At 66.5% G+C, this 226,053-nt stretch carries 220 protein-coding genes, 1 other RNA gene and 2 pseudogenes (1 of these 223 only partly in view); 88 read left to right on the top strand and 135 right to left on the bottom strand.

Features of this window, described 5'->3' with window-relative positions; translation table 11 throughout:
• Together NX784_RS13675 and NX784_RS13670 are read right to left on the bottom strand one after the other, a co-directional pair.
• Positions 1-854, bottom strand: the 5' portion of a protein-coding gene (locus tag NX784_RS13675; protein WP_258817219.1) for an outer membrane protein assembly factor BamB family protein. Its footprint begins 781 nt before the window's first position; only the first 854 of its 1,635 coding nucleotides appear in the window; it begins with the start codon at positions 852-854; its stop codon lies beyond the left edge, outside the window.
• A gap of 216 nt (positions 855-1,070) precedes the next feature.
• Positions 1,071-1,484 (bottom strand): hypothetical protein, encoded by a 414-nt coding sequence (locus NX784_RS13670; RefSeq protein ID WP_258817218.1) that lies wholly within the window; start codon positions 1,482-1,484, stop codon positions 1,071-1,073.
• Between the two features lie 270 nt (positions 1,485-1,754).
• On the opposite strand from NX784_RS13670, the gene NX784_RS13665 reads away from it, so the two are divergent.
• Complete coding sequence (locus tag NX784_RS13665) at positions 1,755-2,411, top strand: YcxB family protein (protein WP_258817217.1); 657 nt, start codon at positions 1,755-1,757, stop codon at positions 2,409-2,411.
• Here the strand turns inward: NX784_RS13665 and NX784_RS13660 are convergent, their stop codons facing one another.
• The 3 genes from NX784_RS13660 to rnpB form a co-directional block, all read right to left on the bottom strand.
• Positions 2,412-2,915: a hypothetical protein gene (locus NX784_RS13660; RefSeq protein WP_258817216.1), complete on the bottom strand. Its 504-nt coding sequence runs from the start codon at positions 2,913-2,915 to the stop codon at positions 2,412-2,414. It lies immediately after the preceding gene.
• An 86-nt stretch (positions 2,916-3,001) separates the two neighbouring features.
• The gene (glpK, locus tag NX784_RS13655) at positions 3,002-4,495 is read right to left on the bottom strand and encodes a glycerol kinase GlpK (protein ID WP_258817215.1); all 1,494 of its coding nucleotides are present in this window, start codon (positions 4,493-4,495) and stop codon (positions 3,002-3,004) included.
• A gap of 30 nt (positions 4,496-4,525) precedes the next feature.
• An RNA gene (gene rnpB / locus NX784_RS13650) (RNase P RNA component class A) lies at positions 4,526-4,865 on the bottom strand.
• Between the two features lie 124 nt (positions 4,866-4,989).
• Between rnpB and NX784_RS13645 the strand changes: the two genes are divergently transcribed.
• Entirely contained in the window at positions 4,990-6,690 is a 1,701-nt protein-coding gene (locus NX784_RS13645) for a thiamine pyrophosphate-binding protein (RefSeq protein ID WP_258817214.1), read from the top strand.
• Here the strand turns inward: NX784_RS13645 and NX784_RS13640 are convergent, their stop codons facing one another.
• A complete protein-coding gene (locus tag NX784_RS13640) occupies positions 6,691-7,392 on the bottom strand; it encodes a YjjG family noncanonical pyrimidine nucleotidase (RefSeq protein WP_258817213.1) in 702 nt (233 codons plus the stop codon).
• A gap of 193 nt (positions 7,393-7,585) precedes the next feature.
• On the opposite strand from NX784_RS13640, the gene ftsY reads away from it, so the two are divergent.
• From ftsY to rpoH, 5 genes are all read left to right on the top strand, one after another.
• Positions 7,586-8,785 (top strand): signal recognition particle-docking protein FtsY, encoded by a 1,200-nt coding sequence (ftsY, locus tag NX784_RS13635; protein WP_258817211.1) that lies wholly within the window; start codon positions 7,586-7,588, stop codon positions 8,783-8,785.
• 7 nt (positions 8,786-8,792) lie between these two features.
• On the top strand, positions 8,793-9,458 hold the full coding sequence (locus NX784_RS13630) for a cell division ATP-binding protein FtsE (RefSeq protein ID WP_258817210.1): 666 nt from the start codon (positions 8,793-8,795) through the stop codon (positions 9,456-9,458).
• Positions 9,455-10,375 carry a permease-like cell division protein FtsX gene (ftsX, locus tag NX784_RS13625; protein WP_258817209.1) on the top strand — a complete coding sequence of 307 codons (921 nt, stop codon included), beginning with the start codon at positions 9,455-9,457 and terminating at the stop codon, positions 10,373-10,375. The genes NX784_RS13630 and ftsX overlap by 4 nt, the downstream gene beginning before the upstream one ends.
• Before the next feature lie 17 nt (positions 10,376-10,392).
• Entirely contained in the window at positions 10,393-11,223 is an 831-nt protein-coding gene (locus tag NX784_RS13620; RefSeq protein ID WP_258817208.1) for an acyl-CoA thioester hydrolase/BAAT C-terminal domain-containing protein, read from the top strand.
• A 428-nt stretch (positions 11,224-11,651) separates the two neighbouring features.
• Positions 11,652-12,542: an RNA polymerase sigma factor RpoH gene (rpoH, locus tag NX784_RS13615; RefSeq protein ID WP_258817207.1), complete on the top strand. Its 891-nt coding sequence runs from the start codon at positions 11,652-11,654 to the stop codon at positions 12,540-12,542.
• Between the two features lie 52 nt (positions 12,543-12,594).
• Here rpoH and NX784_RS13610 read toward each other — a convergent pair whose 3' ends face one another.
• From NX784_RS13610 to NX784_RS13600, 3 genes are read right to left on the bottom strand one after another with little or no spacing between them, the layout of a single operon-like run.
• On the bottom strand, positions 12,595-13,155 hold the full coding sequence (locus tag NX784_RS13610) for a nucleotidyltransferase family protein (RefSeq protein WP_258817206.1): 561 nt from the start codon (positions 13,153-13,155) through the stop codon (positions 12,595-12,597).
• Positions 13,155-14,039 carry a dienelactone hydrolase family protein gene (locus NX784_RS13605; protein WP_258817205.1) on the bottom strand — a complete coding sequence of 295 codons (885 nt, stop codon included), beginning with the start codon at positions 14,037-14,039 and terminating at the stop codon, positions 13,155-13,157. The genes NX784_RS13610 and NX784_RS13605 overlap by 1 nt, the downstream gene beginning before the upstream one ends.
• A 48-nt stretch (positions 14,040-14,087) precedes the next feature.
• Entirely contained in the window at positions 14,088-15,284 is a 1,197-nt protein-coding gene (locus NX784_RS13600; protein ID WP_258817204.1) for an acyltransferase family protein, read from the bottom strand.
• 128 nt (positions 15,285-15,412) lie between these two features.
• Here NX784_RS13600 and NX784_RS13595 point away from each other — a divergent pair, with 128 nt between their 5' ends.
• The 3 genes from NX784_RS13595 to ggt all read left to right on the top strand — a co-directional run bounded on the left by NX784_RS13595 (position 15,413) and on the right by ggt (position 18,293).
• The gene (locus NX784_RS13595; RefSeq protein WP_258817203.1) at positions 15,413-16,009 is read left to right on the top strand and encodes a glutathione S-transferase; all 597 of its coding nucleotides are present in this window, start codon (positions 15,413-15,415) and stop codon (positions 16,007-16,009) included.
• 78 nt (positions 16,010-16,087) lie between these two features.
• Positions 16,088-16,504 carry a hypothetical protein gene (locus NX784_RS13590; protein ID WP_258817202.1) on the top strand — a complete coding sequence of 139 codons (417 nt, stop codon included), beginning with the start codon at positions 16,088-16,090 and terminating at the stop codon, positions 16,502-16,504.
• 34 nt (positions 16,505-16,538) lie between these two features.
• Positions 16,539-18,293 (top strand): gamma-glutamyltransferase, encoded by a 1,755-nt coding sequence (gene ggt / locus NX784_RS13585; protein ID WP_258817201.1) that lies wholly within the window; start codon positions 16,539-16,541, stop codon positions 18,291-18,293.
• 13 nt (positions 18,294-18,306) lie between these two features.
• On the opposite strand, the gene NX784_RS13580 is transcribed toward ggt, so the two are convergent.
• The 8 genes from NX784_RS13580 to NX784_RS13545 form a co-directional block, all read right to left on the bottom strand.
• Positions 18,307-19,734, bottom strand: coding sequence for a hypothetical protein (locus tag NX784_RS13580; RefSeq protein ID WP_258817200.1), 1,428 nt, complete (start codon positions 19,732-19,734; stop codon positions 18,307-18,309).
• The gene (locus NX784_RS13575; protein ID WP_258817199.1) at positions 19,731-20,603 is read right to left on the bottom strand and encodes an ABC transporter ATP-binding protein; all 873 of its coding nucleotides are present in this window, start codon (positions 20,601-20,603) and stop codon (positions 19,731-19,733) included. Before NX784_RS13575 ends, NX784_RS13580 begins: the two co-directional genes overlap by 4 nt.
• The gene (locus NX784_RS13570) at positions 20,600-20,995 is read right to left on the bottom strand and encodes a GntR family transcriptional regulator (protein ID WP_258817198.1); all 396 of its coding nucleotides are present in this window, start codon (positions 20,993-20,995) and stop codon (positions 20,600-20,602) included. The genes NX784_RS13575 and NX784_RS13570 overlap by 4 nt, the downstream gene beginning before the upstream one ends.
• A 51-nt stretch (positions 20,996-21,046) precedes the next feature.
• Positions 21,047-21,340, bottom strand: coding sequence for a PAAR domain-containing protein (locus NX784_RS13565; protein WP_258817197.1), 294 nt, complete (start codon positions 21,338-21,340; stop codon positions 21,047-21,049).
• 183 nt (positions 21,341-21,523) lie between these two features.
• Positions 21,524-22,105, bottom strand: a complete 582-nt coding sequence (locus NX784_RS13560; RefSeq protein ID WP_258817196.1) for a TerD family protein — start codon at positions 22,103-22,105, stop codon at positions 21,524-21,526.
• A 21-nt stretch (positions 22,106-22,126) separates the two neighbouring features.
• The gene (locus NX784_RS13555) at positions 22,127-22,822 is read right to left on the bottom strand and encodes a TIGR00266 family protein (protein WP_258817195.1); all 696 of its coding nucleotides are present in this window, start codon (positions 22,820-22,822) and stop codon (positions 22,127-22,129) included.
• 30 nt (positions 22,823-22,852) lie between these two features.
• Positions 22,853-23,428, bottom strand: coding sequence for a TerD family protein (locus tag NX784_RS13550; RefSeq protein ID WP_258817194.1), 576 nt, complete (start codon positions 23,426-23,428; stop codon positions 22,853-22,855).
• A gap of 52 nt (positions 23,429-23,480) precedes the next feature.
• Positions 23,481-24,551 (bottom strand): DUF475 domain-containing protein, encoded by a 1,071-nt coding sequence (locus NX784_RS13545; RefSeq protein WP_258817193.1) that lies wholly within the window; start codon positions 24,549-24,551, stop codon positions 23,481-23,483.
• A 121-nt stretch (positions 24,552-24,672) separates the two neighbouring features.
• Between NX784_RS13545 and NX784_RS13540 the strand changes: the two genes are divergently transcribed.
• The gene (locus NX784_RS13540) at positions 24,673-25,584 is read left to right on the top strand and encodes a LysR family transcriptional regulator (protein ID WP_258817192.1); all 912 of its coding nucleotides are present in this window, start codon (positions 24,673-24,675) and stop codon (positions 25,582-25,584) included.
• Between the two features lie 46 nt (positions 25,585-25,630).
• On the top strand, positions 25,631-26,977 hold the full coding sequence (locus NX784_RS13535; protein WP_258817191.1) for a hemolysin family protein: 1,347 nt from the start codon (positions 25,631-25,633) through the stop codon (positions 26,975-26,977).
• 10 nt (positions 26,978-26,987) lie between these two features.
• Here NX784_RS13535 and NX784_RS13530 read toward each other — a convergent pair whose 3' ends face one another.
• Entirely contained in the window at positions 26,988-28,727 is a 1,740-nt protein-coding gene (locus tag NX784_RS13530) for a right-handed parallel beta-helix repeat-containing protein (RefSeq protein ID WP_258817190.1), read from the bottom strand.
• A 224-nt stretch (positions 28,728-28,951) separates the two neighbouring features.
• Positions 28,952-29,776: a helix-turn-helix domain-containing protein gene (locus NX784_RS13525; protein WP_258817189.1), complete on the bottom strand. Its 825-nt coding sequence runs from the start codon at positions 29,774-29,776 to the stop codon at positions 28,952-28,954.
• Between the two features lie 120 nt (positions 29,777-29,896).
• Here NX784_RS13525 and NX784_RS13520 point away from each other — a divergent pair, with 120 nt between their 5' ends.
• Positions 29,897-30,514, top strand: a complete 618-nt coding sequence (locus NX784_RS13520; protein ID WP_258817188.1) for a glutathione S-transferase family protein — start codon at positions 29,897-29,899, stop codon at positions 30,512-30,514.
• Here the strand turns inward: NX784_RS13520 and NX784_RS13515 are convergent.
• Genes NX784_RS13515 through NX784_RS13505 form a run of 3 tightly spaced genes read right to left on the bottom strand, consistent with a single transcriptional unit; the run spans position 30,447 to position 34,086 of the window.
• Positions 30,447-31,385: a DMT family transporter gene (locus NX784_RS13515; RefSeq protein WP_258817186.1), complete on the bottom strand. Its 939-nt coding sequence runs from the start codon at positions 31,383-31,385 to the stop codon at positions 30,447-30,449. The two genes, NX784_RS13520 and NX784_RS13515, sit on opposite strands and share 68 nt — an antisense overlap.
• Positions 31,382-33,058, bottom strand: coding sequence for a protein-disulfide reductase DsbD (gene dsbD / locus NX784_RS13510; RefSeq protein WP_258817185.1), 1,677 nt, complete (start codon positions 33,056-33,058; stop codon positions 31,382-31,384). Before dsbD ends, NX784_RS13515 begins: the two co-directional genes overlap by 4 nt.
• Positions 33,059-33,063: 5 nt before the next feature.
• Positions 33,064-34,086: a TlpA family protein disulfide reductase gene (locus NX784_RS13505; RefSeq protein WP_258817184.1), complete on the bottom strand. Its 1,023-nt coding sequence runs from the start codon at positions 34,084-34,086 to the stop codon at positions 33,064-33,066.
• A 99-nt stretch (positions 34,087-34,185) separates the two neighbouring features.
• Between NX784_RS13505 and pdxR the strand changes: the two genes are divergently transcribed.
• The 7 genes from pdxR to NX784_RS13470 all read left to right on the top strand — a co-directional run bounded on the left by pdxR (position 34,186) and on the right by NX784_RS13470 (position 41,637).
• Positions 34,186-35,595 carry a MocR-like pyridoxine biosynthesis transcription factor PdxR gene (gene pdxR, locus NX784_RS13500; RefSeq protein ID WP_258817183.1) on the top strand — a complete coding sequence of 470 codons (1,410 nt, stop codon included), beginning with the start codon at positions 34,186-34,188 and terminating at the stop codon, positions 35,593-35,595.
• 101 nt (positions 35,596-35,696) lie between these two features.
• A complete protein-coding gene (locus NX784_RS13495) occupies positions 35,697-36,179 on the top strand; it encodes a Cif family virulence factor (RefSeq protein WP_258817182.1) in 483 nt (160 codons plus the stop codon).
• Between the two features lie 40 nt (positions 36,180-36,219).
• On the top strand, positions 36,220-37,245 hold the full coding sequence (locus NX784_RS13490) for a sensor histidine kinase (RefSeq protein ID WP_258817181.1): 1,026 nt from the start codon (positions 36,220-36,222) through the stop codon (positions 37,243-37,245).
• On the top strand, positions 37,242-38,018 hold the full coding sequence (locus NX784_RS13485; protein WP_258817180.1) for a LytR/AlgR family response regulator transcription factor: 777 nt from the start codon (positions 37,242-37,244) through the stop codon (positions 38,016-38,018). The genes NX784_RS13490 and NX784_RS13485 overlap by 4 nt, the downstream gene beginning before the upstream one ends.
• Positions 38,015-39,163: an acyltransferase family protein gene (locus NX784_RS13480; protein ID WP_258817179.1), complete on the top strand. Its 1,149-nt coding sequence runs from the start codon at positions 38,015-38,017 to the stop codon at positions 39,161-39,163. The genes NX784_RS13485 and NX784_RS13480 overlap by 4 nt, the downstream gene beginning before the upstream one ends.
• A 48-nt stretch (positions 39,164-39,211) precedes the next feature.
• Positions 39,212-40,078 carry an ABC transporter ATP-binding protein gene (locus tag NX784_RS13475; protein ID WP_258817178.1) on the top strand — a complete coding sequence of 289 codons (867 nt, stop codon included), beginning with the start codon at positions 39,212-39,214 and terminating at the stop codon, positions 40,076-40,078.
• On the top strand, positions 40,075-41,637 hold the full coding sequence (locus NX784_RS13470) for a hypothetical protein (RefSeq protein WP_258817177.1): 1,563 nt from the start codon (positions 40,075-40,077) through the stop codon (positions 41,635-41,637). The genes NX784_RS13475 and NX784_RS13470 overlap by 4 nt, the downstream gene beginning before the upstream one ends.
• Here the strand turns inward: NX784_RS13470 and NX784_RS13465 are convergent.
• The 6 genes from NX784_RS13465 to NX784_RS13440 are packed head-to-tail and all read right to left on the bottom strand — an operon-like array spanning position 41,634 to position 46,703.
• Entirely contained in the window at positions 41,634-42,704 is a 1,071-nt protein-coding gene (locus NX784_RS13465) for an AI-2E family transporter (protein ID WP_258817176.1), read from the bottom strand. The two genes, NX784_RS13470 and NX784_RS13465, sit on opposite strands and share 4 nt — an antisense overlap.
• Positions 42,704-43,303, bottom strand: coding sequence for an SCO family protein (locus NX784_RS13460; RefSeq protein ID WP_258817245.1), 600 nt, complete (start codon positions 43,301-43,303; stop codon positions 42,704-42,706). The genes NX784_RS13465 and NX784_RS13460 overlap by 1 nt, the downstream gene beginning before the upstream one ends.
• 2 nt (positions 43,304-43,305) lie before the next feature.
• Positions 43,306-44,211, bottom strand: a complete 906-nt coding sequence (cyoE, locus tag NX784_RS13455) for a heme o synthase (protein ID WP_258817175.1) — start codon at positions 44,209-44,211, stop codon at positions 43,306-43,308.
• Positions 44,208-45,368, bottom strand: a complete 1,161-nt coding sequence (locus tag NX784_RS13450; protein WP_258817174.1) for a COX15/CtaA family protein — start codon at positions 45,366-45,368, stop codon at positions 44,208-44,210. Before NX784_RS13450 ends, cyoE begins: the two co-directional genes overlap by 4 nt.
• 5 nt (positions 45,369-45,373) lie before the next feature.
• A complete protein-coding gene (locus tag NX784_RS13445; RefSeq protein WP_370662935.1) occupies positions 45,374-45,994 on the bottom strand; it encodes an SCO family protein in 621 nt (206 codons plus the stop codon).
• A complete protein-coding gene (locus NX784_RS13440; protein ID WP_258817173.1) occupies positions 45,972-46,703 on the bottom strand; it encodes an SURF1 family protein in 732 nt (243 codons plus the stop codon). The genes NX784_RS13445 and NX784_RS13440 overlap by 23 nt, the downstream gene beginning before the upstream one ends.
• Before the next feature lie 43 nt (positions 46,704-46,746).
• Here NX784_RS13440 and NX784_RS13435 point away from each other — a divergent pair, with 43 nt between their 5' ends.
• Entirely contained in the window at positions 46,747-46,950 is a 204-nt protein-coding gene (locus NX784_RS13435; protein ID WP_258817172.1) for a twin transmembrane helix small protein, read from the top strand.
• Between the two features lie 57 nt (positions 46,951-47,007).
• Here NX784_RS13435 and NX784_RS13430 read toward each other — a convergent pair whose 3' ends face one another.
• From NX784_RS13430 to NX784_RS13400, 7 genes are all read right to left on the bottom strand, one after another.
• A complete protein-coding gene (locus NX784_RS13430) occupies positions 47,008-47,865 on the bottom strand; it encodes a cytochrome c oxidase subunit 3 (protein ID WP_166860574.1) in 858 nt (285 codons plus the stop codon).
• Positions 47,866-47,944: 79 nt separating this feature from the next.
• Positions 47,945-48,172, bottom strand: a complete 228-nt coding sequence (locus tag NX784_RS13425) for a DUF2970 domain-containing protein (RefSeq protein WP_258817170.1) — start codon at positions 48,170-48,172, stop codon at positions 47,945-47,947.
• A gap of 2 nt (positions 48,173-48,174) precedes the next feature.
• Positions 48,175-48,753, bottom strand: coding sequence for a cytochrome c oxidase assembly protein (locus NX784_RS13420; RefSeq protein WP_258817169.1), 579 nt, complete (start codon positions 48,751-48,753; stop codon positions 48,175-48,177).
• 7 nt (positions 48,754-48,760) lie between these two features.
• A complete protein-coding gene (locus NX784_RS13415) occupies positions 48,761-48,880 on the bottom strand; it encodes a cytochrome oxidase small assembly protein (RefSeq protein ID WP_229421284.1) in 120 nt (39 codons plus the stop codon).
• A 7-nt stretch (positions 48,881-48,887) separates the two neighbouring features.
• The gene (ctaD, locus tag NX784_RS13410) at positions 48,888-50,483 is read right to left on the bottom strand and encodes a cytochrome c oxidase subunit I (RefSeq protein WP_258817168.1); all 1,596 of its coding nucleotides are present in this window, start codon (positions 50,481-50,483) and stop codon (positions 48,888-48,890) included.
• Positions 50,484-50,577: 94 nt separating this feature from the next.
• Positions 50,578-51,774 (bottom strand): cytochrome c oxidase subunit II, encoded by a 1,197-nt coding sequence (coxB, locus tag NX784_RS13405; protein ID WP_258817167.1) that lies wholly within the window; start codon positions 51,772-51,774, stop codon positions 50,578-50,580.
• A 472-nt stretch (positions 51,775-52,246) separates the two neighbouring features.
• Positions 52,247-53,128: a methyltransferase domain-containing protein gene (locus tag NX784_RS13400; protein WP_258817166.1), complete on the bottom strand. Its 882-nt coding sequence runs from the start codon at positions 53,126-53,128 to the stop codon at positions 52,247-52,249.
• A 115-nt stretch (positions 53,129-53,243) separates the two neighbouring features.
• On the opposite strand from NX784_RS13400, the gene NX784_RS13395 reads away from it, so the two are divergent.
• Both NX784_RS13395 and trmL read left to right on the top strand, forming a co-directional pair.
• Entirely contained in the window at positions 53,244-53,972 is a 729-nt protein-coding gene (locus tag NX784_RS13395; protein ID WP_258817165.1) for a ComF family protein, read from the top strand.
• A 14-nt stretch (positions 53,973-53,986) separates the two neighbouring features.
• Positions 53,987-54,457, top strand: a complete 471-nt coding sequence (trmL, locus tag NX784_RS13390; protein ID WP_258817164.1) for a tRNA (uridine(34)/cytosine(34)/5-carboxymethylaminomethyluridine(34)-2'-O)-methyltransferase TrmL — start codon at positions 53,987-53,989, stop codon at positions 54,455-54,457.
• A 4-nt stretch (positions 54,458-54,461) separates the two neighbouring features.
• Here trmL and rfaE2 read toward each other — a convergent pair whose 3' ends face one another.
• Positions 54,462-54,941, bottom strand: a complete 480-nt coding sequence (rfaE2, locus tag NX784_RS13385) for a D-glycero-beta-D-manno-heptose 1-phosphate adenylyltransferase (RefSeq protein ID WP_258817162.1) — start codon at positions 54,939-54,941, stop codon at positions 54,462-54,464.
• A gap of 9 nt (positions 54,942-54,950) precedes the next feature.
• Positions 54,951-56,141: a PilT/PilU family type 4a pilus ATPase gene (locus tag NX784_RS13380; RefSeq protein ID WP_307735971.1), complete on the bottom strand. Its 1,191-nt coding sequence runs from the start codon at positions 56,139-56,141 to the stop codon at positions 54,951-54,953.
• 144 nt (positions 56,142-56,285) lie between these two features.
• Between NX784_RS13380 and NX784_RS13375 the strand changes: the two genes are divergently transcribed.
• The 5 genes from NX784_RS13375 (at position 56,286) to NX784_RS13355 (ending at position 59,300) form a co-directional block, all read left to right on the top strand.
• A complete protein-coding gene (locus NX784_RS13375) occupies positions 56,286-57,230 on the top strand; it encodes a LysR substrate-binding domain-containing protein (RefSeq protein WP_258817161.1) in 945 nt (314 codons plus the stop codon).
• Between the two features lie 162 nt (positions 57,231-57,392).
• A complete protein-coding gene (gene ubiA / locus NX784_RS13370) occupies positions 57,393-58,247 on the top strand; it encodes a 4-hydroxybenzoate octaprenyltransferase (protein ID WP_258817160.1) in 855 nt (284 codons plus the stop codon).
• A gap of 39 nt (positions 58,248-58,286) precedes the next feature.
• Complete coding sequence (locus tag NX784_RS13365; RefSeq protein WP_258817159.1) at positions 58,287-58,607, top strand: ElaB/YgaM/YqjD family protein; 321 nt, start codon at positions 58,287-58,289, stop codon at positions 58,605-58,607.
• Complete coding sequence (locus NX784_RS13360) at positions 58,607-59,014, top strand: phage holin family protein (protein ID WP_258817158.1); 408 nt, start codon at positions 58,607-58,609, stop codon at positions 59,012-59,014. The genes NX784_RS13365 and NX784_RS13360 overlap by 1 nt, the downstream gene beginning before the upstream one ends.
• Complete coding sequence (locus tag NX784_RS13355) at positions 59,007-59,300, top strand: hypothetical protein (RefSeq protein WP_258817157.1); 294 nt, start codon at positions 59,007-59,009, stop codon at positions 59,298-59,300. Before NX784_RS13360 ends, NX784_RS13355 begins: the two co-directional genes overlap by 8 nt.
• A 4-nt stretch (positions 59,301-59,304) precedes the next feature.
• Here the strand turns inward: NX784_RS13355 and NX784_RS13350 are convergent, their stop codons facing one another.
• The 6 genes from NX784_RS13350 to NX784_RS13325 form a co-directional block, all read right to left on the bottom strand.
• On the bottom strand, positions 59,305-59,709 hold the full coding sequence (locus NX784_RS13350) for a hypothetical protein (protein ID WP_258817156.1): 405 nt from the start codon (positions 59,707-59,709) through the stop codon (positions 59,305-59,307).
• 95 nt (positions 59,710-59,804) lie between these two features.
• Positions 59,805-61,148: an MBL fold metallo-hydrolase gene (locus tag NX784_RS13345; protein WP_258817155.1), complete on the bottom strand. Its 1,344-nt coding sequence runs from the start codon at positions 61,146-61,148 to the stop codon at positions 59,805-59,807.
• Complete coding sequence (locus NX784_RS13340; protein WP_258817154.1) at positions 61,149-61,376, bottom strand: hypothetical protein; 228 nt, start codon at positions 61,374-61,376, stop codon at positions 61,149-61,151.
• Between the two features lie 51 nt (positions 61,377-61,427).
• Positions 61,428-61,826, bottom strand: a complete 399-nt coding sequence (locus tag NX784_RS13335; protein WP_258817153.1) for a VOC family protein — start codon at positions 61,824-61,826, stop codon at positions 61,428-61,430.
• Positions 61,827-61,922: 96 nt separating this feature from the next.
• Positions 61,923-63,938 carry a phosphocholine-specific phospholipase C gene (locus NX784_RS13330; RefSeq protein ID WP_258817152.1) on the bottom strand — a complete coding sequence of 672 codons (2,016 nt, stop codon included), beginning with the start codon at positions 63,936-63,938 and terminating at the stop codon, positions 61,923-61,925.
• Between the two features lie 78 nt (positions 63,939-64,016).
• Positions 64,017-64,907: an alpha/beta hydrolase gene (locus NX784_RS13325; RefSeq protein WP_258817151.1), complete on the bottom strand. Its 891-nt coding sequence runs from the start codon at positions 64,905-64,907 to the stop codon at positions 64,017-64,019.
• A 187-nt stretch (positions 64,908-65,094) separates the two neighbouring features.
• Between NX784_RS13325 and NX784_RS13320 the strand changes: the two genes are divergently transcribed.
• Together NX784_RS13320 and NX784_RS13315 are read left to right on the top strand one after the other, a co-directional pair.
• Positions 65,095-67,992, top strand: coding sequence for a glycoside hydrolase family 31 protein (locus tag NX784_RS13320; RefSeq protein ID WP_258817150.1), 2,898 nt, complete (start codon positions 65,095-65,097; stop codon positions 67,990-67,992).
• 17 nt (positions 67,993-68,009) lie between these two features.
• Positions 68,010-69,011, top strand: a complete 1,002-nt coding sequence (locus NX784_RS13315; protein WP_258817149.1) for a family 43 glycosylhydrolase — start codon at positions 68,010-68,012, stop codon at positions 69,009-69,011.
• A 3-nt stretch (positions 69,012-69,014) separates the two neighbouring features.
• Here the strand turns inward: NX784_RS13315 and proC are convergent, their stop codons facing one another.
• Positions 69,015-69,833, bottom strand: coding sequence for a pyrroline-5-carboxylate reductase (gene proC, locus NX784_RS13310; protein ID WP_258817148.1), 819 nt, complete (start codon positions 69,831-69,833; stop codon positions 69,015-69,017).
• Between the two features lie 59 nt (positions 69,834-69,892).
• Complete coding sequence (locus NX784_RS13305) at positions 69,893-70,594, bottom strand: YggS family pyridoxal phosphate-dependent enzyme (protein ID WP_258817146.1); 702 nt, start codon at positions 70,592-70,594, stop codon at positions 69,893-69,895.
• A 62-nt stretch (positions 70,595-70,656) separates the two neighbouring features.
• On the opposite strand from NX784_RS13305, the gene NX784_RS13300 reads away from it, so the two are divergent.
• Both NX784_RS13300 and NX784_RS13295 read left to right on the top strand, forming a co-directional pair.
• The gene (locus NX784_RS13300; RefSeq protein ID WP_258817145.1) at positions 70,657-71,700 is read left to right on the top strand and encodes a type IV pilus twitching motility protein PilT; all 1,044 of its coding nucleotides are present in this window, start codon (positions 70,657-70,659) and stop codon (positions 71,698-71,700) included.
• Positions 71,701-71,717: 17 nt separating this feature from the next.
• Positions 71,718-72,854, top strand: coding sequence for a PilT/PilU family type 4a pilus ATPase (locus tag NX784_RS13295; protein WP_258817144.1), 1,137 nt, complete (start codon positions 71,718-71,720; stop codon positions 72,852-72,854).
• Between the two features lie 84 nt (positions 72,855-72,938).
• On the opposite strand, the gene NX784_RS13290 is transcribed toward NX784_RS13295, so the two are convergent.
• Positions 72,939-73,370: a hypothetical protein gene (locus NX784_RS13290; protein ID WP_258817143.1), complete on the bottom strand. Its 432-nt coding sequence runs from the start codon at positions 73,368-73,370 to the stop codon at positions 72,939-72,941.
• Between the two features lie 61 nt (positions 73,371-73,431).
• On the opposite strand from NX784_RS13290, the gene NX784_RS13285 reads away from it, so the two are divergent.
• Positions 73,432-73,914 carry a glutathione peroxidase gene (locus NX784_RS13285; protein WP_258817142.1) on the top strand — a complete coding sequence of 161 codons (483 nt, stop codon included), beginning with the start codon at positions 73,432-73,434 and terminating at the stop codon, positions 73,912-73,914.
• Between the two features lie 16 nt (positions 73,915-73,930).
• Here the strand turns inward: NX784_RS13285 and NX784_RS13280 are convergent, their stop codons facing one another.
• Positions 73,931-74,929: an alpha/beta hydrolase family protein gene (locus NX784_RS13280; protein ID WP_258817141.1), complete on the bottom strand. Its 999-nt coding sequence runs from the start codon at positions 74,927-74,929 to the stop codon at positions 73,931-73,933.
• 147 nt (positions 74,930-75,076) lie between these two features.
• Here NX784_RS13280 and NX784_RS13275 point away from each other — a divergent pair, with 147 nt between their 5' ends.
• Together NX784_RS13275 and NX784_RS13270 are read left to right on the top strand one after the other, a co-directional pair.
• Positions 75,077-75,661, top strand: coding sequence for a sigma-70 family RNA polymerase sigma factor (locus NX784_RS13275; protein WP_370662934.1), 585 nt, complete (start codon positions 75,077-75,079; stop codon positions 75,659-75,661).
• A complete protein-coding gene (locus tag NX784_RS13270) occupies positions 75,658-76,353 on the top strand; it encodes an anti-sigma factor (protein ID WP_258817140.1) in 696 nt (231 codons plus the stop codon). The genes NX784_RS13275 and NX784_RS13270 overlap by 4 nt, the downstream gene beginning before the upstream one ends.
• Positions 76,354-76,359: 6 nt before the next feature.
• On the opposite strand, the gene NX784_RS13265 is transcribed toward NX784_RS13270, so the two are convergent.
• From NX784_RS13265 to NX784_RS13225, 9 genes are all read right to left on the bottom strand, one after another.
• Positions 76,360-77,499 (bottom strand): HupE/UreJ family protein, encoded by a 1,140-nt coding sequence (locus tag NX784_RS13265; RefSeq protein WP_258817139.1) that lies wholly within the window; start codon positions 77,497-77,499, stop codon positions 76,360-76,362.
• Entirely contained in the window at positions 77,496-78,686 is a 1,191-nt protein-coding gene (locus tag NX784_RS13260) for a tetratricopeptide repeat protein (protein WP_258817138.1), read from the bottom strand. The genes NX784_RS13265 and NX784_RS13260 overlap by 4 nt, the downstream gene beginning before the upstream one ends.
• Positions 78,683-78,937 (bottom strand): hypothetical protein, encoded by a 255-nt coding sequence (locus NX784_RS13255; protein ID WP_258817137.1) that lies wholly within the window; start codon positions 78,935-78,937, stop codon positions 78,683-78,685. The genes NX784_RS13260 and NX784_RS13255 overlap by 4 nt, the downstream gene beginning before the upstream one ends.
• Before the next feature lie 19 nt (positions 78,938-78,956).
• A complete protein-coding gene (locus tag NX784_RS13250; protein WP_258817136.1) occupies positions 78,957-80,477 on the bottom strand; it encodes a DUF4331 domain-containing protein in 1,521 nt (506 codons plus the stop codon).
• Positions 80,478-80,656: 179 nt separating this feature from the next.
• Complete coding sequence (locus NX784_RS13245) at positions 80,657-80,971, bottom strand: hypothetical protein (RefSeq protein WP_258817135.1); 315 nt, start codon at positions 80,969-80,971, stop codon at positions 80,657-80,659.
• A 158-nt stretch (positions 80,972-81,129) separates the two neighbouring features.
• A complete protein-coding gene (locus tag NX784_RS13240; protein WP_258817134.1) occupies positions 81,130-82,650 on the bottom strand; it encodes a family 43 glycosylhydrolase in 1,521 nt (506 codons plus the stop codon).
• 217 nt (positions 82,651-82,867) lie between these two features.
• Complete coding sequence (glcF, locus tag NX784_RS13235) at positions 82,868-84,118, bottom strand: glycolate oxidase subunit GlcF (RefSeq protein WP_258817133.1); 1,251 nt, start codon at positions 84,116-84,118, stop codon at positions 82,868-82,870.
• A gap of 6 nt (positions 84,119-84,124) precedes the next feature.
• Positions 84,125-85,174 carry a glycolate oxidase subunit GlcE gene (gene glcE, locus NX784_RS13230; RefSeq protein ID WP_258817132.1) on the bottom strand — a complete coding sequence of 350 codons (1,050 nt, stop codon included), beginning with the start codon at positions 85,172-85,174 and terminating at the stop codon, positions 84,125-84,127.
• Positions 85,175-85,176: 2 nt separating this feature from the next.
• A complete protein-coding gene (locus tag NX784_RS13225) occupies positions 85,177-86,658 on the bottom strand; it encodes an FAD-linked oxidase C-terminal domain-containing protein (protein WP_258817131.1) in 1,482 nt (493 codons plus the stop codon).
• A gap of 74 nt (positions 86,659-86,732) precedes the next feature.
• On the opposite strand from NX784_RS13225, the gene NX784_RS13220 reads away from it, so the two are divergent.
• Genes NX784_RS13220 through NX784_RS13210 form a run of 3 tightly spaced genes read left to right on the top strand, consistent with a single transcriptional unit; the run spans position 86,733 to position 88,490 of the window.
• Positions 86,733-87,287 (top strand): cob(I)yrinic acid a,c-diamide adenosyltransferase, encoded by a 555-nt coding sequence (locus NX784_RS13220; RefSeq protein ID WP_258817130.1) that lies wholly within the window; start codon positions 86,733-86,735, stop codon positions 87,285-87,287.
• A gap of 10 nt (positions 87,288-87,297) precedes the next feature.
• The gene (locus tag NX784_RS13215) at positions 87,298-88,332 is read left to right on the top strand and encodes a rhomboid family intramembrane serine protease (RefSeq protein ID WP_258817129.1); all 1,035 of its coding nucleotides are present in this window, start codon (positions 87,298-87,300) and stop codon (positions 88,330-88,332) included.
• A complete protein-coding gene (locus NX784_RS13210) occupies positions 88,329-88,490 on the top strand; it encodes a hypothetical protein (RefSeq protein WP_258817128.1) in 162 nt (53 codons plus the stop codon). The genes NX784_RS13215 and NX784_RS13210 overlap by 4 nt, the downstream gene beginning before the upstream one ends.
• A 44-nt stretch (positions 88,491-88,534) precedes the next feature.
• On the opposite strand, the gene dxs is transcribed toward NX784_RS13210, so the two are convergent.
• From dxs to NX784_RS13195, 3 genes are read right to left on the bottom strand one after another with little or no spacing between them, the layout of a single operon-like run.
• Positions 88,535-90,403: a 1-deoxy-D-xylulose-5-phosphate synthase gene (dxs, locus tag NX784_RS13205; protein WP_258817127.1), complete on the bottom strand. Its 1,869-nt coding sequence runs from the start codon at positions 90,401-90,403 to the stop codon at positions 88,535-88,537.
• The gene (locus NX784_RS13200; protein ID WP_258817126.1) at positions 90,404-91,300 is read right to left on the bottom strand and encodes a polyprenyl synthetase family protein; all 897 of its coding nucleotides are present in this window, start codon (positions 91,298-91,300) and stop codon (positions 90,404-90,406) included.
• A complete protein-coding gene (locus tag NX784_RS13195) occupies positions 91,297-91,587 on the bottom strand; it encodes an exodeoxyribonuclease VII small subunit (RefSeq protein ID WP_258817125.1) in 291 nt (96 codons plus the stop codon). Before NX784_RS13195 ends, NX784_RS13200 begins: the two co-directional genes overlap by 4 nt.
• Before the next feature lie 497 nt (positions 91,588-92,084).
• On the opposite strand from NX784_RS13195, the gene NX784_RS13190 reads away from it, so the two are divergent.
• The 3 genes from NX784_RS13190 to NX784_RS13180 are packed head-to-tail and all read left to right on the top strand — an operon-like array spanning position 92,085 to position 95,013.
• A complete protein-coding gene (locus tag NX784_RS13190) occupies positions 92,085-93,200 on the top strand; it encodes an aromatic ring-hydroxylating oxygenase subunit alpha (RefSeq protein ID WP_258817124.1) in 1,116 nt (371 codons plus the stop codon).
• 13 nt (positions 93,201-93,213) lie between these two features.
• Positions 93,214-94,125: a DMT family transporter gene (locus NX784_RS13185; protein WP_258817123.1), complete on the top strand. Its 912-nt coding sequence runs from the start codon at positions 93,214-93,216 to the stop codon at positions 94,123-94,125.
• Positions 94,126-94,134: 9 nt separating this feature from the next.
• Positions 94,135-95,013 (top strand): sulfurtransferase, encoded by an 879-nt coding sequence (locus NX784_RS13180; protein ID WP_258817122.1) that lies wholly within the window; start codon positions 94,135-94,137, stop codon positions 95,011-95,013.
• A gap of 130 nt (positions 95,014-95,143) precedes the next feature.
• On the opposite strand, the gene NX784_RS13175 is transcribed toward NX784_RS13180, so the two are convergent.
• The 5 genes from NX784_RS13175 to polA form a co-directional block, all read right to left on the bottom strand.
• A complete protein-coding gene (locus tag NX784_RS13175; RefSeq protein WP_258817121.1) occupies positions 95,144-95,287 on the bottom strand; it encodes a hypothetical protein in 144 nt (47 codons plus the stop codon).
• A gap of 101 nt (positions 95,288-95,388) precedes the next feature.
• On the bottom strand, positions 95,389-96,090 hold the full coding sequence (locus NX784_RS13170; RefSeq protein WP_258817241.1) for a ZIP family metal transporter: 702 nt from the start codon (positions 96,088-96,090) through the stop codon (positions 95,389-95,391).
• A 177-nt stretch (positions 96,091-96,267) separates the two neighbouring features.
• Entirely contained in the window at positions 96,268-97,095 is an 828-nt protein-coding gene (locus tag NX784_RS13165; protein WP_258817120.1) for a dienelactone hydrolase family protein, read from the bottom strand.
• A 109-nt stretch (positions 97,096-97,204) separates the two neighbouring features.
• Positions 97,205-98,425, bottom strand: coding sequence for a DUF4382 domain-containing protein (locus tag NX784_RS13160; RefSeq protein ID WP_258817119.1), 1,221 nt, complete (start codon positions 98,423-98,425; stop codon positions 97,205-97,207).
• A 285-nt stretch (positions 98,426-98,710) separates the two neighbouring features.
• Entirely contained in the window at positions 98,711-101,470 is a 2,760-nt protein-coding gene (gene polA, locus NX784_RS13155) for a DNA polymerase I (RefSeq protein WP_258817118.1), read from the bottom strand.
• Positions 101,471-101,643: 173 nt separating this feature from the next.
• Between polA and NX784_RS13150 the strand changes: the two genes are divergently transcribed.
• Genes NX784_RS13150 through NX784_RS13140 form a run of 3 tightly spaced genes read left to right on the top strand, consistent with a single transcriptional unit; the run spans position 101,644 to position 103,859 of the window.
• On the top strand, positions 101,644-102,075 hold the full coding sequence (locus NX784_RS13150) for a DUF2782 domain-containing protein (protein ID WP_258817117.1): 432 nt from the start codon (positions 101,644-101,646) through the stop codon (positions 102,073-102,075).
• A gap of 60 nt (positions 102,076-102,135) precedes the next feature.
• Positions 102,136-103,095, top strand: coding sequence for a homoserine kinase (locus tag NX784_RS13145; protein ID WP_258817116.1), 960 nt, complete (start codon positions 102,136-102,138; stop codon positions 103,093-103,095).
• Positions 103,092-103,859, top strand: a complete 768-nt coding sequence (locus NX784_RS13140; protein WP_258817115.1) for a BPSS1780 family membrane protein — start codon at positions 103,092-103,094, stop codon at positions 103,857-103,859. Before NX784_RS13145 ends, NX784_RS13140 begins: the two co-directional genes overlap by 4 nt.
• Before the next feature lie 153 nt (positions 103,860-104,012).
• Here NX784_RS13140 and NX784_RS13135 read toward each other — a convergent pair whose 3' ends face one another.
• The gene (locus tag NX784_RS13135; protein ID WP_258817114.1) at positions 104,013-106,331 is read right to left on the bottom strand and encodes a UvrD-helicase domain-containing protein; all 2,319 of its coding nucleotides are present in this window, start codon (positions 106,329-106,331) and stop codon (positions 104,013-104,015) included.
• A 271-nt stretch (positions 106,332-106,602) separates the two neighbouring features.
• Between NX784_RS13135 and NX784_RS13130 the strand changes: the two genes are divergently transcribed.
• The 3 genes from NX784_RS13130 (at position 106,603) to NX784_RS13120 (ending at position 110,034) form a co-directional block, all read left to right on the top strand.
• Positions 106,603-108,591, top strand: a complete 1,989-nt coding sequence (locus NX784_RS13130) for an alpha-L-arabinofuranosidase family protein (RefSeq protein WP_258817113.1) — start codon at positions 106,603-106,605, stop codon at positions 108,589-108,591.
• A gap of 213 nt (positions 108,592-108,804) precedes the next feature.
• Entirely contained in the window at positions 108,805-109,347 is a 543-nt protein-coding gene (locus NX784_RS13125) for an SRPBCC family protein (protein WP_258817112.1), read from the top strand.
• Positions 109,348-109,521: 174 nt separating this feature from the next.
• Entirely contained in the window at positions 109,522-110,034 is a 513-nt protein-coding gene (locus tag NX784_RS13120; protein WP_258817111.1) for a hemerythrin domain-containing protein, read from the top strand.
• A gap of 66 nt (positions 110,035-110,100) precedes the next feature.
• On the opposite strand, the gene NX784_RS13115 is transcribed toward NX784_RS13120, so the two are convergent.
• The 8 genes from NX784_RS13115 to NX784_RS13080 form a co-directional block, all read right to left on the bottom strand.
• On the bottom strand, positions 110,101-112,137 hold the full coding sequence (locus NX784_RS13115) for a M13 family metallopeptidase (protein ID WP_258817109.1): 2,037 nt from the start codon (positions 112,135-112,137) through the stop codon (positions 110,101-110,103).
• Between the two features lie 152 nt (positions 112,138-112,289).
• Positions 112,290-113,066, bottom strand: a complete 777-nt coding sequence (locus NX784_RS13110; RefSeq protein WP_258817108.1) for a hypothetical protein — start codon at positions 113,064-113,066, stop codon at positions 112,290-112,292.
• A 23-nt stretch (positions 113,067-113,089) separates the two neighbouring features.
• Complete coding sequence (locus tag NX784_RS13105; protein WP_258817107.1) at positions 113,090-113,893, bottom strand: hypothetical protein; 804 nt, start codon at positions 113,891-113,893, stop codon at positions 113,090-113,092.
• Between the two features lie 34 nt (positions 113,894-113,927).
• Positions 113,928-114,425: a hypothetical protein gene (locus NX784_RS13100; RefSeq protein WP_258817106.1), complete on the bottom strand. Its 498-nt coding sequence runs from the start codon at positions 114,423-114,425 to the stop codon at positions 113,928-113,930.
• A complete protein-coding gene (locus NX784_RS13095; RefSeq protein ID WP_258817105.1) occupies positions 114,422-115,003 on the bottom strand; it encodes an RNA polymerase sigma factor in 582 nt (193 codons plus the stop codon). The genes NX784_RS13100 and NX784_RS13095 overlap by 4 nt, the downstream gene beginning before the upstream one ends.
• A 124-nt stretch (positions 115,004-115,127) precedes the next feature.
• On the bottom strand, positions 115,128-115,637 hold the full coding sequence (locus NX784_RS13090) for an outer membrane beta-barrel protein (protein WP_258817104.1): 510 nt from the start codon (positions 115,635-115,637) through the stop codon (positions 115,128-115,130).
• A 109-nt stretch (positions 115,638-115,746) separates the two neighbouring features.
• Positions 115,747-116,853 carry an S-(hydroxymethyl)glutathione dehydrogenase/class III alcohol dehydrogenase gene (locus NX784_RS13085; RefSeq protein WP_258817103.1) on the bottom strand — a complete coding sequence of 369 codons (1,107 nt, stop codon included), beginning with the start codon at positions 116,851-116,853 and terminating at the stop codon, positions 115,747-115,749.
• A gap of 70 nt (positions 116,854-116,923) precedes the next feature.
• The gene (locus NX784_RS13080) at positions 116,924-117,562 is read right to left on the bottom strand and encodes an ANTAR domain-containing response regulator (RefSeq protein WP_258817102.1); all 639 of its coding nucleotides are present in this window, start codon (positions 117,560-117,562) and stop codon (positions 116,924-116,926) included.
• 336 nt (positions 117,563-117,898) lie between these two features.
• Here NX784_RS13080 and NX784_RS13075 point away from each other — a divergent pair, with 336 nt between their 5' ends.
• The 6 genes from NX784_RS13075 (at position 117,899) to NX784_RS13050 (ending at position 124,182) form a co-directional block, all read left to right on the top strand.
• Positions 117,899-118,900 carry a S8 family serine peptidase gene (locus tag NX784_RS13075; RefSeq protein WP_258817101.1) on the top strand — a complete coding sequence of 334 codons (1,002 nt, stop codon included), beginning with the start codon at positions 117,899-117,901 and terminating at the stop codon, positions 118,898-118,900.
• Positions 118,873-119,472 carry a PA domain-containing protein gene (locus tag NX784_RS13070; RefSeq protein WP_258817100.1) on the top strand — a complete coding sequence of 200 codons (600 nt, stop codon included), beginning with the start codon at positions 118,873-118,875 and terminating at the stop codon, positions 119,470-119,472. Before NX784_RS13075 ends, NX784_RS13070 begins: the two co-directional genes overlap by 28 nt.
• Before the next feature lie 204 nt (positions 119,473-119,676).
• On the top strand, positions 119,677-122,475 hold the full coding sequence (locus NX784_RS13065; RefSeq protein WP_258817099.1) for a valine--tRNA ligase: 2,799 nt from the start codon (positions 119,677-119,679) through the stop codon (positions 122,473-122,475).
• 69 nt (positions 122,476-122,544) lie between these two features.
• On the top strand, positions 122,545-123,096 hold the full coding sequence (locus NX784_RS13060; RefSeq protein ID WP_258817098.1) for a DinB family protein: 552 nt from the start codon (positions 122,545-122,547) through the stop codon (positions 123,094-123,096).
• An 86-nt stretch (positions 123,097-123,182) separates the two neighbouring features.
• Positions 123,183-123,632 carry a DUF2147 domain-containing protein gene (locus tag NX784_RS13055; RefSeq protein ID WP_258817097.1) on the top strand — a complete coding sequence of 150 codons (450 nt, stop codon included), beginning with the start codon at positions 123,183-123,185 and terminating at the stop codon, positions 123,630-123,632.
• A gap of 142 nt (positions 123,633-123,774) precedes the next feature.
• Positions 123,775-124,182: a hypothetical protein gene (locus NX784_RS13050; RefSeq protein ID WP_258817096.1), complete on the top strand. Its 408-nt coding sequence runs from the start codon at positions 123,775-123,777 to the stop codon at positions 124,180-124,182.
• A 24-nt stretch (positions 124,183-124,206) separates the two neighbouring features.
• Here NX784_RS13050 and ruvB read toward each other — a convergent pair whose 3' ends face one another.
• The 10 genes from ruvB to tyrS all read right to left on the bottom strand — a co-directional run bounded on the left by ruvB (position 124,207) and on the right by tyrS (position 133,047).
• Complete coding sequence (ruvB, locus tag NX784_RS13045) at positions 124,207-125,274, bottom strand: Holliday junction branch migration DNA helicase RuvB (RefSeq protein WP_166862376.1); 1,068 nt, start codon at positions 125,272-125,274, stop codon at positions 124,207-124,209.
• 116 nt (positions 125,275-125,390) lie between these two features.
• A complete protein-coding gene (gene ruvA, locus NX784_RS13040) occupies positions 125,391-125,969 on the bottom strand; it encodes a Holliday junction branch migration protein RuvA (RefSeq protein ID WP_258817094.1) in 579 nt (192 codons plus the stop codon).
• Between the two features lie 14 nt (positions 125,970-125,983).
• Positions 125,984-126,529, bottom strand: a complete 546-nt coding sequence (ruvC, locus tag NX784_RS13035; RefSeq protein WP_258817093.1) for a crossover junction endodeoxyribonuclease RuvC — start codon at positions 126,527-126,529, stop codon at positions 125,984-125,986.
• Positions 126,530-126,718: 189 nt separating this feature from the next.
• On the bottom strand, positions 126,719-128,305 hold the full coding sequence (gene purH, locus NX784_RS13030; protein WP_258817092.1) for a bifunctional phosphoribosylaminoimidazolecarboxamide formyltransferase/IMP cyclohydrolase: 1,587 nt from the start codon (positions 128,303-128,305) through the stop codon (positions 126,719-126,721).
• A 95-nt stretch (positions 128,306-128,400) separates the two neighbouring features.
• The gene (locus tag NX784_RS13025; RefSeq protein ID WP_036235444.1) at positions 128,401-128,634 is read right to left on the bottom strand and encodes a helix-turn-helix domain-containing protein; all 234 of its coding nucleotides are present in this window, start codon (positions 128,632-128,634) and stop codon (positions 128,401-128,403) included.
• A 77-nt stretch (positions 128,635-128,711) separates the two neighbouring features.
• Positions 128,712-129,734, bottom strand: coding sequence for a tRNA dihydrouridine synthase DusB (gene dusB / locus NX784_RS13020; protein WP_258817091.1), 1,023 nt, complete (start codon positions 129,732-129,734; stop codon positions 128,712-128,714).
• A gap of 129 nt (positions 129,735-129,863) precedes the next feature.
• Entirely contained in the window at positions 129,864-130,532 is a 669-nt protein-coding gene (locus NX784_RS13015) for a histidine phosphatase family protein (protein ID WP_258817090.1), read from the bottom strand.
• A gap of 49 nt (positions 130,533-130,581) precedes the next feature.
• A complete protein-coding gene (locus NX784_RS13010; RefSeq protein WP_258817089.1) occupies positions 130,582-131,256 on the bottom strand; it encodes a YbhB/YbcL family Raf kinase inhibitor-like protein in 675 nt (224 codons plus the stop codon).
• 61 nt (positions 131,257-131,317) lie between these two features.
• Positions 131,318-131,776, bottom strand: a complete 459-nt coding sequence (dtd, locus tag NX784_RS13005; RefSeq protein WP_258817088.1) for a D-aminoacyl-tRNA deacylase — start codon at positions 131,774-131,776, stop codon at positions 131,318-131,320.
• Positions 131,773-133,047, bottom strand: coding sequence for a tyrosine--tRNA ligase (gene tyrS, locus NX784_RS13000; protein WP_258817087.1), 1,275 nt, complete (start codon positions 133,045-133,047; stop codon positions 131,773-131,775). The genes dtd and tyrS overlap by 4 nt, the downstream gene beginning before the upstream one ends.
• Positions 133,048-133,207: 160 nt before the next feature.
• Here tyrS and NX784_RS12995 point away from each other — a divergent pair, with 160 nt between their 5' ends.
• Together NX784_RS12995 and NX784_RS12990 are read left to right on the top strand one after the other, a co-directional pair.
• A complete protein-coding gene (locus tag NX784_RS12995; RefSeq protein ID WP_258817086.1) occupies positions 133,208-134,566 on the top strand; it encodes a peptidoglycan DD-metalloendopeptidase family protein in 1,359 nt (452 codons plus the stop codon).
• Between the two features lie 75 nt (positions 134,567-134,641).
• Positions 134,642-135,733 (top strand): anhydro-N-acetylmuramic acid kinase, encoded by a 1,092-nt coding sequence (locus NX784_RS12990; RefSeq protein WP_258817085.1) that lies wholly within the window; start codon positions 134,642-134,644, stop codon positions 135,731-135,733.
• Positions 135,734-135,751: 18 nt separating this feature from the next.
• Here NX784_RS12990 and NX784_RS12985 read toward each other — a convergent pair whose 3' ends face one another.
• Positions 135,752-136,693, bottom strand: coding sequence for a LysR family transcriptional regulator (locus NX784_RS12985; RefSeq protein ID WP_307735969.1), 942 nt, complete (start codon positions 136,691-136,693; stop codon positions 135,752-135,754).
• Between the two features lie 73 nt (positions 136,694-136,766).
• Here NX784_RS12985 and NX784_RS12980 point away from each other — a divergent pair, with 73 nt between their 5' ends.
• From NX784_RS12980 to NX784_RS12965, 4 genes are all read left to right on the top strand, one after another.
• Complete coding sequence (locus NX784_RS12980; protein ID WP_258817084.1) at positions 136,767-137,402, top strand: NAD(P)H-dependent oxidoreductase; 636 nt, start codon at positions 136,767-136,769, stop codon at positions 137,400-137,402.
• A 102-nt stretch (positions 137,403-137,504) separates the two neighbouring features.
• Positions 137,505-137,972: a hypothetical protein gene (locus NX784_RS12975; protein WP_258817083.1), complete on the top strand. Its 468-nt coding sequence runs from the start codon at positions 137,505-137,507 to the stop codon at positions 137,970-137,972.
• Positions 137,972-138,874, top strand: a complete 903-nt coding sequence (locus NX784_RS12970; RefSeq protein ID WP_258817082.1) for a DUF2145 domain-containing protein — start codon at positions 137,972-137,974, stop codon at positions 138,872-138,874. The genes NX784_RS12975 and NX784_RS12970 overlap by 1 nt, the downstream gene beginning before the upstream one ends.
• A gap of 50 nt (positions 138,875-138,924) precedes the next feature.
• A complete protein-coding gene (locus NX784_RS12965; protein ID WP_258817081.1) occupies positions 138,925-139,236 on the top strand; it encodes a Dabb family protein in 312 nt (103 codons plus the stop codon).
• 5 nt (positions 139,237-139,241) lie between these two features.
• Here the strand turns inward: NX784_RS12965 and NX784_RS12960 are convergent, their stop codons facing one another.
• The 6 genes from NX784_RS12960 to rplM all read right to left on the bottom strand — a co-directional run bounded on the left by NX784_RS12960 (position 139,242) and on the right by rplM (position 144,825).
• Positions 139,242-141,485, bottom strand: a complete 2,244-nt coding sequence (locus tag NX784_RS12960) for a beta-glucosidase (RefSeq protein ID WP_258817080.1) — start codon at positions 141,483-141,485, stop codon at positions 139,242-139,244.
• A 264-nt stretch (positions 141,486-141,749) separates the two neighbouring features.
• The gene (gene erpA / locus NX784_RS12955; RefSeq protein ID WP_036235410.1) at positions 141,750-142,121 is read right to left on the bottom strand and encodes an iron-sulfur cluster insertion protein ErpA; all 372 of its coding nucleotides are present in this window, start codon (positions 142,119-142,121) and stop codon (positions 141,750-141,752) included.
• 54 nt (positions 142,122-142,175) lie between these two features.
• On the bottom strand, positions 142,176-142,592 hold the full coding sequence (locus tag NX784_RS12950) for a bactofilin family protein (RefSeq protein ID WP_258817079.1): 417 nt from the start codon (positions 142,590-142,592) through the stop codon (positions 142,176-142,178).
• A gap of 130 nt (positions 142,593-142,722) precedes the next feature.
• On the bottom strand, positions 142,723-143,760 hold the full coding sequence (gene argC / locus NX784_RS12945; protein ID WP_258817078.1) for an N-acetyl-gamma-glutamyl-phosphate reductase: 1,038 nt from the start codon (positions 143,758-143,760) through the stop codon (positions 142,723-142,725).
• Positions 143,761-143,990: 230 nt separating this feature from the next.
• Complete coding sequence (rpsI, locus tag NX784_RS12940) at positions 143,991-144,383, bottom strand: 30S ribosomal protein S9 (protein ID WP_028102305.1); 393 nt, start codon at positions 144,381-144,383, stop codon at positions 143,991-143,993.
• A gap of 13 nt (positions 144,384-144,396) precedes the next feature.
• Positions 144,397-144,825, bottom strand: a complete 429-nt coding sequence (gene rplM / locus NX784_RS12935) for a 50S ribosomal protein L13 (RefSeq protein ID WP_036235400.1) — start codon at positions 144,823-144,825, stop codon at positions 144,397-144,399.
• Positions 144,826-145,093: 268 nt separating this feature from the next.
• Here rplM and NX784_RS12930 point away from each other — a divergent pair, with 268 nt between their 5' ends.
• The 4 genes from NX784_RS12930 (at position 145,094) to NX784_RS12915 (ending at position 148,945) form a co-directional block, all read left to right on the top strand.
• Positions 145,094-146,521 (top strand): alpha/beta hydrolase, encoded by a 1,428-nt coding sequence (locus NX784_RS12930; protein WP_258817077.1) that lies wholly within the window; start codon positions 145,094-145,096, stop codon positions 146,519-146,521.
• Positions 146,522-146,535: 14 nt separating this feature from the next.
• On the top strand, positions 146,536-147,270 hold the full coding sequence (locus tag NX784_RS12925; RefSeq protein ID WP_258817076.1) for an ABC transporter ATP-binding protein: 735 nt from the start codon (positions 146,536-146,538) through the stop codon (positions 147,268-147,270).
• A complete protein-coding gene (locus NX784_RS12920) occupies positions 147,267-148,448 on the top strand; it encodes an ABC transporter permease (RefSeq protein ID WP_258817075.1) in 1,182 nt (393 codons plus the stop codon). Before NX784_RS12925 ends, NX784_RS12920 begins: the two co-directional genes overlap by 4 nt.
• A gap of 74 nt (positions 148,449-148,522) precedes the next feature.
• A complete protein-coding gene (locus tag NX784_RS12915; protein ID WP_258817074.1) occupies positions 148,523-148,945 on the top strand; it encodes an OsmC family protein in 423 nt (140 codons plus the stop codon).
• A 190-nt stretch (positions 148,946-149,135) separates the two neighbouring features.
• On the opposite strand, the gene coq7 is transcribed toward NX784_RS12915, so the two are convergent.
• Together coq7 and NX784_RS12905 are read right to left on the bottom strand one after the other, a co-directional pair.
• Entirely contained in the window at positions 149,136-149,783 is a 648-nt protein-coding gene (coq7, locus tag NX784_RS12910) for a 2-polyprenyl-3-methyl-6-methoxy-1,4-benzoquinone monooxygenase (protein WP_258817073.1), read from the bottom strand.
• Between the two features lie 36 nt (positions 149,784-149,819).
• On the bottom strand, positions 149,820-150,272 hold the full coding sequence (locus tag NX784_RS12905; protein ID WP_258817072.1) for a hypothetical protein: 453 nt from the start codon (positions 150,270-150,272) through the stop codon (positions 149,820-149,822).
• A 237-nt stretch (positions 150,273-150,509) separates the two neighbouring features.
• Here NX784_RS12905 and NX784_RS12900 point away from each other — a divergent pair, with 237 nt between their 5' ends.
• From NX784_RS12900 to NX784_RS12890, 3 genes are read left to right on the top strand one after another with little or no spacing between them, the layout of a single operon-like run.
• The gene (locus tag NX784_RS12900; RefSeq protein WP_258817071.1) at positions 150,510-151,403 is read left to right on the top strand and encodes an ABC transporter ATP-binding protein; all 894 of its coding nucleotides are present in this window, start codon (positions 150,510-150,512) and stop codon (positions 151,401-151,403) included.
• Positions 151,404-151,406: 3 nt separating this feature from the next.
• Entirely contained in the window at positions 151,407-154,988 is a 3,582-nt protein-coding gene (locus NX784_RS12895) for an ABC transporter permease/M1 family aminopeptidase (RefSeq protein WP_258817069.1), read from the top strand.
• A gap of 46 nt (positions 154,989-155,034) precedes the next feature.
• Positions 155,035-155,241, top strand: coding sequence for an addiction module protein (locus tag NX784_RS12890; protein WP_258817068.1), 207 nt, complete (start codon positions 155,035-155,037; stop codon positions 155,239-155,241).
• Positions 155,242-155,388: 147 nt separating this feature from the next.
• On the opposite strand, the gene NX784_RS12885 is transcribed toward NX784_RS12890, so the two are convergent.
• From NX784_RS12885 to NX784_RS12870, 4 genes are all read right to left on the bottom strand, one after another.
• Positions 155,389-158,064, bottom strand: a complete 2,676-nt coding sequence (locus tag NX784_RS12885; protein ID WP_258817067.1) for a DNA topoisomerase III — start codon at positions 158,062-158,064, stop codon at positions 155,389-155,391.
• 288 nt (positions 158,065-158,352) lie between these two features.
• Positions 158,353-158,817: a Smg family protein gene (locus tag NX784_RS12880; protein WP_258817066.1), complete on the bottom strand. Its 465-nt coding sequence runs from the start codon at positions 158,815-158,817 to the stop codon at positions 158,353-158,355.
• 122 nt (positions 158,818-158,939) lie between these two features.
• Positions 158,940-160,130, bottom strand: a complete 1,191-nt coding sequence (gene dprA, locus NX784_RS12875) for a DNA-processing protein DprA (RefSeq protein ID WP_258817065.1) — start codon at positions 160,128-160,130, stop codon at positions 158,940-158,942.
• Positions 160,131-160,137: 7 nt separating this feature from the next.
• Positions 160,138-161,250, bottom strand: coding sequence for a LysM peptidoglycan-binding domain-containing protein (locus tag NX784_RS12870; RefSeq protein ID WP_258817064.1), 1,113 nt, complete (start codon positions 161,248-161,250; stop codon positions 160,138-160,140).
• 250 nt (positions 161,251-161,500) lie between these two features.
• On the opposite strand from NX784_RS12870, the gene def reads away from it, so the two are divergent.
• Both def and fmt read left to right on the top strand, forming a co-directional pair.
• On the top strand, positions 161,501-162,028 hold the full coding sequence (gene def, locus NX784_RS12865) for a peptide deformylase (RefSeq protein WP_166862444.1): 528 nt from the start codon (positions 161,501-161,503) through the stop codon (positions 162,026-162,028).
• Between the two features lie 11 nt (positions 162,029-162,039).
• The gene (gene fmt, locus NX784_RS12860) at positions 162,040-162,987 is read left to right on the top strand and encodes a methionyl-tRNA formyltransferase (protein ID WP_258817239.1); all 948 of its coding nucleotides are present in this window, start codon (positions 162,040-162,042) and stop codon (positions 162,985-162,987) included.
• A gap of 168 nt (positions 162,988-163,155) precedes the next feature.
• Here the strand turns inward: fmt and NX784_RS12855 are convergent, their stop codons facing one another.
• Positions 163,156-163,389 (bottom strand): BrnA antitoxin family protein, encoded by a 234-nt coding sequence (locus NX784_RS12855; protein WP_258817063.1) that lies wholly within the window; start codon positions 163,387-163,389, stop codon positions 163,156-163,158.
• 346 nt (positions 163,390-163,735) lie between these two features.
• Between NX784_RS12855 and metH the strand changes: the two genes are divergently transcribed.
• Positions 163,736-167,491: a methionine synthase gene (metH, locus tag NX784_RS12850; RefSeq protein WP_370662937.1), complete on the top strand. Its 3,756-nt coding sequence runs from the start codon at positions 163,736-163,738 to the stop codon at positions 167,489-167,491.
• A 247-nt stretch (positions 167,492-167,738) separates the two neighbouring features.
• Here the strand turns inward: metH and NX784_RS12845 are convergent, their stop codons facing one another.
• The 10 genes from NX784_RS12845 to rsmB form a co-directional block, all read right to left on the bottom strand.
• Positions 167,739-169,013, bottom strand: a complete 1,275-nt coding sequence (locus NX784_RS12845; protein WP_258817061.1) for an ABC transporter permease — start codon at positions 169,011-169,013, stop codon at positions 167,739-167,741.
• Between the two features lie 7 nt (positions 169,014-169,020).
• The gene (locus NX784_RS12840; RefSeq protein WP_258817060.1) at positions 169,021-169,962 is read right to left on the bottom strand and encodes an ABC transporter ATP-binding protein; all 942 of its coding nucleotides are present in this window, start codon (positions 169,960-169,962) and stop codon (positions 169,021-169,023) included.
• Positions 169,963-170,024: 62 nt separating this feature from the next.
• A complete protein-coding gene (locus NX784_RS12835) occupies positions 170,025-171,305 on the bottom strand; it encodes an EAL and HDOD domain-containing protein (RefSeq protein WP_258817059.1) in 1,281 nt (426 codons plus the stop codon).
• Between the two features lie 89 nt (positions 171,306-171,394).
• Positions 171,395-172,162, bottom strand: coding sequence for a class II glutamine amidotransferase (locus NX784_RS12830; RefSeq protein ID WP_258817058.1), 768 nt, complete (start codon positions 172,160-172,162; stop codon positions 171,395-171,397).
• A gap of 120 nt (positions 172,163-172,282) precedes the next feature.
• Positions 172,283-172,540 carry a BTH_I0359 family protein gene (locus NX784_RS12825; RefSeq protein ID WP_036235350.1) on the bottom strand — a complete coding sequence of 86 codons (258 nt, stop codon included), beginning with the start codon at positions 172,538-172,540 and terminating at the stop codon, positions 172,283-172,285.
• A 162-nt stretch (positions 172,541-172,702) separates the two neighbouring features.
• The gene (locus NX784_RS12820) at positions 172,703-173,101 is read right to left on the bottom strand and encodes a P-loop NTPase family protein (protein ID WP_258817057.1); all 399 of its coding nucleotides are present in this window, start codon (positions 173,099-173,101) and stop codon (positions 172,703-172,705) included.
• On the bottom strand, positions 173,091-173,834 hold the full coding sequence (locus NX784_RS12815) for a response regulator (protein ID WP_258817055.1): 744 nt from the start codon (positions 173,832-173,834) through the stop codon (positions 173,091-173,093). The genes NX784_RS12820 and NX784_RS12815 overlap by 11 nt, the downstream gene beginning before the upstream one ends.
• A gap of 107 nt (positions 173,835-173,941) precedes the next feature.
• Entirely contained in the window at positions 173,942-176,230 is a 2,289-nt protein-coding gene (locus tag NX784_RS12810) for a sensor histidine kinase (protein ID WP_258817054.1), read from the bottom strand.
• Positions 176,231-176,233: 3 nt separating this feature from the next.
• A complete protein-coding gene (locus NX784_RS12805; RefSeq protein ID WP_258817053.1) occupies positions 176,234-176,758 on the bottom strand; it encodes a DUF4390 domain-containing protein in 525 nt (174 codons plus the stop codon).
• A gap of 72 nt (positions 176,759-176,830) precedes the next feature.
• Positions 176,831-178,465 carry a 16S rRNA (cytosine(967)-C(5))-methyltransferase RsmB gene (rsmB, locus tag NX784_RS12800; protein ID WP_258817052.1) on the bottom strand — a complete coding sequence of 545 codons (1,635 nt, stop codon included), beginning with the start codon at positions 178,463-178,465 and terminating at the stop codon, positions 176,831-176,833.
• A gap of 183 nt (positions 178,466-178,648) precedes the next feature.
• On the opposite strand from rsmB, the gene argS reads away from it, so the two are divergent.
• The 8 genes from argS to NX784_RS12760 are packed head-to-tail and all read left to right on the top strand — an operon-like array spanning position 178,649 to position 185,282.
• A complete protein-coding gene (gene argS / locus NX784_RS12795; RefSeq protein WP_258817051.1) occupies positions 178,649-180,361 on the top strand; it encodes an arginine--tRNA ligase in 1,713 nt (570 codons plus the stop codon).
• 28 nt (positions 180,362-180,389) lie between these two features.
• Positions 180,390-181,091: an SPOR domain-containing protein gene (locus NX784_RS12790; protein ID WP_258817050.1), complete on the top strand. Its 702-nt coding sequence runs from the start codon at positions 180,390-180,392 to the stop codon at positions 181,089-181,091.
• 13 nt (positions 181,092-181,104) lie between these two features.
• The gene (locus NX784_RS12785; RefSeq protein ID WP_258817049.1) at positions 181,105-181,782 is read left to right on the top strand and encodes a thiol:disulfide interchange protein DsbA/DsbL; all 678 of its coding nucleotides are present in this window, start codon (positions 181,105-181,107) and stop codon (positions 181,780-181,782) included.
• A complete protein-coding gene (locus tag NX784_RS12780) occupies positions 181,779-182,573 on the top strand; it encodes an SDR family oxidoreductase (RefSeq protein ID WP_258817048.1) in 795 nt (264 codons plus the stop codon). The genes NX784_RS12785 and NX784_RS12780 overlap by 4 nt, the downstream gene beginning before the upstream one ends.
• Complete coding sequence (locus NX784_RS12775) at positions 182,570-183,334, top strand: biotin--[acetyl-CoA-carboxylase] ligase (protein ID WP_258817047.1); 765 nt, start codon at positions 182,570-182,572, stop codon at positions 183,332-183,334. Before NX784_RS12780 ends, NX784_RS12775 begins: the two co-directional genes overlap by 4 nt.
• A gap of 15 nt (positions 183,335-183,349) precedes the next feature.
• Positions 183,350-184,114 carry a type III pantothenate kinase gene (locus tag NX784_RS12770; RefSeq protein ID WP_258817046.1) on the top strand — a complete coding sequence of 255 codons (765 nt, stop codon included), beginning with the start codon at positions 183,350-183,352 and terminating at the stop codon, positions 184,112-184,114.
• 10 nt (positions 184,115-184,124) lie between these two features.
• Entirely contained in the window at positions 184,125-184,910 is a 786-nt protein-coding gene (locus tag NX784_RS12765) for an SPOR domain-containing protein (RefSeq protein WP_258817045.1), read from the top strand.
• A gap of 3 nt (positions 184,911-184,913) precedes the next feature.
• Positions 184,914-185,282, top strand: coding sequence for a nuclear transport factor 2 family protein (locus NX784_RS12760; RefSeq protein WP_258817044.1), 369 nt, complete (start codon positions 184,914-184,916; stop codon positions 185,280-185,282).
• 13 nt (positions 185,283-185,295) lie between these two features.
• Here the strand turns inward: NX784_RS12760 and NX784_RS12755 are convergent, their stop codons facing one another.
• Entirely contained in the window at positions 185,296-185,694 is a 399-nt protein-coding gene (locus NX784_RS12755; protein ID WP_258817043.1) for a winged helix-turn-helix transcriptional regulator, read from the bottom strand.
• A 114-nt stretch (positions 185,695-185,808) separates the two neighbouring features.
• Between NX784_RS12755 and NX784_RS12750 the strand changes: the two genes are divergently transcribed.
• Positions 185,809-186,333, top strand: a complete 525-nt coding sequence (locus NX784_RS12750; RefSeq protein WP_258817042.1) for a DUF8737 domain-containing protein — start codon at positions 185,809-185,811, stop codon at positions 186,331-186,333.
• 28 nt (positions 186,334-186,361) lie between these two features.
• Positions 186,362-186,994 carry a hypothetical protein gene (locus NX784_RS12745; protein WP_258817041.1) on the top strand — a complete coding sequence of 211 codons (633 nt, stop codon included), beginning with the start codon at positions 186,362-186,364 and terminating at the stop codon, positions 186,992-186,994.
• A gap of 118 nt (positions 186,995-187,112) precedes the next feature.
• On the opposite strand, the pseudogene lpxD reads toward NX784_RS12745, so the two are convergent.
• From lpxD to NX784_RS12705, 8 genes and pseudogenes are all read right to left on the bottom strand, one after another.
• Positions 187,113-188,129, bottom strand: a pseudogene (gene lpxD, locus NX784_RS12740) (UDP-3-O-(3-hydroxymyristoyl)glucosamine N-acyltransferase); the annotation flags it as partial.
• 192 nt (positions 188,130-188,321) lie between these two features.
• Positions 188,322-191,384 carry a TonB-dependent receptor gene (locus tag NX784_RS12735; protein WP_258817040.1) on the bottom strand — a complete coding sequence of 1,021 codons (3,063 nt, stop codon included), beginning with the start codon at positions 191,382-191,384 and terminating at the stop codon, positions 188,322-188,324.
• Positions 191,385-191,912: 528 nt separating this feature from the next.
• Positions 191,913-192,905, bottom strand: a complete 993-nt coding sequence (locus NX784_RS12730) for a septal ring lytic transglycosylase RlpA family protein (protein WP_258817039.1) — start codon at positions 192,903-192,905, stop codon at positions 191,913-191,915.
• A gap of 52 nt (positions 192,906-192,957) precedes the next feature.
• The gene (rodA, locus tag NX784_RS12725; protein WP_258817038.1) at positions 192,958-194,073 is read right to left on the bottom strand and encodes a rod shape-determining protein RodA; all 1,116 of its coding nucleotides are present in this window, start codon (positions 194,071-194,073) and stop codon (positions 192,958-192,960) included.
• A 3-nt stretch (positions 194,074-194,076) separates the two neighbouring features.
• The gene (gene mrdA, locus NX784_RS12720; RefSeq protein ID WP_258817037.1) at positions 194,077-196,056 is read right to left on the bottom strand and encodes a penicillin-binding protein 2; all 1,980 of its coding nucleotides are present in this window, start codon (positions 196,054-196,056) and stop codon (positions 194,077-194,079) included.
• Between the two features lie 26 nt (positions 196,057-196,082).
• On the bottom strand, positions 196,083-196,604 hold the full coding sequence (gene mreD, locus NX784_RS12715) for a rod shape-determining protein MreD (protein ID WP_166862494.1): 522 nt from the start codon (positions 196,602-196,604) through the stop codon (positions 196,083-196,085).
• Positions 196,604-197,866, bottom strand: coding sequence for a rod shape-determining protein MreC (mreC, locus tag NX784_RS12710; RefSeq protein WP_258817036.1), 1,263 nt, complete (start codon positions 197,864-197,866; stop codon positions 196,604-196,606). The genes mreD and mreC overlap by 1 nt, the downstream gene beginning before the upstream one ends.
• 158 nt (positions 197,867-198,024) lie before the next feature.
• Positions 198,025-199,068 (bottom strand): rod shape-determining protein, encoded by a 1,044-nt coding sequence (locus NX784_RS12705; protein ID WP_025511657.1) that lies wholly within the window; start codon positions 199,066-199,068, stop codon positions 198,025-198,027.
• A gap of 306 nt (positions 199,069-199,374) precedes the next feature.
• On the opposite strand from NX784_RS12705, the gene gatC reads away from it, so the two are divergent.
• The 3 genes from gatC to gatB are packed head-to-tail and all read left to right on the top strand — an operon-like array spanning position 199,375 to position 202,662.
• Positions 199,375-199,674 carry an Asp-tRNA(Asn)/Glu-tRNA(Gln) amidotransferase subunit GatC gene (gene gatC / locus NX784_RS12700; RefSeq protein WP_258817035.1) on the top strand — a complete coding sequence of 100 codons (300 nt, stop codon included), beginning with the start codon at positions 199,375-199,377 and terminating at the stop codon, positions 199,672-199,674.
• Positions 199,675-199,699: 25 nt separating this feature from the next.
• Complete coding sequence (gene gatA / locus NX784_RS12695; protein WP_258817238.1) at positions 199,700-201,175, top strand: Asp-tRNA(Asn)/Glu-tRNA(Gln) amidotransferase subunit GatA; 1,476 nt, start codon at positions 199,700-199,702, stop codon at positions 201,173-201,175.
• A gap of 26 nt (positions 201,176-201,201) precedes the next feature.
• Positions 201,202-202,662: an Asp-tRNA(Asn)/Glu-tRNA(Gln) amidotransferase subunit GatB gene (gatB, locus tag NX784_RS12690; protein ID WP_258817034.1), complete on the top strand. Its 1,461-nt coding sequence runs from the start codon at positions 201,202-201,204 to the stop codon at positions 202,660-202,662.
• Between the two features lie 152 nt (positions 202,663-202,814).
• Here the strand turns inward: gatB and NX784_RS12685 are convergent, their stop codons facing one another.
• The 4 genes from NX784_RS12685 to NX784_RS12670 are packed head-to-tail and all read right to left on the bottom strand — an operon-like array spanning position 202,815 to position 206,617.
• Complete coding sequence (locus NX784_RS12685) at positions 202,815-204,035, bottom strand: ABC transporter permease (protein WP_258817033.1); 1,221 nt, start codon at positions 204,033-204,035, stop codon at positions 202,815-202,817.
• Entirely contained in the window at positions 204,032-204,712 is a 681-nt protein-coding gene (locus tag NX784_RS12680) for an ABC transporter ATP-binding protein (RefSeq protein WP_258817032.1), read from the bottom strand. Before NX784_RS12680 ends, NX784_RS12685 begins: the two co-directional genes overlap by 4 nt.
• Complete coding sequence (locus NX784_RS12675; protein WP_258817031.1) at positions 204,709-205,917, bottom strand: efflux RND transporter periplasmic adaptor subunit; 1,209 nt, start codon at positions 205,915-205,917, stop codon at positions 204,709-204,711. Before NX784_RS12675 ends, NX784_RS12680 begins: the two co-directional genes overlap by 4 nt.
• 4 nt (positions 205,918-205,921) lie before the next feature.
• Positions 205,922-206,617 carry a YIP1 family protein gene (locus NX784_RS12670; protein WP_258817030.1) on the bottom strand — a complete coding sequence of 232 codons (696 nt, stop codon included), beginning with the start codon at positions 206,615-206,617 and terminating at the stop codon, positions 205,922-205,924.
• 378 nt (positions 206,618-206,995) lie between these two features.
• Between NX784_RS12670 and NX784_RS12665 the strand changes: the two genes are divergently transcribed.
• Both NX784_RS12665 and NX784_RS12660 read left to right on the top strand, forming a co-directional pair.
• Positions 206,996-207,604 carry a tetratricopeptide repeat protein gene (locus NX784_RS12665; protein WP_258817029.1) on the top strand — a complete coding sequence of 203 codons (609 nt, stop codon included), beginning with the start codon at positions 206,996-206,998 and terminating at the stop codon, positions 207,602-207,604.
• Between the two features lie 16 nt (positions 207,605-207,620).
• Positions 207,621-208,175: a hypothetical protein gene (locus NX784_RS12660; protein WP_258817028.1), complete on the top strand. Its 555-nt coding sequence runs from the start codon at positions 207,621-207,623 to the stop codon at positions 208,173-208,175.
• Between the two features lie 151 nt (positions 208,176-208,326).
• Here NX784_RS12660 and NX784_RS12655 read toward each other — a convergent pair whose 3' ends face one another.
• Entirely contained in the window at positions 208,327-208,911 is a 585-nt protein-coding gene (locus NX784_RS12655; RefSeq protein ID WP_258817027.1) for a TetR/AcrR family transcriptional regulator, read from the bottom strand.
• Positions 208,912-209,016: 105 nt separating this feature from the next.
• Here NX784_RS12655 and NX784_RS12650 point away from each other — a divergent pair, with 105 nt between their 5' ends.
• The gene (locus NX784_RS12650) at positions 209,017-209,667 is read left to right on the top strand and encodes a glutathione S-transferase family protein (protein WP_258817025.1); all 651 of its coding nucleotides are present in this window, start codon (positions 209,017-209,019) and stop codon (positions 209,665-209,667) included.
• 99 nt (positions 209,668-209,766) lie between these two features.
• Complete coding sequence (locus NX784_RS12645; RefSeq protein ID WP_258817024.1) at positions 209,767-211,701, top strand: SPFH domain-containing protein; 1,935 nt, start codon at positions 209,767-209,769, stop codon at positions 211,699-211,701.
• Here the strand turns inward: NX784_RS12645 and NX784_RS12640 are convergent.
• The 6 genes and pseudogenes from NX784_RS12640 to NX784_RS12615 form a co-directional block, all read right to left on the bottom strand.
• Positions 211,664-213,139 (bottom strand): radical SAM protein, encoded by a 1,476-nt coding sequence (locus NX784_RS12640; RefSeq protein WP_258817022.1) that lies wholly within the window; start codon positions 213,137-213,139, stop codon positions 211,664-211,666. The two genes, NX784_RS12645 and NX784_RS12640, sit on opposite strands and share 38 nt — an antisense overlap.
• Complete coding sequence (locus NX784_RS12635) at positions 213,136-213,918, bottom strand: hypothetical protein (RefSeq protein ID WP_258817021.1); 783 nt, start codon at positions 213,916-213,918, stop codon at positions 213,136-213,138. The genes NX784_RS12640 and NX784_RS12635 overlap by 4 nt, the downstream gene beginning before the upstream one ends.
• Positions 213,915-214,667 carry a prolipoprotein diacylglyceryl transferase gene (locus NX784_RS12630; RefSeq protein ID WP_258817020.1) on the bottom strand — a complete coding sequence of 251 codons (753 nt, stop codon included), beginning with the start codon at positions 214,665-214,667 and terminating at the stop codon, positions 213,915-213,917. The genes NX784_RS12635 and NX784_RS12630 overlap by 4 nt, the downstream gene beginning before the upstream one ends.
• Positions 214,664-214,897: a hypothetical protein gene (locus tag NX784_RS12625; RefSeq protein WP_258817019.1), complete on the bottom strand. Its 234-nt coding sequence runs from the start codon at positions 214,895-214,897 to the stop codon at positions 214,664-214,666. The genes NX784_RS12630 and NX784_RS12625 overlap by 4 nt, the downstream gene beginning before the upstream one ends.
• A gap of 45 nt (positions 214,898-214,942) precedes the next feature.
• Positions 214,943-215,599, bottom strand: a complete 657-nt coding sequence (gene pyrE / locus NX784_RS12620) for an orotate phosphoribosyltransferase (protein ID WP_258817237.1) — start codon at positions 215,597-215,599, stop codon at positions 214,943-214,945.
• A 258-nt stretch (positions 215,600-215,857) separates the two neighbouring features.
• Positions 215,858-216,841, bottom strand: a pseudogene (locus tag NX784_RS12615) (MEDS domain-containing protein); the annotation flags it as partial.
• Positions 216,842-217,124: 283 nt separating this feature from the next.
• Between NX784_RS12615 and NX784_RS12610 the strand changes: the two are divergent.
• The gene (locus NX784_RS12610; RefSeq protein WP_258817018.1) at positions 217,125-217,895 is read left to right on the top strand and encodes an exodeoxyribonuclease III; all 771 of its coding nucleotides are present in this window, start codon (positions 217,125-217,127) and stop codon (positions 217,893-217,895) included.
• Positions 217,896-217,904: 9 nt separating this feature from the next.
• Here the strand turns inward: NX784_RS12610 and NX784_RS12605 are convergent, their stop codons facing one another.
• The 8 genes from NX784_RS12605 to gshB all read right to left on the bottom strand — a co-directional run bounded on the left by NX784_RS12605 (position 217,905) and on the right by gshB (position 225,167).
• On the bottom strand, positions 217,905-218,846 hold the full coding sequence (locus NX784_RS12605) for an RluA family pseudouridine synthase (protein WP_258817017.1): 942 nt from the start codon (positions 218,844-218,846) through the stop codon (positions 217,905-217,907).
• A 7-nt stretch (positions 218,847-218,853) separates the two neighbouring features.
• Positions 218,854-219,801 (bottom strand): M48 family metallopeptidase, encoded by a 948-nt coding sequence (locus NX784_RS12600; protein ID WP_258817016.1) that lies wholly within the window; start codon positions 219,799-219,801, stop codon positions 218,854-218,856.
• A 120-nt stretch (positions 219,802-219,921) separates the two neighbouring features.
• Positions 219,922-220,542 carry a methionine biosynthesis protein MetW gene (gene metW / locus NX784_RS12595; RefSeq protein ID WP_258817015.1) on the bottom strand — a complete coding sequence of 207 codons (621 nt, stop codon included), beginning with the start codon at positions 220,540-220,542 and terminating at the stop codon, positions 219,922-219,924.
• Positions 220,539-221,651 (bottom strand): homoserine O-succinyltransferase MetX, encoded by a 1,113-nt coding sequence (gene metX / locus NX784_RS12590; protein ID WP_370662936.1) that lies wholly within the window; start codon positions 221,649-221,651, stop codon positions 220,539-220,541. Before metX ends, metW begins: the two co-directional genes overlap by 4 nt.
• Before the next feature lie 66 nt (positions 221,652-221,717).
• Positions 221,718-223,469, bottom strand: coding sequence for a phosphoenolpyruvate--protein phosphotransferase (ptsP, locus tag NX784_RS12585; protein ID WP_258817013.1), 1,752 nt, complete (start codon positions 223,467-223,469; stop codon positions 221,718-221,720).
• Between the two features lie 38 nt (positions 223,470-223,507).
• Positions 223,508-223,777 (bottom strand): HPr family phosphocarrier protein, encoded by a 270-nt coding sequence (locus NX784_RS12580; RefSeq protein ID WP_258817012.1) that lies wholly within the window; start codon positions 223,775-223,777, stop codon positions 223,508-223,510.
• Between the two features lie 34 nt (positions 223,778-223,811).
• A complete protein-coding gene (locus tag NX784_RS12575; protein ID WP_258817011.1) occupies positions 223,812-224,216 on the bottom strand; it encodes a PTS sugar transporter subunit IIA in 405 nt (134 codons plus the stop codon).
• A gap of 3 nt (positions 224,217-224,219) precedes the next feature.
• On the bottom strand, positions 224,220-225,167 hold the full coding sequence (gshB, locus tag NX784_RS12570) for a glutathione synthase (RefSeq protein ID WP_258817010.1): 948 nt from the start codon (positions 225,165-225,167) through the stop codon (positions 224,220-224,222).
• Between the two features lie 191 nt (positions 225,168-225,358).
• Here gshB and NX784_RS12565 point away from each other — a divergent pair.
• On the top strand, positions 225,359-226,053 hold a 695-nt coding region (locus tag NX784_RS12565; RefSeq protein ID WP_258817009.1), incomplete at its 3' end, for a class I SAM-dependent methyltransferase.

Here is a 226,053-nt window from a genome sequence, read left to right as displayed (position 1 = left end):
GCAAACATATAGGTCGAATCCTGCGCACCGGCAGCCATGTAGACAGTCCCACTCGCGACGGCGGGCGGATTGACCGTAGCATATGGCAACCCGCTGAGGTCGTACGACCAGGCGAGAGTGCCGTCGTATTCCTTGCGGGCCTTGAGCGCTTTATCCCCCGACGCATATAACATGCCGTCCGAAGCCACCAGTGTTGCGGCATAACCGTAGAACGAGACCGTTTCCTGGCTGGCTGCGCCCGTCTTCCAGCGCGGCAGCAACTGGTCAGGCTTGATCTCCACCGGCACGTAGCCGGTATGGCCGGCGTTGCCCTGGAACGTATTCCAGTCCGCGACGTCGGTCCACGGCGTCAGCGGGGTCAGCTTGTCGCCCGGCCAAGCCGAGCCGTAGGCCAGGACGGTCACGTCATAAGGCACGGTCACCGAGGGCACCGCCTGCGGTGTCGCGCAGGCTTGGTCCGCGCACAGCTTCAAGGTGATGTCACCGGCATAGTGTCCCGCCGGCGTGCCATTGACCGTTTCGAGCGCAAGCACATAGCTGCCATCCTGGCTTGCCGTGACACCGACCTGCGTACCGATCACGCCGGCTTTATCGGTGGCGTTGACGAACAGCGTGCCTGCTGGCGTAAAACTCGGCTTGATTTGTACTTCAAATGCCACTGTGCTGTTCTGCGCAGCGTAACGCGTGACGCCGCCGGACAAGACCTTGACTTCAGGTACGGACGCCACAGGCGGCGTGGTCGTGCCACCGCTGCCGCTGCTACCACCGCTACCGCCGCTACCGCCGCCACCGCACGCGGTGAGGGCCAGGCACGCCAGGCCGATTGCTGTCCGGCCCAACAGGGCCACTTGCATTGTCTTTTTCATCATATCCCTAGTGGCCGCGTGGCGGCCCATGCGCATGCTCGACGTCGCTGCGACGCATGCCTGTTGTCGTTGTCGTGGTGTTTTGCTTCGCGGGCAGATACGGACCGGCCCGGGACCGCGCATCATGCCATCGGATGGGTATGTACAAACTCTCCAATTGTCACAATGGACATATTTATTGATAGAGAGCCATTTATATGATGGTCAGACGATCGCCATGTCCTCGGCGCGCAAGTAATTCACGAGCTCGTCACGCTCGAACGAGCCGTCCCAGTCCCGCTCGCCGAGCAGTTGCGGCAGCGCGATATGAGTCAGCAATGCGTGGAACCGGTCCTTGATGAGCTGCGGCCGGATGTCCTTCACGCGCACACGCGAGACCTTGCGCGACAACTCCATGACGATGCCGTACAGGACCCAGTCGAGCTGCACGAGCAGCATGCTGGCGGACTGGATCGCCCGCGGCGCGATGCTCGCTTCGTACAGATGGGCGACCGACGACTGCCGGGCCCCGGCGTCGGCGTCGTCGCCCACCAGTTCTTCCGGCCACCACATCAACACCTGGTTCAGCAGGCAGTCGAAGTCGGCATTTTCGGGAAGGATGATTTGCCCAACAAACATAAAACTCTCGATAAACCGGGACGATGCAGCATATGTATGCCACTGCCGTGCGATCGGGAAAAGGAACGGTATCGCGCCGGATACCCTTGATGATTAAAAGGAAAGACTCTTACCCGGCAGTATATCGACGAAAGTCAACGCAAAGCTCTCACAATTTCACATTGAGCAGATGACGCCAGGAATTTTTTTGTGCGCGTACGCTGTTATGAGTATTGCAATCAGCCCGCGGGCCGCCATATGGCCGGCATCGTTCACGATCAGGAGACGCCCATGTTCGGCGCCGGTCATCCGCGCCCGCTGCACCGCAAGGAAGTGGCCATGCAGGTCGTCCGGCATGCCGCGCGGCATGCGGTCGACCATACGCTGACGGTCGACCCGCCGGACGGGCGCGACGCGGCCCTACCGCCTGCCTCGCCGGCGACCCGGTTCGACGTCGTCTACACGCTGCCGGAATACCTCGGCTTCGTACATGATCACTTGACGTCGACGTTGCGGCGGATGACGCCCGCGCAGCGTCTGCGGCAGACGCTCGTGCCGTTTGCCTTCGCCATGACGACCCTCGCCATCGCGTGGATGATCGGCCCCGGCTGGGCCAGGACGGCACTGCTCGCGTGCGGCGCCCTCGCGCTCGCGTCTCTGCCCGCCGCCGTCAGCGCCTGGGTTGCGCTCATCGGCACGCCCGTATTCGTGTACAAGAAACGGCGGATGCCGCACTGCGCCTTCCGCATCGACGCCACCGGCATCGAGCGCACGACGCAAGCCGGCACGCTGGTGCGCAGCTGGGCCGAGATCCGCGGCGTACGCCGCTATCGGCGCGGCGTCCTGCTAATGTATTTGCGTGGCGCGATCCCGATCCCGTACCGCTGCCTGGACCGCGCCCAGGCAGCGGCCCTGCGCCGTTTCGCGCGGGCGCGCGGCGGCGTTTGATTACTCATCCACCTTCGCGTCCTCGCTCTTCGCGGCCGCCATCGCCTCCGGCTCCAGGTCCTCGGCGGCCTTGTTCATGCGGATGAACACGCCCCAGCCGGACAGCAGCACGCCGGCCGCGATCAGCACGGACGCCGCGTGCGGCAGCAGCTCCGGTTCCTCATGCAGGGCCTTGAACGTCCCGACGAGGCCCTCGATCGACAGCGCGACCACGACGACCACCATGAAGCGCGACAGATAGCGGCGGACGCGCGTGGGCGCGCTGATGTGGGCGTCGCGCACGACTTCTTCCTCGGTGATGGTCTGGGCGATCTGCAGCGACACGACGGCGATGGCCAAGAGGCCGATCGCCTCGATGGCCATCTCGGCGCTCTCGTCGGGGTCGGCGCCGACGGCGCTCCAGCCGGTCTGCACGGCCAGCACCGTGATCAGCACGGAGACCAGCACGAACAGGAACCCGAGCAGCGCGTGCGCGGTCGAAAAGAAACCCTTCAGGAATTTCAAGGCGCCTCCCGTCGCAACGTATCGATGTCGACGGATTGTGCCTCATCCGCACGCGCACGGCCGCACGCGAGGCGCAAGCGCCTGCGTCAATGCGCGTCCGGCGCGGCCCACGCGCGCGCATGCGCGACCGCGCGCGACCAGCGCGCCATCATCTCTTGGCGCCGCGCGGCCGGCAGTTGCGGCTCGAACCGGCGTTCGCTCTTCCACTGGGCTGCGATCTCGTCGCGCGACGACCAGAAGCCGACGGCCAGGCCGGCGAGGCAGGCGGCGCCGAGGGCCGTCGTCTCCGTCACCTGCGGCCGCACGACGGGCACGCCCAAGAGGTCGGCCTGGAATTGCATCAGGAGGTCGTTGCGCGCGGCGCCGCCGTCCGCGCGCACTTCGTGGACGGCACAGTCGGCGTCCTTCTGCATGGCGGCCAGCAGCTCCGCGCTCTGGTAGGCGATGGCCTCGACGGCGGCGCGCGCGACGTGGGCGCCCGTCGTCCCGCGCGACATGCCCACGATGGTGCCGCGCGCATACGCGTCCCAGTGCGGCGCGCCGAGGCCGACGAACGCCGGCACGAGCATCACGCCGCCGCTGTCCGGCACGGACAACGCGAGCGCCTCGACGTCGGCCGACTGCTTGATGATGCCGAGACCGTCGCGCAGCCACTGCACGGTGGCGCCGCCCATGAACACGCTGCCTTCGAGCAGGTAGTCGGTGTGACCGGCGATGGTCCAGCCGACGGTGGCCAGCAGGCGGTTGTGCGATTGCGGCGGCGTGTCGCCCGCCTGCATCAGCATGAAACAGCCGGTGCCGTACGTATTCTTGACCATGCCGCGCCGGTGGCAGGCCTGGCCGAACGTGGCTGCCTGCTGGTCGCCCGCGATGCCGGCGATGGGGATCGCGCGGCCGAACCACGCGGGGTCGGCCTCTGCGACGATGCCGGAACTGGGCACGACTTCCGGCAGCATCGATTCCGGCACGCCGAACAGCGCCAGCAGTTCCGGATCCCAGCGGAGGCTGTTGATATTGAAGAGCATCGTGCGCGACGCATTGCTCGCGTCCGTGACGTGGCGTCCCGTCAGTTTATACGTGAGCCAGCTGTCGACGGTGCCGAACGCGAGCTCGCCCCGCTCCGCGCGGGTGCGCGCGCCCGGCACGTGCGTGAGCAGCCATTGCAGCTTGGTCGCGGAAAAATACGCATCGAGTTCGAGGCCCGTCTTGCGCGCGATGAGCGGCGCCTTGCCGGCGGCGCGCAGGTCGTCGCAGAGGTCGGCCGTGCGCCGGTCCTGCCAGACGATGGCGTGGCACAGCGGTTCGCCCGTCGCGCGGTCCCACACGACGGTCGTTTCTCTCTGGTTCGTGATGCCGATGGCGGCGACGTCGGCCGCAACGACGCCACTGTCCGCGAGGACCTGGCGCGCGCACGCGAGCTGGCTGCGCCAGATGTCGAGCGGATCGTGCTCCACCCAACCGGGCTGCGGGAAATGCTGGGGATATTCCTGCTGGGCGATGCGCACGGGCTGGCCCTGGCGATCGAAGAGGATGGCGCGCGAACTGGTGGTCCCCTGGTCGAGGGCGAGGATGTAACGCATCGTCGTCGAGCTCCCCGGGCCGTGAATTATGTGTAAAGCAGGCCGATAGGCCGGATTCTGTGTAACGCCCTTGCGGGCGCTATGACAGCCATTCCTCTAGGCGCCGAATTACTCCGGCGCTCAAGCTTCCTACCCGCACGCTCCGCGAGCAACCTCAACGCGTGCCTATTTGGAATTGCTCCAGGTGGAGGTTACCGCGTTTCACCGTAACTTAATACGCTCGTCTCTGTGGCCCTATTCCTCGCCTTATACCTGGCTTGCGCCCGGCTTTCGGCGGACGGCCGTTAACCGTCACCCCGCTCTGTGGAGTCCGGACCTTCCTCCCGCCCACGACCTTGCGGCGTGGACCAGCGGCTGTCTGGCCTGCTTCACGGCCGCAATTGTACTCCATGCGCCGCTGCCTTTTGTGAAAGGTCGTGTCGCTATTTGAAAAGCCAGCGTTGGACGAGTTGCATAGAATGCCCGGATTCCATCGTGATAAGGACGACCTCACCATGACGCACCCTTCCCGCAGCGGCGGCCAGATCCTGGTCGATGCGCTCCAGGTCCACGGCGTGGACACCGCCTTCGGCGTGCCCGGCGAAAGCTATCTCGACGTGCTGGACGCGCTGCACGATTCGGACATCCGCTTCGTCATCAACCGCCAGGAAGGCGGCGCCGCGTTCATGGCCGAGGCCTACGGCAAGCTGACGGGCAAGCCCGGCATCTGCTTCGTCACGCGCGGCCCCGGCGCGACGAACGCGTCGATCGGCGTGCACACGGCATACCAGGATTCCACGCCGATGATCCTGTTCATCGGCCAGGTCGGCACGGACTTCATGGACCGCGAAGCGTTCCAGGAAATCGACTACCGCCGCATGTACGGCCAGATGGCGAAATGGGTCGCGCAGATCGACCGCGCCGAGCGCATCCCCGAATACATGGCGCGCGCATTCCAGGTCGCGACGAGCGGCCGTCCGGGCCCCGTCGTCCTCGCGCTGCCGGAAGACATGCTCGTCGCCCGCGCGGAAGTTGCCGACACGCGCCGCTACCAGCCCACGCAAGGCGCGCCGTCCGCCGCGCAGATCGACCAGCTGCGCACGATGCTGGCCGGGGCGAAGAAACCGTTGTTGCTGCTGGGCGGCGGCACGTGGACAGACCAAGCGTGCGTCGACGTGCAGAGGTTCGCGGAGGCGAACGCCCTACCCGTCGCGTGCGCGTTCCGCTTCCAGGACCTGCTGGACAACGACCACCCGCATTACGTGGGCGACGTCGGCATCGGCATCAATCCGAAGCTCGCGGCGCGCGTCAAAGAGGCCGACGTGCTGATCGCGTTCGGGCCCCGGCTGGGCGAGATGACGACGAGCGGCTACTCGCTGCTGGAATCGCCCGTGCCGCGCCAGCGCCTCGTGCACATCCACCCGGATCCGGAGGAACTGGGCAGCGTCTACCAGGCCGAGTTGATGATCGCCAGCGGTGCACCGCAAGCGGCCAGCATGCTCGCGGCGATGGAACCCGTCGATGCAGCGGCGTGGCGCCACACGGTCGAAGACGCGAAGGCCGATCTGCGTGCGTGGCAGGAACGCCCCGCCATCTTCAAGGACGGCAGCGCGCCGCTGGACCTGTGGCAGATGGTGCAGGACCTGCAAGCCGCGCTGCCCCGCGACACGATCATCACGAACGGCGCCGGCAACTACGCGACGTGGGCGCACCGCTTCTGGCGCTACGGCGCCATGCGCACGCAGCTGGCCCCGACCAGCGGCGCGATGGGATATGGCGTGCCGTCCGCCGTCGCCGCGAAGATCGTGCGGCCCGAGCGCACTGTCGTCTGTTTCGCCGGCGACGGCGAATTCATGATGACGGGCCAGGAGCTGGCGACCGCCGTGCAGTACGGCGCCGGCGTCATCTTCCTGGTCTTCAATAACGGCATGTTCGGCACGATCCGCATGCACCAGGAGCGCGAATATCCGGGCCGCGTGTCCGGCACGCAGCTGCACAATCCCGACTTCGCCGCGCTGGCGAAAGCGTACGGCGGCCACGGCGAGGCGGTCGAAACGACGGCCGATTTCGGCCCCGCGCTGGCACGCGCCATCGAGTTCACGCGCACGCAAAAACTTCCGGCGCTGATCGAGCTGCGCTACGACGGCAACCTGATCACGCCGGGCGCCACGCTGGACACGATCCGCCGCAACGCGCAGGCGGCTAAAGGCGGCTGATCAGGCGACGACGAGCCCGCGCAGCGCGGGCACGACGTCGTGCAGGCGCGCCACTTCCACGGTGGGCAGCGCCTCGCTGTCGTTGGCGAGACCGCCGGGATTGAACCAGCAGCTTTCGATGCCGAACCGGTTCGCGCCGAGGATGTCGGCATCGAGCCGGTCGCCGACGATGATCGTCTCGGCGTGCTTGAATGCGCGCGCCATCTGCACCGTGTAGTCGAAGAAGCGGCCGTCGGGCTTCGCGTGCCCGCACGCTTCCGACGTCGCGACGAACGACACGTGGTCGCGCAGGCCCGAGCTGGCGATGCGGCGATGCTGGATGTGCGCGACGCCGTTCGTGATGATGCCCACTTCGCCGATGGCAGCCAAAGTCGCGCACAGCTCGCGCGCGCCGTCGATCAGGACCACCGTGTCCGACAGCGATTCGAGGTACAGGCGGCTGGCCGCTTCCGGGTCGAGGTCGAGGCCTGCCGCGTCGAACGTCTGGCGGAACCGTTCGACTTTCAGCACGTCCTTGGCGAGGGTGCCCGTCTCGAACCGCTTCCACAGTGCCATATTGATGGCCTGGTAGCGCGCGAACAGGCCGTCCGGCAGCGCGGCCAGGCCGAGGGCCTGCATCGTGCGGTCGAACGACAGGCGTTCGGATGCCTTGAAGTCGAGCAGGGTGTCGTCGAGGTCGAACAGGAAGAGACGGTGTTTCATGGCGGGCGCCGCGGCGGCGGGGGCGGCAAGGTGGTCTTTCGGAAACGACAGGATACCAGCGCCGGCGCCGGCTGTGGTCTTGACGTGCCGGGACGGATGGATTGCTTTCCGGTTACCCGGCAGGGGGAACCGGGCCCGCTCTGGTAGAATACGCGCGACCCTTTCGGCACTTGCCGCCCTCCCGAATTACACAATGTTTAGTTTCTTCAAAAAGAAAAAACCTGAAGCCGAGACGCCGGCCGCGGTCGAATCCGCAGCGCCCGCCGCCGACGCGCAGCCCGAGCAGCCGGCCGAGCAGCCGGGTTTCCTGCGCCGCCTGTTCGGCGGTGGCGAGGACGCGGCGGTCGACACCGCGGCGGTCGACACCGCGGCGGTCGACACCGCGCCCGTCGCGCCTGAAGCCGACGTCGCCGCACCGGCCGACGCCACATCCACTGCCTACGACGGCCAGCTGTTCCCGGAAACGGCCGAACGCCCCGTGAGCGAAGCGGAGGCCAAGCGTTCCTGGATGTCGCGCCTGAAGGCCGGCCTGGCGAAGACGTCGAGCAATCTGTCGCTGCTGTTCGTCGGTGCGCGCATCGACGAAGACCTGTACGAGGAACTCGAATCCGCCCTGCTCATGTCGGACGCCGGCATGGATGCGACCCAGTACCTGCTCGACAACCTGCGGCGCAAGGTCAAGGAAGACAAATTGCTCGATGCGGCCGCCGTCAAGGTGGCGTTGAAAAGCCTGGTCGTCGACCTGCTGCGCCCTCTCGAAAAGCCGCTCGAACTGGGCCGCCACGAGCCGCTCGTGATGATGATCGCCGGTGTCAACGGCGCCGGCAAGACGACCACCATCGGCAAGCTGGCCAAGCACATGCAGCACCACGAGCAATCCGTGCTGCTCGCCGCCGGCGACACGTTCCGCGCCGCCGCGCGCGAACAGCTGATGGTCTGGGGCCAGCGGAACAACGTCACCGTCATCTCGCAGCAGTCCGGCGACCCGGCCGCCGTCGCGTTCGACGCCGTCCAGTCGGGCAAGGCGCGCGGCGTGGATGTCGTCATGGTCGACACGGCCGGCCGCCTGCCCACGCAGTTGCACCTGATGGAAGAGCTCAAGAAGATCAAGCGCGTGATCGGCAAAGGCATGGACGACGCGCCGCACGAGATCCTGCTCGTCATCGACGGCAACACGGGCCAGAACGCGCTCGCGCAAGTGAAGGCGTTCGACGACGCGCTGCAGCTGACGGGCCTCGTGATCACGAAGCTGGACGGCACGGCCAAGGGCGGCATCCTGGCCGCCATCGCGCGCACGCGTCCCGTGCCGGTGTACTTCATCGGCGTGGGCGAGAAACTGGAGGACCTGCAACCCTTCAGCGCCGACGAATTCGCCGAGGCGCTGCTGGGATAAACGCGCGATGATCGAATTCCAGTCCGTCTCCAAGAAGTACTCCGATTCCGCCGGCACGCTCGCGCTGGCGGACGTGTCGCTGAACATCGCCAAGGGCGAGCTGGTGTACCTGGCCGGTCCGTCCGGTGCCGGCAAGTCCACCTTGATGAAGATGGTCGCGGCGATCGAGCGTCCGACGTCCGGCCGCGTGATCGTGAACGGGCAGGACGTGGGGCGCATCCGCAAGGCCGGCATCCCTTTCCTGCGCCGTAACCTCGGCCTGATCTTCCAGAACCAGCGCCTGCTGAACGACCGCCACATCCTGGCCAACGTGATGCTGCCGCTGCTCGTCACCGGCGCGCACGCCGCTCAGGCCGAGCAGCGCGCCCGCGCGGCGCTCGACAAGGTCGGCTTGCTCGACCGCGCGCTGGCGCTGCCGATGGCACTGTCCGGCGGCGAGCAGCAGCGCGTGGCGATCGCCCGTGCCATCGTCAACCGCCCGCAGATCATCCTGGCCGACGAGCCGACGGCGAACCTCGACCGCGCCGCCGCCGACAAGGTCATCGACGCACTGCACGCGTTTCATTCCGTGGGCGTCACCTGCGTCATCTCGTCCCATGACGACGAAATCCTGGACAAGGCGGCACGCGTGATCCGCCTCGAACACGGCCAAGTGGCGGGAGGTGCAGCATGAACATCTGGTTCCGCCAGCACCGCTTCGCGCTCGGCGCCGCGCTGTCGCACGTGCGCAAGGCGCCGGGCAGCTTTTTATTCAACGTGCTCGTCGTCGCCGTCGCGCTGGCGCTGCCGTTTGCCGGCGTCACCTTGCTCGACAACGTGCGTCCGCTGTCGGAAGAATTGTCCGTCGACCCGGAACTCAGCCTGTTCCTGAAGGCGGACACGCCGCGCGACCAGGCGCAGGCGCTCGCGCCGCAATTGCAGCGCATCCTGCACGGCAGCCGCGCGAAAGTCACCTTCGTGCCGCGCGAGCAGGCGCTTGCGAGCCTGAAGGAAAAAAGCGGCCTCACGGACGTCATCGAGACGCTGGGCGACAACCCGCTGCCGGACAGCTATGTGATGAAGCTCGAAGGCTTCACCAGCCGCGCCGACGCCGCGCGCGTGGACGGCATCGCCGAGCAGATGCGCGCGCTCCCGGGTGTCGATTCCGTGCAAGTGGACTCGGCCTGGGTCAAGCGCCTGGCCGCCCTGCTGGGCGTGCTGCGCCTGGCACTGCTGCTGCTCGCCGTCACGCTGGGCGTCGTCGTGATCGCCGTCGTGTTCAACACGATCCGCCTGCAGGTGTTGACGCAGCGCGAAGAAATCGCCGTGTCGAAGCTGCTGGGCGCGACCGACAACTTCATCCACCGCCCGTTCTACTACACGGGCGCGCTGCTGGGCCTGTGCGCGGGCACGGTGGCGCTGGGCGCCGTGACGTTGGCGCTGCGTCCGCTGAACACGGCCATCGCCGAGTTCGCCCGGCTGTACGCCTCGGAATTCCAGCTCGCCCCGCTGCCGCCGCTCGGCATGGCGGGCTTGCTGGCGATCAGCGCGGGGCTCGGGCTCGTGGGCGCCATGCTGTCCGTGCAGCGGCATCTGGCACGGTTGAACTGACGATACGCAGGGCCGACATGATCCGAAGACTGGGTTCGCTCGCTGCACTGGTCATCGGATGTCTTGCCGGATCGGCTGGCGCCTGTGACTACACGGTCGAGAAGGTGGCCTATAAGAATCTCGTGGCCAAGGCGTATTTGCCGACAAGCGAACGGCCGACGCCGTTGGTACTGGCGTTCGGCGGGTCGGAAGGCGGGCTGTCGACGGGCGAATCGAGCGGCGACATGCTGGCGCCGCACTGCATTGCCGTGCTGGCTTTAGCCTATTTCAAGGAAAAAGGCCTGCCGCCCACGCTGGACCATATTCCGCTGGAATACTTTATCGATGCGATTAATTACGCGGCGCAATTGCACGGCGTTGATCAGGCGCGGCTCGGCATCCTGTCGGGCTCTCGTGGCAGCGAGGCGGCCCTGCTCGTCGCCAGCATGGATGCGCGGATCAAGTCCGTCATAGTGGCAACGCCGAGCGAAGTGGCGTGGCATGGCAGGACGGAAGCCCGTTCCGCCTGGACCTACCGAGGCAAAGATGTGTCGGCACTCTCGCTGGATGACAACCCGGCGCTGCCGCAGGTGAAACGGTTCGAGAACGCGCTCGACGCGGCCGCGGGCCGTGACGATGTCCGGATCCATGTCGAACGAATCAATGGCCCGGTGTTCCTGATCTCGGCACTGAACGACGACGTCTGGCCGAGCACCCGGATGGCGAACAGCATCGTCGCGCAACTGCAGGCGCATCGCTTCACGTACCGGATCCGGCACGACATCTACCCGACCGGCCACGGTTTCAGCAAAGACACGGCCGTGGCCATCAAAAAATCCGTCGTCGAACAATTTATCGACACGCTGTAGCGCGATCGTGAACCCAGCCGCTGCCGGCCAGTCTAATCCTGCAGCGGACGCGAGGCATTCGCCTACACGACAACGTGCGCCAGCAAACAGAAGGCGCAGCATGAGTCGCCTAACCTGTCTTCTACGAATTTCAAGCGTTACGGGTGTCACACTTGACTCAAATCATTTGAATCGCTGATGCCCTGCTCTACAGTTGAATGGAGCCCGGTTTTTGGTTCCTGTGGACAATACTTTAACGAAACTTAAACCCGTCTTCGGGGATATGGTGGCGTCTAGCACTCACCTCAAGAGAGTGCTAATATAACGTCAGACTATCGCGGGAAATGGTATTGATAGCACCGTCAGCATCCCGATCTAAGCCAGCCAGTGGTGCCTCCGGGGCTCTGGAGATGGCGAGACGATGCAGCAGCTTAACAGAGGGAGTGACTATGTCCGCACAATCCGCATTGGTCCCGGCCGGCAGTCGTGCTCTGGGGCTGGGTTTCAGTGGCAATCTCGGTAATATCGACGCCTATATCTCGGCGGTGAACCGCCTGCCGATGCTGACCCACGAAGAAGAAGTGTCGCTGGCAACGCGGCTGCAGGAAAAGAATGACCTCGATGCGGCCCAGAAACTGGTGATGTCTCACCTGCGTCTGGTCGTCTCGATCGCGCGCGGCTATCTGGGCTACGGCCTGCCGCACGCCGACTTGATACAGGAAGGCAATATCGGCCTGATGAAGGCAGTCAAGCGCTTCGACCCGAACCAGGGCGTGCGCCTGGTGTCTTACGCCATGCACTGGATCAAGGCCGAGATGCACGAATACATCTTGAAGAACTGGCGCCTGGTCAAGGTTGCGACGACGAAGGCGCAGCGCAAGCTGTTCTTCAATCTGCGCAGCAACAAACAGGGTCTGGATGCCATGTCGCCGCAGCAAGTCGACGATCTGGCCAAGATGCTCGACGTCAAGCGCGAAGAAGTGATCGAAATGGAAACGCGCCTGTCCGGCCGCGACATCGCACTGGAAGCGCCGACCGACGACGAAGACGACAAGTTCTCGCCGATTGCCTACCTGTCGTCGGACCAGCAGGAACCGACGAAGGTGCTGGAAGGCGAAGAGCAGGTGCGCCTGCAGTCGGAAGGTCTGGAAACGGCCCTGTCGAGGCTGGACCCGCGTTCGCGCCGCATCGTGGAAGCCCGCTGGCTGGCCAACGACGACGGCTCCGGTGCCACGCTGCACACGCTGGCCGAGGAATTCGGCGTGTCGGCCGAGCGCATCCGCCAGATCGAATCGGCCGCGCTGAAAAAGATGAAAACCTCGCTGGCGGCTTACGTGTAAGCCATCCGCCAGCGAACGACAAAGGCACCTGCGGGTGCCTTTTTTTATTGGATCAACCCGACATATCGATCCGCAGCTGGGGCCAACGGCCCAGCCAGTCCTTGGCGCGGATGCGCGCCAGGTACACCGCCCGCTTCTCCAGAGCGAAACGCCGGGTCGGCCGGACGGCCAGTCCGAACAGGTCGTCCAGCCCGAACGGCGCCGCAACATCGATGGTATCGCCCTGGCCGAGCCGGACACCGACCGCCGTCGCCGTCTCCGGCCAATGTCGCATCGCATCGGTGGCGGAGGCGTACGGCGCATCACCATTGCGCACGTGCATCCGCGCCTGGTTCTTGACGGACCAGTCCAGGCTGCCGTCCCGGCACCGCAATGCGCGTTCGAGCGCAGCGTCGCACTCGGCCTCGCACTGCGCCGCATCGAACCAGACCACGTCGATATCTTCCGACAGCGGCGACGCCGCGTGACCGTGCACGTGATCCCACACGCAGTTGCGCACGAACCCGGCGGCGACCCAGCAATCGGGCAGGCCGAGGTCACGCACCGCGCGCAGCACGTCCATCCGTCGTCGGTCAGACGCGATCAGCGCCCGCAGCGCGGCCAGCCGTTCCACTACGCGAGCTTCGCCTTGAAGAACGCCATCGTCCGCGTCCACGCCAGCTTGGCCGCGGCCTCGTCGTAGCGGGGCGTCGTGTCGTTGTTGAAGCCGTGCTCGACGCCGGGATAGACGAAGTGCTGGTAGTCCACGTGGTTCGCCTTCAACGCCGCCTCGTACGCGGGCCAGCCGGCCAGCACGCGTTCATCGTTGCCCGCGTCGTGGATCAGCAGCGGCGCGCGGATGCGGGCGACGTCGGCCGCCGGCGGCTGCATGCCGTAGAACGGCACGACGGCGGCCAGGTCGGGCAACTGCGTCGCGAGATAGTTGGCGATGCCGCCGCCGTAGCAAAAGCCCACGACGCCGACCCTGCCCGTCCCCTGCGGCAGCGCCGCCAAGCCGCGCGCGGCGGCGATGAAGTCGGCGCGCGTCTTGGCCTGGTCCAGCTTGGGGAACAGTGCGCGCGCCTTGTCCTCGTCGCCGGGGTAGCCGCCCAGCGGGTACAGCGCGTCCGGCGCGTACGCGATATAGCCGTCGAGCGCAATGCGGCGCGCGATGTCCTCGATGTGCGGATTCAGGCCGCGGTTCTCGTGCACGACGAGGACCGTGGGCAGCTTGCCCGCCGCATTCGCCGGCTGCGCCAGGTAGCCGTGCACCTTGCCGTAACCGTGAGGCGAGGAAAAGTCGAGGTAGCTGATCTTCAGGCGCGCGTCCGCCGGGGCGACGAGCGGCGCCGCGAACGACGGCGACAGCTGCGCCAGCAACGTGGCGGCCGTCGTGCCGCCCGCGGCGTAACGGCTCGCGCGCGCGAGGAAATCGCGGCGCGACACGCGGCCGTGCACATAGCCGTCGAACAGGCGTAATATCTCGGGGTCGAAATCAGCTGCGCTCAAACGCGTCATCTCAGTCTCCGGTCGGGTTCAAATGAGCGCCAGCATACGCCCATTTTTTCAGATCCGGACGACGATCCTCCGCTTGTACAACTGCCACAGCCCCGCCCCGAGCACGAGCAGCAGCAGCGCGGAGTACGCGGCCGACGCGACGCGCGGCTCGGGAATCGCGCGCGCCAGCAGGGCCGCCAGCCGGTCGTGCGCGCTGCCCGCGCCGCCCAGCGGCAACTGCATCACCGTATCGATCAGCGTGATGCCGACGAAGGCCAAGGTCGCGTTGGTGCCGAAGGCAAGCACGGGACGGGTCCACGCGGGCGCCTCGCGACCGGGCGGCACGAGCCGCATCAGCGCGAGCAAGGCCAGCAACGTGAAGCCGCCGGACAGCAGCGCGAAGCTGGGCGTCCACAGCTTTTTCACGACGGGCACGACCGGATCGAGCAGCAGGCCGCCCAGCAGGCACGCCGCGCCGGCGATGGCGAGGGCCGTCAACGTGGCGCGCCTGTGCGACCGCTGCAGCAGCACGGACGCGACGACGCCCAGCAGCACATTGACGAGCGCGCCCAATGTGGACACGAGCCCTTCCGGATCGTAGGTGACGACGTCGCCCGTCCGTCCCCACGGCCACAGGTGCGTGACGCCGAATACGGCGCGGTCGACGACGGCCGGCAGCGCGTGCGCGGAATCGAAGCACGCCCGGCCGCAGCCGGGTGCGTCCCACGCGAGCAGCAACGCGCCATAGCCCGCCAGCAGCACGACGATGGCCGCAACGAGTCCGGTCACGCGCAAGCCGGCCACCGCGCATCCGGTACCGGCGATCGCATAGCACAGGCCGATGCGCTGCAGGATGCCCGGCAGGCGGACGTGCGCGACGTCGAACCCCGGCAGCAGGTTCAGGAAGACGCCCAGCGCGACGAGGATCGCCGAACGGCGCAGCACGTGGCCCACGAGGGCCGCCCTCCCCTGGCCCGCGCGCCGCCGCAGCGCGTACGGCAGCGCGGCGCCCGCGCAGAACAGGAACGCGGGGAAGATCATGTCGGCGATGGCGAACCCGCGCCACGGCGCATGCGTGAGGAACGTGAAGCGCTGGTCCCAGCCGCCCGCGTACGCGACCATCACCATGCCCATCACGGCCAGGCCGCGCAGCAGGTCGATGGCGACCACGCGCGGCGCGCGGGCGCCCGTGTCCGCACCCGGCCGCGCTGTCGCCCGTGCCATGCCGGCCTCCGTCTCCGCGTCGAAACGCATCGGCTCGCCCATCGGTGTCTCCTTGATGAAATCGATTTCAAATATGCGCCGGCGGCGGACTGTCGTCAAGTCCTGATGCATGACCGGCAGGGTTGCCGGAAAGCCAATAGAATGGAAGACCACCCATCACAGGAGGTTCCATGCAACTCATCGGCATGCTCGATTCGCCTTTCGTCCGCCGCGTCGCCATCTCGTTCGACCTGCAGGACATCCCGTTCGAACACAAGGCACTGTCGGTCTTCCGCAACTACGACGAATTCGCGGCCATCAACCCGACGGTCAAGGCGCCGACGCTCGTGCTGGACGACGGCTCGTTCCTCATCGATTCCACCCTGATGCTCGAGTACGGCGACGCGTTGACGGGCCGCTCCCTCCTGCCCGTCACCCCGGCCGCGCGTGCGCGTGCGCTGCGCACGATCGGCCCGGCGCTGGCCGCATGCGAAAAGACGGCGCAGATCGTCTACGAGCACACATTGCGTCCGGCGGAAAAAGTGCACCAGCCCTGGCTCGACCGCGTGCAGGAACAATTGCTCGCCGCATTGAAGTTGCTCGAGGCCGAGGTGGATGCATTCGACGTCGACGCCCTCGACCAGGCCGCCGTCACGGCCGCCGTCACGTGGTCGTTCGTCCGGCTGATGGTGCCGCAGATCGTCGCGCGCGATGCCTTCCCGCGCCTGGCCGCGTGGACTGCGCGCGCGGAAGCGCTGCCCGTGTTCCGCCGCTATCCGATAGCTTGATCGTCGCCTGGCGCATACCGCGCCAGCCTCGACTGGCGATTTTGCTATGATTGGCTGTACGCAAACAAAGGACGCTTCATGACGCCGCCGCGCCCGCTTGCCGCTCTGGCCGCCATTCTCGTGGCGGCGTCGTTTTCCCTGCTTTCGGGCTGTGCCGCCGCACCGCCGCAGGACGCCGTGTATCCGCTCCGTCCCGAGCAGAGCGTCGTCCTCGCGCATGGTCTCGTCCTCACGTACGACAGCTACAGCGACAGCCGCTGCCCCGCGAACGCGCGCTGCGTCTGGGCGGGACGCCTGATCTTCCGCTTCCTCGTCCACGGCCCGGACGGCGTCGAGGAATTCACGCTCGGCCCCGACCAGCCGACGGCCACGCCGCCGTCGCTGCACGGCGCCCACGTCGTCCTCGACACGTCCGCGATCCCGCCCGCACGCGCGGCCGGCACGATGCGGCCGGGCGACATCATTCCCGTCACGCTCAAGATCACGTTCCGATGAGCGCCGCCACCCATATCCACTTCCTGCGCCAGCCATGACCACTTCCGTCAAAGCTCTCACCTGCGGACTGATTCTTTCGATCGTCCTCGCGCCGCCGCTCGCCCTCGCCAAGACGCCAGTCGCCACGGGCACGGGCGGCGCCGTCGCCACGATCAGCGAAAAGGCGTCGGCCGCCGCGATCGCCATCCTCGACAAGGGCGGCAATGCCGTCGACGCGGCCGTCGCGGCGGCGGCCACGCTGGGCGTCACCGATCCGTTCAGCTGCGGCATCGGCGGCGGCGGCTTCATGGTCTTGTATCTCGCGAAGGACAAGCGCGTGATCACGATCGACCACCGCGAGACCGCGCCCGCATCGTTCAGCCCGACCGTCTTCCAGGACAACGGCAAGGCGATCGATTTCGACACGGCCGTCGCCAGCGGTGCGTCCGTCGGCGTGCCGGGCACCGTGCGCGGCTGGCACGAGGCGCTGGAGCGCTACGGCACGATGTCGTTCAAGCAGGTGCTGGCGCCCGCGATCCAGGTGGCGACGAAAGGCTTCCCCGTCAGCGAGACGATGCACGGCCTGATCGTCGGGAACGAAAAGAAGTTCGGCATGTTCGAGACGACGAGCCGCCTGTACCTGAAGAACGGCAAGGCGCTGCCGACGGGGACGATCGTCAAGAATCCCGACCTCGCCAAGGCGTACCGCGAGCTCGCCGCGAAAGGGTATAAAACGTTTTACGAAGGCCCGCTGGCGCAGGCCGTCGTGGCCGCCGTCAACCGGCCGCCCGTCACGGCGGGCAGCCAGGTCCGCCCCGGCACGATGAGCCTCGCCGACCTCGCGAACTACGAGGTGCGCATCCGCCAGCCGATCCGCTCCACGTACCGCGGCTACGACGTGTACGGCATGCCGCCGCCCAGCAGCGGCGGCGTGACGGTGGCCGAGGCGCTGAACATCCTCGAAGGCTTCGACCTGAAGTCCATGCCGCGCGCGAATGCCGAGCACCTGTACCTGGAAGCGAGCCGCCTCGCCTTCGCCGACCGCAACGCGTATCTCGGCGACCCGGAATACGTCGACGCGCCCATCGAAGGCATGCTGTCGAAGCAGTTCGCCGCGCAGCGCCGCTCACTGATCCGCCCGGATCGCGCGGCCGGCGTCGTCCCCGCCGGCGACGCGTTCCTGTACGAGAACGACCAGAGCTTCCCGCTGCGCCCGCAGCAAAACCTGATCATGCGCGAAGGCACCCACACGACGCACCTGACGGTGTCGGACAAATGGGGCAACGTCGTCGCCTACACGTTCACGATCGAATCATGGGGCGGCAGCGGCATCGTCGTGCCGGGCTATGGCTTCCTGCTGAATAACGAGATGACGGACTTCGACTTCACGGGCCCGGCACCGAACATCCCGGAAGCCGGCAAGCGCCCGCGCAGCAGCATGGCGCCGACGATCGCGTTCAAGGACGGCAAGCCCGCGTTCACCATCGGCAGCCCGGGCGGCGCCACGATCATCACGACGGTGCTGCAGACGATCGTCAACTACGTCGACTTCGGCATGCCGATGGACCGGGCCATCGACGCGCCGCGGCTGTCGCAGCGCAACGCCAAGGAGACGGCCGTCGAACCGGGTTTTACCGGCACCCCGCAAGCCCAGGCGCTGGAACAGTTCGGCCACAAATGGGAAGCGAACCCGGAGGAGATCGGCGCCGCCAACGCCATCGTGTTCAACCCGGACGGCACCGTGACGGCCGTCAGCGAAGGCCACCGCCACGGCATCGGCACGGCGCTCGTGCAGAAGCGCGGGCACTGAGCCCGCGTCCCGATCACGCCATCCGTCCCGCCGGGAACGCGGGCGGGGCGGCCAGCATGCGCTTCCAATCGAACCGCAACTGCACGGTGCAGACGGCCAGCGAGATCGCGATCAGCCATGGCCACGCCGTCGTGCCCGTCAGCCTGGAAAAGCCCATGGCCACGAGTGCCTGGACGAAGACATAGGCGCCGGCACGCAGCGCCAGCGCGGCGTGCCAGCCGCCGCGCTCGCTCGCATAATCGCTCAGCAGGCCCATCATCGCCGCCTGGCCGGCCACGCAGCACAGGGCGAGCTGGCGCAGCAGCGCGTCGGGGCTCGTGTTGAACCACAGCGATGCACTCATCACGCCCACGGTCAGCAAGACCCAGAGCGAGAGCGCCTGGCGGAGTAGGCGCGTGGCGAGGCGCCGGTTCAGCAGCGCCGCATCGCCGGCCAGCGGCGTCAGGCGCAGCAAGGCCTGCTCGCCCCGCGTGCGGCGCAGTTGCTGGCCGTATTGGGCCGTGCTGAACAGGATGATCAGTGCCAGCAGGCCCGGACCGACAATGGCGATCTGGCCCACAAATGCTTGCATGGCCGCGCCGCGCGCCCCGCCCTGCGCGATGCTCGCACCGCCGCCGATGAGCAGCAAGACGGCGACGGCGCCGATCCAGGCGGTCCAGTGCGCCGTCGGGCCCAATGCGTGCATCAGCATGGCGGCCGGATCGGCGCGGCGCCGGTCGCAACGCAGCGCGACGCGGTAGAAAGACAGATTGCCCTGCCCGACCATGCCCTCGGCGGTCGCTTGCTTGCCTGGGGTACGGAAGGCGAAATGGTTCACACGTTTGAGCTGATCGTCGCGCCGTCCAAGGTAGGCGTCGCCGCCGGCCGGATACAGCCAGCGCAGGCCCCACACGGCGGCGGGCAGGAGCAGGACATCCAGTGTCCACAGGGCGGCGCTGCCGGTCATCGCCTGCCCCCACGCCGGCGGCAGGACGGTCTGCACCAGCCAGGGTCCGTTCCCGCCCAACATCATCAGGTAAGGGACGTACTTGTTCCCCGCCATCAGCAGCGCCATGCCCAGCGTGGCGAACGCGACGAGCGGCAGCGCGTGCCAGTTGCCGAGGCCGTACGCAATGCCGAGCGTGGCGACGAGCCAATATGCTGCCGTCATCTGCAGCAGGCGGCGGCGCTGGCGCGGCAGCAGCCACGCGTTGATGGGCGAATTCATGCGGATGGACCCGGGCACGAACAGGAAGGTCCAGACGAATGCCAGCGCCATGAAGGCGACGGCGACGATGAAGCGCAGCGCTTGCGGGACGTCCAGGTCGCCCAGGACGGCCACGATGAGGCCACAGGCCGCCACGGCGCCGGCGATCGCGTACACGGCACGCACCCCGCCCGGTTCGCGCTGCGCCGCGGCCGCGCGCCAGATCAGCCGATAGTCGTGCAGCGCGGCGTTCATTGCGTCACCTCGATGAACAGGTCTTCCAGGCTGAGGGGCTCCACGCGCACGCCCGGCTCGCGCGCGAGACGCGCGACGTCGTCGCCGGGCGCCTGCACGATCACGCTCGTCATGGCGCCCTCGTGGCGCCGGCGCACTTCTCCGGCCAGCGGCGCAACCGACAGGGTGGCGGCCGGGACGACGATGCGGCGCGCGCCTTCCAGCAGCGCATCCGTCTGGCCCTGCAGCGCGATGCGGCCATCCTTCAGGAACGCGAGATCGAACGCGACGCGTTCCAGGTCGGACAGGATGTGCGTCGAGAACACGACCGTCGTGCCACGCTCGATCACCTGGTCGACCAGCTCGCGCAGGAATTCGCGCCGGCCGACAGGATCGAGCGCGGACACGGGTTCGTCGAGGATCAGCAGCGCCGGCTCGTGCGCCAGCGCGCGGATGATGGCGAGTCTCTGCTGCTCGCCGCCGGACAGCCGCTTGATCGGCTTGTTACGCAGGTCGGGACCGAAGCCCCAGCGCGACAGCAGGCCCTCGACCTTGGCCTGGTTCCAGCGCGGGTACATGGCGCGGAAGTAGTCGAACATCTGCACGGGCGTCAGCCAGTCGAACAAATCGGTCCGCTGCGGGACGTAGCCGATGCGGCCGCGCGCGTCTTCCGACAGCGCGGCCACATCCTCGCCGAACAACGACACGCTGCCCGCGTCGGGCTCGCGCAGCCCGAGCATGCATTCGAGCAGCGTGGACTTGCCGGCGCCGTTGCGGCCCAGCAGACCGATCACCTGGCCGGGCGCGACCTGCCAGTCCAGCCCCTCGAGCACGCGCTGGCTACCGAAATGCTTGCTGACCGAAGACATGCGAACGATGGGGGCACTCATTTTGTTTCCTTCAGAATGGTTGCGAACAAGGACAGGACGGTGTCGGGATCGAGTTCGAGCTGGCGCGCCTCCACCGCGGCGCGCTCGAGCGTGGGACGGAGAAGGCCGACAATGTCGGCCTTCTCGGCCGGCGCAGCCGACTCGGCCACCACCATGCCGAGCCCGCGGCGGCGCGCCAGCACACCTTCCATCTCCAGCAGGCCGTACGCCTTCGACACGGTCATCGGATTCAGCGTGAGCGCCTGGGCGATCTCGCGCACGGACGGCATCTCGTCGCCGGGCCGGAGCTGGCCGCTGGCCGACAGGCGCCGGACCTGCTCGACGAGCTGGCGGTAGATCGGTTCCGGCGATCCGGTCGCGATCGAAAACAGGGAGGCAGGATGGGCTGGCATGATGTCTACTGTATTAATTAAGTAATACAGTAGGACGAAAATGGGCCAGGGTCAAGGACTTTCTACATGCTGGCATGTCAATGCCTGGGTCGCGACCAGACGCGGCGCGGGGACGCACTTGCACGCGCACAGATCATCGTGCAACGCGTACCGCCTGCCCTCCCACGCGTCGGGGAGCCGCGGGCCGGCGCAGACGATCACGCCGTCGCTGTGGCAAGCGGGACAGCGGACCTTGTCGCCCTCCAGCGCCATGCGCGCACCATCGATCGACGAAAGGCTCGACGCACTGGTCACGCGGCCTCCTGCGGTCGTCCCGGCGCCAAGCGTGATATGGTAGCGCTGCATATGTCCTCCGTGGATAGGTGCGAAGAAAGCCAATCTACGCGCGCGGCAACGGCTGCCGGCTGATCGCCGTCAATAGCAAAAAAGACGGCTCCCGAGGGAGCCGTTAAAAGGCGTGGGCGCCAAGCCGCCCACGTTGGGAAGCCGCGGACGGAGACGGGTCCGCGGAGACGACAAAAAAAGCGATTACAGGTGCGGGACGATCAGCGGCATGAGGTCGTCGAACGTACGGCCGGTGCCGTTCTCGCCGATCGCATGCATCTTCCACTCGCCGTTGTGGCGGTACAGCTTGGCCATGATCTGGGCCGTGTGCGAACCCTGCACGGACAGGTCGTAACGGGCGATCTCCTTGCCGTTGTTCGTATCGAAGATCCGGCAGAACGCGTTCTGCACCGTCGAGAAATTCTGGCCCGTGAAGCTGTTGACGGTGAAGACGAGCGACTTCACGCTCGCCGGCACCGTGCGCAGGTCGACGATGATCTGCTCGTCGTCGCCATCGCCCGCGCCCGTGCGGTTGTCGCCCGTGTGCGTGATGCTGCCGTCGCGGCTTTTCAGTTGACGGAACCAGACCACGTCGACGGGACGGTTCGCGTCGTCGAACATCACGACGGACGCGTCGAGGTCGATCGCTTCGCTCTTCGCGCCGAAGCCGAAGAAGCCGCCCTTCTTCGCGACGTCCCAGCCGAGGCCCATCGTCACGCGCGCCAGGGCGCCGCCGGCTTCCTTCTCCAGCGAGATCTTCTGGCCCTTCTGCAGATTCACTGCCATGTTGCTACTCCTTTCAAGACGTCAGCGCGCAGGCGCCTGCATCCACGCTTTGAACGCGGCGCGGTTGCGCGAACAGACGTAAATCTTGCCGCGACCGGAGAAGCGCAGGACGATGCCTTCGCCGCTGGTCTGGCTGTTGATCAAATTGCCCAGGAAGCCGCCGCTGGTGCCGGTCGTGATCGAGATCTCGTAATGTAAGGTGCTGTCCCAGGCGACGACGTGCGAGTTGTCGATGATCGCGTCCTTGCCCGGTTCCACGTCCAGCACGCTCATCGAGCCGAAGCCGGACACGACGACCTGGCCGCTGCCCGCCGTCTCCGTCACGAAGAAACCGCCGCTCTGGGCGAACAGCGCATTGCCCAGGCTCTGCGTGCGCACGCGCAGGTCGACGCCGGATGCGGCCGCGACGAACGCGCCATCGCTGATGATGTACTGGTTCGGGCCGCAGTCGACGACCTGCATCGCACCGGGCAGCGTGGGCGACAGCAGGCAATCGCCGTCGCCGCGCACCGCCTCGATGTGCTGCTGGAAGAACGACTCGCCGTTGGCGAAGGTGCGCATCAGCGCGCTGCCCAGGCCACCCTTCATCTTGCCCTTCAGGTCGAGCGTCGATTCCATCATGACCATCGCATCCGACTCGCAGTAGATGGTCTCGCCGCGCTTGAGCGACACGTGCAGGAAGGGATCGACGTCCCCGGTCACGGTAAATACTGGCATTGCTGGCTTCCTTTCAGTACGGCACGGTGGTCAGACGCTCACGCCATAGTTCTTGGCAAGGGGGCCGAGGCCGCCGTTGAAGCCCTGGCCCACCGCGCGGAACTTCCAGTCCGCGCCGTTACGATACACCTCGCCGAAAATCATCGCGGATTCGGTCGAACCGTCTTCGGACAGGTCGTAGCGGGCGATCTCGGTCTCGTTCGCCCCATTGATGCAGCGGATGAACGCACGGCTCACCTGGCCGAAATTCTGGCGACGCGTGTCGCCCTCATGGATCGTCACCGCGAGCACGACGCGGTCGACGTCGGCCGGGACCTTGGTGAGATCCACGGTGACCGTTTCGTCGTCACCGTCGCCGGCGCCGGTGCGGTTGTCGCCCGAGTGGACGACGGCACCGTCGGCGGAGCGCAGGTTGTTGTAGAAGATGAAGTCGGCGTCGGAACGCACCTTGCCGGCCTGGTTCAGCAGGAACACGACGCCGTCCAGGTCGAACGCCGCGCCGTCCGTGCTGCGCACGTCCCAGCCCAGGCCCAGTTTCAATTTGGTCAGGCCCGGCGCTTCTTTCGACAGGTTGACGTTGCCGCCTTTTTGCAAGCTGATTGCCATGATGGTTCTCCTTCAGGGTTTAAAGTTCATTCACATACCGCGCACTGCCACATCACTCGGCGTGCGCCAGTTCCTTCGTGTGCGCGCCCAACGCTTCCTGCTTCTTGCGATACCGGATCGACGACCACACCGAGGCACCGATGAAGGCGACACCCGCGAGGCCCGTCACGAGCTCCGGCACGTGGAACTTCATACTGGCCAGCATGATCAGGGCCAGGATGCCGATCGCGTAGTGGGCGCCGTGTTCCAGGTACACGAACTGGTCGAGCGTGCCCTTCTCCACGAGGTACACCGTCAGCGAACGCACGAACATTGCACCGATCGCGAGGCCCAGCATGATGATCACGACGTCGTTGGTGATGGCGAACGCGCCGATCACGCCGTCGAAGCTGAACGATGCATCCAGTACTTCCAGGTACAGGAAGCCGCCGATACCGCCGCGCTTGACCATCTCGCCCACGTCGCCGCCGCCCTCTTCCGATTTCTCGAGCAGATTCGACAGCACGTCCACGCCGACGTAGATCAGGATGCCCCACAGGCCCGACATCAGCACGACCATCTTCTGGGCGTCCGCCACGAGCGACAGGCTGCCCATCAGCGCGCCGATTGCGATCATCACGGAGATCGACGACACCTTGCCGAGCGATCCGAGCTTGGCTTCGAAGTGGCCGAGCCAGTGGTGCTCCTTCTCGTCATCGAACAGGAAGTTCAGGAAGACGAGCAGCAGGAACATGCCACCGAACGCCGCCACTTCCGCGTGGTGGTTCGTCAGGTGCATCGAGTACTGCTTCGGGTCCTGCAGCGCCATGTTCCACACGTCCATCAGGCCCAGATCGGCCGCCACCGCGACGATCACGAGCGGGAACAGCAACCGCATGCCGAAGACGGCGATGATGATGCCCACGCCCAGGAACAGCTTTTTCCAGAACGGGTCCCAGGTCTTCAGCACGGAGGCGTTGACCACCGCGTTGTCGAACGACAGCGAGACTTCCATCACGGCGAGGATCGCGGCGATACCCATTGCCGTCAGCGCGCCCGCCAGGCCCGCATGCGAGTAGCCCCACCACGCGGAGCCCACCAGGCACAAGGCCGTGACGATGAACGACATCCTGAAATGCTTCATTCTCATCTCCCTTCTGGGATGTGTGTTGTTGACAAGGCGCAGTGTAGGGGCGATGATCAGAATGAAAAAGCGAAGATACTAAGAGAATCACTTCGGAAAAACCTGCGTTATTCACTCAATAATGAAAACCGACATCAATTTCCGCCACCTGTACTACTTCTGGGTCGTCGCGAACGAAGGGGGTATCACGCGGGCCGCCGAACGCCTCGGGCTCGCCGTGCAGACGGTCAGCTCGCAGCTCACGTTGCTGGAACAATCGCTGGGCAAGACCTTGTTCGCGCAGCAGGGCCGGCGTCTCGTGCTGACGGAAGCGGGCCGGCTGGCGCTGGGCTATGCCGACCAGATCTTCCTGCTGGGCGAGCAGATGCAGGAGGCGTTGAACGAATTCGACAGCGGCCGCACGCGCCTCACGGTGGGCATCTCCGATTCGCTGCCGAAGCTGTCCGCGTACCGCATGCTGGAAGCGGCCACGCGGATGGAGCGGCCCGTGCGCATCGTGTGCTACGAGGACCAGTTCGAGGCCCTGCTGGCCGACCTCGCGCTGCACAAGCTGGATGTCGTCCTGACGGACCGCGAAGTGCGCGCCGGCGCCACGTTGAAGGTGTTCAGCCACCAGCTGTTCGACAGCGAGATGGTCGTCGTGGGCGCGCCCGCGCTCGCGGCGCGCTACGGCGGCGCGGGCGACGCATTCCCGGGGAATCTGAACAGCGCGCCGTTCCTGCTGCCGGCACGTAATAATGCCTTGCGCGGCAAGATCGACGAATGGTTCGTGCAGCACCACGTCCGGCCGGACGTCGTCGGGGAGTTCGAGGACAATGCCCTCCTCAACACGTTCGGCCGGCGCGGCCTCGGGCTGTTCTTCGCGCCGGCCGCGCTGGCGGACGACGTGGCCGAGCAGTTCGGCGCCGTGCAGGTCGGCCTCGTGCCGACCGTGCGCGAGCAGTTCTACATGATTTCGAGCGACCGCAAGATCATGCATCCGGCGGTCGAGGCCATCCTGGCGGGGTCGCAAAAAGGCGGTGCCGCGGCCTGACCGTTACAATGGTCCCGGCGTTGCCATTTGAACCAATTTATTATTTATGCAAAACGTATTGCTCGTCGTTCTCGCGCTGCTGCTGGTGGCGCTGAACGGCTTCTTCGTGGCGGCCGAATTCGGCATCGTCACCCTGCGCAAGACGCGCGTGCGCGCCATCGCCAAGACGGGCGGCCTGCGTGGACGCATCCTGTTCAAGGTCCACAGCCAGCTGGACGCCTATCTGTCGGCCTGTCAGCTGGGGATCACGCTGGCGTCGCTGGGCCTGGGCTGGGTGGGCGAACCGGCGTTCGCGAAGCTGATGGAGCCCCTGTTCGCGCTGGCCGGCATCACGAGCCCGCAGATCATCCACGGCGTGTCGTTCATCGTCGCGTTCAGCGTGATCTCGTTCCTGCACATCGTCGTGGGCGAGCTGGCGCCGAAGTCGCTCGCGATCCGCGTGCCGGAAGCCGTGGGCTTGTGGAGCGCCGTGCCGCTGTACGGCTTTTACTGGGCCATGTACCCGTTTATCTGGGTCCTCAACGAAAGCGCGAATCTCGTGCTGCGCGTCGCCGGCCTGTCCGGCGTGGGCAGCCACGAGACGCATTATTCGAACGACGAACTGAAGATCATCCTGCGCACGAACACGGGCGCGCCGGGAGAGCGCTTCACGCACGACGAGCGCCACATCCTCGCGCAGTCGCTGGAGTTTTCGCAGCACACGGTGTCGGACCTGATGCGGCCCATTAACGAGGTGAGCGCGCTGTACGCCAGCCGCACGCTCGAGCAGAACCTCGACACGATGCGCCGCAACCGCTTCTCGCGCTACCCGTATTTCGACGAGGACGGCGAGGAAGTGCTGGGCGTGATCCACCTGAAGGACTTGTTCTTCGCCGAGCAGTCCGGCAAGGACGTCGACGACCTGACGGAATACCTGCGCCCCGTCGACCTGATCTCCGCGCGCACGCCCGCCATCGAATTATTCCGCCGGTTCCGCGGCGGCGCCCCGCACTTCGCGCTGATCGGCGAAAAGGGCAAGCGGCCCGTCGGTTTCATCACCTTGGACAACCTGCTGGGCGCGATCGTCGGCGAGATCCGCGACGAGTTCCGCCTCAACGAGAACGACTGGCTGCCGCAGGGCGACGGGACCTATATCGGCAAGGCGAGCCTGCCCATCGTGTCGCTCGAGCGCGTGCTCGGCATCGATATCAACAACGAAGAGATGGGACTGGACGAGGTGGAATCCGTCGGCGGCCTGTTGATGGCGAAGCTGGGCGACATCCCCAAGCAGGGCCAGCGCATCGAATTCCCGAAGTTCGACGTCGTCGTCAAGAAAACGAACGGGCCCCGCATCCTGCTCGTGAAAGTGATTCCACAGCTGGAACGCGGGGCCGACGAGGATGAACTCGACTGAGGGGGCTTGATCAGTCGCGTGCGCCGACGGCGTTGGTCTTGCGCGTCGACGATCGTGCCGTGTGCCAGTACGACGGGGTACCGATGATGCTCAGGTCACCGGTCAACCGGGGCAGGCGCGGACGATAGCTCAGGTCGATGTCGTTGAAGTTCAAGGTCTCCGCATTCGTGCCCGGCGCGTCGCGCGTCACGTCGCCCGTGCAGTAGCCGACGTACACGTTCGAATCGATCTTCTTGTCGCCCAGCGCCTTGCTGCTGATGTACAAGGGGTACGGCTTGTGCTTCGCGTCGTCGTAATAGCGCGACATTGCCACGAACGTGTTGTGTTCGACGGTCAGCCCCCAGCTGCGCGTGGCCAGTGCCGACTCCACGCCGAACGTCAACGATGCGCCGTTCGAGCCGTTGCCGGAAAAGTTCTTCACGAAGATCGTGTTGCGCACGGTCAGTTCGCCACCATCGGGGACGTCGAGCAGGTACGACTCGCCCAGCTCGCCCGTCGCGGCACGGTGGCCGGTCAGGTAAGAACCTTCGATGATCGTCCGCTGCGCACGCGATTTCAGCTCGTGGCCGTAATACGAATCATGGCTCCACGAACCCGTCACGCGGAAGGTGAACGTCGGATCGGTGGTGCTGCCATTGATGTACGCATTGTGCTCGGGTCCGCCGCTGCCGCCATTGCTGTCGAGTTCGACATTCTCGAACACGATCGAGCCCGCCGTGTTACCGGTCGAGAAAACGCCGTTGGCGTTGTGCTGCTTGAAACCGGCGATGCGGACATTCCGCAACGTCAGGTCCTTGGCCGCGTTGACGTAGATCGCCGCCTTGCCGAGCTTGCCGCCGGTCGGCGAATCGACGATATCGAGGTTTTCGAGCGTGATGTTGCTCGCCCACGCCGTGACCTTCTTGTTCGTATCGTACGCGCCGTCGATGTAGATGAGGCTCTGTCCATAGGTCGAGTTCGACGCGCCCGTCGACGGATTGACGATCACCGGACGCTTGCCGTCGACCGTCACGCCGCGGATGGTGATGTTGCTCGGCACCGAGTATTTGCCGGCTTTGAAGTCGGCATCGTTGGCGATGTTCGGGCCGATGTAAATCTGCATGTCCTTGCCGCTATAGACTGCCGGGTAGACAAGGAACACGTCGCCGCTCTTCCATTGGAGGTAAGGCGACCGGCGGAACGGGCCGACGCTCGTGTCGGTGCCGTTCTCGCTGTTGGGCTTGGAGCGCGCGGCGTCGCCGCCAAAGGCCGTATAGGTCGCGATCGCCACACCGTCGCGCACCTGCACGATCTTCGGCGTGCCGGACGTCGCAGGCGCGGCCTGCGTGACGATCGACGCCGGGTTCCAGTTCCATGCCGTCGGGTACTGGCCGTCCTGGCAAAAGTTGGACGAGTACTGCGTTGCCGGCGAATAGCTTTCGTGACCGAGGAGCGTCGACGTGATCGGGGCCGGCGCCGGAGCGGGCGCAGGTGCCGGCGCGGGAGCGGGTGCCGGTGCGGGCGCCGTCGTCGACGTCGTCGTCGTTGGCGTCGTCGTCGTAGGCGCCGTCGTCGTCGTAGGCGTCGTCGTCGTAGGCGTCGTCGTCGTCGTCGTCGTCGTCGTCGTAGACGGCGTCGCCACCAAGGTCGTCGACGGCACGGGCGATGCGGTCGACGTCGTGGATGCCGTCGTCGATACCGGTTCACCCATGCCGCCGCCTCCGCCGCAGGCGGACAACGTGCCCACGGTACCGAGGATGGCGGTCAACATTACTGCGCGGCTGGATTTAGATTTCAATTTGTAATCTCGAGTCAATGGTAGCAATACCGACAAAAAATTATTTTCCTGTAGTAACCGAATTTTACCACAGGCAATAATTTTCCCACTGGAAAATGTCACATGAATTGCGCTAAACCAACAAAGTGTTGACAGTTGCGCCAGTGCAGCCAGGCACCGTGCCCGCATCCCGTTGTGAGTCAATCATGTGTCCTGCGTCACGCGCCGGCCGTCCGCCGCGCTTCCTCGCGATACCGCCCCGGCGACTTGCCCACGAGCCGGCGGAAGTCCGATGTGAAATGCGCCTGGTCGAAATAGCCGAGGCCTTGCGCGAGCGTGGCCAGGTCGACATCGGCGCCCGTAACCAACCGGTCCGCCGCCTCGTGCAGGCGGAAGCGCCGGATCACCCATTTCGGGCTCACACCCACGTATTCGCTGAACAGCGCCTGCAGGCTGCGCACGCCCATGCCGGCTACGCCCGCCAGCACCTCGACCTGCGTCAGGCCGGGCGTGCCTTCCGCCGCGCGCAGGATGGCGGCGATCTTGTCCACCTGCGGGTCCGGCGCCGGCAGGACCGTGCGCAGCAGCGCGTTGGCCGCGTCGACCATCGCCGTATCGTCCGGGGTGTCCAGCACGGCATCCTGCGCGGCCGCCTCGTCCCACGGGAACACGGCGGACAGCGGCAGCACCTGGTCCGTGATCGTGTGCAGCGGCCGGCCGAGGAAGGCGCGGAAGGCGCCGGGCCGGAAACGCAGGCCGCATACCTTGCCCGCCTCCTTCAATTCATAGTCGAACGGGCCCGTCGTGACGCCCCAGATGCCTGTCCGGGCGCGATCGAACACGACGTGCACGCATGGATAGGGCAAGGTGCGCTGCGTGTGCGCGGGACGGCCCCGCAAGTCCCACTCGACGATCCAGTAATGATCGAGGAACGGCGCGAGATCGGGCGGCGGCAGGTAGCGGCCCAGGCGGAACATCCGGCCGGCGAGCGCCGGTGCGACCACGCCCTTGGCGCGGTCCGTCACGGTAGGCAGATTGCTCATTGGTTTCGTCGCGGTCTCGTCGCTGTCGTGAGAATCCCGCGATTCTAGCATTCGCGTTTTTCCAAGACCGCGGCAGCAAAGACGCCTAAGCTGGCATCTCACCGCCATCACGAGGACTCCATGAACCTGACCCTCTTCCACGCGCCGAATTCGCGCGCCGGCGCCACCCGCATCCTGCTCGAGGAGCTGGGCGCGCCCTACGACCTGCACGTGCTGAACCTCAAGAAGAACGAGCAGCGTGCAGCGGACTACCTGGCTGTCAACCCGATGGGCAAGGTTCCCGCCATCGTGCACGACGGCACCCTCGTCACCGAGCAGCCCGCGATCTTCATCTACCTCGCCGACCTGTTTCCCGAAGCCGGCCTCGCGCCGGCACTGGGCGATCCGCTGCGCGGTCCCTACCTGCGCTGGCTCGCGTTCTACGGCTCGTCGTTCGAACCCGCGATCAACGACGTCGCGATGAAGCGCGAGCCGGCGCCGCCGGTCATGTGCCCCTACGGCGACTTCGACACGATGCTGGCCACCTTGACGCGCCAGCTGCGCGCGGGCCCTTACCTGCTGGGCGAGCGCTTTTCCGCGGCCGACGTCCTGTGGGGCACGGCCCTCGGGTGGACCACGATGTTCAAGCTCGTGCCGGAACTGCCCGAGGTCATGGCCTACATCGACCGCGTCAGTTCGCGTCCGGCCGCGCGCCGGGCTGCGGAAGCGGACGCGCAGCTCGCGGCCGCGCAAGGTTGACGACACCCGTCGCCAGCGCGGTCCCCAGCACGATGAGGGCGCTGCCGGCCGCCATCGCGGCCGTGAAGGTCTCGCCGAGGAACAGCACGCCCCACAGCACGCCGAATGCGGGCACGAGGAACGGCACGGCCATCGTCTTCGCCGCGCCCACGCGGGCGATCAGGCGGAAGAACAACACGTACGCAAGCGCCGTGCAGCCCACGCCCAGGCACAGCAGCGCGCCCCATGCGCGCGCGGACGGGGGCGTCGCCGGATGCAGCGCCAGCGCGGCCGGCGCCAGCACGAGCGCCGCGGCCAACTGGCTCCCTGCGGCGACCGCGAGCGGCGGCACGGCCGCGAGATAACGCTTGCTGTAATGCGCGGAAAACGCATACAGCATCGTCGCGGCGACGCAGGCCAGCACGGCCCATCCCGTCGCGACGGCGCTGGCGCCCGGCTTGAAACTGGCACCGTCCGCCACGAGCCACAGCACGCCGCAGAATCCGAGCGCCAGTCCGGCGGCCCGCATCCGGCCGATGGCTTCGCCCAGCCACACGCGGCCGATGACGGCGGCGTACAGCGGCGTGGCCGCGTTGAAGATGGCGGACAAACTCGCGTTGATGCCCAGCGCGGCCAGCGCGAACAGCACGAACGGCAGCGCGGAATTCGTCACCCCGACGAGCAGCACGGGCTTCCAGTGCCGCAGCAGCGCCCGCGTGCCGCCGTCGCGCGTCGCGGCCAGCAGCGGTAGCAGCAGCCCGGCCCCGATCGCGGCGCGCGCGCCGGCCATGGTCGCCGCGCCGAATTCAAAGGCGCCCATGCGCATGAACAGATACGATGCGCCCCACAGCGCGGCCAGCGCCGTCAGGCTGGCCAAGTCCATTTTCTTCATGGTGTCGTCCTCATCGGTTCGTTCGCGGCCAGGTTGTCGAGCGTGCGCAGGAAGGCCGGTGCATCCTGGAAGCCGATCACGCGCGCGCCGGCGAGCTCGTGCCCGCGGCCATCGAACAGCAGCACGGCCGGTGGCCCGAACAGGCCGAAGCGCTTGAGCAGCGCGCGCTCGGCCGGACCGGCCGCCGTGACGTCGGCGCGCAGCAGGCGCACGCCCGCGAGCCGCGCCTGCACGGCGGGCGCGCTGAAGGTCAGCGCCTCCATCTCGCGGCACGCCACGCACCAGTCGGCGTAGAAGTCGAGCAGCACCGGGCGGCCGTCGGCCAGCGCCGCGTCCAGCGCGGCCGACGTCGCGACGGCTTCGAACCGCGGCGCGTCCGCAGCGGCCGTCTTGAACGCCGCCATCACGGGCCATGCGGCCGCCAGCGCGAGCAGCAGCGCCACATGGCGCGCCCAGCGTCCGCCGCGCACGAGGTACGACGCGCAGCCGATCGCCAGCAGCGACCATCCCGCGGCCGCTACTCGCGCGGGCAGCAGCGGCGCGACGACCCACCAACCGGTCGCCAGCAGAACGACGCCGAACAGGATCTTCACGGCACCCATCCACGCGCCGGCGCGCGGCAGCAGGCTGCCTGCCGACGTGCCGAAGACCATCAGCGGGATGCTCATGCCGGACGCCAGCGCGAACAGGGCCACGCCGCCCAGCAACGCGTCGCGCGTGCGGCCGATCCACACGAGCACACCGGCCAGCGGCGGCGCCACGCACGGTCCGAGGATCAGCGCGGACACCGCGCCGGCCGCGAACGTGCCGGCCAGCCTGCCGGCCGGGCGGCCATTGGCGATGCCTGCAAGCCGCGCCTGAAAAGCAGACGGCAGCTGCAGCTCGAACAGGCCGAACATCGACAGCGCGAGCAGCGCCAGCACGGCGCCGAACATGCCCAGCACCCATGGCGTCTGCAGCGCAGTGGCCATGGATTCGCCGGCCAGGCCCGCGGCCACGCCCAACGCCGTATAGGTCAGCGCCATGCCGAGCGCGTACGCCCCCGACAGCATGAGGCCGCGCCGGCGCGACGCCGCGCCGCAGTCGCCCACGACGAGCGCCGACAGGATCGGCACCATCGGCAGCATGCACGGCGTGAACGCGAGGCCCAGGCCAAGGGCGAGGAACAGCGGGACGATGACGGCGAGGCGGGCGCCGTCCAGCGCGCGGCCGATGCGGTCCGGCGGCGGCGTGCCCGCGGCGACGGCCACCGGCGCCGCCGTGCGCAGCGCGAACGCCGTGTCCTGCGGCAGGTAGCACAGGCCGGCGTCGGCGCAGCCCTGCGAGCGCACGGTGAGCGTGAACGCGCCGCGCGCCTGCACGGGCACGCGGATCGTCACCTTGCCGTGGTAGACCTCGACCTCGCGTCGCAGGATCGCGTCGTACTTGCGCTGGCCCGGCGGGAACGCGGGCGTGCCCAACGTTGCGCCCGCCGCGCTGAAAGCGAAGCGGTCGCGGTACAGCGCGTGGCCGGGCGCGACTCGCGCCGTGACGGCCACCGTGTGGTCGTCGGCCAGCGCCGCCGTGATGTGGAAGGCGTCCTCCGGATCGAGGACGTCGGGTGCGGCGATGGCGCGCCCCGCCAGCATGGCAAGCAGCGCGATACGCACGAACCAGGACCAGATGCGCGTCATGACGGTCACCGTGCGGCGATGGCGCGCAGCGCCTGGTCGAGGTTCCGGTCGTCCGGGCCCAGCACGCGCGCCACGCGGCCGCTCGCATCGAGCAGCACCACACTCGGTATCGCGCGGATGCCGAACGCGGCGAACGCGGCGCCTTCGCGGTCGAGCGCCAGCGGCGGCGTGCCCGGATGCGTCTTGCGGTAGTCGGCCAGTTCGGCCGGCGACGTCCACAACGGCGCCGCGACGGCGAGCCAGTCCACGCCGCCCTGCTTCGCGAGGCGCGTCGCGTCCTCGCGCACGCGGCGGCACGCCCGCGCCGTGGCCGGCTGGCTCGAACGCAGGTACGACTCGCACCACGGCGAGAAGAACACGAGCGCCCGCGGCTTGCCCGGCGCGCCGACGCCGGCAGGGACGCCGTCCAGCGTGGCGAGCGTCATACCGTCGACCTTGTCCCCGGCACGGAACACACGTGGCGCTGCGACCTGCGGCGCCAGCGCGACGGGTTGCGTGCCCGCGGGCGGCGCGGCGGCGATGCGGTCCAGCGCGGCGTGCAGCGCCGCGTCGTCCAGATGGCCCACATAGGCGATGCGGCCGTCGGCGCCGATCAGCACGTGCTGCGGCGTCACGCGCAAGTTCACGCGGCGTCCCAGGCTGCCGTCGTCAAGCGCGATCGGCATCGTGAGGCCGTGCTGCGCGCGATAGGCGCGGATGCCTTCCTCCGTCTCGTTGAAGCCCACGTTGACGGCGACGACGTCGATGCGCTTGCCGTACTGGCGGTAAATGCGCTCGAAGCCCGGCATCTGTTCGCGGCACGGCACGCACCACGTGGCCCAGAACTTCAGGTAGACGGGCTTGCGGCCGTAACGCGCGGCGAGGTCGATGGTGCCGCCGTCGAGCGTGCGCAGGACGGCGGCGGGCGCCGGCTGGCCGACGAGGGCCGCGCCGGCGCGGGCGGCACGGGTGGCGCCGTCTTCGGCCGCCTGCGCCCCGGTCCAGGCGAGCACCGCGGCGACGAATGCGATGATTCTTGGGATGGTCATGGAATCCTTCATGGTGACGGTGATGAGGCTCTCATCGTAAGCGCCACTTGGATCAAGCAAAAGACGCAAGAATTGCACGAATCCCTGTACCATTCACCCATGGACCACGACCTTGCCATCCACCTCGACCGCGCCGCGCGCACGCCGCTGGCTGGCCAGATCGCCGCCGCGATCGGCGCCGCCATCCACGACGGCCGCCTCGCGCCCGGCGCCCGTTTGCCGTCGTGGCACGACCTGGCCGCGCAACTGGGCGTCGCGCGCGGTACCGTGCGTGCCGCCTACGACAGCCTGCGCGACCAGCAGCTCATCGTCACGGCCGGCGCGGCCGGCACGCGCGTGGCGCGCCACAGCGCACGCGCCGCGGCCGCACGGCCCGCGGCCGCGCCGGACCGCCCGGCCGTGGCGCCGGCGCCGCGCGTGGAGCCCGTTCCGTTCCAGGTCGGCGTGCCCGGACAGGACGTGTTCCCGTTCAAGACGTGGTCGCGCATCATGGGTCGCGCGGCGCGCACGGCGGCCGCGCAGCCGCTGGCGTATCCCGACCCGCGCGGCGAAGCGCCGCTGCGCATCGCCATCGCCGCCTACCTCGGCATCGCGCGCGGCATCGCCTGCCATCCGTCGCAGGTGTTCGTCACGGCCGGCTATGCGGCGGCCCTCGGCACGGCGCTGCGCGCGCTGCGGCTTGAGGGCCGCGCGGCGTGGATCGAAGACCCCGGCTACACGTCGGCGCGCACCGTGCTCGCGCAATACGGCGTAAGGCCTGCGCCCGTGCCCGTCGACGCCGAAGGGCTCGACGTGGCGGCCGCCATGGCGCGCGCGCCGGATGCCGCGCTGGCGGTCGTCACGCCCGGACAGCAGGCGCCGCTCGGCATGACCCTGTCGCTGGCACGACGGCACGCCCTGCTCGACTGGGCCGCCGCGCACGACGGCTGGATCGTCGAGGACGATTACCTGGGCGAGCTGCAGCTGCAAGGCCGCGCGACGCCGGCGCTGGCGGCGCGCGACCGCGCCGGCCGCGTGCTGCACGTGGGCACGTTCAGCAAAACGATCAATCCGGCGCTGCGCGTCGCCTTCCTCGTCGTCCCGCCGGCGCTGGCGCCGCGCGTGGCGGAGGTGGCCGACGCCTGCGCGGCCGCGCCGGCGCCCGCGATCCAGTACGCGATCGAGGAGTTCCTGCGCGATGGCCACTACCTGCGCCACCTGCGCCACCTGAAGCGCGTGTACGCAGAACGCCGCGCCGCGCTGTGCGCCTGCCTGCGCGGCCTCGGCATCCCCCATGCGGAAGCGGGTCTCGCCGTGCTGGTGCCGCTGCCGGACGGCGTCGACGAGGGCGCGCTCTCGGCGAGGGCGCGCGCGGCGGGCCTGTCGCCGTCGCCGCTGTCGTGGTGGCGCGCGCCTGGCCATGAGGGTGGCGGCGGCCTGCTGCTGGGCGTCACCAACGTGCCGCCTGCGCGCGCGCAGGCAGCGTGCGCGACGCTCGCTTGCCTGCTGCGCGACGCGGGCGCGATGTAGCATCACCGGTTCGCGGCACCGCGTGCACGGCCCGGCGCAACCCGCTCGACCGGGCGTGGCGCGGGCCGCTATCGTGGCGTCTCGTTATTTCGGAGTCCGCCATGCGCCCCGTTCTCCCGCTCATCCTCGCCGCCTGCCTCGCTGCACCGGCCCACGCGGCCACGACCAATGCCGACGCCGACGTCGCTGCCATCCGCCAGGTCGTGCAGCAATTCCAGACCGCCATCGTCGCCCGCGACGGCAAGGCGCTCGGGGTGCTGTTCGTGCCGCAGGGCGGCGCGTGGCTGTCCACGCTCGACGAACGGACGTATGCCGCGGCCAAGGCCCGCAACCCGGCCGCACGGCGAATGATGCCGTCCACGTGGCAGAAGTTCGCCGATTTCGTCCAGCACGCCGCCAAGCCGGTCGAGGAACGCTTCCACGACGTGCGCATCGACACGAACGGCACCGTCGCGTCGGTGTGGTTCGACTTCGACTTCCTCGTCGACGGCAAGGTCACGAACCAGGGCAGCGAGACGTGGCAGCTCGTGCGTACGGACGACGGCTGGAAAATCAACGCGATGCTGTATTCCATCGATCGCTGACGCGGGCTAGAATGGCCGCTTCCTTGCGCACGAGCCTCCCGTGAAAGAAGACGCCCCGCTCGCCATCCCCCTGTTCGCCGCCCTGCCGGTGTTCGCCTGCATGGTCATCCTCGGCCTGCCGGCGCTCGGCCACGGCCACGCGACCGAGTTCCGCATCCTGTTCTTCGTCGCCTGCGCCGTCTGGACCGTGCCCCTGACGCTGATCCAGCGCGCCCTGTGGCGCCAGGGCCGCGCATGGTGGACGATGGCCCTCGTGCTGCTGGCCGCGACGTATGCGATGTCCGTCGTGAACAGCTTGCTGGGCCAGCGCCTGGCGATCGCGCTCGGCCTGCAGCAGGGCTATCACTGGGGCGACCTGGTGCGGGGCCTGGACAGCTGCTGGCTCGCGCTGATCGCGTTCTGCGCCATGCACGCGGTGGCCGTGTACTACGTGTCGCTGCAGCGCACCCGGCTGCGCCTGGCGCAGGCGCTCGCGGACGCGCGCGACGCGGAGCTGCGCGCGCTCCGGCTGCAAGTCAATCCGCACTTCCTGTTCAACACGCTGAACGCCGTATCGGCCCTCGTTGCGGCCGGTGCGAACCGCGACGCGAACCGCGTACTCGCCAGCGTGTCCGACTTCCTGCGCGCCACGCTCGCGCACGACGGCCGCCACGAGCACTCGCTGGCCGAGGAGCTGGCGCTCACCGAGGCATACCTCGACATCGAGAAGGCACGCCTGGGCGACCGCTTGCAACTGACGATGCACGCGGGCCCCGACCTGCTCGATGCCTTTGTTCCCTACCTGATGCTGCAGCCGATCGTGGAGAACGCGGTGCGCCACGGCATCGCGCCGCTGGGCGCCCCTGGCCGCATCGACATCCGCATCGCGCGCGACGGCGCCGCGCTGCACGTCGACGTGCGCAACGACGGCGCACCGCCGGCGGAGACAGGCCGCGGCATCGGCCTGCCCAACGTGGCGGAGCGTCTGCGCCACCTGTACGGTGACGCCCAGCGCGTCGACGCGGGCTGGCGCGCCGATGGCCGCTTCCACGTGGCCCTCGTGCTGCCGCTGCGGGTGGCCGCATGATCCGCGTCGCGCTCGTCGACGACGAACCGCTGGCGCGGCTGGCCGTGAAGGCGCGGCTGGCGTGCCATGCGGACATCACGCTCGTCGCGGAATACGGCGACGGCGTCACGGCGGCGACCGGCCTCGCGACAGTGCGTCCGGACCTCGTGTTCGTCGACGTCGAGATGCCGGGCCGGAACGGCCTCGACATGCTGGCCGCGCTGCCCCGCGCCGAACGGCCGCTCGCGATCCTGCTCACGGCGCACGACAGCTTCGCCGTGCGCGCGTTCGACCTCGCCGCTCTCGACTACCTGCTGAAACCCGTCGACGACGACCGCCTGGACGAAGCGCTGGACCGCGCCCGCCTCGCCTTGCCGTACCGCCGCCTGGACGCGGCGCGGCCGGCAGCGGCGGCGTGGACGCGCACGTTCTCCGTCCGCGTCGGCACCCGCACCGTGCTCGTGGATGCGGCCGATGTCGAACGCATCGAGGCCGACGGCGACTACGCCACCTTGCACGTCGACAGCCGGACCTATCTCGTGCGGGAACGCCTGCAGGCGCTGGCGCTGCGCCTCGACCCGGCCGTGTTCCAGCGCGTGCACCGCTCGTCCATCGTCCGCCTGGACCGCATCGCCGAACTGCGCGCGCTGACCAACCGCGATGCGCTGCTGCGCCTGCGCGACGGCACGCTGCTGCGCGCGAGCCGTACCTACATGCCGGCGCTGACGGAGGCGCTCGCGCGCCGCAACGGCGTGCCGGCCACTGAACCACACGATCCGACCCACATCGCATGACCGCCCCCGTCACCACCCCACGCCTGCGCGGCCTCGACCTGCTGCGCGCCGCCGCCATCCTGCTCGTCCTCATGACGCATTACTCGGGCTTCGTCAACCGCGCGCCCGCGTTCGGCGCCGTGGGCCAGGTCGGCTGGGCCGGTGTCGACCTGTTCTTCGTGCTGAGCGGCTATTTGATCGGCAACCAGCTGCTGGCACCCGCCGCGCGTGGCGAAGACTTGTCGCTGAAGGCATTCTTCGTGCGGCGGCTGCTGCGCACGCTGCCGAATTACTACGTCGTGCTGGCCGTGTACTGGCTGTTCCCGGCGCCGCCGCTGGGCGGGTCGAGCACCGCCGCGGCGTGGCGCTTCCTGACGTTCACGCAGAACTTCGGGCTCGCGTACGGCCAGACGTTCTCGCATTCGTGGTCGCTGTGCATCGAGGAACAGTTCTACCTGCTGCTGCCCCTCGCCGTGCTGGCGCTGGCGCGCAGCGGCTTCCCCGTGCGCCTCGCGTGGACCCTGCTCGTCGGTGCCATCGTGGGCGGCATGGCGACGCGCGCCGCGGCGTTCCTGTTGGACGGCCATGATGCGTTTTCGGCCGAGGTCTATTATTCGACCTTCTGCCGCGCCGACGAATTGCTGCCCGGCGTCGCCATCGCCCTGCTGCGGAACTTCCATCCGCAGGCGTTCGCGCGCCTGCAGCGCCACGCGAACGCGCTGTGCGCCGCCGGCCTCGCGGCGACCATCGGCATCCTCACGTGCATCCACCTCGACTGGCCGACGACGTGGGTCACCTCGACGTTCGGCTTCTCGCTCGTCGCACTGAGTTTCAGCCTGCTCGTGTGCGCGGCCCTCGCGCCGCACTGCGTGTTGAACAGGATTCACGTGCCGGGCGCCGCGACGCTGGCGCTGTGGTCGTACGCCGTCTACCTCGTGCACAAGCCCGTGTTCATGGCCTTGCAGCCGCAGCTGGCACGTCTGCATGTCGACACCGGTGCGCCCGCGACCATCGCTTGTGTCATGGCCGCGGGCATCGCCGGCGGCTGGCTGCTGTACCGCTGCGTGGAGACGCCGTTCATGCGCCTGCGCGCGCGCTGGAGCGCCACGTACGCCACCGCTCATCCCACCGAACACGCATTCCATCGCACGGCCGGCACACGGTGACCCCGACAAGTCTAGAGTGGCCCCATCGCCACTCACCGGGATGCCGCCATGCTGGAACTGCACAACGTCACCAAGACCTTCGGCAAGAACGTCACGGCCGTCGCCGGCGTCTCGCTGCGCCTGGAACCCGGCGTCGTCGGCCTGATCGGCCATAACGGCGCGGGCAAGACGACGCTGATGCAGATGATCGCCACGCTCACCACACCGAGCGGCGGGCGCATCGTGTTCGACGGCACCGACGTCGTGGCGCGGCCCGACGCCCTGCGCAACCGCCTGGGCTACCTGCCGCAGGACTTCGGCGTCTACCGCAACGTGACGGCGCTCGAATTCATGCGCTACTTCGCCGCGCTGAAGGGCGTAAGCGATGCGGGCCGCATCCGCCGCCTGCTGGAACTCGTCAACCTGCACGACCAGGCGGGCCGCATGGCCAGCACGTTCTCGGGCGGGATGCTGCGCCGCCTCGGCATCGCGCAGGCGCTGCTGAACGATCCGGACGTCCTCGTCGTCGACGAACCGACGGCGGGCCTCGACCCGGAAGAGCGGCTGCGCTTCCGCAACCTGCTCGCCGACCTCGGGGCCGACAAGCTCGTGATCATCTCGACGCACATCGTGTCCGACGTCGAGAGCATCGCCGGCAGGCTCGCCATCATGCGCAGCGGCCGTCTCGTCGCGTGCGACACGCCGGACGCCATCCTCGGCCGCGCGCGCGGCCAGGTGTGGTCGGCCAGCGTGGCGGCCGACGAATATGAATTCCTGCGTTCGACGACCCATGTCTTGCAAGCGCTGCGCCAGGGCGAACGCGTCAGCCTGCGCATCGCGCACCCGACTCCACCTTGCGCCGGCGCGCAGCCGTGCGAACCGAGCCTGGAGGAAGCGCTGATGGCGCAGCGCTACGCCGTCAAGGAAGCGGCATGACCGCGACCTTCGCCGTCATGCGCACGCTGGCGCTGGTGGAAGCGCGCGTGCGGCTGCGCCGGCTGTCGACGCTCGTCACCCTGCTCGGCGTCGTGGCGCTCAGCTGGCTCATGATCTCCGACCCGGCCGACGGCCTCACGTTGATCGCCGTGCGCGGCGCGCGCGTGCTGTACACGAGCGCCGCGCTGGCGCTGGGCAGCGCGGCCCTGGCGGCGCTCGTGCTGGCGCTGGCCGGCTTCTATCTGCTGCGCGGAAGAGTGGCGGAAGACTTGCGCAGCGGCGCCGGCGCCGTGATCGGCGCGAGCCGCAACGGCGGCGTGCCGTTCGTTCTCGGCCGCTGGTGCGGCGGCGTGCTGTACCTGACGGCGCTCGTCGGCGCCTTCATGGCCACCGTGCTGCTGTGCCACGCCGTGCGCGGCGAAGGCCCCATCCAGCCGCTCGTCTACCTGCAGACCTATGCGCTCGTGCTTGGACCGATGATCCTGTTCACCGCGGGCTGCGCGACGTTGTTCGACGCATGGGCGCCGCTGATGGGCAAGAAGGGCGACCTGCTGTACTTCTTCGTGTGGGTCGGCCAGATGGCCCTGCTGCCGACCGTGGCGGGCGGGGGCGCCGCCACCGTCGTCCCGTTCGACTTCACGGGCACGAGCGCCGTCATCGCCACGCTCGCCGCGCACTTCGATCTTGGCGACAGCCTGATGCTCGGCATCGCCGACTTCCAGCGCGACAAGGCGCCGCTCGTGCTGCCGACGTGGGTCTGGCCCGCGTCCATCGCCGCCGCGCGCTGCGTGACGGCGCTGCTGGCGCTCGTCCCGCTGCTGCTCGCGCTGCCGCTGTTCCACCGCTTTTCGCCGGACCGCGTCAAGCCCGGCAAGGCACGCATCCGCCGCTCGCCGCTCGCGGTCGTCGACGGCTGGCTGCGTCCCCTCGCCCGCCTCGCCGGTCCGCTGTTCGGCCTCGCCGCGCGCCTGCCCGGCATCGCGGGCCAGGCGCTGGCCGACGTCGCGCTGACGCTGGCGGCATCGCCGTCCGCGCTTGCCGTGCTGCTGGCGGCGCAGTTACCGGCGCTCGTGCTGGGCGCGCAGGCGCTGGCGCCGTTCGCGCTCGCGTGCGTCGCGTACTGGGGCATCCTCGTGAGCGACGTGGCCACGCGCGACGGCGACGCCGCGCTGGCGGGCATGGGCGCGGCCGTCCCGGGCGGGTCGGCGCGCCGTTACTGGCGCCAGTTCGTGGCGAGCCTCGTGCTCGGGCTGATGTTCACCGGTATCGCCGCGCTGCATCTGGCCATGGTGGATCCGGTGCGCGCCGCCGCGTTGGTGTCCGGCGTGTTCGCACTGGCCGCGTTCGCGACAGTGCTGGGCCGCACGAGCGGCACGTCGCGCACGTTCCTCGCGCTGTTCCTGCTCACGCTGTACGTCAGCGTCAACGTCAGTCGCGGCGCGTGGGCCGACGTCGTCGGCTTCCACGGCAATGCGACGGCCGCCTCGAGCCTCGCGTGGGCCGGGCTCGGTGTGCTCGCGCTGCTGGGCGGCCATCTGTGGAATCGGCGCTCAGACTAGGCGTCGCGGCTGGCCTGCTTCACGATCGGATCGCGCGTGTGCGTCCACCCGCTCATCAGCGAATAGCCGACGGCCAGCAACGTGGGCCCGATGAACATGCCGACGAAGCCGAACGCAATCACGCCGCCCAGCACGCCGAGCAGGGTAAGCAGGAACGGCAGGCTGGAGCCGCGGCTGATCAGCATCGGGCGCACGACGTTGTCGACGCCGCTGATCAGGAAGAAGCCCCACACGAGCATGAAGATGCCCCACCCCGTCTCGCCCTGCGCGAACAGCCACAGCGCCGCGCCGCCCCACACGATCGGGGGCCCGACGGGGATCAGCGACGACACGAACACGAGCACGGACAGCAGCGCCACCGCGGGCACGTGCGCGATGGCGAAGCCCGCGGCCGCGACGAGCGCCTGCGCCAGCGCCGTGCCGAGCAGGCCGTACATCACGCCGCGCACGGTCTGGCCGACGATCTCCATAACGGCCGGTGCATCGTCGTCGATGATGCGGCGCATGGCGGCCGCGATCACGCTCATCAATGCGGCGCCGTCGCGGTAAAAAAAGAAGCTGACGAACGCGGCGAGGCTCATTTGCGCGACGCCGGCGCCCAGCATCATCCCGCCGGACAGCAGCGCGTGGCGTGCCGGTTCGACCATGCGCCGCGCCAGTTCCATCATGCGTTCGCGGCTGGCGACGAGCTGGCGCAGGTAGTTGTCCAGCTGGTCGCCGACGAGCGGGATGTCGCGCACCCACGCGGGCGGCAGCAGTTCGCCCTGGTCCAGCGCGGCGCGGATCTGGTCGAACGACGACGCGACGTTGTCCGCAAGGTTGTACGCGACGAGCGCCAGCGGGATGATCACGAGCAGTGTGAGCGACAGGGTCATCGTCAGCGCGGCGGCCGTGCGCCGGCCGCGCAGGCGCCGCAGCAGCTTCTGGTACAGAGGCCAGGACGAGATGACGACGGCGGCCGCGAACAGGATCGCGGCCAGGAACGGTTGCAGGACGTACAGGCAGCCGAGGGTCAGCAGGATGACGGCGCCGGCGCGCGCATAATTCCTGCCCGGCCGCTTGTCCATCAGGAGAGCAACTGGCGCAGGTCGTGCACGATCGGGTCGGGGCCCTGGCCGTGGCGGATGAACAGGCGCAGGCGGCCGTCGCGGTCGAAGACGTAGCTGCCGGCCGTGTGGTCGATCGTGTAGCTGCCCGGCTCCGTGCCCGGCACCTTCGAGTAGAACACCTTGAAATCCTTGGCCGTCTTCGCCGTCTGCTCGGGCGTGCCGCGCAGGCCGATGAAGCGCTTGTCGAATGCCGGCACGTACTGGGCCAGCAGCTGCTGCGTGTCGCGCTCGGGGTCGAGCGTGATGAACAGGACCTGCACCTTGTCCGCGAGCGGCCCAAGTTTCTGCATGACGGACGCCATCTCCGCCATCGTCGTGGGGCAAACGTCCGGGCATTGCGTGTAGCCGAAGAAGACGACGACCACCTTGCCCTTGAAGTCGGCGAGGGTGCGCGGCTTGCCCGTGTGGTCGGTCAGCGCAAAACCCTTCGCGTAGTCGAGGCCCGTGACGTCCGTGTTCTGGAAAGCCTCTTTCTGCTTGCCCGGCAGTTTGTCGCATGCGGCGAGGGAGACGGTCAATGCGCAGGCGGCGACGAGCGCGGGCAGCAGTTTTTTCATCATCAGATTGGCAGGTAGTGTTTCACGTAGTGGTCGACGAGCAGCGCGGCGAACAGCAGCGACAGGTAGACGATGGACCAGGCGAAGGCCTTGCGCGCGACCTGGTCGCTGTAGTGCTTGTGGATCATCCACCCGTGGCGCAGGAAGATCGCGTTCAGCACGACGGCGGCCGCCAGGTACACGACGCCGCTCATGCCGACGGCGTACGGGAACAACGTGCAGGCCGCGAGCGCGACGGAGTACAGCCACACCTGCTGGCCCGTGTACCGCATGCCGTGCGTGACGGGCAGCATCGGCAGGCCGGAACGCACGTAGTCGTCGCGGCGGTACATCGCCAGCGCCCAGAAATGCGGCGGCGTCCAGACGAAGATGATCAGGACGAGCAGCCACGCCTGCATCGGCACCTCGCCCGCGACGGCGGCCCAGCCGAGCGCCGGCGGCATCGCACCGGACAGGCCGCCGATGACGATGTTCTGCGGCGTGTTCGGTTTCAGGATGACCGTGTAGATCAGGGCATAGCCGACGAACGTGACGAACGTGAGCCACATCGTCAGCGGATTGACCAATGTGTACAGGATGCCCATGCCGGCGCCGCCAATGATGGCGGAAAAGATCAGCACCTGCGTGGGCGACAGCTCGCCCATCGCCGTGGCGCGGCGCGCCGTGCGGGCCATGCGGGCGTCGACTTCCGCCTCGATCAGGCAGTTGACGGCGAACGCGGCACCGGCCAGCAGCCAGATGCCGATCGTGCCCCAGACGAGCACGTGCCAGCCGGGAAAATCGTCGGTGGCGAGGAACATGCCGATCACGGCGCAGAAAACGGCCAGCTGGGTGACGCGCGGCTTGGTCAGCGACCAGTACTGCGCGACGCGGCTGGGCGGCTTGTGGATGGCGGTTTGCGTAATCATGGGTGGCTCGCGGACGTCGCCGCCTCACGTCGTGGACTGCGCAGCGCCAGCTCGAGTTGATACTGTATCTTGTAGTTTAACATGGTCACCAAAAGCACGAGGCCCGCTGCCCCCGCGTTGTGGAGCACGGCGATGGGCAACGGGAAGCGCAGATACACCGTCGCGATGCCCGTCATTGCCTGGGCGGCAAGCACGAGCGCCAGGTTGCGCGCCGTGCCGTGCAGGCCAGGCACGCGCCACGCGCGCCACGCCGTGGCGCCCAGCACGAGCACGACGACGAACGCGAAGTTGCGGTGCGCCCAATGGATCGCCGTCAGCGCAGCAAACGGCAGATAGTGCCCGGCCGCCGTCTTGCCCAGTTCGCGCCACAACGTGAAGCCATGTTGCCAATCCATCTCTGGGACAATTTGTCCATTACAAAGCGGGAAATCGCTGCACGCCAGTGTCGCGTAATTGGTACTCACCCACCCGCCCAGCGCCAGTTGCACGAGCAGCACGGCGCCCGACAGCCACGCGAGCGGCCGCAACTTGCGCAGCGCGGCCACGGGCGCGGCCGGGACCGGCGGCGCGATCAACTTGTCTTCGCGGCCACCGAGCCAGACGGCCAGCGCCAGCAAGGTGAGGCCGAACAGAAGGTGCAAGGTGACGATGACCGGCTGCAGTTTCAAGGTGACGGTCCAGGCGCCGAACGCGCCCTGCACGCACACCCACAGAAACAGCACGGTCGGCAGCAGCGGGCCGTGCGCGGGACGCGTGCCACGCGCACGCGCACGCCGCCACTCCAGCCACGACGCCACCATCAGCCCGATGATCAGGACGCCGATGCCCATCGCGAGGAAGCGGTGGATCATCTCGATCCAGGCTTTCACTTTTGTCACGGGACCCGTGGGCATCAGCGCCTCGGCCGCCGCGATGTGCTCGTGCGCGAGGAACGGGTTCGCTTCGCCGTAGCAGCCGGGCCAGTCGGGGCACCCGAGGCCGGAGTCCGTCAGGCGCGTGAAACCGCCGAACACGATCAGGTCGAACGTGAAGAACGCGATCACCCACGCCAGCTTGCGGTATTTATTGGTACCGGTCGCCGTCCACACGAGCGCGAGCGGCACGCTGGCCGCCAGGATGCCGGTCAGGGCCAGCAGGATGAAATTCGAGACTTCCATGGTGGTCAGCCGACGGACGACGCCTTCAACAGCTTGTAGACGTCCTTGTAGACCTTGCGCACGTCCTTGAACTCGGGGTCTTTCGGGAAGCGCATCATCAGGTGGCCCAGCGGATCGATCATGTAGATGTGGTCGGCCGGCGTCGTGCCCGGGTCGGCCGGCAGCCACGCCGCGACGGTCGCCGCGTCGGCACGCAGCATGTGGGTGCCGTCGAATTCGCGGATGACCAGCGTGTCGAGCGGTTCCTTGTCGGTGATGAGCCAGACGCGCTCGATGCGGTCCATCTCCTTGCCCTGCATCAGGCGCAGCTGGCGCATTTCGAACAACTGCTTCTGGCACGTGTCCGGGCACGCGCCCGGGCCCACCATCAGCATCACCCACTTGCCCTTGAACTGTTCGAGCGCCTGCGGGCGGCCATCCAGGGTGGTCGTCGCCATCGCGGGCATCGGGTGGGCGCGCTGGTCGATCAAGGTGCCGTAGTTGTTGCGCTTCTCCGGCTTGATGACGTAATAGGTGAAATACGAGGCGATGATCGGAGACGCGCACACGGCCAGCACGAGCCACAGCATCCGGCGGCCTGGCTTGCGGGGGATTGCTGCTGCGTCAGCCTGCTTGTTTGGTTCCACTTCGAAATCCTGTCATCACAAAAAATAGGAAGGCCATCGCGGCCAGCGCATACCACTGGAAGGCGTAGCCCTTGTGGCGGTCGACGTCGATGGCGGGCGCCGGCCAGTCGCGGACGAGCTCTCCGGCCGCCAGCGCGTCGGCACTTGTCTGTTCGATCACGACGGGCAACACGGCCATGCCGCTGGCGTGCGCGAACGCGGCCGGGTCGACGTTCTGCACGATGGCGCCGGGCTTCAGCGGCGGCGCCGTCCCCAGCTCCATCACGCGCGCCGGACGCAGCACCGCGACGCCTTCGATGGTCGTGCGCCCGGCCGGCGTCGCGACGTGCGGCACGCGGTCGTGCACGGCCGGGTCGCGCGGCAGCCAGCCCCGTTCGACGAGGACGACGGCGCCCGTACCCGCTATTCTAAACGGCATCAGCAAAATGAATCCGGTGCGGCCCGCGAGCGGCCGGTTGTCGAGAAACAGCGGCCAGTCGGCGACGAATTCCCCCGTTACGGCGACGCGGCGATACTCGACGGCGACCGGATCAACCGGCTTCCCGTCGAGCACGAGCGGCGGCAGCGCGGCACGCTGCGTGAGACGCGCCTGCAGCGCCGTCTTCTCCACCGCCCGGCGCACTTGCCAATTTCCCAGCATCACCCCGAGCGTCACGAGCGCGAGCATCGCGAGGAAAGGAATGGTTCTAAAACGGAAGCGCAGTCGCATACAATGCTCGTAAAACCCTGACAACCCACTCTACTGGCCGCCCATGAAAACCGTCGTCGCCATCGCCTTCGTGCTCATCATCGGCAGCCTTGCCTCCGCACTGTTCTTCCTCATGCGCGACAAGGGCCGCAGCAACCGCACCGTGCAGGCTCTTGCGATGCGCGTGGGACTGTCGATCGCGCTGTTCCTGTTCGTGCTGTTCTCGTACAAGATGGGCTGGATCCAGCCGAAGGGCCTGCACGCATAAAAAAACGTCGCTCCCGCGCGCGCGGGAACGACGGTATCGATGCGCGGCAGGCGTCGCTTACAGCCAGTACACGACGACGTACAGGCCCAGCCAGACGACGTCGACGAAGTGCCAGTACCAAGCCGCCCCTTCGAAGCCGAAATGGTGTTCCGGCGTGAAATGGCCGCGCAGCACGCGGTACAGCACGACGGACAGCATGATGGCGCCCATCGTCACGTGGAAGCCGTGGAAGCCCGTGAGCATGAAGAACGTCGAACCGTAGATGCCGGACGACAGCTTCAGGTTCAGTTCCGTGTACGCGTGGTGGTATTCATACGCCTGGAAGCCCATGAAGATGGCGCCCAGCAGGATCGTCGCAAAGAGGAACAGCGCGGTGCGGGCGCGGTGGCCGGCGCGCAGCGCGTGGTGGGCGATCGTCAACGTGACACCAGAGCTCAGCAGCAGCGCCGTGTTGATCGTGGGGATGGGGAACGGGCCCATCGTGCTGAACTGTTCCACGGTGCCGGCCGGGCCGACGTTGCCCCAATGGCCCGAGTAATCCGGCCAGATGATCTTGTGGTCGAGGTCGGACAGCCACGGCATCGAGATCGTGCGGGCATAGAACAATGCGCCGAAGAATGCGCCGAAGAACATCACTTCCGAGAAAATGAACCAGCTCATCGACCAGCGGTAGGACAGGTCGATGCGCTCGCCGTACTTGCCCGATTCCGACTCGCCGATGGCGTCGCCGAACCAGTTGTACAGCACGATCAGCATCGCAACGATGCCGGCCGTGCACACGCCGGGCCCCCAGGCGGCCCCGTTGACCCAGCCGGACGCGCCGGCCATCGTGCACAGCATCGAGATGCCGGCCGCCAGCGGCCACCGGGACGGGCCGGGGACGAAGTAATACGGCGCGGTATGGGGTGAACTCATGTATATCTCCTCAATCAAGCATTGTTTCGAATTCCGGGTGACTACGCTTCCCTGCTTTCGTGTTGCTTATATTTCTTTTTTAACTCTTGGCGACCACCATCCGCACGACAACGACGAGGATGCCGATGAACAGCGCCACCCCGATCAACCCGCCCACGATCACGTGGATCGGGTTCAGGTTGGCCGCGTCGTGCTCGTAGTCGCGGCGCTTGCGTACGCCGAAGAACGACCAGAACACGGCCTTCATCGTGGCGCCGAACGTCGCGGTTTTGACGGGCGGCTTTTCGTCCTTGTCGTCTTTGTCCATGATCAGTTCTGCGCCGCCACGGCGCCGCCGATTTCGAAGAACGTGTACGACAGCGTGATGTCCTTCACCTCGCGCGGCAGTTTCGGATCGATGAAGAACACGACCGGCATCTGCCTCGCCTCGTTCGGTTTCAACACCTGCTCCTTGAAGCAGAAGCACTCGACTTTTTTAAAGTACGGCATCGCCGACTGCGGTGCATAGCTCGGGATGGCCTGCGCCTTCACGGTCCGCGCCTGCGTGTTCACGACTTCGTAGACGACGGTCGCCATCTCGCCCGGATGCACGGCTATGCTGCGCTGCGTCGGGCGGAAGCGCCACGGGCCCTGGGCGTTGCCGTCCAGGACGACCGTGATCGTGCGCGTCTTGTCCACCTGCGTGTTGGCCGGCGGCGCCACGGTGCCGTCCTTTTGCGTGAGCACGTTGATGCCGAGCGCCTCGCACACCTGGCGGTAGATCGGCACCATTGCATAGCCGAAGCCGAACATGATGCAGGCGACCACCACAAGCTTCGTGAGGACCGTGCGATTCAGACGAAGGCGGCCACTTTCCTCGTGGCGGCCCGCGTTCGTTTCCGCTTGCATGACGTCCTCAGCTCAGCCACAGGCGTTTGACGAACAGCGCGACGAAGAAGAACAGCGCCAAGCCGGCCAGCCACAGGGCCGTGCGCCGGTTGGCCTTCTTCAGCTGCTGCGAACGAGCGTCGTTCATCACAGTCTCACTTCACCACGGGCGGGTGTTCGAAGGTGTGGAACGGCGCCGGGCTCGGCACGGTCCACTCCAGGCCTTCCGCGCCTTCCCACGGCTTCGCCTCGGCCTGCTTGCCGCCGCGGATGGTCGGCAGCACGACGAAGAACAGGAAGTACACCTGCGTCAGGCCGAACAGGAACGCGCCGACGGACACGATCTGGTTGAAGTCGGTGAACTGGACGGCGTAGTCCGCATAGCGGCGCGGCATGCCGGCCAGGCCCAGGAAGTGCATCGGGAAGAACGTGACGTTGAACCAGACCAGCGAATTCCAGAAGTGGAACTTGCCGCGCCATTCCGGATACATATGGCCCGTCCACTTCGGCGCCCAGTAGTAGAAACCGGCGAACAGGGCGAACAGCGAGCCGGCCACCAGCACGTAGTGGAAGTGGGCGACGACGTAATAGGTGTCCTGCATCTGGATGTCGATCGGCGTGACGGCCAGGATCAGGCCCGTGAAGCCGCCCATCGTGAACACGAAGATGAAGCCGACCGCGAACAGCATCGGCGTCTCGAACGTCATCGAGCCCTTCCACATCGTGGCGACCCAGTTGAACACTTTGACGCCGGTCGGCACCGCGATCAGCATCGTGGCGTACATGAAGAACAGCTGGCTCGTCACCGGCATGCCCGTGGTGAACATGTGGTGAGCCCACACGATGAACGACAGGATCGCGATCGATGCCGTCGCGTACACCATCGACGCGTAGCCGAACAGCGGCTTGCGGGCGAATGCCGGGATGATCTGCGAGACGATGCCGAACGCCGGCAGGATCATGATGTAGACCTCGGGGTGGCCGAAGAACCAGAAGATGTGCTGGTACATCACGGGGTCACCGCCGCCGGCCGCGTTGAAGAACGACGTGCCGAAGTGGCGGTCGGTCAGCGTCATCGTGATGGCGCCTGCGAGAACCGGCATCACGGCGATCAGCAGGTAGGCGGTGATGAGCCAGGTCCAGCAGAACATCGGCATCTTCATCAAGGTGAGACCCGGCGCACGCATGTTCAGGATCGTGACGATGATGTTGATGGAACCCATGATCGACGACGCGCCCATGATGTGCAGGGCGAAGATCGCCATGTCCATGCCCGGGCCCATCTGCGTCGACAGCGGCGCGTACAAGGTCCAGCCGGCCGCGGTGGCGCCGCCCGGCACGAAGAACGACGTCGCCAGCAGGATGGCGGCCGGCGGCAGCAGCCAGAACGAGAAGTTGTTCATGCGGGCGAACGCCATGTCGGACGCGCCGATCTGCAGCGGGATCATCCAGTTGGCGAAGCCGACGAACGCGGGCATGATCGCGCCGAACACCATCACGATGCCGTGCATGGTGGTCAGCTGGTTGAAGAATTCGGGGCGGAAGAACTGCAGGCCGGGCTGGAACAGCTCGGTGCGGATCATCAGCGCCAGCACGCCGCCCGAGAGCAGCATGGTGAAGGCGAACCACAGGTACAACGTGCCGATGTCCTTGTGGTTGGTGGCGAAGAGCCAGCGGCGCGCGCCGACCGGGTGGTCGTGCGCGTGGTCGTGGCCATGGTCGTGCGTATGATCGATGGTGCTGGAAGTCATGTCGGTATCCTAGTCGTGCGGGACAGCAAGGGCCGAAAGCGGTGGCGCGACGGCCCGGTCCCTTGAATCCAAACGCTTGTTGAGCTTGTCTGCCTTATTTGCCGCGCGCAGCCAGGACCTCGGACGGCTGGACGATGTTCTCGTCCGCCTTGTTGGTCCAGTTGTTGCGGGTATAGGTGATGACGGAAGCGATCTCGGAATCCGACAACTGCTTCCACGACGGCATCGCCGACGGATACTTGCCGCTGTGCTTGCCGTTCAGCAGTACGTCGACCTGCCCGGCTTTAGGCCCGAGCACGACCGGCGATCCGACCAGCGGTGCAAACGCGCCCGGCACACCCTGGCCATTGGCCTGGTGGCAGGCCACGCAGTTGGACGCAAAGACTTTTTCGCCTTTGGTCTTGAGCTCGTCGATGGTCCAGACCTTGTTCGGGTCGTCGGCCAGCGCGGCCATGCGTGTCTTCTCGCCGTTGACCCACGCGGTGTAGTCTTCGCTTGATACGACTTTCACGACGATCGGCATGAACGCGTGGTCCTTGCCGCACAGCTCGACGCAATTGCCGCGGTAGGTGCCGATCTGCTCGGCCTTGAACCACGTGTCGCGCACGAAGCCGGGAATCGCGTCCTGCTTGACGGCGAACGCGGGGATCGTCCACGAGTGGATGACGTCGTTGGCGGTCAGCACGAGGCGGACCTTCTTGCCGACGGGGACGACGACGGGGTTGTCGACCTCGAGCAGGTAGTTCTCCGTGCGCTTCTCGGTCGGTGCGATGCCCGGCTCGCCCACTTGCGTGCGCGGCGTGGCCAGGTTCGACAGGAACGAGATGCCTTCGCCCTCGCCCTTCAGGTAGTCGTAGCCCCATTTCCACTGCATGCCGGTGACCTTGATGGTGAGATCGGGGTTCGACGTGTCCTTCATCTGCACGACGGCGTGCGTGGCCGGCAGGGCCATGCCGATGACGATCAGGAACGGGATGATGGTCCAGGCGATCTCGACCGTGGTGGATTCGTGGAAGGTGGCCGGCTTGTGGCCGAGGGACTTGCGGTGCTTGAACACCGAGTAGAACATGACGCCGAACACGCCGATGAAGATGACGAGGCAGACCACCATCATCCAGTTGTGCAGGCTATAAACGTAGGCCGCGATGCCCGTCACGGGTTGCTGCAGGTTCAGCTGAAGTGCTTCCGGACGTCCGGTCACGACTGGACCAGGCTCCGCTACTGCCGGAATGCTGGCCGCCGCTATCGCGAGACCGAGCATCAACGCTTTGAATCGTTTTGCATATGTCATGTTGTCCCCAACCACCTTTAGAAGAGAAATTTCTTGAACGGAAGCGATCCTCCACTACCGATGGAGGAAGCCACGGAAGACAACTTCCGTTCCGAAATCCTTTTTAAACTAAACGCAACCACTTCCCACGCGCGCCGGCGGGCGCTGCGGGACTCGACACCGTCCAGCGGGGCGCCGTCTGGCAACCTCGATGAACGATGACTTCAGACCTTGCTTGCGGGGGATACTTGATACGTTGCCACGTATCCCCGGGTGATGCTCCAACCTCCAGGCGTGTCGACAAACCGTTGCGATTTGTCGAGTTACCCTCCGACCCTACGCCTTTATGCTTAATTTTTTAGCGTTTTTTTGATTCAGTCGAAAAAAGTGTGTTTGATTATACTGAAAGCCGTAATTTTTATTCAAGGAAAATTACCGCGATCGTATGCACCCTGCATACACGCCGCGGTCGGCGCCCGATGCGCGGCGATCGTCACCGCGGCCTGGGCGGCTGGAAGCGGACGATCGCCTCCCCCGCCGCCGTCGTCTTTGGCGCGGGCCGGAACGCATGGCCGTAGATGACCTCGAACGTCAGCCCCAGCTTGCCGTCCGCGCGCCGCCCCGCTTCCAGCGCATCGCGCATGCGCTGCCACGCGGCCCGGCCGACGAGCCCGCGACGGCGCGTGGCGAGCGGGTTGCCGCCGAATGCGCGCACGTCGGCCAGCAATTTATCGGCGTCGTCGTACGTCACGGTGATCTGCTCCATGTCCATGACGGGCGTCGTGAACCCCGCTTCCACGAGCTGGTCGCCGAAGTCGTGCATGTCGACGAACGGCAGCGTGTGCGGCGTCTCGTCCATCGCCGCGAACGCCGTGCGCAGCTCGCGGAACGTATCCGGGCCGAAATTCGAGAACATCAATAAACCATCCACGCGCAGCACGCGGCGCCATTCGGCAAACACGCGGTCGGGCTGCGGATGCCAGTGCAACGCCAGGTTCGACCAGACGAGGTCCAGCGAGTTCGGCCCGAACGGCAGGTTGCCGAAGTCCGCGCAAACGAGGTCGATGCCAGCCTTCGCCGGAAGCAAACGGCTGAGCAGCGACCGGGGCGCCTGCACGGTTCCGGCGGCAGCGAGCATCGCCGGCACGGCGTCCAGGCCCAGCACCTGCGCGGCCGGGTAGCGCTTCTGCAGTTCGGCGATGTCGACACCAGTCCCGCAACCGGCGTCGAGCACGTGGCGCGGCGCCGTCTTGACGAGTGTCAGGCGGTCGAACATGCGGCTGGCGATCTCGCGCCGCAGGAAATCGGACGGGGCGACCCGGTCGGGGTCGGAAAACAGCTGGCGCACGCGGACCGGATCGATCGGCGCGCTCATTTTGGAAGGGGCTTGGGGTGAAACCATGGCGACGCTGCGGTGAATGGGATAATGGTGCGAGTGTACATGATGGGTTTTGCGTCCGTGCGCGATGACTGATTTTGGCAACTCGACGATGATTCGTGTCCCGGCCGTAAGACGTTGGCCGCGCGCGTTGCTGCGCGTGCTGCTGCCCTCGACGTGCGCCCTGTGCGGGGGCGGCTGCGACGACGTCGTGTGCGCCGGCTGCCGCGACGCGTACGCGCGCCCGCGCGCGATGCGTTGCGGACAATGCGCGAATCCGCTGCAGGAACCAGCCCTTCTCTGCGGCCGCTGCCTGGACGATCCGCCCGCGTTCGATGCCACCGTCGCGGCCGTCGATTACGCGATTCCGCTCGACCAGCTCGTCCTTCAATTAAAATTCGGCGCCCGCCTCGCGCTCGCGCCCTGGTTCGCGCGCCAGCTGCGCGACGCGATGCTGGCCCGGCCGAACCAGGCGCTGCCCGACCTGCTGTGCCCGGTGCCGCTGGGTCCGCGCCGCCTGGTGGAGCGCGGCTTCAACCAGGCGCTGGAAATCGCGCGGCCCCTGGCGGCGGCGCTCGGGGTAGCATGTCATCCGGCGCTGGCGCAGCGCACGCTCGACACGCCGGCCCAGTCGGGCACCGCGCCGGACGCGCGGGCGCGCAACGTGCGCGGCGCGTTCGCCGTGGCCGACCCGGACGTCGTCGAGGGACGCCACGTCGGCCTCGTCGACGACGTCATGACGAGCGGCCACACGCTGGGCGAACTGGCCGCCGCGTTCAAGCGCTGCGGCGCGGCGCGCGTGACGAACCTCGTGTTCGCGCGCACGCCACCCCATCCGTAATCGAAGGAGAGTTAATGTTTCACGTCGTACTGGTCGAACCCGAGATCCCGCCCAACACGGGCAACATCATCCGCCTGTGCGCGAATACGGGGGCGCAGCTTCACCTCGTCGAGCCGCTCGGCTTCCCGCTGGACGACGCGAAGATGCGCCGCGCCGGCCTCGACTACCACGACTACGCGACAATGAAGGTCCACAAGAACTGGGACGCCTTCCTGGCCGACGCCAAGCCGGACCCCGCGCGCATGTTCGCCATGACGACGCACGGCTCGTCACCGTTCGGAGACGCCGCGTTCCGTCCCGGCGACGTGTTCGTGTTCGGCGCGGAATCGCGCGGGCTCGATCCGGCGTTGCGCGAAACGTTCCCGCCCGCCCAGCGCATCCGCTTGCCGATGATGCCCGGCAATCGCAGCCTGAACCTGTCGAACACGGTGGCCGTCGTCGTCTACGAGGCGTGGCGCCAGAACGGGTACGCGGGCGGCGGTTGAAGCATCAGCCGAACTGGCGGATCTTCGCCACGAGCTTGGTCGTCGACCGGTCGTGCGCGAAGTCGATGGCGACGGCCTTGCCGCCGTACGCGATCACCGCCTTGCCTTCCGGGATCTCGCTCATGACGTAGTCGCCGCCCTTCGCGTAGATGTCGGGGCGGGCTTCCTGGACGACTTCCAGCGCCGTGTCCTCGTCGAATTCCACGACGAGGCTGACGGATTCCAGCGCGGCCAGCACGGCCATGCGGTCGGCCAGCGTGTTCAGCGGGCGGTCGTCGCCCTTGCCCAGGCGTTTCACGGACGCGTCCGTGTTGACGGCGACGACGAGCGACGCACCCAGTTCGCGCGCCTGCGCGAGGTACGTCACGTGGCCGCGGTGCAGGATGTCGAAGACGCCGTTCGTCAGCACGACGGGTTGCGGGAGGTCGGCGACGCGTTGCGGCAACGTCGCGCGGGTGCAGATTTTTTGTTCGAAGGTAGCCATGACCGCATTCTAACTCGCGGCCGGCGGTTCCTCTTCCGGCTCCTCGATCAGCATCGACAGCTCGGCCGGCTTCGCGGCGGCACCGCCCTCCGCGGGCTCCTTGCGCTCGCCCGACAGCTTGATCTGCAGCCGCAGGCCGTTCGCGGAGTCGGCGTTGCGGATCGCTTCGTCGTAGCTGATGAAGCCTTTGTTGTAGAGCTCGAACAGCGCCTGGTCGAACGTGCACATGCCTAGCTCGCGCGACTTCTGCATGATCTCCTTGATGCTCTGGAAATTGCCTTTCAGGATCATCTCGCCGATCGTCGGCGTGTTCAGCAGGATCTCGATGGCGGCCTTGCGCCCCTTGCCGTCTTCCGTGCGCACGAGGCGCTGCGACACGATGGCGCGCAGGTTCGACGACAGGTCCATCAGCAACTGGTTGCGCCGCTCTTCCGGGAAGAAGTTGATGATGCGGTCCATCGTCTGGTTCGCGTTGTTCGCGTGCAGCGTACCGAGGCACAGGTGGCCCGTTTCGGCGAACGCGATCGCGTGTTCCATCGTTTCCGTGTCGCGGATCTCGCCGATCAGGATCACGTCCGGTGCCTGGCGCAGCGTGTTCTTCAGCGCGTTATGCCACGACAGCGTGTCGACGCCGACCTCGCGGTGCGTGATGAGGCAGCTCTTGTTCTTGTGGACGTATTCGACGGGGTCCTCGACCGTGATGATATGGCCCGCCGAATTGCTGTTGCGGTAATCGATCATCGCCGCGAGCGTGGTCGACTTGCCGGAACCCGTGCCGCCGACGACGAGCACGAGCCCGCGCTTCGTCATCACGACGTCCTTCAGCACCTCGGGCAGGTCCAGCTTTTCGAAGTTCGGGATTTCCGACGCAATCGTCCGCACGACCATGCCCACGCTCTGCTGTTGCACGAACACGTTCACGCGGAAGCGGCACACGCCCGGCAGCGAGATGGCGAAATTACACTCCATCTCAGCCTCGAACTCGGCGCGCTGCCGCTCGTTCATCAGCGCCAGCGCGAGCGCGCGCGTCACGTCGCCTGTCAGACGCTGGTTGCTCAGGGGTTTCATCGCGCCCTGGTGCTTCATGCTGGGCGGGAAATCGGCCGAGATGAACAGGTCGGAGCCGCCCTGGTGGTTCATCACCGTGAGCAGCTTGTGCATATAAGCCTGGGCTTCCGCCGGGCCGAAGGTCGAAGACATGGGATGCCTCTTTGTTAACGCATGGCAACATCGCCAGCCCGGCCATTATATCCAGGGCTTTACCGGTAAAATAGTGCCGAACTGCCTAAAACACAGGCAAACGTGTCTTCCAGAACACGGCCGGTAAGAACATAATCAAAAACCATGACACTGACCGAACTGAAATACATCGTCGCCGTTGCGCGCGCCCGCCACTTCGGGCATGCGGCCGAAGCGTGTTTCGTGGCCCAGCCCACGCTGTCCGTCGCCATCAAGAAACTCGAGGACGAGCTGGGCGTGACCCTGTTCGAACGGGGCGGGTCGGAAGTGTCCGTCACGCCGCTCGGTGCGCAGATCGTCGCGCAGGCCGAGCGTGTGCTCGAGCAGACGGCCGCCATCAAGGAACTCGCGAAGCAGAACAAGGATCCGCTGTCCGGGCCGCTGCGCCTGGGCGTCATCTACACGGTGGGCCCGTACCTGCTGCCCCCGCTCGTGAAGAACCTGATCGAGCACGTGCCGCAGATGCCGCTCGTGTTGCAGGAAAATTTCACGGTGAAATTGCTCGACCTGCTACGCCAGGGCGAGCTGGACGCCGCCATCATGGCCTTGCCGCTGCCCGAACACGGCATGGCCGTGCAGCCGCTGTACGACGAACCGTTCGTCGTCGCGATGCCGAAACATCATCCGTGGGCCAGCCGCACGGAGATCGCCGCCGAGGACCTCAAGAGCGAGACGATGCTGCTGCTGGGCACGGGCCACTGCTTCCGCGACCAGGTGCTCGAAGTGTGCCCGGAGATGGCGCGCTTCTCTTCGTCGCCGGGCAACGGCATGCAGCGCACGTTCGAGGGCTCGTCGCTGGAGACGATCCGCCACATGGTCGCGAGCGGCATCGGCCTGACGGTGCTGCCGCGTGCCTCGGTGCCGGACATGAAGGACCCGCACGGCATGCTGACGTTCGTCCCGTTCAACGACCCGGCGCCGTCGCGCCGCGTCGTCATCGTGTGGCGCAAGAGTTTTACCCGCCGCGCCGCCATCGACGCCGTCGTGAAGGCCGTCGCGGATTGCGGACTGCCCGGCGTCGAGATGGTCACGCTCGAAGCCGCGGCCTGACGGACGGCGGCGCGCTCGCCGCCGCCATCCCGCACAAGGCATCGCCCTGCAACACCGCGTTGCGCGCCGCCGCCCGCATGCCCGCGCTCCGGGTCGCCAACTGTCGGCCGCGGCCCGACAGGCTACAATCCTGACCTTGCTGATATTCAATCACTCCAGAACATGAACAAGCTGGCGCTCTATTTCCGCCTGGTCCGGGCCCACAAGCCGATCGGCATCCTGCTGCTGCTGTGGCCCACGCTGTGGGCATTGTGGATGGCGTCGAACGGCCATCCCGATCCGCTGATCCTCGCCATCTTCGTCGTCGGCACGGCATTGATGCGCTCCGCCGGCTGCGCGATCAACGATTACGCCGACCGCGACTTCGACCGCCACGTCAAGCGCACGGTGGACCGCCCGCTGACCAGCGGCCGCATCAAGGGCTGGGAAGCGCTGATGGTGGCGGCCGTGCTCGCGATCGTGTCGTTCCTGCTGATCCTGCCGCTGAACGCGCTGACGAAGGAGCTGTCCGTCGTCGCGGTGATCATCGCGGGCAGCTATCCGTATTTCAAGCGCTTCTTCGCGCTGCCCCAGGCCTACCTCGGCATCGCGTTCGGCTTCGGTATCCCGATGGCGTTCGCCGCCGTGCAGGGCCATGTGCCGGCCGTCGCGTGGTGGCTGCTCGTCGCCAACGTGTTCTGGTCGCTCGCGTACGATACGGAATATGCGATGGTCGATCGCGACGACGACCTCAAGATCGGCATCCGCACGTCCGCCATCACGTTCGGCCGCTACGACGTGGCGGCGATCATGGTGTGCTACGCGGCGACCTTGGGCATCGACCTCGCGTGCGGCTGGTCGCTGGGGCTGCGCTGGTGGTTCGTGGCGGGCATTCTTGTTGCGGCCGGGATGGCCGTCTACCACTACACGCTGATCCGCGGGCGCGACCGCATGCGCTGCTTCGCCGCGTTCAACCACAACAACTGGTTGGGTGCGGCCGTGTTCGCTGGCGTCGCGCTAGACTATGCATTAGGATAATATTGTCCGTAACATAATCGATAACGAAAAGGTTCACCCATGATGGAAAAAATCCCGACCCAGTCCGGCGCCCGCGACCAGTTGCTGTCCGACCTGAAGACCGTCATCCAGGACGCCGAGGCGTGGCTGCGCCACAGCGGCCACCTGACCGGCGAAGAGTTCAAGGCCGCCAAGGTCAAGTTCGAGCGCACGCTCGTGAAGGCCAAGGAAGACATCATCCGCCTGGAAGAAGCTGCGGTCGAAAAAGCCAAGGTCGCCGCCAAGGCCACCGACGAGTACGTGAAGGAAAATCCGTGGAAGGCAGTCGGCCTCGGCACCGCAGTCGGTGTCGTGATCGGCATGCTGATCGCCCGTAAATAATGGGTTTCCTGGCGGCCGGAGGGCGCATCGCGGCGACGCTCGCCGCGATGGTCGGCACGCGCCTGGAACTGGCCGCGGTCGAGTTCCAGGAAGACGCGCGCCGCCTGCTGGGCCACGTCGCGTGGACGTTACTCGCCGTGTTCCTCGCGGCCGGCGCGCTGCTGCTCGCCGCGCTGTTCGTCATCGCCCTGTTCTGGGACACGTACCGCCTGCAGGCCGTCGGCGGCATGGCCGTCCTGTTCGGCGCGCTGGCCGGTATCATCCTCATGAAGGTGCGCGCCGGCATGAACGCGGAGGCGCCGCTGCTGTCCGCCACCTTGGCCGAGCTGCGCAACGACATCGACTACTTGCGCCACGCGGCGGCGCATCACACGGCCAACGCGCATGCGGGAGGCGCCGATGAATAAGGCCGCCCTCGCCGCCCGCCGCGCGGCATTGATCGAACGATGCGCGGAACAGCGCGTGGGCCTCGCCTACGAACTGAAGGCGCTGCGGCCGTCGACCGCGCTGGCCGGTTTTCCGCTGGCGGGCTATGTCACCGCCAACCGCAAGCTCGTGCTGGGCGCGGCCGGCACTGTGCTGGGGCTCGCCTTCATGCGCCGCAAACGCCTCGCGGGCCTCGCCACGTCGGCGCTGTCCGTGTGGAAGACGGCGCGCGGCGCGCTGGGCATCCTCGCGCAGCTGCGCCGCTGACCGGTCACTGACGGCAGGTCAGGCGCACGACCTCGTTTTCACGCACGACGACCCGCATCGCCTCGCTGTCGCCGCAGCGATACACGATCCGCAAATGTTTCGGCTGGCCACGAGCCGGGTCGCCGCACAAATGGTTGCCGGCGCGGGTGTTGCCGTCGTTCCGTTCGACCTCGTTGCGCACGGCCCTGAGCGCGTCGCAGGTCATGCCGCGCGCACCGTATTCCGCTTCCTCGACGTGCACACGGGGCCAGTGCCGGCCTTGCTCCTCGAGGGCGGCGTTCTTGCCGGCAACGAAGCCGTCCGCGTAACCCCGCCGATATTCGGTACTCTGGGCGAATACGGACGCCGACGCGGCGGTCAATGCGAGGATGGCGGCGACACGCATGACAGGCAGGTGGTGGATAGCCATTGTCTTCTCCTGATCAAGTTGATGATCGATGCTACCGTACAGCTCAGCCACGTTCTGTACGGCCGGTCACACTTGTCGGTTCAGGCCGGGAAGTGTCAACGGCCCAGCAGCCGCCGCAACTGTGCCCGCTGGTAGGCGCCGAAGCCCTCGCTGAACAGGCAGCGGATCAGCGGATCGTCGACGACGTCCGCGTCGGCGAGGTCGCGTTCCGTATCGGCATCGAACTGGGCATCGTTGATCCGGACGTACATCGACGTCAGCGATTCGCCCAGTGCCAACGCCGCGTACAACTTCGCGGCGGGGACGTCGGTCGTCCAGCCCAGCGGGCCGTCGTCGACGCCGGCATGCGTCGCGCTGCCCGGCTCCAGGTGGTAGCGGAAGCGCGTGACGGCGCCTTCATGATCGTAGATCGCCAATTGCCAGACGCGGGGCTGGTCGAAGTATTCGCAGCCGGCTTCCGTGTCCGCGTATTTGTCGAGCAGCGTCACACGGCAGTAGTCCAGCACGCGCGTCCACTGGTCGTGCGTCAGCGCGGGGACATGGCGGGCGATCCCGCCCGTCGGCGGCGCATCGGCATTGCCTTCGTAGACGTAGTCGACGTCCTGGTCGCCGACCGGAATCACCCAGTCCAGCGGCGGCGCCGGGTGCAGCCCATCCGCATCGAGCCGCAGCGAGACCGATGGGTTCATGCGCACGACGCGCGCCCGCGGCAGCGCCGCCCCGACTTCCTGCGCGAACCTGGCATACGAGATCGGGAAGAACGCGCGGTTGTACCACGACCACGGCTCGAGGACGAACTGGCAGGAACTCGGCACGACGTGGCGCGGGTCCAGCGCGCGCAGCTGCGCGAGCCACTCGTCCGGCAGCGCGGGCGGCGCGGGCGCGGCGCGTGTCGGCGCCAGTACCTCGATCTCGCGCATCGTCTGGAATGGCCACAGCACGAGGTCCCACGGCTTTTCCGCGACGAGGCGCGCGAGTGCCGCGTCGTCGATCCAGGAATCGACGACGTTCAGCACGTTCAGCCCGGCGGCGCGGATCTGGAACATCGAGTCCACCTCGGCATCCATCGCTTCGCGCGGCACGACCTGGAACGACCCCACGTCCACCGGCTCGTCCAGGCGCAGCGCGTGCACGTGCGTGAAACCCAGTTCGCGCACCATGTCGAACAACTCGTCGAACAGGCAGTACAGGTACAGCGGGGTCGCGCGGTCGAGCAGGTCGAGACTCTCGAGCGAGCAGTGGTCGTCGTGGAAGTGCGAGATGAACACGGCGTCGAAGCGCTGCTGCCGGATCAGCGCTAGGTCGAACCGCACGTCGGGAAACGCGTGGCAGTTGTGGCTGAACGGGTTTTCGAAGATCGTGTCGAAGGCGATGCGCGTGCCGTCGCACTCGAACACATAGCCCGCGTGCAGGATGCGCGAGACCGTCAGCGCGGCCATTCAGTCGAGACGCTTCAGGCGCTGGCCCAGGATGCCCCAGCGGCAATCGACGCCGTCCAGCCGGGCGCACAGCGCCCAGCCGGTGCCGATCTTCTCGACGGTGACGTCGGTCTCGATTTCCTTGGCCAGCTTCTCGGCCCAGCCGCGCGCGGCGCCCTGGCCCTTGAAGAGCTCATTGCCTTCGTAGATGACGGTGGCGTCGAAGACGGGCATGGCGAATACGGTCATTGCTTCCTCTGCATGGGTACATGAACCGTTATCGTACCACCGGCGTCTCCGTCAGTCCTTCGGCGCCATCCAGACGAGGTTCCACAAATGGCCGTCGAGGTCTTCGAAACCCTGGTCGTACATGAAGCCGTTGTCCTCGGGCGGATGCGGGATGCGGGCACCGGCGGCGGTCGCCTTCGCGATCAGGCTGTCGACCTCCGCACGGCTCTCGCAGCTCAGGCAGATGATGACTTCGTTGGCCTCCTTCGCTTGCACGACGGGCCGCTTCGTGAAGGAGCTGAAGAAGGTTTCGGTCATCAGCATGACGCGGAGCGTGCCGTCCACGACGTTCATGAACGCCGCGTTCTCGTTGCTGTATGCCGGATCGACACTGAAGCCCAGCGCGGCAAAAAAGGCCTTGGAGCGTTCCAGGTCCTTGACGGGCAGGTTGAAGATGATCTCTTTGTTCATGACGTCCTCGTGTGAAGTGGGTGGATGACGGGTCCTGCATGTTGACGACGAACGGCGGCACACGGAATCGACACGGCCGCGAAAAATAGTCGCAACTTACCAGGCCAGGGCGGACGCGAGCCCCAGCGCGGGATCGGACGTCGCGTCGAACCCCGTCTCGACCCGGCCGGCGAACCGCCACGCCGCGTCGCCGCAGCGCACGGCCGCGTCGTACCACGGGCCGGGCAGCGCGATGAGCTCGACGGCGCCCGCGGCGAGACTGACCGTACGCGGCGCCGGATCGGCATACGCCAGCATCGTCACCGTCGCGTCGCGTGGCGCATCCGTACCGTTGCGCAGCTCGAGCACGATGCGCTCGCCCGCGCGCGCGGCGCGCACGGCGATGCCCGGCACCCCGGTGCCGCGCAGGCCGCGGTGAAAGCCGTTCGGGCCGAGGATCCATAAATCGTAGGCGCCGGATACCGGCCAGGTGTCGGCCAGCTGCTTGCCCGCTTCCACCGTGTAGCGGCGCGGGACGGCTTCCAGGCGCAGGCGGTCGTAGACGTGGAACACGGCGCCGGCCGTGCCGCCGTTCGCGAACGCCAGCACGACGCGGTCCGGGCCCGGGTCGGCCAGCACTTCGAGCAGATAGGGCAGCGCGCGCGACGGCCGCGTACCCTCCTCCTGGCGCGGCGCTGCCTGCGCGGATTCCGGCGGCACCTCGATGGCGGACGTGGCGCGCTGGCGGTCGCGTTCCGCGTCGGCTTGCGCCGTGCCGAACCCGGGCAGGCGCGGGACCGCCGCATCGGGCGAAGCGAAGTCGAAGCAGCTCGTCAGGTCGCCGCAGACGGCGCGGCGCCACGCACCGATGTTCGGCTCCATCACGCCGAAGCGGCGCTCGAGGAAGCGCACGATCGACGTGTGATCGAACACCTGCGAATTCACCCAGCCGCCCTTGCTCCACGGGGACATCACGAGCATCGGCACGCGCGGCCCGAGGCCGTACAGGCAGCCGTCGCGGTGGCACTCGTCCGCGAAGCCGACGGTGGACTTGCCGGCGCGCGATCCGTCGGGCAACAGCGCGGGCGCGGCGGGCGGCGGCATGTGGTCGAAGAACGCGTCGTTCTCGTCGTACGTCAGCAGGAACACCGTGCCGCTCCAGACGTCCGGGTCGGCGAGCAGCGCTTCCAGCACTTGCAACGTGTACGCGCCGCCCTGTACGGGCGTGGACGGATTCGGATGCTCGCTGTACAGGCGCGGCGGGATGACCCAGCTGACCTGCGGCAGGCGGCCATGAAGGACGTCGTCGCGCAGGCCGTCCAGCGTGGCGTCGCGCAAGGTGGTCGACAAGCCCTTGTCCGCCAGCGGATGCGGACGCGCCGCGTGCGCCGCGCGAAAACTTTTGAACGTCTGCAGCAGGTTGCAGCCGTAGTTATCGGCCATGTCGTTGTAGACCTTCCAGCTGACGCCCGCCGCGTCGAGCCGTTCCGGATACGTGGTCCACGTGAAGCCCCGTTCGACGGGGCCGAAGCCTTCCATGCGATTGTCGATGGCGGGGCCGCCGTGGCGGCCGGACGGATCGTTCGTCCCCGTCATCATGAACAGGCGGTTCGGATTCGTGCCGCCTTGCAGCGAGCAGTGATAGCCATCGCACAGGGTGAATGCGTCGGCCAGCGCGAACTGGATCGGCAGCTCGGCGCGCGTGTAATAGGCCATCGACGCATCGGTCTTCGCGCGTGGCCAGTTGCCCATGCGGCCATCGTCCCACGCGGCTTGCGCGTCGGGCCATGTGTGCGGCAGGTCGAGCGCGGGCTGGGCGTTGCCGGCGCTGCCATCCAGGCGGTACGGCATGACGATGCGGCGGCCGTTGTGCTGCTGCCAGACCGTGCGGCCGCCGTGCACGGGAATCGTCATCCGGTCGCCGAAGCCGCGCACGCCGGCCAGCGTGCCGAAGTAATGGTCGAGCGAGCGGTTTTCCTGCATGAGGATGACGACGTGGCGCACGTCGGCGATGGTGCCCGTGCCGCGCCGCGGCGGCACGGCCAGCGCGGCCCGCAGCAGCGGGGGCAGCGCGCCGAGCACCGTCGCGGCGGTGACGTTGCCGAGGAAGCGGCGGCGTGACGGAGACGGCATCGTGCATCCTTTCGCCATGCGTGTTCGATGAGTCAGAATCTAGCACGGCCCGATGACAAAAGGATTGCACGCGCGCGCTTACTCCCCCTGCTGCTGCATCGCCTTGGTCAGCCCGCTCGGCCCGGACGGCTTCTTCGGCTTCCACACCCACATCAGCCCGCGCACATAGCCGTCGCCCTTCACGGACGTGTGGTCGAGCCCTTCCATCGTCCACGTCTGCAGCGCGAGGCCCTGGTAATGCCGGTCGGCCAGCTGCTTCTGGAATGCGACGATGGGTTCGCGGAACGCGGGATATTCGATGCCGCCGTGCGAGATGAACACGCGCGCCGGAAGCGTCTGATGGTCGCGGGCATAAGCGGCATCGACCTTGCCGAGCGCGCCGTGGTCCCAGCCGGCCGCGGGGCTGATGGCGATGTGGCCGGCGAAGAAGCCCGGTGCCTTGTACGCGGCCGCGATGGCGAACAGGCCGCCCAGCGAACTTCCGGAGATCACGCGGTCCGTCTTCTCGGCGCGGAAGCGGCTCTCGATCAGCGGCGCGACCTCCTTCGTGATGAAGCCGAGGAACGCGTCGGCCTTGCCGGAATCGGCGTCCGTCGCCGTGATCGTGTAGTCGCGGCGGCGCTCCACGTCGTAGTCGGCGCCGGCCGGGTATGACAGGCCCACCATGATGAACTCGGGCACCTGGTTGTCATAGACCAGGTTGCCGTAGGTGGCGGTGAGCAGCGGCGTGTCCCAGTACGCATCGAGGAAATACAGCACGGGGTAGCGCTTTTCCGGATGCGCGGCGTAGCTCGACGGCAGCACGACCACCAGTTCGTGCGCCCTGCCCGTCGACTGCGATTGCACGGGGATGATCCGCGTGTTCTCCAGCACGAAGTGGCGTTCGCCCGGCGGGACGGCGGACTGCTGTGCCCAGGCCGGGATGCCAACGCTCAGCGCGACGGCGCATGCTGCCAACAGCGTTTTCATCGATGTCTCCTTTGTCGTTATCGGGATCAGGGGATGATGATAGCGCTATCTCGATGTGCCGGGGTACGTACACGGGCGTCTGCGATACTGTTTTCGTTATCGATATCGCAAAAATTTGTATTATCGTCGAACAAATTATTCTGCTAACGTCCGGCCTGCATCCAGCTATCCACAGATCAAGAATCCCATGAAAAAACACATCGCGCTGCTCGCCCTCCTCGCCGCGGGCGCACATGCGGCGCCCTTGTCGGGCCTCGACGCCAACGGCCACCTGCTGCCGGTCGCCGCCGCGACGGCGTCCTTCTCGTATGCACCGATCGCCCACGGCGTGCAGGTCCGCGTCGGCGGCGTGACGAAGAACGTGATCTTCTACGGCCCGACGACGGTGCGCGTCAACACGACGCTCGGCGACAACTTCTGGCGCCATCCGAGCGTCGTCGTGACGCATGCGCCGGCGGCCGTCGCCTTCACGACGCGCGACGGCGCCGACACCCTCACGCTCGAGAGCAAGCTGCTGCGCATCGCCATCGACAAGTCGACGGGCGCCATCACGTTTCAGGATGCGCAGGGCAAGGTCTATACGCAGGAGAAGCGCAGCGCGCCGCAGTCCCTGAAAAAAATCGAGCTGGCCGGCGCGCCGACCTATGAAGCCACCAACACGTTCACCCTGAAGCCGGGCGAAGGCATCTACGGATTCGGCTTCGTGGGCGAAGGCGACGTCAACCGCCGCAACAAGGATCTGCTGCTGGTGCAAACGAACATCGGCATCATCATTCCCGTCATGGTGTCGACGGAGCGCTACGGCATCCTGTGGGACACGTATTCGAAGATGCGCTTCACGGACAACGCCGAGGGCGCCTCACTGTGGGCGGAAAGCGCGCCGGGCGGCGTCGATTACTACTTCATGGCCGGCGCCACGCTGGACGACGTCGTGGCCGGCTACCGCGACCTCACCGGCGCGGCGCCGATGTATCCGAAGCAGGCGTTCGGCCTGTTCATGAGCAAGGAACGCTACCCGACGCAGGACCGCCTGGTCGAGGTGGCGCGCACGTTCCGCAAGGAGCAGTTCCCGCTCGACTACATCGTGCAGGACTGGCAGTACTGGGGCGGCAGCCAGGACGGCAGCTGGAGCGGCATGACGTGGGACAAAGAGCGCTTCCCCGATCCGAAGGGCATGACGAAGGCCATCCATGACCAGCACCTCAAGCTCATGGTGTCGATCTGGCCGTCGATCGGCAACGACACCGCGCTGGCGCACGAACTCGACCAGCACAACTTGCGCTTCGCGCCCCTGCACTGGATTTCCAAGAAGGCACGCATCTACGATGCCTACAGCCCCGAGGGACGGAAGATCTACTTCAAGCACGTCAAGCAGGGCCTGCTCGACGCCGGTGTGGACGCGCTGTGGATGGACGGCACCGAAGTCGAAGTCGGCACGGCCGCGCACAACGCCGGCGACAACGAGCGCGACATCAAGGGACTCGGCACGAACGCCATGGGCGACTTCGCCCGCTACCTCAACCCGTATTCGCTGATGACGACGCTCGGCACGTACGAGGGCCAACGGGCGACCAGCAACAAGCGCGTGTTCACGCTGACGCGCTCCGCCTGGGCCGGCGCACAAAGGACGGCGGCCGCGTCCTGGTCGGGCGACACCCGGGCCAGCTGGCAAACGCTGCTCGAGCAGATCAACGGCGGCGTCAACGTCACCATCACCGGCAACCCGTACTGGACGCAGGATACCGCCGGCTTCTTCATCGGGGGTGGATTCCCCGGCGGCGACAAGAATGCCTCGTATCGCGAACTGTACGCCCGCTGGCTGCAATACGCCGCCTTCAATCCGCTAATGCGCATCCACGGCACCGACATCGAGCGCGAGCCTTACCTGTTCAAGCAGTCCGATCCCGAGATGTACAAGGCACTGCGGGATGCCGTCTACCTGCGTTACCGGCTGCTGCCCTATACCTATAGCCTGAGCTGGAAAGTCACCCATGACGGCTACACGCTGATGCGCGCCCTGCCGATGGATTTCCCGGACGATCCGCGCGTGCGCGACGTCAACGACGCCTTCCAGTTCGGCCCGTCCTTCCTCGTCCATCCGGTCACGCGCCAGATGTACCGCTTCCAGCCGCCGCCGCCCGCCACCATTCCCGCCACCGCCCTGCGCACGCCCGACGGCAAGCCCGGCCTGGCCGGACAATACTTCGAGGGCCGCAACTTCGAGACGCCGCAGGGCAAGACCGTCGACCCCATCATCGACTTCGTGTGGCCCGCGCCGCCGCTGGCCGACATGCCGGCCGGCCTCAAGAGCCTCGATAATTTCTCCGCGCGGTGGACGGGCGCCGTCGTGGCGCCGGAAGACGGCGAATACGAGCTGGGCGCGGAAGGAGACGACGGTTACCGCCTGTACGTCGACGGCAAGCTCGCCGTCGAGGACTGGAAAAACGGAGGCAGGCGCTATGCCGGCACCAAGGTCGTCCTGAAAAAGGGCCAGAGCCTGCCCATCACCCTCGAGTATTACAACGCCACGTCGGAGCGCAACCTGCGCCTGGCATGGCGCACCCCGTCGCAACTGGCCGCCCAGGCGCAGTCTTCGACCACGCCGGACACGACGATGCAAACCTATCTGCCCACCGGCTCCGACTGGTACGACTTCTGGACGCACGAGCGCTTCCAGGGCGGCACGACGGTCGCCCGGGACGTGCCGCTCGACGTCTTCCCGCTGTACGTGCGCGCCGGTGCCATCGTCCCGATGGGGCCAGTCGTCCAATACGCGACCGAGCGGCCGGATGCACCCTACGAGATCCGCATCTATCCGGGCGCCGACGGCAAGTTCACGGTCTACGAAGACGACAACGAAACCTACGACTACGAAAAAGGACGGTACGCCACCTACGACCTGGCCTGGAACGACGCCGCCAGGACGCTGTCGATCGGCGCCCGCAAAGGCACGTTCAAGGGCCTGGTCAAGGCACGCAAGCTGAACGTCGTCATCGTCGGCCAGGCGAATGCGACCGCCATCGAACCGGCCGGCGCGACGAAGTCGGTCACGTATTCGGGCGAGCCGGTATCGATCAAGTTCTGAGTCCCACTGGAGATCGCATGAATTCTTTTCTCGCCGCCCTGGCCCTCGCGCTACCGCTGGCAGCCAGCGCCGCCGACGTCGCGCCCAAGCCCGTGTTCCGCGACCCCGTGTTCGACGGCGCGGCGGACGTATCCATCGTGTACGACCGCGCCGCCAAGCTGTGGAAGATGTTTTATACGAATCGCCGGGCGACGATGAAGCTGCCCGACCCGAAGGACGTCGAGTGGGTGCACGGCACGGCCATCGGCATTGCCACGTCCCCGGACGGCGCGCACTGGCGCTATCAAGGCACGGCCGACTTTCCCAAGGCGTGCACGGACGTGACGCTCTGGGCGCCCGAGATCTACTATGAGGACGGCACGTATCACATGTGGCTTACGATCGTGCCGGGTATCTTCCACCGATGGGGCGGCCCGGGGGCGGATGGCCGCATCGAGCACCTGACCAGCACCGACCTGTCCACATGGAAGTGCGAAGGCACCGTGAAGCTGGACACCGGCCGCATGATCGACCCGACCGTCGTCAAGCTCGGGTCGGGCTACCGCATGTGGTACAAGGACGAGCGCGCCGGCAGCCGGATCCTCGCGGCCGACAGCCAGGACCTGCGCACGTGGAAGAAGCACGGCGACGAACCGGTCAATCCCACCATGGGCGAGGGACCGAAGGTATTCCGCTTCAAGGGCTATTACTGGATGGTCGTCGACGTGTGGAAGGGCCTGATGGTGCTGCGCTCCGACGATGCGACCCACTGGACGGAGCAGCCGGGCTACATCCTGGGCGAGCCGGGCCACCATGCCACCGACCGGGCGAAGGGACAGCACGCGGACGTCGTCGTCGATGGCGACCGCGCATTCATCTACTATTTCGTCCACCAGGTGAACGAGGCGGAAGCCGCCACGGACCCGCGCTGGAACCAGCGCACGGTCATCCAGGTGGCGGAGCTGGTGTTCAAGGACGGCTGGCTCGGCGTCGATCGCGACAGGGACGTCGCGTTCCGGCTGACGGCGCCGACTCCCTGACGCTCAGGCGTCCTTGCCCATCTCCTCGCCCAGCTCGCGCCCGCGCGCGGCAGCGGCCTTCATCGCGGCGACGATCGCCTCCTTGACGCCGGCCGCTTCCATGCTCGTGATGGCCGCGTACGTGGTGCCGCCTTTCGACGTGACGCGCTGGCGCAGCACGTCGACGGGTTCGCTTGACGCCGCCGCCAGCTGGGCCGCGCCCGTGAACGTGGCCAGCGCGAGCGCCTTGCCCTGCTCCGCCGACAGGCCCATCTCCGCGGCCGCCTGCTGCATCGCTTCGAGGAAGTAGAACACGTACGCGGGACCGCTGCCCGACACCGCCGTCACCGGATCGATCAGGCTTTCTTCATCGAGCCACACGGTCTGGCCGACGGCGCGCATGATGCTGTCGGCAGCATCCTTCTGCGCCGCGCTGACGCCGGCCATCGCCACCATGCCCGTGATGCCCTGCCCGATCAGCGCCGGCGTATTCGGCATCGTGCGCACGATGGCGCCGTAGCCGCCCAGCCAGCGCGACAGGTCGGCGCCGCGGATGCCCGCCGCGATCGACAGCAGCAGCGGCATGTTCGCCAGCTGCGATTGCAAATGCACCGTCACGTCGCGCATCTGCTGCGGCTTCACGGCGAGGACGATGACGTCGCTGGCGGCGACGGCCGCGCCGATGTCGGGCGACGTCGTCACGCCATACGTTGCACGCAGGCGCGCCAGCGCGTCGGTGTTGGGGTCGACGACGTGGATGTCCGCCGCCTGCGCGACCTTGCCGGCCAAGCCGGCGATGAGGGCGGTGGCCATGTTGCCGCCGCCGATGAAACTGATCTTCATGCGTATCCTTATTTATGCGTGCTGCGCACGCTTGTCATTTTGCGCGCTGCGCACGCTTGTCATTCATAGTGGCGCGCGCCGAAGATGGCACTGCCGACGCGCACGATCGTGGCGCCTTCCAGCACGGCCGCTTGCAGGTCGCCGGACATGCCCATCGACAGCGTGTCGAGGTGGATGCCGGCTTTGGCGAGGTCCTGCGCGAGCGCGCGCAGGCGGGCGAACGGGGCGCGCTGCAGCGCGAGGTCGGCCTGCGGTTCCGGGATCGCCATCAGCCCGCGCAGGCGCAGGTTCGGCAGCTGGACGACGGCCTTCGCCAGGCCCTCCAACTCCTCCGGCTTCGCGCCACTTTTGGTGGCCTCGCCGCTGATGTTCACTTGCAAACAGATGTCGAGCGGGCCCAGTTCCGGCGGCCGCTGTTCGGACAGGCGCTGCGCGATCTTCAAGCGCTCGACCGTGTGCACCCATTGGAAGCTCGCCGCGATGGGCCTTGTCTTGTTGCTCTGGATCGGACCGATGAAATGCCATTCGAGCATCAGGTCCGGTCGCGCTTTTGCCACAGCGGCGATCTTGTCGACGCCTTCCTGCACATAGTTTTCGCCGAACGCGCGCTGGCCCGCATCGATCGCTTCCAGTACGGCTTCCGCAGGAAACGTCTTCGAAACGGCCAGCAACCGGACCGTGGAACGAGGCCGTTTCGCGGCCTCGCAAGCGGCCTCGATTGTCGCTTCGACAGCTTGCAAGTTGGCGGCGATTGTGGACATAATGGTTTTCTACAGGAAATATTTTTCGGTTACACGGTGCTGCAAAAGCCCAAGGATTATAAATGGACATCTCGGAACTCCTGGCGTTCTCCGTTAAGAACAAAGCATCGGACTTGCACCTGTCGTCCGGCCTGCCGCCGATGATCCGCGTGCATGGCGACGTACGTCGCATCAACCTGCCGCCGCTGGAGCACAAGGACGTGCACGGCATGATCTATGACATCATGAACGACGGCCAGCGCAAGCAGTACGAAGAGATGCTGGAGTGCGACTTCTCGTTCGCGATCCCCGGCCTCGCGCGCTTCCGCGTCAACGCGTACAACCAGGAACGGGGCGCCGCCGCCGTGATGCGGACGATCCCGTCGAAGATCCTGTCGCTGGAAGAGCTGAACGCGCCGAAGATCTTCGCCGACCTGGCGATGAAGCCGCGCGGTCTCGTGCTCGTGACGGGGCCGACCGGCTCCGGCAAGTCGACCACCCTGGCCGCGATGATCAACCACCTGAACGAAAACGAGTACGGCCACATCCTCACGATCGAAGACCCGATCGAGTTCGTGCATGAATCGAAGAAGTGCCTGATCAACCAGCGCGAAGTGGGCCCGCACACGCTGTCGTTCAACAACGCGTTGCGCTCGGCGCTGCGTGAAGACCCGGACGCGATCCTCGTCGGCGAGCTGCGCGACCTGGAGACGATCCGCCTCGCGCTGTCCGCCGCCGAGACGGGCCACCTGGTGTTCGGCACCTTGCATACGTCGTCGGCCGCGAAGACCATCGACCGTATCGTCGACGTGTTCCCGGCCGAGGAAAAAGAGATGGTGCGCGCGATGCTGTCGGAATCGCTGCAGGCCGTGATCTCGCAGACCCTGTTGAAGACGAAGGACGGCGGCGGCCGCGTGGCCGCGCACGAAATCATGATCGGCACGCCCGCGATCCGCAACCTGATCCGCGAAGCGAAGATCGCGCAGATGTATTCCGCGATCCAGACGGGCTCCAACGTCGGCATGCAGACCTTGGACCAGAACCTGACGGACCTCGTGCGCCGCAACGTGATCTCGTCCTCGGCCGCGCGCTTCGCCGCCAAGATCCCCGAGAACTTCCCCGGCTAACCTGAAAGACGACGACGATGGAACGCGACCAGGCCTCCAAATTCATGTTCGACCTGCTGCGCCTGATGGTCAGCAAGGGCGGCTCCGACCTGTTCATCACCACCGGCTTCCCGCCCGCGATGAAGATCGACGGCCGCATGACGCCCGTATCGAACCAGGCGCTGTCGGCGTCGCACACGGCCGACCTGGCGCGCGCCATCATGAACGACAAGCAGGCCGCCGGCTTCGAGCTGACGAAGGAGGCCAACTTCGCCATCAGCCCGGGCGACCTGGGTCGCTTCCGCGTCTCCGCGTTCATGCAGATGGGCGCCGTGGGCATGGTGCTGCGCGTGATCACGACGACGATCCCGAAGTTCGAGGACCTCGACCTGCCGGGCGTGCTGAAGGACGTGATCATGACCAAGCGCGGTCTCGTGATCATGGTCGGCGCCACGGGCTCCGGCAAGTCGACGACGCTCGCGACGATGGTCGGCTACCGCAACGAGAACAGCCACGGCCACATCATCACGATCGAGGACCCCGTCGAATTCGTCCACCCGCACAAGAACTGCGTGATCACGCAGCGCGAAGTCGGCGTCGACACGGACAGCTTCGAGGCCGCGCTGAAGAACTCACTGCGCCAGGCGCCGGACGTGATCCAGATCGGAGAAATTCGCGACCGGGAGACAATGGAACACGCGATCGCGTTCGCCGAGACGGGCCACCTGTGCCTGGCCACCCTGCACGCGAACAGCTCGAACCAGGCGCTTGACCGCATCATCAACTTCTTCCCGGAAGAGCGCCGCCAGCAGCTGCTGATGGACTTGTCGCTGAACCTGAAAGGCCTGATCTCGCAGCGCCTGATTCCGAAGAAGGAAGCGAAGGGCCGCGTCGTCGCGATGGAGATCCTGCTGAACTCCCCGCTGATCTCGGACTTGATCTTCAAGGGCGAAGTCCACGAGATCAAGGAGATCATGAAGAAGTCGCGCGAACTGGGCATGCAGACGTTCGACCAGGCGCTGTTCGACCTGTACGAAGCCGACAAGATCACCTACGAGGACGCGCTGCGCAACGCCGACTCCGTGAACGACCTGCGCCTGAACATCAAGCTGCACAGCAAGCACGCAAAGAACCGCGATTTCTCGGCGGGGACGGAAGCGCTCGGTCTCGTCTAAGTGCCGCGTAGGGTGGACGGGTGCCCCGTCCACGCGTTCAGTACCGCATGAACATCCACATGAGTGTCCATGTAAGCCATAACATCAAAGCACGTCCCACCGCTGCACGAGCCCCAGCAAGTGCACGAGCCCGTACCCGAAACAGATCAGCGAACTCCACACGACGAACGGCGTGACCCTGCCGCCCTTCGCAAGAACGAGCGGCGCGAACGCCACCCCGCGCACGAGGTAGACGGCCGTGATCGCGACGAGCGCGGCCTTCGACAGCGGCAGCGGGCCGATGACGCCAGCCCCCGCCAGCGCATACGCCGACCACGTGAACAGCACTGCCGCGATCCCCAGCGTGATGACGTCCGGGTAGCGCCGTCCCTGCTCCGCCGCCCGCGCGAGGCGCTCACCGGCGCCGAAGAAGCGATACCACGCGGGGCCGCCCGCGATGATGCCCAGGTGAAGCAGCGCCGCGCTGGCGCTGAGCAGCGCGCCCGCGGCGAGCGGCATGTTCACGACAGTCTGCATCCGGTCCTCCTTTGCCTTACACTGGTGCCTTCGAATTCACCCAAGCATACAGGAGCCCACGATGAACGTGTTCGACTTCCAGGCCACTTCGCTCGACGGCAAGCCGGTCGACCTGGCCCAGTACCGGGGCAAGGTCCTCCTCGTCGTCAACACCGCCAGCAAATGCGGCTTCACGCCGCAATACGAGGGCCTCGAGACGTTGTACCGCGAGCTGCACGGTCGCGGCCTCGAAGTGCTGGGCTTCCCCTGCAACCAGTTCGGCAGCCAGGAACCGGGCAGCGAAACGGAGATCGGCGCGTTCTGCGAAAAGAACTACGGCGTCTCGTTCCCGATGTTCGCCAAGGTCGACGTCAACGGCGACGCCGCGCATCCGTTGTGGCAGCACCTGAAGGGCGAAGCGCCGGGCGTGCTGGGCACCGAGGGCATCAAGTGGAACTTCACCAAATTCCTCGTCGGCCGCGACGGCACCGTGCTGCACCGCTACGCGCCGCAGACCAAGCCCCAGGACATCGCGAACGACATCGAAAAAGCGCTGCAGCAGTAAGCGCCCGCGCGACGCGTCAGCGCCGCGCGAACCAAGCCATGATGGCGTCGTAGTCCTTCTGCACGTCGGCGAACGAACCGCCTTCCGCCACCAGCCCATGGTTTGCGCGCGCCACGCGCCGGAACGTCACGTCGCGCCCGAGCGCGCGCAGGCGCGCGTACGCGACCTCGGTCGACACGATCGGCACGCTGGTGTCGCGCATGCCGCTTGCGAGCCACACCCGCGCTTTCGACTGCACGAGGTCTTCGCCCGGCGCATGCGCGAAGAACGTGCTCCAGCGCAGGTACGTATGGCCCCACGCGAACTTGTCCGTGCTGCGCGGATCGGCGTTGATGGCGTCCACGGTCGCGTCGATGTCGGCGAGGCGCGCCTGGATCTCTTCATCGCTGCCGCCGGCATGGTACGCATTGGCGGCGAAGTCGAACAGCTGGCTCGTGCCGGTGCCGCCGATCATGGCGACATGCGTCACCGCGGGTTCCGCGCGGGCCAGGCCGGCCGCCATCACGGCGCCTTCCGACACGCCGAACACCAGCACGCGGCTGCCGTCGACCCAGGGCAACGCGAGCGCATGGCGCAGCGCGGCGCGCAGCGTGTCCAGCCAGCTGTCGTAGGAAAACGCGGTGTTGAACGCGGCCGGACATCCGGTCGCCACGCCGGGCGGCGCCTGCGGCGGCGCGTCCGGCTGGCCGGGCTTGTCGACGACCATCACGGCATAGTCGCCCTGCTGCGCCAACGGGATGAGGTTGAAGACGGTCGAATACCGATTCGGCGTGCCCAGACCGACGAATGGCGGGATGCAGCCCGAGCCCTGCACGAACAGCACGAGCGGCGCCTTGTGCGCGGGCCGCGAGACGACGTAGCGGACGTCCGGCGCGCCGGCGCGCTGCAGCGTGTAGCGGGCGCCGCCCGCCTTCCCGAAGTCCATCGGTTCTTCCCGCACGGTGGGCGCGGCCATGGCGCCGGTGGCGAGGATCAAACCGCAAACGAATGCGGCGAAACGGGTGCGTCGGATCATGCGGGGCCCTCGAAGCGAACGAATCCGCGATCATCCCACGAACGGGCACGCGACAGGCTATCGAAAACTCACGGCCCCGCCGCGGGCAGGAGCCGGTTACAATCAATTTCAGCAATTTTAACCGCCGGACAACCTGCCAGGACCGCCGTGACCAAGGACCTCGACAATACCGATACGCTGCGTCGCCTCGTCGCCGCCGTGGCCCTCGGCGACCGCGCGGCGTTCCGCCGCCTGTACGATGCGACGTCGGCGAAACTGTTTGGCTTCGCGCTGCGTATATTAAGGAAGGACGAGCTCGCAGAGGATGCGCTGCAGGACGCTTTCGTGTCGATCTGGCACGCGGCCGCCGGCTATCAGCCCCATCTCGCGGCGCCGCTGACGTGGATGACGACCATCGTGCGCAACAAGGCGCTGGACATCCTGCGGCGCCAGGATGATGCGGTCGAACTCGATGCGCAGCAGTTCGATGCGGACATGCTGCTGGCCATGCAGGACCCGGCCGCAGGGCCTTCGGACCGCGTGCAGATGACGGACGAGGCGCGCGCGCTGGCGCATTGCATGGAGGCGCTGGAACGCAGGCAGCGCCAGGCGATCGGCATGGCCTATTTCCACGACCTGTCGCACAGCGAGGTGGCGACCCAGCTCAGCCTGCCGATCGGCACCGTCAAGACGTGGATCCGCCGTGGCCTGGACAAATTGAAAACCTGCCTGTCGAAACGGGAAGCAGCATGAACATCCAAGACAACCCGGCGTTGCGCGAGAAGCTGGCAGCCGAATACGTGCTCGGCACGTTGCGCGGTGGCGCGCGGCGCCGCTTCGAACGCCGGCTCGCCACCGACGCCGCGCTGCGCAACGCCGTCGCAGGCTGGCAGGCGCGCATCGTGCCGATGGCCGAGTGGAGCCCGGTGACGCCGCCAGCGCGCGCGTGGGACGGCATCGAGCGCCGGCTCGGGTTCGCCCGCGCGGTGCCGGCGTGGCAGTTCTGGCGGATCGACGGCGCCCGGCTCTGGGGCAGCCTCGCGGTGGGCGGGGGCGTGGCCGCGGTGGTCCTTGCCGTCGTGCTGGCCGGCCGCGTGCAGGAGCCGCAGCTGCAGCAAGTGGCCACGCTGGTCGACGACAAGGCGCAGACCGCGCTGGTGGTCGCGGCCGACGCGCGCCGCGCGCGCATCGACGTGCGCGTGGCCGACACCGTGAAGGTGCCGGACGACCGCACGCTGCAACTGTGGGCCATCACGGCGGCCGGCAAGACGCGCTCGCTGGGCATCCTCCCCGACAACCGCCACGCCAGCCTGCGCCTGGACCAGCGCGCCGTCGGGCCGGACGTGGTGCTGCTGGCGATCAGCCTGGAACCGAAAGGCGGCTCGCCCGATCCGAACGCACCGACGGGACCGGTGCTGTACAAGGGCGCTTGGGTGAAGCTGTGAGGTGGCCTACACGGGGAGCAGCTTCAAGTCGAACAGGCGCTCCCCCAGCCACAGCGCGGCCACCAGCATGATCGCGCCCGACCCGCCCACCAGCACGACGCGCCGGTAGAACCACGTGCTGCGCAGCAGGTAGGCCAGCGGCAGGAACGCGGCGACGATCGCCAGCTGGCCGATCTCGACGCCGAGGTTGAAGCCCACCAGCGACGCCGCCAGTGCCCCCGGCTGCAGGCCGAGGTCGGCCAGCACGCTGGCGAAGCCGAAGCCGTGCACGAGGCCGAACAGGAACGCGGCGGCCCAGCGCCGCCCGCGCGCGACGGGCAGCACGTTGTTCAGTGCCGCCAGCAGCACCGACAGCGCGATCGCCGACTCGACCCAGCGCGACGGCGGCGCGACGACGCCCAGCGCCGCCAGGCTCAGCGTGATCGAGTGCGCGACGGTGAACGCCGTCACGATTTTCAATACGTCGGCCAGCGCCGCGCGCAGACCGGCCACGGCGCGCCAGCCGCGCCCGTCGCGTACCAGCACGGCCGGCAGCAGCAGCGACACGAGGAACAGGATGTGGTCGTAGCCGATCCAGATGTGCAGGATGCCGTGGCGGACATAGGCCAGGAAACCGCTGGCAGCGCCGCTCGCCCCCTCGTCGACCGTGGCGCGCGGATGGTCGCTGCCGAGCACCAGCGTGCGCACGCTGTCCCCGTCGCGCACGCTGGCGAGACCCTTGTGCTGCGGGTCGACGTCGGCGAACAGGCGGTACTCGACGGCGAGCGGTCCCGCGCGCGGACAGTGCGCGACGAACGCCAGCACGGTATAGGTGCCGTCCGTGTGCGTGTCGACCAGCTGCCGGCCCGGCGCGAGTGCGCACGCGGCGCCGCCGCGCTCGAGATGCAGGCGCGCGAGCGCATACGCGGCGATCGCGCCGTGCCGGGTGCGCACTTCATCCCACGTCAACCGGCCATCGTTGTCGGCATCGAGGCCGATGGCGTAGTCGAGGTCGCGCAGCGCGATGTCCCACTCGCCGCGCACGTCGGCACTGCCCTGCGCCAGCGTCAGGCGCAGGTACGCATCGCTCGGCTTGTGCGCCAACGCGGGCAGCGACCACGTCGCGCCGGCCAGGAACAGGCCGATCAGGATCCACAGGCGGTTCATCCTTTGCCTCCATCGAGGTTGAATTGCGCGGCGAGTCGCGCGAGCCGGACGTCTTCCACGCGCGCGCCGCGCATCCAGTCGAGGACGGGGCGCGCCGCTGCGGCGTCATGCGCGGCAAGCGCCGCTTCCAGCAGGATGCGGGCATCGGGCGTCTCCTTCTGCACGTCCCAATTGCGGCGTGCGATCGCGAGCGCGCGGCGGGCGTCGCCGCGCAGCGCGAGCTCGAAGCGGGCCTGCTCGCGCAGGTGGACGCCGTCGCCGCGCCGCTCGCCCGCGTCGAAGCGGGCCGCCAGCTCCGCCAGTTCGGGCACCAGGGCGCGCGCGCGGCCGCCCGCGCGCAGCGCGAGCGCGTGGCGCAGCAGCAGGCCGTCCACGCGGGCATGCGGCGCCAGCAGCGCGGCCGCCTCGTCGTGGCGGCCCTGATCGAGCAGGAAGTCGGCATAGGCACCCAGCAGATAGGTGTCGCGCGGGGCGAGGCGCAGCGCGGCGCGGAAGCGCGTGTCGGCGATGGCCGCGGCGGCGCGCCGCTGCGCCATCTCGGCCAGCATCGTCAGCACCCAGGTGTCGACGGCCGGGTCGTCCGCGCCGCCTGCGCGCGCGTGTACGGCCGCGAGCAGGCGTTCGCTCGCGGCCAGGCGGCCGTTCAGCGCGCCCACGTTGGCGATGCACGCCGTCGTGACCAGTTCGTCGGCGAGGCTGGACAGGCGCGCGCAACTGCGTGTGGCCGCGGCGTAGTCGGCGCGCACGGTTTCGACGGTGGCGCGGGTCAGCCAGGCTTGTCCGTCGTCGGGCTGCTGCGCCGTCAGCGCGGCGAGGTCGGCCAGTGCTTCGGGAAAGCGGTGTTCGCTCTGCAGCAAGGTCGCACGCAGCAGGCGTACTTGCGGTGGCGGTGCCGCTTGACTCCACCACGGCCCCAGGGCCGCCTGCGCATAGCCGTAGTAACGCGGGTCGGCTTCGCGCCGACCGGCTTCGATGTAGCGCCGCGCGACCTCCACCGCGCGCGGCAAGTCGCGCGGGGCTTCCTGCAGGCGTGCCCGCAGCGCGCGCAGCTCGCGCTGCTGCGGATCGGCGCGCCACGGCAGCTCCTCGAGCACCTCGGCGCCGGTAACCGGCAGACGCGGGGCGGCGCTGACCCCGACGGCGGCGGCCAGCAGCGCCGCCACCAGGATGGCGACGCCGGGCTTCATGGCAGCGCCCGCGGCTCGGCGTTTTCCGGCATGGTCGCCGCGGTGTCGTCCACGGCCGCCGGTTCGGCATCGTCCGGCGCGCTCGCGACGAGGCCCGCGACCTGGATCGTGAACGGGTCCGCCGCCGTCGTGCCGCCGCCCGGCGTGGGCGGTGGCGGCGTCATGGCGACGTCGTCGGCGCGGCGATCGCCGCCGCCGCACGCGGCCAGCAACGCACCGAGCAGTAGCATAAATGGCAAGAGCTTCCTCATGATCGTCTCCTTCGCGGGCTCATTGTTGCGGCGAACCCGGAATCGGGGTCTTCAGGTACGGGAAGCCGTTCGTGAAGAAACTGTCGTCGAGGTAGGCGCCATCGGTGAAGTGCAGGCCGCCGGCCGGCGCGTCGGACGGCGCGCAACCCAGGTTCAGCGTGCACAGCTTGCCCATCACGACGCGCAGCGCGATGTCGACCACGTCGTCGCCGGGACGGCGTCCGTTCGGGAAGCCGGCGTTGTCGCCGTCGATCACGCCCAGGCGCTTCTGCGCACCCATCGCCACCGGGGCGATCGACGTGTTCAGGCGCAGCATCTCGGACGGCGTCACCTTGGCCGGCTGGTTCAGGCCCTTCACGCCGGTGAGGAAGGCGGTGACGAGGTCGTTGCGCGGGAAGTTGGTCGGCGCCTTCGCACCGGCGTTCCCGTACAGGATTTCGATCAGCGCAGGCAAGGTCGGATTCGTCACGTAGTCGGCGAACTGGGCATCGTTCATCGGCTTGCTGGCATTGAAGCGGTCCTTGTCCTTCAGGCCGATCACGACTTCGTTCACGAGCGGCATGCCCAGGCGCGACACCTGGGTCCACGCGCCGCCATGTTTCGATGCGCCGGTCCCGGCGCCGCTGGCCGGCACAGGATTCAGCAGGCGCGCCTGGCGCATGCTGGCCGTGGTCCAGCCGCCGATCACGGGATCGCCGCCGGCGATGAGGCAGGAGGCTGCCACTTCGAGCTCGATGCTGGTCACGTTCTTGTCGGCGAGGTCGTCCCGCGCGGCCTTCTCGGCGTTGGCCGCGAACTCGGTGGCCGGCGCCTTGATGTTGATGAGGTCGAACGTCTCGCCCAGGTTCACGACGAACGGATCCTTGCGCTGGCCGACGAACATGCGCGCGGGCGTCGAACAGCCGGGGATGTTGACCGAGTAGACGTGCTTGGCCGCGTACGCCGCGTAGTTCGGGATCGATTTGTTGCCGATGTTGTCCAGCGGTTTGTCGAACGTGGTGCCGCCGCTGGTCGCGTTGGTCACGGCGCTGCGCTGGCCGCCGCGGCGGTCGCCGCGGACCACGTTGACGGTATAGGTCTCGCGCACGTTGGCCCCGGCCGCGTTCGGGCCGTCGATGGCGCCGCCGTTGATGACGAGCGGGATCGATACCTTCTTGCCGCCGACGCTCAGCTGGGCGTCCTTGTTCGCGTTCTGGAACCGGAACTGGAAGGTGATGTCTTCCTTCGCGTCGCCGTTATTGTCGACGTGGATCTCGTACAGCGCGTCCGGGTCCATGCTGAAGTAGTTCGGGCCGCCATACGCATCCTGCAGCGGCACGTAGTCCGCGATCAGCGTCACGAAGCCCTCGCGGCCCGGCTCGTAGCTGCGGAACATGTAGAAGTCCGTGGCGTCGACTTTCGGCTGCCTCGTGATGAACGGCGCCTCCCGGTGGCTGGACGCCTGCACGGGCACCTGGACCGCGGCGGCGGCACACAGGGCCGCCACCAGCGCGCGCAGTGCGACGCCGACGGCGGTGTTGGATGTGTTCTGTTGCAACATGATTCCCCCTCTTTGCTTGGTCAAGGTTGACGATTGGGCACGAATGCCTTCCTTGTACGCAGGACAGAAGCGGGTGGATTCAGGTTTTTTGAAAAATAATTCGGCGACTTTTCCGTCTCGGCAACATGCCAGGCGGAGAGGCGGTTTGTGGACGTCCGAGGCGCGGTCGGGACGCGGGCTCAACGGGTCTCGACCCGCGCCGACGCGTGAATCGTGCAGCCACGATGCACGTTCTCGAGGAAGCGCAGCGCCTCCTCCAGCCGGCACGATACGGGCAGCAGGCGGCCCAGCGCTTCGTCGTCGGCGATGCGGTCGACGCCATACGCGATCGCGCGCGAAATGTCGCGCGCCTCGCGGCCGTCGCTGTTGTACAGGGCATCGTACACGCCGACCTCTTCCCACAACGGCACGTAGCCGGGGCTGATGCTGTCCTGGAACGCGACGGACGGCGCCGCGTCCTCGTCCTGGGATATCAGCCGAAACACGAAACTCACGCGCAACTCCATCGAACCTTGAAACGAGGCGCCGATGCTATCACGGACCGCCCGCAAGCGCCCGGTCGACGAGCCCGATCCGGTGCGTCACCGGCGCCGCCGTGCCCGGCTGCAGGCGCGCGATGCCGGGACGCAGCATGCGCGCCCGCCCTACCGCCTCACTTGACGAAGGGCCAGCCGTCCGACGTGAAGCCGAGCGTGTTGATACCCAGCGTGGCGCGGCCGCCGTTGTTCCCGTCGTAGTAGTGGTACACGTAGGTCGGCGCGTTGTTGTTTCCGGTGTCGGTGAACACGCTGCCGCCGCCCGGGCCGATGATGTTCCCGTGGGTGCTGAGCAGGATGGTGCCGCCGCCGGCCGTCAGCGCGACGCCGCCGCGGTCCACGTAAGGCCCGGTCACGCTGGTGGAACGGCCGACGATCGTGCGGTAGGTGCTCGCGGTGCCGTTGCAGCAGGCGTTGATCGGCGCGAAGTAATAGTAGTAGCCGTTGTAATAGTAGATGAACGGCCCTTCTTCGCCCGCCGACGGATTGCCCCGTTGCGCCAGCGTGGTCACGGTGGTGTTCGTTTTCGATTGCAGGCCCGTGCTCGGGTCCAGTTGCATCAGGTGGGTGCCGTCGGTCCACGAACCCCAGGCCATCCACCAGTTGCCGCTGGCGTCCTTGAACGGCGCAGGGTCGATGGCGTTGTCGCTCGTCGCCCAGAAGCCGGACGCCGGCTGCGTGGACGTGCTGGTCCACGACCTGGTGACGAAACCCTTGTCGGTCCACGGACCTGCCGGCGACGTGCTGGTGGCCACACCGATCACGGCTTCCGCGCCGGTGCTGGGCAAGTAGGGAATCGAATAGTACTGGTAATACGTGCCGTTCGAGACCAGCATGCTGGGCGCCCAGATGTCGGTGTTGGCGCCATTGTTCCAGCCCTTCGGCGTCTGCAAGCCGCCCCACGAGCTGAAGTCCGGGCCGATCGACGGACAGTTCGGCGCATAGCCGCCCATCTGCGCGCTGGTGCAGCTGGTGTACATCGTGAAGTTGGTGCCGTCGGTCGACGTGGCCACCGTCTGGTGCGAACCGTACAACCAGTATTTGCCGCTGGTGTCGCGCAGCATGAACGGGTCATGGACGTAGATGCCGTTGCCGGCGACGGCGCGCGGCGCCGGATAGGGGCTGACCTGCGTGTTCACCAGCTGCCACTCCTGGCAGGTGCAGTTGGTCAGGCCCCACTGGTCGATGGTGGCCGCGGTGGACGTACTCGCCATGTACACGTCCAGGTACTTGCCGCTTTTGACGTTCTGGATCAGGAAGTTGCCGTCCGCCGCCTGGGTGACGGTCCACAGGTGATCGGACGTGCCGTTGTCGGACCATTGCACGACTTGCGCGCCGTCCGCGGTGGACGCGTTGGCCACGCCCAGCACCTGGTGCGTCAGCATGTTCTCGATGTTGTACTGCCCGTTCCCCATCGGCATGAAGTGCCACAGGTGGTCGGTCGTGCCGTTGTCGGTCCACTGGACCACTTTCGAACCGGCGGCCTGGCTGGCGCCGTCGATGCCCAGCACCAGGCCGCTGTTGACGTTCTTGATCTTGTACTGGACGCTCGTGTTGATGGTGATGGCGGCATGCGCTGATAAAGCCGTGCTGGCCATGCCGGCCAACATGACGAGATACGAAAATAGACGTTTCATGGATACTCCGCTGAAGGTCAGTCGAGTGCCGAAGCTGTCGGGAATGTCAGCGGAGGAAGTCGGATCCGCGCGCGTGCGCACCCGGCTTTGCAAGGCTTTCCATAGGATCTCCGTTGTCGTTGTAATCGTCCCCACACTGCCGGCGGGTGTTTACTACGATTGCAGTCTACTCAGCGGCAACGGAAGGTACCAATCGTATTTATGATGCGCGTAATACTCAATTCGATATCGGATGCCGGTCGGCTTCCAGCGCCCGGTCCACGAGCTCGATCCAGTGCGACACCGGCGTCGCCGTCCCCGACTGCAGGTGCGTGATGCACCCCACGTTGGCCGACACGTATTCGCGCGCGCCCGTCGCCTCCAGGTTGGCCAGCTTGCGGTCGCGCAGCGCGTGCGCGATGTCCGGGTGCAGCACCGCATACGTCCCGGCCGAGCCGCAGCACAGGTGACTCTCCGCGCACAGCACGACGTCGACGCCGGCCGCGCGCAGCACGCCCTCGACCTTGCCGCGGATCTGCTGGCCGTGCTGCAAGGTGCATGGCGGGTGGAACGCGACGCGCTCGTGGACGCGGCCGGCCAGCAGGCGCGCGATGTCGCCCTCGAAATCGCACATCACTTCCGACAGGTCCTTCGTCAGCGCGGAAACGCGCGCGGCCTTCTCCGCGTACGCCGCGTCGTGCGCGAGCAGGTGCCCATACTCCTTCACAGTCACTCCGCAACCGGACGCCGTCATCACGATGGACTCGACCTGTCCGCTCTCGACGTACGGCCACCAGGCGTCGACGTTGCGCCGCATGTCGTCCCGTCCTCCGTCCTGGTCGTTCATGTGGAAGCGCACGGCGCCGCAACAGCCGGCGCGCGGCGCGGACAGCAGCTGGATACCCAGCGCGTCGAGCACGCGTGCCGCGGCCGCGTTGACGTTCGGCGCCAGCGCCGGCTGCACGCAGCCTTCCAGCACGAGCATCTTGCGCGCGTGTTCGCGCGCGGGCCGGCGGCCGGGCGCGCGCACGGGCTGCAACTTGTCCTGCAAAGCCGGCGACAACAGCGGCCGCGCCATGCGCCCCGCCTTGAACGCCGCGCCGAAGACGCTCGTGCGCGGCAGGAATTCCTTCAAAGTCGTGCGCTTGATGCGGTCCGCGAGCGGGCGCGGCACGCGCTGCTCGACCACGTTGCGGCCGATGTCGACGAGGCGCCCGTACTTCACGCCGGACGGGCACGTCGTCTCGCAGTTGCGGCACGTGAGGCAGCGGTCGAGGTGCAGCTGCGTCTTGCGCGTGGGCGTCTCGCCTTCCAGTACCTGCTTGATCAGGTAGATGCGGCCGCGCGGGCCATCCAGCTCGTCGCCCAGCAACTGGTACGTGGGGCACGTCGCCGTGCAGAAGCCGCAGTGCACGCAGGCGCGCAGGATCGCGTCTGCCTCGTCACCTTCCGGCGTGCCCTTGATGAAATCGGCGAGGTTCGTTTGCATGATCGATCAGACCATCCGGCCGGGGTTGAAGATGCCGGCCGGGTCGAAGCCGGCCTTCAAACGCTCGTGGATACGGGCGATGGGCGGCGCCAGCGGCTGGAACACGCCGCTGCTCTTGTCGCCGCCGCGGAACAACGTGGCGTGGCCGCCGGCCGCGCGCACGGTCGCGCGGATGCGGTCCGCCGTCGCCGCGTCGCCAGGCGCGCGCAGCCAGCGCTGCGCCCCGCCCCACTCGATCAGCTGCGGGCTCCCGAGCACGATGGCGCCGACGGTCGACGGCACGGACAGGCGCCACAGCGGCATGTCCCCGTCAAAAAATGCGTGACGCTGTTCGCGCACGCTCGCCCAGAAGCCCGCGCAATCGGGCATCACGTCGCCGCCGAGCGACCGGATCGCCGCATCGACAGCGGCATTCGCACCCGACAGCCGCACCATCAGCACGCCGTCGTGCCAGCAGCTGGCGGAGATGGGCAACGGCCGTCCAGCCCACTCGTTCAGGCGGCGGATCGCATCGATCTCGGCCACGCCGTCGAACACGAGCGTCGCCTCGCGCGGTGCGCGCGGCAGCACTTTCACGGACACGTCCAGCAGCAGCCCCAAGGTGCCGAGCGAGCCGGCCAGCAGGCGGGAGACATCGTAGCCGGCCACGTTCTTCATCACCTGGCCGCCGAACGACAGCACGTCGCCCTTGCCGTCCAGGAGCCTGCAGCCGAGGACGAAGTCGCGCACCGCACCGCTGCTGGCGCGGCGCGGTCCGGACAGGCCCGCCGCGATGGCGCCGCCCAGCGTGGCCCCGGCGCCGAAATGGGGCGGTTCGAACGCGAGCATCTGCCCGCGCTCCGCGAGCGCCGTTTCGATGTCGGCCAGCGGCGTGCCGCAACGCGCCGTGATCACGAGTTCCGTCGGCTCGTAGTCGACGATACCCGTGTACGCGCGCGTGTCGAGGACGTCGCCTTCGAGCCGCTGGCCGTACCAGTCCTTCGTGCCTCCGCCACGGATGCGCAGTGGGCTGCCACTGCGCACACGGTCCTTGAAAGCGTCGATGATGTGCTGCATGGTCAAAAGCGCGGCAGGTGAGCAAACGGCAGCGCGCCGCCGGTCACGCGCATGCGGCCCAGTTCCGCGCAGCGCTGGAGTGTCGGGATGGCCTTGTTCGGGTTCAGCAGCATGGCAGGATCGAACGCGCGCTTCACGGCGAAGAACGCGTCGAGTTCCTTGGCGCCGAACTGCACGCACATGGAATCGATCTTCTCCACACCGACGCCGTGTTCTCCGGTGATCGTGCCGCCCACTTCCACGCACAGCGCGAGGATGGCGGCGCCGAACGCTTCCGCGCGATCCAGTTCGCCCGGCTGGTTCGCGTCGAACAGGATCAGCGGGTGCATATTGCCGTCGCCCGCATGAAAGACGTTCGCGCAGCGCAGGCCATACGTCGTTTCCATCTCCTCGATGCGCGCCAGCACGTGCGCGAGCTGCTTGCGCGGGATCGTGCCGTCCATGCAGTAGTAGTCGGGCGAGATGCGGCCCGCGGCCGGGAACGCGTTCTTGCGGCCGGACCAGAAGCGCAGGCGCTCGGCTTCGCTCTGCGACACCGTGATCGCGCTGGCGCCCGCGTCGCGCAGTACGTCCGTCATGCGTGCGATTTCCTCGGCCACTTCGAGCGCCGTTCCGTCGGCCTCGCACAACAGGATGGCGGCGGCGTCGAGGTCGTAGCCCGCCTTCACGAACGGCTCGACCATGCGCGACGACGTGCGATCCATCATCTCGAGGCCGGCCGGGATGATGCCCGCCGCGATGACGCTCGCGACGGCATTGCCGCCCGTCGCCACGTCGTCGAACGATGCCATGATCACTTGCGCCTGCGCCGGCTTCGGCACGAGTTTGACCGTGACTTCCGTGACGATGCCCAGCATGCCTTCCGAGCCGATGAACACGGCCAGCAGATCGAGGCCGGGGGAGTCGAGCGCTTCGCCACCGAGTTCGATGACGTCGCCCTCGATCGTGCAGACGCGCACGCGCAGCACATTGTGCACCGTGAGGCCGTACTTCAGGCAGTGCACGCCGCCCGAGTTCTCGGCCACGTTGCCGCCGATCGTGCAGGCGATCTGCGACGACGGATCGGGCGCGTAGTACAGGTCGAACGGCGCCGCCGCTTCCGAGATCGCGAGGTTGCGGACGCCCGGCTGCACGACGGCCGTGCGCGCATACGGTTCCACGCGCAGGATGCGGTTGAGGCGCGCCGTCGAGATCACGACGCCGTCCGCCAGCGGCTGCGCGCCGCCCGACAGGCCGGTGCCGGCACCGCGCGGCACGATGGGCACGTTCAGCTCGCGGCAGACTTTCAGGATGGCGAGCACCTGCGCCTCGTCGTCGGGCAACGTGACGACCATCGGCAGTTGACGGTACGCGGCGAGGCCGTCGCATTCGTAAGGCCGCGTGTCTTCCGGGTCGGCCAGCACGCAGCGCGCCGGCAGCACGGCACGGAGGGCGGCAGCGACGGCGCGGCGGCGATCGGGGTCGACTGGAATCGAGGGAATCATGGAACGATTGTAAGCACAATCCTTGGGATTTGGCGTATGCTCCGCCTATCTTTTTTTGTGGGCAGGACACCAGCATGGGCAATCGACTTTCGAAGATCGCGACCCGCACGGGCGACGACGGCAGCACCGGCCTGGGCGACGGCAGCCGCACGGGTAAAGACAGCGTACGCATCGCCGCTTTGGGCGACGTGGACGAATTGAACTCCTTCGTCGGCCTGCTGCTGTGCGAAGACTTGCCGGGCGACCTGCGCGAGGAACTCGTCACCATCCAGCACGACCTGTTCGACCTGGGCGGCGAGCTGTGCATCCCCGGCTACCAGCTGATCAAGACGGAGCAGGTGGCGCGCCTCGACGAGTTGCTCGAGAAGTACAACGCCGACCTCCCGGTCCTGAAGGAATTCATCCTGCCGGCCGGCTCGCGCGCCGCATCGCTCGCGCACGTGTGCCGCACCGTGTGCCGCCGCGCCGAACGCGCCATCGTCACGCTGTCGAAGCTGGAGACCATTAACGCGGAACCCCGTCAGTACGTGAACCGCCTGTCCGACCTGATGTTCGTGCTGGCGCGCGTGCTGAACCGCCACGCGGGCGGCACGGACGTGCTGTGGCAGCACGAGCGCAAGCGTACCTGACGGGGGGCGGATGACGACGACCTTCGACGTCCGCTTCCACGCCGGCCGCGCCAACTGGCCGGCGAATCCGTTCCACTTCCGCGGCAAGGGCCAGGTCGTCGTCGAGCAGGACTTCGTGCTCGTGCGCGGCAACAGCCATCGCTCGTTCCGTCTTCCCGCGCACGCGGAGCACCGGCTGCGCGTGGTCGACATCGTCAACGCCCACGCGGAAGGCGACGATGTGTACTTCCGCGTGCAGGGTGTGCACGAGGATCTCGTCATCGGCTTTTCCATGGCGGACGCCGCGACGGCTTCCCGCCTCGTCGCCCTGCTGCCCGCGCGCCAGACCGATGACTTCCGTGTCGCGCACGCGGAGCATCACGACTTTCACGACCGGATCGATTACTGGAGTCCGTCGACGCCCGTGATCTGGGGACTGCTCACCCTGAACATCGGCATCTACTTCCGCATGTGGCTCATGCGCCGCAGCCAGCCTGGCGAAGCGATGGGGTCGCTGCTGGGCTGGGGCTGGAATTCCAGGTACGACGAGATCCTGCGCAACTACCAGCTCATCGACTGGGGCGCGAACGCGGGCGAGAGGACGCTGCACGGGGAATGGTGGCGCCTCGTCTCGTCGCTGTTCCTGCACGGGAGCCTGCTGCACCTGGCATTCAACATGCTCGCGCTGTGGCAGGTCGGCGTACTGGTCGAGCGCCTGTTCGGCAGCGCGCGCTTCATCGCGCTCTACACGATCGCCGGCGTGTGCGGCAGCATCGCCAGCGTGATGTGGAATCCGCACGTGAACAGCGTGGGCGCGTCCGGCGCGATCTTCGGCCTCATTGGCGGCCTGTTCGCCTTCATGCGGCGCGAGAACAGCGGTGTGCCGCCCACCGTCGTGCGCGACTTGCGCGGTTCGCTGCTGCCGTTCCTGGTCTTCAGTCTCGTGGCGGGTTTCGCCTACCCGCACACCGACAACGCGGCGCACATCGGCGGCCTCGTGGGCGGATGGCTGGCCGGCCACCTGCTCGCGCGTTCGCTGCACGTACCGGCGGAGAATCCGACATGAACGACGACTTCATCGGCATCTACGACGCCGCCCTCACGCCCGCGCAATGCGCGCACACGTACAAGGGAGACGTCGCGGCCAGCGGCGACAAGTACGTGGCCACGTCGTGGATCCTGTACCGCCGCGCGGAGGAGCTGTTCGCACCACCGACAACATGAAAAACGGGCGGTGAATCCGCCCGTTGTTTCATTCGCGCTTATGCTCAGGTGTTGTTGACGACGAGCCGCGGCTCGCCGAGGCCGAAGCGTTCGCGAATCGACGCGCCGATGCCGTGCGCATCCAGCCCGACGGACGCCAGCAACGCGGCCGGGTCGCCGTGGTCGATGAAGCGGTCCGGCAAGCCCAGGATCAGCAGCGGCTTGACGATGCCGGCCTCCGCCAGCGCTTCCGCGACGGCCGAACCGGCGCCGCCCATCGTGCAGCCCTCTTCCACCGTCACGAGATAGTCGTGGTCGCGCGCCAGCTGTTTCACCAGCTCGACGTCGAGCGGCTTCACGAAGCGCATGTCGGCGACGGTCGCGTTGAGGTCGTCCGCGGCACCCAGGCTCGGCGCCACCATCGAGCCGAACGCGAGGATCGCGACGCCTTTGCCTTCGCGCCGCACGACGCCCTTGCCGATATCGAGGACGTCCAGCGCCGGGTCGATGGCCGCGCCCACGCCCGCGCCGCGCGGGTAGCGCACGGCGGCCGGACCTTCGAAGCGGTACGCGGTCGTCAGCATCTTGCGGCACTCGTTCTCGTCCGACGGCGCCATCACGACCATGTTCGGGATGCAGCGCAGGTAGGCGATGTCGTAGTTGCCCGCGTGCGTGGCGCCGTCCGCGCCGACGAGGCCAGCGCGGTCCAGCGCGAACGTCACGTCGAGGTTTTGCAGCGCCACGTCGTGGATCAGCTGGTCGTACGCGCGCTGCAGGAACGTCGAGTAGATCGCGACGACGGGCTTCATGCCTTCCGTCGCCAGGCCGCCCGCGAACGTCACCGAATGCTGCTCGGCGATGCCCACGTCGAAGTAGCGGTCCGGGTGTTCCTGGTTGAAGCGCACCATGCCGGAGCCTTCGCGCATCGCCGGCGTGATGCCGACGAGGCGTTTATCCACGTGCGCCATGTCGCACAGCCAGTTGCCGAACACCTCGGTGTACGTGATCTTCGTGGCCTTCGCGGGCTTGATGCCTTCGCTCGGATTGAACTTGCCCGTGCCGTGGTACAGGATCGGCTCGGCCTCGGCCAGCTTGTAGCCCTGGCCCTTCTTCGTCACGACGTGCAGGAATTGCGGGCCCTTGAGCTTCTTGATGTTTTCCAGCGTCGGGATCAGCGAGTCGAGGTCGTGGCCGTCGATGGGGCCGATGTAATTGAAGCCGAATTCCTCGAACATCGTCGCGGGGACGACCATCCCCTTCGCGTGCTCTTCCAGCTTCTTCGCCAGTTCCAGCATGGGCGCGGGCAGCACGGTCTTGCCGACGTTCTTCGCGGCCGCGTAGAACTGGCCCGACATCAGGCGCGCCAGGTAGCGGTTCAGCGCGCCGACGGGCGGCGAGATCGACATGTCGTTGTCGTTCAGGACGACGAGCAGGTCGACGTCGTCCTCGACACCCGCATTGTTCAGCGCCTCGAACGCCATGCCCGCGGTCATCGAGCCGTCGCCGATCACGGCGATGGCCTTGCGCTTTTCGCCCTTGATTTTCGCGGCCGTTGCCATGCCGAGGGCTGCCGAGATCGACGTCGACGAGTGCGCCGTGCCGAACGTGTCGTACTCGCTCTCGTCGCGCTTCGGGAAGCCGGACAGGCCGTTCAGCTGGCGCAGCGTTGGCATGCGGTCGCGCCGGCCCGTGAGGATCTTGTGCGAATAGGTCTGGTGGCCGACGTCCCACACGATGCGGTCTTCCGGCGTGTTGAATACGTAGTGCAGCGCGATCGTCAGCTCGACGGTGCCGAGGTTGGACGACAGGTGGCCGCCCGTCTTGGAAACGGAATCGAGCAGGAACTGGCGCAGTTCGTGCGCCAGCGGCGTGAGCTGGGTGCGCGGCAGCTTGCGCAGGTCGGCCGGGACGTTGATGGTATCTAGCAGTTTCATTTATGCCTTCCGCTGCACGATCAGGTCCGCGATCTCGCGCAGCCGCAGTGCTTGTTCTCCGAATGGCGCGAGCGCGTCGTGCGCCTGCTGCCGCAATTGTTCGGCCAGCGCCTGCGACGGCGCCAGCCCCAGAATCGACACATAGGTCGGCTTGTTGTCGGCCGCGTCCTTGCCGGCCGTCTTGCCAAGCGTCGCCGAGTCGGCGGTCGCGTCGAGCACGTCGTCGACGACCTGGAACGCGAGGCCGATGGCGCGCGAATACTCGGCCAGCGCTTCGCGCTCGTGCGACGCGAGGTCGCGGCCGGCCAGTGCGCCCAGCAGCACCGAGACGCGCAGCATGGCGCCCGTCTTGAGCTGGTGCATGCGCTCCAGCTGTTCCAGCGTGAGGCTCAGGCCGACGCTGTCGAGGTCGATCGCCTGGCCGCCGCACATGCCGGCGGAACCCGCGGCTTCGGCCAGCAGGCGCAGCATCGCGACCGTGCGCGCGGCGGGCACCGTCGACGTCCCGGCCAGCACGTCGAACGCTTGCGCCTGCAGCGCGTCGCCGACGAGCAGCGCCGTCGCCTCATCGTACGCGACGTGCACGGTGGGCTTGCCGCGGCGGAGAGCGTCGTCGTCCATGCACGGCATGTCGTCGTGCACGAGGGAATACACGTGGATCATCTCGACGGCGCTGGCGGCGCGAGCGAGGGCGTCCGCGTCCGCGCCGAACAGGGCGCCGGCCGCATGCACGAGCAGCGGACGCACGCGCTTGCCGCCGCCCAGCGCCGTGTAGCGCATCGCTTCGTGCAGCTTCGTCGGCACCTGGCTGGCCGGCGGCAGGAAGCGGTCGAGGTCGGCTTCGGCGGCGGCCTGGACGTCCTTCACCCAGGCCTGGAAATCGGGCGTGGCGCTCATACGTCGTCCTCGCCGTCGGTGCTGAACGGTTTCAGCATCTCGCCTTCCAGCACCTTCACCTGCGACTCGACTTTTTCCAGCTGGGCCGCGCAATAGCGCACGAGCTCGGAACCGCGCGCATACGCGGCGACCGATGCTTCCAGGGGCAATTGCCCACTTTCCATTTGCGTCACGAGTTGGGCCAGTTCGGCCATCGCCTGCTCGAAGGATTCCGGCGGCTGGGCCGCGGCCGGCGCTCCGGCGGAGGCCGGTGGTGCGGCGCTCTCCGCGTTTGTTTTATTTGGCATAATGAGTTTGTTCGATTCGGGGCCGGGCGACACCGCACGCAACCTGTGCGCGGCGCGTCAGTCTAATCGCTTATTCTAAACAATCCTGTTTCGACATGAACGGTGCACCTGTCGCCGCCAACTTGCAAGCAAGGATACATTTTATCGCAAAGCGCCTCGGGATTCATGAAAACGATGCCTTTTAGGCAATTTTTGAACACCCATGTACCACAACCCCGTGCGGGTCCGGGACTGGATGGCCTTTTACAGGCTATAATCTCCGGTTCTGTCTCCGAAATACCGTATTCCGCTCTTTAAAGGAGCGAGAACGCCAAATAAGCGGCAGCACTGTTGGTCGGGATGCGACGCCCTCGAGCGCAGCCGTACGCGATACGGCAAGCACGGGCGTTGGCCGGACCACGATGCGGCTCGCCCTGGATTCTCGATGCTCCCCTAAAAATACTGGTTCTCGGATTCTTTCTCTTCTTTGGCTGAAATCTGTGTAAAGGGGGGTTGGGATGTCCGATCTGGCTACCCACGCCAAGCTGGCGCGTTCGCTCGCCCAGCTTCCGGTAAATGTCTACTTCGACGACGCGCTGCTGCGGCGTGAATTGCAGCAATTGTTTCTCAAGGGGCCCCGCTACGTCGGCCACGAGTTGATGGTGCCCGAGGCGGGCGATTTCGCGACCCTGAAATCGGAGAACGAGGGTCGCATGCTGGTGCGTAACGCACAGGGCATCGAATTGCTGTCGAACGTGTGCCGCCACCGCCAGGCGCTGATGTTCAACGGCCGCGGCAACGCCAAGAACATCGTCTGCCCGTTGCACCGCTGGACCTACGACCTGAAGGGCGAGCTGATCGGCGCACCGCATTTCGCCGACACGCCCTGCCTGAACCTGTCCAGGACGCCGCTGCAGAACTGGAACGGCCTGCTGTTCGAGCAGAACGGCTACAACGTGATGGACAAGCTGAAGCACATGTCCGTCACGAAGGACCTGGACTTTTCGGGCTATATGTTCGACCACGTCGAGGTGCACGACTGCGACTACAACTGGAAGACCTTCATCGAGGTCTACCTGGAGGATTACCACGTCGAACCGTTCCACCCCGGCCTCGGCAACTTCGTCAGTTGCGACGACCTGCGCTGGGAATTCGGCCCGGACTACAGCGTGCAGACGGTCGGCGTGCACCGCGGCCTGCAGAAGTCCGGCTCGGCGACGTACAAGGCGTGGCAGGAGCAAGTCCTGAAGTTCAACAACGGCCAGGCACCGAAATACGGCGCGATCTGGCTCACGCTGTACCCGAACATCATGGTCGAGTGGTATCCGAACGTCCTCGTCGTGTCCACCCTGTGGCCGCTGGGCCCGCAGAAGACGCGCAACGTCGTCGAGTTCTACTACCCGGAAGAATTCGTCCTGTTCGAGCGCGGCTTCGTCGACGCGGAACGCGCCGCGTACATGGAGACGTGCGTCGAGGACGACGAGATCGCCCTGCGCATGGATGCCGGCCGCAAGGCGCTGATGGAACGCGGCGTCACGGAGGCGGGCCCGTACCAGTCGCCGATGGAAGACGGCATGCAGCACTTCCACGAGTGGTATCGCAGCAAGATCGACAATATTCCTCCGGGGATGTGATGGCTGGTCGCTGATGGCTCCACTCTGGATGTTGTGCGCCAGCTTCCTGTTCGCCGCCATGGGCGCGTGCGTGAAGCTGGCTTCCTCGCTCTACTCGACGTCGGAAATCGTGATGTACCGGGGGTTCATCGGCAGCCTGATGCTGCTGCCGATGATCCGCCTGCAGGGCGGTTCGTTCAAGACCGCGTTCCCGAAAGAGCACCTGTGGCGCAGCGTCGTCGGCGTCGTCTCGCTGTGGTTGTGGTTCTACGCCATCGCGAAGCTGCCGCTGGCGACGGCCGTCACCCTCAACTACATGGCGCCGATCTGGCTCGCCACGTACATGTTCTTCATCGGCTGGTGGCGCGGGCGCGGCTTGCCCGAATGGCCACTGGCGCTCGCCATCGCCATGAGCTTCGTCGGCGTCACGCTCGTGCTGCGGCCGGCCGTCGAGACGCACGAGTGGGTCGGCGGCTTCGTCGCCATCGCCTCGTCCGTGATCGCCGCGATGGCCTACATGCAGGTGCGCCGCCTGGGCCAGATGGGCGAGCCGGAATACCGCGTCGTCTTCTATTTTTCCGTCACGATGGGCTTCGCCGGCCTCGTCGGTTCGCTGCTGGGCAACGGCATGAGCACGTTCCGTCCGCAATCGTGGCACGGCATGGCGCTGCTGCTGGGGATCGCCGCCAGCGGCCTGCTCGCGCAGATCGCAATGACGCGCGCCTACCGCATCGGCAAGGTGCTCGTCGTCGCCAACCTGCAGTACATGGGCATCATCTTTTCCAGCTTGTGGGGCATGATCCTGTGGGGCGACGTGTTCGACTGGCACGTCTGGCTGGGCATGGGCGTGATCCTCGCCTCCGGAATCGCCGCGACGTTCTACAATACGACCCGCACGGCGCGCGGCGCCGTCGTCAAGGAAACCGACCCCATCGTCAGCGAATAAAGGAGCGCCATGTCCAGCTACACGACCCTCATCGAACCCGCCGCCCTGGCAGCGCACGTCAACGACATGCGCGTCCGCGACCCGAAGTGGGTCGTCGTCGACTGCCGCCACGACCTGATGAACCTCGCCGCCGGCCGCGACGCCTATGCGGCCGGCCACATCCCGGGCGCCGTGTTCGCCGACATGGAGACGGAGCTGTCGGGCGCCAAGCGCGACGCGGCCGGCGCCTTCCGCGGCCGCCATCCGCTGCCGGAGAAGGACGCATTCATCGAGCTGCTGCGGCGCTGGGGCGTGGACGACGACACGCAGGTCGTCGCCTACGACGCGCACGGCGGCATGTACGCCGCGCGCCTGTGGTGGATGCTGCGCTGGGTGGGCCATGGTGCCGTCGCCGTGCTGGATGGCGGCTTGCCCGCGTGGCAGGCGGCGGGCCAGCCCGTCGTCACGGACGTGCCGGCCCCGCCCGCGCGCGGGGGCGTGTCCGCCCGCCCCGCCCTCGTGACGACGGTCGACGTGAACGCGATCCTGCACAACGTGGAACACGGCGGCAAGACGATCGTCGACGCGCGCGCGCCGGACCGCTTCCGCGGCGAGAACGAGACGATCGACCCCGTCGGCGGCCACATCCCGGGCGCGAGGAACCGCTTCTTCAAGGACAACCTGCAGCCGGACGGCCGCTTCAAGGCGCCCGAGCAGCTGAAGGCGGAACTGGGCGTGGCCGTGGGCGACGCGAAGGACGCCATCATGCAGTGCGGCTCCGGCGTGACGGCGTGCCACAACCTGCTGGCGCTGGAAGTGGCGGGCATGCCGGGCGCGGCGCTGTATCCGGGGTCGTGGAGCGAGTGGACGGCGGATCCGAAGCGGGCTGTCGCCACCGGCAACGGCTGAGACCTCGATGACCTAAACCAGTAGGGTGGGCATTTGAGGCCGGGGGCCTCAAATGAAATGTGCCCACCAAACGCATGCTGGTCCGCGAACGTCAGGTGGGCACGGGGTGCCCATCCTACCAGGATGAAACTCAGTGACTGAAGTCGTAAGGCGCAGGCAGGAAGTCGGCCAGGGTGAACAGCACGACCATGACCACCAGGGCCATGATCACGTAGGCACAACGCGACGGCTTGTCGCGCAGCGCCACAACCAGTTGATTCACCAGGCTTGCCATGCTTGCCTCCGTTCAGGTTACGGTTCAGCATAGGACGCCTCGAATCGCCCTGTCAACTGGACAGCGCAACCATGGGGCCGCCAGGCCGCGATCCGTATCTTTTAGTGGCCGTGCGTCAGGACGAGGACGATCACGACACCGAGGCCGATCAACAATACCTGCGGGATCGATTCGCGCACGGTGGCGCGGCGCTGCATCTGCGGCATCAGGTCGCTGACGGCGATGTAGATGAAGCCCGACGAGGCGAACACGAGCACGTACGGGATCATGTCGCTGGCGCGGTCCAGCGTGGCATAACCGAGCACGCCGCCCAGCACGGCCAGCAGGCTGCACAGCAAGTTGAACACGTAGGCGCGCACGCGCGAGAAGCCGGCGTTCAGCAGCACGATGAAGTCGCCGATCTCCTGCGGGATCTCGTGGGCGATGATCGCGACGCCCGTCACGATGCCCAGCTGCGGATTGGCGAGGAAGGCCGCCGCGATCAGGATGCCGTCCGTGAAGTTGTGCATGCCGTCGCCGATCAGGATCATCCAGCCCGCGCGGCCCGCCTGGCGCGCGTCGTGACCGTGGGCGTGGTGGTGCCCATCACCCTCGTGGTGATGCGAATGGCGCAGCAGCGCCACTTTCTCCAGCAGGAAGAACGCGAGCAGGCCGCCCAGCAGGGTGGCGAACAGCGCGTGCGTGTCGGCCTTCGATTCGAACGCTTCCGGCAAGGCATGCAGCAGCGACGTCGACAGCATGATGCCGACGGACAGGCTCACCATGCGTTCGACGACTTTCGCCAGCAAGGTGAACGAAAACACCGCGGCGGCCGTGATGCTGACCACGCCCGCGAGGCCGGTCGCCAGCAGGATGGAGATGAGAATCGGGTCGATTTAAAGCCTCTGGTTATTCTTGGACAGCGCGGACGCAAACCCGGGATTGTACCCTCCCGCGCCCGCGCCCGTGCAATCCGGCAAGCCGCCGGATGGGCGGCGCGGTCAGCCGGCGCCGTGCTCGCGGAACCAGGCCAGTGCGCGCGCGAAGCCGTCGCGGGCATCCTTCGCGTTGTACGTGGGGCGGTAATCGGCGTTGAAGGCGTGGCCGGCATCCGGGTACACGACGATCGCGGAATCGCTCGTCCCCGCGCCCAGCGCGGCGATCATCTTTTCGACAGTGGCGACGGGGATGCCGGTGTCCTTTGCGCCGTACAGCCCGAGCACGGGTACCGTGAGCGAGGACGCGATGTGGATCGGATGCTGCGGCTGGCCCGGCGGATTCGGATCGGCCACGAGCTTGCCGTACCACGCCACGGCTGCCTTCACGCGCGGATTGTGCGCCGCATACAGCCACGTGATGCGCCCGCCCCAGCAAAAGCCGTTGACGCCCAGGCGGTCGACGTCGCCGCCGTTCTTCGCGGCCCAGGCCACGCAGGCATCGAGGTCGCCCATGACTTGCGCATCCGGCACCTTGCGGACGATGCGCGCCGTCAGCGTGTTGATGTCGGGGATGGTGGACGGGTCGCCCTGGCGCACGAACAAATCGGGCGCCAGCGCCAGATAGCCCTGCTTGGCGAACCGGCGCGCCACGTCGGCGATGTGCTCGTGCAGGCCGAAGATCTCGGACACGACGATCATCACGGGAAGCTTGCCCTGCCCGGCCGGGCGGGCGTGGTAGAGGGGGACGTCCTGGCCGTCGACGGTCAGCGTGGCCATGCCGGCGGCGAGGCCGTCGGTGTCGGTGTGGATCACGGACTGCGCGGCGACCGGCTGGGCCGCCGCCGCGAAGCCGTTGCCGGGTGCCTGCGGGGCGCTTGCATTGTCGTTCATTGCCATCCTTCGTACGGTCATGAAAGGCTTGCTATCTTAGCAGCGCCATCCGCGACACGCTCGTCCGGCAGGTGGTGCGGCGCCCGGCACGCCGCACCGCGGGCGACGCTTACGGCGTCAGCGTGAAGTTGACGCCGGTGGCGTTGGCCGTCGAGACGTCGACGAGGCTGACCGACTTCGTCGTGTAGCCCGTGCCGCTCGCGTCGACCTGGTACTTGCCCGCACCCGGCACCACCGTCGGGACCGCCGCGAAGGCCAGCGGCACGGTCGCGCCGCCGTAGATCGCGTACTGCGGCGTTGCGACCGGCAGGTTCGCGATCGTGTAGGCGCCGGTCGACAGGTCGGCACCGGCGTACTTGATGGTCACGATCGGGCCAGCGGTGAACGCCTGCTTCGCGGCCACATACACTGCCTCGGTGGCGTTCGCCGGCAAGGTCACGGTACCCGCGATCGACGCCATCGCGCTGGCGGGCAGGTCGATGGGCGCGCTCGCGCTGCTCAAGACGGTGCTGCCGGTGGATGCGACGGGCACGGTGGCGATGACGGCGGCCGCGTGGTTGTCGGCCGTGATGACGACGTCATAGTTGCCGATCGCGAGGTGCGACAGGAAGAATTCGCCCGTCGTCGCGTTCGGTACGGTGGAAGCGATCACCTGGCCGTTCTGCTCGGCGGACACGGTCACGTGGCTGCCCAGCAGCGACGTGGCGACCACGCCCGAGATGCCGACGGCCGCCGTCGGCACGACCTTCACCACCGGCTTCAGCATGTACTTGCCGTTGCCTTGCGTGACGACGGATTTGCAGGCGTTGAAGTCGAGCACGAGATCGACCTGCTGGCCGGCCGCGACGTCGAATTCGTTGACCAGCTTGATACCGCTCTGGACGGCGCTCGGCGTCGTCAGCGTCGTTTCCGTGCCGCCCGTCGGGACGACCGAGTTCGCCATGCCGTTGCCCGTATTCGGATCGAGCACGAGGCGCATCTGCGAGTAGTGGCCGGCCGGCAGCGCCGTCTGGCCCAAGGTGTCGAGCACGCCGTTCGTGAGATTCAGCAGGTTGATCTTGCGCGCGGGGTTCAGCGTGATGTCGGTCCAGCCGGCATCCGTATCGCTCGCGGTGGCACTCGTGTTGACGCGCACCTTGTTGACGGTGACGTTGACGGCGTCGAAGCCGCAAGCCGGCGCATCGGTCAGCGCAACGCTCAGGGTACCGGCCGTGGCGGTGGGCGTCGTGCTGCCGCCGCTGCTTCCGCCCCCGCCGCCACAGGCGACGAGAGATGTTGCAATCAGAACGCTGCCTGCCAACAGCCCGGCTTGGTGGAATGTCGTTTTCATAATAATTGTCCTTCGTGGATGCCCGCCTCGGCGCGGACGGTCACCCCAATGTACATTCCAAAAGGCAACTTTTATGTTAGATAACGCACATTGAAACGTATGCTTACAAATGAAGCATTTTGTAGTCGCATGCATACAACCATGGACGGGTCGCTGCGCGCGGCGGCACGGCTGGCCATCGTGCCGGGGACGACACATTACAACCTGCCGACGACGCCGGCGGTCGCGCGGCTGGCCGAGGAATTCCTGGGCGCGTCTGGTGGGCGCGGGGTGCCCACCCTACCATTAATGCGCTTCCTCCCAATTGCTGCCTACACCCGTTTCGGCCACGAGCGGCACCTTCAAGGTGGCGACGCCGCCCATCAGCTCCGGCAGCCTGCGCTTGACGAGTTCCAGCTCCGCTTCCGGCACTTCGAGCACCAGCTCGTCGTGCACCTGCATCACCATGCGCGTCGCCAGGGCCGCCTGCTCGATCCAGTCCTGCACGGCGATCATCGCGAGCTTGATCAGGTCCGCAGCGGTGCCCTGCATGGGCGCGTTGATCGCGGCGCGTTCGGCGCCGGCGCGGCGCGGGCCGTTCGGCGAATTGATCTCGGGGAGCCACAGGCGGCGGCCGAACACGGTCTCCACAAAGCCCCGCTCCTTCGCGAGCAGCCGCGTCTCGTCCATGTAGCGCTTGACGCCGGCGAAGCGCTGGAAGTAGCGCTCGATGTAGTTGCTGGCGGCGCCCCGTTCGATGCCCAGGTTCTGCGCGAGGCCGAACGCGCTCATCCCGTAGATCAGGCCGAAGTTGATGACCTTCGCGTAGCGCCGCTGCTCGCTCTGCACTTCCTCTGGCGGCACGCTGAAGATCTCTGCCGCGGTGGCACGGTGGATGTCCTCGCCGGCCGCGAACGCGCGCAGCATCGCCTCGTCTTCCGAGATGTGGGCCATGATGCGCAGCTCGATCTGCGAATAGTCGGCCGACACGATCACGCTGCCCGGCGGCGCGACGAACGCTTCGCGGATACGGCGGCCCTCCGCGGTGCGCACGGGGATGTTCTGCAGGTTCGGATCGTTCGACGCGAGGCGGCCCGTGATCGCCACGGCCTGCGCGTAGTTCGTGTGCACGCGGCCCGTGTTCGGGTTGACCATCTTCGGCAATTTATCCGTGTACGTCGACTTCAGTTTCGAGAGGCCCCGGTGCTCCAGCAGGATCTTCGGCAGCGGATAATCCTCCGCCAGCTTCTGCAGCACTTCTTCGTCCGTCGACGGTGCGCCGGTCGCCGTCTTCTTGATGACGGGGAGCTGCAGCTTGCCGAAGAAGATCTCGCCGATCTGCTTCGGCGAGCCGAGATTGAACGGGCCGCCGGCCAGCTCGTACGCCTGCTGCTCCAGTTCCATGATGCGCGCCGCGAGCTCGTTCGACTGCGCCGCCAGCTTGTCGGCGTCGATCAGCACGCCGTTGCGCTCGATCTTCTGCAGTACGACGGACGTCGGCAGCTCGATCTTGCGGTAGATGTGGTCGAGGCCCTTGTCGCTTTCCACGTGGCCGATCATCGCGTGATGCAGGCGCAGGGTGATGTCGGAGTCCTCCGCGGCGTATTCCGTCGCGCGCGCGAGCTCGACCTGGTCGAAGCAGATCTGGTTCGCGCCCTTGCCGCACACGTCCACGAACGGGATCGTCGTGTAGCCCAGGTGGCGCAGCGCCATCGTGTCCATGTCGTGCGGCTTGTGCGACTCGAACACGTACGATTGCAGCAGGGTGTCGTGCACGATGCCGCGCAGCTTGACGCCGTGGTTCTCGAAGATGTGGCTGTCGTACTTGAGGTTCTGGCCCAGCTTCGGCTTGTCCGGGTTTTCCAGCCACGGCTTCATGCGCGCGAGGACCTCCTCGCGGTTCAGCTGCTCGGGCACGCCCGCGTAGCGGTGCGCGAGCGGGATGTACGCGCCCTTGCCCGGTTCGACGGACAGCGAGATGCCGACCATCTCGGCCATCATCGGGTCGAGCGACGTCGTCTCCGTGTCGACGGACGTCAGCGCGGCCTTGTCGATCAGGTCCAGCCAGCGCGCGAACGCTTCCTCGGTGGTGACGGTCTCGTACTCGCCCTTGATGATCGGCATGCCGGGCTGGGTACCGGCTGCGCCTTCCGGCGAATTCAGCGCGGGCGCCGGTGCGCCGGGCGTGCCGTACTTGGCCGCGTTGCCGGGGCCGATCTCGCGCAGCATCGTCTTGAAGCCGTAGCGCTGGAAGAAGTCGCGCAGCGCGTCCCTGTCTTCCGGGCGGCCGATCAAGGTTTCCTCGATCGACACGACGTGGCCCACGAGGTCGCAGTCCGTCTTCACGGTGATCAATTCACGGCCCTTCGGCAGCCATTCCAGCGCGGCGCGCAGGTTCTCGCCGACGGCGCCCGTGATCGTGTGGGCATTCTCGATGACGCCGTCCAGCGAGCCGTGCAAGGTGAGCCATTTGACGGCCGTTTTCGGGCCGCACTTGGTGACGCCGGGGACGTTGTCGACCGTGTCGCCGATGAGGGTCAGGTAGTCGATGATGCGGTTCGGCGGCACGCCGAACTTGGCCAGCACGCCCGCCTCGTCGAGCTTTTCGTTGCTCATCGTGTTGATCAGCATGACCTTGTCGTTCACCAGCTGGGCGAGGTCCTTGTCGCCCGTCGAGACGACGGTGGACAGGCCGCGCGCCGTCGCCTGCGCGGCCAGCGTGCCGATGACGTCGTCCGCCTCGACGCCTTCGACCATCAGGATCGGCCACCCCATGTGGCGCACGACTTCGTGGATCGGCTCGATCTGCTTGGCCAGGTCTTCCGGCATCGAGGCGCGCGTCGCCTTGTATTCCGGGTACAGGTCGTCGCGGAACGTCTTGCCCTTGGCGTCGAACACGCAGGCGATGTACGCGGCCGGGAAGTCGGCGCGCAGGCGGCGCAGCATGTTGACCATGCCGTGCATCGCACCGGTCGGATGGCCGTCCGGACTGCGCAGGTCGGGCAGCGCGTGGAAGGCGCGATAGAGATAGCTGGAACCGTCGACGAGAAGCAGGGTATTGTCCATGGGCGAATTCAAAAGTGGGGCCGCGGCGGCACGGCAAAACGTGCGCCATTATCGCAGAATCGGGAGTGGAGAAAAGCTGGGCGGCCAACGTCATCCATATGGGGACGAAGCCACACTTTTCACAGAGAGTAGCGCGGTTTGTTACAATGAACTAAACGACAAAGGTGACCATCATGCCGCGTACCCCGATCCGCTTCGCCACTCTCGCGCTGTTCCTGGCCACGCAGGCCGGCCTGGCTGCGGCCCAGCAGCCGACCCCGAGCCCGGCGCCGCCGAAGCTGGAGCGCATCGAGCCGGGCAGCGACATTCCCGCGACCACGATCCCGCCGAAGCGCGGCACCGAGATCAAGGAAACGCGCGACGGCGGCCAGGTCACCGAAGTCGAAGTCACCACGCCCGGTGGCAGCCATTACTATATGAAACCGAACGCCCAGCCCGGCAATGCGCAGACGAATTCGATCCGCGCACCGCAGTGGAAAGTGGGTGAGTTCGACCTGTCGGGCAAGCGGAAAGCCACGAGCGAATCCGGCACCAACGCCCCGACGACGGCCGACGCGCCGCCTCCTCCTCCCATGCCGGCTACCACCGCGCCCGAGAAGAAGTAACCGCCGTCAACAGGACCGGCCGCAAGCGTGGCCGCTACAGCGACTTTTCTTTCTTACACAATGGCAGTCTTCACCCCGGTCACGCTGGATGACCTCTCGCAGTGGATCAAGCAGTTTCCTCTTGGTAAAGCCGTCGCCCTCAAGGGCATCGCGAGCGGCATCGAAAACAGTAACTTCTTCCTGACGACGGAACGCGGCGAGTACGTCCTCACCATCTTCGAAAACCTCGACTTCGAGCAACTGCCGTTCTACGTGCAGCTGATGCGCCACCTGGCCGACCGCGGGATTCCCGTGCCGGCGCCCGTCGCGAACGATGCGGGCGAGCTCGTCGTCGCATTGCACGGCAAGCCGGCCGCCATCGTCAGCAAGCTCGACGGCAGTTCGCAGATGGATCCGCAACCCGTCCACTGCGCCGAAGTCGGTGCGATGCTGGCGAAGATGCACCTGGCCGGCCGCGACTTCCCCCTGCACCAGCCGAATCTGCGCGGGCTCGACTGGTGGACCGAGACCGTGCCGAAGGTGCTGCCGTATCTCGACACCGGCACCGCCGCGCTGCTGCGGAGCGAACTGGCGTTCCAGCGCGACTTCGCCGCCGGCACGACGTACGCGGCGCTCGAGCGCGGTCCCGTCCACGCCGACCTGTTCCGCAACAACGTGATGTTCGTCGGCGAACGCCTGTCCGGCTGCTTCGACTTTTATTTTGCCGGCTGGGACACGTGGCTGTTCGACCTGGCCGTCACCGTCAACGACTGGTGCATCGACCTGGACACGGGCCGCCTCGACGACGCACGCGTGATCGCGCTGACGCGCGCCTACCACGCGGTCCGTCCGTTCACGGCGGCCGACCACGCGGCATGGCAGCCGATGTTGCGCGCGGCCGCGCTGCGCTTCTGGCTGTCGCGCCTGTTTGATTTCCACCGTCCGCGCGCGGCCGAAATGCTGACCCCGCACGATCCCACCCACTTCGAAAGAGTCCTGCGCGAACGCATCGCGCACGGCGCCCCTGACCTCACAGCATGAACGATTTACCCGCACGTACCGGATGGGAGTGGCTGAAGCAAGGCGTGGGCCTGTTCCGCAAGCAGCCCGCCGCGCTGATGACGCTCCTCTTCGCCAACATCCTGTTCAGCATCGGTCTGTCGGCCGTGCCGTTCCTGGGTTCGGTACTCGCGGTCGTGCTGATTCCGTCGTTCTCGATGGCCTTCATGCGGGCTTGCCTGATGATCGAGAACGGCGACCGCGTCACCCCGGCCGTGCTGCTGACGGGCTTCCGCCGGCCGGTGGTGGCCGCGCTGTGCAAGCTGGGGCTCGTGTACCTGGGCGTGTCGCTGCTGATGATGGTCGTCAAGCGCCTGGCGATCCCGCCCGAGTTGCTCGTGCAGATGATGCCGCAGCCCGGCGCCAAGACGCCGCCCGACATCCAGGCGTCGGACATGCTTGCGGTGTTCGGCGTGTTCGTGGCGTACCTGACCGTGCTGGTGACGCTGTGCTTCGCCGCCCCGCTCACCTACTGGAAGCACATGGGACCGGGCAAGGCCACGTTCTACAGCTTCTTCGCCGTCGTCCGCACGGCGCGGCCGTTCCTCGTGCTGCTGGCGACGTGGTTCGGCATCTTCTTCGGCGTGTGCATGGTGGCCGCTCTGGTGTTCCGCGACGCCTCGGTCGGACAAGTCGTGCTCATGTGGCTGATCTTCCTGTTCGTGCTGCTGCTGCAGTGCGCGCTGTACGCGGGCTATCGCACGATCTTCGGCAAGCCGGACGACGAGGCGCCGCAGCCAGCGTGATGCGTTCGTGGCCGGCATACGCCGCATGGACGCGTGGACGGGGAACCCGTCCACCCTACCGCGACGCGACGTCCGACGCATCGACGAACGTTACGGGTTGCATCACGGGTAGGGTGGGCGGCTCGCCGCCCACGCGTTCAACCATCGTCTGAATTACCGGCCAATGCGCTCCAATTTGGCCACAGACAAATCCAGCACCTTCATCCCCGCCGCGCCAAAATTGATCTGGGCGCGCGCACTACCGGCCCCGCCTTCGATGTTGACGATCACGCCCTCGCCGAACCGCGCGTGACTGACCGACTCGCCGATGCGCCAGCCGGTGCCGTTGCCGCTGGTCGACTTCTGCGCGATCTGCTTGGCGATATGGTTGTCGCTGCCCCCTTCGCGGAAATCGGCGTCGTCCCATGCGGTCGTCGACTTGCGGCCGGCGAACCAGTTCGTCTGCACGCGCGGCGTCAGCCATTTCAGCGCATGTTCCGGCAGCTCGTCGAAGAAGCGCGACTTCATGTTGAAGCGCGTCTGGCCGTGCAGCATGCGCTGCTGCGTGAAACTCATGTACAGGCGCCGGCGCGCGCGCGTGATCGCCACGTACATCAGGCGGCGTTCCTCGTCGACGCCATCCATCTCGCGCGCGCTGCTCTCGTGCGGGAACAGGCCTTCTTCCAACCCCGTGATGAACACGGCGTCGAATTCCAGGCCCTTCGCGGAGTGCACCGTCATCAGCTGGATCGCTTCCTGGCCGGCTTGCGCCTGCGCGTCGCCCGCTTCCAGCGACGCGTGCGCGAGGAAGGCGGACAGCGGCGACATCACGGCCGACAGCGGCGCGTCCGCATCGAGCACCTCGACGCCGTCGCCATCGACGATCGCCGTGCCGCTCGCGGCCAATGCCTGCGGCCCGAGGTGCGCCGGCGTCTGCGTGCCGAAGCCCTCTTCCTGCACGAACTGCGTGGCGGCGCCGACCATCTGCTGCAAGTTCTCGATGCGTTCCTGGCCTTCTTTCTCGTTGGCGTAGTGCGCCAGCAGGGTACTGCGCTCGAGCACGACGCGCACCATCTCCGGCAGCGGCAGTTGCTGGGTCTCGAAGCGCGCGCTCTCGATCAGTTTTACGAAGTTACCGAGCGCCGTGCCGGCCTTGCCCGTCATATAGGGCACCGCGGCGTACAGCGACACGCGGTACGTCTCGGCCGCCATCTGCAGCTGCTCGATCGAACGGGCGCCGATGCCGCGCGTGGGGAAGTTCACGACGCGGAGAAAAGCGGAATCGTTGTGCGGGTTGTCCATCAGCTGCAGGTAGGCGATGGCGTGCTTGACCTCGGCGCGCTGGAAGTAGCGCAGGCCGCCGTACACGGTGTACGGCAGGCCGGCCGCGAACAGCGCGTGCTCGATCACGCGGCTCTGCGCGTTGGAGCGGTACAGCACGGCGATCTCGCTCTTGCTGACGCCTTCCGCCATCAGGCTCTTCGCCTCGTCGATGATCCACTGCGCCTCTTCCAGGTCGGACGACGCTTCGTAGATGCGCACCGGCTCGCCCAGCCCCGCGTCCGTGCGCAGGTTCTTGCCGAGGCGTTTCGCGTTGTTCGAGATGAGGTGGTTCGCGCTGTCGAGGATGTTGCCGTGCGAGCGGTAGTTCTGCTCCAGCTTGATCAGATTCTTGACCTCGAAGTCGCGCTCGAACGCCTGCATGTTGCCGACGTTCGCGCCGCGGAACGCATAGATGCTCTGGTCGTCGTCGCCGACGGCGAACAAGGCGCCGCCGCGCTGCTCGCCGTGGCCGGCCAGCAGCTTCAGCAGGTTGTACTGCAGGTCGTTCGTGTCCTGGAACTCGTCGACGAGGATGTGGCGGAAGCGCATCTGGTAATGCTGGCGCAGCGGGTGATTGCGCTGCAGCAGTTCGTAGGCGCGTAGCAGCAGCTCGGCGAAGTCGACGACGCCTTCGCGCTGGCACTGCTGGTCGTACAGGTCGTACAGCTCGGCCATGCGCTTCTGCACGTGGTCGTACGCCTCGACTTCGTGCGCGCGCTGGCCCCGGTCCTTGGCGTTGTTGATGAAGTACATCAGGTCCTTCGCCGGATACTTCTCGTCGTCGACGTTCAACGCCTTCAGCATGCGCTTGATCATCGACAGCTGGTCCTGCGAATCGAGGATCTGGAACGTCTGCGGCAGCGCCGCGTCGCGGTGGTGCGTGCGCAGGAGGCGGTTGCACAGGCCGTGGAACGTGCCGATCCACATGCCGCGCGTGTTCACCGGCAGCATGGCCGACAGGCGCGTGAGCATCTCCTTGGCCGCCTTGTTGGTAAAGGTCACGGCCATGATGCCGGCCGGGGACACCTGTCCGGTCTGGATCAGCCAGGCGATGCGGGTCGTCAGCACCCGCGTCTTGCCGGACCCGGCGCCCGCGAGAATGAGGGCGCTCTGGGACGGCAGCGTGACGGCCGCCAGTTGTTCGGGATTCAGGTTGTCGAGGAGATTCATGCGGGCATTATAACGTCGGGACCCGCCCTCGGCATCGCCACGGCGCCATTTTTACTGATGATATATACAGTATCACAACAGCCGCACGCTGGCCCTGCGCCTTGTTTACAAACGGTTGCTCTTGAGGCTACACGATAAATTTTGCATGACCAGTTAGTAAATTTCGTAACTTCCGTTGCAATGTCGCAAAGTTAAAATGAGTCGCTTGGCTCACATCAATGAGCAAGTCACCGCCTCACGGTTTCGTGTTGATCCCAAGTCGATTTCATTCATGACCCACCTTAAGCTGCTGTCCCGCTGTGCACTGACCAGTGCCCTTGCCATCCTGGCCGCACATGCGCATGCGGCGAGTACGACCGAACTGAAGATCGCCGTTGATCGCGTAAAGGCGCACATCGATCCTCACATGTACGGTCTGATGACCGAGGAGATCAACTTCGCCTACGAAGGCGGCCTGTACGGCGAGTTGATCCGCAACCGCAGCTTCAAGGCAGAAGCCGGCTATGCGTACCTGGCCGAAGAGCCCGTGTACTGGAGCACCGTCGGCGCGGCCGAGATTGCCCTGGATGGCAAGAACAAGCTCAACGACGCCCTGGATCTGAGCCTGGCGCTGACGATCGCGAACGCCTCGCCCGAACAGCCTGCCGGCATCCGTAATGGCGGCTACTGGGGCATCGGCCTGACACCCGACACCACCTACAACGTGTCCTTCTATGCCAGGACCGACGGCGATATCGGCCCGTTGACGGCGTCGCTTGCCAAGTCCAGCGGCGCGACGGTCGTCTCCGCCAAGGTGGACGGCATCGGGCGCGACTGGAAGAAGTTCGACGTCACGCTGCGCACCGGTAGCAGCCTGACGCCCTCCAAAGACAATGTCTTCACGCTGACCGCCAGCAGGCCGGGCAAGTTGTGGCTGCAGCAGGTCTCGGTGTTCGGTCCGACCTACAAGAACCGCCCGAACGGGCTGCGCCCGGATCTGATGGCACTGATGGCAGGCCTGAAGCCGACATTCCTGCGTTTCCCCGGCGGCAACTATCTCGAGGGCGATATCCTGGGGCAGCGTTTCCAGTGGAAGAAGACCATCGGCGACCCGGCGCAGCGCCCCGGCCACCGCAGCCCCTGGAACTACTGGTCGACGGACGGCATGGGCATGATGGAGTTCCTGCTGTGGTGCGAAGACTTGAACATGGAGCCCCTACTGGCCGTATTCGCCGGCTACGCCCTCGGTGGCGACAGGCTGGCCACCGAAGAAGACCTGGCGCCCCATGTGCAGGACGCGCTGGACGAGATCGAATACATCATCGGCGGTGTCGACACCAAATGGGGCGCGCAGCGCGCGAAGGACGGCCACCCGGCGCCCTTCCCGCTGCGCTATGTCGAGATCGGCAACGAAGACGTTTTCGACAAATCGGGTTCGTACGACAAACGCTTCGCGATCTTCTACAAGGCAATCAAGGCCAGGTATCCGCAACTGACCCTCATCTCGACGATGGCGGCCAACGCGACACCGTCGCAGCGCCCCGACATGATCGACGATCACACCTACGGCTGGGGTGAGGCGCAAATGTACGAACACCTGGGCGACTACGACAAGCGCCCCCGCACCGACCCGAAGGTCTTTGTCGGCGAGTGGGCCACGCACCACGGCTGGCCCATGCCCGACATGAAGGCTGCCATCGCCGACGCCGCCTACCTGACCAGCCTGGAGCGCAATGCCGATGTGGTGCGGATGACGGCCTACGCGCCGCTGCTGGCCAACCTCAGCCAGGTCTCGGGCAACAGCCGTGACCGATCCATGCAGTGGGACACGAATTTGATCGGCTACGACGCGCTGAAGTCGTATGGCACGCCGTCGTACTACGTGCAGACGATGTTCTCCAGCCACCTGGGCGACGTCGTGCTGGAGTCATCCGCGCAGCATGTGCCGAACTGGACGAGCGAAGACGGCAAGACCTTCCCGGCGCTGAACTGGGTTGCGACACGCAAGGACGAGGCTGGCAAACCCGGCCGTATCCAGATCAAGTTCGCCAGCCGGGCCGCGACGCAGCAGCCGGTACGCGTCAAGCTGGCCGGCGTGAAGACGCTCGCACCCACGGCCACGCTGACGGTGATGAGTTCGCCGAATCCCGATGCCGGCAATTCACTGGACGAGCCCACCCGCATTGCCCCAAGGACAGAGACTGTCAAGGGCATCGCGTCCGAGTTTACGCTGAACGTTCCGGCCTATTCGGTCGGCGTCCTGGAACTGGAACTTCGCTGAGCTGAGTAACACAAGCCTTCGTGGCCGGGTTTCGCCAGCATTGCGTCAATGAGCGCCAGAGCAGCGTCCGCGATCCATCAGCATCGACTCTTAATATTTCCACACGGCTCGCGAGCGCCGTGATAGCCACTTTTCACGTAAGTTGACGACAGATGGGGTTTTTCATCCCTTTTGTGTTTTGCAACCGAACGTTTTTGGCATAAGGAGGTAAAAATGCTGAACCGTGTAGTGACGGTCGCCGCGCTGGCCGTCGGCGGCATGATGCTGTCGAAAAAACTCAAAGGCAATAAATCGGGCATGGGCTCGTCGATCATCGAAACCATCGAGGTCAACGTCCCCGTGCGTACCGCCTACAACCAATGGACCCAGTTCGAAGACTTCCCGCAATTCATGGGCAGCGTCCACGAAGTGCGCCAGCTGGACGACAAGCGCCTGCACTGGAAGGCCAACGTGGCCGGCGAAGAGAAGGAATGGGATGCCGAGATCACGGAACAGATCCCCGACAAGCGCATCGCCTGGCGCAGCACGAGCGGCGTGCCGAACGGCGGCGTGGTGACCTTCCACAAGCTGTCCGACGACGTCACCCGCATCACCTTGCAGATGGATTACCAGCCCGAGGGCCCGGCCGAGAAGATCGGCGACGCATTGGGCGCCGTCCGGCTGGAAGCCCGCGGCAATCTGCAGAAGTTCAAGGACATGCTCGAGAAACGCGGCAAGGAAACGGGCGCCTGGCGCGGCAGCATCTCTCAGCACTGACGACGCCCGCCCTCATGAATGCCGCCCGCGAGGCGGCATTTTCGTTGGCCAGGCGGGCGTTGCAGTAACGCGCGTTGGGTGCGTTCGCGAACATGCCATATGGGTGAACGGGGCGTAGGATGAAACCCTGACGGCATATCGGAATATGCCGGGCAACCGTTGAGGAGATTTCCCATGGCAACCACAGACGCCCCGACAAGGCCGACATTACGCGACTCGTTTCCGGTCGACAATCCGGTCCAGGCCCTGCTGCGCGACCACGACATGGTCCGCAAGCTCGCCGAGAAATACGAGAACACGCAGAGCGCCGACGTCAAGAAGCAGGCGGCGACGCAACTGATCCAGGCCATCCACATGCATTCGCGCCTCGAGGAAGGCGTGTTCTATCCGGGCGTGCGGCGCGTCGACCCGAACCTGATCGCCCGCTTCGAGGAAGACCACCTCGCCGTCGACGACCTGCTGGCCACGCTGCAAGGCATGTCGATGGACGACGCGCGCGCGGAACCGCTCGTGCGCGAGCTGCTGGGTGCCGTCCTCAGCCACATCCGCCAGGAAGAAGAACAACTGTTCCCGGAACTGAAGCAGGCTGCGCTCGACCTGACGTCGATCGGCCTGGAGATGCAAGCGTTCGAAGCCAACCTCGTGCACATGCAGGCACAGCTCAGCGACCGCGCGGCGCGGCCCTGATCCTGACGCGTCCCATCGTCGACGCCACCCGCCGGGTGGCGTTTTCATGTCAACGGCAGGTGAAAATCACCACACCCGGCAGCGCGTCTCCTTCACCATCGGCTGCCCCGCCTTGCACTGGAACGCCTGCTGGAACTGCGGCATGTTGACCATCAGCCCGTTGACGCGGTAACGGCCCGGCGAATGCGGATTCGTCATCGCGCTCACGCGCAGGTTTTCCGGCCGATCGTTTTCACAAGCCCATTGTGCGTACCCGATGAAGAAGCGCTGTTCGGGCGTGAAGCCGTCGCGCCCACTTTCCAGCTGCGCCTTCTGCGGCATGGCGGCCATCTCCGTCTGCCACGCCATCCAGCCGAGGATCAGGCCACCGAGGTCGGCCACGTCCTCGCCCAACGTCAGCTTGCTGTTGATCTTGATGTCGTCCACGACCGTGTACTGCGCGTACTGGTCGACGATGCACTGCGCGCGCTCCTCGAATGCCTTGGCATCCTTCTTCGTCCACCAGTCCTTCAGGTTGCCGTTCGCATCGAACTGGCGGCCTTCGTCGTCGAACGCGTGCGTCAGCTCGTGGCCGATCGTGCCGCCCGTGTTGCCGTAGTTCGGCGCGTCGTCCATCCGCGGATCGAACAGCGGCGGTTGCAGCACGCCGGCCGGGAAATTGATGTCGTTCATCTGCGGGTCGAAGTATGCGTTCACCGTCGGCGGCGTCATCGACCATTCCGAGCGGTCCAGCGGCTTGCCGATCTTCGCGAACTGGCGCTGCATCTCGAAGCGGTTGCCCCGCTCGACGTTGCCGGCGAAGTCGCCCGGCTTGACGACGTAGGCGCCGTAGTCGCGCCACTTGTCCGGGTAGCCGATCTTGTTGACGATGGCGGCCAGCTTCGTCAACGCCTGCTGCTTCGTCTCCGCGCTCATCCAGTCGAGTTCCTCGATGTCGCGCTTCATCGCGTCCTCGATCTGGCGCGTCATGTGCAGCGCCTTTTCCTTCAGTTGCGGCGAGAACGCGCGGCTGACGAATTCCTGGCCCAGCGCTTCGCCCAGCTGGCGATCGACGAGGCCCACGCAGCGCTTCCAGCGCGGTTGCTGCTGCTGTACGCCACGCAGCGTCCTGCTGAAGAAATCGAAATGCTCGTTGTCGAAGTTCGACGCGAGCACGGGCGACATCGTGCGCGCCACGTGCCAGCGCAGATACGTGCGCATGGCGTCGGCGTCGCTCGTCTTCCACATCTTGCCGAGCGCCTTGAAGAACGCGGGTTCCGTGACGTTGAACGTGGTGAGCCCGCCCTGCCCCAGCGCGCCCAGGTAGGCGTGCCAGTCGAAGCCGGGCGTCAGCGCCTGTAGACCGCGCGCATCGACCTTGTGGAACAGTTTATACGGATCGCGCTTGTCGACGGCCGACAGTGACGCCTTCGCCAGCATCGTCTCCATCTGCATCACGCGCGCCGCGTTGCGCTGCGCCTGCGCGGGCGCGTCGCCCAGCAGGCGGAACGTGTTCGCGATGTGCGTGACGTATTTGGCGCGGATCTCCTTCGACTTGGCGTCCGTCTTGAAATAGGCGTCGCGGTCCGGCAGGCCCAGGCCACCCGCGTACGCGAAGGCGATCACGCGCGACGAATCGGCATAGTCCTGGCTCGACGTGAGGCCGAAGAACAGGCCCGGATCGTCCAGGCCCAACTTCAGCCGGGCCAGCACGCGCGGCAGGTCGCGGTTCGAGTGCAAGGTCGCGATCGCGTCGAAATAGGGCTGCAACGGCGCGGCGCCCCGTGCCTCGATGGCGCGCTCGTCCATGCACGCGCCGAAGTAGTCGCCGATCTTTTGCTGGTTCGCGTTGCGGCCGTCCTGGCGCTTGGCCAGGTCTTCGAGGATGCCCCACAGGTAGCGGCGGTTGTCCTGCGCGAGCTTGCCGTACACCGACCAGCGCGCCTGGTCGGCCGGGATCGGATTGTTCTTCATCCAGCCGCCGCAGGCGTACTGGTAAAAGTCGACGCAGGGGTCGGCGTTGCGGTCCATCGAGCTGACGTCCAGGCCGGGCGTGTACGGGAACGACGTGGCGGGCCGCTCGGTGGCCGCAGTGGGAGCGGCCGGCGCCTGGGCGGCGGCCATGGTTGCGCATCCGGAAAGAAAGGCGCAGACGGCAAGTCGAATGGAGAATCTCATGAATAATCCTGTCAAATGGCTGGGAGACGGTGCCGCTTCGTGGGCGGCTCGTCATGCTGCCATGCTGTGGTCATTCATGCAATGCCGACGGGATGAATCTACTTCGAGTCGGGCGCGATGTCGCGGATCGCATACCCCTCGGGCAAGGCGAACGTGGAGGCCGGCACGTCGCCGAACTTCAGGTTTTCGACGCGCGTGATCATGTCGCCGAACTCCGGCATCGACATATTCATGTACATGAGCAGTCCCAGCTCGGTGGAAAACCAGGTTTCCGTCGTGTGCACCAGCGGCTTGTCGTTGCCCTGCGCGCCGGCGGGAATGGTGATTTCCGACTTGCTGCCAAAGGCCTTGACGCCGGCGATCTCTTTCTCACCGAGGTTCGTGCTTGTCACGGACGAGGCCGGCTCCGGCGTCGGCATCGCCGGCGCCACCGTGGTCGCCGGGCTCTTCATGCGCAGGATCTCCTTGCGCTCCGGGCAGATGAGGTAGGCGGTCTGCGTGGCCGGGTCGGCGATGGCGATGCGCTCCACGCCGGCCTGCGTCCACGCGGTGCGGGAGCGCCCGGTCTTGTCGAAGGCATGCGACTCCTTGCTCTGCGACTTGATCGCATTGCCGCCGGCCAGGGCCGTCGCCGTGTCCGTCACCACGTCGTACGTGTACGCCCGCGGTTTGCCGTCGTGACTCTTGAGCCTGGCTACGGCAAAGTTGTACTCATTGCGCAGGCGCACCGGACCGAACTGCTCCATGGCGGCCCGGGTCATCTCGGCCCCCACCGTCTTGGCCTCGTCGTCCGCCTGGGCGGCGGCAGTGTGCATCGTAACCGGCAGGGCCTGGCATGCGATCAGCAGGCTGAACAGCGTCGAGAAAACTTTCATGGTCTTTCCTTTCTGGTTTCGGTTCAGCGGCGCGCGACATCGCGCACGGTGTAGTCGGCCGGTACGGTAAACAGGGCCGTCGGGGGTTCGAGGCGCGAGATGTCCTGCAGGCGCGTCACGCTTTCACCCATGAACGGGTGGTCCATCTTGAGCAGGATCGGCACACGCAGCTCGCGCGCAATCCACGTCTCGGTCGTGCTGACCATCGGCTGAACGTTGCCGATGGCGCCCGCCGGCGTGGTCATCGTGGACTGGGCGCCTTCGGCCGAGATGCCGTCGATCTGCTTCGTGCCGAGCGATCGCGTCTGCGTCATGGCCGCCGCCATACCGGCCGCCAGCGCGGGGGACAGTTGCTCGGCCACGCGGGTGGCGCCGGCCGCCGCAGCCGTCGAGCCCGTCACGTCCGCACCGGACGTGGCGGCCGGCGCCGGTGCCGCGATGGCCATCCGGTAGCCCGTTTTCGTGTCCGGATACAGGCGGTAGCTCATGCCCGCGACCGGATCCTGGATCTGCACGAGAGGCTTCCCCTTCCATTCCGATTCTTCCCGGGTGCGTCCGTCGGAATCGCGGTACAGCTTTTCCGTGTGGCGCTGCACGATCCGATTACCATCGGCCAGCACCTTGACCGACTCCGTCACCCGCTGTGCGGAATACGGCAGGCCACGCACCGCGCACCCGTCGGGACAGCGCGACGACGCGCTGATCTTCAACAGCATCACTTCCAGCGCATCGCTCGCCGGCACGGCCGCCGCACCGCCCTGCTGCGCATGGGCCACCGGGGCCAGCGCGAGCAAAGCGAGTCCCGCGGACAAGAATATCCGTCTCATCACCACCTCCATGGAAAAAATCAAACGCGAAGAATCAATTCACGGCCAGCCGTATCGCCAGCGGCTCGCCCGTCGCAGCCACCATCATCTCGGTGTGCACGAGTTCGTCCGGCACATTGGCCACGATCGGGATCCCCATCTGCACGAGGGCCGCGCGCGGCAGGTCGGCCTGCTTCAACTGCGGGTCCACCGCGGCCGCCATCCGTTCCGGCGGCACGAGCGACACGAACCCGTCGGCCACTGCCAGCACACGCACGACGCGCGGCGACGGCGCACCGTCGGACAGCAGACTCATGCCGACGATGGCCAGCGCACATCCGACCGCACCGATGCCCGCCCACGACGCAACCGCGTCGGCACTCCAGCGGCGATACCACGGCTGCGGCGCGTGACGCTTGGCGAACGCGCGCAGCAATGCCTGCTCCACGGCATCAGGCGGAGCCGCCTGCGCCAGCGTGCGGCGTGCGGCGTCCCATTCCGGGGCGCGGCCCTGGCCATTGTCGCGGCCGTCGTCGAATTCGAACATATTCATGCGATGTCCTTTGCAATGGCCCGGTACGGCGCGAGCGCCTTCGCCAGGGCGCCGCGGCCGCGCGCCAGGCGCGACCGCACGGTGCCGATCTCAAGCTGGCAGATCTCGGCGATTTCCTGATACGACTTTTCCTGCAGTTCGAACAGAATCAGCACGTCGCGATAATGCGGCGCCAGCGCAGCCAGCGCGCGCCGCAGATGCTCGGCCGCCTCGTCGTCGAGCAGCCTCGCCAGCGGGCCGGCTGCCGTGTCGACCGGCTCGAACACATCGTCCTCGTCGTCTTCCGCGGCAGGCTGCACCCAGCGGCTGTTGCGCCGCGCATGGCCCAGCACGAGGTTGCGCGCCACGCCGTAGAGGAAGTTCGCGAGCATGCCCTTCAACGGATCGAAGCGATAGGTGTCGCCGAGCAGGCCCATGAAGACTTCCTGCACGACGTCCGCCGCGACGTCCGGCGCGCCGCTGTGCATCAGCGCGAAGCTGTACAGGCCGCTCCTGTGGCGCCGGTAAAGACTCTGGAATGCGGCCGCGTCGCCCTGTCGGATCAAGCGCAGCAGTTGGTTATCGTCGGATTCGTTCACGTCGGGTCCGTTCGTTCTTTTCTATTATTTGAACGGCGCCAGCGAAAAGTTCCCGAATATTTACAAGAAAAAAAACTGGCGCTGCGGGGAACAGCGCCGGAGGGGATCGGGCGACGCCCGACGATCAGAACTTGAAGACGACGCCGAGGCTGACGTTGGTCGAATCGGACGATGGCTTCTGGAATTCGACGCGGCCGGACACGGTCGGCGTGAAGTGGTAGGCCAGGCCCACGCCATACAGGGTGCCGCCCTTGCTATCGGGGTTATAGGTCTGGCCCCCCGCCGACCACTCGGTCGACAGGTCGTTGAAGCCGCCGCGGCCGAAGATGTCCAACTGCGGCGTCAGCGGGTAGGAACCGACCACCGTCAGCTGGATCTGGTCGATTTTCAGGGTGCCGCTGTAGAACGGGTCGCGGATATCCCAGTTGCCCAGCCGGCGATAGCCGAATTCGAAGGCGACGTTCGGATTGACGCCATAGCCCATCAGGGCGCCGAAGCTGGTGCCGTGGGCGTCGATGTTGTCGACGTGGGTCGAACCCGCGTCCACGCCGCCATAAAAACCCGTCGGACCCGCGGCGAACGCCGAGGATGCCATTGCGGCCAGAGCCGCCGCCACTGCAAATTTCTTGAACATGTTTTCCGATCTCTATTGGTCATTGCACCGCGCGGTGCACACGGTTATTGCGAGTCGGAAATTATACAATGAACAACAAATTGGCGCCATGACAACTTTGTGAACGGCGTCAGTAAACGACGACGGAACGGATCGATTCGCCCTTCTTCATCAGGTCGAAGCCATCGTTGATGCGGTCGAGCGGCAAATGGTGGGTAATGAGGTCGTCGATGTTGATCTTGTTTTCCATATACCAGTCGACGATCTTCGGCACGTCCGTGCGCCCGCGCGCGCCGCCGAACGCGGAGCCTTTCCATACGCGCCCGGTAACGAGTTGGAACGGCCGCGTCGCGATCTCCTTGCCTGCTTCCGCCACGCCGATGATGATCGACTGGCCCCAGCCCTTGTGGCAGCATTCCAGCGCCTGGCGCATCGTCGTGACGTTGCCGATGCATTCGAACGAGTAGTCGGCACCGCCGTCCGTCAACTGCACGATCGTGTCGACGACGTTCTCCACGTTCTTCGGATTGACGAAATGTGTCATGCCGAACTTGCGCGCCATCTCTTCGCGGCCCGGGTTGATGTCGACGCCGATGATCTTGTCCGCACCGACCATTTTCGCGGCCTGGATCACGTTCAGGCCGATGCCGCCCAAGCCGAACACGACGACGTTCGCCCCGGCCTCGACCTTCGCCGTGAAGATGACGGCGCCGATGCCCGTCGTGACGCCGCAGCCGATGTAGCAGATCTTGTCGAACGGCGCGTCCGAGCGGACCTTCGCCAGCGCGATCTCCGGCACGACGATGTAGTTCGAGAACGTGGACGTGCCCATGTAGTGGTAGATGGGCTTGCCGTCCAGCGAGAAGCGCGACGTCGCATCCGGCATCAGGCCGCGCCCCTGCGTGGAGCGGATGGCCTGGCACAGGTTCGTCTTCTGCGACAGGCAGAATTTGCACTGGCGGCATTCCGGCGTGTACAGCGGGATGACGTGGTCGTCTTTACGCAGGCTCGTCACGCCCGGCCCGACGTCGACGACGACGCCCGCGCCCTCATGGCCCAGGATCGCAGGGAAGATGCCTTCCGGGTCGGCGCCCGACAGCGTGTAGTAATCGGTATGGCAGATGCCCGTCGCCTTCACCTCGACGAGCACCTCGCCCGCCTTCGGTCCCTCGAGTTCGACCTCTTCGATCGTCAGCGGTTTCCCGGCCTGCCATGCAATCGCTGCCTTGGTTTTCATGTGTTCTGTCCTCGGAAAATGGTGCAAGAAAGGTTGCCATGATAACCAACCCGGGACCGCATGCGGGGCGCTATTTCCCTTTCAGCCGCGCCGCGAACGCGCCATGCAGGCTGTTGAGCAATTCCTCGGCCGCGACGAGCTGTTCGGCCACTTCGTTGACCTTGCGCCGGCTGGCACGGGCGTGGTCGCGCAGCACTTCGAACGCGGTGTTGCGGTCCGTCTGGAAGCGCGTCATCAGCAGGCCGACGGCGAGGCTCGTCTCGCGGCCGGCCGCCAGCGCGGCATTCAAATTCGCTTCCGTGCGGCGCAGCTGGCGGATCTCGTCGGCGCGCGCGAGCGCCGATTCCAACGCGGGCAGCAGGTGGGCGGCATCGACCGGCTTGACGACGAAACCGACGGCGCCATGGTTGGCGGCCTCGCGCGCCGTCTCGGCATCGTCGACGGACGACAGGAACATGAAGGCGACCGACGTGTGCTCCTTCAGCCGGCGCGCCAGGTCGAGGCCGGACATGCCCGGCATATTGATGTCCAACAGCGCCAGCGCGATGTCGGCTTCGCGTTCGGCCACGCGCTGCAGCGCCTCGGGGGCGGACGCCGCCGCCAACGTGTCGTGGCCGGCATGGCCCAGCACGGTGACGAGGTAGTCGAGGAATAAGGGGTCGTCGTCGACGAGCAGGATCAGACGGCGTGAAGGTGGTTGCGCGCTCATTGTCGTGGTTCTCGCGGCGGTGAGGAAAAACGCGTCCGCTGCACTGCAACGGGCCGCATGGCGCTGAGGCGCGCCAAAAATATATCACGTTGACAAGCGGCCAAGTCAAATGAATTCACGACACGTGCGCTAGCGCAAAGTGTTTTACATCAAGCACGCAACAGGGGGTGCGCACGATTGAAATCCAATTGCATATGCATAAGTTCTCAAAATAAACTGACCCGCGCTGCCCGATAAGGGTAGCGAGATGTATCGGTTGTTTGAGGAGTCACACCAAAAGCATGCGGCTCACAAGGCCAGCTGCAATAACGATACCCAATAACGGAGAAAGCACCGATGAATCAGAAACACACTCGCGCATCGACAATCGTTCCGGCCCTCGGGCTGTGCGTGGCGGCACTGGCCGTCGCGTTCGCAGGCAGTGCGTCGGCCGCGCCCGACACCACCCGCGTGATCGTCGCCTTCAAGCCGGGAACGGCTGGCAATGTCAAATCCGCTGTCGCGGCCGCAAGGGGAGCGGTCAAGCAGGAAATCTTCAACATGAACGCGATGGCGGTCGAAGTGCCGACGGTCGCACTGCAGGGCCTGCAGCACAATCCGAACGTCGAGTACGTCGAGGAAGACGTCATTCGCAAGCCGTTCTCGCTGACGACGCCGTCCACCGGCGTGCCGTACACGAGCGGCCAGCTGGTCCCGTACGGGATCAAGCTCGTGCAGGCCGACCAGCTGTCGGATGCGAATACGAGCAACCGCAAGATCTGCATCATCGACTCCGGCGTCGACTTCAGCCACGAAGACCTGAAGGACAACGGCGCCAACGTCACGGGCGAATACGATTCCGGCACCGGCTGGTGGTACACGGACGAGACCCACCACGGCACCCACGTGTTCGGCACGATCGCCGGTGTCAACAACGGCCTCGGCGTCGTCGGTGTGAACCCGAACAAGCAGCTCAAGCTGCACATCGTGAAAGTGTTCGGCAAGGACGGCGCCTGGACCTACTCGTCCACGCTGGCCAGCGCCGCCAACAAGTGCGGCGCGGCGGGCGCGAACATCATCACCATGTCGCTGGGCGGCGGCGCGAAGAGCATGACCGAGCAGCGCGCGTTCGACAGCCTGCAATCGAAGGGCGTGCTCTCGATCGCGGCGGCCGGCAACGACGGCAATGCCACGACCTCCTACCCGGCCGGCTACGGCAGCGTGATGTCGGTGGCGGCCGTGGACGAAAACAAGGTCGTCGCCTCGTTCTCACAATACAACAGCGACGTCGAGATCGCCGGTCCGGGCGTGTCCGTGCTGTCGACGTCCCGATGGGCACCGGCGTCGACACGGCGCTGACGGTCGGCTCGACCAACTACGCGTCGTCGGCGATGGAAGGCTCGCCCGTCAAGACCGTCACCGCGCCGCTGGCCGACTTCGGCATCGGCGACGCCGTCAATACGGCCGTCTCCGGCAAGGTCTGCCTGATCCAGCGCGGCACGGTCGATTTCGCCACGAAGGTCAGCAACTGCCAGAACAGCGGCGGCGTGGGCGCCATCGTCTACAACAACGTGGCCGGCAGCTTCGGGGGCACGTTGGGCACGACCGTGACGACGATCCCGTCGCTGACGGCGTCCGACACGGACGGCGCCGCGATGAAGGCGCAACTGGGCCAGAGCGCGACGGTGGCCGTGAAGGCATCGAACTACGCCTACTTCGACGGCACGTCGATGGCCACGCCGCACGTGTCCGCAGCCGCGGCACTGGTGTGGAGCTACTTCCCGACCTGCACGGGCGCCCAGATCCGCACGTCGCTGGACAACAGCGCGCTCGACCTGGGCACGGCCGGTCGCGACACCAAGTACGGCTACGGTCTCGTGCAGGCCAAGGCGGCGTACGATCGCATCAAGGCGCTGGGTTGCGGTAAATAATCCAGCGCTTCGCGGCACGGCAAAGGGCGCTCCGGCGCCCTTTTTCGTAGGGTGGACGGATCGGCCGTCCACGCGGTGATACGAGACGCGGGATATACCGCGTCCGTTCAGGCGCCATTGAACGCGTGGACGGGTTTCCCGTCCACGCTACACGCCGTCATCTATAATGATCGTCTTCGCAAATCACGCCATCACAGCCACATCATGGAACTAGCCAAGTCTTTCGAGCCAGCCGACATCGAACAATTCTGGCGCACGGAATGGGAACAGCGCGGTTACTTCGCCGCCTCCATGGACGACGGTAAGCCGTCGTTCAGCATCCAGCTGCCGCCGCCGAACGTGACGGGCACCCTGCACATGGGCCACGCCTTCAACCAGACGGTCATGGACGGCCTGACCCGCTACTACCGCATGCGTGGCTTCAACACCGCGTGGATCCCGGGCACCGACCACGCCGGCATCGCCACGCAGATCGTCGTGGAGCGCCAGCTCGACGCGCAGAAGATCTCGCGCCACGACCTCGGCCGCGAAGCGTTCGTCGAGAAAGTGTGGGAGTGGAAGGAAAAATCGGGCAGCACGATCACGGGCCAGATGCGCCGCCTGGGCGCGTCGGCCGACTGGGCCCGCGAATACTTCACGATGGACGAGCCGCGCAGCCAGACCGTCACCGAAGTCTTCGTGCGCCTGTTCGAACAAGGCCTGATCTACCGCGGCAAGCGCCTCGTCAACTGGGACCCGGTGCTGGGCACCGCCGTCTCCGACCTCGAAGTCGACTCGCAGGAAGAAGACGGCTCGATGTGGTACATCCAGTATCCGCTGGCGGACGGCAGCGGCCACCTGACGGTCGCGACGACGCGTCCCGAGACGATGCTGGGCGACGTCGCCGTCGCCGTCGACCCGACCGACGAACGCTACACGCACCTGCACGGCAAGATGCTCAAGCTGCCGCTGGTCGGCCGCGAGATCCCGATCATCGCCGACAGCTACGTCGACAAGGCGTTCGGCACCGGCTGCGTGAAGATCACGCCGGCGCACGACTTCAACGACTACGCCGTCGGCCAGCGCCACAACCTGGCCATGCCGAGCATCATGACGCTCGATGCGAAAATCGTCGACGACGCGCCGGAAGCCTACCGCGGCCTCGATCGCTTCGTCGCGCGCAAGAAGATCGTCGCCGACCTGGAAGCGCAAGGCTTGCTGGAACAAGTGAAACCGCACAAGCTGATGGTGCCGCGCGGCGACCGCACGGGCGTCGTCATCGAGCCGATGCTGACGGACCAGTGGTTCGTCGCGATGAGCAAGCCGGCGCCGGAAGGCACGCACAATCCGGGCAAGTCGATCACCGACGTGGCGCTGGAAAAGGTCGCGAGCGGCGAAATCAGGTTCGTCCCCGAGAACTGGACGACCACGTACAACCAGTGGCTGAACAACATCCAGGACTGGTGCATCTCGCGCCAGCTGTGGTGGGGCCACCGCATCCCGGCCTGGTACGGTCCGAACGGCGAAGTCGTCGTCGCGCGCAGCGAGGAAGAGGCGCAGCAGAAGGCGGCGGCCGCCGGCATCACGGGCGAACTGAAACGCGACGACGACGTGCTCGACACGTGGTTCTCGTCCGCGCTCGTGCCGTTCTCCACGGTCGGCTGGCCGGAACAGACGAAGGACATGGACCTGTTCCTCCCCTCGTCCGTGCTCGTCACCGGCTTCGACATCATCTTCTTCTGGGTCGCGCGCATGGTCATGATGACGGCGCACTTCACCGGCAAGGTCCCGTTCAAGACCGTGTACGTGCACGGCCTCGTGCGCGATTCGTCGGGCCAGAAGATGTCGAAGTCGAAGGGCAACACGCTCGACCCGATCGACCTGATCGACGGCATCAGCATCGACGACCTCGTCGCCAAGCGCACGACGGGCTTGATGGACCCGCGCAGCGCACCGAAGATCGAAAAGGCGACGCGCAAGGAATTCCCGGACGGGATCCCGGCATTCGGCACGGACGCCGTGCGCTTCACGATGGCCAGCTATGCCTCGCTGGGCCGCAACATCAACTTCGACCTGGGCCGCTGCGAAGGCTACCGCAACTTCTGCAACAAGCTGTGGAACGCCACGCGCTTCGTGCTGATGAACACGGAGGGGAAAGACTGCGGCAAGCCGGACGCCGCCGACTATTCCCCGGCCGACCGCTGGATCATCTCGCGCCTGAACCGCGTCGAGCTGGACGTGGCGAAGGGCTTCGAGGACTACCGCTTCGACAATATCGCGAACAGCATCTACAGCTTCGTGTGGGACGAGTACTGCGACTGGTACCTGGAACTGGCGAAGGTGCAAGTCCAGCAGGGCACGGAAGCGCAGCAGCGCGCCACCCGCCACACCCTGCTGCGCGTGCTGGAAGTCGTGCTGCGCCTCGCGCATCCGATCATCCCGTTCGTCACCGAGGCGCTGTGGCAGGCCGTCGCGCCGCTGGCGGGCAAAACCGGTGACACGATCATGCTGCAACCGTACCCGATCGCCGACGAGTCGCTGATCGACGCGGATGCGGAAGCGTGGATGGAGCAGTTCAAGAAGGTCACCGACGCGACCCGCAACCTGCGCGGCGAAATGAAGCTGTCGCCCTCGGTGCGCGTGCCGCTGATCGTCGAGCCGGCAAACGACGCCGACCGCGCCGCGGCCCAGGGCTTCGCGCCGTACGTCGCGCTGCTGGCCAAGCTGTCGGAAGTGCAGATCGTCGACGCGCTGCCCGATTCGCCGGCCGCCGTCGCCATCGTCGGCACGACTAAGCTGATGCTGAAGGTCGAGATCGACGTCGCCGCCGAGCGCGAGCGCCTGAAGAAGGAGATCGCGCGCATCGAAGGCGAGATCGCCAAGGCCAACGGCAAGCTGTCCAGCGAAAGCTTCGTCGCGCGCGCGCCCGCGGCCGTGGTCGCGCAGGAACGCGAGCGCCTCGACAACTTCAGCGCCACCCTGGCCAAGCTGAACGAGCAGTTCGCCAAGCTGCCGCCGGCCTGATGCCTTACGCCCTGTACTGAACAACGCGCCGGCTTGCTGCCGGCGCGTTTTTTTTATCGGATCACGCTCATGACGACTTCCCACTTCGCCCACCTGGCCCACCTTGCCACGTACAACGAATGGATGAACCGCAAGCTGTACGCCGCGGCCGCCGCACTGCCGGCGGAGCGCGTGCACGAAGACCGGGGCGCGTTCTTCGGTTCGATCTTCGGCACGCTGAACCACCTCGTGATCGCGGACGTCATCTGGCTCAAGCGCATCGCCGCCGGCGTGCCCGGCGGGTCTGGCCTCACGTCGCTGCGCTGCCTTGACGACGTGCCCCGGCCGGCATCGCTGGACCAGCGCCTGTGCCCGGACTTGCCCGAACTGGACGCACTGCGCGCGAAGCTGGACGCGGCCATCCTCGCCTTCAGCGCCGAGGTGACGCCCGCCCAGCTGGACGGCCCCCTCACGTGGACGTCGATGAAAGGCGTCGCCAGCACGAAGCGCCTGGGCGACGTCCTGCTGCACGTGTTCAACCACCAGACGCACCACCGGGGCCAGGCGACGACATTATTCTCGCAACTGGGCGTCGATGTGGGTCCGACGGACCTCCTGTTGTTGCTGCCCGACGTGGCCTGAGAAGCCATGCCTTGGTTTACCGAACGATCGTGCGATTTGCTACACTGGCAGAGCAAGGCCCCCACATAATCCAACAAGGAGACTCCATGCGCCCCGTCGCCACCGCCGCCCTTTTCGCGCTCGCCACCCTCGCCGCCCCGTTCGCGCAAGCCAGCGACGCCTCGCCCGTCGGCTTGTGGAAAGCCATCGACGACAATTCAGGCAAACCGACCGCCCTCATCCGCATCACCGAGGAGCGCGGCGAGCTGCGAGGCAAGATCGAGCAACTGTTCCGTGCGCCGGGCGAAGACCCGAACCCGAAATGCACGCTGTGCAGCGATGCGCGCAAGGACCAGCCGATCCTCGGCATGACGATCGTGTCCGGGCTCAAGAAGGATGGCGACGAATACAAGGACGGCGAGATCCTCGACCCGAACAATGGCAAGATTTACAAGAGCAAGCTGAGCGTCCACGACGGCGGCAAGAAGGTCGAAGTGCGCGGCTATGTGGGCGTGCCGATGTTCGGCCGCTCGCAAGTCTGGCTGCGCCAGGAGTAGCGACAGTCGTACATACGACGTTTGCGCGTCGTGCGCGCCATGGCTGGATACGTTATGCTAATGTGGTTAATAAGTTCATCCATTCAACATGGCGTCGCATGACCTCCCGACCCGCTGCCCCGAACCGTAAGGAGACATCCACATGATTTTCCTACGGTTGCTTTCATTCTTCATCGCGATCGCCATCCCGATGGTCCCGCCGCTCGTCCTGTCGGACGTCAGCACACCCGGCATGGACGGCTTGCCCGTGCTGGTCAGCGTGCTCGGCATCTGCCTGCTCTCTGGAAGTTTTCTGTACATCGCCCTGCTGGCGCCGCGCATGCGCCGCTCCATCCCGCTGCGCATCCTGGGCGGCGTCCTGCTGATGCTGCCCGCGGCGCTGAGCCTCGTCGCCCTGTGGTCCAGCAGCGAAGAAGAAATGCTGTGGTGCGGCGGCCTGCTGCTCGCGGTAACCGTGCTGATGTTCATCAGCTTCATCTTCCCCGCCACGCCCGACCGCCGCCAGCGCCCCATGCGCGAGCGCGAGCGCCAGGAACCGGCGCTGCCCTGACGTCGTCCCCCGTCACATTTTTCGCTACACCGGGGGCAGGTTGTCCCACAAGTCGCCGGTCGGGCTGATGCGCGGCGCGGCGATGCCGAAATGGCGGTACGCCAGCGGCGTCGCGATGCGGCCGCGCGGCGTGCGCTGCAGATAGCCCTGCTGGATGAGGAACGGTTCGAGCACGTCCTCGATGGTGTCCGCCGCTTCGCCGATGGCGGCGGCCAGGTTACCGATGCCCACCGGCCCGCCTGCGAACTTGAACAGCACGGCTTCCAACAGCTTTCGGTCCATCACGTCGAACCCGACCGTGTCCACGTCCAGCATGCGCAGCGCGCGATCGGCCATGTCCTTCGTGATGTCGCCGTTGCCCTTCACTTCCGCATAGTCGCGCACGCGGCGCAGCAGCCGGTTGGCAATGCGGGGCGTCCCGCGCGCGCGCTGGGCCACTTCGCGTGCGCCCTCTTCGTTGATCGGCGCCTCCAGCAGCGCGGCGCTGCGTGCGACGATCTTCGTCAGCTCGTCGACGTTATAGAACTCAAGGCGGGCGACGATGCCGAAGCGGTCGCGCAGCGGATTCGTCAGCATGCCTGCGCGCGTCGTGGCGCCGACGAGCGTGAACGGCTGCAGGTCGAGCTTGACGGACCGCGCGGCCGGGCCTTCGCCGATCATGATGTCGATCTGGTAGTCTTCCAGCGCCGGGTACAGAATCTCCTCGACGACGGGGGACAGGCGGTGGATCTCGTCGATGAACAGCACGTCGTTCGCCTCGAGGTTCGTCAGCAGCGCGGCCAGGTCGCCGGGACGTTCCAGCACGGGGCCGGACGTCTGGCGCAGGTTGACGCCCATCTCGCGCGCGATGATGTGCGCGAGCGTCGTCTTGCCGAGACCCGGCGGACCGAACAGCAGCGTGTGGTCGAGCGCCTCGCGGCGTTTCCGAGCCGCGTGGATGAAGATTTCGAGCTGGTCGCGGATCTTTTCCTGGCCGACGTATTCGTCCAGATGCTTGGGCCGCAACGCGCGCTCGATCGCTTCCTCGTTGGGCGAGGCGGGCGCGGCGTCGATGATGCGCTGCTCGGTGAAATTGTCGGTCTGAATGCTCATTACATTATCTTAAATGGTGCCGGGGTCACGTAGGGTGGGCGGCTCCACTCTGCAACGTGAGTATTCGGCGACATCGCCGCCGTCCACGCGCTCATGCGGCGCCCGTCCCGACCAAATTACGCCTTGGACAACGCCTTCAACGCCAGCTTGATGCCGTCGGATACGCTGGTCCCGGCCGGCATGTTCTTGATCGCGATCAGGGCTTCCTTGTCAGAATACCCCAAAGCCAGCAGCGCATTGAGCACGTCTGCCTGCGCGTCGTCGTGCGGCGTGCCGGCCGCGACGCCGATATCGGCCCCCAGCTTGCCCTTCAATTCCAGCAGCAGGCGCTCGGCCGTCTTCTTGCCGATGCCCGGCACCTTGACCAGGCGCCCCGCTTCCTGCAAGGTCACGGCCTGCGCGAGGTCGTTCACGGTCATGCCGGACAGGATGGACAGTGCCGTGCGCGCGCCCACGCCCGTGATCTTGATCAGCTGGCGGAACACGGCGCGTTCGTTCGCCGACCCGAAGCCGAACAGCAGGTGCGCATCCTCGCGCACGACGTAGTGCGTGAACAGCGTGACGCGCTCGCCCGTGTGCGGCAGGTTATAGAACGTGCTCATCGGCACGTCGACTTCATAACCGACGCCCTGGCAATCGACAAGCACTTGGGGCGGGTTCTTTTCCAGCAGGACTCCGGAGAGACGACCGATCATGGTGACCTTTCAAATTAGACGAGGCGGCCGCGCTTCATGTGCAGCGTCGGCTTCTTCGGATTGGCCGGCGCGAGCGCGCCCATCAATGCCAGCGCATCATGGCTGTTGGCATGGCAGATGGCAATGCCGAGCGCATCGGCTGCATCCGAGCCAGGCAGGCCCGGCAGCTTCAGGAGGCGCGCGACCATGTCCTGCACCTGGGCCTTGACGGCCTTGCCCGTGCCGACGACGGCCTGTTTCACTTGCGTGGGCGTGTATTCCGCCACGTCGAGGTCGGCGCCGACGAGTGCCGTGATGGCGGCACCGCGCGCCTGGCCGAGCAGCAATGTGGATTGCGGATTGACGTTGACGAAGACTTTTTCGATCGCGGCGCAAGCCGGCTGGTAGGTGGCGACGATTTCGCTGACGCCCGTCAGGATGACTTTCAGCCGCGGCGGCAACGCGCCTTCGCTGCCCGTCTTGATGGTGCCGGACGCGATGTAGCGCAGCCGGTTGCCTTGCTTTTCAATGACCCCGAACCCTGTCGTGCGCAGGCCCGGGTCGATGCCGAGAATAATCATTATCGAATGTTATACCGGCGCGGGTGTTTCGGGGGAAAAATACTGTGCAAAAACACAGGTAGCGGCAACATTATGCCGCTTCCGTAGGGTGGACGGCTCCGCCGTCCACGCGTTCAGGCGACACATGCACATCGCACGGTCAACCAACGCCGGTTGGACGCGTGGGCGGCAAGCCGCCCACCCTACCGATTAATGGCGGAAGTGACGCGTGCCAGTGTACAGCATGACCACGCCGCGTTCATCCGCCGCATCGATCACTTCCTGGTCGCGCATCGAGCCGCCCGGGTGGATGACGCAGGTCGCGCCCGCGTCGACGACGACGTCGAGGCCGTCACGGAATGGGAAGAACGCGTCCGACGCGACCGCCGAGCCTACCAGCGACAGGCCCGCGTTCTGCGCCTTGATCGAGGCGATGCGTGCGGAATCGATGCGGCTCATCTGGCCGGCACCCACGCCGAGGGTCATGCCGCCGGCGCAGAACACGATCGCGTTCGACTTCACGTACTTGGCCACGCGCCATGCGAACATCAGGTCCTGCATCTGCTGCTGGGTCGGCTGCAACTTCGTCACGACGCGCAGGTCGCCGAGGCCGACGTCTTTCGCGTCCGGCGATTGCACGAGCAGGCCGCCGCCCACGCGCTTGACGTCGTACACGTTCTGGCCGTCACCGAGGGCGATTTCCAGCAGGCGCACGTTCTGCTTCGCCGACATGATCTGCAGGGCTTCCGCCGTGAACGCCGGCGCGATCAGCACTTCCACGAACAGCTTGGCGACGGCTTCCGCGGCCGGGCCGTCGACCGGCACGTTGAAGGCGATGATGCCGCCGAACGCGGACGTCGGATCCGTCTTCAGCGCGCGCTGGTAGGCGTCCAGCGCATCGGCGCCGATCGCCACGCCGCACGGGTTCGCGTGCTTGATGATCACGCAGCCGGCCGGCATGTTGAAGCCTTTCATCGACTTGACGCATTCCCATGCCGCGTCAGCGTCGGCGATATTGTTGTACGACAGTTCCTTGCCCTGCAGCTGGCGGTAGTTGGCCAGGCTGCCGGCCGCCGGCACGAGGTCGCGGTAGAACGCGGCCGTCTGGTGCGGGTTTTCGCCGTAGCGCATGTCCTGGACTTTTTCGAAGTGCAGGTTCAGCGTCTGCGGGTAGGCGGCGCGGTTCGTGTGGTCCTTGTCCGGGCCGAGGCTCGTCAGGTAGTTCGTGATGGCGGCATCGTATTGCGCCGTGTGCGCGAACACTTTCTTGGCCAGGCGGAATTTGGTTTCGTAACCGACGCTGCCGGCGGCCTCGCCGGTGCCCTTCATCTCCGCCAGCACCGGACCGTAGTCGGCCGGGTCGACGATGACGACGACGTCACGATGGTTCTTCGCGGCCGAACGCAGCATGGTCGGGCCGCCGATGTCGATGTTCTCGATCGCGTCTTCCAGCGAGCATTGCTCTTTGGCCACGGTCGCCTGGAACGGATACAGGTTCACCACCACCATGTCGATTTCCGGGATGCCGTGCTCTTCCAGCTTGGCGACGTGCTCCGGGAAATCGCGGCGGGCCAGGATGCCGCCGTGCACTTTCGGATGCAGCGTCTTGACGCGGCCATCGAGCATTTCCGGGAAGCCCGTGTAGTCGGCGACTTCGGTGACCGGCACGCCATTGTCCTGCAGCAGTTTGGCGGTGCCGCCGGTGGACAGGATGTTCACGCCGAGGGCGGACAGCGCGCGCGCGAAATCGAGGACGCCGGTTTTATCGGAAACGGAGATGAGTGCTTGTTTGATCATGGGAGTGGCCTGTTGAAAAAATTCTGGACGGGCTCGCGCGCGCCGGACAAAGGGCCCGACGCACACCTGCACGCCCCGGCCCCTCCGCCGGCGGCTTACAGCAGCCCGTGCTCCTGCAACTTCTTGCGCAACGTATTGCGATTAATGCCCAGCATCTGGGCCGCATGCGACTGATTGCCTTCCGCCCGCGTCATCACCACCTGCAGGATCGGCTTTTCGACGGTCAGCAGCATCATGTCGTAGATGTTCGTCGGTTTTTGCTCGCCCAGGTCGTTGAAATAGTCTTCGAGGCTTTTCTGAACGACTTCCTGGATACTTTCTTTGCTCATGGTCTACAGCTTCATCCTGGTTAAATGCTGCTTGTGGCAGCGTTTGTCTCCGACGTTCTTATTATTTTGACTATCTTTTAGGCGGCAATCGCGGCATCGACATGCGCGGGCCGGTATTGTAACCGCTCGCCGTACCGATGTTGTGATTTAAAAAACTCATCGACCGCGGCCAATTGTTCGGCAGTCGATTCCAGACGGTTCATGCGCTGGCGGAATTCCTCGCCGCCGGGCAAGTCTTCGACATACCAGCCGATGTGCTTGCGCGCCGTGCGCACGCCCAGGTATTCGCCGTAGAACGCGTAGTGGGCCGGCAGGTGTTCGTTCATCAGCGCGCGCACCTCGTCGACGAGCGGCGGCGGCAGATACTCGCCCGTGCGCAGGTAGTAATCGATTTCGCGACAGATCCATGGACGGCCCTGCGCGGCGCGGCCGATCATCACGGCGTCGGCGCCCGTGTAGTCCAGCACGAACTTCGCCTTGTCGGGCGTCGTGATGTCGCCGTTGGCCACGACGGGGATGTTGACGGCCGCCTTGACGGCCGCGATGGTCTCGTATTCCGCCTCGCCCTTGTAGCCGTCGGCGCGGGTGCGGCCGTGCAGGGTCAGCATGGCGATGCCGGCGTCCTCGGCCATCCGGGCGATCGTCAGCGCGTTCTTGTTTTGGCGATCCCAGCCGGTGCGGAATTTCAGGGTGACGGGCACGTCGACGGCGTTCACGACGGCATCCAGGATGCGCTGGACGAGGTCTTCGTGCTGCAGCAGCGCCGAGCCGCACCAGTTGTTGCACACCTTCTTGACGGGGCACCCCATGTTGATGTCGATGATCTGGGCGCCGCGGTCGACGTTGAACTTCGCGCATTCGGCCAGGTCATGCGGGTCCGCGCCCGCGATCTGCACGGCTTTCGGCTCCATCTCGCCCGCATGGTCCGTGCGCCGCGAACTCTTCTCGCTGGCCCACAGTCGGGGATTCGATGCCGCCATCTCGGACACCGCGTAGCCCGCGCCCAGCTGCTTGCACAGCTGGCGGAACGGACGGTCGGTCACCCCGGCCATCGGGGCAACGAAGACATTATTGCGCAGCGTATATGGACCAATTTGCACGGCAGAAAATCATGGGAAGCGTCGGGAACTCGCTATTTTACCCGAACCGCTGCTCAATTTATCAGCAGATTTTTTTTACTGAATTGTTGCGCACGCGCCAGAAAAGGCTTGCCAATCGCACCAGTACGGTCAAGGAAGTTCGTCCAGCACGGCCGGACGCAAATGGTCGACCTCGCCCCAACTGCGCAATGCGAGCGTCTGCGTGGCCGGATCGAAGCGGAAACGGTTGACGCTCGCGTTGTAGACCTTGAAGTCGCGCGGGGTTTCCAGAGACAGGCCGAGCGCCAGACGGTACGCGCATTCCAGCACGCCGCCATGCGCGACGAGCGCGATCGTCTTGCCGGGGTGCGCGCCCGCCAGCGCAAGGATGGCGCCCGTGGCACGGTCGAAGAAAGCGCGGAAGCTCTCGCCCACGTTGCGGCCGGGCGGCAGCTGGGCGTCGACGTCGCGCGCCTGCCATGCGGCGAACTCGCGCGGGAAGCGCTGCTCGATCTCGCTGTACAGCAAGCCTTCGAAGCCGCCATAGCCGCGCTCGCGCAACGCCGGCTCGATCGCCAGCGCCAGGCCGCGCCGGTCGGCCACGGCCTGCGCGGTCTGGCGCGCCCGCTTCAGGTCGCTCGCGACGAGCACGTCGATGGTTTCCGCCGCCAGCGCACCGGCCAGCAGCGCCGCCTGGCGTTCGCCTTCGTCGTTCAGCGGAATGTCCAGGTGGCCTTGCAGGCGGCGTTCGGCGTTCCATGCCGTCTCGCCGTGGCGGATCAAAAGGATATCGGTGGGGGCTGCGTTCGTTGTCGTCATGCGGATGCGCCGCCCCGGCGTGCGGAGCGGTCGGTAAAAGATAAACCGGTCAGGATGGCTGACCGATCAGGTTGCCCGCCACGTCGGGATTGAGCGTGTACACGCCGAAGATCTTCGCCTCGTCCAGGATGTGCCCCGTGATGGCCAGGCGCGCTTCCTTGCCGGTGAAGCGGCCTTCCAGCGGCAGCCGGGGAATGTCGAGGGCGTACAGCGTGAAGACGTAGGTGTGCACCCGCTCGTCGTTCCACGGCGGGCACGGGCCGTCGTAGCCATAGTATTCGCCAGCCATGTCGGGATCGTTCGCGAACCAGCCCGTGTAGTCGTTGATGCCGTGACGCAACTGGTGCTCGGTACCGTTCTTGATCGTGAACGGCACGAGCGGGCCGCTCTTGCCGCCCGGCGTGACCATGTCGGAGAACTTGCCTTCGGCGAAAGACTTCAGGCAGACGGGGATGTCGACGAGCGTCCAGTGATAGAAATCCGTGCGCGGCAGCGCGTCGGGCACTGTCCGCCCTTCCTGGTTGACGTCGCTGCCGTCGGACGGGACGTCGAGGTCGTGCATGAACAGCACGAGCGACTGCGTGCCCGCCGGCACGTCGTCCCACGCGATGTGCGGGCTGCGGTTGCTCGACAGCTTGATGTGGCTGCCGGGATCCATCTCGGCGAACGCGCACCTGGGCGGAATCATGTCGCCCTCGATAAAGGAATCGCTCCAGATTTTCATGTCGTTTCTCCCTGCCATCCACTGTCCGTAAGACTGCCGCCGCGGCGCGCGGTTTCGCGTTTCACGCTGCAATACGGGGTGGATCAATACGAAGCCAGAATGTCACCGGTCCGTCGTTGGTCAGCGCCACTTGCATGTCGGCGCCGAAACGACCCGTTTCGACGATACCGTGACGTTCGCGCGCCTGGCGCACGACATGGTCGAACAGCCGGCGCCCGTCGTCGGGCGCGGCGGCCGGCGAGAACGACGGCCGGGTGCCGGACCGGGTGTCGGCAGCCAAGGTGAACTGCGGCACGAGCAGCAGGCCGCCCGCGACGTCCGTCACGCTGCGGTTCATCTTGCCGGCGTCGTCGGAAAACACGCGGTAGGTCAGCAGCTTCGCGAGCAGTGCGTCCGCTTCCCGTTCCGTGTCGCCCTTTTCCGCGCACACGAGCACCATCAGCCCGCGGCCGATGCGGCCGACGACTTCGCCGTCGACCGTCACGCTGGCCTCGCTGACCCGCTGCAGCAGGCCGATCATGCCGACAGTGTAATGCGGGCGAACTTGCGCTTGCCCACTTGCAATACGAACGTGCCGGCCTGGACCTGCAACGCCTTGTCGGAGACGACGGCGCCGTCGATGCGCACGCCTCCCTGGTCGACCATGCGCATGGCTTCCGAGCTGGACGCGCACAGGCCGGCCTGGCGCAGCAGTTGCGGCAGGCCCAGTGGCGCGCCGGACACGGCCACTTCCGGCACGTCGTCCGGAATGCCGCCCTTGGAGCGGTTGACGAAGTCGGCCAGCGCATCGTCGGCCGCCTGCTGCGAGTGGAAGCGGGCGACGATCTCCTGCGCCAGCGCGACCTTCGCATCGCGCGGGTTGCGGCCGCCTTCGACCTCCGCCTTCAATGCGGCCAGGTCCTGGATCGAGCGGAACGACAGCAGCTCGTAGTACTTCCACATCATGACGTCCGAGATGCTCATCAGCTTGCCGAACATCGTGTTGGCCGGTTCCGTGATGCCGATGTAGTTGTTCTTGGACTTCGACATCTTCTCGACGCCGTCCAGGCCTTCCAGCAGCGGCATCGTCAGGATGCACTGCGGCTCTTGCCCGTAGTCCTTTTGCAGTTCGCGGCCGACCAGCAGGTTGAATTTCTGGTCCGTTCCACCCAGCTCAAGGTCTGCTTTCAAAGCGACGGAATCGTAGCCCTGCATCAAAGGATAAAGGAACTCATGCACCGAGATCGGGGTCCCACTCTTGTAGCGCTTGGTGAAGTCGTCGCGCTCCATCATGCGGGCCACGGTGTAGCGCGAGGCCAGCTGGATCATGCCGCGGGCACCCAGCGCGTCGCACCATTCGGAGTTGTAGCGGATTTCCGTGCGCTCCGGGTCGAGCACGAGCGACGCCTGCTTGAAGTACGTCGTCGCATTCGCCTCGATCTGTTCGCGGGTCAGCGGCGGACGGGTGGCGTTGCGGCCCGACGGGTCGCCGATCATCGATGTGAAGTCGCCGATGAGGAAGATCACCTGGTGGCCCAGGTCTTGCAGCTGGCGCAGCTTGTTCAGCACGACGGTGTGGCCCAGGTGCAGGTCGGGCGCCGTCGGGTCGAGGCCCAGCTTGATGCGCAGCGGTGTGCCGCTCTGTTCGGAACGCGCCAGTTTCTGGGCAAATTCGCTTTCGATCAGCAGCTCGTCCACACCGCGTTTCGTGATGGCGAGGGCTTCCTGGACGGCGTCGCTCAGAGGGAGGAGTGCCGGGCCGGCTGCTGGTGTTGCTGTTTTTGCATTACCAGAAATTTCTGGAGAAGTCATAAAAATTTTGTAGGAAAAGGACTAAAGCGGTTGTAAGACCCGGTATTTTGATATAATTCGCGATCCCGTCAATCTTGCCGCACGAAAAGTTTCAACGACAACACTAATAAAAACCACAAATAGTCTTGGGCTGTTCAAGCGGTAAATTTTAACTGATTGCATGAACCCATTACAGAAAATCACCGGCAAGCGCTGGTTTGGCCTGGCTGAAACGAGCCGCAAAACCCGCATCGTCGCCGGCGGTACCGCAGCCCTGGCACTGTGCGCATTCGGCGCCACCGCCGTCGCGCCGATCGCGCCGGACGCCAGCGACATGCCGGTCAAATCCGTGGCGCAAGACCTGCAGCTGCCGAACCTGGCAGACCAGATCGCGGCCCTCCAGCAAGGCCAGCAGCAATTCATTCACGAAGAACGCATCCGCCCCGGCGACTCGCTGGGCGCCGTGTTCAACCGTCTCGGCATCGCGGACCAGCAAGCGCAAGCCTTCGTCCGCAACGACAAGGTCGCCCGCTCGATCCTCTCGCTCAAGACCGGCAAGCGCATCCAGGCCGAGACGGACGAGAACGGCCAACTGCTGAGCCTGCACGCGACGATCGCCGACAAGGACGAGTTCAAGACCGTCACCGTCACCCGCAAGGGCGACAAATTCGTGTCGAACGCGGCCCCGGCCCAGCTCGAGCGCCGTGTCGAGATGCATTCGCGCAACATCACCAGCTCGCTGTACGCCGCCACCGACGACACCAGCGACGGCAGCCAGATCCCCGATTCCATCGTCAACCAGATCATCGAGATGTTCTCGACGAGCATCGACTTCCGCGGCGACCTGAAGCGCGGCGACCGTTTCAACGTCGTCTACGAAACCTATTGGCTGGACGGCGAGATGGTGCGCACGGGTCGCATCCTGGCCGGCGAATTCGTCAACCGCGGCGTGGCTTACCAGTCCGTCTGGTACGAAGACCCCATCAGCCACCAGGGCGGCTACTACAGCCTGGACGGCAAGGCGCTGAAGAAGGCGTTCCTGAAGTCGCCGGTGGCGTTCAACCGCATCTCGTCGGGCTTCTCGATGCGCATGCATCCGGTGCTCGGCGTGTGGAAGAAGCATGAAGGCGTCGACTTCGCGGCACCGCTGGGCACCCCGATCAAGGCGTCGGGCGATGGCGTCGTCGACTTCGTCGGCACGCAGAACGGCTACGGCAACGTCGTCGTGCTCAAGCACTGGTCCAACTACAGCACCGCGTACGGCCACATGAGCCGCTTCGCCGGCGGCCTGCGCCGCGGCCAGAAAGTGGCGCAAGGCGATGTGATCGGCTACGTCGGCGCGACGGGCTGGGCAACGGGCCCGCACCTGCACTACGAATTCCGCATCGGCGGTCACGCCACCGACCCGATGGCGCTGAAGAACCTGCAGCAGCAGCCGCTGACGCCGGGCGAAATGAACCGCTTCAAGATGGCGGCCGCCGAGATGTCGCACCGCTTCTCGCTGCTGTCGCCGGCCGGCAACGCGATGGCCGCACGCTGATCCGTCAGCTTCGGTAGATGAACGCCTTGCACGGCATGCCGGCAAGGCGTTTTGCTTTTTAGGACTGGAACCGACATGGCTTCGACTCTCTACATTGGCTTGATGTCCGGCACGAGCCTGGACGGTGTCGACGGCGTGCTGGCCGACTTCTCCGGGCGCGGCATGCGCACCCTGGACGCCGCGTTCACGTCGTTTCCCGCCGAACTGCGCGCCGAGCTGATGACCCTGCAGGCCGCCAGCGCCAACGAACTGGAGCGCGAGGCGCTCGCCGCGAACGCGCTGGCGCGCTGCTACGCCGAGTGCGTGCAGGCGCTGGCGGCCAACGCGCCGGGTCCCGTGCGCGCCGTCGCCGTGCACGGCCAGACGATCCGCCACCGCCCCGAACTGGGCTTTACGCGCCAGACCAACAACCCCGCCCTGCTGGCCGAGCTCACCGGCATCGACGTCATCGCGGACTTCCGCAGCCGCGACGTCGCCGCCGGCGGCCAGGGCGCCCCGCTCGTGCCCGCGTTCCACGAGGCGCGCTTCGGCAAGCGGGGGCAGGTGCGCGTCGTCGTCAACATCGGCGGCATCGGCAACATCAGCGTGCTGCACGGCGACGGCCGCGTGACCGGCTACGACACGGGCCCCGGCAACGTGCTGATGGACTTGTGGATCGCGCGCCACAAGGGCTTGCCGTACGACCAGGACGGCGCCTGGGCCGCGACGGGCGCGGTCGACCTGGCGCTGCTCGACCTGCTGCTGGACGAACCGTATTTCCGCCAACCGCCGCCCAAGAGCACGGGCCGCGACCTGTTCCACGCGGACTGGCTGGCCGCGAAGCTGGCGCAGCGGCCGGGAATTTCCCCGGCCGACGTGCAGGCCACGTTGACCCGGCTGACGGCCGTGTCGATCGCGCGCGCGATCCAGGCGGAAGCGAGCCCGCAGGCCGTCTATGTGTGCGGCGGCGGCGCGTACAACGGCGTGCTGCTGCGCGACCTCGCCGACGCGCTCGGCGGCCAGACGCCGGTCGCATCGACGGACACGCTGGGCGTCGCGCCGAACCGTGTGGAAGCCCTCGCGTTCGCATGGCTCGGCTACCGCTTCCTGCGGCGCCAGCCGGGCAATCTGCCGGCCGTGACCGGCGCGGCCGGACCGCGCATCCTCGGCGCGCTCTATCCGGCGTGATCGTCCCCGCCTGAGCCGTCAGGCAGCGCTTGCCTGGACGTGGCCCGCCACCAACATGTCGATCAGCGCGCGCGACGCGGCCGACAGGCTGCGGTGCGCCGGATAAACGAGAGAAAACGTGCGCGTACGCCCGCCCAGGCCGGGCAACACCTCGGTCAGGCGGCCGGCGGCCAGGCTCTCCTCGACGAACAGGCGCGGGCACAGCGCAATGCCCATCCCCTGCTCCGCCAGCCACACGACGCCCATGACGTCGGTCGCCACGCTGACGGCCGCCGGCGGCATCCAGTCGATGTCGCGCCCGTCGTCGCGCAAATGCCAGGGGATCACGCGGCCGGTGCTGGGACGGATGAACGCGATGCAGCGCTCGCGCGCCAGGTCGGCCAGGCCGCCCAGCGGTCCCGCCGCCTCCAGATAGTCCGGCGCGGCGACGAGGCACAGCGGCGAGTCCTCGAGCGGACGCGCCACCATGCTGCTGCTCGGGATCGGGCCGGAGCGGATGGCGAGGTCGAACCCTTCCGCCACCAGATCGACGTTGCGGTTGCTGATGTCCACCTCGAGCTCGACCAATGGATAGGCGCGTGCATAGGCGGCCAGCAGCGGCGGCAGGCGTTGCCGTCCGTAGCTCGTGGGCACGCTCATGCGCACTTTGCCGCTCAGCTGCACCGTCGTGCTGCGGATCGTGCGCTCCGCCTGCTCGATCTGGGCGAACGCGGCGCGCACCTCGTCGGCGTAGCGGCGGCCGGCGTCGGTGAGGCTCAGGCTGCGCGTACTCCGCCGCAGCAGCTGGGCGCCCAGCCGGTGTTCCAGCCGCGAGATGGCGCGGCTCAGCACGGAGGCCGTCGTCGACAACACGACGGCCGCCGCGCTGAACGACCCATGTTCGATCACGCTGAGCAATACCTCGACATCCGACAAGTGGTCGAATTTACGCGCCATCTTCACCTTTCGGGAACAAATCATTTGCTGAAATCCTAGTTTATTGCATGGCGAGGATAAAATACAATGCGGGCATCCATCATTCATAAGGTGCCCCATGGAATTACTCGATAAACTGCAATGGCGTTACGCCACCAAGGCAATGGATCCGACCCGCCCTGTCGCACAGGACAAGGTCGACCGCATCATCGAAGCCGCCCGCCTGGCGCCGACGTCGTCCGGCCTGCAGCCCTACGAAATCCTGGTCGTGAAGAATCCGACGCTGCGCGCGCAGATCCGCGAAGTGGCGTGGAACCAGGCGCAGGTCACGGATGCGTCGCACCTGCTCGTGTTCGCCGCCTGGGACGACTACACGCCGGAACGCATCAATCACATGTTCGACCTGACCAATGACGTGCGCGGCTTCCGCAACGAAGGCTGGGAAGCGTACCGCCAGCAGCTGCTGTCGACCTATCCGGGCCGCGGCGCGCAGGTGAACTTCGAACATGCCGCGCGCCAGGCTTACATCGGCTTCGGCGCGGCCGTGATCGCGGCGGCGTTCGAGCAAGTCGACGCGACGCCGATGGAAGGCTTCGACCCGGCCGCCGTCGACACGATCCTGAACCTGCGCGAACAGCACCTGCGCAGCGTCGTCATGCTGCCGCTGGGCTACCGCAAGGCCGAGCAGGACTGGCTCGTCAACCTGCCGAAGGTGCGGCGTCCGCTCGACCAGTTCGTCACCGAAGTGAACTGAGCGCCGCAAGGCGCCGTGTGCGGCAAAACCACGCGCGCCTTCTCAGCGGCGCGCGGCACTTGTACCATTGCGTCATCCACTACGCTTAAGAAAGATGCCGCAATGACCTTCACAACCTTTACCCGCGCGTTCGCCCTCGCGCTGGCAGCCGCCGCGTGCACCCTGCCGGCCCACGCCGACAGCGTCGCCTCGTCCGCGTCCAGCGCCGGCTCGGCCTCGTCGGCCAGCATCTCCGATTCGATCGGCGGGTCCAGCAACAGCTCGAGCGGCGACCACCGCCGCGTGACGACGGGCCCGTACCGCGTGATCGACATCGCCCAGGCGCCCGCGAAGGCGGACACCACGCGCGTCACCCTGCGCGCCGTCGCGGGCGATTCCGCCACCGAGTTCTGGGTCGACGTGCCCGACCGCGCGCTGGCCGATCGCCGCATCGCCAAGGATGAAGTCGTGCAGGTGAACGAGCGCGTATACGGCTACGAATTCGCGTACGGCGACACGAAGAAGGCGTTCTTCCTCGCGCTGCAGGACGACTGGTACCGCGAGCTCGCATCGCGCAAGGTCACGATCTGATGCTGTTCCGCCGGCTCCTCGGGGCCGCGCTGCTGTCCTGCCTGAGCGCGGGCGCGTGGGCCGGCATCCCGACGTTCTGCGAGCGCCCGCACCAGATCACGGCCGCCGAGCAGGACCGCGTGCTGCGCTTCGCGGCCGCCGTCAAGGATGAACTAGCGCGTTCCGGCGACAGCGTCGCGCTCGTGGCGCGCGCAGGGCTGGACCTCTCCCGCTTCGGCTTGTTGTACTCGCACGCCGGCATCGCCCTGAAGGACAATCCCGGCGGCCCGTGGGCCGTGCGGCAGTTGTACTATGCCTGCGACGAAGCGCGTCCGCGCCTGTTCGACCAGGGCATGTCCGGCTTCGTGCTGGGCGCCGACACGCCGGCGCGCGGCCACGTGACGCTGCTGTTCCCGTCCGCTGAACAGGGCGCGCAGCTCGAACGGGCCGCGCTCGACAAGCCGCTTGCCCTCGCGCTGCTGGGCGACCAGTACAGCGCGAACGCCTACGCCTTCGGCACGCGCTACCAGAATTGCAACCAGTGGGTGGCGGAGCTGATCGCGTTCGCGTGGGGAGGCCTCGACCCGGCCGATCCCGCCCGGGCCCGCGCGCAGGCGTGGCTGCGCGCGCAAGGCTATGCGGCCACGCCCGTCCGCATCCCGTCGCATTGGATGGTGTTCGCGGGCCAGTTCGTGCCTCTCGTGCACGTGGGCGACCATCCGCTCGACGACGTCTACGCGCTGGCGCTGCACATCAGTGTGCCGACGACGATCGAGGACTTCGTGCACAAGACCTCCCCGCAGGCGCGCCGCGTGGAGCTGTGCCACGACGAGCGCCGCATCGTCGTGCATCGCGGCTGGGAACCGCTGGGCGCGCAGTGCGCGCCGCTGCCGGGCGACGATGTGATCGCGCTGGCGCCCTGACGGCAGACCGCCGTGTAAGATGGCGGGTCACTCACTCGCCCCATCCGCCCATGTCCGCACCCCTGCTCCGCCACGTCGTCCTGTTCGCGTTCAAGGACGAAGCGTCGTACGACGACGTCGACGCCATCGTCAAGGACTTCGCCACCCTGCCCGCCGCCATTCCCGGCATCGCGGCCTACGAATGGGGCACGAACGTGAGCCCGGAAGGCTTGAACGACGGCTTCACGCACTGCTTCACGCTGACGTTCGCCGCCGCCGAGGACCGCGACGCCTACCTCGTGCACCCGGCGCACCAGCGCTTCGTCGCAACGCTCAAGACCTGCCTCGAGAAATCGCTGGTGCTGGACTACTGGGCCAGGTAAGGCCGTCACTCCTTGTGGACGGCGCTCCACGTCATGTCCGGCAGCGTCACGTCGACGGACACGGGCAGATCGTCCGCCGCCTGCCCGAACAGCACGCGATACGTGCCGGCGCGCACATGCCAGCTGTCGTCCGCGACCTCGTAGGTGGCCAGCAGGCGCGGATCGACGGCCTGCGTGAACGCGCGCGAGCCTCCCGGCTGCAGGTCGAGCTTGTGGAACGCGACGAGACGCTTCGGCGCTTCCCAGCCGGATGCCTTCACGTCGGCCGGTGCCACGTACACCTGCACGACGCCCTTGCCGGCCAGCTTGCCCGTGTTGCGCAGCGCGGCGCCGACCGTCAACGCGCCGTTCGCGACATTCGCCTTCGGCTCGGCGACGGCGAAGCGCGTGTAACTGAGGCCGTGACCGAACGCGAATAACGGTTTATATCCTTTCGCGTCGTACCACTTGTAACCGATCGCGGCGCCTTCGTCGTATGTGATGTGGACGGGAATGCCATCCGGCTTGCCGAAGCCGGGAATCTCCGCGTGCGCCAGCTGCGCGTTCGATGCGGGGAAGCTGATCGGCAGGTGGCCGGACGGATTCGCCTTGCCCGTCAGGATGCGCGCGATCGCCTCGCCGCCGCGCATGCCGGGATAGAACGCTTCCAGCACCGCGGGCACCTGCGCCAGCCACGGCATCAAGATCGCGCCGCCCGATTCCACCACGACGACCGTCTTCGGATTCGCGCGCGCGACGGCCGCGACGAGCGCATCCTGGTTGCCGTCCAGTTCCAGCTTGCCGTCGAAGCCCTCACCCAGCCACTGCGTCACGAACACGACGGCCACGTCGGACCGCTTCGCCAGCGCGACGGCCGCATCGATGTCGGCGCCGCTCGCATAGGCGATCTTCGCCTTCGGCAGCTCCGCCTTCAGCGCGGCGAGCGGCGACGACGGCATGTAGACGACGGGGCCCGGCCACGACTTCGGCGCGAGGTCCGGGACGGCGTTGCCGCCGACTGGCGTCACGCCGGACGAGCCGCCGCCCGCCAGCACGCCCTTGTCCGCATGGCCGCCGATGACGGCAAGCGACTTCACGTTCGCCAGCGGCAGCACGTTGTTCTCGTTCTTCAGGAGCACCAGCGATTCCTCGGCCGCCCGCTGCGTCACAGCGGCGTGTGCAGCGAAATCGATCTTGCCCGGCTTGGGCGGATCGTCGAACGTACCGGTCTGGAACAGCGGCCACAGGATGCGCTGCGCCATGTCGTCGAGGCGAGGCATCGACACCTCGCCCTTGTTCATCGCCTCTTTGAAATTCTTGGCCGAGTAGAACGGACCGTGGTGATTGCAGCACGGGTAACCGGTGAACTGGTCGAGGCCGAAGTTCGCCGCGTCCGCCGTCGAGTGCACGGCACCCCAGTCGGCCATCACATAGCCCTTGAACTTCCAGTCCTGCTTCAGGGTCTTGTTCAACAGGTATTCGTTCTCGCACGCCCAGCGGCCGTTCACGAGGTTGTACGAGCACATGACGGAACCGGGCTTCGCGAGTTCGTCCAGGATCTCGAACGCGAGCAGGTCCGACTGGCGCATCGCCTCGGGCGCGATCGTGACGTCGACCGTCGTGCGCTGGCTTTCCTGGTCGTTGACGGCGAAGTGCTTCATCGTCGACACCATGTGGCGCGACTGGATGCCGTTCACGAGGCCCGCGGCCATGCGCCCGGCCAGCAGCGGATCCTCGCCCACGTATTCGAAGTTGCGGCCGTTGCGCGGCTCGCGCGCCAGGTTCGCGCCGCCGGCCAGGAACGTATTGAAGCCGGATGCGCGGGCCTCGTCGGCGATCATGCGCCCACCCGCTTCCGACACGGCAGGATCGAAGCTCGCCGCCGTCGCCAACGACGACGGCAGCGCCGTGCGCTCCATGCCCGTCACGCGCACGCCGATCGATGCGTCGGTCTGCCATTGCGCCGGGATGCCGAGGCGCGGGATGCCGGGCACGTAGCCGGCCGAGCCCTCGATGTGGTGTGCCGCGATATCGGCCTTGATGGCCGGCGGTATGATGTCGTCCGGCTGCTTCGCCACGTCCTTCTTGTCCGTGTAGCTGACGATCAGCAGCAGCTTCTCGTCGAGCGTCATCGCGGCGACGGCGGCGCGGGCGCGCTCGTCGGCGGACTTCGATTTGTCGAGCCAGGTGCGGTCCTGCGCGTGCGCGCCCATCGCGGCGCAGGCCAGCAGGACGGCCAGTGCCGTCTGTTTCCTTGCTTGCTTCGTCATGCTTGTCTCCTTGTTATGTCGGGTTCGGCCGTGGCATAAGCCGAATCAGGAATGATAGCGGTAACATCATGAGGCCGATAACGTGATTTCTTTTGTCCCTGGCCTGTATTTATGTCTCGTAGCCGCCACATCCGCGCTCGGCGGACATGCCATCAGGGCGTCAGTGTACTACGCGAAATTGCTTGTTCGCCATTGATAACGCAGGCGAAAAAAAAGCCGCCCCGGCATGCCGGGACGGCTTTCGACATTCGGTACGCGCGTGGCTTACATCGAGAACGAAGACCCGCAGCCGCAGGTCGACTGGGCATTCGGGTTCTTGATGACGAACTGGGCGCCTTCGAGGTCGTCCTTGTAGTCGATCTCGGCGCCGACCAGGTACTGGTAGCTCATCGAGTCGATCAACAGCTGAACGCCGTTCTTTTCCATCGTCGTGTCGTCTTCGTTCACGATCTCGTCGAAAGTGAAGCCGTATTGGAAGCCCGAGCAACCGCCGCCCTGCACGAAGACGCGCAGTTTCAGGTCGGGATTGCCTTCTTCTTCGATGAGCTGAGCAACTTTCTGAGCAGCGCTGTCGGTGAAGTTGATGGGCGCGGGGATCGTGTCTTGTGCGTTTTGCACTTCGGCGACTGCATTCATGGATAAACTCCTGATTGGATACGGATTTCGTCCATTATAGACCGTTGGCGCCAGTCATGCTGAAGCCCCTTCGGCCGCTACGCCAAGGTGGAAAACGGGTTCGGGGGCGCTCACGGCCAAGTCCGGCTGGTGCGTCAGCTTGCCGGTGACGAGGGCGCCGCCGTGCATTTCCAGCAAACGGTAATGGACATCCCCATGTATGCGGCCTTTCGGCTGCAATTCAAGGAGGTCGGACGAATAGACGGTGCCCGCGATGTAGCCGTTGACGACCAGGTTGGCGCAGCGCACCTCGCCCTCGATGCGAGCGTGCTCGGAGACGATCAGCACGCTGTCGTTGCCGTCCGCGGCGACCACGTTGCCGTGCACCTCGCCGTCGATGCGCAGCCCGCCGGTGAACACGAGATCCCCTTCGATGCGCGCGGAAATGCCGATCAGGCTATCGATTTCGCTTTTTGCGTTACGACCGAACATGATTGTCCCCTGTGCTAGGCGTTGGTTCTGTCCAACGGTCAATGTACCGTTGCCAACACCGGTCGCCTTGATCTGTGTCTTGTGACCAAGCCTTGCCATGGGACGCGGCCCCGCCGGGCCGCAGTGGGCTTTACGGCAGCAGCGCGACCTGCTTCAGACCCATGCTTTCCGGCAGCCCGAACATGAGGTTCATGCACTGCACGGCCTGGCCGGACGCGCCCTTCACGAGGTTGTCCTGCACGACGAGAATGACGACCGTGTTGCCGTTGTCCGGACGGTGCAATGCGATGCGCAGCATGTTCGAACCGCGCGTCGACCGGGTTTCCGGATGCGAGCCGAACGGCATCACGTCGACGAATTCCGCGTCCTTGTACTGCTCTTCGAACAGGGCTTGCAGCCCTTCGTTCGTGATGTCCTGCGTCAGACGCGCGTACAACGTGGAATGCATGCCGCGGATCATCGGCACGAGGTGCGGCGTGAAGATCAGCCCGACCTTCTGGTCCGTGTAGCGCTGCAGCTGGGCCGACGTTTCCGGCGTGTGACGGTGACCGTGCACGCCATAGGCCTTGAAGTTGTCGCTGGATTCCGAGAACAGCGTGCCGATCTCGGCCTTGCGACCCGCGCCGGACACGCCCGACTTGGCATCCGCGATCAGGTTGCCGGCGTCGATGATGCCCGCCTTCAGCAGCGGGTAGAAGCCCAGCTGCATCGTCGTCGGATAGCAGCCCGGATTGGCGATCAGGCGCGCTTGCTTGATGTCGTCGCGGTTCAGCTCTGGCAGGCCGTACACGGCTTCTTCCAGCAGGTCGGGCGCGCTGTGCGGGATCTTGTACCATTTCTCGAACGTGGCCTGGTCTTTCAGGCGGAAGTCGGCCGCGAGGTCGATCACCTTCACGCCGGCGGCGATCAGCTCGGGGGCCTGGGCCATGGCGACGCCGTGCGGGGTCGCGAAGAACACGACGTCGCACTGCTTCAGGTCGGCCTTGTCCGGGCTCGAGAACGCGATGTCGACGTGGCCGCGCAGCGAGGGAAACATGTCGGCGACGGGCAGGCCGTCTTCCTTGCGCGACGTGATCGCGGTCAGCTGAGCCTCGGGGTGGGCTGCGAGCAAGCGCAGCAATTCCACGCCCGTGTAACCGGTGCCGCCAACGATGCCAACTTTGATCATGTCTGTTTCCCCTTGATAAATAGATACGTTCCGTACGAGCCCGCAATTTTAGCAGGGTGCTACGTCACGTGCTGCAGTGAACCATTCGGGGTCAGAGCATCTTATGCCGAACATCCCGTGCCAAAGCGCACAACATGCTCTGACCCCGAATTCAAAACAAAAAAACCGCCGGCTTCGCAGCGGGCGGTTTTTCGTGCTGGCAGCAGCGCGGAAAGCGCTGCAGATCCAAATTAACGCTTCGAGAATTGCTTTGCGCGACGTGCTTTGCGCAGACCAACTTTCTTACGCTCGACTTCACGGGCGTCACGGGTGACGAAACCGGCACGTGCCAGGTCGCCCTTCAGGCCTGCGTCGTAGTCGATCAGTGCGCGGGTGATGCCGTGGCGCACTGCACCTGCCTGGCCGGACTCGCCGCCGCCATGCACGTTGACCTTGATGTCGAAACGCTCGACGTTGCCGGTCAGTTCCAGCGGTTGACGGATGACCATCAGGCCGGTTTCGCGCGAGAAGTATTCGGCGGCCGGTTTGCCGTTCACGATGATCTGGCCGGTGCCAGCTTTGATGAACACACGGGCCACTGCACTCTTGCGACGGCCGGTGCCGTAGTTGTAGTTACCGATCATGTCAGTTCCTTACTTAGATTTCGAGTGCTTTGGGTTGCTGGGCAGCGTGCGGGTGCGTGGCTTCCGCATACACTTTCAGCTTCTTGATCATTGCGTAGCCCAGCGGGCCCTTCGGCAGCATGCCTTTGACGGCTTTTTCCAGGGCGCGGCCCGGGAAACGCTGTTGCATTTTCAGGAAGTTGGTTTCGTAGATACCGCCCGGGTAGCCCGAGTGACGGTAGTACTTCTTGTCGTTGGCTTTCGTGCCGGTCACGCGCAGTTTGCCTGCGTTGACGACGACGATGAAATCACCGGTGTCGACGTGCGGAGTAAATTCCGGCTTGTGTTTGCCGCGCAGTCGGAGTGCCACTTCGCTGGCAACACGTCCGAGGACTTTGTCCGTCGCGTCAATCACGTACCAATCGCGCTGGACTTCATGGCCCTTAGCGGAAAAAGTTTTCATGTTGACTTCCTAATATAGGGTAGTAATGCTCGAATGGTGGTTCCGCGGGCGATGCTGCATCGCGGACTCTGCCTTATTGTCTTTTCCCGAGCAAATGGAAAGCCCACGACTATAGCCGATTCCATACCCGACAGTCAAGCCGGCCAAGGCACGCATCGGGCTGGCGCCAGCGCAAGGCTATCCGCGCGAGATCATGCAATTTTGCAACTTTGCATTGACCGCGAAATCGATGACAAATTAGTATGAGCCGCATCAAAGAGGAGACCGCTTGTTGAAATCCATCCTGCTCCTGGGCGCACTACTGACGGCCACCATCCCGGCCACGGCAGCGAGCCCGACACCGCCGGCGCAGACGCGCACCTGTCACCTGCCCGGCGTCGAGGAAGCCCTGCGCTGCCTGACCCAGCCCGTGCCGCTGGAACCGGGCAAGCCCGCCACCCTGAACCTGCACGTGACGATCGCCCCTGCCCTGCGCCAGGGCGCACGGCCCGATCCCGTGTTCGTGCTGGCCGGCGGCCCCGGCGAAGCGGGCAGCGACGTGCTGCCCCTGCTGGCCACCGCCTTCAAGCGCGTGCGGCCCACGCGCGACATCGTCTTCATCGACCAGCGGGGCACGGGGCTGTCCGGCAAGCTCGATTGCCCATCCGACGTCGACGAGGACGCGAAGCTGGGCGACGCCGAGATCGACACTGCCCTGCGCCGCTGCATCGCGGCCAGCAAGACCCCCTTCGCCGCGTACACGACGGCCGCCGCCGCGCGCGACATCGACGCCGTGCGCCGCGCGCTCGGCTACGACAAGGTCAACCTGTGGGGCGGCTCGTACGGCACCCGGCTCGCGCAGGCGTACGCGCGCGCTTACCCGGCCGCCGTGCGCACGCTCACCTTGGATGCCGTCGCCGCGCCCGACCAGGTGATCCCGGCCGGCGGACGCGACGCCCAGGCCGCCCTCGACCGGCTGTTCGCCCAATGCGCGAAGGATGCCGCCTGCGCGCGCGCCTACCCGAACCTGCGCCGCGAATTCGACGCCCTCGTCGCGAAGCTTGACGCCGGCCCGCTGAAACTCAACCTGCCCGATCCGCGCACGGCGCGCCAGGTCGACGTCACGATGACGAGCGAGCGCCTGCTCGACACCGTGCGCAACATGCTGTATTCGCCGGCCGACGCGCGCCGCCTGCCGTTCCTCGTGCACAGCGCCAGCGAAGGCCGCTGGCAGCCGTTCGTCGCGCGCCGCAACCTGGCCGCCGATTTCTCACCCGACGGCGCGCCCGCCACCTTGCTGCACCTGGCCGTCGTCTGCGCCGAGGACATGCCCCGCTTCACGCCCGCGCTGGCCGCCAGCGACGCGAGCCCGCTGACGCGCACGCTGGGCGAGCGCCTGCGCGGCCTGTGCCGCACGATGAACGTGCCGGCCGTGCCGGCGACGCCCCCGACGCGCATCGCGGCGCCCGCGGTGCTGCTGTCCGGCGCACTCGACCCCGTGACACCGCCGCGCCGCGCCCAGGATGCCGCGCGCTTCATGGATCACGCGCAGCTGCTGACGGCGCCCAATGTGGGACATGGCGTGTCGCAGCTGGGCTGTGCACCGCGCCTGCTGCGCGCCTTCCTCGACCAGCCGACCGTCAACGTCGACGGCGCCTGCCTGAACGACATCCCGGCCCCGACCTTCCAGCTCGGCAGCGCCGGGCCGCAACCCTGACGAGCGCCACATCCATGATCGAAGCACACGAAGTCCGTAAACAATTCGGCGCCGTCCAGGCACTGGGAGGCGTCAGCTTCACGGCGCGCGACGGCCAGATCACCGCGCTGCTGGGCCCCAACGGGGCCGGCAAGACCACGCTGTTGCGCACCCTCGTCGGCATGCTCAGGCGCGACCACGGCACCATCGCCATCGACGGCGTCGACCCGGAACGCGATCCGCTCGCCGTGCGCGCCAACATCGGCTTCCTGACCGACCAGTTCGGGCTGTACGAACGCCTGTCCACGCGCGAATACCTCACCTATTTCGGCGAGTTGAACGGCATGGAGAAGCGTGCGCTCGCCGCGCGCATCGACGAGGTGTCGGAGATGCTCGCGATGGACGATATCCTGGAACGCCGCAGCAAGGGCTTTTCGCAGGGCCAGCGCATCAAGGTCGCGCTCGCGCGCGCGCTGCTGCACCGCCCGCGCCATTTGCTGCTGGACGAACCCACGCGCGGGCTCGACGTGATGAGCACGCGCGCCGTGCGCCATGCGCTGTCCGCACTGCGCGGGCAAGGCTGCTGCGTCGTGATGGCCACGCACGTGATGCAGGAGGTCAGCCATCTGTGCGACGACGTGATCGTCATCGCCAAGGGCCATACGGTGGCCCAGGGCACGCCGGCGGACCTGTGCCGCCGCACGGGCATCGCCAACCTGGAGGACGCGTTCGTGCGCCTGGTCGGCACCGATGAAGGGATCGTCGCATGACCTCGAAATTCCTCGTCGTGTTCAAGAAGGAGTTGCGCGAATCGCTGCGCGACAAACGGTCGCTGGGCCTCCTCGCCCTGTTCACGCTGATGTATCCCGTGCTGCTCGGGATCCTGCTGCACCAGTGGATCGACCGCGCGACGAAGCCCGAGCGCGAAGGCATCGTGCTCGCCGTGATCGGCGGCGCGCAGGCGCCCACGTTGATGTCCCAGCTGAAGCAGAAGAACGTCACCATCCACGACACGCCGCCGCTCGGCGAGGCCGCGATCGGCGAGCTGCTGCGCGCCCGCAAGGCGGCCGCCGTGCTGCGCCTGCCCGGCAAGTACGCCACCGACTATGCCGCGATGCGGCCTGCACGCATCGAGCTTTGGTACGACTCGTCGACGGAACAGGACGGCCGGCGCGACATCGAGGAAGTGCTGAATGCCTATGCCATGAACATCGCGAGCGCGCGGCTGCTGGCGCACGGCGTGTCGCCGGCCGCGCTGTCACCCGTGCAGGTGCAGCGCTACGACACGGGGACGACGGCCGCGCGCTCGGCCGGCGTCATCGGCGGCATCCTCGGCTTCCTGTTCTTCCCCGCGTTCATCTGCGGGCTGTCGGCCGCCGTGGACTCCACGGCGGGCGAGCGCGAACGGCGTTCGCTCGAGGTGCTGATGGCGCAGCCCGTGCGCACGTGGGAACTCGTCACGGGCAAATGGCTGGCCGCCGCATCGCTGGCCATCGTCGGCATCACGTTCGAACTGATGCTGGCGCACGCGATCCTGTCATGGATGCCGCTGGAAGAAATCGGCATGACGTGGCGCGTGAGCTGGGGCCGGCTGCTGCTGGTGTGCCTGGCGTCGGTGCCGCTGTCGCTGTGCGCGGCCGGCATGCAGATCGCGGTGGCGATGAACGCGCGCTCGTTCAAGGAAGCGCAGAGCGTGCTGTCGATCGTCATGCTCGTGCCGATGCTGCCGGGGCTCGCCGTTTCGATGCTGGAGTTGAAGACGGCATCGTGGATGTACCTCGTGCCCATGCTGTCGAACCAGACCTTGCTGCGCGAGACCGCGAAGGGCGGCGACATCGGCGTGCTGCCGTTCTTGCTGACGTTCCTGTGCTCCGCCCTCGCCGCGTGGGCGGCCATCGCGTTCGCCGCGTGGCGCATGAAGAGCGAGCGCTATGTGCTGGCCGTCTGAGGCGTCATCAGCACGGTGCGCCGCGCTGGCTTAGAATGGCCGTCTTTACCTAACAAACCAAAGCGGAGAATTCGATGGAAGTCAAAGTCAGCTGGAACGGACCGTCCGGGATGAGCTTCCGGGCCGAGACCGGCTCCGGCCACCTGGTCAACATGGATGGCGCCCCCGAGGGCGGCGGCCACAACCTGGCGCCGCGCCCGATGGAAATGGTGCTGCTGGGGACCGGCGGCTGCACCGCCTACGACGTCGTGCTGATCCTGAAGCGCAGCCGCGAAGACGTGCGCGGTTGCGACGTCACGTTGAAGGCCGAACGCGCCGAGACGGATCCGAAGGTGTTCACGAAGATCCACTTCCACTTCATCGTCACGGGCCGCAACCTGAAGCCCGCGACCGTCGAACGTGCCGTCAACCTGTCGCACGACAAATACTGCTCGGCGTCGATCATGCTGGCCAAGACGGCCGAGATCACGCACTCGTTCGAGATCGTCGAAGGATAACCCGACCACACCGTAGGGTGGACGGCTCCGCCGTCCACGCGGTGGTACGCTCCGGTCAATCCGTCGAATACGATCACGACGCCGATTTTCGTCCCCGGCATGCAAGCGCCGCATGAACGCGTGGACGGCGGCCGGGTCGTCGACATGCATCCCGCCGGGTGTAGCCGTCCACCCTACCGGCGATTTCCCGTTAAATGTAGTACGCCGTCGTGGTCATCACCTTGGCCATGGCGCGCATCGCGGCCTTCACGGGCAGCGGCATCTCCGCCGCGCCCATGTCCTGCGCCTTGGCGCCGTGCTGGATCTCGTCGTCGCGCATCTGCGTGACGATGGCGCGCGACTTCGCGTCGTGCGGTGGCAACTGGTCGAGGTGGCTGTTCAGGTGGGCCTCGACCTGCCGCTCCGTCTCCACGACGAAGCCAAGGCTGACGGCATCGCCCAGGCGCGACGCGACGGTGCCCAGCGCGTAGGCGCCGGCATACCACAGCGGATTCAGCAGGCTCGGCTGCGAACCCAGCTCGGCCAGGCGTTCGGCCGTCCAGGCCAGGTGGTCTTCTTCCTCGCGGCCCGATTGCGCGAATTGCGCGCGCATCGCCTGCGTCGATGCGCGGCGGCCCTGTGCGTCGTACAGCGCCTGCGCGCACACTTCCCCGACGTGATTCACGCGCATCAGGCCGGCGCTGTGGCGCTGTTCCTGCGCGTTCAGCTCGCAGTCGGGCGCGGAGACGCCCGGATTCGGACGCCCGGCCTTCGCCACGCCGCCCACGACGCGCAACGCCTTGTCGAAACCGACGATCAGGTGGTCGAGAGGAGAGATGGTGCGGGATGCCGTTGTCATGGATTGCCTTTTCAGCCTGTTATGCGATAGGCAGAATTATATGCCCTCGGCCGCATCCCCTCCGTCCCCTGTCTTCTGCGCAAGTTTCTGCGCCTGCAGCCAGTCGTGCAGCGGCCCGTCGACTTCCAGCTTCGAGATGTTCTTCGCCACGCCCAGGTTCAGCTCCAGCAGGAACGGGATCGACTCCGGCGGCACTTCCGTACAGCTCGCGGCGAACGCGGCCATGAAGCGCTCGGATTGCACGATCGGCAAGACCCTGCGCCCGCTCATGAATTGCAGGATGCTCGTGATTGTGTGACCCGCGCCGATCGTATGGTAGATGAAGCGGTTGTATTCGCGGTCGACGGTCTTGAAATCGATGGTTTCCGTCGTCATCAGCCCGGCCAGGTAGTACAGGCCGATGGCGACGCGGAACCAGTCGGTCGACTCGGCCCGGGTACGGCCCTGGCGCGTGACGGCCAGGATCTTGTCCTTGATGAGGGTATCCATGGAGACATTATGCCCGTTTTGGCCTGCGCGATATCATCGATGATGTTGCCAAAGTGGACAGAAAGCGTGCCGCGCCGTATGCTGGAGCCCCGTTTTCCCTGCATCCTGCTCCCGCTTTTGTGCACTCTGGACTTGTGAAAACGCCGTGTGTCGCACGGCTGCTGCCTCTTCAGCTCCTTTTTAATACAATGCAACAGTCATGAAATACGTGCATTGTCACGCGCAACGGGAGTGTCCATGGAATTACAGATCCGCAATTTGTCCAAGACCTATGCCAATGGCGTGGTCGCACTGGACAGGGTCACGCTGAGCATCCCACCCGGGATGTTCGGCCTGCTGGGGCCGAACGGCGCCGGCAAGTCGACCCTGATGCGGATTCTCGCCACCTTGCAGGAATGCGACAGCGGCTCCGTCTTCCTCGACGACATCGACGTCCTCGACGAAAAAGACGAAGTGCGCCGCCTGCTGGGCTATCTGCCGCAGGATTTCGGCGTCTACCCGAAAGTGAGCGCCTACGAACTGCTCGACCATTTCGCGCAATTGAAAGGCCTGTCGCAGCGCCACCGCCGGCGCGAAGTCGTCGACGCGCTGCTGCAGCAAACGAATCTGTTCGAGGTCCGCAACCAGAAGCTGGGCACCTTTTCCGGCGGCATGCGCCAGCGCTTCGGCATCGCCCAGGCGCTGCTCGGCGACCCGCAGCTGATCATCGTCGACGAGCCGACGGCCGGCCTCGACCCGCAGGAACGGGTGCGCTTCCACAACCTCTTGTCCGACATCGGCGAAGACAAGACCGTGATCCTGTCCACGCACATCGTGTCAGACGTGGCAGACCTCTGCGCCAACATGGCGATCATCAACAAGGGCAACGTGCTGTTGTGCGGCGAACCGGCCCGCCTCATCGAAGGCATCGAGGGCAAGATCTGGGCACGGGTCGTCGCCAAGCACGACCTGCCCGACTTCCACAAGCGTCACACCGTCATCTCCACGCGCCTGCTGTCCGGCCGCACCTTGCTCCACGTGTACGCCGACCGCTATCCCGGCGACGACTTCGAACCGATCCACCCCACGCTGGACGACGTCTATTTCGCCACCATCGCCGGCCGCCACAACGACTCTGCCGGGAACTGTTGATCCATGCGCGCCCTGTTCGCCATCGCCGGCTTCGAAACCCGGCAGCGCCTGAAGCTGCTGTCGACCTGGGTGTATTTCCTCGCCTTCTTCGCGCTGGCCCTGCTGTGGATGGCCGCCGCCGGCGGCGTGTTCAAGGAAGCCTTCGTCTCGTTCGGCGGCCGCGTGCTGATCAATGCGCCGCGCCAGGTCGCGCTGAGCGTCGCGTTCCTCGGCTGCCTCGGCATCATCGTCGTCGCCGCGATGATGGGGCGCTCGGTCCAGCAGGACTTCGAGTACGAGATGCACCACTTCTTCTTCAGCGCGCCGATCCCGAAATACGCCTACGTCTTCGGCCGCTTCCTCGGCGCGCTGGCCACCCTGGTCGTCGTGTTTTCCGCGATCCTGTTCGGCACCCTGCTGGGGACGGCGCTGCCGGGCATCGACCCGTCGCGCGTGGGGCCGTATTCGGCGGTCGGCTATCTGCTGCCGCTGGTCTTCACGCTGCTGCCGAACCTGTTCATCTTCGGCGCGATCTTCTTCGTGCTCGCGGCGCTCACGCGGCGCATGCTCGCCGTGTACGTGGCGAGCGTCGTGATGCTGATCGGTTACATCGTCGCGCCGTCGCTCGCGCGTGACCTCGACTACAAGACGCTCGCCGCGCTGATCGACCCGTTCGGCACGACGGCGCTGATCCGCCTCACCGAATACTGGAGCCTCACGGAACGCAACACGCTGCAGGTCCCGCTCTCCGGCGTCTACCTCGTCAACCGCGTGCTCTGGTCGCTGTTCTCGCTCGTCGTGCTGGCGCTGGGCTACTGGCGCTTCAGCTTCGTCGCGACGCCGGCCGGCCGGCGCGGCCAGGCGCGGCCCGATGCGGAAGCGGCAACGGGCAAGGCCCCGACGGCCGCAGACCTGCACGAGAAGCCCGATTTCGCCGCGCGCAGCCTCGCCGTGCTGCTGGCGAAATCGAGCTGGCTCGCGCTGCGCGAATGCGTCAAGAACGTCTACTTCGCCGTGATCGTCCTGGCAGGCATGCTGACCCTCATCGTCAGCTCGCTCGACATGGGCGCCATGTATGGCACGAAGACGTATCCCGTCACGTACATGGTGCTGGAACTGATCCGCGACGTGTTCGGACTGTTCGTGCTGATCGTGACGACGTTCTATGCCGGGGAGATGGTGTGGCGCGAGCGCGAGGCGCGCATGGCCCAGATGGTGGACGCGCTTCCCGTGCCCAGCTGGCTGCCGCTTGCGGCCAAGACCGTCGCCCTCGTCGCGCTGCAGATCGTGCTGCTGCTGGCCGCCATGGTGTGCGGCATGGGCATCCAGCTGGCGCACGGCTATCTGACGCTGGAACCGGGCCTTTATCTGTCGACGCTGTTCGGCATCCTGCTGCCCCGCTACGTGCTGCTGGCCGTGCTGGCGATGGCCGCCCAGTCCATCCTGAACCACAAATACCTCGCCTATTTCGCGCTGGTGACGTATTACGTGGCCACGCTGTTCCTCGGCGGCTTCGGCCTCGACCACCCGATGCTCGTGTACGGCGCGCTGCCGGACGTGACGTATTCCGCGCTGAACGGCTTCGGCCACTACCTGCCGCTGCAGCGCGCGCTGCAAGTCTACTGGGGCGGCGCCGCCATCGTCCTGTTCACGATCGCGCTCGTCCTGTGGCCGCGCGGCGTGAGCGACAGTTTTTCCGAACGCCTGCAACTGGCGCGCCGGCGCCTGACGCCGGGCGTGCTGGTCGCGTTCGCGGCCGGCATCCTCGTGTTCGCCGCCAGCGGCGCCCTGCTGTGGTACAACCTCGTGCACCAGGGCGCGTACCAGACGGCCTGGCACAAGGAGCAGGTGCGCGCCGACTACGAGCTGCGCTACAAGCGCTATGCCGCGCTGCCGCAGCCGCGCGTCACGGACGCCGACCTGCAGGTCGACATCCACCCCGACACCCGCACGCTGAAGGTCCACGGCTTCTATCAACTGGAGAACCGCACGGGCGTCGCCGTGCGCGACGTCGTCCTGTTCCAGAAGCCGGGTCCCGAACTGCGCCCCCGCTTCTCCCAGCCGGCGCGGTTGCTGCGCGCCGACGCGGAACATGGCATCTACCGCTACCTGCTGGCGTCTCCGCTGCAGCCGGGCGCGCGCATGACGCTGGAATTCGACCTGCTCGACACGCCCGGCGGCATCCTGGGCCTGGGCCGCGACACGGCCGTCGTCGGCAACGGCACGTTCTTTTCCAACGAGGTCCTGCCGCACGTGGGCTACCAGCGCGTGTTCGAGCTGGAGGACGATCGCGACCGCAAGCGCCACGGCCTCGCGCCGCGCGAGCGCATGGCGGCGCGCGAGGACGAGCGCGCGCGCGCGAACAACTACATCGCCAACGACGCCGACTGGATCCGCTTCGACGCCGTCGTCAGCACGAGCCCCGACCAGATCGTCGTCGCGCCGGGCACGCTGGAGCAGGAGTGGATGAGCGGCGGCCGGCGCTGGTTCCATTACAAGGCCGACAAGCCCGTGCTGAACTTCTATACGTTCCAGTCGGCCCGCTACGAGGTGCGCCACGACCGCTGGCAGGACGTCACCATCGACGTTTACTACCAGCCGGGCCACGACTTCAACGTCGACCGCATGATCCGCGGCGCCAAGGCCGCGCTCGAATACGGCTCGAAGCACTTCAGCCCCTACCAGAACCGCGAGCTGCGCATCGCGGAATTCCCCCGCTACGCGTCGTACGCGCAGGCGGCGCCGGGCACGATCCCGTTCTCGGAAAGCGTGGGCTTCATTGCCAAGGTCGACCCGGCGTCGCGCAAGGACATCGACTACCCATACTACGTCAGCGCGCACGAGGTGGGCCACCAATGGTGGGCGCACCAGATCGTGGGGGCGGACATGCGCGGCGCGACCGTGCTGTCGGAAAGCCTGGCCGAATACACGGCGCTGATGACGATGAAGGCGACGCTGGGTTCGAGCAAGATGCGGCGCTTCCTGCGCTACGACCTCGAGGAATACCTGATGGGCCGCGCGCGCGAGAACAAGAAGGAGCTGCCGCTGGCGCAGAACGAAAACCAGGGTTATATCCACTACCACAAGGGCAGCCTCGCGCTGTACCTGCTGCAGGACCTCGTGGGCGAGGATGCCGTCAACGGTGTGCTGCACGGCCTGCTGGCGGAGTATGCGTACAAGGGGCCACCCTACCCGACCGTGTCCACGCTGGTCGACCGCCTGCGCGCGATCACCCCGCCGGACAAGGCGTACCTGATCGACGACCTGTTCGAAGCGATCGTCCTGTACGAAAACCACGCCGACGGCGCGACGGCCAAGCGCCGGCCGGACGGCAAGTACGAGGTCGAGATCCGCGCCACGGCCGGCAAGGTGCGCGCCGGCGAACAGGGCGAGGAGAAGGCCGTGCCCCTGCACGACTATATCGAATTCGGCGTCGACGATGAGGACGGCAACCCGCTCGCGCGCGAGCGCCGCCTCGTGACGCAGGGCGACCAGCGCGTCGTGCTCGTGGTCGCCGGGCGCCCCGCGCGGGCCGGCATCGACCCCGACAACAAGCTGGTCGACAAGAAGCCAACAGACAATATGCTGCCTGTCGACACGCACTGAACTTCACGTTATGATCTGGTCACAATACTCTGCTAGGAGAGACTTCATGTCCACTGTCGCCGAACTGGCCGCCCAGATCCAGCAACTGTCCCCCGAGGACAGGCACGAGCTGATGCGCCTGCTACTGGTCGACAGCGACGACGGCGACCAGGACGCCGACGAAGCGTGGCATAACGAGATCGTGCGCCGCGTGAAGGCCATCCGCAATGGCGAAGCCGCCATCCGCGCGCTGCAGGACGAGTGGCGCGAATAAGCGTTCGACACCGATAAAGAGCCGCGATGCCGCAAGGATCGCGGTTTTTTTGCGTCCGGGCGTCGGCGTCCAGGCGTCGGCGTGCCGAGCGCCGGCACGAAAAAAAGCCGCGGACGCGCCGCGGCTTTGATGAACTGACAAGCGAGCTTATTCGCCTGCGGTCGCCTTCTTCGTGGTCGCGGCGCGCTTGGCCGGCGCCTTGCGGGCGGCGGCCGCCTTGGCGGGCGCCTTGGCTGCAGGTTTCGCGGCCGTTTTCGTCGCCGCGGCCTTGCGCGCGGCCGGCTTGGCGGCCGGGGCTTCCGCGCCGCTTTCGGCCTCGTCGGCCTGATCCTTGGCTTTCGCGCCCGGCTTGGCCTTGCGCTCCTCGAACTCGAAGCTGATCTTGCCGTCCTTGCCGCGCACGAGGAAGGCCTTGAACGAGCGGCGCGTACGCTGCGACACGAAGCCCGGCAGCAGGTCGGTCTTGCCTTCGTTCAGCAGCTTGGCCATCTGCTCGGGCAGGATTTCCTGCTGCAGGATGATGCGGCTGCTGCGGAAGTCGCACGTCTTCGGCTTGGCGACGGTGTGCTCGCAGACGTAAGCGAGGCCCATCTCGTAGACGTTGCCGTTGCACTTCGGGCACGGGCCGAGCGGCGTCTGGCCCGTGAAGTCGACGCCCTCGCCGTCCTCGCCCTCGTCCTGGTCCTGGCCGAAGTCGAATTCCAGCTTGAAGTTCTTGATGTCCTCGTCGCGCACGATGCGCAGGATGGCGGCGAACGGCCGGCCCATCTTCGAGCGGAAGCCCTGCAGCGGGCCGATCGTGCGCTTCTCCAGCAATTCTTCGACTTCCTCGATCTCGAACTGGCGGCCGCCCGGCACCTTGCTCATCGAGAAGTCGCACTTCGTGCAGGCGAAGCGGCGGTAGTTTTCCTTGACGACGCCGCCGCAGTTCGGGCACGGCGTGCGCAACGTCGCGTACTCGCCGGGAATCGTGTCGTTGTTGTATTCCTTGGCGCGCTTGACGATGATCTCGGTCATCTCGGCGATCTCGCGCATGAACTCTTCGCGCGAAATCTGGCCTTTTTCCATCTGCGACAGCTTGTGTTCCCACTCGCCCGTCAGCTCCGGTGCCGTCAATTCGTTCACGCCGAGGCCGCGCAGCAGGGTCATCAATTGGAACGCCTTGGCGGTCGGGATCAGCTCGCGCCCTTCGCGCAACAGGTATTTTTCCGTCAGCAAGCCTTCGATGATCGCGGCGCGCGTGGCCGGCGTGCCGAGGCCCTTGCCGGCCATGGCGTCGCGCAGCTCGTCGGAATCCACGAGCTTGCCGGCGCCTTCCATCGCGGACAGCAACGTCGCTTCGTTGTAGCGCGCGGGCGGCTTGGTGACGAGGCCGTTGGCCGTGACCGTCTCCGTCTGCACCTGCTCGCCCTTCGCCACCGGCACGAGGCTGGCACCATCCTTGTCGTCACCGGTCGTGTCCTTGCCGTACACGGCGAGCCAGCCGGGGTTCGTCATGACCTTGCCCTCGGTCTTGAACTGGTGGCCTTCGACTTCCGTGAAGCGCGTGGTGACGAGGAATTCCGCGGCCGGAAAGAACACGGCCATGAAGCGGCGCGTGACGAGGTCGTACAGCTTCTGTTCCGGCTCGGACAGGTTCTTCGGCACGACACCGGTCGGGATGATCGCAAAGTGGTCCGAGATCTTGCTGTTGTCGAAGATGCGCTTGTTCGGCTTGACCCAGCCCTTGTCGAGGATCTGCTTGGCGAATGGCAAGTAGTTCGAGTTGCCCTTCAATACTTCCAGCGTGGACTGCACGGTGCTCAGGTAGTCTTCCGGCAGCGCGCGCGAATCCGTACGGGGATAGGTCAGCACCTTGTGCTTTTCGTACAACGCCTGCGCGAGGCCCAGCGTGTTCTTCGCGGAGAAGCCGAAGCGGCCGTTGGCTTCGCGCTGCAGCGACGTCAGGTCGAACAGCGCGGGCGCCATCGACGTCGTCGGTTTCGATTCCTCGGTGACCGTGCCCTGCTTGCCCGTGCATGCAGCAACGATCGCGTCGGCATCGGCCTTGGTCCACAGGCGCTCGGCGCGTCGTTCCGGATCGGTGTCGTCCTTCTTGAACTTGGTGTCGAGCCAGCGCCCCTCGTACACGCCGGCCGCGCAGCCGAATTCCGCACGCACTTCCCAATAGTCGCGCGGCACGAATTTCTTGATCTTCTCTTCGCGCTCGACGACGATCGACAATGTGGGCGTCTGCACGCGGCCGACGGTCGTCAGGTAGAAGCCGCCTTCCTTCGAGTTGAACGCGGTCATCGCGCGGGTGCCGTTGATCCCGATCAGCCAGTCGGCTTCCGAGCGGCAGCGCGCGGCGTCGGCCAGCGGCAGCATTTCCTGGTCGGTACGCAGGTGGGCGAAGCCGTCGCGGATCGCGTTGGGCGTCATCGACTGCAGCCACAGGCGCTTGACGGTTTGTTTAGCCTTCGCGTTCTGGGCGATCAAGCGGAAGATCAGCTCACCTTCGCGGCCCGCGTCGCATGCGTTGATCAGGGTGTCGACATCCTTGCGCTTGATCAGCTTGTTCAGCACCTTGAGGCGCGACTCCGTCTTCGCGATCGGATTCAGCGCGAAGTACGGCGGAATCATCGGCAGGTGCGTAAAACTCCATTTGCCGCGCTTGACGTCGTATTCCTCGGGCACCGCGATCTCGAGCAGGTGACCGACGGCGGACGACAGGACGTATTCGTCGGATTCGAAATACTCATCGTGCTTCGTAAAGCCGCCGAGCGCCTTGGCGATGTCATTCGCCACGGAGGGTTTTTCGGCAATGATGAGGGCTTTGGTCATATATGGTTTCTCGTACTTGTTCTTGGCTAGGCTCGCGCATCATACATGAGCGCTTGGCTTGGGCGGCGTGGTATATCGGCCGCTCGCGAGCTTATTGTTAGCTTATTGGTAACGGATCGACAGTAGCGGCCAATGATAAGCGGGTTGCCGCGCAATCCGCAAGTAGACTCTCTCTGCGTGATCGTTGATGCAACTCTGCATTTCCGGCCAGAAACACCGCTTGAATCTTACTCTAACACAATAAAAAACGGGGCCGCAGCCCCGTTCGTGATGTATTTTTGCACCGCTTCAGTGCAGCAGGCGCGGCGCGGCGTCTTCCTCGTCCGACCCGAACAGGTCGTCAAACATCAGCGCATCCGGCTCCTTGCCTTGGCTCCACAGGAGCATCAGGACGATGATCTTCAGCTTGCCCAGCGTGACAGGCGCTTCGTCCAGCGCCAGCGCGCGTTCGATGACGATCTCGCGCTGCGACGCGGTCAGCAGGCCGGCCAGTTCGAGGAACTGGATGAAGCCGACGGCCGCGGTGCCGAGCGTGTCGAGTTCCTGGGCAATGTAGAAGCGCGTGCCGCTCGATTCGAGGGCGGGATTCGTGGTACCGGCCATTTCCGTCAAGCCATTGAGCCAGTCCAGCGCTTCGGAAATTTCGACATCGTCGAAACCGACGGCAGACAGCTTGCGTGCCAAGGCAGCCGGCTCAGGGCAGGCATCGGGACGGTAATACGTCTCGTAGAGGTAGACTAGGATGTCGAACATGGTGACGCTACTGTAGCAGCTAAGCTCCTTGCGGCACAAGAGCGTCACGTACTCCACTGCCCCTCGGAAACATCATCGTTGTTTATCGGCCTTATCGGGTTCGCCAGCATATTTGCCCCTAATTATCGCTTGAATATTCTCTGCACGAGCCCGCCCGGCAGCCGTTCAATGCGCCCCGCCAGCTCCAGAACGAGCAGCTGCGCACTGAGTTCTCCTGGGGGACAGCCGAGCCGGGCCAGCAATGCATCGATGTCGACGGGGTCGTGGCCGAGGGCATCCAGCAACGCGCGATCCGCGGGCGTGCCAAAACCCGCAGTGGGATTGTTATCGTTATACATATCCGTTAAGTAAATATCTGATGCGGGTGAGAACACTGTCCGGGCGGCCAGCAGCGGGGAGGACGCGAGCGCTTCCAGCACGTCCTGCGCCGTGTCGACGAGCTTCGCGCCTTCACGGATCAGGCAATGGCACCCCTTGGCCAGCGCCGCGTGGATCGAGCCGGGGATGGCGAACACGTCGCGGCCCTGCTCGGCCGCCTGGCGCGCCGTGATCAGCGAGCCGGACTGCGCGGCCGCCTCGACGACGAGCACGCCGGCCGCGAGGCCGCTGATGATCCGGTTGCGCCGCGGGAAATTGCCCGGAACGGGCGGCGTACCGACGGGATATTCGCTGACGATGCAGCCGTCCACGGCGATGCGCTCGCCCAGCGCGCGGTTGCGGGCCGGGTAGACGATGTCCGGCCCCGTGCCGACGACGGCGACGGTGCCGCCGACGCACCGCAGCGCGCCCTCGTGCGCAGCGGCATCGATCCCCAGCGCGAGCCCGGACACGATGCACAGCCCGGCCGCGGACAGGCTCTCCGCAAACGCTTGCGCATTCATCCTGCCCTGCACGCTGGCATTGCGGCTGCCGACGATGGCGAGGCTGGGCCCGGCCAGCAGCGCTGCGCGGCCTCTAATATAGAGGAGCAGCGGCGGATCGGGAATGTGGGACAGCAGCTCGGGATAGCCGGGCTCGCCCAGCGCGAGGACGCCGTGGCCGGGTTGGCCGAGCCAGGCCAAGGTGGCGTCCAGCAAGCGGCGCGTCGCGTCGGCGGGCGGCTGCAGCAGCGCGCGCGCCTGGGCGGGTGTCACGTGGGCGGCCAGTGCGGCGAAGTCGGCGGCGAAAATGGCGCCGGGGCTCCCGAAGACGCCCAGCAGCGCGGCCGCCGTGCGCGGGCCGATGCCGGCGCAGCGCTCGAGCCGCAACCAGGCGGCCAGCCGCGCCGGGGAGGATGACAGTGCAGGTACCGCGGTGAGGTCCGTGTCCTGCACGGTGGGGTTACTCCGGTGATCGTGCGACGTCGCCGATCTGCACAGGCCCCGTCGTCCGCATGACCAGGCCGTACGCGACGTGGTCGAAAACCCGGAAGATGAACAGGTCGCCGTATTGCTCGTCCGGGAGCTTCAGTTTGGCCTTGCCGAACCCGAGGAAGCCTTTGCTTTCCGGGTCCGTCACGGTCTGCCCCAGATGATAAAGCTGCAGCACGGAGCCGACATCGAGTCCGTCAAGCGTGCCCCGGTTGACAGTCACGACCTGGTTCTGCGAAGCGAAATTCGATTCCGTCGGCAGCGCCATCACGCGCGCCGCCACCGCCCGCGCAGGCGCGTGGGGCACGTAGTTGCGCACGGGCGTGGGCGGCACGGGCAGCAGGCGGTCGCCGACGCCCATTTCCTTGTCGGAACGGGTGACGACGAATGTGTGGACGTCCGTGCCCGGTCCCGCCGCCTTCACGAGGCGCGCGGTGCCGATGTACGTAGCTTCGTGGGCGACGACCTGGTTCGTATCCGGATCGCGCAACTCCTTGCCCGGACGGAACACCTGGAAGCTGGACGCACCATCGAGCGCGCCGCGGACATAGATGCGGTCGCCCTCGCCCAGGTACAGGCGGTCTTCGGCCGCGGCGACGATGCGCGGCGCGGCCGCCAGCGCCTGCGGCTCGACGACGAGCGGCTGGGTCAGGAACGGTTCGATCACGCCCGACGGGATGGCCGGCACCGCGTTGTTGGCGTCCACGCCCTCCGTCCGCACCTGGGGCGACAAACGCACGAGGGGCGGCTGGCCCGCGTCGGCGCCCGCGCCAGGCTTGTTCAAGGTGAGGCGGCCATGGGCGCGGTCGAAATACACGATCTGACCGGGATAGATCCAGTGCGGATTCCGGATCTCGTCGCGGTTCATTCCCCACACCTGCGGCCAGCACCACGGATGCTCGAGGAAGGTGCCGGAAATGTCCCACAAGGTATCGCGCTTGACGACAACGTGCTGGTCCGGGGCGTTCGGGCGGAACGCGCAGTCGACGGCAGCCTGGACGGGCATCGCAAGAACGGCGAACACGCCTGCGGCGGCGGCGCGGATGACGAGCGACCGAGCGGCGCCTGTGCTAAAATTTTTCATTGGAGAGTCCTAAAGTGCCTATCGGCACGGGTGCTACGCCGCCTCGGCCGGCAACACAGCAGGAAACAGACGACTCTTCGACCGCGTAGCGGATCTTGAAGTGTCGCAAGAGTTGCCTTACTGAATCAAATTCTGCCGAGAAATCCCTGAACTAGCAAGACAAACCGCACCCGGCAGCGGGGGCGGCGTGTTGCGTTTATGTCTGCGCAACCCAATATACCGATTATTGACCGACTTTGAACACATCGCCATGGCCTTACTGAACATCCTCCGCTACCCCGATCCGCGCCTGCACAAGGTCGCCAAGCCGGTCACCGAATTCGGCGACCGCCTCCACAAGCTGGTGGCGGACATGGCCGAGACCATGTACGACGCACCGGGCGTCGGCCTGGCCGCCACGCAGGTCGACGTGCACGAGCGCGTCGTCGTCATCGACGTGACCGAGACCAAGGACGACCTGCTCGTCTTCGTCAACCCGGAAATCGTCTGGTCCAGCCCGGACAAGCAAGTCTACGACGAAGGTTGCCTCTCGGTGCCGGGCATTTATGACGGCGTCGAGCGTCCCTCGCGCGTCAAGGTGCGCGCCGTCGACCAGTTCAACAAGCCGTTCGAGCTCGAGGCGGACGGCCTGCTGGCCGTGTGCATCCAGCACGAGATGGACCACTTGATGGGCAAGGTCTTCGTGGAATACCTGTCGCCGCTGAAGCGCAACCGCATCAAGACGAAGCTGCAGAAGGAAGAGCGCGACATGCAGCGTTCTTCGGCCCGCCGCGCATGAGCGACGCGAACATGCGGGTCGTTTTCGCCGGTACGCCGGAATTCGCGGCCGTCGCGCTGCGCGCCCTGCTCGACGCGGGTTTCACCGTGCCGCTCGTGCTCACGCAGCCGGACCGCCCGGCCGGCCGCGGCATGCAGTTGCAGGCGTCGGCCGTCAAACAGGTCGCCGTCGCGCACGGCATCGACGTGCTGCAGCCGCTGTCGCTGCGCATGGACGCGAAGGATCCGCAGCGCGCGAGCGAAGCCCAGGCCGCGCACGAACGCCTGCTCGCCACCGACTACGACGTCATGGTCGTGGCCGCGTACGGCCTGATCCTGCCCCGCTCCACCCTCGACATCAAGCCCTGCATCAATATCCACGGCTCCATCCTGCCCCGCTGGCGGGGCGCCGCGCCGATCCATCGCGCGATCGAAGCGGGCGATGCGGAGACGGGCGTCACGATCATGGAAATGGAAGAAGGCCTGGACACGGGCCCGATGCTGCTCATCGAGCGCATCGCCATCGACGATAAGGACACGACGGGCAGCCTGCACGACAAGCTGGCGGCTCTCGGCGGCCGCATGATCGTCGCGACGCTGAAGGATATGGCGCAGGGCCGCCTGGAAGCCGTGCCCCAGCCGGAGGAAGGCGTGACGTACGCCGCCAAGATCGGCAAGGAAGAAGCGAAGCTGGACTGGAACCTCCCGGCTGCCGAGCTGGCACGCAAGGTGCGCGCGTTCAACCCGTTCCCGGGTGCGCATGGCCAGGCGGGGTCGACGACGGTCAAGATCTGGCAGGCGCAACCTGTCGACGGCAGCGGCCGGCCGGGCCAGGTATTGCAGGCCGACGGCCAGGGCATCGTCGTCGCGTGCGGCGCGGGTGCGCTCCGCTTGACGGAATTGCAAAAGCCGGGCGGCAAGCGCCTGGCGGCGGCCGAATTCCTGAAAGGGTTTTCGTTCGACGGCCTCGCGTTCGCGTAACCGACGTCAACATAATAAAGAAGGGCATCAGCGGCGTTGCCGGTGATGCCCTTCTGTTTTCCGTCTCGTCTATCTGTTGTCGGAGCGTTTGCTCCTGATGGCATCCCGTACGGGCTTCAGGCCATCGGGCCCGCGGGGCGCTGTGCCCCGGCCATCGTCATGCAACGATCAGTGCTGCTCGCCTTGAGCACGCACGCGATTCGCTTCCATGTATTCGCGCAGGACCTGGTTGATGCGGGTCTGGTAGCCCGGACCTGCCGATTTGAACCATTCCAGCATGTCGACGTCGAGGCGGATCGTGACGATCTGCTTGACGCCGGCAACGGCGTGCGACTTGGCCGCAGCGGTGTCTTCGGTGCGGGCGGCTGGCTGGTCCCACTCGGCGACGTATTCTTTGTTCATTGCAATCTTCCCATTTTGGCGGCGGAGCGACGGTCCACGCATTCCGTTGATTGGACAAGGATTTATCCTGAAACCGCGCCAACGGCGATTTCATGAAGTTAATTGTCGTCCCTGTATGTATCCGGGAAATTGCTAATATGCGGCAATTTGTATCGCAGTGTAACAATGCGACGTTTGATACATTGCGTTACAAACGTCTTTACAGCGGCGTCCGATTTTGAGCGAACCCGAGTCCTTCGGCCGCACCGGGAACAAACTCGGCCAGTAACGGTATAATCACAGACCCGCCTCACATTTATCCAGCCGCTCTCAGGAAAGCCCTACGATGAACACCGCCGTCCACGCCATGTCCCCCGTCGAAGCCCAGCTGCGCGAAGCGCTCGCCCGCCGCATCCTGATCCTGGACGGCGCGATGGGCACGATCATCCAGCAATATAAATTGGACGAGCAGGCGTATCGCGGCGGCCCCGCCGGGCGCTTCATCGATTTCACCGCGCCCGCCGACAGCGGCGCGCGTGAATTGTTCGTCAAGGGCAACAACGAGTTGCTGAACCTGACGCAGCCGCAGATCATCCAGGAAATCCACGAGCGCTACCTGGCCGCGGGCGCCGACATCATCGAGACGAACACGTTCGGCGCCACCAGCGTCGCTCAGGACGACTATCACATGGCGCACCTCGTGCGCGAGATGAACGTGCAGGCCGCGAAGCTCGCGCGCGCCGCCTGTGTGAAGTATTCGACGCCGGACAAGCCCCGCTACGCCGCCGGCGCCCTCGGCCCCACGCCGAAGACGGCGTCCATTTCGCCGGACGTCAACGATCCGGCCGCGCGCAACGTCACGTTCGACCAGCTGGTCACCGCCTATTACGAACAGGTCGACGCGCTCGTCGAGGGCGGTATCGACCTGATTCTCGTCGAGACCATCTTCGACACCCTGAACTGCAAAGCCGCCCTGTTCGCCATCGACCAGTACTTCACGGAGCATCCGGAGACGCCGCGCCTGCCGCTGATGATCTCCGGTACCGTCACCGACGCGTCGGGCCGCATCCTGTCCGGCCAGACCGTGTCGGCATTCTGGAACTCGGTGCGCCACGCGAAGCCGCTGACGATCGGCCTGAACTGCGCGCTGGGCGCCGCGCTGATGCGCCCGTATGCCGAGGAACTGTCGCAGATCGCCGACACGTTCGTCTGCATCTACCCGAACGCCGGCCTGCCGAACCCGATGAGCGACACGGGCTTCGACGAACTGCCGTCCGACACGTCCGCCCTGCTGCGCGAATTCGCCGACGCCGGCTTCGTCAACATCGCGGGCGGCTGCTGCGGCACGACGCCGGAGCACATCCAGGCCATCGGCGAACTGCTGAAGGATTGCCCGCCGCGCACCGTGCCCGAGATCCCCGTCGCGCTGCGCCTGTCCGGCCTGGAGCCGTTCGTCGTCGACGACACGTCGCTGTTCGTCAACGTCGGCGAGCGCACCAACGTCACGGGCTCGAAGGCGTTCGCGCGCATGATCCTGAACGAGCAGTTCGACGAGGCGTTGTCCGTCGCGCGCCAGCAGGTCGAGAACGGCGCCCAGGTCATCGACATCAACATGGACGAGGCGATGCTCGATTCGCAGGCCGCGATGACGCGCTTCCTGAACCTGATCGCATCGGAACCGGACATCTCGCGCGTGCCGATCATGATCGACTCGTCGAAGTGGTCCGTGATCGAAGCGGGCCTGAAATGCGTGCAGGGCAAGGCGATCGTCAACTCGATCTCGATGAAGGAAGGCGAAGAGGAATTCCTGCGCCAGGCCACGCTGTGCCGCCGCTACGGCGCGGCCGTGATCGTGATGGCGTTCGACGAGAAGGGCCAGGCCGACACGTTCGAGCGCAAGATCGAGATCTGCAAGCGCGCGTACGACACCCTCGTGCAGAAGGTCGGCTTCCCGCCGGAAGACATCATCTTCGACCCGAACATCTTCGCCATCGCCACCGGTATCGAGGAACACGACAACTACGCCGTCGACTTCATCAACGCGACGCGCTGGATCCGCGAGCACCTGCCGTACGCGAAGGTGTCGGGCGGCGTGTCCAACGTGTCGTTCTCGTTCCGCGGCAACGACCCCGCGCGCGAAGCGATCCACACCGTGTTCCTGTACCACGCGATCAAGGCCGGCATGACGATGGGTATCGTCAATGCGGGCATGGTCGGCGTGTACGACGACCTCGATCCGGAACTGCGCGAGCGCGTGGAAGACGTCGTGCTGAACCGCCGCGCCGACGCCACCGAGCGCATGATCGAATTCGCGGGCACCCTGAAGGCCGGCGGCGCGAAGCAGGAACAGAATCTGGAATGGCGCAATGCGGCCGTCGGCAAGCGCCTCGCGCACGCGCTCGTGCACGGCATCACGCAGTGGATTGTCGAGGACACGGAAGAAGCACGCCAGCAGATCGCCAATGAAGGCGGCCGCCCGATCCAGGTGATCGAAGGCCCGCTGATGGACGGCATGAACGTCGTCGGCGACCTGTTCGGCCAGGGCAAGATGTTCCTGCCGCAGGTGGTGAAGTCGGCGCGCGTGATGAAGCAGGCCGTGGCCCACCTGATCCCGTTCATCGAGGAAGAAAAGGCGGCCGAGGAAGCGCGCACGGGCATCGTCGCGAAACCGAAGGGCAAGATGGTCATCGCGACGGTGAAAGGCGACGTGCACGACATCGGCAAGAACATCGTCTCCGTGGTCCTGCAGTGTAATAACTTCGAGATCGTCAACATGGGCGTGATGGTCCCTGCGTCCGAGATCCTCGCGAAGGCGAAGGAAGAGAACGCGGACATCATCGGCCTCTCGGGCCTGATCACGCCGTCGCTGGAAGAGATGGCCCACGTCGCGCGCGAGATGCAGCGCGACCCGTGGTTCCGCGACCGCCGCATTCCGCTGCTGATCGGCGGCGCCACGACGAGCCGCGCGCACACCGCCGTCAAGATCGCGCCGCATTACGAAGGCCCCGTCGTGTACGTGCCGGATGCGTCGCGTTCCGTGTCGGTGGGCCAGTCGCTCGTGACGGCGGAGACGCGCGACGGCTACGTCGCCGAGATCGCCGAGGACTATGTGCGCATCCGCGAACAGCACGCGAACAAGAAGGCGCTGCCGATGGTGAGCCTGGAGCAGGCCCGCGCCAACAAGGCGCAGCTGGCGTTCGCGCCGGTGAAGCCGAAGTTCGTCGGCCGCCGCGTCTTCAAGAACGTCGACCTGGCGACGCTCGCCCGCTACATCGACTGGGGTCCGTTCTTCCAGACGTGGGACCTGGCCGGCCCGTACCCCGCGATCCTGACGGACGAAGTCGTGGGCGAAGCGGCGACGAAGGTGTTCGAGGAAGGCCAGGCGATGCTGAAGAAGATCATCGACGGCCGCTGGCTCACGGCGAACGGCGCCATCGCGCTGCTGCCGGCGAACACCGTCAATGACGACGACATCGAGATCTACACGGACGACACCCGCAAGGAGGTCGCGTTCACGTATTACGGCCTGCGCCAGCAAGGCGTGAAGCCGGTCGTCGACGGCGTGCAGCGTCCGAACCAGTGCCTGGCCGACTTCATCGCGCCGAAATCGTCGGGCATCGCCGACTACATCGGCCTGTTCGCGGTCACGGCCGGCATCGGCGCCGAGAAGATCGAGAAGCGCTTCGAGGCCGCCGGCGACGACTACTCGTCGATCATGGTGAAGGCCCTGGCCGATCGCCTGGCCGAAGCGTTCGCCGAGTACATGCACGAACGCGTCCGCACGGACTTGTGGGGGTATGTCACCGACGAGAAGCTGTCGAACGAGGCGCTGATCAAGGAGGAATACGTCGGCATCCGTCCGGCTCCGGGCTATCCGGCCTGCCCCGAGCATACCGTGAAGGCCGACCTGTTCAAGACCTTGCAGGCCGAGGAGATCGGCATGCAGTTGACGGAGTCGTTCGCGATGTATCCTGGGGCCGCAGTGTCGGGCTTCTACTTCTCGCACCCGGAATCGAAGTACTTCGTGGTCGGCAAGATCGGCCAGGACCAGCTCGACGACATGGCCAAGCGGCGCGGTCTGCCGAAGGACGAGGTGGAACGCTACCTCGCGCCCAACCTCTGATCAAATGTGCGGTGGGCTCGTGATTGATACCCTCGGCATCACTCAACTGCGCGGCTGATCAAATGTTTGGTGGGCACGGGGGTGCCCACCCTACGGCTGACGCATCCGTGGCCGTAGGGTGGGCGGCTTCGCCGTCCACGCGGTGATACGCGATATTGGACATGTCGCGTCCGTGCCGGCGGATGTTGAACGCGTGGACAGCAGAGCTGTCCACCCTACGGCATCGTGACGATCACCCCACCAAGCGTCACGCCTGCTCGCGCTTGAACCGCCACACGGCGGCGACGGTGAAGAGCAGCGCAAACCCCAGCAGCACGGCCACGGCAGGCAGCGCAGCCGCCGCGTCCAGGCCGCGCCACGTCACGGCATCCAGGCCCGCGATGGCCCAGCGCGTCGGCACGACCATCGTAAGCTGCTGCACCCACGCCGGGAACATGAATGACGGCACCCACGCACCGCCCAGCATCACCATGATCAAGGTCGCGAACATGGCGATGCCGCGCGCCGCTTCCGGCGTTTTGCCGAACGCGGCGACGAGCAGGCCGAACGCCGCCGTCAGCGCGCCGAACCCCAGCGCCACGCCGACGAAGCCCGGCACGCTGGACACCTGCACGTGGAATGCCAGCACCGCCACGGCGAAGATCGCGCAAAGAAGGCCGAACGCGATGATGGCCGCCGACACGCCGCGCGCCAGCACCACCTGCGTCAAGGTGACGGGCGCCGCGAGCAGGCGGTCCCACACGCCGCTGCGGCGCGCCAGCAGCATGCCGATGCCCATGTTCACGCCCATGAACAGGATGAACTGCACGCCCATGCCCGAGAACGAGTGCGCGTACGGGTTGTAGCCCTGCGCGACGGGGCCGCTCGTCAGGCCTTCGTCGTGCGTCGTGAACGGCATCGCGAGGCCGCGCGGTGCGGCGCCATCCGCGCCTTCCGTGCGCGGCAGCGACTCGTACTTGCGCACGGCGACGAGCATGTCGCGCAGCGCCGGGTCCTGCACGTTGTTTGCATCGAGCTGCTGCAGGCTGCGCTCCGTGAGCTTCCTGCCCATCGGCCCGCCGAACATCTCCGCGCTCACGACCTGCATCACCTGCTGCGTCAGCATGCCCTTCACCATCGCCAGCACGGCGGGTTGCGACGGGTCGTAGAGCAGCGGAATCGCAGGCTTCTCCTGATTCGAGAACATGGCGGTGCCGGCCGCTTCGGCGAAGCCGGCCGGCAGCACGATGGCGATGGCCTGGCTGCCCTTGCGCACCGCGTCGCGCGCCTGCGTGAGGTCCATCGGCGTCACGTGCAGGTTCGGGTCGGCCTTCAGGCCCGCCGCGATGCGGTTGCCGGCGTCGCTCGTGTCCTGCTGGACGAGCGCGACGTCGATGCCGCCGCCCTTCGCGCTGCCGCCGCCGAACACGGAACCGAAGAACGCGGCGATCACGATCGGAAGCACGAGGTGCATCAGCAGCGCGCGCTTGTCGGAGAAGTACAGGATGAGGTCCTTGCGGACGAGGGCGAGGAAGGCGGTCATGGCGGTCTCAGTCGCGCAGCGAGCGTCCGGTGAGGTCGAGGAAGATGTCTTCGAGGCTGGCGCGCGCGGTGGCGAAGTGCACGGCGCGCTGGCCCTGCCCTTGCAGCCAGCCGAGCAGCGGCACGGCATCGGCGTTGTCCGTGAGGCCGATGTCGAGCGCGTTACCGTCGCTCGCGAGTGCCGTCACGCCGGCCTGCGTGCGCAACGCGTCGAGCAGCTGACTGCCCGCCGGCTCCGCCAGCTCCACGCGCAGCAGCGCCTTGGCCGCGAGCTTGCGGTGCAGCGCGGCCGGGCTGTCGTCCGCGAGCACCTTGCCGTGGTCGATGATGACGATGTGGTCGGCGAGGCGCTCCACCTCTTCCATGTAGTGGCTCGTGTAGATCAGCGCGCGGCCTTGCGCCTGCAGCGCTTCCAAGGTGTCGAAGATGGCGTTGCGGCTTTGCGGGTCGACGCCGACCGTGGGCTCGTCGAGGATCAACAGGTCAGGATCGTGCAGCAGCGCGGCCGCGATGTTCAGGCGGCGCTTCATGCCGCCGGAGAACGTGGCCGGCTTGTCGCGCGCGCGGTCCGACAGGCCGACGAGGCCCAGCACATTGTCGATACGCTCGTCGAGCGGCTTGCCCTTGAGGCCATACAGGGCGCCGAACAGCTTCAGGTTCTCGCGCGCCGACAGGTCTTCGTACAGCGCGAGATCCTGCGGGACGAGGCCGATGCGGCGCTTGACGTTAGCCGCGCCCGTCGTGACGGGCTGCCCGTCCAGCAGCACCTGCCCGGCATCGGGCCGCAGCAGCCCGCACATCATGGAGACGGTGGTCGACTTGCCGGCGCCGTTCGGCCCCAGCAGGCCCACGGTCTGGCCGGCGAGCACCTGGAACGACACGCCGTCCACGGCGCGGCGGGTGCCGTACGATTTGATCAGTCCTTCGACACGCAACAACACGTTCGACATGGGGCTCCCATCGGATCGCATTGGTTGGAAAGCCGCGTGCGGGCGCACGCGGCGGGAAGACTTCAGATGGCGTAACGCACTACGGAATCAGACCACTGGAACGCCGACATCTCGAGCTCGATCATGTCGTCGCCGGAGATCTGCAATTCCTTCAATGTCGGCAGCACGAGTTCCGTGTTCTCGTCGGCCTGCTCGATGCTCTCGGACAGCTTGAGCAGCTCGCCGAAGAAGCCGGTGCGGCCAACGAGTGCGTGGCGCACGTCGTCGCTGACGGGGATCTGTTCGACGATGTCGGCCATCGGGATACCGAACAGGACGTCCATCAGCGACATGATGCCGACCGTGAAGCCGATGTCGGCCACCGCGCGCTGGCCGGGGCGCAGGCGCTGGGCCAGCAACTCCATCAGGCGGCCGCGGGTCGTCGCGAGCATCAAGAGCGGGGTCTGGTTGTGGCCGCGCGTGGCCGGTTCCGCGTACAGCATGATCTGCAGCCAGCGCTGCAACTGGCGCCGGCCCAGCACGAGCAGCGCCTGGCTGACGGAATCGATGCGCTGGGCTGCCCCGACGGCCGGCGTGTTCACGAGGCGCAGCAGGTTCAGCGCCAGGGTCACGTCGCGCTTGACGGTCTTTTCGATGACGGCATTGTCCGCGTCGGACATCACGAGGTTCATCAGCTCGACGACGGCGAGCTGCGACGGCGACAGCTTGCGGCCGCCCAGCACGGACGGACGCGCGAAATAATAGCCCTGGAAGTAATCGAAGCCGAGGTCCATCGCGGCCTGGTACGCATCGCGCGTCTCGACCTTTTCCGCGACCACGGTCTTTTCCATCGCATGCAGACGCCGGACGAGGTTCGGCAGCTGCTGTTGCGGCACGCTGCGCAGGTCCAGCTTGACGAAGGCCGCGAGCGGCAACAGGCGCTGCAGGCGCAGGCTGTCGCCTTCGATGCCGTCCAGCGCGAAGCGGAAGCCATGGCCCGCCAGTTCGCGCATGCGCGCGAGCAGCGCGTCGTCCGGGACGACGTCCGCGACGATCTCCAGCACCGTGCGCTCACGCGGCAGGAAGGCGAAGATGTCGCTGGAAAGCACTTCGGCATCCACGTTCAGGAAGCAGGCGGCGTCGCCGATCGCGCGCGCGAGACCCAGCTGGGCCGCGTGGGCGATGACGGCCGCGGTCGCGGACAGGCCCGTCTCGTCGGCCTCGCCCTGGCGCGCACTGCGGAACAGGAGCTCGTAGCCGTACAGCGCCTGGTTGCGGTCGAGCACAGGCTGGCGCCCCAGATAGAAGTCACGCACGCGCAAGGGGTAGTTCGCGTGGTCCAGGCTCGCGGCGGTATCGGTCATCACGGACTCTTGTAGCAATGGAACGTAACTACTTTAACGCATTCCGCCACGTGGTGACTATATGAAAATGATTTCTTGTAAAAAACTTGTCACGACTGCGGCAGGCCATCCACGAACACCTTCAGTTCGCCGGGCGCGAAATCGGTCCACGTCTCGTTGGTGGTGAGCGGGGTCGTGACGATGATGGCGACGCGGTCGTTCGGCGTCGTCACCTGGGAAAAGTCGACGGACAGGTCCTCGTCGGCCAGGCAGGCGGCCGCGAACGGGTATTTGCGCACGACGTAGCACAGCTTCGTCGAGCAGTGCGCGAACAGCGCCGTGCCGTCGGACAGCATCATGTTGAACGTGCCGTGGCGGGCGATGACGGCGACGAGGTCGGCGATGGCGGCGCGCAGCACGGGCAGCGCCGGCGATACGTCGCCGAAGCGGTCGCGCAATTGCTGCAGCAGGAAGCAGAACGCGCGCTCGCTGTCCGTGTTGCCCACCGGGCGGTACGGGCCGTCGAGGACGGGATCGAAGCCCTTGAGGTCGCCATTGTGGGCGAACACCCAGTAGCGGCCCCACATTTCGCGCACGAACGGATGGCAGTTCTCCAGCGCCACCTGCCCTTGCGTGGCCTTGCGGATGTGGGCGATGACGTTCAGCGACTTGATCGGGTAATGCTTGATCAGTTCCGCGATCGGCGACGCGATGGCGGCCTGGTGGTCGACGAAATGGCGCACGCCGGCGCCCTCGAAGAAAGCGATGCCCCAGCCGTCGTGGTGCGTGTCCGTGCGTCCGCCCCGATGGGCGAAGCCGGTAAAACTAAAGACAATGTCGGTGGGGACATTGCAATTCATGGCAAGAAGCTGACACATGGGTCAAGCTTACCATGCGATCGGAGTGATGGGGATGAAGAGGCGCCTGCGTCGCCGGCCGGGAACGGGGCTGCGTCACGCAGGGGCGATGGCCGGTGCAGGATGCCCGGCCGGAGGACGTCAGTGCAGGACGACCGGCTGGCTCATGAGGGTGTCGTACGAACCCAGGAAATCGTCGATTTCCTCCATGGTCGGTTCGCTCGCGATCAGGTTGTTGACATCACGCCGGAACGCTTGCGCCAGTTTGCCGCCGATGAAAGCTTCGCGCCGGCCGGACTTGTCGACGATCTCGTAGCCGCCGAAGCGCAGTGCCTCGAGGTTGTGATCGACGCCAAATTCGACAACGCTGTACTGCTCGCTGTTATAGATCATGTTCATGATGACTCCTTCACTCGATCAGATGGGTGCAAGGTTGTCGCCCGGCGGCGGACGACGCGCTCTCCACTTTTCTTTCCACTTCGATTACGAGGTGGGGCCACTGGAACCGAATTCAAGAACCTCTACAACTTGTTACGATTTCATCGACGAGCTGCGGAAGATTCAGGCGTTCAGGTCGGAAGTCAGCCGTAACAGCTGATCGTATGGCTCGGAGTGCAACCACGATCGCAACTGATCAAGATGCTCGCTGTCGGCGACGCCGATGAAAATACGGCTCGGGCGTCGACGGAGCAGGCGATTCAATGTTACACGCAAAACGAGATTGCCGGTGCAGCACAGGCAACCGGGCGCGATCCGCGCAACGCTTTGGCCGGCGGGCAGGTCATCGAGGGGGGAGGTGCCGGACGCGAGGCCTTCGAGGATGATGGCCTGCGTGCCCTCTTGGTGCAGATCGGAAAGGCTGGCGGCGATCGCCGCTTCGCGCGCGCGGGCGCTGGCGCCCGTGACGAGGGTGAGGACAGTACGGGTATCGTCCGCCGTACCGTCCCGGTTACTGTGCACTCTTCTTGCCCAGCTTGCCCGGTTCGACGCCGAGCTGCTTGAGCTTGCGGTACAGGTGGGTACGCTCCAGGCCCGTCTTTTCGGCCACGCGCGTCATCGAGCCGCCTTCGCGGCCCAGGTGGTGTTCGAAGTACATACGCTCGAACGCGTCGCGCGCCTCGCGCAGCGGCAGGTCGAACGACAGCGTGTAGCCGTGCGCATGCGCCTCGCCGTTGCTGACGGGACGGGCGATGCCGATGGCGCTGCCTTGCGGCGGCTGGGGTGCGTACATGGGCTGCGCCTGCGTGCTCGGCTCCGGCATGGGCGCCGAGACGGACGCGGCGGACACCATCGGACGCGGCGCGATGGCCGGAGCGCGCGCCACTTCCTGCCCGCGCTGCAGGCCCTGCTGCACGGCTTTCAGCAGCTTTTGCAGGGCGATCGGTTTTTCCAGGAAGTTCAGCGCGCCGATGCGGGTTGCCTCGACGGCGGTGTCGATGGTGGCATGGCCGGACATCATGATGACCGGCATCGTCAGCAAGCCGTCGCGCTGCCATTCCTTCAGCAGCGTGACGCCGTCGGTGTCGGGCATCCAGATGTCGAGCAGCACCAGGTCGGGCGCGCCCTGCTGGCGTGCCTGGCGCGCCTGCTGGGCGTTTTCCGCAAGCTGGACCGCGTGCCCCTCGTCGCCAAGGATTTCCGAGAGCAGCTCGCGGATGCCCATTTCATCGTCAACTACGAGTATGTTCGCCATCTTTGTTATGCCTTTTATTATGACTCTCTCTACGGAGAATGCCGGAAAACCGTCCGCCGCTCGGTTCCTGTAACCGGCTCCCCTACAGCCAAGATTCTATGCGCGATTCACGCTTCGGCCAAGTTCGCCTCTGGCGCTAACTTTAACAGCAAAATCGATACCGAAGCGCCAGTTCCATCGGTGCGGTTGGCAACATCGATCCGGCCACCGTGTTCGTCGATGATCTTCTTGACCATCGGCAGGCCCAGCCCGGTGCCGCGCGCCTTCGACGTGACGTACGGCTCGAACGCCCGCGACAGGATCTTCGGTGCGAATCCGGGCCCGTTGTCGACGATGGCCAGGCGCACCGCAGTGCCCGTGCAGCCGTCCGCGCCGACGTAGTGGATGGTCTCCGTCACGACGTCGACGCGGGGCGGCTCGTCCTGCGCCGCGCGGTCGGCCAGCGCGTCCTGCGCGTTCTGCAGCAGGTTGTGGATCACCTGGCGCAGCTGCGTGGGGTCGCCCATCACCTTCGGCAGGCCCGGCTGCAGGGCCGGATGGATCACGTCCGAGCCGTCCTCGGATAAATACAGATGCAGGATCTCGTCGATCAGGTCGTTCAAGTCCAGCGGTGACAGCACGGCTGGCGGCGTGCGCGCATAGTCGCGGAAGTCGTCGACCATGCGCTTCATCGCGGACACCTGGCTGACGATGGTGTCGGTGGCCTTGTTGAGGAGCGCGGCGGCGTCCGGGTCGACGCGGTCGACCAGCTTCATCTGCAGGCGTTCGGCCGACAGCTGGATCGGCGTCAGCGGGTTCTTGATCTCGTGCGCAAGTCGGCGCGCGACCTCGCCCCACGCGACGGAACGCTGGGCCGAGATCACGTCGGAGATGTCGTCGAACACGACGATGAAGCCGCTGCCCGCCCCCACCGGCAGCCGGGAGCCGCGCGCCAGCAGCGTGAGGTCGTGGCCATCGTCGGTGCCGGGACGGCGCGGGATCTCGATCTGCTGCTGCCAGTGCGCACGCCCGCGCCCGCGGCCCGCGGCCGACTGCGCGCTCTGCGCCGAGAACGCGCGCGTGACGGCGCCGGCGAACACTTCCAGCCCGTCGATCTCGTCGAGCGGCCGGCCCGCCAATGACGCCACGTCGACCTGCAGGATGCGATGCACGGCATCGTTCGAGTTGACGACGACGCCGTCCGCATCCATCACGATCACGCCGGCCGACATGTTGGCGAGCACGGATTCCAGGTGGGCCTTGGCGCTTTCCAGCGCGGCGCGGTTGCGTTCGACGGCGGAGCGCGCCTCGAACAGCTGGCCCGTCATCGCATTGAACGATTGCGTCAGGGTGCCGAGTTCGTCGTTCGTCTCGACGATCGGGCGCGGCGACAGGTCGCCCTCGGCCACGGCGCGCGTGCCCTCGGCCAGCACGAGCAGCGGTTGCGCCAGGTTGCCAGCGATGAGGAACGACGCGCCGATCGCGGAAAAGATCGCCAGCAGCACGGTCAGGGTGAGTGTGCCGATGTACATCTTGCGCAGGCCCCTGCGCGCGGCGAAGCGTTCCTGGTATTCGCGGTACGCCGTCGACAGCACGGCGGCGTTCGACGCCAGGTTGACGGGCACGGCCTGCGTGAGCTGCAGGTAGCGCGGCGCCATGCCAGGCGGTTCCGGCACGGCCACGACGACCCGCAGGCGCAGGCCCGTGGCGGCGTCGAGCGCGCTGGGCTGGTCGCCGTGCGCCTCGCGGAAGTCGTCGTCGATGCCGCCTTCCGGCCGCGCGTACCCGCCCGGCATCGCGGCCTGCTTGAGCATCTGCGGCGTGGGCAGGTCGGCGGCCAGGTCGGTGCGAGGGTCCTCGGCCGTGCCCGCGACGAGCTTGCCGCCGGCATCGACCACCAGCGCACTCTGCATGCCGTCGCCGTCGTCGAGCGCGCGCTTCAGGATGGACGAGACGTCCTGCCCGCCCTGTCCCGCCAAGGTCGCGGCGACGGTGCCGGCGTTGGCGCTCAGGTCGGCCAGCGCCTCGTCGAGGGCGGCGCGCGACAGGTTCAAACCGGAGTCGAGCGCCGCTTCGATCTTGACGTCGAACCACGACTCGATCGAGTGCGAGACGAACTGCACGGACACCATGAACACGACGAGCCCGGGCAGGATGCCGACGGTCGTGAACAGCACCATCAGGCGCACCATCAGGCGCGAGCCGAATTTGCCCGCCTTGTAGCGCGAATAGAGGCGCCAGAACGCGACCAGCACCAGGATGAACAGCGCCCCGGCCACGCCGAGGATCATGCCGAACAGCCAGGTGAAGTCATGGGCGAAGAAGCCCGTGTTGCTCGAGGCGGACGCGAGCAGGAACAGCAGGATCGACGCGATCGCGCTGCCGATCACGAGGGCGTAGCGCAGGGCCCGGATCACGGCTTACTCCGCACGGTAGGTGAACGTCTTCTTGTGCGAGGCCAGGCGCCAGTCCGAATTATTGAAGGCGTCGACCTGGAGCGGCTTCGACAGGAAGTCGCGGTCCATGAACATGCGCAGCGTGACGTTGTAGGTCTCGCCCGGCTTGAGCGCGCCCTTCGACGCGATCAGCCAGCGGGGCGGCCGGCGGATCGCGAGCAACGCGTCGTCGAGCGTGTCGAAGTTCTGCTGAATGCTGCCGAGGACGGAGACGTGATAGACCCGGAACAGGACGTCGTAGCTCAGTTTGGCCGTGCGGCGCGACGAGACGGCATGGTCGTCGGTCCACCACCAGCGCGGCCGGGTCAGCTCGATCTCGGTGGTGAACGACAGGGCGACGCCGTGCTGGATGGCCTGCTCGAGGCCGGGCGTCAAATCAAAAGCGTAGGCGGCCGACAGGCGATAGCCGTCGTCGGAAGCCTCGATGCTGGCGCGCGTGATTTCGATTCCTTCGGCCGCCCGCGCTGTCGCGCATGTGAATGCCAGCATGAGCTGGCAGGCGAGGAGGAGGAAAAAACGTACAGTCACTAGGGGCCAGAGCCTTAAAAAGCGTTGTCGGGATTACTCACGCTCGGCCTTCTGGAACAGGGCGTAGAACAGACCGTCATGATCCTGCCCGGCGCCACTTCGAGGAAGCAGTTGGCCCGGCGCGTCGAGACGGACCGCACCGTGGCGCACCGCGAAGGCGGCGGCCTGCGCTTCCGATTCCTGCGGCCAGAGCGAACATGTCACGAACAGCAATTTACCATCGGGTCGGAGCATCTGCCAAAGATTGTCGAGTATTTTGCTGGAAAGTGTTGCAAGTTGGTGGGTGTCACTCTTGCGGCGTAACCAGCGGATATCCGGGTGGCGGCGCACGATGCCGGACGCCGTGCACGGCACGTCGGCGAGGATGCGGTCATATTGACGGCCATCCCACCAATCCGTCGCTTCCGCCGCGCCCGCCTTGACCGTCGCGGACAGGCCCAGGCGCTGCAGGTTCTGGTCGACGCGCACGAGGCGGCGGGCATCCGCATCGAGCGCCGTCAGGTCGACGTCCGCCGTCTCCAGGATGTGGCCGCTCTTGCCGCCGGGGGCCGCGCATGCGTCCAGCACGCGCATGCCGTCGCGCAGGTCGAGCAGCGGCGCGGCCAGCTGCGCGCCCGCATCCTGCACGGAGACGACGCCATCGGCAAAGCCGGGGATCTGCATGACGCCCACGGCCTGCGCGAGGCGCACGGCGCTGGGGCCCACCTGCTCCGCGTGCATGCCGGCGGCGGCCAGCGTCTTCAAATAGGTGCCGACGTCGGTCTTGCGGCGGTTCACGCGCAACGTGAGCGGCGGCTGGCGGTTGCCGGCCGTGAGGATGGACTGCCAGTCGTCCGGATACGCCGTGCGCACGGCATCGATCCACCACTGCGGGTAATTCCACTGGCCCACCGGGTCGCGCAGCGCCGTGACCAGCAACGGTTCGCGCTCGCGCAGGAAGCGGCGCAGCACGGCGTTCACCATCGCCTTCGCGTGGGCGAAATCCGGATGGGCGGCCGCGGCGCCGACGGCCTGGTCGACGACGGTGAAGGCTTCATATGGCGGCTCGGTGCCTTCGGGTGGGTCGAGCAGCGCCAGCGCGCATTCCAGCAGGCCGGCCAGCATGGCGGGCTCGGGCGCCTTGCTCGTCATCTGGCCCAGCAGGATGCCGCTGCGGCCCAGCTGGCGCATGGCGCGGTAGGCGATGTCCTGCATGGCGCCCCGTGCCTGCGGCGGCGCGTCCCACGCCTGGACCACCTCGGCCAGCGCCTGCGGCAGCGCCGTGCCGGCGCGCACGCGCGCGAGGCTGCTCGCCGCGCCCAGCAGGGCGAACGCGAGGGAGTCTTCGCGCAGCGCGGGACGGTAATCGAGCTGGGCGTGCGCCTTGACTTCGTAGCTGTGGCGCAGGCGCGGACCGTCGTCCGGGCGGCCGCGCGCCTCGCCGGTGTCGTGCGGGGCCGGTTCGACGCGTTGCGTGCCACGCGGCGGCGAGCCGCACGGGCCGCGCGGCCCGTCTTGCGGACGACCACCTTGCGGACGACCGCCGGCATTGCCCGTCCCCGCCCCTTTCCCTGCCTGCGGGCCACCCGGCCGGGCCGGGCCGGCGCCCTTGCCGCCGGGGCGGCCGCGCCGGGAATCGGCTGACTGGGCCTTCGGTTTGAGGGTGAGCGTCGGGCGCTTTTCGGTCATGGCAATCGATCAATGCATAAAGACGCACATTGTAACGGCTACGGGTTGCGCAGGCTTAAGCGAGGCTTGTGCCCCCGTCCCCGGACGGTATTGCGCGGTTCGGCAAACCAGTATAATGATCGCTGTTTGCCCGCGGCATCGTCCGCGCTGCGCCTCCGTCTATTATATTTTCGACCACAGTTCATGCTCGCCCAACAAAAACAAGAGATCGTTGCCCTGTTCCAGGCCGCGCTGGCCCCCATCGTAGCAGGCACCGACCTCAGCCCTAACGTCGTCCTGGAGCGCCCGCGCGACCCCAGCCACGGCGACATCGCCTGCAACATCGCCATGCAGCTGTCCAAGCCGCTCAAGACGAACCCGCGCGAACTGGCCACGCGCCTCGTCGCCGCGCTGCTGGCCGATCCGAAGGCACAGGGCCTGGTCGAATCCGCCGACGTGGCCGGCCCCGGCTTCATCAACCTGCGCGTGGCGGCGAGCGCCAAGCAGTCCGTCGTACGCTCCGTGCTGCAGCAGGGCACCGCGTTCGGCAGCGGCGCGTCCGGCAACGGCCACCACGTGATCATCGAATTCGTGTCCGCCAACCCGACCGGTCCCCTGCACGTGGGCCACGGCCGCCAGGCGGCGCTGGGCGACGCGCTGTCGTCGCTGTTCGAATCGCAGGGCCACCAGGTCACGCGCGAGTTCTATTACAACGACGCCGGCGTGCAGATCGCGACGCTCGCGACGTCCGTCCAGGCGCGCGCCCGCGGCTTCAAGCCGGGCGACGCCGAGTGGCCGGAATCCGCATACAACGGCGACTACATCGCCGACATCGCCGCCGACTTCCTCGCGAAGAAAACCGTGTCGGCCAGCGACGGCCAGCCCGCCACCGCCAGCGGCAACGTCGACGACATCGAATCGATCCGCCGCTTCGCCGTCACGTACCTGCGCAACGAGCAGGACCAGGATTTACAAGCGTTCGGGGTCAGGTTCGACAATTACTATCTCGAGTCGTCGCTGTACACGGACGGCAAGGTCGAAGCGGCCGTGCAGGCGCTGATCGACGCCGGCGTCACGTACGAACAGGACGGCGCGCTGTGGCTCAAGACGACGGACTACGGCGACGACAAGGACCGCGTGATGCGCAAGTCCGACGGCACCTACACGTACTTCGTGCCGGACGTGGCTTACCACATCCAGAAATTCAAGCGCGGCTTCGACCAGGCCATCAACGTGCAAGGCAGCGACCACCACGGCACCATCGCCCGCGTGCGCGCAGGCCTGCAGGCCGTGAACATCGGCATCCCGCAGGGCTACCCCGACTACGTGCTGCACAAGATGGTCACCGTCATGAAGAACGGCGAAGAGGTCAAGATCTCCAAGCGCGCCGGCTCGTACGTGACGGTGCGCGACCTGATCGAATGGTCGGGCAACGGCGACGTGACCCGCGGCCGCGACGCCGTGCGCTTCTTCCTCATCTCGCGCAAGGCCGACACGGAATTCGTGTTCGACGTCGACGTCGCCCTCGCCACCAACGACGAGAACCCCGTCTACTACGTGCAGTACGCCCACGCGCGCATCTGCTCGGCCCTTGCGAACTGGGGCGGCGACGTCGCGCAACTGGCGAACGCCGATCTGTCGCCGCTGACGAATGCGCACGAATCGGGCCTGCTGGCGAAGCTGTCCGCGTACCCCGAGATGCTGCAGCGCGCGCTCGTCGAGCTGGGCCCGCACCAGGTCGCGTTCTACCTGCGCGACCTGGCCGCCGACCTGCACAGCTACTATTTCGCGCACAAATGGCTGCTCGACGACGACGAGCCGACGAAGCTCGCGCGCCTCGCGCTGGCGGCCGCCATCCGCCAGGTGCTGCGCAACGGCCTGGCCCTGATCGGCGTCTCGGCGCCGGAGAAGATGTAAGCGTTTCACAAACACACTCGCGCACTACATGACCGCTTTCCGTAATCGCTCTATTGGTTCTTTCACGCGCCGGCGCGGCAGCACGCTCACCGGCCTCATCATCGGCCTGATCCTCGGCCTCGGGATCGCGGTCGCGGTCGCGCTGACGATCACGAAGGGCGCCTCGCCGTTCACCGACAAGACCGTCAAGGCGGGCCGTCCGGCCGACCCGGCGCCGGGCCAGGCGCAGGATCCGAACAAGCCGATGTACGCGAACCGCGACGCGGCGCGCCAGGCGAACAAGGAGATCGCGGAAAAAGCAGCGACGCGGACCGACGGCGCACCGGCCGCGGCCGACACGAAGCCGGCCGCCGAGGTCGACCCGCTGGGCCAGGCCATCGCCGCGATGAAGGACGGCGCGCCGGCCAAGGCTGACCACAAGCCCGACACCCGCGTCGCCGCCGCGGCGCCGGCGGCACCCGCTGCCGCGCCGTCCGCAGGCGCTGCCACGGGCGACTACGTGTACTACCTGCAGGCCGGTGCGTTCCGCGACGTGTCCGACGCGGAAGCGGCGCGCGCCAAGCTCGCGCTGCTGGGCTTCGAGGCGGCGATCAGCGACCGCACGAGCGACAGCGGCGTGCTGCACCGCGTGCGCATCGGCCCGTACAACCAGGTCGAAGCCATGAACAAGGCGCGCGCCAAGCTGCTCGACAGCGGGGTCGACGTCGCCATCGTCCGCAACCAGCGCTGACCCGGAGACCGCCATGCGCCTGCCGCGCCGCCTGTTCTGCACCGCCCTCCTCGGCTTCGCGGCCGGCCTCGCGGGCGTGTCCGCGTCCGCCGCCGATCCGCAGCAGGGCGCGCAATACCTCGTGCTGCCGTCGCAGCAGCCGACCGACACCGGCAAACGGATCGAAGTCATCGAGTTCTTCGCCTATTACTGCCCGCACTGCTACGCCTTCGAGCCCGCGCTCGAAGCGTGGGTCAAGAAGCAAGGCGACGACATCGTGTTCAAGCGCGTCCACATCCAGGGCGGCGCGAGCGTGCTGCCGCAACAGCGCCTGTTCTACACGCTGGACGCGATGGGCCTCTTGAACCAGTACCACCAGAAGGTGTTCGACGCCATGCACCTGGAGCACCTGCGCCTGTCCAGCGACGAGCAGGTGTTCGACTGGGCCGCGCAAATGGGTATCGACCGCGCGAAGTTCATCGACACGTACCGCTCGTTCGGCATCCAGGCCCGGCTGCGCAGGGCTGGTGCGATGATGGACGCGTACGGCGTCGACCGCTGGCCCCTCGTCGTCGTCGACGGCCGCTACATCACCTCGCCGTCGCACGCGGGCGCGGGCGCGCCCGAGGGCACGACGGAAGCCCAGCAACAGCAGCAGGCTTTACAAGTGATGGACTTCCTCGTCGCGAAAGCGAAAGCGGACAAGCGATGACCACCGCGCAGGGCCGCCGGCTGCGCGTGTTCGTCACCGGCGCATCCAGCGGCATCGGCGCCGCCCTCGCCCGCGAATACGCGGCGCGCGGCGCCGTCCTCGGCCTGCTGGGCCGCCGCGCGGATGCTCTGCAGGCGCTCGCGGCCACGCTGCCCGCCAGTGCCGACCACCACATCTACGCCGTCGACGTGACGGACCACGCCGCGCTGGCCGCCGCCGCGGCCGACTTCATCGCACGCGCGGGCGGCGCGGACGTCGTCATCGCCAGCGCCGGCGTCTCGGCCGGCACGCTCACGGAGCGGCCCAGCGACCTCGCCGAATTCGCCGACATCTTCGCCGTCAACGTGACGGCGACTGTCGCCACGTTCGCGCCGTTCATCGAGACGATGAAGCAGGGAGAGGGCCCGCGCCGCCTGGTCGCAATCGGCAGCGTGGCCGGGATCCGCGGCATGAAAGGCGCGGGCGCCTATTGCGCGTCGAAGGCCGCCGTACACGCCTACGCGGAATCGCTGCGCCTCGAACTGCAACCCCACGGTATCCGGGTCGTGACCCTCGCGCCCGGCTATATCGACACGCCGATGACCCGCCAGAACCGCTTTCCCATGCCTTTCCTGATGCCCGCGCCCCGCTTCGCCGCGGCCGCCGTCCGCGCCATCGACGCCGGCACCAGCTACTGCGTGATCCCCCGGTCGATGGGGATCATGGCGAAGCTCCTCCGCCTGCTGCCCAACGTGGTGTTCGACGCGGTATTCTCGCGCGCGCCGACGAAGGCGGGAAAGGCGGCGGCATGAACGCGGAACGCATCATGGCGTTCGCGCGCGCGGGCGTCGCCGTCGAGGTCGTGGACGTGACGGGGTCGACGAACGCCGACCTGCTGGCGCGCGCGCCGCAGTTGGCGGCGCCCGTGCTGCTGATCGCCGAACACCAGACGGCGGGACGCGGCCGCGCCGGACGCAGCTGGCTGTCCGAGCCGGGCCACTCGCTGACGTTCTCGCTCGCCTGGCGCTTCGGCGACGGCCTGCGCGCGCTGGCCGGCCTGCCGCTCGCGGTGGGCGTGGCGCTGGCGGAGACGCTCGGCCGGCTCGGCCAGAGCGTGCAGCTGAAATGGCCCAACGACGTATTGAAGGATGGCGACAAGCTGGCCGGCATCCTCGTCGAAACGCATGTGCAGCCGGACGGCGCCGCGTGGACGATCATCGGCATCGGCGTGAACCTCGTGATGCCGGATGCACTCGAAGACAGGATCGGCCGCGGCGCCGCCTCGATGCCTTGGCTCGCGCGCATGGACCGCGACGAATTGATGGCCGCGCTGCTCGACGGCCTGGCCGACGCGCTGGCGCTGTTCGCGCGCGCCGGCTTCGTCCCGTTCGCCGCCCGCTGGAACGTGCTGCACGCGTGGGCCGGCCGGCCCGTCGTCCTGCTCGACCGGGGCGAGGTCCGGCACGAGGGCCTGGCCGCCGGCGTGGACGACACGGGCCGCCTGCTGCTCGACACGGCGGCAGGACGCATCACCATCGTTGCCGGCGACGTGTCGCTGCGCACCACGGATTGAAGCGAGGAGAACGTCATGCTGCTGCTCGTCGACGCAGGCAATACGAGGATCAAATGGGCCATCGCGGCGCAGGATGCGGCGCCCGGCGACTGGACCGCGCACGGCGCCGTGCCGCACGCGGAGCTCGACCGCCTGCAGGCCGCCTGGGCCGGTCACGGGCTCACGTACGCCGTCGTGTCGAACGTGGCGGGCCACGCGATGCAGGCGCAGCTGGCCGCCCTGCTCGCGCCGTTGCTGCCGGTGGCACCCCACTGGTTCACGTCGCGTGCGGCATTGAACGGCCTGCGCAACGGCTACCGCAATCCCGCGCAACTGGGCAGCGACCGCTTCGCCGCCGCCCTCGGCGCCCGCAGCCTCGCGCCGGGCAAGGCGCTCGTCGTCGCCACGTGCGGCACGGCGACGACGGTGGACGCCGTCAGCGCGGCCGGCGACTTCATCGGCGGGATGATCCTGCCGGGCCTGGGCCTGATGCTGGGCGCGCTGGCGCGCGGCACGGCCCAGCTGCCGCAGGTGGCGCCGGGCGCGGACGCGTATGCCGCGCCGCCCACCTTCGCCGACCACACGAGCGACGCCATCCTGTCCGGCTGCCTGGCGGCGCAGGCGGGCGCCATCGAACGGGCGTGCGCCGCGCTGCGTGCCGACCTGTGCATCGTGTCAGGTGGCGCGGCGGCCAGCGTGGCCCCGCTGCTGTCCGTTCCGCACTGGATGCTGGATAATATCGTCCTGGTAGGCCTGCACGCCGTCGCGCCGCTGCTGGCCGCCGAACCCGCATCCCCTTGAGGACTCGCCCGTGCTACGACTCGCCTTCTGGTCCCTGCTGTTCCTGAACGTCGCCCTGTTCGCGTTTGCCCAGGGCCTGCTCGGCACGGGCAAGAGCAACGAACACGAACCGGCGCGCCTGAAGCGCCAATTCAATACCGCCAAGATGACCTTGCTCACGCGCGACCAGGCCGAGGCTGCCGCGAAGGCTGCTGCGCCGCCGGCTGGGGGGGATGCGGCTGGCGTACCGGCTGCCGGCGCTCCGGTGGCCGGCACTCCGGTGGCCGGCACTGCGGCGGCCGGCGCACCGACTTCTCCCGCGGCGGCGCAACCTGCTGCAGCGCCGGCATCCGCGTTCGCCTGCACGGAAATCGGGCCGTTGACCACGTCCGACGCGCGCCGCTTCGAGGCACGCCTGACCGCGCTCGACCTCGGCGACCGCCAGTCGCGCGAGGCGGTCCAGGCGCAGGACGTGACGAGCTGGCTCGTGCACATCCCGTCGCAGGGCAGCAAGGAAGCGGCCGACCGCAAGGCCGCCGAGCTGCGCACCCTGGGCGTGACGAATTTCTTCATCATGCAGGGCGATTCCCCGCTCAAATACGCGATCTCGCTGGGCGTGTTCAAGACCGAGAGCGGCGCCGAAGCCCTGCTCGCTCAACTGAACAAGCAAGGCGTGCACACGGCCCGCATCGCCCCGCGCGGACCGCAGACGACGCACTACGTCTACCGCGTCCGCGGCCTCGACGCTGCCACGCGCAAGCGCATCGAAGGCTATGCGGAGCGCTACGACGGCGCCGACGTCAAGAACTGCGGCTGACGCATGGAACCCGCCCTGTCGACACCGCCCGAATTGATGGACGTGCTCGCCGAACTGCGCGCGCTCGAACCGCTGTTCCACACGGGCCACGCCGCCGAGCAGATCGCCGCACCGTCGTTCTGGGAAGTGGACGCATCCGGACGGCGCTACAGCAGGGACCACGTGCTCGCCGTGCTGCGCGAACGCGCGGCCGATCCCGCACCCGAGGACCTGGATGCCGACGACTTCCACGTCGCCCCCGCCGGTGCCGACCATTACCTGCTGACGTACACGCTGCGCCAGGCCGACCGCGTCACGCACAGGCTGACCGTGTGGCGGCGCGGCGGCGGGCAGTGGCAAGCGGTCTACCACCAGGGCACGATCGTCACCTGAGCCGGCCTGCCCGTCAGCTTTCCGCCTGCAGCCGCGCTTCCGTTCCCTCGATATTCGCCAATCCCCAGGCCCGTATCTGGGCCATGAGGCCACGCAGCGCCAGCCCCTTCGCGGTCAATCGATATGCCTCCCGGCCGGCGATATCGGTGGAGGGGTAGCGTTCGACGATGCCGTGATCGACGAGCCTGGCGAGCCGGTCGGACAGGATATTGGTCGCGATTTTCTCCGGCGACGCCAGGAATTCCTTGAAGTGCGCCTTACCGAGCAATAAGTCGCGGACGACGAGCAGCGTCCACTTGTCGCCGAACAGATCCAGCGCGCACGCGACCGGACACACGGAACGACGACCCTCCATCTGAGCCGGACTCGCCTTCTTTCGCGGGCGGGCGGCGTTCTGCTTGGCGTTTGACAACGGATTCTCCCGAACGACGATCGCCTTGACTTTATCGGAATGACTTGCATAATGCAAGTTCAAACTTGCAATTTGCAAGTCATCGATGGGTACGACAACCTACTGGAGAGCAGCATGCAAAACGCCAACAACCTTGCAACGGCACTGCCGTTCGTCGCGAGCGTCGTCCTCGGACTGCTCGCCTGGGGCGCAGTGTTCATTCACGATGTCTGGCCACGCGTCCGCGAGCAGTCCCTGTCCGCGGCGGCGCGGCCTTTCCTCTACGTGCACCTGTTCCGGTACGTGGGCCTGGCGTTCATCGTGCCGGGCGTCGTCGCCCCCGGGCTTCCGTCGGCGTTCGCGCAACCTGCCGCGTACGGCGACCTCGTTGCCATGGCGTTGGCGTGGATCGCACTGCTGGCAGGTTCGGGCCGCTACGCGCGCCTGGCGATCTGGATATTCAACGTATGGGGCTGCGCGGACCTGCTGTTCGCGTACTACCAGGGCGCGGTGGGCGTCGGCATCGACACCGCGTCGCTGGGTGCCGCATGGTTCATCCCGACCGTCGCCGTCCCCTTCCTTCTGTGGACCCATGTGTTAATGTTTGTCGTCTTGCTGCGCACATCCCGGTCCGGTCAGTCGCTCGCGCTCCCGGCATGATCGAATTTGAAACAATACTGACTCTGGGATGACCACGATAAAACACGTTATTTCGCCGTTCGCCGCCTGCGGCCTGATGCTGTCGTTGGCGGCATGCGTGCAGGCGGCACCGCAGACCGGCCTCGATCTTCGGCCCGACCCACCGCAATGCAGAATGCCGAAAGCGAAGCTCCCCAAGCTCGGCGTCGATGTGAACGACGACCGTCCAACCGAGATCCAGGCCGATTTCAATGGCGACGGCTGGTGCGATTACGCATTGGGCGTACCGTATCCGATCAATTCGCAAATGAATGTATATGACCTGAGCCAGATGATGGTCTTGGGACAGCCGACCGCCTGGAAGCCCGTGTTCAACGGGAAGAAGGTCTACGAATTCATGGACGAGGGCCATGCGCAGGAAACGTGGCCCACGCTGCGTGTCGACCTCTCCGATATCCGGCTCGTCTTCCCGGCGCAGCAGGGCGCACCGTTCGTTCTGGGACTATTCGCCGGAGACGATGCAGGCAAGCGGGACATGGGCAATGGCTGCTATCAGTACAACACCGTGTACCGTTGGGACGATGCGCTGGGCACGTTCAAAAAGAGCGACGCCGCCACGCGCGATGCGGTACTGAAGTATTTTTATTCGGTGATGGAAAAGCCTTGCGGCGCGCACCAATAATGGCGCCGCTATCTTGTTTTCCCCTCTCTCCATGCAGATTCGTCCGGCGCCGTGCCATGCCGGTGCCGGACGCTACCCGGTTCGCGCCGCCTCCGCGCCCCCGAGCGCCTTCACGCCCCCGCTCGAGCGCCTTGATCCTTTCCCGCAACGTCGACAGGTTGCGCACGAGCGCCGCGCTGCGTTCCCATTCGGCGTTCGGCGCGATCGGATAAAAACCCGTGTAGCGGCCCGGCTCCGCGATCGAGTTCGACACCAGCGTGCCGGCCGTGACGTGCACGTTGTCGGCGATGTCGATGTGGCCGTTGACCATCGCGGCGCCGCCGAACGTGCAATGGCGGCCGATGTTGGCGCTGCCTGCCACCCCGACGCAGCCGGCCATTGCCGTGTGCGCGCCGATGCGGCAGTTGTGACCGATCTGGATCAGGTTGTCGAGCTTGACGCCGTCCTCGATGACCGTGTCGTCGAGCGTCCCGCGGTCGATCGCCGTGTTCGTACCGATGTCGACGTCGGCGCCGATCACGACGCGCCCCGTCTGGGGGATCTTGATGTAGACGCCGTCGTCCACCGCGAAGCCGAAGCCGTCGCCGCCGATCACGGCACCGGAATGCACGATGCAGCGCGCACCGATGACGCAGCGCGCGTGGAACGTGACGTGGGCGAAGAAGTGCGTGCCTTCGCCGACCGACGCGTCGCGGCCGACGTAGCAGCCCGCATCGATGACGGCGCCGGGGCCGATGACGGCGCCCGCCTCCACCGTCACGTGCGGCCCCACGTGGGCCGTCGCGTGCACGCGCGCGCTCGCGTGCACGACCGCGGACGGGTGCACGCCCGGCGCGGGTGCCGCGGCGGGCGCGCACAGGTATTGCGCCGTGCGGGCGAAATACGCGTACGGGTTCGGGGTGACGATGCGGGCGCCGTCGTACGCGGCGGCCACCTCGGGCTCGTCCTGCGGCGCGAGGATCAGTGCCGCCGCCTGGCTATGCGCCGCGCGGGCGCGCAGGCGGCTGTTGCTGAGGAAGCTGATGTCCGTGGGCTCCGCGCGGTCGAGCGGGGCGATGCGCGTGACCTCGATATGCGGGTCGCCTTCCAGCCGGCCGCCGAAGCGGGCCACCAGGTCAGTGAGTCGTGTCGCCATCCCGTCGTCTCCTGTCGCATCGTTGTGTGTGCAGGCGGTTCGACCGGACCGGCGGGGCCGGCGGTTCCGGGCCGGGCCGGCAAAACCGCGGCGGCATGAGGCATCGCAAAAGAAAAAGCCCCGCTTGCAACCGGCGCGCAGCATGCCGGTCGAAAGCGGGGACAGGGGACGTAAAGGGGGACGCTTATGCCATCAGAACTTGCCGCGGATGCCCAGCTGGAACGTGCGTCCCGGGTCGTACGACGAGAACGCAGCATTCGGGAACTGGAAATAACCTTCGCGCTTGGCCTTGTTCAGGTTCACGATGTCGAACGTGATGGTCGGCCAGTTGTCGCGGTCGAACACCTTTTCCAGGTCCACGCTGGACGAGAAGTCGGCCTGCTTGTACGAGCGGCCATACAGCGACGCCAGCGGGATGCCGTTCTGGTTGCCCGTGCTGGACTGGCTGCCCTGCTGGTACTGGTGCGAGATGCGCGCCATGTAGCCGTGGTTCTCGTAATAGAAGCCGAAGTTGTTGCTCTTCTTCGGCACGTTCAGCGCGACGAAGCCGTTGGTGCCCTCGCCGGTCGCGCTCTGGTTGATGAAGGTCGCCGTCTCGTTGAAGCCGAAGCCCTTGATCGGCAGGAGCTTGTCGAGCGGCTGGACCCAGCCGATCTCCAGGCCGCGCACGCGCAGGATGCCGCCCGCGTTGCGCTCCTGGCTCATCACGACCGTGGCCGCGTCCGGACCGCCGCGCGCATTGATCGCCACCTGCTGGGTCGGGATCAGGTTGTTGTACGCGATGCCGTAGGCAGCCAGCGCGGAGAACGGCAAGGTGCGGTTGTCGATGACCGTGAAGCCCTTCACCTGCTTCTGGAACACGGTCAGGCTCACATAGCCTTCACGCCCCGTGTACCAGTCCAGGCCCAGGTCGATGTTGTTCGACAGATATGGCTTCAGCTCCGGACTGCCGATGGTGCCGATGTCGGCCGACGGCGAGCTGAAATTGATGCCCGGACGCAGCGAGTTCGGATTCGCGCGGGTCATCGTCTTCGACAGCGCGAGGCGGGCCACGATGTCGTTGCGCAGCGACAGGGCCGCGGTGGCCGACGGCAGCGTGTTGTTATACGTGGTGTTCTGGTACACCCACTCGGTCAGGTTCGGGTACTTCGAACCGTTCTGCGTGAGCGTGGCGTTGCGCGGGTCGCTGAACGAGTTGAGCGAACCCACGTCCTGCTTCGTGCGGACGTAGCGCACGCCGGCGTTGTAGCGCAGCGGGAAGCCGCCGACGCTCGACTGGCCATTGACCTCCGTGTAGAAGCCCGTGCTGCGCTCGCGCACATAACCGGAGCTGGCCCCCGTCGACGAGCTCGTGGAGTCAGGCGCCGTCGAGTTATAGGCGTCGTAGTTGGAATCCTTGCGGAAGCGGTCCCAGTCGATCACGACGCGGCCGTACGGGCCCGGCACGAGGTAGCTCGCCAGCTTGCTCACGGGGATCAGCGAACCCTGGTAGACGAGCGGGGCCGTCTGGCCGGCCGTGTAGCCCGTGCCGTAGCCCGGATACAGCGCGCTGGCGCTGGCGCCCGGCGTGGAGGCGCCATCGCACGGCGGGGCACCGTTCGGGCCTTGCAGGAACACGCTCGGATTGTTGCCGCACACGGCAGCCTGCCAGGCGGCCGAGTTGTCCTGGCCGCGGATGCGGCGGTCGATGTCGTCGTAGGCGATACCGGCGCGCACGTTCAGCTTGGCATCACCCCAGGTCAGGTCGGAGTGGAAACCCTTCGTGCTCGTTTCCCGCAGCTCGTTCTGGATGTTGACGCGGCCGCCGGCCCAGACGAAGTTGGCCGGGTCGTTCACGTCCTGGTTGAACGTGATGCTCGGCATGGCGCCGCCGTTACCGTTGAACGTGGCGACCAGGCCGCTGCCGTCGGCCGTGATCGGCATGATGGTCGGTGCTTCGTGCGAGAACGACGACTTCGTGGCATTGGCCTGGGCTTCCAGCTTCAAGGTCGGGCTGATCTTCCATTCCATGCCCGGGTTCAGGCCTTTCAAGGTCGTCTTGTCGCGGCGCGGACCGTATTCGATGAAGTAGCGCGCATTCGAGAACGTGCCCGACGTCACCGTGCAGCCGGCCGTGCAATCGCTCTTGTCGACCTGCATGTTCAGCGGGATCTCGAAGTTGTTGCGCACGGCCCAGGTATAGCCGATGCGCGACATGTCGTCGTCCTTCTTGCTGTACATCGCATCGACGTAGAAATGCAGATTGTCGAGCGGACGCCATTCCGCGCTGACGATGGCCGCGCCCTTGTCGCGCGTGCCGAAGTAATCCATGTAGCGGCCCAGGCGCGGCAGGATCGCGTTGTCGATCTGGCCGATGTTCAGGCCGGGGTTGTGCGCCAGCAGGAATGCCTGGTCGATGGGCGTGCCCGCCACGAGGCCCCCGCCGGCGCCGGCCGGCACGGTGGCCGGGATGGTCCAGTTGCCGCCGCCGGTCGTGTTGCGGCTGCCCGACGTGTTCTGCGCGGCCGACAAGTTCGCATTGGTCAGGCCCACGGTCTCGTAGCCGGTCGTGCGCGCCTTCTGGCGGTTGACGGCAAAGCCGGCCAGGATACCGAACGTGTCGCCCCAGGTCCTGCTGGCGAGGATGGAACCGCGCCCGCCCACGCCGTCCGCGATCTGCTGCTTCTGCGCTGTGGCACCATACGAGACGTGCGTACCCGGATTGTCGAACGGCCGCGCGCTGCGCAGGTTCACGACACCGGCGGCGCCGCCTTCGATCATGTCCGCTGTCGGGCTCTTGCTCACCGTCAGCTTGGTGAACAGATCGGTCGGCAGCATGTCGAGGTCGATCTCGCGATTCGTGTTCGCGCCGTCGATCGGGCCGGACGAGGCCACGGCGATCTGGGCATTGTTCAGCAAGACCTTCGTGAAACTGGAACCGAGGCCGCGGATCTGCACGTTCACGCCCTCGCCCGTCACGTCGCGCGAAATCTGCACGCCGGGAATGCGGCTCAGCGATTCGGCGATGTTCTTGTCGGGGAATTTACCGATGTCTTCGGCACTGATGGTGTCCTGGAAGCCAACGGCCTCCTTCTTGTCCTTCGCGGACGAGAGCAGACTGGCGCGGTAGCCGGTCACCGTCACCACGGCGGGTTCGGGTTGGGGGGCCGGGGCTTCCTGGGCATAGGCTTGCTGGATGAGGCCGGCGATTACACCCAGGCCAAGCACGACTTGACGGCGCTGGTGCTGGCGCCGCGCTACAGACTTCTCGAACATTGCTGTCTCCTGTATTTTTTCTGAGCCTGCACATGCCGGCGGGCATGTACTTATAGGTAGGCAAATTCAGTGTAGGAGCACGATGTTAATGGTGTCAATTGAGCAAACATAAATGTTATGCGCAACCATCGACGTAAACTGGGCGTTTATTTGGCAGTTCCCGGGCAACCGCCAACTTAAGTTATGCGAGATTGGAACCATGCGAAATGAAGAATGGTAGCGCATAGCAAGTGAAAATCGTTGCGGATGTCTGACATCCTATGACGAAAATAGATGGAAAAGGCATTTACGGCCATTTTTACCGAATTTATGCGCACGGAGCACCTTGCTTGCCGCCAAAACGCACGAGATATGCACGCCATTTAGTCAGACATCTGATGACCTGACGAACAGTCCACGGACGCACGATAATACGGCCCAGCGGCCGTCAATCGGGGCAAATGGACGAACGATCCCGTTCGCTGGACAACGGGAAGATGCAAGATGGAGCAACCTGGAGCGCGCGTGCAGGGGTACCTCCCCCGCGTCTCAACGCCGCACGATGATGGGTTTCAGGCCGAGCCCGGACGGCAGCGCGCGTGCCGCTTCCTGGGCCATCGCGCGGGTGTCGAACGGCCCGCAGTACAGGCGGTTGACGCTGCCCGAGTGCACGACCTGAATGGCCAGGTCGACTCCGGATTGCTTGAGCTTTTCGCTCACCTCCTCGGCCTTGCCCTCGCGCGCGTACGCGCCCAGCTGCAGATAGAACCCGGGTTTCGGCGCCGCGTTGTCAGCGCCGGAGGCCGTATCAGCCGTCTGCGCATGGGCGACGGCGGCGCTATCCATGTCGACATGGTCTTCAAGCATCAGGGCAGCGATGGCCGGCGACGCCGGCAGCGCCTGCGCCTCGGACGCGGCCGCACGGCGCGCGGATGCCGCGTGGATCTCGTCGCCCGGGAACAGGCGTTCGATCTCGACCTGATGGCTGCCCTTGCCCAGCAGGCCCAGCTTCAGGGCCGCCGTGTACGACACGTCGATGATGCGGTCGGAGTGGAACGGTCCGCGGTCGTTGATGCGCACGACGACCGATTTGCCGGTCTCCAGGCTCGTGACGCGCGCGTACGAAGGAATGGGCAGCGTGGGATGCGCGGCCGTCATCTTGTACATGTCGTAGGGCTCGCCCGACGACGTGCGCTGGCCGTGGAACTTCACGCCGTACCAGCTGGCCACGCCGCGCTGGGTGAACGGCTGATCGTTGACGAGCGGCGTATAAGTCTGGCCGAACACGGCGTACGGCTTGTTCGCGAACTTGGCGTACGGCTCGTACTTGACGACGGCGTCAGGTGTGTCCAGCAGGCCCGGCGGCGGATTCGCGCCCGGCCCGTCGTCCTGGTAGTAACCGCCGCGGCCGGAGCCGGCCGCGGGGAGATTCGGCAGCGCCGGGTCGACGCGCGTCACCTTGTGCTTCCACGGCAGCGGGATGATGCTTTTGTGTTCGCCGTTCTGGTCCGTGGTACTGCAGCCCGCCATCATTGCCAACATCGCAATGACCGCTGGGAGTAACCTCGGAACGGCCATTGCGTTCTCTTGCATATCAGGTCTGCACCAGTTTGCGGTGTCTTTGAATGCTCATCAATATACCACTGCAGAGGCCCAGCGTAATCAGCGCGGTACCGCCATAGCTCATGAAAGGCAGCGGAACGCCGACCACCGGCAGGATGCCGCTGACCATACCCATATTGATGAAAGCATAGGTAAAAAACATCATCGCAATGGCCCCCGCCAGCAGGCGGGTGAACAGATTCGGGGCATTCGCCGCGATCATCATTGCGCGTCCGATCAGCAACAGATACAAGAACAACAGGACGAGGTTGCCGACCAAACCAAATTCCTCGGAATATACCGAAAAAATGAAGTCCGTGGTGCGTTCCGGGATGAACTCGAGGTAAGCCTGCGTACCCTTCATATACCCCTTGCCGGACACGCCGCCCGAGCCGATCGCGATCGTCGACTGGATGATGTGGAAGCCCTTGCCGAGCGGGTCGGAGGTGGGATCGATCAGCGTCATCACCCGTTCGCGCTGGTAGTCGTGCATCATCGACCACGCGACGGGCAGCGCGGCGCAGCCGGCCACGAACAGCGCGCCCAGCGCCTTCCACGACAGGCCCGCGAGGAAGATCACGTAGAAGCCCGACCCGCCCACGAGCAGCGCCGTGCCCAGGTCCGGCTGTTTGGCGATGAGGCCGAACGGAATCCCAAGCAGCACCGCCGCCACGACGAACGATTGCCATTTGAGCAGGCCGGCCCGGGTCTGGAAATACCAGGCCAACATCAGCGGCGCGGCGATCTTCATGATCTCGGACGGCTGGATGTCCACGCCCACGTGCAGCCAGCGCCGCGCGCCCTTCTTGATGGTGCCGACGGCCGCCACGGCCAGCAGCAGCGCGACGCCGAACGTGTACACGGGCACGGCGAGGCGCAGCAGCGTCTGCGGCGGCACGATGGCCGCGACCCACATGAACACGAACGCGGCGAGGATGTTGCGCATCTGGCCTTCCAGGCGGCCGGGGAAGTCGTGGCCGGCCGACGACAGCGTGACGAGGCCCACGCACAGCAGCAGGAACAGGATCAGCGACAGCGCCGGATCGAACACGGTGAAGTACGGTTTGAGGCGCCGGCTGAGCGAGCGGCGTTCGGGGAAATGCGCCATGGTTCAGTCCTTGTTGCCGGGGGTTTCGCCGCCCGGCTTGAAGTCGGCGCCGGCCGTGGGCGCCACTTGGTCTTCGTCCGCCGGCACCGGATCGGCGGGCTTCGGCGCCGGCTTGTCGGCGTCGCCCGGACGCTTGTGGAGCAGGTAGTAGTCGAGCGCCTTGCGCGCGATCGGCGCCGCCACGGCCGCGCCGAAGCCGGCGTTTTCCACGACGAGCGCGAGCGCGATGCGCGGATGGTCGGCCGGTGCGAACGCGATGAACAGCGCGTTGTCGCGCAGGCGTTCCGGCGTCGCGGCGGCATTGTACTTCTGCCCTTTCAAGCCCACGACCTGCGCCGTACCCGTCTTGCCCGCGACCACATATTGCACGCCGCGGAACGGGATGAACGCCGTGCCGCTCTGGTCGGCCGTCACGCCGACCATCGCGCGCTTGATCACGTCGATGTTCTGCTGCTTGATGGCGATGCGGCCCGATTCCTTCGCCACCGTCGGCGTGCGCCCATGGTTGCTCGGGTCCTCCAGCATCTTGACGAGGTGCGGCTTCATGACGACACCGTCGTTCGCGAGCGTGGCCACGGCGTGCGCCATCTGCAGCGGCGTGTAGCTGTTGAAGCCGTTGCCGATCGAGATCGAGATCGTGTCGCCGCCCACCCACTTCTGCGCCGCGCGGTTGCGTTTGAAGTGGTCGCGCTTCCATTGCTGCGACGGCAGCACGCCCGTCTTCTCGTGCTCCAGGTCGATGCCGGTCTTCTCGCCGAATCCGAACGGCTGCATGAAGTCGTGGATGCGGTCGATGCCCATCTCGTTGCCGAGCTGGTAGTAGTACGTGTCGCACGACATCGCGATCGAGCGGTACATGTCGATGAAACCGTGGCCGCCCTTCTTGTCGTCGTTGAAGCGGTGGCCGCCCAGCATGAAGAAGCCCGGGTCGCTGATGCCGTATTCGGGACGGCGCAAGCCATATTCGAGCGCGGCCAATGCCATGTACGGCTTGAACGTCGAACCGGGCGGGTAGGTGCCGGACAGCGGACGGTTCATCAGCGGCTTGTCCAGCGACGTATTCAGCTCCGACCAGCTCTGCGCGTCGATGCCGTCGACGAACAGGTTCGGGTCGAAGCCGGGGCGCGACACGTAGGCGAGCACGTCGCCCGTCGACGGTTCGATGGCGACGAGCGCGCCGCGGTAATCGCCGAACGCCTGCTCGACGACCTTCTGCAGCTCGATGTCGATCGACAGGATCAGGTTATTGCCCGGCGTCGGCGCCGTACGCGACAACGTGCGGATGGCGCGACCGCCTGCCGAGCGTTCCACTTCCTCGTAGCCCGTCTGGCCGTGCAGCTGGCGCTCGTAGCTCTTTTCCAGGCCTTCCTTGCCGATGTGGTCCGTACCGGTGTAGTTGGCGGCATCGTCGCCGGCCTCGATGACCTTGGCCTCGGCCTGGTTGATGCGGCCGATGTAGCCCAGCACGTGCGACGCCACCTCGCCCAGAGGATACTGGCGGAACAGGCGCGCCTGCACGTCCACGCCGGGGAAGCGGAAGCGCTGCGCGGTGAAGCGCGCCACCTCGTCGTCGGTGAGGCGCGTGCGGATCGGGACGCTGGAAAAATTCTTCGACTCTTCCATCAGCCGCTTGAAGCGTTTCCTGTCCTTCGGCTCGATCGTCACGAGCTTCGCCAACTCGTCGATCACGGAATCGAGGTTCGCCTCCAGCTTCGACGGCGTGATCTCGAGCGTGTAGGCCGAGTAGTTGCTGGCCAGGACGACGCCGTTGCGGTCCACGATCAGGCCGCGGTTCGGCACGATGGGGACGAGCGCAATGCGGTTGTCCTCGGCCTGCGCCATGTACTGGCTGTGTTTGACGACCTGCAGCCAGACGAAGCGCGCGACAAGCACGCCGAAGCAGATGAACACGAACACGACGATCGCCGTGAGGCGCATGCGGAACAGGTGGATCTCGCGATCGCTGTCTTTAATCTCGGTCATTCAGTGCAGACGTTCGAGGATATTCTTCAGATGGGACGCGTGTGGTCCTTGTCGACGGCGCGTCGCTGCGGGGCCAGCAGCAGCCACGTGATCACGGGCCACAGCGCGACGGCGATCACGCTCTCGATGAACACGAGCGCGCCGGGGAAGCGACCCGTGACGAAGAAGCGCACCATTACCTGGATCGCCTGCGTGAGCAGCAGCAGCGGGAACACGTGCATCGCCTGCGTGACGAGCGGGAACCACAGCACGCGGCGGTGGATCATGATCGCCAGGTACGACAGCAGGGTGTACGCCAGGGCGTTCTCACCGAGCAGCGTGGCGTCGTGCACGTCCATCAGGAGGCCCATGCAGAACGCGATGCCGATGCCGACCTTGCGCGGCTGGTGGATGCCCCAGAACACGAGCACGAGCGCGACGAAGTCCGGCGCGCCGACCCAGCGGCCCCACGGCAGCAGGTTGAGCATGAACGCGCAGACGAGGCTGAACGCGATGAACAGCGGGCTGACCGGCAGCAGGATGTAGTGCGGGCGGTTCGACGCGGGCATCAGTTGCCCTCCTTCGGCCGGACCGGCGGATTGGCGCCGGCGTTCGCGGCGGGCGCGCCTTGCGCCGGCGTGGCAGCGGCCGGCGCGCGCGTGGTGGTGGCGGCCGGCGATCCGGCGGCCGGCGACCCGGTGGCCGGCGTACCGGTGGCCGGCACGGTTGCAACCGGCGGACGCGCAGCACCAGCAGCAGCACCGGCGGCCGGCGTTCTCGCAACCGGCGCCGTCACGCCCGCGGGCGCGGCGCCGTTCGGGTGCGCCGCCGCGGCCGGACGCGCACCGTTCGCGCCCGCTGCAGCCGGCGCAACGGCCGGCGCCAGCGGCTGCGGCGGCAACGGCAGCGGCGGCACGGGCTCCATGCGCGGCAGGTTCTTCTTCGACGGCGAATTGGTGGCAGCCTTCGCGGGCAGCGCGGGCGGGCGCGGCGGCAGCGGCTGGTCGGACATCACGACGAGGAGCTGGCGATGGCGATCGATGCCGGCCAGCGGCTGGCACACGACGCGGCCGAAGGCGCCCTGCGCCACGTTCTCGACCTGGATCACCTTCGCGACGGCGAGGCCGGCCGGATAGATGCCGTCCAGGCCCGACGTCACGAGCACGTCACCCACCTGGATGTCGGCGTTGGGTGCGACGAAGCGCAGGTCCAGCAGGCCGGACTGGCCGCGGCCATAGGCCACGCTGCGCAAGCCGTTGCGCAGCACCTGCACGGGAATCGCCTGCTCCTTGTCGGTGAGGAGCGTGACTTCCGACGTGAACGGGAACACGCGCGTGACCTGGCCGACGACGCCGGCGTTGTCGATCACGGGCAGGCCCAGCTCGACGCCGTTGCGGGAGCCCCGGTCGAGCACGACGCGGCGCGTGGACGGGTCGCGTGCGTCGTACAGGATCTCGCTCATCATGGAGCGCACGGGCAAGTGCTCGCGCGCGTCCATCAGGCGGCGCAGCTGGGCGTTCTCGGCCATCTGGAGCTGCGCCTGCTGCATGGCCTGGGCCATGGCGACCTGCTGGCTCTTGAGGTCGCGCACTTCCTTCTGCAGCGTGGAGATCGACGAAAAATACGTACCCATGTTCGCCAGCGCGTCGCGCGGCATCAGGGCAGCCATCTGGAACGGGTACAGGACCGTTGCCGCCACCTGGCGCACGGCGGTGAGCGCGTGCAGGCGGGCGTCGACCACGAGGAGCGCGATCGAGAGCAGAGCGAACACTGTCACCTTGACCCTTGCGGGGGCGCCTTGCTTGAAAAGCGGCGGAGGACTGTATTCCATGACTTCCAATAATGCGGGGCCAGCGGCGCCCGCGTCAATCCAGACGCCCGGCGCGGGGGTCCGCGCGCCGAGGATCGTCTGCGCCGAACGCGGACGGCGCGGGCCGCACCGGGATCGCCGGCACGGTCACACGCCCTGTCCGCGCTGCCACGGCCGGGTTACTCGTACGAGAAGATCGAGCCCAGCTTGTCCATGCGCTCGAGCGCCATGCCGGAGCCGCGCACGACGCAGGTCAGCGGATCTTCGGCGACCAGCACCGGCAGGCCCGTCTCTTCCATCAGCAGGCGATCCAGGTCGCGCAGCAGCGCGCCGCCACCGGTCAGCATCATGCCCTTCTCGGCGATGTCCGCGCCGAGTTCCGGCGGGGTCTGCTCGAGGGCGTTCTTGACGGCCGAGACGATGTTGTTCAGCGGGTCGGTCAGCGCTTCCAGGATCTCGTTCGACGAGATGGTGAAGGAACGCGGGATGCCTTCCGACAGGTTGCGGCCCTTGACTTCCATCTCCTTGACTTCGGAGCCCGGGAACGCCGACCCTATTGCTTTCTTGATCGACTCGGCGGTCTGCTCGCCGATCAGCATGCCGTAGTTGCGGCGGATGTAGTTGACGATGGCTTCGTCGAACTTGTCGCCGCCCACGCGCACGGAACCTTTATAGACCATGCCGCCCAGCGAGATGATGCCGACTTCCGTCGTGCCGCCGCCGATGTCGACGACCATCGAGCCGGTCGCCTCGGACACCGGCAGGCCCGCGCCGATCGCGGCCGCCATCGGCTCCTCGATCAGGTAGACCTGCGACGCGCCCGCGCCCAGCGCCGATTCGCGGATCGCACGGCGCTCGACCTGCGTCGAACCGCACGGCACGCAGATGATGATGCGCGGCGACGGACGGAAGAACTTCGAATCGTGCACCATGCGGATGAACTGCTTCAGCATCTGCTCGGTGACGGTGAAGTCGGCGATCACGCCATCCTTCATCGGACGGATCGCTTCGATGTTGCCGGGGACCTTGCCAAGCATCTGCTTGGCTTCCTTGCCGACCGCCTGGATCGTCTTCTTGCCGTTGGGACCGCCTTCCTGGCGGATCGCGACGACCGAGGGTTCGTCCAGCACGATGCCCAGGCCGCGCACGTAAATCAGCGTGTTGGCGGTGCCGAGGTCGATGGCCAGGTCGTTCGAAAAATAGCTACGTAAAAAACCAAACATGTGTGTCCTGATGTGCGCACCGGGTGCGCGAAACATTAATCGGGGAATCCTCGCCGCAAAGCCGAATCCGCATCGCGGGCTTTTTCATGCGTAGGTGAGGGCCGGTTTCGCCCGGAGAACGCATTAGCCCGCCATTCTACCTTATAATTTGCCGATTAAATGCTGAAAAACGGGTGGTTTCGCCCTCATATCAGCCTGCGAGATCGACGGTATTAGAAAGCTTTTATCAGCTTTAGCGCGCCGTTGTCCAAATTTCATTATCTACACACTCATCTTTGAACGCGGTATCGAACCGCGCTTTTTGCCATGTCCCTGACACTTTCAGACGTAAAACGGATCGCCAACCTGGCCCAGCTCGATATGGATGAGGCCCACGCAGAGATCGCCCTGAACGAGCTGAACGGGATCTTCGCGCTGGCCGAGCAGATGCAGGCCGTGGACACCAGCGGTGTTGCGCCATTGTCGCAACCGCTGGCAGCCGTGCTTGCCCTGCCGCTGCGCCTGCGCGACGACGTGGTGACCGAGGAAGACCACCGCGCCGAGTACCAGGCCCCCGCCCCGAAGACCGAGGACGGCCTGTACCTCGTGCCGAAAGTCATCGAATAACCCGCAGCGAACGTCGACCATCATGATGCACCAAAAAACGATCAAGGAGCTGTCCGCGCTCCTGCACACGAAACAAGTCTCGGCGGCGGAGCTCGCGCAGCACTACCTCGACCGCATCGCCGCCAGCGGCCACAACGCCTTTCTCGACGTCAATCCGGAGCTGACGCTCGCGCAGGCGAAAGCCGCCGACGCGCGCATCGCGGCAGGCAACGCCGGCCCGCTGACGGGCGTCCCCATCGCCCATAAGGATATCTTCGTCACGCAAGGCTGGCGCTCGACTGCCGCGTCGAAGATGCTGGGCAACTACGCGAGCCCGTTCGATGCCACCGTCGTGACGAAATTCGCCGACGCCGGCATGGTGACCTTGGGCAAGCTGAACTGCGACGAATTCGCGATGGGCTCGTCCAACGAGAACTCGGCGTTCGGCGCCGTGAAAAATCCGTGGGATGCGCTGGCCGTGCCGGGCGGCTCGTCCGGCGGCTCGGCGGCCGCCGTCGCCGCGCGCCTGGCGCCCGCCGCGACGGGCACCGACACGGGCGGCTCGATCCGCCAGCCGGCCGCATTCTGCGGCATCACGGGCATCAAGCCCACGTACGGCCGCGTGTCGCGCTTTGGCATGATCGCGTTCGCCTCCTCGCTCGACCAGGGCGGCCCGATGGCCCGCACGGCCGAGGACTGCGCACTGCTGCTGAACGAGATGGTCGGCTTCGACGAGCGCGACGCGACGAGCCTCACGGCCGAGCAAGGCAATGCCCGCGAAGACTTTACGCGCGACTTGAATGCACCGCTGACGGGCCTGCGCATCGGCGTGCCGAAGGAATACTTCGGCGAAGGTTTAGCAAGCGACGTCGAGCAGGCCGTGCGCGCCGCGCTGGACCAGTTCGTGAAGCTGGGTGCCACGCTGGTCGACATCTCGCTGCCGAAGACGTCGCTGTCGATCCCCGTGTACTACATCATCGCGCCGGCGGAAGCGTCGTCGAACCTGTCGCGCTTCGACGGCGTGCGCTACGGCTACCGCGCCCCGGAGTACACGGACCTGCAGGACATGTACAAGAAAACGCGCGCGCAAGGCTTCGGCAAGGAAGTCCAGCGCCGCATCATGGTCGGCACGTACGTGCTGTGCCACGGCTACTACGACGCGTATTACGTGCAGGCGCAAAAGATCCGCCGCCTGATCGCCGACGACTTCCAGGCCGCGTTCCGCGACCAGTGCGACGTGATCATGGGCCCCGTCGCCCCGAGCGTCGCGTGGGACCTGGGCTCGAAGGCGAACGACCCGGTGGCGAACTACCTGGCCGACATCTTCACCTTGTCGACGAGCCTCGCCGGCCTGCCCGGCATGTCGATCCCCGTCGGTTTCGGCGCCGGCGAAAAGAACGGCAAGCGTCCGGTCGGCCTGCAAATCATCGGCAATTATTTCGCCGAGGCGAAGCTGCTGAACATCGCGCACCAGTACCAGCAAGCCACGGATTGGCATACGCGCGCGCCCGAAGGCGTTTGACGCACTGACATACAAGAGAGAACACCATGCAATGGGAAGTCGTCATCGGTCTTGAGAACCACGTCCAGCTCACGACCAACTCCAAAATCTTCAGCGGCAGCTCGATCAAGTTCGGCGCCGAGCCGAACACGCAGGCGAGCCCCGTCGACCTGGCGCTGCCGGGCGTGCTGCCCGTGATGAACAAGGGCGCCGTCGAACGCGCCATCCGCTTCGGCCTGGCGGTGGGCGCCAAGATCGCGCCGCAGTCCGTCTTCGCGCGCAAGAACTATTTTTATCCCGACCTGCCGAAGGGCTACCAGATCAGCCAGTTCGAAGACCCCGTCGTGCAGGGCGGCAGCCTCACGTTCGCGTACGAGAAGGACGGCAAGCTGGAGACGAAGACCGTCAACCTGACCCGCGCCCACCTCGAGGAAGACGCCGGCAAGTCGCTGCACGAGGACTACCACGGCATGAGCGGCATCGACTTGAACCGCGCCGGTACGCCGCTGCTGGAGATCGTCTCCGAGCCGGAAATCCGCAGCGCCGCGGAAGCCGTCGCGTATGCGAAGGCGCTGCACGGCCTCGTGATGTGGCTCGGCGTCTGCGACGGCAACATGCAGGAAGGCTCGTTCCGCTGCGACGTCAACGTGTCCGTGCGCCCCGTCGGCCAGCAGGAATTCGGCACCCGCTGCGAGATCAAGAACCTGAACTCGTTCCGCTTCATCGAAGAAGCCGTCAACTACGAGGTGCGCCGCCAGATCGAGCTGATCGAGGACGGCGGCAAGGTCGTGCAAGCGACGCGCCTGTGGGACCCGGACCGCAAGGAAACGCGCCAGATGCGCAGCAAGGAAGACGCGCAGGACTACCGCTACTTCCCCGACCCCGACCTGCCGCCGCTCGTCATCTCGCAGGAGTGGATCGACCGCGTGAAGGCCGGCATGCCGGAGCTGCCGGCCGCGATGCGCGAGCGCTTCATCCGCGACTACGGCCTGCCCGAATACGATTCGCTGATCCTCACGTCGTCGCAGGCGATGGCCACGTATTACGAAGCCGTCGTCGCGAAGGCCGGCAAGGCAAATGCGAAGGCCGCCGCGAACTGGATGATGGGCGACGTGTCGTCCGCGCTGAACCGCGCCGACATCGACATCGAGCGCTCGCCCGTCGAGGCGTCGCAACTGGCGCTGCTCTTGAGCCGCATCGCCGACGGCACGATCTCGAACAACGCCGGCAAGAAGGTGTTCAGCCTGATGTGGGACGCGCAGTCCGGCGACGAGAACCTGGCCGACACGATCATCGAACGCGAAGGCCTGAAGCAGATCTCGGACACGGGCGCGCTGGAAGCGATCGTCGACGAGGTCCTGGCGGCGAACGCCAAGTCGGTCGAGCAGTACAAGGCCGGCAAGGAAGCGGCGATCAATGCGCTGATCGGGCAGTGCATGAAGGCGTCGAAGGGCAAGGCGAATCCGGCGCAGGTCACGGAGCTGCTGAAGAAGAAGCTGGCGGCCTGATCCCGGCCCCGCTTGACGTTCGCGTCATGCGCGTTGGCAAGTTCGGGCCGGGGGCCCGAACCCCGGCTGATCCCGGTAGGGTGGACGGCTTTGCCGTCCACCCTACGGCCTTGCACATCAACCGGAGCGCGCTCCGGTTTTTTTCGCCTGCGCTATTCGTACCTGAGCGCGTCGATCGGATCGAGCCGCGCCGCCTGGCTCGCCGGCACGACGCCGAACACGACGCCCACGCCGCCCGAGAACAGCACGGCCAGCGCCACCGCCCACCACGGCACGACGGCCGGCGGGAAATCGGGGATCATGGCGGCGATCCCCGCGCCCAGCGCATAGCCGATCGCGAGCCCCAGCAGGCCGCCCAGCAGCGACAAGGTGACGGCCTCGATCAGGAACTGCAGCAGGATGTCGCGGCTGCGCGCGCCGATCGCCTTGCAGATGCCGATCTCGCGCGTGCGCTCCTTCACCGACACGAGCATGATGTTCATGATGCCGATGCCGCCCACCAGCAGCGCGATGCCGACGATGCCGCTCATGACGAGCGTGACGGTGCCGCTCAGCTTGTCAAACGACTTCGCAATCTGGTCGGCCGACTCGATCTCGAAATCGTCCGGCTCGTCGGACTTCAGGCGATGGGCCTGGCGCATGACCATGCGGATGTGGCTGCGCGTCGCATCCAGCCGGCCCAGGTCGGCGATGGCCGCCGTGATCTCCAGCTGCGGGCGCGTGTTGTTACCGATGATGCTCTGCCCCGTCTTGAACGGGATGATCAAGTAGTTATCCTGCGACATGCCGAAGATCTCGCCCCGCTTCTCCATCACGCCGACGATCTTGAACCACTCGTTCGCGTACATGACGAATTGCCCGACCGGGTTCGCCGGCAGGTGCAGGTCGTCGATCAGCTTTTCGCCGATCACGGCCACGCGCCGCGCGCCGGCGTCGTCCGAGACGCTGATGAACCGGCCCAGTCGTGTGTAGCGCCCGTTCACTTCCTGGTAGCTGGCCGTCGTCGCGAACACCTGTGCCGTGGCGGACGTGCCGGTGAAACGTACGTCGGACATGCCGGGCCTGAACAGGGGACTGAGGTGGCGGATGCCATCGACGCGCAAGCGCAGCTGCTCCACGTCGTCGAAGCGCAGGTAGTTCATCTTCCCGCGCATCATGTCCTTGAACTCGTTGTGCGGCCGGATCGTCAGGCCGTTGCCGCCGAGGCCTTCGAACTGGTCGCTGACGCTCTTCGACAGGCCCTGGATCAGCGACACCACCGTGATCACGGACGCCACGCCGATGATGATGCCGAGCGACGTCAGGAAGCTGCGCAGGCGGTGCGCGCGGATCGATGCGAGCGCCGAGCGCACGCTTTCGAGGAACACGTTCATGCGGCGCTCCTCGTATCCGACACGATGCGCCCGTCGCGCAGGCGCACGACGCGCTCGCATTGGTCGGCGATCTCCGGTTCGTGCGTCACGATGACGACCGTCTGCCCGCCCGCGTGCAGTTCGCGGATCAGGTCCAGGATCTCCTCGCTGGTGCTGGAATCGAGGTTGCCCGTCGGCTCGTCCGCGAGCAGGATCGACGGCTTGCCCACGAGCGCGCGCGCGATCGCCACGCGCTGCCGCTGCCCGCCCGACAGCTCGTTCGGCCGGTGGTGCAGCCGCCCGCCGAGGCCCACGCGCTGCAAGGCCTGCTCGGCCAGCGCCAGGCGCTCGCGCAGCGGCATGCCGCGGTAGATCAGCGGCTGCGCCACGTTGTCGAGCGCACTGGCGCGGGGCAGCAGGTGGAAGCTCTGGAAGATGAAGCCGATCTCCTCGTTGCGCACGCGCGCGAGCTCGTCGCCCGACATCGTCGCCACGTCGCGGCCGTTGAGCCAATACGCGCCGCTGCTGGGCCGGTCGAGGCAGCCGACGATGTTCATCATGGTCGACTTGCCGGAACCGGAGGCGCCGATGAACGCCACGAATTCATTGGCCCGGATGTGCAGGTCGATGCCCTGCAGCGCGTGGACCGTCTGGTCGCCCATCCGGTACTGCCGCGTCACGCCTTCCAGCCGGATCACGGATGCGCTCCTTCGGCCACCTTCACGTCCGCCTTCTTGGCCACGACGGCATCGCCGTCGTGCAGTTCGCGCAGCAGGCGCGCGGGTCCGACGGCGATCGTCTGGCCGACGGCGACGCCCTTCGTCACTTCCTGGTTGGCGTCGTCGGACTGGCCCAGCTCCACCGTCGTCTTCCTGACCTTCCCGTCCTGCACGACGAACACGTAGTTGACGTTCTTCGTGCGGTCCTTGGCGCCGGGGACGTCTTCGTTCAGCACGGCCTGGATCGGCACGGCGGCCGTGGCCGCGCCGCTGCCGGCGACGATCTCCACGCGGCACGTCATGCCGGAACGCAGCGCCAGCTTCGACTCGTCGAGGCGCAATTTGACGACGTAGGCGCGGCCCTGGCTCTGGCCCGGCATGGCGGTCTTCGGCGCCATCGCGACGCTTTCCACACGGCCCGTCACGGGCTGGTCGGGGAACGCGGCCGGGAAGACCTTGGCCTGCTGGCCGACGGCCACGCGCGCGATGTCGGCTTCGTCCACGTTCACCTCGGCCATGATCGAGCCGACGTCGGCGATCGTCATCAGCGACGAACCCGCGATGCCGGTGGCGCTCGCGACGGCCGTTTCGCCGATCTTGATGGGGACCGCCGTCACGGTGCCGTCGATGGGCGCGCGCACCTCCGTCTTGGCCAGGTGCTCGCGTGACTGTGACAGCAGCGCGCTGGCCTGCTCCAGCGATTCGCGGCTGGCACGCAGCTCGACCTTCGCCAGGTCGACCTGGTGCACGGCGTCGTCGTATTTCGAGATGTCGATGTACTTCGCCTTGTACAGCTGGCCCGTGCGGTCCAGGTTGCGCTGCTGGTTCGCCAGGTTGATCTGGGCGCGCTCGATGGCGATGGCGGCGTTGCGGCGGTTCGCCTCCTGCTGCGCCACCTCGGCCTGGTACACGGTCGGGTCGAGCCGCAGCAGGATCTGGCCGCGCGCCACCTTGTCGCCCTCTTTCACGAGCACGCCGGCCACCTTGCCGATGACTTCCGCCGACAGCTGCACTTCCTGGCGGAACACGAGGTTGCCCGTGGCGAGGATGGCCGGGCGGATCGCCAGCTTCTGCACGGTCGCCAGCTCGGCCTCGCGGCGCGTCTGCTTGCCCGCGAACTTGACCACGACGGGGACGACGAGGAACGCCGCGACGACGGCCGCACCGATCAGTTTCTTGTTCATACGCTCAACCGAGGAAAGCGATTTTCGCGGCCCAGATGCCGTAGACGAGCACGTACGGCAGCACCGCGACCATGGCGCAGGCGCCGGTCGAACGCCCCGTCCAGGCCTTCAGGCCGATGAAGGCCAGCGCCATGGACCACACGGACGTCAGGTCGAGATTGGTGGCGAGACCGAACCACGGGCTCGACATCGGCAGGTGCAGCAGCAGGTAGTTGAGCGACACCATGCTCATGTCTTCCGGCGCCAGGCGGCCGCCCGACGTCATGATCTGCAACGCGGACAGCGGCACCGTCAGCAGGCGCGGGATGCTGGTCCAGACGGCGAAACCGAACCACTTGCCGTAGCCGATGCCGGTGCCCAGCGCCTTGCCCGCCAACAGGTAGTACACGGCCACGAGCGCGCACAGGACGGGCGTGCCCAGCACGGCGCCGGCGCCGGACATCCACATCATCGTCTTCGGGGTGAACAACTGCTCCATCGCCGCCCGCGCCTCCGGCTTCGTCACGCCTTGCGAGGCCACCATGTGATCGCGGAACCAAGAGAAATCGAGCGTCGCGACATACCAGTAGCTGAGGGCCAGCGTCAGCAGGACGAGGACCAGCAGTGGAATGAAGGGCCGTGGCTTGTCCTTCAGCCGGGCGAAGGTGGGCGAGGGTGCGAGGATGACGTTGCCGATGTCGAAGAGTGGCTGCGTGGCCATATTGTGGACTCCCAGGTCGTTGTTATCGCCGGGCAGCACCTGCTGCACGGTTGCCGGGTAGTCTAGGGGATTCGGCGCGCTGAAAACTCACCAATTGTCATTACGAAATCTGCCAGCACGCCACACTCGCTCTGGGACGGCGCGCGGTGTTTACGCGGCGCTTGCGCGGCGCACGCATCTTTATACATGGCGTTTACACGGCGGCCGGCACACACTCGTGGTCCCATCAAATGCCCTCCGAGTGGCTCTTATGTGGGGCCAGCGGACCGAATATAGTCTGCCAATACGCATGGGAGATGCAGAGAATTTTTCATGACTTGTCGAATTCTGCCAGCTCGTTCGTCGATAAGGACATCCCGTCTCCACCATCCGACGACCATGAAAAAGCAGATCGCCGCAATGATGCTCGTGCTTGGGCTGCACGGTCCCTCGGCCGCCGGCGTCGCCGAGGGCATCGAAGCGTACAACGGACACGATTACGCGCTGGCGCTGAGGGAAATCGCGCCCTTCGCGAAGGCCGGCAATGCGGACGCACAGCATGTGCTCGGCCTGATGTACTACATGGGCCGCGGCGTGCCACGCGACTACGCACAAGCCTTCGCATGGCATTACAAGGCGGCCATACAGGGCCTGCCCGCCGCACAGTACGTGATCGGCGCGATGTATTACACGGGCAACGCGGTTCCCCGCGACCCGGTGCGGGCAGTCTCGTGGTTCCGCAAGGCGGCTGAACAAGGCCATCCGGACGCGCAATATGCCCTTGGCCTGCTGTACCGCTACCACGTGGCAGGACTGCCCGAGGACGCGGTGCTGGCCTACATGCTGTGGAATCTTGCCGCTGCGAACGGCCACCGCGATGCCGTCGCAAAAAGGTCTGCCCTCGCGCGCAGCATGACGGAAGAGCAGATCGCGGAGGCGCAAAGCTTGTCGCGCAACTGGCGTCCGGGCAGGCCCTTGCCGACCCGGACGCATCCCGTCACGAACTGACGATACTGGAGGGAATATGCGAACACAGATCGGATGGATACTCTGGCTGCTCGCAAGCGTCAGCATCGCCGCTACGGCTGCGCCACCGCCCGACGGCCAGCACGATTTCGACTGGGAAATCGGCACCTGGACCACCAGCTTGAAACGCCTGCGCGAACCGCTCAGCGGCAAGACCGAGTGGGTCGAGTACGAGGGCACGTCGGTCTTCAAGCCGGCCATGGGCGGGCGCGCCAACCTCGTCGAACTCGACGTGCGCGGCAATGCCGGCCGCATCGCGGGTGTGTCACTGCGCCTGTACCGGCCCGCGAGCGGCCAGTGGGCTCTGCATTTTGCGAACCTCGCGAACGGTCTGATGACCGACCCGATGTACGGTGCCTTCCAGGACGGCCGGGGCAGCTTCTACGGCCAGGATACGGTGGACGGCCGCGTGGTCCTGGTGCGCTTCCTGATCACGCCGATGGGCGCGGATCGGTGGCGTTTCGAGCAGGCTTACTCGACCGACGGCGGCCAGCGCTGGGAGACCAACTGGATCGCTATCGACACCCGCGTGAAGCCGACCGCTAAGCCGTAAAGAGGCGTGCCAAACTTTATCGTTGCAAGCGACATATGCAAAACCGTTCGCCGAGCTTACGTGGCGAACGTTATTTGCGAGAACAACCTGTTGGGATGGGCTGACCTCACCGGGGCTTGGTGGCGAACTTGATCGTTCGCCCACACCGCACTCACGCGTCGCCTTGCAGCAGCGCCAGCGCCTGCTCGCGCGCCGCGGCCCGCAGCGATCTGCGCAGCACCGCGTCGTCCGTCGTGCGCGCCAGCACCATGCCGCCCACGCACAGCGCGACGATCGCCTGCGCGCGCCGTTCGCCATCGGCCTCGTGCGCGAGCGCGCCCGCGTACACGTACACGAGGTTGCGGATCAGCTGCGTGTACGCCTTTTGCGGGGAGAGGCCCGCGCGCGCCACGTCGCCCGGCAACGCGTACAGCGGGCAATGCGCTTCGATGTTGTCGAACACCTCGTCGCTCAGGTAGATGTCGACGAGCATGCGCGCGAGTTCCTCCGGCGCGGGCGGCGGGACGTCCTTGAAATCGGGCTTGAACGGATTGCACGTGCTGAAGCTGGCGACGGCCGCCGCGTACAGCTCGTCCTTGCTGTCGAAGTGGTGATAAAAGCCGCCGCGGGTCAGACCGGCCTCAGACATCACGCGGTCGATCGACACCTGTTCGAAGCCGTGGCGGTTGAACAACCGGCGCGCCGCATGGACGATGCGTTCGCGGGTCTGGGCCTTGTGTTCGCTACTGTAGGGCATGCGGGTCTCCTTTCGAGAACGGCATTATGCGCGCATCCACATTATGTTCTTGAACATATTTTGTGCGGGCGTATGCTGGTCGACATTCACCCAAGGAGACCACCAATGCCTACCCTGACCACCTTCCGTGCCGTTCCCTCGTTTGCCGTCGGCCACGTGCGCGACCTGCGCGTGCGCTGGGCCCTCGACGAAGCCGGCGAACCGTATGACGTGCGCCTGATCGGCTTCGAGGGGAAAGAATCGCCCGCCTACCGCCGCGAGCAGCCGTTCGCCCAGGTGCCCGTGCTGCAGGACGGCGACCTGACGCTGTTCGAGACGGGCGCGATCCTGCTGCACCTGGGCGAGCGCTTCCCCGTCCTGCTGCCACGCGATCCGGACGGCCGCGCGCAGGTCACGATGTGGTCGTTCGCCGCGTTGAATTCGGTCGAGCCCTACGTCGGCAATCTTTCCAACCTCGTCGCGTTTTCGATGAATGAACCGTGGGCCGCCGCGCAGCGCCCGGTGCTGGAAGAGATCGCGCTGAAGCGGCTGGGACAGGTGGACGACTGGCTCGCAGGCCGCGACTACCTGGCCGGCGATTTCAGCGCGGCCGACATCCTCATGACGACCGTCGTGCGCCTGCTCGACGGCATGGGCTATGTCGAGCGCTTCGCACGCCTGACGGCCTGGCGCGACCGCTGCATGGCGCGCCCCGCCTACCGCAAGGCGCTGGCGGCCCAGGTGGCGCAGTACGCAACGGAGCCCGTTGCCGCCTGATTTTTACGGGGCCGTTGCGTCCGGCCCCGATCTGTATACACCGTTTTTACGCCCGCCCCGCTACGCTGGTCTCGTCATCATTCGTCGAAAGGACGTCATATGTTCGAGATTATCGCCGTCGCGGCCGCGGGCGTAGTTGCTGCCGTCATCCTGGTTCTCGTGCGCAGCTGCGTGGTCTACATCCCCAACGACAAGATCGGGATCGTGGAAAAGAAATGGTCGGGACGCGGCTCCGTGCAGGCCGGGTTCATCGCGCTGCAGGGCGAAGCGGGCTTCCAGCCGGGCGTGCTGCGCGGGGGCTTTCACTTCTTCGCGCCGTTCCAGTACCGCGTGCACCGGCAGAACCTCGTCACCATCCAGCAGGGCACCCTCGCCTACGTGTTCGCGCGCGACGGCCTGCCGATGGCGCCGAGCCAGAACCTCGGCTGCAACAAGGCCGCGGACGACTTCACCGACGTCGCGGCGTTCCTCGCCAAAGGCGGCCAGAAAGGCCTGCAGCGCAAGATCCTGCGCGAGGGCACGTATGCCATCAACGTCGCGCAATTTGTCGTGCTTGCGGAAGACCGCGTGTATGCACTGCCGCTGCCGGGCGACGCCAACGTCGACGACAAGGGCGGCGTCCGCGGCATCCTGGCCGCCGTCCACGACGACCTCGTCGCGCGCGGCGGCTTCCGCCCGCTCGTGATCCGCGAAGACAAGCTGGCCGTCGTCACGACGCACGAAGGCCAGTCGCTGCCGGAAGGGACGATCGTCGCGCCCATCGTCGGCGCCGACCCGGCCGACGCGGCGCGCTACCACCACGATTACCAGAACCCGGAGACGTTCATCGACGCGGGCGGCTACAAGGGCCGCCAGCTGCAGGTGCTCGTCGAAGGCACGTACTACCTGAACGCGCGCTTCGCGTCGTGGGAAATCGTGCCGAAGACGGAGGTACCCGTCGGCTTCGTGGGCGTCATCGTGTCGTACACGGGCAAGGCCGGCCTGGACCTGACGGGCGACGATTACCGCCACGGCGAACTGGTGGGGCCCGACGAAAAAGGCGTGCAGGCGACGCCCCTGCTGCCCGGCAAATACGCGCTGAACCCGTACGCGAAACGCGTGATCGAAGTGCCGACGACGAACTTCATCCTGAAATGGCAGGCGGGCGCCATCGGTTCGCACGAACTGGACAAGCACCTGTCCGAAGTGTCGCTGATCACGAAGGACGCGTTCGAGCCGGACCTGCCGCTGTCCGTCGTCGTCAACATCGACTACAAGATGGCGCCGCTCGTGATCCAGCGCTTCGGCGACATCCGCAAGCTCGTCGAGCAGACGCTCGATCCGATGGTGGCCGCGTATTTCAAGAACGTCGGCCAGCGCAAGACCTTGATCGAGTTGCTGCAGGAACGGTCGGACATCCAGGAACGCGCGATGGCGGAAATGCGCCGCAACTTCGAAGGCTATAACCTCACGTTGAACGAAGTCCTGATCGGCACGCCGCGCGCGAAGCAAGGCGATACGCAGATCGAGACGATCCTGCGCCAGCTGCGCGAGCGCCAGGTGTCACGCGAACAGCTGGAGACGTACCGCACGAAGGAAGCGGCCGCGCAGCAGGAACGCATCCTGCGCGAAGCGGAGGCGCGCGCGAAGCAGCAGACGTCGATCACGGAATCGGAACTCGCCGTGCGCATCGCGGAAAACCAGGGCAGCGCCGCCGTGCAGAAAGCGATCAAGGCCGCCGAGGAAGCGCGCCAGAACGCGGCCGGCGCGGCCGACGCCAAGCGCCGTCTCGCGGAGGCGGAAGCGTTCCAGCTGGAAGCCGTCGGCCAGGCGCAGGCCAAGGCGACGGAACTGAACGTGGCCGCGTACGGCGGCCCGGAACTGCAGTTCCAGCAGACCGTGCTGCTGCGCTTCGCCGAGGCCATCGAGCGCGGTCAGGTGGCGCTCGTGCCGTCGATCCAGGTGGGCGGGCGCGAAGGCGGCGGCACCGCCGTCGACGCGTTCCTCGCGATGGCCGTCAAGCAGATGGCGATGCCGGCACCAGCGGTATCGTAGTCTTCTCGCGCCGGCGCGCGAAATCGTAGGCGATGCCGGCGCGGATGTGTTCCAGTTTGCGGCCGTCGCGGTACAGCAGGTTGTAGCTCTCGAACGGGACGAGGCGGCCGTCCGGCAGCGCGAAGTGGATGCACGATTTCTTCAGCGCGCGCACGTCCAGCGAATACGCATCCATGAATTGCACGATCAGCACGCGGAACACGTTGTCGTAGCGGAGTGCGGACGGCGCGCTGATCAGGGGCAGGCAGCACATCAGCTCCGACAGGCAGTTGGCCTGCGATTCCGGCGAGTGGTTCGTCGAGAACAGTTTGAACACCTGGTCCTTCACGACGTCCCGCATCCCCGCATCGCGCTCGAACACGATCGTGTTGCCGCTGCCCTCCACGAGCGTCTGCGGATCGAGCCAGCGCGTCAGCGGGACGGTGCCGTCCGCCGTCTTGATCGCATACGCCATCGCCAGCGTGTCCGGGTTGCACGGCACGGGCACCACGTCTTCCAGCGTGAACAGGCGGCTTTGCTCGGCGATGCGGCGGCGGATCTCGGACACCGTCAGGCGGTGCAGGCGCGGATCGTAGTCTTCCACGCGGCCCGCGTCCTGGATCGGCTGCAGGGTCACGCCGCGCACGCACGGCTGCGCGAGCGCGAAGTCGATGATCTCGCCGATCTCGCCGTCGTTCAAGCCCTTCTTCAACGTGACGACGAGCGTCGTCGACAGGCCCGCCTCATTCAGGTTGTCGAGGGCCTGGCGGCGGATGCGCGTGAGGTCGGCGCCGCGCAATTCGCGGTGGACCTCCGCGCGCAGTGAATCGAATTGCAGATAGACCTCGATGCCGGGCGCGTAGCCGGCCAGGCGCGCGACGAAATCCTTGTCCTGCGCGAGCACGATGCCGTTCGTGTTGACCATCACGTGCTTGATCGGCCGGGCCTTCGCGGCGTCGAGGATGTCCCAGAACTGCGGGTGCAACGTGGGCTCGCCGCCGGACAATTGCATCACGTCGGCCTCGCCTTCGTTGGCGACGATCGCGTCGAGCATGCGGACGACGTCTTCCAGCGGACGATGGCGCTCGCGGTGCGTGCCGCTCTCCGCATAGCACACGGGGCAGTTCAGGTTGCAGTTGTCCGTGATCTCGACGACGGACAGGCACGAGTGCTGCATATGGTCCGGGCACAGGCCGCAGTCGTACGGGCAGCCGTATTCCATCGTCGTGTTGAACTGCTGCGGCATCTCCGGGTGCTTGACGAAGACTTCGCGGCACAGGCGGTAGTACGCGACGTCGTCGCTGACGAGCACGCGTTCGACGCCATGCGCGCCGCACCACTTGTCCATGTAGACCTTGTCGTCCTTGAACACGATCTTCGCTTCCACCGGATGCAGGCAGGTCGAGCAGACGGACGTCGTCGTGTCGTAGAACAGGTACGGGCGGGATTTGCGGCTCATGGTTGCTCCTTGCGCTGGGGCCCCGGGTAGTCTCGTTCGGATGCCGCGATCTGGCGTTGCAGTTCGGCGGCGCGGCGCTCGGCGGCGGCGAAGTCCTCCGCCGACACGGACGGCCGCGCTTTCGCGATCGTCTCGGTGTCACGTGCCAGCAGGAGTATGGCCAGCGCGTCCGCGCGCCGGGCCGGCTCGATGTGCGCCCCCGTCGCTTCCCACAACAGGTAGGCCGAAGACGATGCGCCACATGCGAGGATGCCGCGTGCATGCCAGATGCGGGCCTGTTCGGGTCGACCGGCCCTGGCCAGCGCCAGGCCCGCGCGCCCTGCGGGATTGCCGACGCCGGCAAGGTCGCACCCGTGGGCAAAAGCACGCTGCAGCAGGACGATGCCGCGTTCGCGGTCGCGCAAGCCTTGCGGCAGGGTGAAATAGGTGCCGGCCCTTCCTTCCGCGAGGATGGTGCCGAGCCGTCCCATGGCCAGGCCATCGTCTTGCGCGGCCGCCTGTTCCAGCAGGGCCAATGCGCGCCGCAGCTCCGCGGGGTCCTGGCCCGACCCGGCCAGCAGCTCATCGGCGAGTGCGACGCGCGCCTTCGCATCGCCCGCCGCGGCCGCCGGTTCCAGCGCGGCGATGCGCCGCTGCCGCGCCGCTTCCATCTCGCGCGCGGCGTTCCTGCGCTGGACATTGTCGACGACCGTCATCGTGATGCAGCCGGTGCTGCCGACGCATGCGAGGGCGAGCAGCAGCGCACCCGCGCGCGGCAGTGTCGAACGAAGGAGTGTCACGATCGTAGGTTCTCCAAGGTTTGCCGGACGACGAACGGCAGGTAGCACACGAGCGCGACGACGCACACGAGCTGGATGCCGGACAGCCCGAATGCATACTCATACGGCACCGGCTTGATGCCGTCCACGAGCAGGCGCCACGCCAGGTAGGCGGCGAGATACAGCTTGAATGCGAGGCCGGGCGTGCGCGCGAGCGTCCCGCGCGCGTGCCACAGCAAGGCGCCCGCGGCCAGCGCGAACACCAGGTCGTAGACCTGCGTGGGATGGCGCGGCACGCCGTCGCCGAAGTCGACGCCCCACGGCAGCGTGGTCGGCACGCCGTACGTCCCGTCGTTCAGGCCCGCGAGGAAGCAGCCGATGCGGCCGACGACGGTGCCGACGACGAGCGGCAGGATGAACTGGTCGCCCGTCGACCCGCGGATGCCGGCAAGCTTCTTGGCGATCTCCACGCCGAGCAGGCCGCCCAGCAGCCCGCCGACGATCGATTGGCCGGACGCGATCAGGCGCCAGTCCGGAACCACGCCTTGCCACAGGTGCGGCATCTCGATCCAGAACACGAGCTTGTTGCCGATGGCGGCGCCGAGGATGCAGCCGACGACGACGGCGAAAGACCCCGGCTGCAGCAGCGCGGGCTGGCTGGCGCGCCGGCGCTGCCAGCGGTACAGCTGCACGCCGCCGGCCAGCGCCAGCCATTCGAACACGAGGTGGACGGTCTGCGCCGTCGCGGCGGAAAGGACGGGGCCGGTCATTCGACGGCGGGCGGACGCTTGCGCCACAGCCTGAAAAGGGCTAATCCGCATACGAGGGCGATGCCGAGCCCGATCAGGCCGAAGACGAGCGCGATCGACGAGAAATTCTCTGGCCCGGGTGAAGACATGCCGGCCAGCCCGCTGATGGTACCTGCGGCGCCGCACAGACCGAAGCCCGCGAGCATGACACACAGGAAGGCCGTCAAAATGCCGCGAGCGATGTTGTTCATGGCAGCTCCAAAAAGATTGCCGCCATTACATCACATTCCTGCGGCTCAGGCTACGCCGTATTGCTGGCGATACGCGGCCACGGCGTCCTTGTACTGGGCCAGCTTGGGATCGGTTTCCAGGTAGCCGAACAAATCGGCCAGGCTGGCGATCGAGATCACGGGAATGCCATAGGTCTGGCTGACTTCCTGCACCGCGGACAGCGGCGACAGCACGCCATCCTTGCCCCCGCGTTCCATGCGGTCGAGCGCGATCAGCACGGCGGCCGGCTCGGCGCCGGCGGCGCGGATCATCGCGACGGATTCGCGCACGGACGTCCCGGCCGAGATCACGTCGTCGATGATGACGACCTTGCCCGCCAGCTTGGCGCCGACGATGGTGCCACCCTCGCCGTGGTCCTTGGCTTCCTTGCGGTTGTAGGCGAACGACGTGTTGCGGCCTTTCGCCGCCAGCGCCACGGCCGTCGCGGATGCCAGGGTGATGCCCTTGTACGCGGGGCCGAACAGCATGTCGAATTCGAGGCCGGAATCGAGCAGGGTCTGCGCGTAGAAGTCGGCCAGCTTGCCGAGCGTCGCGCCGTCGTGGAACAGGCCCGCATTGAAGAAGTACGGCGACTGACGGCCGGCCTTGGTGATGAACTGGCCGAACTTCAAGACTTCGGCTTCGACTGAAAACGCAATGAACTGTTGGCGCAGATTGTCCACGACACGACCCTCGAACTGTGAAAACCGGTATTGTAATCCGCCCCGCGTGCGCCCGCGCAGCCGGACGTCCACCAGCCGCGCGATGCGCCGCAGCCGGCGGTGCGCGCGTTCGGTGGCCCTGGCGTCCAGCGCGGTGCGCAGCGTACGGCCCACCATGGCGAGGAAATCGTCCTCCGCGCGCCCGGCGGCCTCCAATGCCGCCATCAGTTCGACATTGCGGGCATGAGCGCGCGCGATTTCCGCGACATGGCGCACGTGCTCCGTGGCGTCGCGCGTGAAGCAGCGAGTGTAGCGCAGGCGGCCATCGTCGAAACAGGCGTTCGAGCGGATCACGACGTGCCGGATCGAGCCGTCCTTGCAGCGCAAGCGGGCCGGCTGGTCGTGCACCGGCTCGCCCGCCGCCAGCCGGGCCAGCATGACGTCGACGACGGCCGGGTCGGCGTGGAAGCGTGCCACGTGGTGCCCGACGTATTCTTCCCACCGGTACCCGAGCATCTGCAGCTCGGCCTTGTTGGCCCACAGGATCGTGCCGTCGGCGCCCATCTGGTGCACGCCGATGGCCGCATTCTCGACGATGTCGGCGAACTCGCGCTCGCGCCTGAGCAAGTCCTTTTCCGCCTGGCGCCGCCGCGCCGCCTCGGCCTGCAGCGCGCGCACTTTCTGCTCCAGCCGGACGAGGCCGATGTCGACGGGTTGCCCGGACGGCAGCGGCGCGGCGGCGTCCGCGCACGCGTGGTCGTGCTCGGCGCACACCTGGCGGAACACGTGCGCCGCATTGGCCGACGGGAACAGGGCCCACGGATAGGCGCAGAACAGCGAGAAATCGAGCTTCTTCGCCAATTCGTTCCACAGCCGCTCGAGGTGCAGCGCGGCGTCGTAGCGGCCGCGCGCGCACAGCAGCGCTACCATCTCGCCGAATGCGTGCACGGATGCGCCGCCGGCGCACGCTTCCGCGACGACGCGGCCGACGACGTACTCGAAGCGCGCCCGGTCGGGCCAGCCGTCGACCATGAAGCGCGCCAGCATCGCTTCCGCGTCGAGCCACGTGACGTCCCACGACGGCGGCACGGCCCGCCCTTCCGCGCGCGCCAGCTCGTCCAGGCGCCGGCGCAGCGCGTCGAGGTGCGCACCGGTGGCGATCACGATCCCCCGCCCTCGCGCCCGTAGCGCCCGCTCGACGAAGGAAGCGACCTCGTCGAGCAACGTATCGCTGTCATCATAAAAACGGACGAAATGCCCCATCTTGCCATGCTTACCGGACAACAAGTCGTCAATCTTGATCAGCACGTGGGTCCCTGGTGGGTCGAAGGAAGCGGCGACGGAATCTTTGCTCACAAGACGTTGACGTCGCGCATAGAAAACATGAAAGATGTCATTCTATCCACGTTAACAGCCGTAAAGACCATGCCATGCGGACAGGTCGTAATTGTGTTGATATGGATCAAAACACGATACACTGTGCGCCTCGCATCGGCCCACCGGCCCGCGCCGGCCGGCCGCGCTTTCCACCCAACCGCTTTCGATCATGCCAAGAATCATTTCCGCCAACCTGAACGGCATCCGCTCCGCCCACAAGAAAGGTTTCTTCAACTGGATGGCCAACCAGGACGCCGATTTCATCTGCGTCCAGGAGTTGAAGGCCCAGCAGGCCGACATGACCGAGGAATTCCTCGCGCCGCACGGCTACCACGGCCATTTCCACTATGCCGAGAAAAAGGGTTACTCGGGTACGGGCGTCTACAGCCGCGTCAAGCCGGATACCGTCAAGTCGGGCTTCGGCTGCACCGAATTCGACAACGAGGGCCGCTACACGCGCGCCGACGTGGGCGACCTGACCGTCATTTCCGTGTACTGCCCGTCCGGCTCGTCGTCGCCGGAGCGCCAGGAAGCCAAGTTCCGCTTCATGGAAGTGTTCCTGCCGCACTTGCAGGAATTGAAGGCCGAGGGCCGCGAGATCGTCATCTGCGGCGACTGGAACATCGCGCACAAGGAAATCGACCTCAAAAACTGGAAGGGCAACCTGAAGAATTCGGGCTTCCTGCCGGAGGAACGCGCGTGGATGACGCGCATCTTCGACGAGCTGGGTCTCGTCGACGTCCACCGCGGCATCGACCAGCGCCCGGAACAATACACGTGGTGGAGCAACCGCGGCCAGGCCTGGGCGAAGAACGTGGGGTGGCGCATCGACTACCACGTCGCCACGCCGGGCATCGCCGCCCGCGCCCACGCGGTCTCGATCTACAAGGACGAGCGCTTTTCCGATCACGCGCCGCTGATCATCGACTACGCGCTCTGACGCTGCCGTTCAGCGCGCGGGCCAGTCGAGCTCGCGCGTGCTTTCGAAACTGCGCGCTTCTCCCGTGAGCGGATCGTCGAAGTGGATCGACCGCGCCAGCAATTGCAGCGGCGCGGAAAAATCGTCGCCCTTGCACGGCAGCGCGACGGGATAGAAGGCGTCGTTCAGGATCGGCACGCCCAGCGACGCCATGTGCAGGCGCAGCTGGTGCTTGCGGCCCGTGTGCGGGTGCAGGCGGTAGCGCGCCACGTCGCCGCGCGTTTCCAGCAGCTCGACGAACGTCTCCGAATTCGGCTCGCCCTCCTCTTCCCGCATCACGAAGAACTTGTCGCCGTCGACCATGCGGCTCTTGTACGTGAACGGGAACTCGCGCCCATACAGGACGGGCGCCAGCGCCTCGTACACCTTGCGGATGCTGCGCTTCTGGAACATCGACTGGTACGTGCCGCGCGTCGCTAGGTTGTGCGAGAAGATGACGACGCCGGCCGTCTCGCGGTCGAGGCGGTGGATCGGCGTCAGGTGCGGCAAATCGAACTGCTGTTTCAGCCGCACGAGCAAGGTCTCGCGCAGGAAGCGTCCCGTCGGGATCATCGGCAGGAAGTGCGGCTTGTCGACGACGAGCAGGTGCTCGTCCTGGAAGATGACGCTCTCTGCGAACGGAATCGGCGTCTCGTGTTCCAGCTCGCGGTAGTACCAGATGCGCATGCCCTGACGCACATGGCTGTCGGCCGACAGTGGCGCGCCCACGGCGTCGACGACGTCGCCGCGCGCGAGGCGCTCGGCCCACGGCGGTCCGGCGACGTCGCCAAAGCGTTCCTCGAGAAAGGCCAGCATGCCGCCGGGGCGGGTCTCGGTGATCCACAGATAGCTGGGCGCCACGCCGTCCTTCACCGGCAGCGGTACGACGGCGTTGGCCGTGGCCTGGTGGCCCTTCCTGACGAAACGTGCCATCGACCCTTTACCGTTGTGCGACGTTGGAGCGGTACGGCGGCAACCGGTCGACGGTGGTGCCCTTGCTGCGCGCGTACAGCGGCAGCAGCACGTTCATGTGGCTCTCGATCTGCTCGATTCGCTCGCCGCCGCCCGGGTGCGTGGACAGCAGCTCGATCGGCGCGCCGCTCTGGTTCAGCACGGCCATCTTGTTCCACAGCGCGATGCCGGCGCGCGGGTCGTAGCCGGAGCGCGCGGCGATGTCGAGGCCCACGAGGTCGGCCTCGCGTTCCTCGTCGCGCGAGAATTTCAACACGAGCAGCTGGCCGGCCGCGTTCGTGGCGCCGCGCACGTCCACGCCGAGCCATGCGGACAGCGCCGCGCCGCCCAGCTGGCTCGCGAGGCCCGTGGCCGTCGCCTTGCTCTGCCGGTCGCGCCCGTGCTCGCGCAGCGCGTGCGCGATCTCGTGGCCCATGACGGCCGCGATCTCGTCGTCCGTGAGGCGCAGCTTGTCGATGATGCCCGTGTAGAACGCGACGCGGCCACCCGGCATGCAGAACGCATTCACCTCGTCGGATTTGAGCAGGTTGACCTGCCACTTCCACTGCTGCGCATCCGGGTTCCAGCGCACGGTGTTCGGGATGATGCGCTTGGCGATGGCGCGCAGGCGCTGCACCTGCGGATCGGATTCCGGCACAAGGGCGCCTTCCTGCCGGGCCTTGCTCATCAGCGCCAGGTATTGCTGGGCCGATTGCTCGTTGATGGCCTGCTCGGGCGCGGCGATGTCGCGCCATACGCTGCCGATCCGGTTGCGGTTGAGCGGCTTGACGGCGATGCCGTCCTGCACGACCTGGTCCTGGTTCGGACGATCGTCCTGGGCGCGCGCGGCGTGCGTCGGGGCACAGACGGACGCGCACAGCGCCAGCACGGCGGCCGCCCGGCGGGTACGCGCCCGGGTCTGGAAGATTGGGTTCATGGTTTTCTCCTGCAGAGTTCTGACGACATCATGCCCGCAGCCGACACGTACGTACAACACGTTACGCGAGCGTATGATGACGCGCGCGGCCCGTGCGTGCAAGCGCGGGCCGCCGGACGGTCAGGCCGGGCCGACGAGATCGCGCTTGCGCAGGCGGAACACGGCGAGGCTGCCGCGCAGGTTCGGCAGGAACGACACGGGCTTGCCTTCGGCCAGCGCCACGTATTCCAGCACTTCCAGCCCGCATTTCTCGGCCAGTTCCTTGAAGTCGTAGATCGTCGCATAGCGCAGGTTCGGCGTATCGAACCATTGGTACGGCAACGAGCGCGACACGGGCATGCGGCCCTTCAGCAGCGCGGCGCGGTGCGGCCAGTACGCGAAGTTCGGGAACGACACGATCGCCTCCTTGCCCACGCGGACGATGTCGCGCAGGCGCGCTTCCACGTGCTGCATCATCTGCAGCGACGACAGGCACAGGACCATGTCGAACGCGTCGTCCGCGAACAGGTCGAGGCCCTGCTCCATGTCGTGCTGGATTACGCTGATGCCGCGCTGCGTGCTTTCCAGGACCTTGTCGTCGGCGATCTCCACGCCGTAGCCCGTGCAGTGCTTGGCCTTTTCCAGGTAGCGCAGCATGGCGCCGTCGCCGCAGCCGACGTCCAGCACGTGCGCGCGCTCGTTCACCCAGTGTGCGATGAACGCGAGGTCGGGACGCAACGTGCTCAAGTCTTCGAATTTCATGCGGCCTCCTTCTCGGCGGCGATGCGCTCGAAGTAGGCGCGCACGATGTTCATGTAGCGCGCGTCTTCGAGCAGGAAGGCGTCGTGGCCGTGCGGCGCGTCGATCTCGGCATACGTGACCTTGCGGCGGTTGGCCAGCAGCGCCTCGACGATCTCGCGGCTGCGCTCCGGCGAGAAGCGCCAGTCGGTCGAGAACGACGCGACGAGGTATTGGGCGCGCGTGTTTTCCAGCGCCTTCGCCAGGTTGCCGCCGTGCTCGCGCGCGGGGTCGAAATAGTCGAGCGCCTTCGTGATCAGGAGGTAGGTGTTGGCGTCGAAGTATTCGGAGAACTTGTCGCCCTGGTAGCGCAGGTACGACTCGATCTCGAAGTCGATGCCGAAGTCGAATTTGTACTCGTTGTTCTCGGCCGCGTTGCGCAGCTTGCGGCCGAATTTCTCGGCCATGTCGTCGTTCGACAGATACGTGATGTGGCCAACCATGCGCGCCACCTTCAGGCCGTTCTTCGGCACGACGCCGTGTTCGTAGAAGTCGCCGCCGCGGTAATCCGGATCGGTGAGGATCGCCTGGCGCGCCACGTCGTTGAACGCGATGTTCTGCGCGGAGAGTTTCGGCGTCGACGCGATCACGATGCAATGGCGCAGGCGCTCGGGGAACATGATGCTCCACGCGAGGGCTTGCATGCCGCCCAGCGAACCGCCCATCACCGCGGCAAAGCGCTCGATGCCGAGGCGGTCCGCGAGCAGCGCCTGCGCCGCGACCCAGTCCTCCACCGTCACGACGGGGAACGCGGCGCCGTACGGCTTGCCGGTGGCCGGGTTCGTGTGCATGGGGCCCGTGGACCCGAAGCAGGAGCCGAGGTTGTTGACGCCGATGACGAAGAAGCGGTCCGTGTCGACGGGCTTGCCCGGGCCGACCATATTGTCCCACCAGCCGGCGCTCTTCGGCTGGTCGGCGTAATGGCCCGCCACGTGGTGCGACGCGTTCAGCGCGTGGCAGATCAGCACCGCGTTCGACTTGTCGGCATTCAGCGTGCCGTACGTTTCATACACCAGCGTGTAGTCGCTGATGGCCGCGCCACTGCGCAGGCGTAAAGGTTCGGCGAACTGCATCGCCTGGGGGGAGACTATTCCGATCGATCCCATGAAGACTCGTTATATTGTTGTGGCGTGCGATGACTAGACGGACTGCAGCTGCTCCACGGCGTCGGCGATGGCCGCCGGTTCCATCGCGCGCAGGATGCGCCGCGTGCGCGGCACGAGCCGCGTCAGGTCGCTGGACAGGATTTCCTGCTTGACGGCCAGCAGCTGGGCCGGATGCATCGAGAACTCGCGCAGGCCCATGCCCAGCAACAGGCGCGTGAGCTTGACGTCGCCCGCCATCTCGCCGCACACGGCCACGTCGATGCCGGCCTTGTGCCCTGCCTCGATCGTCATCGCGATCAGGCTCAGTACCGCCGGGTGGAGCGGATTGTACAGGTGCGCCACCTCGTAGTCGACGCGGTCGATCGCCAAGGTGTACTGGATCAGGTCGTTGGTGCCGATCGAGAGGAAGTCGAGGCGCTTGACGAACATCGGCAGCGCCAGCGCGGCGGCCGGGATCTCGATCATGGCGCCCACTTCCACCGTCTCGTCGAACTTGACGTTCTGTTCGCGCAGCTGGGCCTTGGCCTGGGCGATCATGTTCAAGGTCTGGTCGATCTCGAACGCGTGCGCCAGCATCGGGATCAGGATGCGCACCTTGCCGAACGCGGATGCGCGCAGGATCGCGCGCAGCTGCGCGAGGAACATCTGCGGCTCGGCGAGGCAGTAGCGGATCGCGCGCAGGCCCAGCGCCGGGTTCAGTGCCGTGTGTTCGGTCTGGTCGAGCGGCTTGTCGGCGCCCACGTCGAGCGTGCGGATCGTGACGGGCCGTCCCTTCATCGCCAGCACGGCCTTGCGGTACTGTTCGAACTGCTCGTCCTCGTCCGGCACGCGCAGGCCTTGCGCGCCGCGTCCCATGAACAGGAATTCGGAGCGGAACAGGCCCACGCCGACGGCGCCCGCGTCCAGCGCCGGGCCGCAATCGTCGGGCAGCTCGATGTTCGCGAGCAGCGTGATCGCCGTGCCGTCCTTCGTGACGGCCGGCGTCTTCTTCAGCTTCAGCAGGCGCTTGCGCGCCTTCAGCAGCGCGGCCTGGCGTGCGCGGTACTGCTCCATCACGAGCGCGCTCGGATTGCAGATGACGACGCCGGCGTCGCCGTCGACGATCACCCAGTCGTCCTGCTCGATCAGGCGCGACGCCTGGCTCATGCCGACGGCGGCCGGGATGTCCAGGCTGCGCGCGACGATCGCCGTGTGCGAGTTCTGGCCGCCGACGTCCGTGACGAAGCCGACGAACGAGCGGTCGCGGAACGCGAGCATGTCGGCCGGCGAGATGTCGTGCGCGACGACGATCATCTGCGGCTGGAAGTGGTCTTCGCCGACGGGCGGCGGGGCCGGCAGCGCGGTCCCCATCAGCACCTTCAGCACGCGCTCGGCGACCTGCTGGATGTCCTGCTTGCGCTCGCGCAGGTACGGGTCCTCGATCTCGTCGAACTGCGCGGACAGCTCGTCGATCTGCGTGACGAGCGCCCATTCCGCGTTGTAGTGGCGGCTGCGGATGATGTCGAGCGGCGCTTCCGAGATCATCGGATCGGACAGGATCAGCACGTGCACGTCGATGAACGCGCCCAGCTCCGTCGGGGCTTCCTTCGGCAGCTCGGTCCACAGTTCCTGCAGGTTGCGGTGCACTTCGGCGATCGCGTCCTGCAGGCGCTTCACTTCGGCCTCGACCTGCTCTTCCGGCACGAGGTAGTGCTTGACGTCGAGCGCGGCCGGCGTGAGCAGATGCGCACGGCCGATCGAGATCCCGCGCGAGACGGGGATGCCGTGCAGTGTGAACGATGCCATGGAGGGTCCCGGGTGACGTCCGCCTCGTGAATCGGGCATTACTCGCCTTCGCCGAACTTGTCGTTGATCAGCGCGACGAGCGCCGCCATGCATTCCTGTTCGTCGGGACCGTCCGCCTCGAGCGTCACCTTGGCGCCCTTGCCGGCCGCCAGCATCATGACGCCCATGATCGACTTGGCGTTGATGCGGCGCGCGTTGCGGGTGAGCCAGACGTCGCTCTGGAACTTGGCGGCCAGCTGGGTGAATTTGGCGGAAGCGCGGGCGTGCAGGCCCAGCTTGTTGACGATCTCGAGTTCCTGTTGAATCATGTTGTAGTTGTCGTTTCTCTCGTTATCGGTCGGCTCAGGTGCCGAGCCGGATCCTGTTGTCTACCCTGACCGCACCATTCTGCGCGCCGGCCAACGCCATCTCGACCACCACGTCCAGCGTGTCGCGCCGGTACGTGATCGCCCGCAGCAGCATCGGCAGGCTGATGCCCGCGATGATTTCCACGCGTCCCGCCTCCGCCAGCGAATTGCAGCAGTTGGACGGCGTGCCGCCCTTGATGTCGGTGATGACCAGCACGCCGTCGCCTTCGTCCAGGCGCTGAATCGCGCTCTTGGCCAGGGCGTTGATCTCGCTCGTGTCCTGGTCCGCCGTCACGTCGATCGCTTCGAAGCGCTCGGTGGGGCCGCGGAACACGTGCGCGACCGCGGCGATGAATGCCTGGCCCAGCGGAGCGTGGGTCATCAGCAGAATGCCTACCATGTGTCAGTTTCCTGTTACCCGGGCCTCGACGGCGTCGATGAACATCGCCGCGACGTCGAAACCGGTCTGGTCGGTGATCTCCTGGAAGCAGGTGGGGCTGGTGACGTTCACCTCGGTCAGGAAATCGCCGATCACATCCAATCCTACCAGCAACAGACCACGCGCGGCCAGCACCGGGCCCAGACTTTCCGCGATCTCGCGGTCGCGCTCGGACAGCGGCTGCGCGACACCCGTGCCGCCGGCCGCCAGGTTGCCCCGCACTTCGCCGGCCTGCGGGATGCGCGCCAGCGCGAACGGGACCGGCTTGCCGTCGATGACGAGCACGCGCTTGTCGCCCTTGACGATGGCGGGGATGTATTTCTGCGCCATGATCGTGCGCGCGCCGTTCTCCGTCAGCGTCTCGATGATGGAGCCCAGGTTCAGGCCATCGTCGCGGACGCGGAAGATGCCGGCGCCGCCCATGCCGTCCAGCGGTTTGAAGATCACGTCGCCGTGCTCGGCGTGGAAGGCGCGCAGCCGCGTGCCGGACGACGAGACGAGCGTGGGCGACGTGAACTGGCTGAACTGGGCAATCGACAGTTTTTCGTTGTGGTCGCGGATGGCCGAGGGCTTGTTGAAGACGCGCGCGCCCTGGCGCTCGGCCAATTCCAGCAGATAGGTGCCGTACACGTATTCCATGTCGAACGGCGGATCCTTGCGCTGGATGACGGCGTCGAAATCGGACAGCGGGACGGTATCGGTGTCGCCTTCGCGGTACCAGTCGTCGGCGTCGCCGGTCAGCGTGATCTCCGTGGCCTCGGCCGTCACGACGCCCTCTTCCAGCACCATGTGGCGCTGTTCGAAGGCATAGAGCCGGTGGCCGCGCCGCGCCGCCTCGCGCATCATCGCGAACGTCGAGTCCTTGTAGATTTTGAAGCCGGACAGCGGATCGGCGAGAAAAGCGATTTTCATGATGGTCCCAGGGAAGGCAATGCCACGATTTTAGCCGGAAACGCGGATGTTCGCGGAAAGGCGGCCGCGGCCGGGGGACGGGTTACCAGGGCAGCTTCCCCTTGGCAAAATGTCATCCATTCCTCTGACGTTTGCGTCTCCTCAAACGTGCTCCCGGCCCGACCGGGAAGATGGCATCGCAGGAGGCGGACATGAACGACGGAGCGGAACAGGAGCGGATCAACCGGATCTACCGCGCATGGCATGGCGGCGCCGCGCTGGCGAAGTATGCGTGGCACCGGCCCGACGTCGTCCGCCAGACGGCGGCGCGGTCGCGCGTGCTGGCGGCGCTGCTGCCGCTGACGGTCGGGCGCGACCTGTCCTCCGTGCGCGCGCTCGACGTCGGTTGCGGCAACGGCGGTTTCCTGCGCCAGCTGATCGACTGGGGCGCCCTGCCCGCGCACCTTGCGGGCACGGAACTCCAGCAGGACCGGCTGGACCAGGCCCGCGCCCGCACGCCCCCCGGCGTCCACTGGCACCTGGGCCACCTCGATGCCTTCCCCGACGCGAGCCTCGACCTCGTGTGCGCGCACACCGTGTTTTCCTCGATCCTCGACGACGACATGCGGCGCGGCCTGGCCGCCGACATGTGGCGCGTGCTGCGGCCGGGCGGGTGGACGATGATCTTCGATTTCCGCTACAGCAATCCGCGCAATCCCCACGTGCGCAAGGTGACGGACGTCGAGCTGCTGCGGTTCTGGCCCGCCGCCAGCCGCCACTACCGCACTCTCGTGCTGCTGCCGCCGCTGGGGCGGGTGCTGGCGGCGCTGCCGTGGCTGATCCCGGAAACGCTGACGACGTTGCTGCCGCCGCTGCGCTCGCATTTCATCTACATGGCGCGCAAGCC

The organism is Massilia pinisoli, from assembly GCF_024753285.1.
Taxonomy (GTDB): Bacteria; Pseudomonadota; Gammaproteobacteria; order Burkholderiales; family Burkholderiaceae_D; genus Telluria; species Telluria pinisoli.
The sequence above is the reverse complement of the archived record's forward strand: the minus strand, read 5'-3'. Positions and strand labels throughout refer to the sequence as shown.

Bases quoted from the DNA above. Each gene is read 5' to 3' on its own strand.
- NX784_RS13670 (WP_258817218.1), bottom strand. From the start codon at position 1,484: ATGTTTGTTGGGCAAATCATCCTTCCCGAAAATGCCGACTTCGACTGC.
- NX784_RS13665 (WP_258817217.1), top strand. From the start codon at position 1,755: ATGTTCGGCGCCGGTCATCCGCGCCCGCTGCACCGCAAGGAAGTGGCC.
- glpK (WP_258817215.1), bottom strand. From the start codon at position 4,495: ATGCGTTACATCCTCGCCCTCGACCAGGGGACCACCAGTTCGCGCGCC.
- NX784_RS13645 (WP_258817214.1), top strand. From the start codon at position 4,990: ATGACGCACCCTTCCCGCAGCGGCGGCCAGATCCTGGTCGATGCGCTC.
- NX784_RS13640 (WP_258817213.1), bottom strand. From the start codon at position 7,392: ATGAAACACCGTCTCTTCCTGTTCGACCTCGACGACACCCTGCTCGAC.
- ftsY (WP_258817211.1), top strand. From the start codon at position 7,586: ATGTTTAGTTTCTTCAAAAAGAAAAAACCTGAAGCCGAGACGCCGGCC.
- NX784_RS13630 (WP_258817210.1), top strand. From the start codon at position 8,793: ATGATCGAATTCCAGTCCGTCTCCAAGAAGTACTCCGATTCCGCCGGC.
- ftsX (WP_258817209.1), top strand. From the start codon at position 9,455: ATGAACATCTGGTTCCGCCAGCACCGCTTCGCGCTCGGCGCCGCGCTG.
- NX784_RS13620 (WP_258817208.1), top strand. From the start codon at position 10,393: ATGATCCGAAGACTGGGTTCGCTCGCTGCACTGGTCATCGGATGTCTT.
- rpoH (WP_258817207.1), top strand. From the start codon at position 11,652: ATGTCCGCACAATCCGCATTGGTCCCGGCCGGCAGTCGTGCTCTGGGG.
- NX784_RS13605 (WP_258817205.1), bottom strand. From the start codon at position 14,039: ATGACGCGTTTGAGCGCAGCTGATTTCGACCCCGAGATATTACGCCTG.
- NX784_RS13600 (WP_258817204.1), bottom strand. From the start codon at position 15,284: ATGGGCGAGCCGATGCGTTTCGACGCGGAGACGGAGGCCGGCATGGCA.
- NX784_RS13595 (WP_258817203.1), top strand. From the start codon at position 15,413: ATGCAACTCATCGGCATGCTCGATTCGCCTTTCGTCCGCCGCGTCGCC.
- NX784_RS13590 (WP_258817202.1), top strand. From the start codon at position 16,088: ATGACGCCGCCGCGCCCGCTTGCCGCTCTGGCCGCCATTCTCGTGGCG.
- ggt (WP_258817201.1), top strand. From the start codon at position 16,539: ATGACCACTTCCGTCAAAGCTCTCACCTGCGGACTGATTCTTTCGATC.
- NX784_RS13580 (WP_258817200.1), bottom strand. From the start codon at position 19,734: ATGAACGCCGCGCTGCACGACTATCGGCTGATCTGGCGCGCGGCCGCG.
- NX784_RS13575 (WP_258817199.1), bottom strand. From the start codon at position 20,603: ATGAGTGCCCCCATCGTTCGCATGTCTTCGGTCAGCAAGCATTTCGGT.
- NX784_RS13570 (WP_258817198.1), bottom strand. From the start codon at position 20,995: ATGCCAGCCCATCCTGCCTCCCTGTTTTCGATCGCGACCGGATCGCCG.
- NX784_RS13565 (WP_258817197.1), bottom strand. From the start codon at position 21,340: ATGCAGCGCTACCATATCACGCTTGGCGCCGGGACGACCGCAGGAGGC.
- NX784_RS13560 (WP_258817196.1), bottom strand. From the start codon at position 22,105: ATGGCAGTGAATCTGCAGAAGGGCCAGAAGATCTCGCTGGAGAAGGAA.
- NX784_RS13555 (WP_258817195.1), bottom strand. From the start codon at position 22,822: ATGCCAGTATTTACCGTGACCGGGGACGTCGATCCCTTCCTGCACGTG.
- NX784_RS13550 (WP_258817194.1), bottom strand. From the start codon at position 23,428: ATGGCAATCAGCTTGCAAAAAGGCGGCAACGTCAACCTGTCGAAAGAA.
- NX784_RS13545 (WP_258817193.1), bottom strand. From the start codon at position 24,551: ATGAAGCATTTCAGGATGTCGTTCATCGTCACGGCCTTGTGCCTGGTG.
- NX784_RS13540 (WP_258817192.1), top strand. From the start codon at position 24,673: ATGAAAACCGACATCAATTTCCGCCACCTGTACTACTTCTGGGTCGTC.
- NX784_RS13535 (WP_258817191.1), top strand. From the start codon at position 25,631: ATGCAAAACGTATTGCTCGTCGTTCTCGCGCTGCTGCTGGTGGCGCTG.
- NX784_RS13530 (WP_258817190.1), bottom strand. From the start codon at position 28,727: ATGTTGACCGCCATCCTCGGTACCGTGGGCACGTTGTCCGCCTGCGGC.
- NX784_RS13525 (WP_258817189.1), bottom strand. From the start codon at position 29,776: ATGAGCAATCTGCCTACCGTGACGGACCGCGCCAAGGGCGTGGTCGCA.
- NX784_RS13520 (WP_258817188.1), top strand. From the start codon at position 29,897: ATGAACCTGACCCTCTTCCACGCGCCGAATTCGCGCGCCGGCGCCACC.
- NX784_RS13515 (WP_258817186.1), bottom strand. From the start codon at position 31,385: ATGAAGAAAATGGACTTGGCCAGCCTGACGGCGCTGGCCGCGCTGTGG.
- dsbD (WP_258817185.1), bottom strand. From the start codon at position 33,058: ATGACGCGCATCTGGTCCTGGTTCGTGCGTATCGCGCTGCTTGCCATG.
- NX784_RS13505 (WP_258817184.1), bottom strand. From the start codon at position 34,086: ATGACCATCCCAAGAATCATCGCATTCGTCGCCGCGGTGCTCGCCTGG.
- pdxR (WP_258817183.1), top strand. From the start codon at position 34,186: ATGGACCACGACCTTGCCATCCACCTCGACCGCGCCGCGCGCACGCCG.
- NX784_RS13495 (WP_258817182.1), top strand. From the start codon at position 35,697: ATGCGCCCCGTTCTCCCGCTCATCCTCGCCGCCTGCCTCGCTGCACCG.
- NX784_RS13485 (WP_258817180.1), top strand. From the start codon at position 37,242: ATGATCCGCGTCGCGCTCGTCGACGACGAACCGCTGGCGCGGCTGGCC.
- NX784_RS13480 (WP_258817179.1), top strand. From the start codon at position 38,015: ATGACCGCCCCCGTCACCACCCCACGCCTGCGCGGCCTCGACCTGCTG.
- NX784_RS13475 (WP_258817178.1), top strand. From the start codon at position 39,212: ATGCTGGAACTGCACAACGTCACCAAGACCTTCGGCAAGAACGTCACG.
- NX784_RS13470 (WP_258817177.1), top strand. From the start codon at position 40,075: ATGACCGCGACCTTCGCCGTCATGCGCACGCTGGCGCTGGTGGAAGCG.
- NX784_RS13465 (WP_258817176.1), bottom strand. From the start codon at position 42,704: ATGGACAAGCGGCCGGGCAGGAATTATGCGCGCGCCGGCGCCGTCATC.
- NX784_RS13460 (WP_258817245.1), bottom strand. From the start codon at position 43,303: ATGAAAAAACTGCTGCCCGCGCTCGTCGCCGCCTGCGCATTGACCGTC.
- cyoE (WP_258817175.1), bottom strand. From the start codon at position 44,211: ATGATTACGCAAACCGCCATCCACAAGCCGCCCAGCCGCGTCGCGCAG.
- NX784_RS13450 (WP_258817174.1), bottom strand. From the start codon at position 45,368: ATGGAAGTCTCGAATTTCATCCTGCTGGCCCTGACCGGCATCCTGGCG.
- NX784_RS13440 (WP_258817173.1), bottom strand. From the start codon at position 46,703: ATGCGACTGCGCTTCCGTTTTAGAACCATTCCTTTCCTCGCGATGCTC.
- NX784_RS13435 (WP_258817172.1), top strand. From the start codon at position 46,747: ATGAAAACCGTCGTCGCCATCGCCTTCGTGCTCATCATCGGCAGCCTT.
- NX784_RS13430 (WP_166860574.1), bottom strand. From the start codon at position 47,865: ATGAGTTCACCCCATACCGCGCCGTATTACTTCGTCCCCGGCCCGTCC.
- NX784_RS13425 (WP_258817170.1), bottom strand. From the start codon at position 48,172: ATGGACAAAGACGACAAGGACGAAAAGCCGCCCGTCAAAACCGCGACG.
- NX784_RS13420 (WP_258817169.1), bottom strand. From the start codon at position 48,753: ATGCAAGCGGAAACGAACGCGGGCCGCCACGAGGAAAGTGGCCGCCTT.
- NX784_RS13415 (WP_229421284.1), bottom strand. From the start codon at position 48,880: ATGAACGACGCTCGTTCGCAGCAGCTGAAGAAGGCCAACCGGCGCACG.
- ctaD (WP_258817168.1), bottom strand. From the start codon at position 50,483: ATGACTTCCAGCACCATCGATCATACGCACGACCATGGCCACGACCAC.
- coxB (WP_258817167.1), bottom strand. From the start codon at position 51,774: ATGACATATGCAAAACGATTCAAAGCGTTGATGCTCGGTCTCGCGATA.
- NX784_RS13400 (WP_258817166.1), bottom strand. From the start codon at position 53,128: ATGAGCGCGCCGATCGATCCGGTCCGCGTGCGCCAGCTGTTTTCCGAC.
- NX784_RS13395 (WP_258817165.1), top strand. From the start codon at position 53,244: ATGATTCGTGTCCCGGCCGTAAGACGTTGGCCGCGCGCGTTGCTGCGC.
- trmL (WP_258817164.1), top strand. From the start codon at position 53,987: ATGTTTCACGTCGTACTGGTCGAACCCGAGATCCCGCCCAACACGGGC.
- rfaE2 (WP_258817162.1), bottom strand. From the start codon at position 54,941: ATGGCTACCTTCGAACAAAAAATCTGCACCCGCGCGACGTTGCCGCAA.
- NX784_RS13380 (WP_307735971.1), bottom strand. From the start codon at position 56,141: ATGTCTTCGACCTTCGGCCCGGCGGAAGCCCAGGCTTATATGCACAAG.
- NX784_RS13375 (WP_258817161.1), top strand. From the start codon at position 56,286: ATGACACTGACCGAACTGAAATACATCGTCGCCGTTGCGCGCGCCCGC.
- ubiA (WP_258817160.1), top strand. From the start codon at position 57,393: ATGAACAAGCTGGCGCTCTATTTCCGCCTGGTCCGGGCCCACAAGCCG.
- NX784_RS13365 (WP_258817159.1), top strand. From the start codon at position 58,287: ATGATGGAAAAAATCCCGACCCAGTCCGGCGCCCGCGACCAGTTGCTG.
- NX784_RS13360 (WP_258817158.1), top strand. From the start codon at position 58,607: ATGGGTTTCCTGGCGGCCGGAGGGCGCATCGCGGCGACGCTCGCCGCG.
- NX784_RS13355 (WP_258817157.1), top strand. From the start codon at position 59,007: ATGAATAAGGCCGCCCTCGCCGCCCGCCGCGCGGCATTGATCGAACGA.
- NX784_RS13350 (WP_258817156.1), bottom strand. From the start codon at position 59,709: ATGGCTATCCACCACCTGCCTGTCATGCGTGTCGCCGCCATCCTCGCA.
- NX784_RS13345 (WP_258817155.1), bottom strand. From the start codon at position 61,148: ATGGCCGCGCTGACGGTCTCGCGCATCCTGCACGCGGGCTATGTGTTC.
- NX784_RS13340 (WP_258817154.1), bottom strand. From the start codon at position 61,376: ATGACCGTATTCGCCATGCCCGTCTTCGACGCCACCGTCATCTACGAA.
- NX784_RS13335 (WP_258817153.1), bottom strand. From the start codon at position 61,826: ATGAACAAAGAGATCATCTTCAACCTGCCCGTCAAGGACCTGGAACGC.
- NX784_RS13330 (WP_258817152.1), bottom strand. From the start codon at position 63,938: ATGCCGTCTCCGTCACGCCGCCGCTTCCTCGGCAACGTCACCGCCGCG.
- NX784_RS13325 (WP_258817151.1), bottom strand. From the start codon at position 64,907: ATGAAAACGCTGTTGGCAGCATGCGCCGTCGCGCTGAGCGTTGGCATC.
- NX784_RS13320 (WP_258817150.1), top strand. From the start codon at position 65,095: ATGAAAAAACACATCGCGCTGCTCGCCCTCCTCGCCGCGGGCGCACAT.
- NX784_RS13315 (WP_258817149.1), top strand. From the start codon at position 68,010: ATGAATTCTTTTCTCGCCGCCCTGGCCCTCGCGCTACCGCTGGCAGCC.
- proC (WP_258817148.1), bottom strand. From the start codon at position 69,833: ATGAAGATCAGTTTCATCGGCGGCGGCAACATGGCCACCGCCCTCATC.
- NX784_RS13305 (WP_258817146.1), bottom strand. From the start codon at position 70,594: ATGTCCACAATCGCCGCCAACTTGCAAGCTGTCGAAGCGACAATCGAG.
- NX784_RS13300 (WP_258817145.1), top strand. From the start codon at position 70,657: ATGGACATCTCGGAACTCCTGGCGTTCTCCGTTAAGAACAAAGCATCG.
- NX784_RS13295 (WP_258817144.1), top strand. From the start codon at position 71,718: ATGGAACGCGACCAGGCCTCCAAATTCATGTTCGACCTGCTGCGCCTG.
- NX784_RS13290 (WP_258817143.1), bottom strand. From the start codon at position 73,370: ATGCAGACTGTCGTGAACATGCCGCTCGCCGCGGGCGCGCTGCTCAGC.
- NX784_RS13285 (WP_258817142.1), top strand. From the start codon at position 73,432: ATGAACGTGTTCGACTTCCAGGCCACTTCGCTCGACGGCAAGCCGGTC.
- NX784_RS13280 (WP_258817141.1), bottom strand. From the start codon at position 74,929: ATGATCCGACGCACCCGTTTCGCCGCATTCGTTTGCGGTTTGATCCTC.
- NX784_RS13270 (WP_258817140.1), top strand. From the start codon at position 75,658: ATGAACATCCAAGACAACCCGGCGTTGCGCGAGAAGCTGGCAGCCGAA.
- NX784_RS13265 (WP_258817139.1), bottom strand. From the start codon at position 77,499: ATGAACCGCCTGTGGATCCTGATCGGCCTGTTCCTGGCCGGCGCGACG.
- NX784_RS13260 (WP_258817138.1), bottom strand. From the start codon at position 78,686: ATGAAGCCCGGCGTCGCCATCCTGGTGGCGGCGCTGCTGGCCGCCGCC.
- NX784_RS13255 (WP_258817137.1), bottom strand. From the start codon at position 78,937: ATGAGGAAGCTCTTGCCATTTATGCTACTGCTCGGTGCGTTGCTGGCC.
- NX784_RS13250 (WP_258817136.1), bottom strand. From the start codon at position 80,477: ATGTTGCAACAGAACACATCCAACACCGCCGTCGGCGTCGCACTGCGC.
- NX784_RS13240 (WP_258817134.1), bottom strand. From the start codon at position 82,650: ATGAAACGTCTATTTTCGTATCTCGTCATGTTGGCCGGCATGGCCAGC.
- glcF (WP_258817133.1), bottom strand. From the start codon at position 84,118: ATGCAAACGAACCTCGCCGATTTCATCAAGGGCACGCCGGAAGGTGAC.
- glcE (WP_258817132.1), bottom strand. From the start codon at position 85,174: ATGCAGCACATCATCGACGCTTTCAAGGACCGTGTGCGCAGTGGCAGC.
- NX784_RS13225 (WP_258817131.1), bottom strand. From the start codon at position 86,658: ATGATTCCCTCGATTCCAGTCGACCCCGATCGCCGCCGCGCCGTCGCT.
- NX784_RS13220 (WP_258817130.1), top strand. From the start codon at position 86,733: ATGGGCAATCGACTTTCGAAGATCGCGACCCGCACGGGCGACGACGGC.
- NX784_RS13215 (WP_258817129.1), top strand. From the start codon at position 87,298: ATGACGACGACCTTCGACGTCCGCTTCCACGCCGGCCGCGCCAACTGG.
- NX784_RS13210 (WP_258817128.1), top strand. From the start codon at position 88,329: ATGAACGACGACTTCATCGGCATCTACGACGCCGCCCTCACGCCCGCG.
- dxs (WP_258817127.1), bottom strand. From the start codon at position 90,403: ATGAAACTGCTAGATACCATCAACGTCCCGGCCGACCTGCGCAAGCTG.
- NX784_RS13200 (WP_258817126.1), bottom strand. From the start codon at position 91,300: ATGAGCGCCACGCCCGATTTCCAGGCCTGGGTGAAGGACGTCCAGGCC.
- NX784_RS13195 (WP_258817125.1), bottom strand. From the start codon at position 91,587: ATGCCAAATAAAACAAACGCGGAGAGCGCCGCACCACCGGCCTCCGCC.
- NX784_RS13190 (WP_258817124.1), top strand. From the start codon at position 92,085: ATGTCCGATCTGGCTACCCACGCCAAGCTGGCGCGTTCGCTCGCCCAG.
- NX784_RS13185 (WP_258817123.1), top strand. From the start codon at position 93,214: ATGGCTCCACTCTGGATGTTGTGCGCCAGCTTCCTGTTCGCCGCCATG.
- NX784_RS13180 (WP_258817122.1), top strand. From the start codon at position 94,135: ATGTCCAGCTACACGACCCTCATCGAACCCGCCGCCCTGGCAGCGCAC.
- NX784_RS13175 (WP_258817121.1), bottom strand. From the start codon at position 95,287: ATGGCAAGCCTGGTGAATCAACTGGTTGTGGCGCTGCGCGACAAGCCG.
- NX784_RS13165 (WP_258817120.1), bottom strand. From the start codon at position 97,095: ATGAACGACAATGCAAGCGCCCCGCAGGCACCCGGCAACGGCTTCGCG.
- NX784_RS13160 (WP_258817119.1), bottom strand. From the start codon at position 98,425: ATGAAAACGACATTCCACCAAGCCGGGCTGTTGGCAGGCAGCGTTCTG.
- polA (WP_258817118.1), bottom strand. From the start codon at position 101,470: ATGGACAATACCCTGCTTCTCGTCGACGGTTCCAGCTATCTCTATCGC.
- NX784_RS13150 (WP_258817117.1), top strand. From the start codon at position 101,644: ATGCCGCGTACCCCGATCCGCTTCGCCACTCTCGCGCTGTTCCTGGCC.
- NX784_RS13145 (WP_258817116.1), top strand. From the start codon at position 102,136: ATGGCAGTCTTCACCCCGGTCACGCTGGATGACCTCTCGCAGTGGATC.
- NX784_RS13140 (WP_258817115.1), top strand. From the start codon at position 103,092: ATGAACGATTTACCCGCACGTACCGGATGGGAGTGGCTGAAGCAAGGC.
- NX784_RS13135 (WP_258817114.1), bottom strand. From the start codon at position 106,331: ATGAATCTCCTCGACAACCTGAATCCCGAACAACTGGCGGCCGTCACG.
- NX784_RS13130 (WP_258817113.1), top strand. From the start codon at position 106,603: ATGACCCACCTTAAGCTGCTGTCCCGCTGTGCACTGACCAGTGCCCTT.
- NX784_RS13125 (WP_258817112.1), top strand. From the start codon at position 108,805: ATGCTGAACCGTGTAGTGACGGTCGCCGCGCTGGCCGTCGGCGGCATG.
- NX784_RS13120 (WP_258817111.1), top strand. From the start codon at position 109,522: ATGGCAACCACAGACGCCCCGACAAGGCCGACATTACGCGACTCGTTT.
- NX784_RS13115 (WP_258817109.1), bottom strand. From the start codon at position 112,137: ATGGCCGCCGCCCAGGCGCCGGCCGCTCCCACTGCGGCCACCGAGCGG.
- NX784_RS13110 (WP_258817108.1), bottom strand. From the start codon at position 113,066: ATGAAAGTTTTCTCGACGCTGTTCAGCCTGCTGATCGCATGCCAGGCC.
- NX784_RS13105 (WP_258817107.1), bottom strand. From the start codon at position 113,893: ATGAGACGGATATTCTTGTCCGCGGGACTCGCTTTGCTCGCGCTGGCC.
- NX784_RS13100 (WP_258817106.1), bottom strand. From the start codon at position 114,425: ATGAATATGTTCGAATTCGACGACGGCCGCGACAATGGCCAGGGCCGC.
- NX784_RS13090 (WP_258817104.1), bottom strand. From the start codon at position 115,637: ATGTTCAAGAAATTTGCAGTGGCGGCGGCTCTGGCCGCAATGGCATCC.
- NX784_RS13085 (WP_258817103.1), bottom strand. From the start codon at position 116,853: ATGAAAACCAAGGCAGCGATTGCATGGCAGGCCGGGAAACCGCTGACG.
- NX784_RS13080 (WP_258817102.1), bottom strand. From the start codon at position 117,562: ATGAGCGCGCAACCACCTTCACGCCGTCTGATCCTGCTCGTCGACGAC.
- NX784_RS13075 (WP_258817101.1), top strand. From the start codon at position 117,899: ATGAATCAGAAACACACTCGCGCATCGACAATCGTTCCGGCCCTCGGG.
- NX784_RS13070 (WP_258817100.1), top strand. From the start codon at position 118,873: ATGGGCACCGGCGTCGACACGGCGCTGACGGTCGGCTCGACCAACTAC.
- NX784_RS13065 (WP_258817099.1), top strand. From the start codon at position 119,677: ATGGAACTAGCCAAGTCTTTCGAGCCAGCCGACATCGAACAATTCTGG.
- NX784_RS13060 (WP_258817098.1), top strand. From the start codon at position 122,545: ATGACGACTTCCCACTTCGCCCACCTGGCCCACCTTGCCACGTACAAC.
- NX784_RS13055 (WP_258817097.1), top strand. From the start codon at position 123,183: ATGCGCCCCGTCGCCACCGCCGCCCTTTTCGCGCTCGCCACCCTCGCC.
- NX784_RS13050 (WP_258817096.1), top strand. From the start codon at position 123,775: ATGATTTTCCTACGGTTGCTTTCATTCTTCATCGCGATCGCCATCCCG.
- ruvB (WP_166862376.1), bottom strand. From the start codon at position 125,274: ATGAGCATTCAGACCGACAATTTCACCGAGCAGCGCATCATCGACGCC.
- ruvA (WP_258817094.1), bottom strand. From the start codon at position 125,969: ATGATCGGTCGTCTCTCCGGAGTCCTGCTGGAAAAGAACCCGCCCCAA.
- ruvC (WP_258817093.1), bottom strand. From the start codon at position 126,529: ATGATTATTCTCGGCATCGACCCGGGCCTGCGCACGACAGGGTTCGGG.
- purH (WP_258817092.1), bottom strand. From the start codon at position 128,305: ATGATCAAACAAGCACTCATCTCCGTTTCCGATAAAACCGGCGTCCTC.
- NX784_RS13025 (WP_036235444.1), bottom strand. From the start codon at position 128,634: ATGAGCAAAGAAAGTATCCAGGAAGTCGTTCAGAAAAGCCTCGAAGAC.
- NX784_RS13015 (WP_258817090.1), bottom strand. From the start codon at position 130,532: ATGACGACAACGAACGCAGCCCCCACCGATATCCTTTTGATCCGCCAC.
- NX784_RS13010 (WP_258817089.1), bottom strand. From the start codon at position 131,256: ATGAAAATCTGGAGCGATTCCTTTATCGAGGGCGACATGATTCCGCCC.
- dtd (WP_258817088.1), bottom strand. From the start codon at position 131,776: ATGATCGGCCTGCTGCAGCGGGTCAGCGAGGCCAGCGTGACGGTCGAC.
- tyrS (WP_258817087.1), bottom strand. From the start codon at position 133,047: ATGACTTCTCCAGAAATTTCTGGTAATGCAAAAACAGCAACACCAGCA.
- NX784_RS12995 (WP_258817086.1), top strand. From the start codon at position 133,208: ATGAACCCATTACAGAAAATCACCGGCAAGCGCTGGTTTGGCCTGGCT.
- NX784_RS12990 (WP_258817085.1), top strand. From the start codon at position 134,642: ATGGCTTCGACTCTCTACATTGGCTTGATGTCCGGCACGAGCCTGGAC.
- NX784_RS12985 (WP_307735969.1), bottom strand. From the start codon at position 136,693: ATGATTTGTTCCCGAAAGGTGAAGATGGCGCGTAAATTCGACCACTTG.
- NX784_RS12980 (WP_258817084.1), top strand. From the start codon at position 136,767: ATGGAATTACTCGATAAACTGCAATGGCGTTACGCCACCAAGGCAATG.
- NX784_RS12975 (WP_258817083.1), top strand. From the start codon at position 137,505: ATGACCTTCACAACCTTTACCCGCGCGTTCGCCCTCGCGCTGGCAGCC.
- NX784_RS12970 (WP_258817082.1), top strand. From the start codon at position 137,972: ATGCTGTTCCGCCGGCTCCTCGGGGCCGCGCTGCTGTCCTGCCTGAGC.
- NX784_RS12965 (WP_258817081.1), top strand. From the start codon at position 138,925: ATGTCCGCACCCCTGCTCCGCCACGTCGTCCTGTTCGCGTTCAAGGAC.
- NX784_RS12960 (WP_258817080.1), bottom strand. From the start codon at position 141,485: ATGACGAAGCAAGCAAGGAAACAGACGGCACTGGCCGTCCTGCTGGCC.
- erpA (WP_036235410.1), bottom strand. From the start codon at position 142,121: ATGAATGCAGTCGCCGAAGTGCAAAACGCACAAGACACGATCCCCGCG.
- NX784_RS12950 (WP_258817079.1), bottom strand. From the start codon at position 142,592: ATGTTCGGTCGTAACGCAAAAAGCGAAATCGATAGCCTGATCGGCATT.
- argC (WP_258817078.1), bottom strand. From the start codon at position 143,760: ATGATCAAAGTTGGCATCGTTGGCGGCACCGGTTACACGGGCGTGGAA.
- rpsI (WP_028102305.1), bottom strand. From the start codon at position 144,383: ATGATCGGTAACTACAACTACGGCACCGGCCGTCGCAAGAGTGCAGTG.
- rplM (WP_036235400.1), bottom strand. From the start codon at position 144,825: ATGAAAACTTTTTCCGCTAAGGGCCATGAAGTCCAGCGCGATTGGTAC.
- NX784_RS12925 (WP_258817076.1), top strand. From the start codon at position 146,536: ATGATCGAAGCACACGAAGTCCGTAAACAATTCGGCGCCGTCCAGGCA.
- NX784_RS12920 (WP_258817075.1), top strand. From the start codon at position 147,267: ATGACCTCGAAATTCCTCGTCGTGTTCAAGAAGGAGTTGCGCGAATCG.
- NX784_RS12915 (WP_258817074.1), top strand. From the start codon at position 148,523: ATGGAAGTCAAAGTCAGCTGGAACGGACCGTCCGGGATGAGCTTCCGG.
- coq7 (WP_258817073.1), bottom strand. From the start codon at position 149,783: ATGACAACGGCATCCCGCACCATCTCTCCTCTCGACCACCTGATCGTC.
- NX784_RS12905 (WP_258817072.1), bottom strand. From the start codon at position 150,272: ATGGATACCCTCATCAAGGACAAGATCCTGGCCGTCACGCGCCAGGGC.
- NX784_RS12900 (WP_258817071.1), top strand. From the start codon at position 150,510: ATGGAATTACAGATCCGCAATTTGTCCAAGACCTATGCCAATGGCGTG.
- NX784_RS12895 (WP_258817069.1), top strand. From the start codon at position 151,407: ATGCGCGCCCTGTTCGCCATCGCCGGCTTCGAAACCCGGCAGCGCCTG.
- NX784_RS12890 (WP_258817068.1), top strand. From the start codon at position 155,035: ATGTCCACTGTCGCCGAACTGGCCGCCCAGATCCAGCAACTGTCCCCC.
- NX784_RS12885 (WP_258817067.1), bottom strand. From the start codon at position 158,064: ATGACCAAAGCCCTCATCATTGCCGAAAAACCCTCCGTGGCGAATGAC.
- NX784_RS12880 (WP_258817066.1), bottom strand. From the start codon at position 158,817: ATGTTCGACATCCTAGTCTACCTCTACGAGACGTATTACCGTCCCGAT.
- NX784_RS12870 (WP_258817064.1), bottom strand. From the start codon at position 161,250: ATGAAAAATTTTAGCACAGGCGCCGCTCGGTCGCTCGTCATCCGCGCC.
- def (WP_166862444.1), top strand. From the start codon at position 161,501: ATGGCCTTACTGAACATCCTCCGCTACCCCGATCCGCGCCTGCACAAG.
- fmt (WP_258817239.1), top strand. From the start codon at position 162,040: ATGCGGGTCGTTTTCGCCGGTACGCCGGAATTCGCGGCCGTCGCGCTG.
- NX784_RS12855 (WP_258817063.1), bottom strand. From the start codon at position 163,389: ATGAACAAAGAATACGTCGCCGAGTGGGACCAGCCAGCCGCCCGCACC.
- metH (WP_370662937.1), top strand. From the start codon at position 163,736: ATGTCCCCCGTCGAAGCCCAGCTGCGCGAAGCGCTCGCCCGCCGCATC.
- NX784_RS12845 (WP_258817061.1), bottom strand. From the start codon at position 169,013: ATGACCGCCTTCCTCGCCCTCGTCCGCAAGGACCTCATCCTGTACTTC.
- NX784_RS12840 (WP_258817060.1), bottom strand. From the start codon at position 169,962: ATGTCGAACGTGTTGTTGCGTGTCGAAGGACTGATCAAATCGTACGGC.
- NX784_RS12835 (WP_258817059.1), bottom strand. From the start codon at position 171,305: ATGACCGATACCGCCGCGAGCCTGGACCACGCGAACTACCCCTTGCGC.
- NX784_RS12830 (WP_258817058.1), bottom strand. From the start codon at position 172,162: ATGTGTCAGCTTCTTGCCATGAATTGCAATGTCCCCACCGACATTGTC.
- NX784_RS12825 (WP_036235350.1), bottom strand. From the start codon at position 172,540: ATGAACATGATCTATAACAGCGAGCAGTACAGCGTTGTCGAATTTGGC.
- NX784_RS12815 (WP_258817055.1), bottom strand. From the start codon at position 173,834: ATGGCGAACATACTCGTAGTTGACGATGAAATGGGCATCCGCGAGCTG.
- NX784_RS12805 (WP_258817053.1), bottom strand. From the start codon at position 176,758: ATGCTGGCATTCACATGCGCGACAGCGCGGGCGGCCGAAGGAATCGAA.
- rsmB (WP_258817052.1), bottom strand. From the start codon at position 178,465: ATGACCGAAAAGCGCCCGACGCTCACCCTCAAACCGAAGGCCCAGTCA.
- argS (WP_258817051.1), top strand. From the start codon at position 178,649: ATGCTCGCCCAACAAAAACAAGAGATCGTTGCCCTGTTCCAGGCCGCG.
- NX784_RS12790 (WP_258817050.1), top strand. From the start codon at position 180,390: ATGACCGCTTTCCGTAATCGCTCTATTGGTTCTTTCACGCGCCGGCGC.
- NX784_RS12785 (WP_258817049.1), top strand. From the start codon at position 181,105: ATGCGCCTGCCGCGCCGCCTGTTCTGCACCGCCCTCCTCGGCTTCGCG.
- NX784_RS12780 (WP_258817048.1), top strand. From the start codon at position 181,779: ATGACCACCGCGCAGGGCCGCCGGCTGCGCGTGTTCGTCACCGGCGCA.
- NX784_RS12775 (WP_258817047.1), top strand. From the start codon at position 182,570: ATGAACGCGGAACGCATCATGGCGTTCGCGCGCGCGGGCGTCGCCGTC.
- NX784_RS12770 (WP_258817046.1), top strand. From the start codon at position 183,350: ATGCTGCTGCTCGTCGACGCAGGCAATACGAGGATCAAATGGGCCATC.
- NX784_RS12760 (WP_258817044.1), top strand. From the start codon at position 184,914: ATGGAACCCGCCCTGTCGACACCGCCCGAATTGATGGACGTGCTCGCC.
- NX784_RS12750 (WP_258817042.1), top strand. From the start codon at position 185,809: ATGCAAAACGCCAACAACCTTGCAACGGCACTGCCGTTCGTCGCGAGC.
- NX784_RS12745 (WP_258817041.1), top strand. From the start codon at position 186,362: ATGACCACGATAAAACACGTTATTTCGCCGTTCGCCGCCTGCGGCCTG.
- NX784_RS12735 (WP_258817040.1), bottom strand. From the start codon at position 191,384: ATGTTCGAGAAGTCTGTAGCGCGGCGCCAGCACCAGCGCCGTCAAGTC.
- NX784_RS12730 (WP_258817039.1), bottom strand. From the start codon at position 192,905: ATGTTGGCAATGATGGCGGGCTGCAGTACCACGGACCAGAACGGCGAA.
- rodA (WP_258817038.1), bottom strand. From the start codon at position 194,073: ATGGCGCATTTCCCCGAACGCCGCTCGCTCAGCCGGCGCCTCAAACCG.
- mrdA (WP_258817037.1), bottom strand. From the start codon at position 196,056: ATGACCGAGATTAAAGACAGCGATCGCGAGATCCACCTGTTCCGCATG.
- mreD (WP_166862494.1), bottom strand. From the start codon at position 196,604: ATGCCCGCGTCGAACCGCCCGCACTACATCCTGCTGCCGGTCAGCCCG.
- mreC (WP_258817036.1), bottom strand. From the start codon at position 197,866: ATGGAATACAGTCCTCCGCCGCTTTTCAAGCAAGGCGCCCCCGCAAGG.
- NX784_RS12705 (WP_025511657.1), bottom strand. From the start codon at position 199,068: ATGTTTGGTTTTTTACGTAGCTATTTTTCGAACGACCTGGCCATCGAC.
- gatC (WP_258817035.1), top strand. From the start codon at position 199,375: ATGTCCCTGACACTTTCAGACGTAAAACGGATCGCCAACCTGGCCCAG.
- gatA (WP_258817238.1), top strand. From the start codon at position 199,700: ATGCACCAAAAAACGATCAAGGAGCTGTCCGCGCTCCTGCACACGAAA.
- gatB (WP_258817034.1), top strand. From the start codon at position 201,202: ATGCAATGGGAAGTCGTCATCGGTCTTGAGAACCACGTCCAGCTCACG.
- NX784_RS12685 (WP_258817033.1), bottom strand. From the start codon at position 204,035: ATGAACGTGTTCCTCGAAAGCGTGCGCTCGGCGCTCGCATCGATCCGC.
- NX784_RS12675 (WP_258817031.1), bottom strand. From the start codon at position 205,917: ATGAACAAGAAACTGATCGGTGCGGCCGTCGTCGCGGCGTTCCTCGTC.
- NX784_RS12670 (WP_258817030.1), bottom strand. From the start codon at position 206,617: ATGGCCACGCAGCCACTCTTCGACATCGGCAACGTCATCCTCGCACCC.
- NX784_RS12665 (WP_258817029.1), top strand. From the start codon at position 206,996: ATGAAAAAGCAGATCGCCGCAATGATGCTCGTGCTTGGGCTGCACGGT.
- NX784_RS12660 (WP_258817028.1), top strand. From the start codon at position 207,621: ATGCGAACACAGATCGGATGGATACTCTGGCTGCTCGCAAGCGTCAGC.
- NX784_RS12655 (WP_258817027.1), bottom strand. From the start codon at position 208,911: ATGCCCTACAGTAGCGAACACAAGGCCCAGACCCGCGAACGCATCGTC.
- NX784_RS12650 (WP_258817025.1), top strand. From the start codon at position 209,017: ATGCCTACCCTGACCACCTTCCGTGCCGTTCCCTCGTTTGCCGTCGGC.
- NX784_RS12645 (WP_258817024.1), top strand. From the start codon at position 209,767: ATGTTCGAGATTATCGCCGTCGCGGCCGCGGGCGTAGTTGCTGCCGTC.
- NX784_RS12640 (WP_258817022.1), bottom strand. From the start codon at position 213,139: ATGAGCCGCAAATCCCGCCCGTACCTGTTCTACGACACGACGACGTCC.
- NX784_RS12630 (WP_258817020.1), bottom strand. From the start codon at position 214,667: ATGACCGGCCCCGTCCTTTCCGCCGCGACGGCGCAGACCGTCCACCTC.
- NX784_RS12625 (WP_258817019.1), bottom strand. From the start codon at position 214,897: ATGAACAACATCGCTCGCGGCATTTTGACGGCCTTCCTGTGTGTCATG.
- NX784_RS12610 (WP_258817018.1), top strand. From the start codon at position 217,125: ATGCCAAGAATCATTTCCGCCAACCTGAACGGCATCCGCTCCGCCCAC.
- NX784_RS12605 (WP_258817017.1), bottom strand. From the start codon at position 218,846: ATGGCACGTTTCGTCAGGAAGGGCCACCAGGCCACGGCCAACGCCGTC.
- NX784_RS12600 (WP_258817016.1), bottom strand. From the start codon at position 219,801: ATGAACCCAATCTTCCAGACCCGGGCGCGTACCCGCCGGGCGGCCGCC.
- metW (WP_258817015.1), bottom strand. From the start codon at position 220,542: ATGAAATTCGAAGACTTGAGCACGTTGCGTCCCGACCTCGCGTTCATC.
- metX (WP_370662936.1), bottom strand. From the start codon at position 221,651: ATGCAGTTCGCCGAACCTTTACGCCTGCGCAGTGGCGCGGCCATCAGC.
- ptsP (WP_258817013.1), bottom strand. From the start codon at position 223,469: ATGGCATCGTTCACACTGCACGGCATCCCCGTCTCGCGCGGGATCTCG.
- NX784_RS12580 (WP_258817012.1), bottom strand. From the start codon at position 223,777: ATGATTCAACAGGAACTCGAGATCGTCAACAAGCTGGGCCTGCACGCC.
- NX784_RS12575 (WP_258817011.1), bottom strand. From the start codon at position 224,216: ATGGTAGGCATTCTGCTGATGACCCACGCTCCGCTGGGCCAGGCATTC.
- gshB (WP_258817010.1), bottom strand. From the start codon at position 225,167: ATGAAAATCGCTTTTCTCGCCGATCCGCTGTCCGGCTTCAAAATCTAC.